Annotated in this window: 218 protein-coding genes, 2 tRNA genes and 1 other RNA gene (1 of these 221 running past the window's edge); 139 read left to right on the forward strand and 82 right to left on the reverse strand. The window is 51.8% G+C overall.

Annotated elements, in window-relative coordinates; genetic code table 11:
- Positions 1–500 precede the first annotated feature (500 nt).
- The 7 genes from rimP (at position 501) to ACT53D_RS11490 (ending at position 9,101) form a co-directional block, all read left to right on the forward strand.
- A complete protein-coding gene (gene rimP / locus ACT53D_RS11460; RefSeq protein WP_379073332.1) occupies positions 501–989 on the forward strand; it encodes a ribosome maturation factor RimP in 489 nt (162 codons plus the stop codon).
- A gap of 39 nt (positions 990–1,028) precedes the next feature.
- Positions 1,029–2,495, forward strand: a complete 1,467-nt coding sequence (nusA, locus tag ACT53D_RS11465; protein WP_194749775.1) for a transcription termination factor NusA — start codon at positions 1,029–1,031, stop codon at positions 2,493–2,495.
- A gap of 84 nt (positions 2,496–2,579) precedes the next feature.
- Positions 2,580–5,288 carry a translation initiation factor IF-2 gene (infB, locus tag ACT53D_RS11470; RefSeq protein WP_379073333.1) on the forward strand — a complete coding sequence of 903 codons (2,709 nt, stop codon included), beginning with the start codon at positions 2,580–2,582 and terminating at the stop codon, positions 5,286–5,288.
- Positions 5,288–5,644 (forward strand): 30S ribosome-binding factor RbfA, encoded by a 357-nt coding sequence (gene rbfA, locus ACT53D_RS11475; protein WP_194749773.1) that lies wholly within the window; start codon positions 5,288–5,290, stop codon positions 5,642–5,644. The genes infB and rbfA overlap by 1 nt, the downstream gene beginning before the upstream one ends.
- A gap of 20 nt (positions 5,645–5,664) precedes the next feature.
- Positions 5,665–6,564, forward strand: coding sequence for a tRNA pseudouridine(55) synthase TruB (truB, locus tag ACT53D_RS11480; protein ID WP_476156294.1), 900 nt, complete (start codon positions 5,665–5,667; stop codon positions 6,562–6,564).
- 97 nt (positions 6,565–6,661) lie between these two features.
- Positions 6,662–6,970: a hypothetical protein gene (locus ACT53D_RS11485; RefSeq protein ID WP_476156296.1), complete on the forward strand. Its 309-nt coding sequence runs from the start codon at positions 6,662–6,664 to the stop codon at positions 6,968–6,970.
- A gap of 100 nt (positions 6,971–7,070) precedes the next feature.
- A complete protein-coding gene (locus ACT53D_RS11490; RefSeq protein ID WP_476156791.1) occupies positions 7,071–9,101 on the forward strand; it encodes a TonB-dependent receptor in 2,031 nt (676 codons plus the stop codon).
- A 93-nt stretch (positions 9,102–9,194) separates the two neighbouring features.
- Here the strand turns inward: ACT53D_RS11490 and ACT53D_RS11495 are convergent, their stop codons facing one another.
- A complete protein-coding gene (locus ACT53D_RS11495; RefSeq protein WP_275356407.1) occupies positions 9,195–9,590 on the reverse strand; it encodes a diacylglycerol kinase in 396 nt (131 codons plus the stop codon).
- Between the two features lie 79 nt (positions 9,591–9,669).
- Here ACT53D_RS11495 and ACT53D_RS11500 point away from each other — a divergent pair, with 79 nt between their 5' ends.
- Positions 9,670–9,942: an oxidative damage protection protein gene (locus ACT53D_RS11500; RefSeq protein WP_194749769.1), complete on the forward strand. Its 273-nt coding sequence runs from the start codon at positions 9,670–9,672 to the stop codon at positions 9,940–9,942.
- Between the two features lie 89 nt (positions 9,943–10,031).
- On the opposite strand, the gene phoU is transcribed toward ACT53D_RS11500, so the two are convergent.
- Entirely contained in the window at positions 10,032–10,736 is a 705-nt protein-coding gene (phoU, locus tag ACT53D_RS11505; protein ID WP_275356408.1) for a phosphate signaling complex protein PhoU, read from the reverse strand.
- 88 nt (positions 10,737–10,824) lie between these two features.
- Entirely contained in the window at positions 10,825–11,487 is a 663-nt protein-coding gene (gene rpiA, locus ACT53D_RS11510) for a ribose-5-phosphate isomerase RpiA (protein ID WP_194749787.1), read from the reverse strand.
- Between the two features lie 95 nt (positions 11,488–11,582).
- Here rpiA and ilvA point away from each other — a divergent pair, with 95 nt between their 5' ends.
- Together ilvA and ACT53D_RS11520 are read left to right on the forward strand one after the other, a co-directional pair.
- Positions 11,583–13,094 (forward strand): threonine ammonia-lyase, biosynthetic, encoded by a 1,512-nt coding sequence (gene ilvA / locus ACT53D_RS11515; RefSeq protein ID WP_476156298.1) that lies wholly within the window; start codon positions 11,583–11,585, stop codon positions 13,092–13,094.
- Positions 13,095–13,245: 151 nt separating this feature from the next.
- Positions 13,246–14,391 carry a YVTN family beta-propeller repeat protein gene (locus ACT53D_RS11520; protein ID WP_379073335.1) on the forward strand — a complete coding sequence of 382 codons (1,146 nt, stop codon included), beginning with the start codon at positions 13,246–13,248 and terminating at the stop codon, positions 14,389–14,391.
- Positions 14,392–14,752: 361 nt separating this feature from the next.
- Here ACT53D_RS11520 and ACT53D_RS11525 read toward each other — a convergent pair whose 3' ends face one another.
- The 3 genes from ACT53D_RS11525 to ACT53D_RS11535 all read right to left on the reverse strand — a co-directional run bounded on the left by ACT53D_RS11525 (position 14,753) and on the right by ACT53D_RS11535 (position 15,443).
- Positions 14,753–14,986, reverse strand: a complete 234-nt coding sequence (locus tag ACT53D_RS11525; RefSeq protein WP_275356411.1) for a sulfurtransferase TusA family protein — start codon at positions 14,984–14,986, stop codon at positions 14,753–14,755.
- 21 nt (positions 14,987–15,007) lie between these two features.
- Positions 15,008–15,325, reverse strand: coding sequence for a rhodanese-like domain-containing protein (locus ACT53D_RS11530; protein ID WP_275356412.1), 318 nt, complete (start codon positions 15,323–15,325; stop codon positions 15,008–15,010).
- 42 nt (positions 15,326–15,367) lie between these two features.
- A tRNA-Phe gene (locus ACT53D_RS11535) sits at positions 15,368–15,443 on the reverse strand.
- Positions 15,444–15,581: 138 nt separating this feature from the next.
- Here ACT53D_RS11535 and chrA point away from each other — a divergent pair.
- The 9 genes from chrA (at position 15,582) to ACT53D_RS11580 (ending at position 27,246) form a co-directional block, all read left to right on the forward strand.
- Complete coding sequence (gene chrA / locus ACT53D_RS11540) at positions 15,582–16,910, forward strand: chromate efflux transporter (protein WP_476156301.1); 1,329 nt, start codon at positions 15,582–15,584, stop codon at positions 16,908–16,910.
- 4 nt (positions 16,911–16,914) lie between these two features.
- A complete protein-coding gene (locus ACT53D_RS11545) occupies positions 16,915–17,808 on the forward strand; it encodes a PfkB family carbohydrate kinase (protein ID WP_476145355.1) in 894 nt (297 codons plus the stop codon).
- A 183-nt stretch (positions 17,809–17,991) separates the two neighbouring features.
- Positions 17,992–18,261: a 30S ribosomal protein S15 gene (rpsO, locus tag ACT53D_RS11550; protein ID WP_194749762.1), complete on the forward strand. Its 270-nt coding sequence runs from the start codon at positions 17,992–17,994 to the stop codon at positions 18,259–18,261.
- Positions 18,262–18,594: 333 nt separating this feature from the next.
- On the forward strand, positions 18,595–20,715 hold the full coding sequence (gene pnp / locus ACT53D_RS11555) for a polyribonucleotide nucleotidyltransferase (RefSeq protein WP_476156303.1): 2,121 nt from the start codon (positions 18,595–18,597) through the stop codon (positions 20,713–20,715).
- 121 nt (positions 20,716–20,836) lie between these two features.
- Positions 20,837–22,897, forward strand: a complete 2,061-nt coding sequence (locus ACT53D_RS11560) for a TonB-dependent receptor (protein WP_476156305.1) — start codon at positions 20,837–20,839, stop codon at positions 22,895–22,897.
- A 15-nt stretch (positions 22,898–22,912) separates the two neighbouring features.
- A complete protein-coding gene (nikR, locus tag ACT53D_RS11565; protein ID WP_476156307.1) occupies positions 22,913–23,317 on the forward strand; it encodes a nickel-responsive transcriptional regulator NikR in 405 nt (134 codons plus the stop codon).
- A 170-nt stretch (positions 23,318–23,487) separates the two neighbouring features.
- Positions 23,488–24,879 (forward strand): toll/interleukin-1 receptor domain-containing protein, encoded by a 1,392-nt coding sequence (locus ACT53D_RS11570; protein WP_476156309.1) that lies wholly within the window; start codon positions 23,488–23,490, stop codon positions 24,877–24,879.
- On the forward strand, positions 24,879–26,429 hold the full coding sequence (locus ACT53D_RS11575) for an argonaute/piwi family protein (protein WP_476156311.1): 1,551 nt from the start codon (positions 24,879–24,881) through the stop codon (positions 26,427–26,429). Before ACT53D_RS11570 ends, ACT53D_RS11575 begins: the two co-directional genes overlap by 1 nt.
- A 1-nt stretch (position 26,430) precedes the next feature.
- Entirely contained in the window at positions 26,431–27,246 is an 816-nt protein-coding gene (locus tag ACT53D_RS11580; protein WP_476156313.1) for a hypothetical protein, read from the forward strand.
- A gap of 108 nt (positions 27,247–27,354) precedes the next feature.
- Here ACT53D_RS11580 and ACT53D_RS11585 read toward each other — a convergent pair whose 3' ends face one another.
- The 9 genes from ACT53D_RS11585 to ACT53D_RS11625 form a co-directional block, all read right to left on the reverse strand.
- The gene (locus ACT53D_RS11585) at positions 27,355–27,519 is read right to left on the reverse strand and encodes a hypothetical protein (RefSeq protein ID WP_476156315.1); all 165 of its coding nucleotides are present in this window, start codon (positions 27,517–27,519) and stop codon (positions 27,355–27,357) included.
- Between the two features lie 113 nt (positions 27,520–27,632).
- Positions 27,633–28,970: a HipA domain-containing protein gene (locus tag ACT53D_RS11590; protein ID WP_476156317.1), complete on the reverse strand. Its 1,338-nt coding sequence runs from the start codon at positions 28,968–28,970 to the stop codon at positions 27,633–27,635.
- Positions 28,967–29,269 carry a helix-turn-helix domain-containing protein gene (locus tag ACT53D_RS11595; protein ID WP_313986161.1) on the reverse strand — a complete coding sequence of 101 codons (303 nt, stop codon included), beginning with the start codon at positions 29,267–29,269 and terminating at the stop codon, positions 28,967–28,969. Before ACT53D_RS11595 ends, ACT53D_RS11590 begins: the two co-directional genes overlap by 4 nt.
- Before the next feature lie 220 nt (positions 29,270–29,489).
- Positions 29,490–30,044: an isochorismatase family protein gene (locus tag ACT53D_RS11600; RefSeq protein ID WP_476145350.1), complete on the reverse strand. Its 555-nt coding sequence runs from the start codon at positions 30,042–30,044 to the stop codon at positions 29,490–29,492.
- 4 nt (positions 30,045–30,048) lie between these two features.
- Positions 30,049–31,395 carry a TolC family outer membrane protein gene (locus ACT53D_RS11605; protein ID WP_476156320.1) on the reverse strand — a complete coding sequence of 449 codons (1,347 nt, stop codon included), beginning with the start codon at positions 31,393–31,395 and terminating at the stop codon, positions 30,049–30,051.
- A gap of 24 nt (positions 31,396–31,419) precedes the next feature.
- Entirely contained in the window at positions 31,420–32,076 is a 657-nt protein-coding gene (locus ACT53D_RS11610; protein WP_194749753.1) for a protein-L-isoaspartate O-methyltransferase family protein, read from the reverse strand.
- Positions 32,077–32,260: 184 nt separating this feature from the next.
- Complete coding sequence (locus ACT53D_RS11615) at positions 32,261–35,461, reverse strand: efflux RND transporter permease subunit (protein WP_476156322.1); 3,201 nt, start codon at positions 35,459–35,461, stop codon at positions 32,261–32,263.
- Positions 35,461–36,546: an efflux RND transporter periplasmic adaptor subunit gene (locus tag ACT53D_RS11620; protein WP_476156324.1), complete on the reverse strand. Its 1,086-nt coding sequence runs from the start codon at positions 36,544–36,546 to the stop codon at positions 35,461–35,463. Before ACT53D_RS11620 ends, ACT53D_RS11615 begins: the two co-directional genes overlap by 1 nt.
- The gene (locus ACT53D_RS11625; protein ID WP_476156326.1) at positions 36,539–37,123 is read right to left on the reverse strand and encodes a TetR/AcrR family transcriptional regulator; all 585 of its coding nucleotides are present in this window, start codon (positions 37,121–37,123) and stop codon (positions 36,539–36,541) included. The genes ACT53D_RS11620 and ACT53D_RS11625 overlap by 8 nt, the downstream gene beginning before the upstream one ends.
- A gap of 282 nt (positions 37,124–37,405) precedes the next feature.
- Here ACT53D_RS11625 and ACT53D_RS11630 point away from each other — a divergent pair, with 282 nt between their 5' ends.
- Positions 37,406–37,810: a DoxX family protein gene (locus tag ACT53D_RS11630; RefSeq protein ID WP_194749749.1), complete on the forward strand. Its 405-nt coding sequence runs from the start codon at positions 37,406–37,408 to the stop codon at positions 37,808–37,810.
- On the opposite strand, the gene ACT53D_RS11635 is transcribed toward ACT53D_RS11630, so the two are convergent.
- Entirely contained in the window at positions 37,794–38,699 is a 906-nt protein-coding gene (locus ACT53D_RS11635; protein ID WP_476156328.1) for a LysR family transcriptional regulator, read from the reverse strand. The genes ACT53D_RS11630 and ACT53D_RS11635 overlap by 17 nt on opposite strands.
- Positions 38,700–38,861: 162 nt before the next feature.
- On the opposite strand from ACT53D_RS11635, the gene ACT53D_RS11640 reads away from it, so the two are divergent.
- Positions 38,862–39,251 (forward strand): DoxX family protein, encoded by a 390-nt coding sequence (locus ACT53D_RS11640; RefSeq protein ID WP_476156330.1) that lies wholly within the window; start codon positions 38,862–38,864, stop codon positions 39,249–39,251.
- Between the two features lie 18 nt (positions 39,252–39,269).
- The gene (locus ACT53D_RS11645; protein ID WP_476156332.1) at positions 39,270–40,070 is read left to right on the forward strand and encodes a dioxygenase family protein; all 801 of its coding nucleotides are present in this window, start codon (positions 39,270–39,272) and stop codon (positions 40,068–40,070) included.
- Between the two features lie 10 nt (positions 40,071–40,080).
- Here the strand turns inward: ACT53D_RS11645 and ACT53D_RS11650 are convergent, their stop codons facing one another.
- Both ACT53D_RS11650 and ACT53D_RS11655 read right to left on the reverse strand, forming a co-directional pair.
- Positions 40,081–41,454: a sigma-54-dependent transcriptional regulator gene (locus ACT53D_RS11650; protein WP_379073350.1), complete on the reverse strand. Its 1,374-nt coding sequence runs from the start codon at positions 41,452–41,454 to the stop codon at positions 40,081–40,083.
- A 2-nt stretch (positions 41,455–41,456) separates the two neighbouring features.
- Entirely contained in the window at positions 41,457–43,139 is a 1,683-nt protein-coding gene (locus ACT53D_RS11655) for a sensor histidine kinase (RefSeq protein ID WP_476156334.1), read from the reverse strand.
- Between the two features lie 38 nt (positions 43,140–43,177).
- Here ACT53D_RS11655 and ACT53D_RS11660 point away from each other — a divergent pair, with 38 nt between their 5' ends.
- Positions 43,178–44,218, forward strand: coding sequence for a hypothetical protein (locus tag ACT53D_RS11660; protein WP_476156336.1), 1,041 nt, complete (start codon positions 43,178–43,180; stop codon positions 44,216–44,218).
- Positions 44,218–44,727, forward strand: coding sequence for a hypothetical protein (locus ACT53D_RS11665; protein ID WP_476156338.1), 510 nt, complete (start codon positions 44,218–44,220; stop codon positions 44,725–44,727). Before ACT53D_RS11660 ends, ACT53D_RS11665 begins: the two co-directional genes overlap by 1 nt.
- Here the strand turns inward: ACT53D_RS11665 and ACT53D_RS11670 are convergent.
- Both ACT53D_RS11670 and ACT53D_RS11675 read right to left on the reverse strand, forming a co-directional pair.
- Positions 44,724–46,415, reverse strand: a complete 1,692-nt coding sequence (locus ACT53D_RS11670) for a phosphoethanolamine transferase (RefSeq protein ID WP_476156340.1) — start codon at positions 46,413–46,415, stop codon at positions 44,724–44,726. The two genes, ACT53D_RS11665 and ACT53D_RS11670, sit on opposite strands and share 4 nt — an antisense overlap.
- Entirely contained in the window at positions 46,412–47,125 is a 714-nt protein-coding gene (locus tag ACT53D_RS11675) for a phosphatase PAP2 family protein (RefSeq protein WP_476156342.1), read from the reverse strand. Before ACT53D_RS11675 ends, ACT53D_RS11670 begins: the two co-directional genes overlap by 4 nt.
- Before the next feature lie 366 nt (positions 47,126–47,491).
- On the opposite strand from ACT53D_RS11675, the gene ACT53D_RS11680 reads away from it, so the two are divergent.
- The 4 genes from ACT53D_RS11680 to ACT53D_RS11695 are packed head-to-tail and all read left to right on the forward strand — an operon-like array spanning position 47,492 to position 51,138.
- Entirely contained in the window at positions 47,492–48,133 is a 642-nt protein-coding gene (locus ACT53D_RS11680) for a thermostable hemolysin (RefSeq protein WP_476156344.1), read from the forward strand.
- Between the two features lie 9 nt (positions 48,134–48,142).
- Positions 48,143–49,639, forward strand: a complete 1,497-nt coding sequence (locus tag ACT53D_RS11685; RefSeq protein WP_476156346.1) for an AMP-binding protein — start codon at positions 48,143–48,145, stop codon at positions 49,637–49,639.
- Complete coding sequence (locus tag ACT53D_RS11690) at positions 49,636–50,334, forward strand: TenA family transcriptional regulator (protein WP_476156348.1); 699 nt, start codon at positions 49,636–49,638, stop codon at positions 50,332–50,334. Before ACT53D_RS11685 ends, ACT53D_RS11690 begins: the two co-directional genes overlap by 4 nt.
- 12 nt (positions 50,335–50,346) lie before the next feature.
- Entirely contained in the window at positions 50,347–51,138 is a 792-nt protein-coding gene (locus ACT53D_RS11695) for an SDR family oxidoreductase (RefSeq protein ID WP_476156350.1), read from the forward strand.
- Between the two features lie 6 nt (positions 51,139–51,144).
- On the opposite strand, the gene ACT53D_RS11700 is transcribed toward ACT53D_RS11695, so the two are convergent.
- A complete protein-coding gene (locus tag ACT53D_RS11700) occupies positions 51,145–52,074 on the reverse strand; it encodes a quinoprotein relay system zinc metallohydrolase 2 (RefSeq protein WP_476156352.1) in 930 nt (309 codons plus the stop codon).
- Positions 52,075–52,177: 103 nt separating this feature from the next.
- On the opposite strand from ACT53D_RS11700, the gene ACT53D_RS11705 reads away from it, so the two are divergent.
- Positions 52,178–52,774, forward strand: a complete 597-nt coding sequence (locus ACT53D_RS11705; RefSeq protein ID WP_194749732.1) for a cytochrome b — start codon at positions 52,178–52,180, stop codon at positions 52,772–52,774.
- 297 nt (positions 52,775–53,071) lie between these two features.
- Positions 53,072–54,682, forward strand: coding sequence for an ArnT family glycosyltransferase (locus tag ACT53D_RS11710; RefSeq protein WP_476156354.1), 1,611 nt, complete (start codon positions 53,072–53,074; stop codon positions 54,680–54,682).
- A 6-nt stretch (positions 54,683–54,688) separates the two neighbouring features.
- On the opposite strand, the gene hemE is transcribed toward ACT53D_RS11710, so the two are convergent.
- The 5 genes from hemE to ACT53D_RS11735 form a co-directional block, all read right to left on the reverse strand.
- A complete protein-coding gene (gene hemE, locus ACT53D_RS11715; protein ID WP_379073361.1) occupies positions 54,689–55,753 on the reverse strand; it encodes a uroporphyrinogen decarboxylase in 1,065 nt (354 codons plus the stop codon).
- Between the two features lie 171 nt (positions 55,754–55,924).
- Positions 55,925–57,352, reverse strand: a complete 1,428-nt coding sequence (locus ACT53D_RS11720; protein WP_476156356.1) for a glutamate synthase subunit beta — start codon at positions 57,350–57,352, stop codon at positions 55,925–55,927.
- Positions 57,353–57,440: 88 nt separating this feature from the next.
- A complete protein-coding gene (locus tag ACT53D_RS11725) occupies positions 57,441–62,090 on the reverse strand; it encodes a glutamate synthase-related protein (protein WP_476156793.1) in 4,650 nt (1,549 codons plus the stop codon).
- A 442-nt stretch (positions 62,091–62,532) separates the two neighbouring features.
- The gene (hemL, locus tag ACT53D_RS11730; RefSeq protein WP_338656179.1) at positions 62,533–63,813 is read right to left on the reverse strand and encodes a glutamate-1-semialdehyde 2,1-aminomutase; all 1,281 of its coding nucleotides are present in this window, start codon (positions 63,811–63,813) and stop codon (positions 62,533–62,535) included.
- Positions 63,814–63,919: 106 nt separating this feature from the next.
- Positions 63,920–64,873: a S1 family peptidase gene (locus ACT53D_RS11735; protein WP_379073362.1), complete on the reverse strand. Its 954-nt coding sequence runs from the start codon at positions 64,871–64,873 to the stop codon at positions 63,920–63,922.
- Between the two features lie 182 nt (positions 64,874–65,055).
- Here ACT53D_RS11735 and ACT53D_RS11740 point away from each other — a divergent pair, with 182 nt between their 5' ends.
- Entirely contained in the window at positions 65,056–65,796 is a 741-nt protein-coding gene (locus tag ACT53D_RS11740) for a dienelactone hydrolase family protein (protein ID WP_194749726.1), read from the forward strand.
- Between the two features lie 167 nt (positions 65,797–65,963).
- Positions 65,964–67,478: an NADP-dependent phosphogluconate dehydrogenase gene (gene gndA / locus ACT53D_RS11745; RefSeq protein ID WP_194749725.1), complete on the forward strand. Its 1,515-nt coding sequence runs from the start codon at positions 65,964–65,966 to the stop codon at positions 67,476–67,478.
- A 288-nt stretch (positions 67,479–67,766) separates the two neighbouring features.
- Here the strand turns inward: gndA and ACT53D_RS11750 are convergent, their stop codons facing one another.
- Positions 67,767–67,946 (reverse strand): hypothetical protein, encoded by a 180-nt coding sequence (locus tag ACT53D_RS11750; protein WP_194749724.1) that lies wholly within the window; start codon positions 67,944–67,946, stop codon positions 67,767–67,769.
- A gap of 336 nt (positions 67,947–68,282) precedes the next feature.
- On the opposite strand from ACT53D_RS11750, the gene thiS reads away from it, so the two are divergent.
- From thiS to ubiA, 6 genes are all read left to right on the forward strand, one after another.
- Positions 68,283–68,486, forward strand: coding sequence for a sulfur carrier protein ThiS (gene thiS, locus ACT53D_RS11755; RefSeq protein WP_194749782.1), 204 nt, complete (start codon positions 68,283–68,285; stop codon positions 68,484–68,486).
- A gap of 51 nt (positions 68,487–68,537) precedes the next feature.
- The gene (locus ACT53D_RS11760) at positions 68,538–69,320 is read left to right on the forward strand and encodes a thiazole synthase (protein ID WP_313986372.1); all 783 of its coding nucleotides are present in this window, start codon (positions 68,538–68,540) and stop codon (positions 69,318–69,320) included.
- A gap of 2 nt (positions 69,321–69,322) precedes the next feature.
- Positions 69,323–69,706, forward strand: coding sequence for a Co2+/Mg2+ efflux protein ApaG (apaG, locus tag ACT53D_RS11765; protein ID WP_275356445.1), 384 nt, complete (start codon positions 69,323–69,325; stop codon positions 69,704–69,706).
- A gap of 173 nt (positions 69,707–69,879) precedes the next feature.
- A complete protein-coding gene (gene mltA, locus ACT53D_RS11770; protein ID WP_379073749.1) occupies positions 69,880–71,031 on the forward strand; it encodes a murein transglycosylase A in 1,152 nt (383 codons plus the stop codon).
- 5 nt (positions 71,032–71,036) lie between these two features.
- Positions 71,037–71,591, forward strand: a complete 555-nt coding sequence (locus tag ACT53D_RS11775; RefSeq protein WP_476156360.1) for a chorismate--pyruvate lyase family protein — start codon at positions 71,037–71,039, stop codon at positions 71,589–71,591.
- Between the two features lie 24 nt (positions 71,592–71,615).
- Positions 71,616–72,479 carry a 4-hydroxybenzoate octaprenyltransferase gene (ubiA, locus tag ACT53D_RS11780; protein ID WP_379073364.1) on the forward strand — a complete coding sequence of 288 codons (864 nt, stop codon included), beginning with the start codon at positions 71,616–71,618 and terminating at the stop codon, positions 72,477–72,479.
- Here ubiA and ACT53D_RS11785 read toward each other — a convergent pair.
- Positions 72,471–74,030, reverse strand: coding sequence for a type IV pilus assembly protein FimV (locus ACT53D_RS11785; RefSeq protein ID WP_476156362.1), 1,560 nt, complete (start codon positions 74,028–74,030; stop codon positions 72,471–72,473). The genes ubiA and ACT53D_RS11785 overlap by 9 nt on opposite strands.
- Before the next feature lie 362 nt (positions 74,031–74,392).
- Here ACT53D_RS11785 and rplM point away from each other — a divergent pair, with 362 nt between their 5' ends.
- The 6 genes from rplM (at position 74,393) to erpA (ending at position 77,658) form a co-directional block, all read left to right on the forward strand.
- Positions 74,393–74,821 (forward strand): 50S ribosomal protein L13, encoded by a 429-nt coding sequence (gene rplM, locus ACT53D_RS11790; protein ID WP_194749720.1) that lies wholly within the window; start codon positions 74,393–74,395, stop codon positions 74,819–74,821.
- Between the two features lie 22 nt (positions 74,822–74,843).
- Entirely contained in the window at positions 74,844–75,236 is a 393-nt protein-coding gene (gene rpsI, locus ACT53D_RS11795; RefSeq protein WP_049639496.1) for a 30S ribosomal protein S9, read from the forward strand.
- A 118-nt stretch (positions 75,237–75,354) separates the two neighbouring features.
- On the forward strand, positions 75,355–76,401 hold the full coding sequence (gene argC / locus ACT53D_RS11800) for an N-acetyl-gamma-glutamyl-phosphate reductase (protein ID WP_476156363.1): 1,047 nt from the start codon (positions 75,355–75,357) through the stop codon (positions 76,399–76,401).
- Complete coding sequence (locus ACT53D_RS11805; RefSeq protein ID WP_194749718.1) at positions 76,401–76,763, forward strand: hypothetical protein; 363 nt, start codon at positions 76,401–76,403, stop codon at positions 76,761–76,763. The genes argC and ACT53D_RS11805 overlap by 1 nt, the downstream gene beginning before the upstream one ends.
- Before the next feature lie 64 nt (positions 76,764–76,827).
- On the forward strand, positions 76,828–77,235 hold the full coding sequence (locus tag ACT53D_RS11810) for a bactofilin family protein (RefSeq protein WP_194749717.1): 408 nt from the start codon (positions 76,828–76,830) through the stop codon (positions 77,233–77,235).
- A gap of 66 nt (positions 77,236–77,301) precedes the next feature.
- Complete coding sequence (gene erpA, locus ACT53D_RS11815) at positions 77,302–77,658, forward strand: iron-sulfur cluster insertion protein ErpA (RefSeq protein WP_194749778.1); 357 nt, start codon at positions 77,302–77,304, stop codon at positions 77,656–77,658.
- A 40-nt stretch (positions 77,659–77,698) separates the two neighbouring features.
- On the opposite strand, the gene ACT53D_RS11820 is transcribed toward erpA, so the two are convergent.
- The 6 genes from ACT53D_RS11820 to ACT53D_RS11845 are packed head-to-tail and all read right to left on the reverse strand — an operon-like array spanning position 77,699 to position 84,213.
- Entirely contained in the window at positions 77,699–79,294 is a 1,596-nt protein-coding gene (locus tag ACT53D_RS11820; protein WP_476156364.1) for an FAD-dependent oxidoreductase, read from the reverse strand.
- Positions 79,295–79,297: 3 nt separating this feature from the next.
- Positions 79,298–80,866 (reverse strand): polyamine aminopropyltransferase, encoded by a 1,569-nt coding sequence (locus tag ACT53D_RS11825; protein ID WP_313986238.1) that lies wholly within the window; start codon positions 80,864–80,866, stop codon positions 79,298–79,300.
- Entirely contained in the window at positions 80,859–81,074 is a 216-nt protein-coding gene (locus tag ACT53D_RS11830) for a DUF350 domain-containing protein (RefSeq protein WP_049639492.1), read from the reverse strand. Before ACT53D_RS11830 ends, ACT53D_RS11825 begins: the two co-directional genes overlap by 8 nt.
- 15 nt (positions 81,075–81,089) lie before the next feature.
- Positions 81,090–81,233: a hypothetical protein gene (locus tag ACT53D_RS11835; protein ID WP_156171694.1), complete on the reverse strand. Its 144-nt coding sequence runs from the start codon at positions 81,231–81,233 to the stop codon at positions 81,090–81,092.
- Positions 81,234–81,246: 13 nt separating this feature from the next.
- Complete coding sequence (locus ACT53D_RS11840) at positions 81,247–83,202, reverse strand: DUF4178 domain-containing protein (protein ID WP_476156367.1); 1,956 nt, start codon at positions 83,200–83,202, stop codon at positions 81,247–81,249.
- Between the two features lie 12 nt (positions 83,203–83,214).
- The gene (locus ACT53D_RS11845) at positions 83,215–84,213 is read right to left on the reverse strand and encodes an SPFH domain-containing protein (protein WP_476156369.1); all 999 of its coding nucleotides are present in this window, start codon (positions 84,211–84,213) and stop codon (positions 83,215–83,217) included.
- 125 nt (positions 84,214–84,338) lie between these two features.
- Here ACT53D_RS11845 and speD point away from each other — a divergent pair, with 125 nt between their 5' ends.
- A complete protein-coding gene (speD, locus tag ACT53D_RS11850) occupies positions 84,339–84,710 on the forward strand; it encodes an adenosylmethionine decarboxylase (RefSeq protein ID WP_476156371.1) in 372 nt (123 codons plus the stop codon).
- A gap of 53 nt (positions 84,711–84,763) precedes the next feature.
- Here the strand turns inward: speD and gltA are convergent, their stop codons facing one another.
- The gene (gene gltA, locus ACT53D_RS11855; RefSeq protein WP_476156373.1) at positions 84,764–86,053 is read right to left on the reverse strand and encodes a citrate synthase; all 1,290 of its coding nucleotides are present in this window, start codon (positions 86,051–86,053) and stop codon (positions 84,764–84,766) included.
- Between the two features lie 183 nt (positions 86,054–86,236).
- Positions 86,237–87,364 carry an anhydro-N-acetylmuramic acid kinase gene (locus tag ACT53D_RS11860; protein ID WP_476156794.1) on the reverse strand — a complete coding sequence of 376 codons (1,128 nt, stop codon included), beginning with the start codon at positions 87,362–87,364 and terminating at the stop codon, positions 86,237–86,239.
- 124 nt (positions 87,365–87,488) lie between these two features.
- Here ACT53D_RS11860 and tyrS point away from each other — a divergent pair, with 124 nt between their 5' ends.
- Entirely contained in the window at positions 87,489–88,727 is a 1,239-nt protein-coding gene (tyrS, locus tag ACT53D_RS11865; RefSeq protein WP_476156374.1) for a tyrosine--tRNA ligase, read from the forward strand.
- 45 nt (positions 88,728–88,772) lie between these two features.
- Here tyrS and ACT53D_RS11870 read toward each other — a convergent pair whose 3' ends face one another.
- The 5 genes from ACT53D_RS11870 to ACT53D_RS11890 are packed head-to-tail and all read right to left on the reverse strand — an operon-like array spanning position 88,773 to position 93,399.
- Positions 88,773–90,317, reverse strand: a complete 1,545-nt coding sequence (locus ACT53D_RS11870; RefSeq protein WP_275356460.1) for an RNA polymerase factor sigma-54 — start codon at positions 90,315–90,317, stop codon at positions 88,773–88,775.
- A 6-nt stretch (positions 90,318–90,323) separates the two neighbouring features.
- Positions 90,324–91,067 (reverse strand): LPS export ABC transporter ATP-binding protein, encoded by a 744-nt coding sequence (gene lptB / locus ACT53D_RS11875; RefSeq protein ID WP_194749713.1) that lies wholly within the window; start codon positions 91,065–91,067, stop codon positions 90,324–90,326.
- 8 nt (positions 91,068–91,075) lie between these two features.
- Positions 91,076–91,690 (reverse strand): lipopolysaccharide transport periplasmic protein LptA, encoded by a 615-nt coding sequence (gene lptA / locus ACT53D_RS11880; protein WP_275356461.1) that lies wholly within the window; start codon positions 91,688–91,690, stop codon positions 91,076–91,078.
- A 58-nt stretch (positions 91,691–91,748) separates the two neighbouring features.
- Positions 91,749–92,372: an LPS export ABC transporter periplasmic protein LptC gene (gene lptC, locus ACT53D_RS11885; protein ID WP_476156375.1), complete on the reverse strand. Its 624-nt coding sequence runs from the start codon at positions 92,370–92,372 to the stop codon at positions 91,749–91,751.
- Positions 92,373–92,397: 25 nt separating this feature from the next.
- Positions 92,398–93,399, reverse strand: coding sequence for a KpsF/GutQ family sugar-phosphate isomerase (locus ACT53D_RS11890; RefSeq protein ID WP_476156795.1), 1,002 nt, complete (start codon positions 93,397–93,399; stop codon positions 92,398–92,400).
- 224 nt (positions 93,400–93,623) lie between these two features.
- Between ACT53D_RS11890 and ACT53D_RS11895 the strand changes: the two genes are divergently transcribed.
- Positions 93,624–95,600 (forward strand): cation:proton antiporter, encoded by a 1,977-nt coding sequence (locus ACT53D_RS11895; RefSeq protein WP_194749709.1) that lies wholly within the window; start codon positions 93,624–93,626, stop codon positions 95,598–95,600.
- 73 nt (positions 95,601–95,673) lie between these two features.
- Positions 95,674–96,684 carry an NAD(P)/FAD-dependent oxidoreductase gene (locus ACT53D_RS11900; protein WP_476156376.1) on the forward strand — a complete coding sequence of 337 codons (1,011 nt, stop codon included), beginning with the start codon at positions 95,674–95,676 and terminating at the stop codon, positions 96,682–96,684.
- 774 nt (positions 96,685–97,458) lie between these two features.
- Here the strand turns inward: ACT53D_RS11900 and moaC are convergent.
- Positions 97,459–97,947 carry a cyclic pyranopterin monophosphate synthase MoaC gene (gene moaC / locus ACT53D_RS11905; RefSeq protein WP_476156378.1) on the reverse strand — a complete coding sequence of 163 codons (489 nt, stop codon included), beginning with the start codon at positions 97,945–97,947 and terminating at the stop codon, positions 97,459–97,461.
- Between the two features lie 127 nt (positions 97,948–98,074).
- Between moaC and ACT53D_RS11910 the strand changes: the two genes are divergently transcribed.
- The 8 genes from ACT53D_RS11910 to cyoD all read left to right on the forward strand — a co-directional run bounded on the left by ACT53D_RS11910 (position 98,075) and on the right by cyoD (position 107,168).
- Positions 98,075–99,634 carry a beta-barrel assembly-enhancing protease gene (locus ACT53D_RS11910; protein WP_476156380.1) on the forward strand — a complete coding sequence of 520 codons (1,560 nt, stop codon included), beginning with the start codon at positions 98,075–98,077 and terminating at the stop codon, positions 99,632–99,634.
- Between the two features lie 9 nt (positions 99,635–99,643).
- Positions 99,644–100,450 (forward strand): thiosulfate oxidation carrier complex protein SoxZ, encoded by an 807-nt coding sequence (gene soxZ / locus ACT53D_RS11915; RefSeq protein ID WP_476156382.1) that lies wholly within the window; start codon positions 99,644–99,646, stop codon positions 100,448–100,450.
- Positions 100,451–100,603: 153 nt separating this feature from the next.
- Positions 100,604–101,167 (forward strand): alkyl hydroperoxide reductase subunit C, encoded by a 564-nt coding sequence (gene ahpC, locus ACT53D_RS11920; protein WP_313986261.1) that lies wholly within the window; start codon positions 100,604–100,606, stop codon positions 101,165–101,167.
- A gap of 189 nt (positions 101,168–101,356) precedes the next feature.
- Complete coding sequence (gene ahpF, locus ACT53D_RS11925; protein ID WP_476156384.1) at positions 101,357–102,922, forward strand: alkyl hydroperoxide reductase subunit F; 1,566 nt, start codon at positions 101,357–101,359, stop codon at positions 102,920–102,922.
- Between the two features lie 257 nt (positions 102,923–103,179).
- On the forward strand, positions 103,180–104,124 hold the full coding sequence (cyoA, locus tag ACT53D_RS11930; RefSeq protein WP_476156386.1) for a ubiquinol oxidase subunit II: 945 nt from the start codon (positions 103,180–103,182) through the stop codon (positions 104,122–104,124).
- Between the two features lie 4 nt (positions 104,125–104,128).
- Positions 104,129–106,165, forward strand: coding sequence for a cytochrome o ubiquinol oxidase subunit I (cyoB, locus tag ACT53D_RS11935; RefSeq protein WP_476156388.1), 2,037 nt, complete (start codon positions 104,129–104,131; stop codon positions 106,163–106,165).
- A complete protein-coding gene (cyoC, locus tag ACT53D_RS11940; RefSeq protein WP_476145314.1) occupies positions 106,162–106,773 on the forward strand; it encodes a cytochrome o ubiquinol oxidase subunit III in 612 nt (203 codons plus the stop codon). The genes cyoB and cyoC overlap by 4 nt, the downstream gene beginning before the upstream one ends.
- Positions 106,773–107,168 carry a cytochrome o ubiquinol oxidase subunit IV gene (gene cyoD, locus ACT53D_RS11945; protein ID WP_476156390.1) on the forward strand — a complete coding sequence of 132 codons (396 nt, stop codon included), beginning with the start codon at positions 106,773–106,775 and terminating at the stop codon, positions 107,166–107,168. The genes cyoC and cyoD overlap by 1 nt, the downstream gene beginning before the upstream one ends.
- Positions 107,169–107,200: 32 nt before the next feature.
- Here cyoD and ACT53D_RS11950 read toward each other — a convergent pair whose 3' ends face one another.
- The gene (locus tag ACT53D_RS11950; RefSeq protein ID WP_476156392.1) at positions 107,201–108,832 is read right to left on the reverse strand and encodes an NAD(P)/FAD-dependent oxidoreductase; all 1,632 of its coding nucleotides are present in this window, start codon (positions 108,830–108,832) and stop codon (positions 107,201–107,203) included.
- Positions 108,833–109,016: 184 nt separating this feature from the next.
- Here ACT53D_RS11950 and ACT53D_RS11955 point away from each other — a divergent pair, with 184 nt between their 5' ends.
- A complete protein-coding gene (locus tag ACT53D_RS11955) occupies positions 109,017–110,111 on the forward strand; it encodes a diguanylate cyclase domain-containing protein (protein WP_476156394.1) in 1,095 nt (364 codons plus the stop codon).
- A 36-nt stretch (positions 110,112–110,147) separates the two neighbouring features.
- Here ACT53D_RS11955 and ACT53D_RS11960 read toward each other — a convergent pair whose 3' ends face one another.
- Both ACT53D_RS11960 and ACT53D_RS11965 read right to left on the reverse strand, forming a co-directional pair.
- On the reverse strand, positions 110,148–110,753 hold the full coding sequence (locus ACT53D_RS11960; protein WP_476145310.1) for an HdaA/DnaA family protein: 606 nt from the start codon (positions 110,751–110,753) through the stop codon (positions 110,148–110,150).
- Positions 110,754–110,773: 20 nt separating this feature from the next.
- A complete protein-coding gene (locus tag ACT53D_RS11965) occupies positions 110,774–111,904 on the reverse strand; it encodes an AI-2E family transporter (protein WP_379073381.1) in 1,131 nt (376 codons plus the stop codon).
- 173 nt (positions 111,905–112,077) lie between these two features.
- On the opposite strand from ACT53D_RS11965, the gene purM reads away from it, so the two are divergent.
- The 7 genes from purM (at position 112,078) to ACT53D_RS12000 (ending at position 119,401) form a co-directional block, all read left to right on the forward strand.
- A complete protein-coding gene (purM, locus tag ACT53D_RS11970; protein ID WP_445241978.1) occupies positions 112,078–113,124 on the forward strand; it encodes a phosphoribosylformylglycinamidine cyclo-ligase in 1,047 nt (348 codons plus the stop codon).
- A complete protein-coding gene (locus ACT53D_RS11975) occupies positions 113,124–113,825 on the forward strand; it encodes a DUF3108 domain-containing protein (RefSeq protein ID WP_476156396.1) in 702 nt (233 codons plus the stop codon). Before purM ends, ACT53D_RS11975 begins: the two co-directional genes overlap by 1 nt.
- 25 nt (positions 113,826–113,850) lie before the next feature.
- The gene (locus ACT53D_RS11980; RefSeq protein WP_476156398.1) at positions 113,851–114,945 is read left to right on the forward strand and encodes a DUF3108 domain-containing protein; all 1,095 of its coding nucleotides are present in this window, start codon (positions 113,851–113,853) and stop codon (positions 114,943–114,945) included.
- Positions 114,946–114,984: 39 nt separating this feature from the next.
- A complete protein-coding gene (locus tag ACT53D_RS11985; RefSeq protein WP_476156400.1) occupies positions 114,985–116,262 on the forward strand; it encodes an RsmB/NOP family class I SAM-dependent RNA methyltransferase in 1,278 nt (425 codons plus the stop codon).
- 178 nt (positions 116,263–116,440) lie between these two features.
- On the forward strand, positions 116,441–117,667 hold the full coding sequence (locus tag ACT53D_RS11990) for a dicarboxylate/amino acid:cation symporter (RefSeq protein ID WP_476156402.1): 1,227 nt from the start codon (positions 116,441–116,443) through the stop codon (positions 117,665–117,667).
- A gap of 4 nt (positions 117,668–117,671) precedes the next feature.
- Positions 117,672–118,208: a GNAT family N-acetyltransferase gene (locus ACT53D_RS11995; RefSeq protein ID WP_476156404.1), complete on the forward strand. Its 537-nt coding sequence runs from the start codon at positions 117,672–117,674 to the stop codon at positions 118,206–118,208.
- A gap of 266 nt (positions 118,209–118,474) precedes the next feature.
- Positions 118,475–119,401 carry a DMT family transporter gene (locus tag ACT53D_RS12000; RefSeq protein ID WP_476156406.1) on the forward strand — a complete coding sequence of 309 codons (927 nt, stop codon included), beginning with the start codon at positions 118,475–118,477 and terminating at the stop codon, positions 119,399–119,401.
- Here the strand turns inward: ACT53D_RS12000 and ampD are convergent.
- Complete coding sequence (gene ampD, locus ACT53D_RS12005; protein ID WP_476156408.1) at positions 119,398–119,955, reverse strand: 1,6-anhydro-N-acetylmuramyl-L-alanine amidase AmpD; 558 nt, start codon at positions 119,953–119,955, stop codon at positions 119,398–119,400. The two genes, ACT53D_RS12000 and ampD, sit on opposite strands and share 4 nt — an antisense overlap.
- 126 nt (positions 119,956–120,081) lie before the next feature.
- Here ampD and ACT53D_RS12010 point away from each other — a divergent pair, with 126 nt between their 5' ends.
- Positions 120,082–121,092: a sodium:calcium antiporter gene (locus tag ACT53D_RS12010; RefSeq protein WP_379073389.1), complete on the forward strand. Its 1,011-nt coding sequence runs from the start codon at positions 120,082–120,084 to the stop codon at positions 121,090–121,092.
- A gap of 45 nt (positions 121,093–121,137) precedes the next feature.
- On the opposite strand, the gene ACT53D_RS12015 is transcribed toward ACT53D_RS12010, so the two are convergent.
- Together ACT53D_RS12015 and ACT53D_RS12020 are read right to left on the reverse strand one after the other, a co-directional pair.
- Entirely contained in the window at positions 121,138–122,628 is a 1,491-nt protein-coding gene (locus tag ACT53D_RS12015; protein WP_476156410.1) for a sigma-54-dependent transcriptional regulator, read from the reverse strand.
- Positions 122,629–124,221, reverse strand: a complete 1,593-nt coding sequence (locus ACT53D_RS12020; RefSeq protein ID WP_476145299.1) for a two-component system sensor histidine kinase NtrB — start codon at positions 124,219–124,221, stop codon at positions 122,629–122,631.
- 318 nt (positions 124,222–124,539) lie between these two features.
- Here ACT53D_RS12020 and ACT53D_RS12025 point away from each other — a divergent pair, with 318 nt between their 5' ends.
- The 3 genes from ACT53D_RS12025 (at position 124,540) to ACT53D_RS12035 (ending at position 126,064) form a co-directional block, all read left to right on the forward strand.
- Positions 124,540–125,115: an RNA polymerase sigma factor gene (locus tag ACT53D_RS12025; RefSeq protein ID WP_476156412.1), complete on the forward strand. Its 576-nt coding sequence runs from the start codon at positions 124,540–124,542 to the stop codon at positions 125,113–125,115.
- Positions 125,116–125,118: 3 nt separating this feature from the next.
- Entirely contained in the window at positions 125,119–125,490 is a 372-nt protein-coding gene (locus tag ACT53D_RS12030) for a DUF3619 family protein (protein ID WP_194749808.1), read from the forward strand.
- A gap of 172 nt (positions 125,491–125,662) precedes the next feature.
- Positions 125,663–126,064 carry a DUF3106 domain-containing protein gene (locus tag ACT53D_RS12035; RefSeq protein WP_379073753.1) on the forward strand — a complete coding sequence of 134 codons (402 nt, stop codon included), beginning with the start codon at positions 125,663–125,665 and terminating at the stop codon, positions 126,062–126,064.
- Between the two features lie 57 nt (positions 126,065–126,121).
- Here the strand turns inward: ACT53D_RS12035 and pbpG are convergent, their stop codons facing one another.
- Entirely contained in the window at positions 126,122–127,204 is a 1,083-nt protein-coding gene (pbpG, locus tag ACT53D_RS12040) for a D-alanyl-D-alanine endopeptidase (protein WP_476156414.1), read from the reverse strand.
- 214 nt (positions 127,205–127,418) lie between these two features.
- Between pbpG and ACT53D_RS12045 the strand changes: the two genes are divergently transcribed.
- On the forward strand, positions 127,419–127,790 hold the full coding sequence (locus ACT53D_RS12045; RefSeq protein WP_275356487.1) for a glycine cleavage system protein H: 372 nt from the start codon (positions 127,419–127,421) through the stop codon (positions 127,788–127,790).
- Positions 127,791–127,816: 26 nt separating this feature from the next.
- Here ACT53D_RS12045 and ACT53D_RS12050 read toward each other — a convergent pair whose 3' ends face one another.
- On the reverse strand, positions 127,817–128,011 hold the full coding sequence (locus ACT53D_RS12050) for a hypothetical protein (RefSeq protein WP_194749812.1): 195 nt from the start codon (positions 128,009–128,011) through the stop codon (positions 127,817–127,819).
- 126 nt (positions 128,012–128,137) lie between these two features.
- Between ACT53D_RS12050 and ACT53D_RS12055 the strand changes: the two genes are divergently transcribed.
- The 8 genes from ACT53D_RS12055 to trhP all read left to right on the forward strand — a co-directional run bounded on the left by ACT53D_RS12055 (position 128,138) and on the right by trhP (position 134,764).
- Positions 128,138–128,404, forward strand: coding sequence for an FmdB family zinc ribbon protein (locus tag ACT53D_RS12055; protein WP_476145297.1), 267 nt, complete (start codon positions 128,138–128,140; stop codon positions 128,402–128,404).
- Positions 128,405–128,414: 10 nt separating this feature from the next.
- Positions 128,415–129,014 carry a DUF502 domain-containing protein gene (locus ACT53D_RS12060; RefSeq protein ID WP_476156416.1) on the forward strand — a complete coding sequence of 200 codons (600 nt, stop codon included), beginning with the start codon at positions 128,415–128,417 and terminating at the stop codon, positions 129,012–129,014.
- 33 nt (positions 129,015–129,047) lie between these two features.
- A complete protein-coding gene (aspS, locus tag ACT53D_RS12065) occupies positions 129,048–130,838 on the forward strand; it encodes an aspartate--tRNA ligase (protein ID WP_194749815.1) in 1,791 nt (596 codons plus the stop codon).
- Positions 130,839–130,929: 91 nt separating this feature from the next.
- On the forward strand, positions 130,930–131,451 hold the full coding sequence (locus tag ACT53D_RS12070; protein ID WP_194749816.1) for an adenine phosphoribosyltransferase: 522 nt from the start codon (positions 130,930–130,932) through the stop codon (positions 131,449–131,451).
- A 61-nt stretch (positions 131,452–131,512) separates the two neighbouring features.
- A complete protein-coding gene (locus tag ACT53D_RS12075) occupies positions 131,513–131,941 on the forward strand; it encodes a VOC family protein (RefSeq protein ID WP_275356493.1) in 429 nt (142 codons plus the stop codon).
- Positions 131,942–132,037: 96 nt separating this feature from the next.
- The gene (locus ACT53D_RS12080) at positions 132,038–132,826 is read left to right on the forward strand and encodes a quinoprotein dehydrogenase-associated SoxYZ-like carrier (RefSeq protein WP_476156418.1); all 789 of its coding nucleotides are present in this window, start codon (positions 132,038–132,040) and stop codon (positions 132,824–132,826) included.
- A 116-nt stretch (positions 132,827–132,942) separates the two neighbouring features.
- A complete protein-coding gene (locus ACT53D_RS12085; protein WP_194749819.1) occupies positions 132,943–133,362 on the forward strand; it encodes a secondary thiamine-phosphate synthase enzyme YjbQ in 420 nt (139 codons plus the stop codon).
- Positions 133,363–133,417: 55 nt separating this feature from the next.
- The gene (gene trhP / locus ACT53D_RS12090) at positions 133,418–134,764 is read left to right on the forward strand and encodes a prephenate-dependent tRNA uridine(34) hydroxylase TrhP (RefSeq protein WP_275356495.1); all 1,347 of its coding nucleotides are present in this window, start codon (positions 133,418–133,420) and stop codon (positions 134,762–134,764) included.
- A 68-nt stretch (positions 134,765–134,832) separates the two neighbouring features.
- Here the strand turns inward: trhP and ACT53D_RS12095 are convergent, their stop codons facing one another.
- Positions 134,833–135,264, reverse strand: a complete 432-nt coding sequence (locus tag ACT53D_RS12095; protein WP_194749821.1) for a CBS domain-containing protein — start codon at positions 135,262–135,264, stop codon at positions 134,833–134,835.
- A gap of 112 nt (positions 135,265–135,376) precedes the next feature.
- Between ACT53D_RS12095 and ACT53D_RS12100 the strand changes: the two genes are divergently transcribed.
- The 22 genes from ACT53D_RS12100 to xerD all read left to right on the forward strand — a co-directional run bounded on the left by ACT53D_RS12100 (position 135,377) and on the right by xerD (position 150,895).
- Positions 135,377–135,886 carry a MarR family winged helix-turn-helix transcriptional regulator gene (locus ACT53D_RS12100; RefSeq protein WP_476156421.1) on the forward strand — a complete coding sequence of 170 codons (510 nt, stop codon included), beginning with the start codon at positions 135,377–135,379 and terminating at the stop codon, positions 135,884–135,886.
- 28 nt (positions 135,887–135,914) lie between these two features.
- Positions 135,915–136,289, forward strand: coding sequence for a YybH family protein (locus ACT53D_RS12105; protein WP_476156423.1), 375 nt, complete (start codon positions 135,915–135,917; stop codon positions 136,287–136,289).
- A 16-nt stretch (positions 136,290–136,305) separates the two neighbouring features.
- On the forward strand, positions 136,306–137,226 hold the full coding sequence (locus tag ACT53D_RS12110; RefSeq protein WP_476156425.1) for a DMT family transporter: 921 nt from the start codon (positions 136,306–136,308) through the stop codon (positions 137,224–137,226).
- Between the two features lie 180 nt (positions 137,227–137,406).
- Positions 137,407–138,135, forward strand: a complete 729-nt coding sequence (locus tag ACT53D_RS12115) for a YebC/PmpR family DNA-binding transcriptional regulator (protein WP_275356499.1) — start codon at positions 137,407–137,409, stop codon at positions 138,133–138,135.
- A 59-nt stretch (positions 138,136–138,194) separates the two neighbouring features.
- Complete coding sequence (ruvC, locus tag ACT53D_RS12120) at positions 138,195–138,755, forward strand: crossover junction endodeoxyribonuclease RuvC (protein WP_194749826.1); 561 nt, start codon at positions 138,195–138,197, stop codon at positions 138,753–138,755.
- On the forward strand, positions 138,752–139,327 hold the full coding sequence (gene ruvA, locus ACT53D_RS12125) for a Holliday junction branch migration protein RuvA (protein WP_194749827.1): 576 nt from the start codon (positions 138,752–138,754) through the stop codon (positions 139,325–139,327). Before ruvC ends, ruvA begins: the two co-directional genes overlap by 4 nt.
- Before the next feature lie 129 nt (positions 139,328–139,456).
- Entirely contained in the window at positions 139,457–140,503 is a 1,047-nt protein-coding gene (ruvB, locus tag ACT53D_RS12130) for a Holliday junction branch migration DNA helicase RuvB (protein ID WP_194749828.1), read from the forward strand.
- A gap of 1 nt (position 140,504) precedes the next feature.
- Entirely contained in the window at positions 140,505–140,900 is a 396-nt protein-coding gene (gene ybgC / locus ACT53D_RS12135; protein WP_476156427.1) for a tol-pal system-associated acyl-CoA thioesterase, read from the forward strand.
- On the forward strand, positions 140,897–141,571 hold the full coding sequence (gene tolQ, locus ACT53D_RS12140) for a protein TolQ (RefSeq protein ID WP_194749830.1): 675 nt from the start codon (positions 140,897–140,899) through the stop codon (positions 141,569–141,571). Before ybgC ends, tolQ begins: the two co-directional genes overlap by 4 nt.
- A gap of 11 nt (positions 141,572–141,582) precedes the next feature.
- A complete protein-coding gene (locus ACT53D_RS12145; protein ID WP_194749831.1) occupies positions 141,583–141,975 on the forward strand; it encodes an ExbD/TolR family protein in 393 nt (130 codons plus the stop codon).
- Positions 141,976–141,996: 21 nt separating this feature from the next.
- Positions 141,997–142,836 carry a cell envelope integrity protein TolA gene (tolA, locus tag ACT53D_RS12150; protein WP_194749832.1) on the forward strand — a complete coding sequence of 280 codons (840 nt, stop codon included), beginning with the start codon at positions 141,997–141,999 and terminating at the stop codon, positions 142,834–142,836.
- A gap of 99 nt (positions 142,837–142,935) precedes the next feature.
- Complete coding sequence (gene tolB, locus ACT53D_RS12155; protein WP_476156797.1) at positions 142,936–144,231, forward strand: Tol-Pal system beta propeller repeat protein TolB; 1,296 nt, start codon at positions 142,936–142,938, stop codon at positions 144,229–144,231.
- Between the two features lie 61 nt (positions 144,232–144,292).
- On the forward strand, positions 144,293–144,844 hold the full coding sequence (pal, locus tag ACT53D_RS12160; RefSeq protein ID WP_194749834.1) for a peptidoglycan-associated lipoprotein Pal: 552 nt from the start codon (positions 144,293–144,295) through the stop codon (positions 144,842–144,844).
- The gene (locus tag ACT53D_RS12165; RefSeq protein ID WP_194749835.1) at positions 144,831–145,694 is read left to right on the forward strand and encodes a YbgF trimerization domain-containing protein; all 864 of its coding nucleotides are present in this window, start codon (positions 144,831–144,833) and stop codon (positions 145,692–145,694) included. Before pal ends, ACT53D_RS12165 begins: the two co-directional genes overlap by 14 nt.
- 84 nt (positions 145,695–145,778) lie before the next feature.
- Positions 145,779–146,420, forward strand: coding sequence for a 7-carboxy-7-deazaguanine synthase QueE (queE, locus tag ACT53D_RS12170; RefSeq protein WP_275356506.1), 642 nt, complete (start codon positions 145,779–145,781; stop codon positions 146,418–146,420).
- 2 nt (positions 146,421–146,422) lie between these two features.
- Entirely contained in the window at positions 146,423–147,121 is a 699-nt protein-coding gene (queC, locus tag ACT53D_RS12175; RefSeq protein ID WP_476156430.1) for a 7-cyano-7-deazaguanine synthase QueC, read from the forward strand.
- A gap of 81 nt (positions 147,122–147,202) precedes the next feature.
- A complete protein-coding gene (rpsP, locus tag ACT53D_RS12180) occupies positions 147,203–147,625 on the forward strand; it encodes a 30S ribosomal protein S16 (RefSeq protein WP_194749838.1) in 423 nt (140 codons plus the stop codon).
- 37 nt (positions 147,626–147,662) lie between these two features.
- Positions 147,663–148,199 carry a ribosome maturation factor RimM gene (rimM, locus tag ACT53D_RS12185; RefSeq protein ID WP_476156431.1) on the forward strand — a complete coding sequence of 179 codons (537 nt, stop codon included), beginning with the start codon at positions 147,663–147,665 and terminating at the stop codon, positions 148,197–148,199.
- An 18-nt stretch (positions 148,200–148,217) separates the two neighbouring features.
- Positions 148,218–148,967: a tRNA (guanosine(37)-N1)-methyltransferase TrmD gene (gene trmD, locus ACT53D_RS12190; RefSeq protein ID WP_275356797.1), complete on the forward strand. Its 750-nt coding sequence runs from the start codon at positions 148,218–148,220 to the stop codon at positions 148,965–148,967.
- Between the two features lie 33 nt (positions 148,968–149,000).
- Complete coding sequence (gene rplS, locus ACT53D_RS12195) at positions 149,001–149,390, forward strand: 50S ribosomal protein L19 (RefSeq protein ID WP_194749841.1); 390 nt, start codon at positions 149,001–149,003, stop codon at positions 149,388–149,390.
- Between the two features lie 104 nt (positions 149,391–149,494).
- The gene (locus tag ACT53D_RS12200) at positions 149,495–149,971 is read left to right on the forward strand and encodes a methylated-DNA--[protein]-cysteine S-methyltransferase (RefSeq protein WP_476156433.1); all 477 of its coding nucleotides are present in this window, start codon (positions 149,495–149,497) and stop codon (positions 149,969–149,971) included.
- Positions 149,972–149,977: 6 nt separating this feature from the next.
- Entirely contained in the window at positions 149,978–150,895 is a 918-nt protein-coding gene (gene xerD, locus ACT53D_RS12205) for a site-specific tyrosine recombinase XerD (RefSeq protein ID WP_476156435.1), read from the forward strand.
- 21 nt (positions 150,896–150,916) lie between these two features.
- On the opposite strand, the gene ACT53D_RS12210 is transcribed toward xerD, so the two are convergent.
- Positions 150,917–152,008, reverse strand: a complete 1,092-nt coding sequence (locus ACT53D_RS12210) for a hypothetical protein (protein ID WP_379073405.1) — start codon at positions 152,006–152,008, stop codon at positions 150,917–150,919.
- A gap of 15 nt (positions 152,009–152,023) precedes the next feature.
- Entirely contained in the window at positions 152,024–152,374 is a 351-nt protein-coding gene (gene folB / locus ACT53D_RS12215; protein WP_476156437.1) for a dihydroneopterin aldolase, read from the reverse strand.
- Between the two features lie 109 nt (positions 152,375–152,483).
- On the opposite strand from folB, the gene plsY reads away from it, so the two are divergent.
- Positions 152,484–153,095, forward strand: coding sequence for a glycerol-3-phosphate 1-O-acyltransferase PlsY (plsY, locus tag ACT53D_RS12220; protein ID WP_476156439.1), 612 nt, complete (start codon positions 152,484–152,486; stop codon positions 153,093–153,095).
- Positions 153,096–153,204: 109 nt separating this feature from the next.
- Here plsY and tsaD read toward each other — a convergent pair whose 3' ends face one another.
- Complete coding sequence (gene tsaD / locus ACT53D_RS12225) at positions 153,205–154,227, reverse strand: tRNA (adenosine(37)-N6)-threonylcarbamoyltransferase complex transferase subunit TsaD (RefSeq protein WP_476156441.1); 1,023 nt, start codon at positions 154,225–154,227, stop codon at positions 153,205–153,207.
- A gap of 139 nt (positions 154,228–154,366) precedes the next feature.
- Here tsaD and rpsU point away from each other — a divergent pair, with 139 nt between their 5' ends.
- The 6 genes from rpsU (at position 154,367) to ACT53D_RS12255 (ending at position 159,826) form a co-directional block, all read left to right on the forward strand.
- Positions 154,367–154,579 (forward strand): 30S ribosomal protein S21, encoded by a 213-nt coding sequence (rpsU, locus tag ACT53D_RS12230; protein WP_018987466.1) that lies wholly within the window; start codon positions 154,367–154,369, stop codon positions 154,577–154,579.
- A gap of 151 nt (positions 154,580–154,730) precedes the next feature.
- On the forward strand, positions 154,731–155,174 hold the full coding sequence (locus tag ACT53D_RS12235) for a GatB/YqeY domain-containing protein (RefSeq protein ID WP_194749142.1): 444 nt from the start codon (positions 154,731–154,733) through the stop codon (positions 155,172–155,174).
- 78 nt (positions 155,175–155,252) lie between these two features.
- Complete coding sequence (gene dnaG, locus ACT53D_RS12240) at positions 155,253–156,992, forward strand: DNA primase (protein WP_313986364.1); 1,740 nt, start codon at positions 155,253–155,255, stop codon at positions 156,990–156,992.
- Positions 156,993–157,142: 150 nt separating this feature from the next.
- Positions 157,143–159,092, forward strand: coding sequence for an RNA polymerase sigma factor RpoD (gene rpoD, locus ACT53D_RS12245; protein ID WP_194749144.1), 1,950 nt, complete (start codon positions 157,143–157,145; stop codon positions 159,090–159,092).
- A gap of 20 nt (positions 159,093–159,112) precedes the next feature.
- Positions 159,113–159,191: transfer RNA gene (locus ACT53D_RS12250), tRNA-Ile, on the forward strand.
- Between the two features lie 299 nt (positions 159,192–159,490).
- Positions 159,491–159,826: a hypothetical protein gene (locus ACT53D_RS12255; RefSeq protein ID WP_476156443.1), complete on the forward strand. Its 336-nt coding sequence runs from the start codon at positions 159,491–159,493 to the stop codon at positions 159,824–159,826.
- A gap of 366 nt (positions 159,827–160,192) precedes the next feature.
- Here ACT53D_RS12255 and ACT53D_RS12260 read toward each other — a convergent pair whose 3' ends face one another.
- Together ACT53D_RS12260 and ACT53D_RS12265 are read right to left on the reverse strand one after the other, a co-directional pair.
- Positions 160,193–161,131, reverse strand: coding sequence for an OmpA family protein (locus ACT53D_RS12260; protein ID WP_379073409.1), 939 nt, complete (start codon positions 161,129–161,131; stop codon positions 160,193–160,195).
- Entirely contained in the window at positions 161,131–161,697 is a 567-nt protein-coding gene (locus ACT53D_RS12265; RefSeq protein ID WP_228518890.1) for a DUF4398 domain-containing protein, read from the reverse strand. The genes ACT53D_RS12260 and ACT53D_RS12265 overlap by 1 nt, the downstream gene beginning before the upstream one ends.
- A gap of 91 nt (positions 161,698–161,788) precedes the next feature.
- Here ACT53D_RS12265 and ACT53D_RS12270 point away from each other — a divergent pair, with 91 nt between their 5' ends.
- The 3 genes from ACT53D_RS12270 (at position 161,789) to ACT53D_RS12280 (ending at position 163,934) form a co-directional block, all read left to right on the forward strand.
- Positions 161,789–162,112 (forward strand): hypothetical protein, encoded by a 324-nt coding sequence (locus tag ACT53D_RS12270; RefSeq protein ID WP_275356520.1) that lies wholly within the window; start codon positions 161,789–161,791, stop codon positions 162,110–162,112.
- A gap of 446 nt (positions 162,113–162,558) precedes the next feature.
- On the forward strand, positions 162,559–162,993 hold the full coding sequence (locus ACT53D_RS12275) for a hypothetical protein (RefSeq protein ID WP_476156446.1): 435 nt from the start codon (positions 162,559–162,561) through the stop codon (positions 162,991–162,993).
- Between the two features lie 206 nt (positions 162,994–163,199).
- Positions 163,200–163,934 carry a hypothetical protein gene (locus tag ACT53D_RS12280; RefSeq protein WP_476156448.1) on the forward strand — a complete coding sequence of 245 codons (735 nt, stop codon included), beginning with the start codon at positions 163,200–163,202 and terminating at the stop codon, positions 163,932–163,934.
- A gap of 25 nt (positions 163,935–163,959) precedes the next feature.
- On the opposite strand, the gene ACT53D_RS12285 is transcribed toward ACT53D_RS12280, so the two are convergent.
- Positions 163,960–166,206, reverse strand: coding sequence for an EAL domain-containing protein (locus tag ACT53D_RS12285; protein ID WP_476156450.1), 2,247 nt, complete (start codon positions 166,204–166,206; stop codon positions 163,960–163,962).
- 300 nt (positions 166,207–166,506) lie between these two features.
- Here ACT53D_RS12285 and ACT53D_RS12290 point away from each other — a divergent pair, with 300 nt between their 5' ends.
- The 3 genes from ACT53D_RS12290 (at position 166,507) to ACT53D_RS12300 (ending at position 170,782) form a co-directional block, all read left to right on the forward strand.
- Positions 166,507–166,962, forward strand: coding sequence for a hypothetical protein (locus tag ACT53D_RS12290; RefSeq protein ID WP_313988511.1), 456 nt, complete (start codon positions 166,507–166,509; stop codon positions 166,960–166,962).
- A 287-nt stretch (positions 166,963–167,249) separates the two neighbouring features.
- A complete protein-coding gene (locus ACT53D_RS12295) occupies positions 167,250–167,909 on the forward strand; it encodes a pyridoxamine 5'-phosphate oxidase family protein (protein WP_476145276.1) in 660 nt (219 codons plus the stop codon).
- A gap of 305 nt (positions 167,910–168,214) precedes the next feature.
- Positions 168,215–170,782: an EAL domain-containing protein gene (locus ACT53D_RS12300; RefSeq protein ID WP_476156452.1), complete on the forward strand. Its 2,568-nt coding sequence runs from the start codon at positions 168,215–168,217 to the stop codon at positions 170,780–170,782.
- 60 nt (positions 170,783–170,842) lie between these two features.
- On the opposite strand, the gene ACT53D_RS12305 is transcribed toward ACT53D_RS12300, so the two are convergent.
- The 7 genes from ACT53D_RS12305 to pip form a co-directional block, all read right to left on the reverse strand.
- Entirely contained in the window at positions 170,843–172,315 is a 1,473-nt protein-coding gene (locus tag ACT53D_RS12305; RefSeq protein WP_379073416.1) for a porin, read from the reverse strand.
- A 173-nt stretch (positions 172,316–172,488) separates the two neighbouring features.
- The gene (locus ACT53D_RS12310; RefSeq protein ID WP_476156454.1) at positions 172,489–173,763 is read right to left on the reverse strand and encodes an OmpP1/FadL family transporter; all 1,275 of its coding nucleotides are present in this window, start codon (positions 173,761–173,763) and stop codon (positions 172,489–172,491) included.
- A 72-nt stretch (positions 173,764–173,835) separates the two neighbouring features.
- Complete coding sequence (locus ACT53D_RS12315) at positions 173,836–175,911, reverse strand: bifunctional diguanylate cyclase/phosphodiesterase (RefSeq protein ID WP_275356528.1); 2,076 nt, start codon at positions 175,909–175,911, stop codon at positions 173,836–173,838.
- Between the two features lie 6 nt (positions 175,912–175,917).
- On the reverse strand, positions 175,918–176,457 hold the full coding sequence (locus ACT53D_RS12320; RefSeq protein WP_313988524.1) for a YfiR family protein: 540 nt from the start codon (positions 176,455–176,457) through the stop codon (positions 175,918–175,920).
- Between the two features lie 224 nt (positions 176,458–176,681).
- The gene (locus tag ACT53D_RS12325) at positions 176,682–178,187 is read right to left on the reverse strand and encodes a tetratricopeptide repeat protein (protein WP_409934500.1); all 1,506 of its coding nucleotides are present in this window, start codon (positions 178,185–178,187) and stop codon (positions 176,682–176,684) included.
- 126 nt (positions 178,188–178,313) lie between these two features.
- Positions 178,314–179,588 carry a YhjD/YihY/BrkB family envelope integrity protein gene (locus ACT53D_RS12330; protein ID WP_476156457.1) on the reverse strand — a complete coding sequence of 425 codons (1,275 nt, stop codon included), beginning with the start codon at positions 179,586–179,588 and terminating at the stop codon, positions 178,314–178,316.
- Positions 179,589–179,603: 15 nt separating this feature from the next.
- A complete protein-coding gene (pip, locus tag ACT53D_RS12335) occupies positions 179,604–180,560 on the reverse strand; it encodes a prolyl aminopeptidase (RefSeq protein WP_476156459.1) in 957 nt (318 codons plus the stop codon).
- 302 nt (positions 180,561–180,862) lie between these two features.
- Between pip and ACT53D_RS12340 the strand changes: the two genes are divergently transcribed.
- The 5 genes from ACT53D_RS12340 (at position 180,863) to ACT53D_RS12360 (ending at position 186,604) form a co-directional block, all read left to right on the forward strand.
- The gene (locus ACT53D_RS12340; RefSeq protein WP_194749158.1) at positions 180,863–182,728 is read left to right on the forward strand and encodes an outer membrane protein assembly factor BamB family protein; all 1,866 of its coding nucleotides are present in this window, start codon (positions 180,863–180,865) and stop codon (positions 182,726–182,728) included.
- A 245-nt stretch (positions 182,729–182,973) separates the two neighbouring features.
- A complete protein-coding gene (locus tag ACT53D_RS12345) occupies positions 182,974–183,849 on the forward strand; it encodes a quinoprotein dehydrogenase-associated putative ABC transporter substrate-binding protein (RefSeq protein WP_194749159.1) in 876 nt (291 codons plus the stop codon).
- 222 nt (positions 183,850–184,071) lie between these two features.
- The gene (locus ACT53D_RS12350; protein WP_194749160.1) at positions 184,072–184,554 is read left to right on the forward strand and encodes a c-type cytochrome; all 483 of its coding nucleotides are present in this window, start codon (positions 184,072–184,074) and stop codon (positions 184,552–184,554) included.
- 140 nt (positions 184,555–184,694) lie between these two features.
- Positions 184,695–185,204, forward strand: coding sequence for a c-type cytochrome (locus ACT53D_RS12355; protein ID WP_228518896.1), 510 nt, complete (start codon positions 184,695–184,697; stop codon positions 185,202–185,204).
- A 74-nt stretch (positions 185,205–185,278) separates the two neighbouring features.
- A complete protein-coding gene (locus ACT53D_RS12360; protein WP_379073418.1) occupies positions 185,279–186,604 on the forward strand; it encodes an NAD(P)/FAD-dependent oxidoreductase in 1,326 nt (441 codons plus the stop codon).
- A gap of 66 nt (positions 186,605–186,670) precedes the next feature.
- Here the strand turns inward: ACT53D_RS12360 and lplT are convergent, their stop codons facing one another.
- The 8 genes from lplT to moaA all read right to left on the reverse strand — a co-directional run bounded on the left by lplT (position 186,671) and on the right by moaA (position 195,050).
- Entirely contained in the window at positions 186,671–187,837 is a 1,167-nt protein-coding gene (lplT, locus tag ACT53D_RS12365) for a lysophospholipid transporter LplT (RefSeq protein WP_194749162.1), read from the reverse strand.
- 21 nt (positions 187,838–187,858) lie between these two features.
- Positions 187,859–189,253: a PhoH family protein gene (locus tag ACT53D_RS12370; RefSeq protein ID WP_194749163.1), complete on the reverse strand. Its 1,395-nt coding sequence runs from the start codon at positions 189,251–189,253 to the stop codon at positions 187,859–187,861.
- Between the two features lie 12 nt (positions 189,254–189,265).
- Positions 189,266–189,727, reverse strand: a complete 462-nt coding sequence (locus tag ACT53D_RS12375; protein WP_194749399.1) for a peroxiredoxin — start codon at positions 189,725–189,727, stop codon at positions 189,266–189,268.
- Positions 189,728–189,836: 109 nt separating this feature from the next.
- Positions 189,837–191,318, reverse strand: coding sequence for a sensor histidine kinase (locus ACT53D_RS12380; RefSeq protein WP_379073419.1), 1,482 nt, complete (start codon positions 191,316–191,318; stop codon positions 189,837–189,839).
- A 6-nt stretch (positions 191,319–191,324) separates the two neighbouring features.
- Positions 191,325–192,107 (reverse strand): TonB family protein, encoded by a 783-nt coding sequence (locus tag ACT53D_RS12385; protein ID WP_313988547.1) that lies wholly within the window; start codon positions 192,105–192,107, stop codon positions 191,325–191,327.
- A gap of 89 nt (positions 192,108–192,196) precedes the next feature.
- Entirely contained in the window at positions 192,197–193,465 is a 1,269-nt protein-coding gene (gene moeA, locus ACT53D_RS12390; RefSeq protein WP_476156463.1) for a molybdopterin molybdotransferase MoeA, read from the reverse strand.
- Positions 193,462–194,040 carry a molybdenum cofactor guanylyltransferase MobA gene (mobA, locus tag ACT53D_RS12395; protein WP_338656344.1) on the reverse strand — a complete coding sequence of 193 codons (579 nt, stop codon included), beginning with the start codon at positions 194,038–194,040 and terminating at the stop codon, positions 193,462–193,464. The genes moeA and mobA overlap by 4 nt, the downstream gene beginning before the upstream one ends.
- The gene (gene moaA, locus ACT53D_RS12400; protein WP_338656345.1) at positions 194,040–195,050 is read right to left on the reverse strand and encodes a GTP 3',8-cyclase MoaA; all 1,011 of its coding nucleotides are present in this window, start codon (positions 195,048–195,050) and stop codon (positions 194,040–194,042) included. Before moaA ends, mobA begins: the two co-directional genes overlap by 1 nt.
- 131 nt (positions 195,051–195,181) lie before the next feature.
- Here moaA and ACT53D_RS12405 point away from each other — a divergent pair, with 131 nt between their 5' ends.
- From ACT53D_RS12405 to ACT53D_RS12425, 5 genes are read left to right on the forward strand one after another with little or no spacing between them, the layout of a single operon-like run.
- Positions 195,182–195,661 (forward strand): formate dehydrogenase subunit gamma, encoded by a 480-nt coding sequence (locus ACT53D_RS12405; protein ID WP_194749169.1) that lies wholly within the window; start codon positions 195,182–195,184, stop codon positions 195,659–195,661.
- Complete coding sequence (locus tag ACT53D_RS12410; protein ID WP_476156466.1) at positions 195,654–197,219, forward strand: formate dehydrogenase beta subunit; 1,566 nt, start codon at positions 195,654–195,656, stop codon at positions 197,217–197,219. Before ACT53D_RS12405 ends, ACT53D_RS12410 begins: the two co-directional genes overlap by 8 nt.
- An 18-nt stretch (positions 197,220–197,237) precedes the next feature.
- Positions 197,238–200,129 (forward strand): formate dehydrogenase subunit alpha, encoded by a 2,892-nt coding sequence (gene fdhF / locus ACT53D_RS12415; RefSeq protein WP_476156468.1) that lies wholly within the window; start codon positions 197,238–197,240, stop codon positions 200,127–200,129.
- The gene (gene fdhD / locus ACT53D_RS12420; protein ID WP_476156470.1) at positions 200,129–201,031 is read left to right on the forward strand and encodes a formate dehydrogenase accessory sulfurtransferase FdhD; all 903 of its coding nucleotides are present in this window, start codon (positions 200,129–200,131) and stop codon (positions 201,029–201,031) included. Before fdhF ends, fdhD begins: the two co-directional genes overlap by 1 nt.
- Positions 201,032–201,086: 55 nt before the next feature.
- On the forward strand, positions 201,087–201,284 hold the full coding sequence (locus ACT53D_RS12425; protein WP_476156472.1) for a formate dehydrogenase subunit delta: 198 nt from the start codon (positions 201,087–201,089) through the stop codon (positions 201,282–201,284).
- A 42-nt stretch (positions 201,285–201,326) separates the two neighbouring features.
- Here ACT53D_RS12425 and ACT53D_RS12430 read toward each other — a convergent pair whose 3' ends face one another.
- The 4 genes from ACT53D_RS12430 to trxA all read right to left on the reverse strand — a co-directional run bounded on the left by ACT53D_RS12430 (position 201,327) and on the right by trxA (position 205,108).
- Entirely contained in the window at positions 201,327–203,012 is a 1,686-nt protein-coding gene (locus ACT53D_RS12430; protein WP_476156474.1) for an ArnT family glycosyltransferase, read from the reverse strand.
- Positions 203,013–203,136: 124 nt separating this feature from the next.
- On the reverse strand, positions 203,137–203,337 hold the full coding sequence (rpmE, locus tag ACT53D_RS12435) for a 50S ribosomal protein L31 (protein WP_018987393.1): 201 nt from the start codon (positions 203,335–203,337) through the stop codon (positions 203,137–203,139).
- 103 nt (positions 203,338–203,440) lie between these two features.
- Positions 203,441–204,700: a transcription termination factor Rho gene (gene rho, locus ACT53D_RS12440; RefSeq protein WP_194749173.1), complete on the reverse strand. Its 1,260-nt coding sequence runs from the start codon at positions 204,698–204,700 to the stop codon at positions 203,441–203,443.
- 81 nt (positions 204,701–204,781) lie between these two features.
- Positions 204,782–205,108 carry a thioredoxin TrxA gene (trxA, locus tag ACT53D_RS12445; protein WP_194749174.1) on the reverse strand — a complete coding sequence of 109 codons (327 nt, stop codon included), beginning with the start codon at positions 205,106–205,108 and terminating at the stop codon, positions 204,782–204,784.
- A 323-nt stretch (positions 205,109–205,431) separates the two neighbouring features.
- On the opposite strand from trxA, the gene ACT53D_RS12450 reads away from it, so the two are divergent.
- The gene (locus ACT53D_RS12450) at positions 205,432–205,878 is read left to right on the forward strand and encodes a TlpA family protein disulfide reductase (protein WP_313988572.1); all 447 of its coding nucleotides are present in this window, start codon (positions 205,432–205,434) and stop codon (positions 205,876–205,878) included.
- Between the two features lies 1 nt (position 205,879).
- Here the strand turns inward: ACT53D_RS12450 and ACT53D_RS12455 are convergent, their stop codons facing one another.
- The 3 genes from ACT53D_RS12455 to ACT53D_RS12465 form a co-directional block, all read right to left on the reverse strand.
- On the reverse strand, positions 205,880–206,167 hold the full coding sequence (locus ACT53D_RS12455; RefSeq protein ID WP_194749175.1) for a DUF3579 domain-containing protein: 288 nt from the start codon (positions 206,165–206,167) through the stop codon (positions 205,880–205,882).
- Positions 206,168–206,292: 125 nt separating this feature from the next.
- Positions 206,293–206,862, reverse strand: coding sequence for a BON domain-containing protein (locus ACT53D_RS12460; protein WP_313988576.1), 570 nt, complete (start codon positions 206,860–206,862; stop codon positions 206,293–206,295).
- Between the two features lie 79 nt (positions 206,863–206,941).
- Positions 206,942–207,298 carry a YraN family protein gene (locus ACT53D_RS12465; protein ID WP_313988580.1) on the reverse strand — a complete coding sequence of 119 codons (357 nt, stop codon included), beginning with the start codon at positions 207,296–207,298 and terminating at the stop codon, positions 206,942–206,944.
- A 92-nt stretch (positions 207,299–207,390) separates the two neighbouring features.
- Between ACT53D_RS12465 and rsmI the strand changes: the two genes are divergently transcribed.
- Together rsmI and pyrC are read left to right on the forward strand one after the other, a co-directional pair.
- On the forward strand, positions 207,391–208,248 hold the full coding sequence (gene rsmI / locus ACT53D_RS12470; protein ID WP_476156477.1) for a 16S rRNA (cytidine(1402)-2'-O)-methyltransferase: 858 nt from the start codon (positions 207,391–207,393) through the stop codon (positions 208,246–208,248).
- A 12-nt stretch (positions 208,249–208,260) separates the two neighbouring features.
- The gene (gene pyrC / locus ACT53D_RS12475; RefSeq protein WP_338656356.1) at positions 208,261–209,295 is read left to right on the forward strand and encodes a dihydroorotase; all 1,035 of its coding nucleotides are present in this window, start codon (positions 208,261–208,263) and stop codon (positions 209,293–209,295) included.
- Here pyrC and ung read toward each other — a convergent pair.
- Positions 209,292–209,987: a uracil-DNA glycosylase gene (gene ung, locus ACT53D_RS12480; protein ID WP_476156479.1), complete on the reverse strand. Its 696-nt coding sequence runs from the start codon at positions 209,985–209,987 to the stop codon at positions 209,292–209,294. The genes pyrC and ung overlap by 4 nt on opposite strands.
- A gap of 61 nt (positions 209,988–210,048) precedes the next feature.
- Here ung and rnpB point away from each other — a divergent pair.
- The 3 genes from rnpB (at position 210,049) to ACT53D_RS12495 (ending at position 213,650) form a co-directional block, all read left to right on the forward strand.
- An RNA gene (gene rnpB, locus ACT53D_RS12485) (RNase P RNA component class A) lies at positions 210,049–210,391 on the forward strand.
- A 412-nt stretch (positions 210,392–210,803) separates the two neighbouring features.
- Positions 210,804–212,378: a sensor domain-containing diguanylate cyclase gene (locus ACT53D_RS12490; protein ID WP_476156481.1), complete on the forward strand. Its 1,575-nt coding sequence runs from the start codon at positions 210,804–210,806 to the stop codon at positions 212,376–212,378.
- Between the two features lie 105 nt (positions 212,379–212,483).
- On the forward strand, positions 212,484–213,650 hold the full coding sequence (locus tag ACT53D_RS12495; RefSeq protein ID WP_476156483.1) for a mechanosensitive ion channel protein MscS: 1,167 nt from the start codon (positions 212,484–212,486) through the stop codon (positions 213,648–213,650).
- Positions 213,651–213,719: 69 nt separating this feature from the next.
- On the opposite strand, the gene ACT53D_RS12500 is transcribed toward ACT53D_RS12495, so the two are convergent.
- Both ACT53D_RS12500 and ACT53D_RS12505 read right to left on the reverse strand, forming a co-directional pair.
- Complete coding sequence (locus tag ACT53D_RS12500) at positions 213,720–214,931, reverse strand: OmpP1/FadL family transporter (protein ID WP_476156485.1); 1,212 nt, start codon at positions 214,929–214,931, stop codon at positions 213,720–213,722.
- A gap of 304 nt (positions 214,932–215,235) precedes the next feature.
- Positions 215,236–215,619, reverse strand: coding sequence for a glutaredoxin family protein (locus tag ACT53D_RS12505; RefSeq protein WP_379073433.1), 384 nt, complete (start codon positions 215,617–215,619; stop codon positions 215,236–215,238).
- A gap of 331 nt (positions 215,620–215,950) precedes the next feature.
- Here ACT53D_RS12505 and mraZ point away from each other — a divergent pair, with 331 nt between their 5' ends.
- The 11 genes in view from mraZ to murC are tightly spaced (at most 36 nt apart) and all read left to right on the forward strand, a layout consistent with a single transcriptional unit that may run on beyond the window.
- Positions 215,951–216,397: a division/cell wall cluster transcriptional repressor MraZ gene (mraZ, locus tag ACT53D_RS12510; protein WP_275356553.1), complete on the forward strand. Its 447-nt coding sequence runs from the start codon at positions 215,951–215,953 to the stop codon at positions 216,395–216,397.
- Entirely contained in the window at positions 216,394–217,383 is a 990-nt protein-coding gene (gene rsmH / locus ACT53D_RS12515; RefSeq protein ID WP_379073434.1) for a 16S rRNA (cytosine(1402)-N(4))-methyltransferase RsmH, read from the forward strand. Before mraZ ends, rsmH begins: the two co-directional genes overlap by 4 nt.
- Positions 217,384–217,419: 36 nt before the next feature.
- The gene (gene ftsL / locus ACT53D_RS12520) at positions 217,420–217,698 is read left to right on the forward strand and encodes a cell division protein FtsL (protein WP_194749185.1); all 279 of its coding nucleotides are present in this window, start codon (positions 217,420–217,422) and stop codon (positions 217,696–217,698) included.
- A gap of 25 nt (positions 217,699–217,723) precedes the next feature.
- Positions 217,724–219,451, forward strand: coding sequence for a peptidoglycan D,D-transpeptidase FtsI family protein (locus tag ACT53D_RS12525; protein WP_476156487.1), 1,728 nt, complete (start codon positions 217,724–217,726; stop codon positions 219,449–219,451).
- Positions 219,448–220,878, forward strand: coding sequence for a UDP-N-acetylmuramoyl-L-alanyl-D-glutamate--2,6-diaminopimelate ligase (locus ACT53D_RS12530; protein ID WP_313988610.1), 1,431 nt, complete (start codon positions 219,448–219,450; stop codon positions 220,876–220,878). The genes ACT53D_RS12525 and ACT53D_RS12530 overlap by 4 nt, the downstream gene beginning before the upstream one ends.
- Positions 220,875–222,239: a UDP-N-acetylmuramoyl-tripeptide--D-alanyl-D-alanine ligase gene (locus ACT53D_RS12535; RefSeq protein ID WP_476156490.1), complete on the forward strand. Its 1,365-nt coding sequence runs from the start codon at positions 220,875–220,877 to the stop codon at positions 222,237–222,239. The genes ACT53D_RS12530 and ACT53D_RS12535 overlap by 4 nt, the downstream gene beginning before the upstream one ends.
- A gap of 7 nt (positions 222,240–222,246) precedes the next feature.
- Complete coding sequence (mraY, locus tag ACT53D_RS12540) at positions 222,247–223,350, forward strand: phospho-N-acetylmuramoyl-pentapeptide-transferase (RefSeq protein WP_194749189.1); 1,104 nt, start codon at positions 222,247–222,249, stop codon at positions 223,348–223,350.
- Positions 223,351–223,378: 28 nt separating this feature from the next.
- On the forward strand, positions 223,379–224,749 hold the full coding sequence (gene murD, locus ACT53D_RS12545) for a UDP-N-acetylmuramoyl-L-alanine--D-glutamate ligase (protein ID WP_476156492.1): 1,371 nt from the start codon (positions 223,379–223,381) through the stop codon (positions 224,747–224,749).
- Positions 224,734–225,900: a putative lipid II flippase FtsW gene (gene ftsW, locus ACT53D_RS12550; protein ID WP_476156494.1), complete on the forward strand. Its 1,167-nt coding sequence runs from the start codon at positions 224,734–224,736 to the stop codon at positions 225,898–225,900. Before murD ends, ftsW begins: the two co-directional genes overlap by 16 nt.
- Positions 225,897–226,991, forward strand: coding sequence for an undecaprenyldiphospho-muramoylpentapeptide beta-N-acetylglucosaminyltransferase (gene murG / locus ACT53D_RS12555; RefSeq protein ID WP_476156496.1), 1,095 nt, complete (start codon positions 225,897–225,899; stop codon positions 226,989–226,991). Before ftsW ends, murG begins: the two co-directional genes overlap by 4 nt.
- Positions 226,988–227,732 carry the 5' portion of a UDP-N-acetylmuramate--L-alanine ligase gene (gene murC, locus ACT53D_RS12560; RefSeq protein WP_476156498.1) on the forward strand. It continues 650 nt past the right edge of the window, so only the first 745 of its 1,395 coding nucleotides appear in the window; the start codon lies at positions 226,988–226,990; its stop codon lies off the right edge, out of view. The genes murG and murC overlap by 4 nt, the downstream gene beginning before the upstream one ends.

Here is a 227,732-nt window from a genome sequence, read left to right on the forward strand (position 1 = left end):
CCGTGAAACGAACTTGCGCCAATGATAGTGTACTCTTCGTATGCGAAAGTAGGTCATCCCCAAGCTCCTATTCTAAAAAGCCCTCGGCAGCAATGTCGGGGGCTTTTTTATTGCCTGTAACCGGTAGGCAGATGAAATTCAGGCAGAAAAAAACCCGGTGCAAGCACCGGGTTGAAGTGTCTATTAAGATCAACTCAAAATAGACTGCCATGAAAACTTAAGCGCTGCACTGCAGCGTAAAATATAATTGACACCGCTCAAGCGGTTGTTGATCTGCTGCTTCTCCCTCTTTTACACACATCTTAAAAAATACACAGGCGTATGTCATTGACCCGTTCGGGCTACTACAGGCTGTAGACGTCAAACAAAACCCGCCCGACCCAGTCATTGCGCCATCTGTTACTTTGAATTTAAAAGGAATTTTGGTATAATCAAAATGATAGATGGGCGTTACGCCCATTTTTTGTTTTTGGACGTAACGTTTTGAATTAAGGGTGCGTATGCAAAATTTGCATTCGGTAGTTGAAAAGACAGTCACGCAGTTAGGATACGAGCTGGTTGATTTTGAGGCAGCCAATCGTGGCAAATTATTGCGCGTGTTCATCGACAAGCTGGCACCCAAAGACAATAAGGACAGCGTTACGATTGATGATTGTGTTCTGGTGAGCAACCAGCTTGGCAACGTGCTGACGGTAGAACTGGATATCGATTATGACCGCCTGGAAGTCTCTTCTGCCGGTCTGGATCGTGTGTTGCGCAAGGAACGTGATTTTATGCGTTTTACTGGTGAGCGTGCACAAATCAAATTGCGAGTGGGTATTCCGGATGATGGCCCTAAAGCAACGCCAACCACATTGCCCAGAAAGACTTTTTTGGGACAGTTGCAAGGCGTTGACGAGGGGAAAGTGTTGATTGAGTGCGATGGCTGGGTTTATAGATTGTCGCTGGATAATATAGATAAGGCTCGATTGAGCCCGGTTTTTGATTAATTTGTTTTAGCTAATCCGTACGGTGAGTTGGAGATTACGATGAGTCGTGAATTATTGTTGTTGGTTGATGCCCTGGCCCATGAAAAAAACGTGGATAAAGAGGTAATCTTTACTGCCCTGGAATTGGCATTGGCTTCGGCGACGAAAAAGAACCATGAAGAAGGCGCAGATATTCGTGTCGAAATTGACCGTGAAACCGGAGATTACAAAACCTTTAGACGCTGGCAATATGTAGAATATGACCTGCTGGAAAGCTCGGCTTACCAGTTTGATGAAGAAGACGAACGTGCTGCTGGCAGACAAATTGGCGACTATTACGAAGAGCCATTAGAGTCGATCTCGTTTGGCCGCATTGGCGCACAGGCAGCAAAACAGGTGATTTTGCAGAAGGTGCGCGAAGCTGAGCGTGAGCAAATGATCCAGGACTTTTTGGCGCGTGGCGAAAGCCTGGTCACTGGCGTGATCAAGCGGATGGAAAAAGGCAATGCGATTATTGAAGTAGGCCGTATTGAGTGCCTGCTGCCACGTGAAGCCATGATTCAAAAAGAAAACCTGCGCGTGGGTGACCGTGTGCGTGCTTATCTGTCACGCGTGGACCGTGGTGGCCGTGGGCCGCAACTGATCCTGTCGCGTGTCGCTCCCGAGTTCCTCAAGCGTTTGTTTGAGCTGGAAGTGCCTGAAATCGAAGAAGGCCTGCTGGAGATTCGTTCTGCGGCGCGTGATCCTGGCTTGCGTTCCAAAATTGCGGTTAAAACCAATGACCAGCGCCTGGATCCTGTGGGGACTTGCGTGGGCATGCGTGGCTCCCGTGTACAAGCGGTGACTTCTGAGCTCGGTGGCGAGCGCGTGGATATCGTATTGTGGAGCATGGATCCGGCACAGTTTGTCATTAATGCCTTGGCGCCAGCTGAAGTGACGTCGATTGTGGTCGATGAAGATGCACACAGCATGGATGTGGTGGTGAACGAAGAGCAATTGGCGGTAGCGATTGGGCGCAACGGTCAAAACGTGCGTCTGGCGTCGGAACTGACTGGCTGGAACCTGAATATCCTGACCGAAGAAGCGGCTGCGCAGAAGAGTCAGGACGAGTATGCCAAAATCAGCCAATTGTTTATCGAGAAGCTGGATGTGGACGAAGAAGTGGCGGATATCCTGGTGCAGGAAGGCTTTAGCACACTGGAAGAGATTGCCTACGTGCCTTTGGCAGAGATGGCTGAAATCGAGGCCTTTGATGAAGACACGATCAATGAGTTACGTTCACGCGCACGTGCTGCCTTGTTAACCGAGGCGATTGCCAAAGAAGAAAAAGTTGAAGAAGACACCAACGACCTGATGACGCTGGATGGTATGGATGCAGACACTGCCCATAAACTGGCAGCCAGCGAGATTCATACCAGCGAAGATCTGGCCGAACTGGCAGTCGATGAGCTGGTTGAGTTGACCGGAATAGATGAAGAGCGTGCGAAGTCATTGATTATGACGGCGCGAGCACCCTGGTTTAAGTAACCAGGCGTTTTAAATAACCTATGCGTTTAAAACATCATGCATACCTCTTAATTAAAAAATAAAGTAATTGAACTGGAGCAGTACATGGCACTTTCAACCGTCGCACAATTTGCCGCCGAGCTGGGTCTTCCAACGACTCTTCTTATCGAGCAACTGAAAAGCGCAGGCGTTCATAAAACGTCTGTGGATGATTTCCTGGAAGAGGGTGACAAGGCTGCCTTGCTGGATTACTTGCGTAAAGAGCATGGGGCAGGTAACGCGCCTAAAAACAAGATCACACTGACCCGTAAGCAGAACACCGAAATCAAAAAGCTGGATAGCTCAGGTAAAGCCCGTACGATTCAGGTGGAAGTGCGTAAAAAACGCGTGCTGGAGCGCCCTGAGCTGGGCTATGAGCCGCCTGTGGATGCCGCTGCTTATGATGAAGCCGAGCCAGTACCAGCAGAAGTTCTGGAGAGCTTGCCCGTAGAGGTTGAGCCGGTCGTGGTGGAAGAACCTGTGATCGAAGAGATCGTTGAGGTCGTGGCTGAACCTGAGCCAGAGCCAGAGCCTGAGCCAGTAGTTGAGGCACCAGCACTTACACCAGTCGTAGAAGCCCCAGCCCCTGTGAAAAAAGGCGTGGTTCTGTCGGCGCAGGAGATTGCCTTACGTGAACAAGAAGCTTCGCGTGCGGCCAAGCTGGCTGCCTTGCAGGCAGAAGATATCAAGCGCAAGCAAGCGTTGACACAACGTCGCGCAGAAGAAGAAGCCAAGCGCCAGGCAGAGGCCGAGGCTGCGAAGAATAAACCCGCAGCCACCAAGTTGTCTGAAGGGACGCTACACAAGCCCGCTGCCAAAGCAACAGACAAGCCAGAAAATAAAGATAAAAAAGCCAAGACCGACAACCGCGACTGGAATGAAAACGAGAACAAAAAACGCGGCATTAAAACACGCGGGGATGCACCTGCTGGCGGCGCTCAAGGCTGGCGCACCCCTAAGGGCAAGCATCACAAATCCAATAAAGATGATCAGCACGCCTTTAATGCACCAACCGAACCTATCATCAAAGAGGTGATGGTGCCGGAGACCATTTCGGTTGCGGATTTGGCGCACAAAATGTCTGTCAAAGCGGCGGAAGTGATCAAGGCCTTAATGAAAATGGGCATGATGGTGACCATCAACCAGGTGCTGGATCAGGACACTGCGATTATTCTGGTCGAAGAAATGGGTCACAAAGCGCAAGCCGCGGCTGCGAATGATCCTGAAAGCTTCCTGGAAGAAACCGAAGGCGTTGAAGCGATTCTGGAATCACGTCCACCGGTGGTCACGGTCATGGGTCACGTTGACCATGGTAAAACCTCCTTGCTGGACTATATCCGCCGCAGTCGCGTGGCGTCAGGTGAAGCTGGTGGCATTACCCAGCATATCGGTGCTTATCACGTGGAAACACCACGTGGCATGGTGACCTTTCTGGATACCCCTGGTCACGAGGCTTTTACCGCTATGCGTGCCCGTGGTGCGAAGGCGACCGATATCGTGATTCTGGTGGTGTCCGCGGATGATGGCGTGATGCCACAAACAATTGAAGCGATTCACCATGCCAAGGCCGGTAACGTGCCTGTCGTGGTAGCGATTAACAAGATTGATAAACCTGAAGCGCAGCCTGAACGCGTGAAAAGCGAGCTGATCTCGCATGAAGTGGTGCCTGAAGAGTACGGTGGCGATACCATGTTCCGTGAAGTGTCTGCCAAAACCGGTAAAGGCATTGATGAGTTGCTGGAAGCAGTGTTGCTGCAAGCGGAAGTGCTTGAGTTGAAAGCCCCGCTCAATACGCCAGCCAAAGGCCTGGTCATTGAAGGTCGCCTGGATAAAGGGCGTGGTCCGGTGTCTACCGTACTGGTGCAGTCCGGTATCTTGCGCCGCGGCGATATGCTGCTGGCAGGTACGGCTTATGGCCGTGTGCGTGCCATGCTTGACGAGAATGGCAACGACATTAAAGAAGCCGGCCCGTCTATTCCGGTAGAAGTTCTGGGCTTGTCTGATGTGCCAAGTGCTGGTGAAGAAACCATCGTCTTGAACGACGAGCGCAAGGCGCGTGAAATTGCCTTGTTCCGTCAGGGCAAGTTCCGCGATGTGAAACTGGCCAAGCAGCAGGCTGCCAAACTTGAAAACATGTTTGAGCAGATGGCTGAAGGCGAAGTACAAACCCTGAACCTGATTATCAAGTCAGATGTACAGGGTTCTTACGAAGCCTTGACCACCAGCCTGCAAAAACTGTCTACCAGCGAAGTACGTGTGAATATTATTCACACCGGCGTGGGTGCCATCAGTGAGTCAGATGTGAACCTGGCTGCCGCTTCAAGTGCGGTGCTGATCGGCTTTAACGTCCGGGCTGATGCCGGGGCACGTAAGCTGGTTGAGAATCTGGATGTCGACCTGCGTTACTACAACATCATTTACGAAGCTGTGGACGAGATCAAAGCGGCGCTGGGTGGCATGCTTGCACCCGAGCAGAAAGAGCAAATGATTGGTACGGTAGAAATCCGCGAGGTATACCGGATCTCCAAAGTGGGTGCAGTGGCCGGTTGTTATGTACAGGATGGCGTGGTTAAACGTAACTCCAAAGTCCGCTTGTTGCGTAACAATGTGATTATTCATACCGGTGAGTTGGACTCCCTGAAACGCTTCAAGGATGACGTTAAAGAAGTTAAAAATAACTTTGAGTGCGGCTTGTCTCTCAAGAACTACAATGAGATTGAAGTCGGCGATATTCTTGAAGTTTATGAAGTCGTTGAAGTGGCCAGAACACTCTAATGGCTAAAGCATTTTCAAGAAATGACCGCATCTCTGAGCAAATGCGCCGTGAACTGGCGGATTTGCTCATGTTTGAGATCAAGGACCCGCGTGTGCAGATGGTCACCTTGACCGGGGTTGAGGTGGCGGGGGATATGGCACATGCCAAGGTCTTTTACACCGCGCAGAAGAATAGCAAAGGCCTGCAAGCCGGCCTGGAAAAAGCCGCCGGCTTTTTGCGTACGCAGCTGGGCAAGCGCATGATGATCCGTACTGTCCCGCAGTTGCATTTTGTCTATGATGAATCCATAGACCGTGGGATGCATATGGACAAGCTGATCAGCGACGCTTTGTCTGATACCCCTCCGCAAGAATAATTTTTACCTCCTTTCGCGCTATGCAAACCAAACGCATTAAACGTGCCGTCAGTGGCGTGTTGTTGCTGGACAAGCCCTATGGCTTTTCATCCAATCAGGCCTTGCAAAAGGTCAAATGGTTATATCAGGCCCAAAAAGCCGGACATACCGGGACCTTGGATCCTCTTGCAACTGGCGTGTTGCCGATCTGCTTGGGCGAAGCTACCAAATTTGCACAACACCTGACGGATGAAAACAAAACTTATATGGCGACCGTCAAGTTTGGTGTGACCACCACCACCGGAGATAAAGAGGGTGACGTCGTCAGTGAGGTGGCTTGCCAGGTGTCGCGTGCAGAGATTGAGCGCGTGTTGCCGCAGTTTATGGGGTCAATTACACAAGTGCCTCCCATGTATTCTGCGCTCAAGGTAAACGGTAAGCCTTTGTATGAATACGCGCGTAATGGTGTCGAGCTAGAACGTGCACCGCGTCAGGTAACCATTCATGCATTGCGTGTCTTGGCCTGTGCTGAGAATAGTGCAGAAATCGAAGTCTGTTGTAGCAAAGGCACTTATATCCGCACCTTAGGCGAGGATATCGGTAAAGCACTCAATGTGGGTGCGCACCTCACAGCTTTACGCCGTACGGCGACCGCCACTTATCAAATCGCCGAGACCGTGACGATAGAAGCTCTGGAGCAGATGTCTATTGAGCAGCGCGATGCGTTGCTGCTGCCTGTCGATAGTGCTATTCAAATCCTGCCTAAAGTCGAGCTGCATCAGGATGCCGCCTATTATTTCAAACAAGGCAATCCAGTCTGGCTGGCTGGCGTTATCCCAGCGGGCGATTTACGTATTTATAGTGCTTCCGGCTTGTTTCTTGGGGTCGGCCAGCAGCAGCGCGATGGCCGTATTGCCCCCAAGCGCGTCGTTAATCTCTAGCTTTTCACTTGCTCATCTCGCTAAAACGCATGGCTTTTGCATAAAAATGCAATAGAGTTGCATTCTGTGGGCAAGAATTTATGTTAGTATATTCAACATGTTAAAGCGCTTTTATGTGTATTTTCTATTGGCAGTGTTGTTTGCGATCACGCAGACAGGCCTTGTCACACATGAAATTACCCATCTCAAAGAGCTGACGCAACACTCGCAATCTGACAAGCATCAAAGCAAAGACCAATGCCGGCTCTGTGTCGCCTACGCGCATCTCGTCGGAGTGATGACGCAGGCCCTGCAATGGAGCTTGCCAGAGCTTAGCTATCTTGCTGTCATCAGCGCCCTTGCGATTGCCATACAGCGCCCAACGCTCGCGGCCTATGCCGCACGCGCCCCTCCTGCCATTGTTTAACCCTTGACGATACATTCTCCAGGTCGCGCTTGCGGCTGGAGTGAGCTATTTATGCAGTGCACACAGCACTGCCTGACCTTGTCTGGAAAAAACAATGAAAATGTTACAAAAGAGGATGTCTGCACGTGGGCAGCAAAAATCATTATGGCTGGCATTGATGGCGGCGTTGAGCTCGCCCATGCTGGTCTCGGCAGAAGACGCGAAAACCCTTGATATTGATAATGTGCCTGTCACGGGCAATCCCCTGGGCGTGGCATCGGATGATATGGTGGTGCCGGTCTCGGTACTGGGCGGACGTGAGCTCAGTTTGCGTCGTCAAGGGACTCTGGGTGAAACCCTGAATGGCATTCCGGGCGTGACGGCCACGCAGTTTGGTCCAAATGCTTCGCGTCCGATTATCCGTGGCCTGGACGGCGAGCGTGTGCGTATCATGCAAAACGGTGTTGGTATTCTGGATGCCTCGTCACTGAGTTTTGACCATGCAGTGGGCGTGGATCCATTGATTATTGAGCAAATTGATGTGGTGCGAGGTCCGGCAGCGTTGCTGTATGGCGGCAGTGCCATGGGCGGTGTCGTCAACGCGATTGACCACCGTATCCCTAAAGAATCCCTTAATGGCTATACCGGCCGCGCTGAAACCAGGTTTGGCGGGCCAGACAATACGCGCAATGGCGCTGCGGTGGTCGATGTGGGCAATGGCCTGTTTGCATTGCATGCCGATATCTACAGCCGTGAAACCAGCAATCTTGAGATTCCTGGCTATGCGCTTTCCAAGCGCAAGAGTTTGGCCGATGGTACTGCGCGCGATAGTCGCGGCAAGGACAAGCTCAATAATAGTTCTGCGCTGGCCAATGGCGGCGCATTGGGTGCTTCCTGGACCTTTGATACAGGCTATCTGGGGATTTCCTATGCGGACTCCAACAACCACTATGGCACCGTGGCGGAAGAGGGGGTCAGAATCAATATGGAAAACAAACGTACGGAATTGGCAGGTGAGGTGAGAGAACTCAAGGGGCCTGTGCAAAAAATCAAGGTGAGAATGGCTTATACCAATTATGAGCATGTAGAAGTGGAGAATGGCGACCCGAGCACCACTTTTAAAAACCGTGGTTTGCAGGGGAGCCTCGAAGCCACCCATGTCCCACTGGCAGGCTTGAATGGGGTGGTCGGCTATCAGTTCCAGAACACGCGTTTTCAGGCCTTAGGCGAAGAGGCATTTGTGCCTAGTGTCACCACCGTGGACCAAGGGGCTTATGTCTACGAAGAGTATGCAATCGATAAACACAAAGTCACCTTTGGCGGGCGGTTTGGCGATACCTCGATAGACTCCCATGTCGATGATAAATTCACCCAGGCGTTTAGCAAACACTTTAACCCCAATAGCTTTGCGCTGGGGGGGCTGTACACCATTGATGAATCCTGGAGTGTGACGACCAACTTGTCGCATAACGAGCGTGCACCTAGCTATTTTGAACTGTATGCGAATGGACCACATATTGCGACTGGGCAGGTGGAGGTCGGTAATACTAACCTCAGCAAAGAGCGCTCCAACGGTATTGATGCGCAGCTGAAATGGAAGTCAGGTGGTCACAGTGTGACGCTAGGCGCGTATGCCACCAAATTTAAAAACTTTATCGGCTTGTTTAATACAGGCATTGAGGTGCCGGTGGATGGCGAGCTGTTGCCTGAAGCACAGTTTAGAGCGGTTCCGGCCTTGTTCAAGGGCTTGGAGTTAGAAGGCAAGTTTGCCTTGAACGACGAGTGGACATTAAAAATGCGCGGTGACTACGTGCATGCCAAAGACACGCGTAATAATCAATACTTGCCTAGAATCTCTCCCTTGAGATTGGGCGGTGGACTGGATTATCGTCTGGGCAACTGGAATGCTCGCGTCGATGTGCTGCATGCCTTTAAGCAGAATAACGTGGCCGAGAACGAACTCAAAACCAATGCTTATACTAATGTCAGCGCATTGGTCGCATACAAGTTGCCGGTGAAATATAACGTGGAGTTGTTTGCCAAGGCCAATAACCTGCTCAATGAAGAGATCCGTGAGCACGCATCTTTTCTGAAGGATATTGCCCCGTCAGGCGCCAGGGCAGTATTGTTGGGCGCCCGCGCTGACTTTTAAGCGGTGGGACTGCGCACCTGCGCGCCTCATTACGCGGCGCACAGGTGCGCGACAGATCAAAGCAACAGGCTGACTTGGTCAGCCTGTTGTCTTTTAATTGAATAAAATCAAGCCCCAGACTACCGTCAAGTTGATCAATGCCAACAACACGGCAGCACTGCCAATATCTTTGGCTCGCTTGGCCAGTGCATGCCGTTCAATCGACACGCGGTCTACCACCGCTTCAACCGCCGAATTCAGCAGCTCCACAATCATGACCAGCAACACACTGCCGACCATCAGGATGCGGTGCAGGGCTTCTGACTCCAAGTAAAACGCTAGTGGAATCAGCACCAGCGAGAGCCAGACCTCCTGACGGAAAGCATCTTCATGCTTATAAGCGGCTTTGAAGCCATCCATGGAGTAGCCAAAGGCATTAATCAAGCGCCGGAGGCCGGTTTTGCCTTTGAATGGACTTTCCTGGTGACCTGAAGGGGTGTTGTTTTGCATGGCTTATCTCTAAAATTGCGAACATCAGATTTTAACATGCGCTATGATAGCGCTTTTAGCAGTGTAGTGAGGATCGAACATGGCAAGATTGGTGCAATGTGTGAAACTGGGCAAAGAGCTCGAAGGCATGGATTTTCCGCCTTATCCGGGAGAACTGGGTAAAAAGATTTATATGCATGTGTCTAAAGAAGCTTGGGCAGGCTGGTTAAAACAGCAGACCATGCTGGTCAATGAAAACCGCTTGAGCCTTGCGGACCCGAGTGCACGTAAATATCTATCCGAGCAAACCGAAAAGTACTTTTTTGGCGAAGGCGCAGATGTTGCCACTGGCTATGTGCCTCCTTCTGCCTAGTGAAAATGGTTAATGCGATGAGGCTTTAACCGTATCCCGGCCAACAAAAATAAAAAGCACTCCTCGGAGTGCTTTTTATTTGCGGTCTATTACGACTGCGTCTCGCGCTGAATATCTTCCAGGCTGGTATGGCGGATATCTTTGCCTTTAACCATATAGACCACGTACTCCGAGATGTTCTTCGCATGGTCGCCAATGCGCTCAATGGCTTTTGCCACAAACAGTACTTCAAGTGACATCGAGATCGTACGTGGATCTTCCAGCATGAATGTGATCAACTGACGCATGGCGGCGCGGAATTGTTCATCCACCTGCTCATCCTGTCTGGCGACTTCCACGGTCTGGCTGACATCCAGGCGTGCAAATGAATCCAGCGATGTACGCAGCATTTCACGCACAATGCCAACCATGGTTTTGATCTCGTTGAACCGTGGTTTGTACATCCGGTCTTGCTCGTAGATACGCTGGGCAGTCCGTGCAATCTTAGTGGCTTCGTCACCAATCCGCTCCAGATCCGTGATGGTTTTTACCATCATCATGATCATGCGCAAATCACGTGCTGCAGGTTGTCTGCGCGCAATAATATGGCTGCAGTCTTCATCCACCTGAACCTCTAAAGCGTTGACACGCGCGTCGCGCTCCATGACGTCTTTGGCTAGATTGACATCCGCGTTGGTCAGCGACTCCAGTGCATTGACGATTTGCTGCTCAACGACCCCGCCCATTTCCAGAACCTTGGCCCGGACGGACTCCAGTTCAACATCATATTGCTTAGAGGTGTGTTCAAATTGCATGACAAATTTTTCCTAATTATTGTGCCGGTGCAGATTACCAGCCCAATATGACAACTGTATGATAATTTTCAGTGTGCAGAAGTTGCAATTACTTGGTCAGAGTTTTAACGCCATTTGGCGTGGCCAGCAGCAACACATTGGCCGGGCGTGCTGCGAACAAGCCGTTAGTCACCACCCCTACGATCTGGTTGATCTTGGCTTCCATTGCAATCGGGTCGGTAATGCTCAAGCCATGCACATCAAGGATCAAGTTGCCGTTGTCAGTTGTGAAGTCGCGCAATTGGGGTTGACCACCCAGTTTTACCAGTTCACGTGCCACATGGCTGCGAGCCATCGGTAATACTTCTACTGGCAGGGGAAACTTGCCCAATACGGGTACAAATTTGCTTTCGTCGCAGATACAGATGAAAGATTTGGCCACAGCTGCCACGATCTTTTCACGGGTCAATGCACCACCGCCGCCTTTGAGCATATGCATGTGCTCGGTGATTTCATCGGCGCCATCTACATAAATATCCATGCTGTCGACGCTGTTCAAGTCAAAGACCTCGATACCGTGGTTACGCAGGCGTTGCGCGGTAGCTTCGGAGCTGGCGACTGCGCCGGTGATTTTATGTTTGACTTTGGCCAGTTCGTCGATAAAAAAGTTGGCGGTTGAGCCGGTGCCCACACCAATAATGCCATCCTTGACATAATTCACTGCTGCTTTTGCCACTTCGAGTTTCAATGCGTCTTGTTGTGCTTTATCCATCGCCATGTGCTTCAATCCTTGATTAATTCTTTATAATACAAACAATTCTCTATCATACACTGCAACCTTGCGGTTTTAAAATCTCCACGCATTTCATGACCATCAATTACCGCGAAAAAATCGAACACTCCCACGTCTATGCCGTTGCCAGACATACGCCGCTCGATGAATTGCCCAACTTGTCCTCGCGACTGAATAACCGGGTGTTGCTCAAGCGCGAAGATATGCAGCCGGTATTTTCATTCAAACTGCGCGGTGCCTATAACAAAATGGCCAACCTCTCGGCTGAGGCTTTGCAGCGTGGCGTGATTTGCGCCAGCGCCGGTAACCATGCGCAAGGCGTGGCCTTGAGTGCGCAGAAAATGGGCTGCCGTGCCGTCATTGTGATGCCGACCACCACGCCAGCGATCAAGGTCAATGCGGTGCGCGCACGCGGTGCCGAAGTAGTGTTGTTTGGCGACAGTTACTCCGATGCCTACTTGCACGCGCTCGATCTCGAGCAACGGGAAGGGTTGACCTTTGTGCATCCTTACGATGATCCGGATGTCATTGCTGGCCAGGGCACGATTGCGCTGGAGTTGGTGCAGGATCATGCGGCGCCGATTGAAGCCGTGTTTTGTTGCGTCGGCGGTGGTGGCCTGCTGGCTGGGATGGCGGCCTATCTGAAAGCGGTCCGCCCCGAAATCAAAGTCATCGGCGTCGAAGCGCAGGATGCCGAAGCCATGACCGAATCGCTGAAGCTCGGCCAACGTGTCATGTTGGAACAAGTGGGCCTGTTTGCAGATGGGGCTGCGGTCAAGCAAGTGGGCGAGCATACCTTTGCGCTCGTGCAGCAATATGTCGATGAAATGATCGTGGTTGATAATGATGCGATTTGTGCCGCCATCAAAGACGTGTTTGAGGATACGCGCAGCATTCTTGAGCCGGCCGGGGCGCTGGCCGTGGCTGGCTTGAAGGCTTACAGTCAACGCGAACAGTGTCAAGGTAAAACCCTGGTCGCAGTTGCTTCAGGTGCCAACATGAACTTTGACCGCTTGCGCTTTATTGCCGAGCGCGCGGAGCTGGGGGAACGCCGGGAGGCGGTCTTTGCCGTCACCATTCCTGAGACCCCCGGCGCGTTTAAGCGTTTTTGCCGCCTGTTAGGGCAGCGCAATATTACCGAATTCAATTACCGTTTTGCTGACACCGAGCAAGCGCATATTTTTGTCGGGTTGGCGGTGCATCACCCGACCGAGGCAGATGCTATCGCGGGCAAATTGGCGGCGGCGGGCTTGCCCACCATTAATTTGAGCGACAACGAAATGGCCAAGTTACATTTGCGCCATCTGGTGGGCGGGCATGCGCCACAAGTCCAAAACGAGGTGGTTTACCGTTTTGAGTTTCCTGAAAAACCCGGCGCCTTAATGAACTTTCTCGAATCCATGGGTCACAACTGGAACATCAGTTTGTTTCACTACCGTAATCATGGGGCAGATTTTGGCCGGGTTTTGGTGGGCATGCAGGTGCCGCCCGAGGATCAGGTCGCCTTTACCCAGTTTTTACAGCAATTGGGTTACCCGTACTGGGATGAGAGCCATAATCCGGCGTATCGTTTATTTTTGGGCTGATAGCAGCCATGATGGTGGTTGTTTGCAGCCAGCGCCGTGGGTGATGTCAGCTGAATACGTGCCACGGCGTTGATTGGATGGCTGAGAACGATTCTTGCAGGGAATGCCTGCACTTTAGAGCGATGAGACTTAAATAATAATCAGGAGATAAATGCAAATGTTGAATTCATCATTGGCGCGTCGTGCGCGCACTAGCGTGTGGTTGCTGGCCTTGCTCGCTGGCGTTACCGCTTGTAACAAGCAAGAAGAGTCCTCACCAACCCCGGAAACGCCAGCGGCCACGAGCGCTGTTAGCGAAAGTTCTTCTGGTAAGACGTTGGCTTATGTGTCCACCCAGGATGCTGGCGTCGATGTGATTGACTTGGCGACCATGCAAGTGACCAGCATGCTGGATGTGAAAGCCAAGGGCCCGCGTGGCCTGGCGCTGACAGACGATGGCAAGCAACTGGTGGTCGCTACGCGTGAAAATGGCAGTGTGTCCGTGATTGATACCGCCACAGGCGAAGTCGTCAAGCAGATCGAAGTCGGCAAAAACCCTGAGTTTGTGCGGGTGAGTGGTAATTATGCCTTTGTTTCGTCCGAGCCTAGCGCCAAAGCCGGTCCGCCCCCCAAGCCGGGCAGCAAGCCAGAAGAAGACGATGACGACGATGAAGAAAAAGTCCCGGCCAAGATTGCGATTGTTGATCTGACCAAAGGTGAAAAAGTCCGCGAAATTACCGGCGGGCCAGAAACCGAAGGCCTGGAGTTTTCGGCCGATGGCAAGCAGCTGGTGATTACGAACGAAGCTGACAATACCGTCACTGTACACAATATCGAAACTGGCGATCTGGTCAAAACCATTTCCACCCATCAATATGGAGATCGTCCGCGCGGCATCAAAGTCTCTCCGGATGGCAATACCTATCTGGCCACGCTGGAGTTTGGTAACAAGTTTATGGTCATGGACAAAGACTTTAATGTGGTACGCACGGTAGACACGGCTGAAACCCCATACGGCATAGCCTACGACAGCAAGGGTGAGCGGATTTTTGTGGCCACCAACAAGGCAAAACTGTTGCAGGTGTTTGATGCCAAGACCTTTGAAAAAATCAAGGAAGTGCCGACCGGTAACCGGTGCTGGCATTTTAGTTTTACCCCGGACAACAAGCAGGTGCTGTTGGCTTGCGGCAAGTCTGATGCGGTATTCGTCATTGATGCAGATAAGCTTGAAGTCACGAACCAGATTGAAGTGAAAAACATGCCATGGGGCGTGGTGACCTTCCCTAAAGCCATGGGTAGTCTGGAAAACGCCAAATAAATTTATTTCCAATCGCGTTTCAATTGATTGAACAAGCCCGCCCTCATCGGCGGGCTTTTTTATTAAATTTTTTTTGAGCGCGCCCTAAAGTTTTGCGCAAAGCTGCCGAAATCATATTTAGATAACAATGATTGCGTCTGGAGTGTGCAGATTGTCGGAAGCCATGCCGGCAAACTGCAAGTCAGGTTGAGTCCCTGAGTCGCCAGTGGGGCAATCGTTGTTTCGGCATGCAGACCACGTTAACCCACGGGTTAACGTCGTTCCTCACAGGGCTTCTTCGGAAGCCCTTTTTTTGCGCTGCAGCGGATGAATGGATGGTGGGTGCGGTTAGTGGCTGAGTGTCAGTCCGCGGGAGAGGGGTTTACTGGCTGCGCTTGCGTAGCCAGAAGGTAAAAACACCTTCTGCCTCTTGCATCTCGATCAGGGTGTGGCCGGTTTGGCGGCAAAAGGCATCAAAATCTTTCTTTGAGCCGGGGTCCGTGGCCGTGATTTTGAGTACCTGGTTTGCTTGCAGCTCGTTCAGGGCCTTTTTGCAACGCAAAATGGGCAGGGGGCAGTTCAGGTGGCGGGCATCTACTTCTTTGTCGTATTGCATAAACAATCCTGAGTCTCTGAATTAAGCGGGCTCGATGGGCAAGCCGTGTTGAGCCCAAGCCAGAATGCCGCCCGCCAAATGCGAGACATCGTGGCAGCCTTGCGCTAAGGCAAACTCACCTGCAGAAATGGAGCGTACACCGCTACGGCAGTAAAACACGATTTTTTTGTCCTGCGGCAGTTGATCAAACATTGTCGCCAGATGTCCTAATGGCAAATGCATGGCGCCAGGCAGGATGCCCGAAACAAGCTCGTGATCATTGCGGATATCAATCAGCAACAATGAGGGATCATTGAGTAATGGCTGTAATTCATCCGGTGTTAAGTGTTTTAATGACATCAACAAACCCAGAAAAAGAAATGTGCCGAAAGGCAGGAGGAGTGGTGGCCAGAGGCAGAATCGAACTGCCGACACGAGGATTTTCAATCCTCTGCTCTACCGACTGAGCTATCTGGCCAACAGCAATTTGGGTGTGTCCCGAATCGCAAGACGCGCATTATAGCAAAGAACGCCAAGAATGCACACAAAAGTTAAAAAAAATCCTGATATGCTTGCGAGGCGGTATTTGAGGCCGCTGTTTTAAAAGGAATGGTTGATGTCTATTGTCGAGACGCCGCCTGAAATGCAGGCGCCTGCGAAGCCATCTGCACAGGCATTTTGGGCCTACTGGCTGCGCCTGGGCTGTATTAGTGTTGGTGGGCCTGCGGCACAAATTGCCTTGATGCATCAGGCGCTGGTGGTAGAAAAGCGCTGGATTTCAGAGGCCAGATTTTTGCATGCTTTGAACTATTGCATGTTATTGCCAGGCCCCGAGGCGCAGCAAATGGCGGTCTATATGGGCTGGCTATTGCATGGTGCCTGGGGTGGCATTGTGGCTGGCAGTTTGTTTGTGTTGCCCGCGTTTGGTTTGCTGGTCTCGCTGGCGTGGGGGTATATGCAGTGGGGCAGTCAGCCCGCCGTCGCGGCTTTGTTGTATGGGGTTAAGCCGCTGGTAGTCGCGCTGGTCTGCTGTGCCGCCTGGCGCCTGGCTAAAAAAGTGCTGATCGCCCGCTGGTTGTGGGGCGTGTTTTTGCTGGCCTTGGTCATGCAAACGTTCCATCTGCCTTTCCCGGTGATTATTCTGCTGGCCGCGGTATTGGGCGTTGCTGTGCAACAATATTGGCCGCAGTGGGTCGAAACGTCAGTTGGCCATGCGGCGGCAAGGGCCATGCAGACGGCGCCAAGTGTGATTGATGACAACACGGCGCTGGCCGGGCTGGCTGATTTGCGTCGGTGGACAGCGACAGTGCTGATCTGGGGCGCGCTATGTGGTTTAGGTGTCGCTGCGGCCTTAGTGCTTTATTATGGGCCGTCACATCTATTTACCCGCCTGGCAGCTTTTTTTAGCCAGGCTGCGTTTCTTACTTTTGGCGGCGCCTATGCCGTTTTGCCCTATGTGTTTGATGCCAGTGTGCAGCATTACCACTGGTTGACGACAGAGCAGATGCTGGATGGCCTGGCCTTGGGCGAAAGTACGCCGGGCCCGCTGATTATGGTGGTCACCTATATTGGCTTTGTTGCGGCCTGGCAGGCCGGGCTGGCCTTGCCTGATTGGCAGGCGGGGTTGATCGGGGCGACGATTGTGACCTGGTTTACGTTTGTGCCCAGTTTTGTCATGGTGTTTTTGGGCGCGCCCTGGATAGAGCGTACCCGCCAGCAATGGCGCTGGACTGCGCCGCTGCATGCCATCAGTGCGGCGGTGATCGCGGGCATGGTGGCGCTGACCCTCACGTTGAGCCGGCACGTGGTCTGGCCCGATGCGCCAGATGTCGCCGCTGCCAGCATGGTGGTGCTGTCGCTGTGGTTGTTGGTCGGCAAGCGGATTTCAATTCTTTGGTTGTTGCCAGCGTGTATGGCAATTGGTTGGTTATTAAAGGCAGGATAAACAGATGTCAGATTCGATCATGATTTTGGGTGAGGTGCTGGGGGATGTGTTTCCCGAGCAAACGGTCATCGGCGGCGCACCTTATAACGTTGCCCGCCACTGTCACGCATTTGGCTTGCCCGTGCACTTTCTCACTGCCATCGGCCAGGATGCCCTGGGTGAACGTATTGTGGCCGAAATGCAAGCGACTGGCCTGCCTACCGAAGGGGTGCAGCACTCTGAGCGTTTGCCGACCGGGCAAGTCAAGGTGCATCTGGGCCCCGATGGTCATCGCTTCGAGATTCTGGATCAGCAGGCCTATGATGACCTGCAATGGCCGCCTGTCGAGGCGCTCACCTTGAAACATCCCCCGAGGCTGGTGTATTTCGGGTCACTGGCTTTGCGCCATGCGCCCATGCAGGCGCTTGCCACGCAGTGGTTGGCGCTGTGCCAGCCCGCCACGGTGCTGTGCGACATCAACCTGCGTGCGCCCTGGTATGACGCGGAGAGCGTACGCATGGCCTTGCAGGCCGCCGATATTCTCAAAATCAATCATGAAGAGTTGCCAGAAGTCTGTAAATTGCTTGGACTGCCGGGTGCGGCAGATGTGAATGAGCTGGCCCGGCGCTTGTTGATGGTGTGTGGCTTGACTGAAATGTTTGTCACCTGTGGTGAAGAGGGCAGTTTCTGGCTGGACCGGTTTGGTCAGGGCTTTCGCGTGCCGCCGGTGCGCTTGAGCACGGCATTTGTCGATAGTGTAGGTGCTGGCGATGCTTATACCTCGGTGGTGATTCGCGGCTTGCTGGCGGGCTGGTCACGCCCCACCATCCTGACCCGCGCGGCCAGTTTCGCCGCCTCCATTTGCGGCATTCGCGGGGCGGTACCAGCGACTGCCGATTTTTATGATGACTTTTTATAGAGCCTTCAAAGAGCTGCGATATTTAAATTAATTCATAAAAACAGAAACTTAATGTGATAAAAACCTATGCAAGGCTGGCGCTTGCCGCTATAATGCGCGTTTCGTGTAAATTGAATGTCGGTGCGGTAGGCAAATGGGTTGTCTGGCTGCGACGATATTGACGCTAACTCAAGGAAAATAAAGATGGCGATTACCGCAGAACAATCCGCAAAAATCATTAAAGATTTTCAACGCAGTGCTAACGATACAGCGAGCCCAGAAGTACAAGTGGCTTTGTTGACATATCGTATCAGCTACCTGACCGAGCACTTTAAATCCAACAAAAAAGACAACCACTCCCGTCGTGGTCTGTTGGCTTTGGTCAGCCAGCGTCGTCGTTTGCTCGACTACCTCAAAGGTAAAGACGTTAGCCGCTATCAAACGCTGATCGAGCGCTTGAACCTGCGTAAATAATTTGGCTAAAAGTGACGTTTAATCCAGTTCACTTTTAACGAAATAAAAGCCGATGGCATGGTGACTGCCTCGGCTTTTTTGCTTTAAAAATCCTGAGATTGCTGATATTCGGGATTTTCATATCACCAACTGGGGTGGCTTCTGTGAGTGCGTTTTGTGCAGGGTTTGTACAAAAAGCGTGCTGATGGAAGTCACCGCAAATCGGGAAACCGGGCGTCAGTTGTCGCGCACAATGCTATGCATATGCGTGGAGTGCCGGCACTGTCAGTCTGGTTTTCATTGTTGAGATTGGCTATTAGGTAGTGAATAGCCATGGTAGATAAAGGAAAAACAATGTTTGAAATTACGAGAAAAAGCCTCCAGCTTGGTGCGCATACCCTGACTATTGAAACCGGGGAAGTCGCACGCCAGGCAGATGGCGCCGTCATGGTGAGCTATGGCGATACAGTAGTCCTGGTGGCTGCAACTGCAAAAACCGAAGTCAAAGAAGGTCAGGATTTCTTTCCATTGACTGTGGATTATCAGGAAAAAACCTATGCGGCTGGCCGCATTCCAGGCGGTTACTTCAAGCGTGAAGGCCGTCCTAGCGAAAAAGAAACCCTGACGGCACGTTTGATCGACCGTCCTATGCGTCCACTGTTCCCGGATGCGTTTTATAACGAAGTGCAGATTGTGGCGACCGTGTTGTCCCTGGATCCGGAAATTGATGCTGATATCCCGGCCATGATCGGTGCGTCTGCTGCGGTTGCGCTGGCAGGTATCCCGTTCTACGGCCCAATGGGTGCGGTCAAAGTGGGTTATATCAACGGCGAATACGTCTTGAACCCAACGGCGACACAACTGAAAGAGTCCGCGCTGGACTTGGTCGTGGCTGCGACTGAAACCGCTGTGATGATGGTGGAATCCGAAGCCAAAGAATTGCCAGAAGACGTGATGCTGGGTGCGGTTGTATTCGGTCACGAGCAAATGCAACCTGTGATCAAAATGATCAACGAACTGGCTGCTGAGGCCGGTAAAGATGCCTGGGACTGGACTCCACCAGAGCCAGACACTGCGCTGATTGCAAAAATTGAAGCGATTGCGGCTGAAGACATCAACGCTGCCTTCAAAATCAAATCCAAAGGCGAGCGCTCTGCCAAGCTGGACGAAATCAAGTCCCGCGTCATGAGCACTTTGATCACTGAAGAAACTTCTACTTTAGAAGCCAACAAGATTAAAGACGAGTTCTTTAAACTCGAAGCGAAAACCGTGCGTAGCCAGATTTTGAATGGTGAACCACGTATTGATGGCCGTGACACACGTACCGTGCGCCCGATCACCATCCGTTCCGGCGTATTGCCACGCACCCACGGTTCTGCGCTGTTTACCCGTGGTGAAACACAGGCTTTGGTCGTGACCACCTTGGGTACAGGCAAAGATGAGCAAATCATTGACGCGCTGGCTGGCGAATACTACGAAAACTTCATGCTGCACTACAACATGCCTCCGTTCGCCACGGGCGAAACGGGCCGTGTCGGTTCACCAAAACGCCGCGAAATCGGCCACGGTAACCTGGCTAAGCGCGCATTGAAAGCCGTATTGCCTAAGAAAGAAGACTTCGACTACACACTGCGTGTGGTGTCCGAGATCACTGAGTCTAACGGTTCCAGCTCCATGGCGTCTGTCTGTGGTGGCTGCCTCTCCATGCTGGACGCCGGCGTGCCATTGACTGCCCACGTGGCTGGTGTGGCCATGGGCCTGATCAAGGAAGGCAACCGCGTTGCGGTGCTGACCGACATTCTGGGTGACGAAGATCACCTGGGTGACATGGACTTTAAAGTGGCCGGTACCGACAAAGGTGTGACCGCCCTGCAAATGGACATCAAGATCACTGGTATTACGGCACAAATCATGCAAGTGGCCCTGGCACAAGCTAAAGAAGGCCGCGCGCACATTCTGGGCCTGATGAAACAAGCCGTGTCTGGCGTAAACACCGAAATGTCACAGTTTGCCCCACGTATCATCACCATGAAGATCAATCCGGACAAAATCCGTGATGTGATCGGTAAAGGTGGCGCTGTGATTCAGGCACTGACCAAAGAAACCAACACCAGCATCGACATCGAAGATGACGGTACCGTGAAGATCGCTTGTACCAATGCGGACGAAGGCGCTGAAGCCCAACGCCGTATCGCGCAGATCACCGCTGAAGTCGAAGTCGGCCAGATCTACGAAGGCCCAGTGGTCAAGATTCTGGACTTCGGTGCAGTGGTGACCTTGATGCCAGGTAAAGATGGTCTGGTACACATTTCACAAATTGCTCACGAGCGCGTGAAAGCGGTCAGCGATTACCTCAAAGAGGGTGACGTTGTGAAAGTGAAAGTGGTTGAGTTGGACGACAAAGGCAAAGTGCGTTTGAGCATGAAAGCCCTGATCGATCCACCAGCAAGAGAAGAAGCGCCAGCAGCTGAATAAGTTGCCCGCTCTGATCTAAAAAAGCCCGCGCCAGCGGGCTTTTTTATTGGCGTCAGCGCACCGCGTCTTGCGTTAATTTACTTATAGGGTGTCACCTTGCTTTCGCGCATAATGCCGCCGTATGAAAAATAACAAAAAGATCATACGGCTAAGTGTCGGCCTGGTTGCGGTACTGTTATCCCGGTTGACTGTCGCCAGTGAGGCGCTCACGCTCGATGACGTGCCCGTGCGTGCGCATTATGACAACGCGGTCGGTTCGTCCGATGCCGCCAGCGAGGGGCGCGTGAATGCCAGCCTGATTCAAAACCGGCCCATTTCACGGGTGGGCGAGCTGCTCGAATTTGTCCCCGGCATGATCGTCACCCAGCATAGCGGCAGTGGCAAGGCCAACCAGTACTTTTTGCGTGGCTTTAACCTCGATCACGGCACCGACTTTGCCACCTATGTGGACGAGATGCCGGTGAATATGCGCACCCATGCACATGGCCAAGGCTACACTGATTTGAATTTCCTGATCCCCGAGCTGGTCAGCCATATCCACTATAAAAAGGGCACTTACTCAGCAGAGGAGGGGGACTTTTCCTCTGCCGGTGCTGCGCATTTGCACCTGGTCAATCGACTGCCGCAAGGCATCGCCAGTCTCACGCTGGGCAGTTACGACTATCAACGTATGCTGGTGGCAGATTCGCAGGCCATGCACAACGGCCAGCTCCTCTATGCGCTAGAACTCAATCGCTATGACGGCCCCTGGCAAGTGGCCGAAGGCGTCAAAAAATACAATGGCGTCCTGCGGTTTAGTACAGGGGATACGCACGACAACATCAGCCTGACCGCCATGGCCTATCACAACCGCTGGAACAGCACCGACCAGATCCCGCTGCGCGCCGTCCACGCCGGGCAGCTCAGCCGTTTTGATGCCATAGACCCGACCGATGGCGGTGATTCATCGCGTTACAGCCTGTCGTTTAGCAAGCAGCACCGTGACGCGCAAGGCGGCTGGCAAATCAATGCCTATGCCGTGCGCTCTGCGCTCGATTTATATAGCAATTTCACCTACTTTCTCAATGATCCGGTCAATGGCGACCAGTTTAACCAAAGTGAAAAACGCACCATGCTGGGGGCTCATCTCAGCAAGACCTGGCTCGGCGAGCTCGCTGGCCTGCCCATCGAAAACAAGCTGGGGCTGCAGACGCGCTACGACAAACTGTCACCGGTCGCGTTATACAACACGGCACAAAAACAGCGCTTGTCGCTGATACGCTCAGACAAAGTAGAAGAAAGCAGCGCGGGCCTCTATGCCGAAAACACGATCTGGTGGCACGACAAACTGCGTACGGTCGCTGGCCTGCGTTATGACCGCTACCAGTTCGACGTGAACAGTTCACTTCAGGGTAATTCAGGCCGTGTCAGCGATGGCATCGTCTCGCCAAAAGTATCTGTGATTTTCGGGCCGTGGGCCCATACCGAGTTTTTCTATAATCTCGGCAAGGGCTTTCACAGTAACGATGCCCGCGGCACCACGCAAACCCGCTTGCCCGATGGCAACCCGGCCTCTCCCGTCACGCCCCTGGTCGGCACCCGTGGCAGTGAGGTTGGTGTGCGCTCAGAATGGATGCCCGGCTTGCAAAGCTCGCTGGCGGTGTGGCAGCTAGATATTGATTCTGAGCTGGTCTTTGTCGGCGACGCTGGTGAAACCGAACCCAGCCTGGCCAGCCGCCGCTATGGCGTGGAGTGGAACAACCATTATGTGGTGAATGACTGGCTACTGCTGGATATGGATATTGCGCTCTCCAAAGCACGCTTTACCCAACAAGACCCTAACGAGCCCGGCCACTTTATTCCCGGATCCATCAATAAAGTGGCCTCGCTAGGCGCCACCGTCACCCAATGGGGTCACTGGTTCGGCGCCATGCAACTCCGCTACTTTGGCCCACGGCCACTAGTGGCAGATAATACGGTCCAGTCAAACGCGACGTTGCTCACCTATGCCCGCGTCGGCTACCGCTTTAACCCGAAAACCACCATGACGTTAGACATATTTAACCTGTTTAACCGCAAAGCCAGTGACATCGACTACTACTACGAATCACAACTCAAAGGCGAAGCGGCTCCGGTCAATGATATTCACTTTCACCCCGTAGAGCCCAGAGCCGCACGGCTCACACTCACCTATCAGTTCTAACGAGGAGCATGACCTATGCGACGCATTACAATTTCGGTGGAAGATGACCTGGCCGATGCTTTTGACCAATTGGTCGCCGTTCGGGCCTACGTAAACCGCTCAGAAGCTTTTCGTGACCTTGTGCGTAAAGCACTCGATGAAGCTGTGATTGCCGATGCGGATCATGCGCAGGCAGAGTGCGTTGCCTCGCTCAGTTACGTCTACGATCATCACGAACGCCAACTCGCCAGCCGTGTGAATCAACTACAACACGACCACCATGACGTGATTATCACTGCCCAGCATGTGCATTTGGATCATGACAACTGCATGGAGACGGTGATTTTGAAAGGGAAGATTGCTGAGGTAGAGGCTTGTGTGAATGCGATCTCGTCACAAACGGGCGTGACGCATGCGAAGGTGCATATTATTCCTAGATGAAGGTCATTTGGGTTATCAAGAAAACTTCTCAAGGACAGAGAGTGTTATTGATGCGTACTACTCTGGGCTTATACGCCATGTAGTTCCAGTTCGTGGGAGGGGGGCAGAAATTAATAAATGAGTTGGTTTAAACTTAAAACGAAATTCACTTATTTAAAGAGGACAAAGCGATGACTCAAGAATCAGGGCCTGTTCAGAGGGATGTTGTATTCATTAGCAAAGCTACTCCTGGTGATGACGAATTCGTTTTATGGTTAGCTCCTCGACTGGAGGCGGTGGGTTATAAAGTCTTTGCCGACATATTAAGTTTAGATGCTGGGGATAGATGGCGAAGAACAGTTACATCAACCCTGCAAAATAACTCCATCAAAATGCTCTTATGTTGTAGTAACAGCACCTTGGATAAGGTAGGTGTACAGGAGGAAATCGGAATTGCTTTGGATTTGACTAAAGAATTAAAAGATCCAAAATTCATAATCCCATTAAAACTTGAAAACTATAAAAAGCTTTTTGGGATTGGCGAGCTTCAAAGGGTTGATTTCAGCAAAGGTTGGGCTGACGGTTTAGATAAGCTCCTAGATCATCTCGATAAGCAAAGTGTTCCCAAGATTTCTCAAAAGGCTCAGATAAATCCTGAATGGGAAAAGTATCGAAAAAAACTAGCGATTGCTGTAGAGCATACTCCAGAGCAGCTTATTAGCAATTGGCTCAGGATAAAGTCTATGCCTGATTTCATTCATTACTATGAGCCATCAGGAGCAATTAATCATGACCTCCTAAAACAGGCTCTTGTACTCAGCAAATATCCGATTGAGCAAAGATTTAGAGGATTCTTCTCCTTTGCCAGCTTAGAAGAGGTTAATACCGAGTTCATCAATGCTGGAAAGTTTGTAGCCAGTAAGTCAATTGCAATCGACATCTTTATGGAAAACGGTTGTGAAGGTCCAGAAATCCACCCTAAGGAAGCTAAGAAATTAATATCTTCACTACTTCGTCAATCTTGGGAGCTGTTTTGTAAAGAAAAAGAATTTGGTTTATATCCCAATGCCAGCATGCCTGCTTTCTTTGCCAATGATAGCCACGTTGCGGTTAGTAAAAAGATAGCTTGGGGAGAAGCGGACAAAAGAAGATATTCCATGCTCAGAAATTCTTCCGGTGGCAGAGTATGGCAGTTTGGGCTCTCTGCGGCGCCGAATCTATGGCCATTTATTCATTTCAAAATGAAATCCAGAGTTATTTTTGCAGAGCTTATTGGTAATAAACAGGCTGGTAAAGTCATTGATGCGGTTTCAGAACAGCATCGGCTACGAAGAAGTGTATGTAGTACATGGAGAAATAAGCAATGGCATGGCAGGTTGATGGCATTTTTACAATTGCTTTCCGAAGGCAGCGAGTTTATTAAGTTCCCATTGTCGCCAAGCGCATCAGTTTGCTTGGAAGCTATCCCAATGATTGTTGAGTCTCCGGTATCGACGGCTTTACCAAATAGCATGGATGAGGATGAGGAAGAGCAAGACTTATCAACACTTGGAAACTTTGAGTTGGAAGAGGAAGAGATCTAATGGATTTTCCTAAACTAGAACCTAAACTCGAATACATCGAAGAGCCACAATTAGAGTTTGGCCACAATCAATTGAATGACAATCCTAAAGATGGATTATTTCTTTATGGACCTTATAACAATACTTCTATCACTGAGATATCAGTTGGCGTAATTGGAAGCAAGGATGGAGTCGGGTATTTCAAGGATTGGGTGGAAACCTTACACTCCTTCATACCACTACCTCCTCCCGGAAAAAGAGATAAGCAGAACAGGCTTCATCTTGCTAGTTTCCCCGGTATTAAAGAGGCCTTTAATATTTCGATTGATCCAAATCGAATTGTTTCAAAACACATCGATGTTAAAGCAATAGAAAGATGTACTGCGACTGAAAATCAGCATGAAGCAGTTAGAAAGGTAGTTGATCTATTCATTAAGGAAATTGAGCATCATCACAATAATGAAGAAAAGAGAATTGATGTATGGGTTTTTGTCATACCAGAAATTATCTTTGAGCGCTGTAAGCCACTTTCAAAAAGATCTGGATTGGAGCTTACCAAAGGTGACTTTTCCAAGAAGCAAAAAATTAAAACGGACCTTCCGCTTTTCCAGGATGTTATTGATCAAACAGATGAAAACATTTTTGATGATGTTCCCGACTTCCATCGTCAGGTAAAAGCACGACTCTTGAAACTGGGATATCCCTCTCAGTTGATCCGGGAAACAACCATCGCTCCGAATCAGTTTTTAAATGCTGCAGGCAAGCCGAAAAGAAGACTACAAGACCCTCCAAGCGTCGCATGGAATTTAGCAACGGGCCTGTATTACAAGACGCAGGCAGAACCGCCGTGGAAGCTTTCAACGGTTCGGCCTGGAGTGTGTTACATCGGTCTTGTTTTTAAATTAATTCCCAATGACAAGCTTCAGCACGCCTGCTGTGCAGCTCAAATGTTCTTAAATGAGGGAGACGCTGTTGTATTTAGGGGTGCGAATGGCCCCTGGAAGACCGGCGATTATGATTACCATTTGAAAGCGCCTGAGGCTAAAGAATTAGTCACAAAGGTACTCAATACTTTCACTGAAAAAAATGGAGTACCGCCAAAAGAGTTTTTTATTCATGGTGGAACATATTTCAATAATGAAGAGTGGAGTGCATTTGCTGAAAGTGCCCCAGAAGGTACTAACATTGTTGGTGTCAGAATTAAAACAACCAATGGCGACTCGAAATTATTCAGAAATGGTGATTATCCGGTACTTAGAGGTACCGCTTTAATAATTGATGAGTCGAACGCATATCTTTGGACTACTGGGTTTGCTCCAAGGATTGATACCTATATTGGCCCCGAAACCCCTAATCCTTTGATGATTACCATATTGAAGCACACTGGTGAAAAACCGGACATTCGAAATGTTCTATCAGATATCCTTGGTTTAACTAAGATTAATTACAATGCTTGTAACTATAATGACGGCCTTCCGGTAACAATTAGGTTTGCTAATAAAGTCGGGGAAGTCCTTGTGATGGGTTCTGCAAGGAATGCTGAAAAACAACCGTTGAAGTTTTATATTTGATATGGCGAAGTATATTGATCGTTACTACACGCAAGTAACTACGATTCTGGTTTTATTATTTGTTGTTTATCTATATAGCATGGTTGCATATCCCTGGTTCCATGGAGGCTGGAGAAACGTGCATGCCGTATGGTACGACTGGCAAGCGCTGAATGTCGGGATACTAGCATTTGCTTCAACAGTGGTTTTGTTCAGTATTACACGCTACAACGACATACAACAAAAGCACCGAGAACTTATTGCTGCTAGAGCATTTATGCCGGAAGCTTTGAGTGGGTTGAGTGATTATTGTAGACGTAGTGCTGAATTCATATTGCATTTACACAAGTGGGTGAGTGAGCGGCGTAATGAGGATAAGACTGTTTTTAATCAGCTAAGTGGCATTCAGCTTTTTGTCCCGGTGCCTCCAACAGATCACAGGGAGGTTTTTAGTAAGTGCATTTCGTTAGCAGATCATAACTTTTCTGAATTCCTTTATTATATTTTAAGTTGCATTCAGATTCAGAATTCAAGACTCTCAGGGCTGCATGAGGTGTTCACTGGTAAAAGCACAACAATCTATGGCCCAGATTTTACACTGGCATGTTTGCTTCGGTTATGCGAACTACATCAGTTGGTTACAAGCTTATATCAATATTCCAGAGGCGAGGAAGAGTTTCTTACGGTCAATACTCTCGATCTCGAAGCTATCAAATCATCAATACTAAGTTTGAATCTCTTACAGGTACAGGAGCCGCTAGAGGCTTTGGCCGAGAAAAGACTCAAAACCAAGCAGGATGCTTGGAGGTTTGGTTGGAGACGAAATTCAGTGTGGTAATAATTGCCCAAGTGCTAAATCATGAAAACCTGTCACCAGGCATTCAGACATCAACGGTCTGATTTTTCTTGGCCGGGAATTAACCACGGCGATCGCCATGTTTATGATCTACGCTGTAATCTGGGCGCTGGATTTTCGCATGCCAATCTCTGGGCCAAAGTCGATTTGCAGTTTGTAGGCTGGCTTGCGCGCTTCTGCAAATACCTCTGCCGAAATCACCCGGCCAACGCGTAACTCAACTTTGGTAAAGTCATTCCATTCGATTTGATTCATATGCCCAGCTTTCTAAAATAACCGGGCATTATCGCAGAAGACTTTAATCAGGAGCGAGCGAAGCAATGCCATCACTGCCTTGGATGGCATATTCTTTCGACGGCATTTTTCGGTTAGTTTCTGCCATCCATCCCGCTGAGTTGTTTCACCATCGGATGCATGATGTATTTTTCCATAATCCCTATCATGCGGCCATCACCCTCTACTTTCCAGCGTGCGTCCTCAGGCAGTTTAGCGTTTTCGATGGTAATTTCACTTTTCAGATGACTGAATGCCAGCGGCACTTTCTTGAGCAGATTATTTAATCTGCGGGTGGCAGTGTCTCCACTTAATCCCAGTTTTTTACCGGTTTCGATAATATCTTCACGTGTAATCTCTGAAAAAAACTTTTGTGTTTGGTCCAGTCTGATGGGGAAATCTGTTTTAGGCCAGCTAGCATGTTCTTTATCTATGGCTTGCGTGTCGTAAGCGGCTGTACTCAAAAGGTCATAACATGGTGAAATTTGAATGCCATCGTGGGAAACCATGAAAGAGATGTTTTTGAGGTGGTTATCTCCGTTACCCATCAGAATGTTAAAGACGATCCAATCGAAAAACCATAGCCTTCCGACAGCCGGGACTGAAAGGCGCTGAGCTAACTTTGCAAGTGATTCAGTACTGGCTGCATCATATTTAAATACACGGTCTATGTTGAGGAGTTGGCATCCATCAATCACATGGAGCCTGTCGACTCTGCCATCTTGATGTATGGCCCTGTCAAAACGCTCAATGAGATACACCGGCTCTGGGCAAAACAGTCGATATACTTTAGGCACATCCAATCCTGCCAGGTTTGCAACGCGCATGGTGAAGTACTCATTGATAACGGTCGACGGGTAGCGGGTTTTTTCTGGATGCTCAGGTTTTAAGATGTGTGTTGAGGCTGCCTGGCCATCTGGCTCATAAATTTCCCCATCTTGATAGATGACTGCTAGCTTATGTTGAGCACCGGCCAGGGACATTTTCTTCGGTGAATCTGCGTTCAAGGGAATTCTGGGCATCGCTTTAATGCGATCAGATAGCTCTTTTAGGGAGAGCTTTCTCTTTCCTCCCTGTTCTGGAAGTACGCCCTCAGGAAGGAGCGTTAACGATCCCGCAGATTCTCGACCATAAGCTTCTAATAATCCAAACGCATCTTCTATGGCTACTTTGGCTTCCTTAGCTAGGATCGTTCGTAACGTTTCCTCAGGAAGCAAATTATCAAAATACCATTGCACAGGTCTTGTCGTGCTACCGTCAATGTGAATGCTGGGTTTGCCTTCAGCATCTACTCTGGGTAGATTTGGAGAAAGATCGTATCCCTTGTTATCCGTGGCCCAGGTATCTGTGTATTCAAACCTCCAGATATTGTCTTCAGCGACCAATGTGCCGACATGGGCATCGTTGATGTAAGCGAGCAATATTCGCTTCATTGAGTACCTTTTTGGGACTTGCGTTGGCTGGGACGTACCAAGCCGTTCTGGTCACGAATCTTGCCCAGATAGGCTTCTGCAGAAGCTGGAACCTCGGCAGACAGTTTTATTCCCAGCTCTCCTAAAAGCCGCATGACTCTGCCGATTTGGGCGGTTTCTTTTCCGTATTCGACATCGCCCACGAAAACATGCCCCACGCCAGCAATACCAGCCAAATCATCCATACGAAGATTATTTGATTTGCGTGTAGCGCGAATGACTTCGCCCAAATCTGCTGGCGAGTTAATCGGAACCTTCATGCGAATTCCCCAAAAATATATGATCGCATATATTCTATTCCAGATCTTTTTCAAAATAAAGGAATATATCGGAACGCATATATTTTATGATTTTAGAGAGGAAGAGATGAAAATATATCTCACCGAATATATTTTCATCTCTGACTAAGCCTGAAAAATGGTAACGAAGTATTTATTTCCCACATCCAAATACGCTAAAGGCGTTGGTGCAGCCAGCTAGCTAGCGAATCAGTGCCGACACGGCCTTGAATTGTGCATGCGTGGCGCCTTGCATGGGCTCAAACAGCATGGATTCTGTATTTGTGATGATACAACCGGCATTACGCATTCTCTCGATGCCATTGTTGCGGTTGGCCTCATTTCGTGAGATGACGGCGTCTTCCACGATAAACACTTGTTTGCCTGCGGCCAGTGCATCTAGGGCGGTTTGTTGCACGCAAATATGGGTCTCCAGGCCGAACAGCACGACTTGCGGGGCGACGCTGACGGAGGATTCCTGAAAGCTGGACTCGTGCCAGGCGGAGAAGGCGAGTTTTGCGGTGCGCGGGGTGTAGTCGGGCAAGAGGGTTTGCAGCGCGGGCAGGGTTGCGCCGAGTTTTTCCGGGTATTGTTCAGTCACCCAGAGCGGGATATTCAGGAGTTGGGCGCCTTGAATCAGGCGCTGGATGTTTTTGATGACGGCGGCCATGGGCTCAGGTTGCATCGCGTCACAGAGCCGGGTTTGTATATCAATCAGCATCCAAACGGCATCTGTGGTGGCAATGGCTGGCTTCATGGGCTTATCTCTTGGCTAGTTGTTGGTCGATATCTTGCAGGTCGGCTTCGGAGACGATGCCGCTGGCGGTTTTGAGGCGAATGATATTCACCAGGTAGTTATAGCGGGCCTGCAATAAGTCACGGTTGGCGCTGTAATATTGCTGCTGGGCGTTGAGTACATCCACGCTGGTGCGTATGCCGACTTCGTAACCGAGCTTGGTGGAGTCGAGCTGGCTTTGGCTGCTCTTGAGCGCTTGCTCAAGCGCTTTTACCTGCGCGATGCTGGTGTTCAGGTTGAGGTAGGCACGTTGGGTTTCCAGAGTGGTCTGGCGCATGACGTTTTGTAAGTCATCGAGAGCTTTTTGCCGATTGTAGGCGGCCTGGCGCACGCGTGAATTCACGGCCCCCCCTTGATAGAGCGGCACAGAGACTTCCACGCCTATGCTGGCACTTTTCAGGTCGGCACCAAACCCGTACTGGCCGCCATTGGCGTAGCTGTCCTGATAGTTGGCGACGGCATCTACGGTGGGGTAATGCCCGGCGCGCGCGATTTCGATATCTTTTTCATTCACCTGTACCGTTTCTTGCTGAATCTGGATATTCAGGTTGCTGGCATGGGCGACCTCTTGCCATTCTTGCATGGGCTTGAGGCTGGGGCTGATCTGGATATCTTCGCGCACACTGGCCAGGCGTTCTGGCAATTTGCCGGTAATCGCCTGCAGGCTGCGTTTGGCAATATCAATGTCATTGAGTGCGGCCAGCTCTTGCGCCACGATCAGGTCATAGCGCGCTTGCGCTTCATTGACGTCGGTAATGGTGGTGGTGCCCACCTCAAAATTGGCCTTGGCTTGTTGCAACTGGCGCTGAATGGCTTCTTTTTGCGCGGTGATCAGCATGTTGCGGTCTTGCGCCAGCAGCACCTCAAAATAGGCCTGCGTGGTGCGTAACATCAGGTTTTGTTGTGCCAGGTGATATTGCTTGTCAGCGATGCTCACCTGCACCTTGCTTTGGTCTATGCGCTCCAGGGCTTCTTTGCGGAAAAGCGGTTGCCTGGCTTGTAGCTGTGCCTGATAAGCTTCGTAGTTGTTGCGCCCGCCGGGGAAGGGCGCCTGGCTACCGACGATTTTTAAATCGGTGCGGTTAGCATTCGCGCCCGCCGTGAAATTCACTGAAGGACGGTAGCCAGCTTTGGCTTGTTCTATGACTTCTTGCGCAGCCTGATTGGCACTGCCCGCCGAGGCCAGCACCGGATCACTGGCGAGGGCTTCCAGATACACGTCTACCAGGCTTTGCGCGGCAGCACTGGCGTGTGCCGACCACCACAGGCTGGCAATCAGCATCGCTACTTTCAAATAGGCAGGGCTAGACATAAGGCATTAAACAGACATGAGGTGTTAAAAAGTAAAGGCCAGGGCCTGGGGTGCGTTTTGCATTTCAGTCAGGCTGGTTTCAAACAGGACGTCTTGTTTGAAGCTGTGCTCGGCCAGACGTTGTACCAGCGTCGCCTGCATGACCGGGGCTTTGCCCAGCACGATGAGCATGCGGCCACCAATGCTCAACTGGTAGCGCACGCCTTCGGGCTCCACCGGGCTGGAGGCGGTAAACACGATGGCGTCATAAGGCGCTTTAGCTTCATAGCCATTGTGACCATCGGCCTCAATCAGCTGTACATTCTGGATGCCTTGTTTGGCCAGATTTTTTGCGGTCAGCGCACACAGCTCGGGGAAGATCTCCAGCGCAGTGACTTGTGCGCAGTGTTGCGCCATCAGTGCGGCCAGATGGCCGCTGCCAGCGCCGACCAGTAGCACTTTGTCTTTGGCTTGCAGTTGCAGCGCTTGCAAAAAACGCCCTTCGATTTTTGGGCTCAGCATGTGCTGACCCATGTCCAGCGGGATTTCAATATCGGCAAACGCCAGGCCACGGTAGGCGTCTGGCACAAATGCTTCACGCGGCGTGTTGCTCAGCGTGGCCAATACTTGCGGGTCCAGCACCTCCCAGGTGCGGATTTGTTGCTCAATCATGTTAAAACGTGCGGTTGCCTGGTCTGTCATTTTTGAATCCCACTATCCGGTTAAAGAGAAAAAACATTATAGGGCACTTCTATTCATTCAACTTTCGTTGCGATACTGCGTTGCGCATAAAAAATTGCGCCTTACCTATTCCATCTATGCGGCGTCGAAATTTTTTAATCGCGCCTTGTCTGGCTGAGCCATTTGCATGCATAGCAGCGCCCTTTTATTGATTGCGCCATGATTGCATGGTTCTGTCGGTCAAACGGGCCCAGAACGCATACAGTGCCGGCACAAACAAAATGGTCAGCAAGGTGGCGGCGGCCAGCCCGCCCATAATCGCGACTGCCATCGGCCCAAAGAACACGCTGCGCGTCAGCGGAATCATGGCCAGAATGGCCGCAGCGGCCGTGAGTACAATCGGCCGGAAGCGGCGCACGGTTGATTGCACCACCGCTTGCTCCAGCGAGGCGCCCTCGGCAATGTCCTGATTGATCTGGTCGACCAGAATGACCGAGTTACGCATGATCATGCCGGAGAGCGCAATGCTGCCCAGCATGGCGACAAAGCCAAACGGCATATTAAAAATCAGCAGGGCAAAGCTAATGCCTATCATGCCCAAGGGCGCGGTCAATACCACCAGAAAGACATTAGCCAAGCTGCGCAGTTGCAGCATCAGCAACGTGAATACAGCGGCTAAAAACAGCGGGACGCCTTTAACCACCGAGCTGGCGCCTTTGGCGGACTCTTCAATCGCGCCACCGGTTTCTACCGTGACACCTGCCGGCAAGTGCTGCAAAATCGGGGCAATGGCTTGTTGCACCTGGCCGGAGACCACCGGTGCCTGCATTTTGCCGCGCAAATGCGCACGCACCGTGAGTGAAGGCACGCGGTTGCGACGCCAGATCACGCCTTCTTCAAAGCCATATTCAATGGTGGCCACTTGCGCCAGCGGCACGCGTTCGCCATTCTGGCTCAATACCGTTAATTGGCCGATTTGCGACAGTTGCGCATGCTCATCGACCGGACTACGCATGACCAGGTCTATGCGCTCATTCGCCTCCCTGAACTCGCTGACCACCTGTTCGTAATACTGCGTGTTGAGCAACTGCGCGATGTCTGGTGTATTGATGCCGAGCAGGCGTGCCTTGTGCTGGTCCACCTCAATGTGGATCACTTTGCTCGGTTCTTCCCAGCCAAGTTGCACATTGATCAGGTGCGGGTTGGCGCGCATCGCGTCTGCAATCTGGTGCGCCACCTCACGGATCGCTTTCAGGTTTTTGCCGTCGACGCGGAACTGCACCGGAAAGCCGACTGGTGGCCCATTTTCCAGCCGCAATACCGAAGCGCGGAGTTGTGGAAAATCGTGTTGAAACAAGTTCAGCAGATCTGTGCGCAAGGCTTCACGCTGTGGCAGGTCTTTAGTCAAAATCACCAGTTGGGCAAAGGCGCGGTGTGGCAATTGCACGTCTAGCGGCAAGTAGTAGCGGGGTGCACCTGAGCCCAGGTAGGACACGACATTCTCCACCTTGCCATGTTTTGCTTGCCAATCGTTGAGCCAGCGCTCGAGTTTGGTCACGGCCGCTTCGGTGGACTGGTCGCTGGCATTCTCGGCCAGACGCAAATCGACCACGATTTCGAGACGGGTCGAGTCGGGGAAAAACTGTTGCTGCACTTTGCCAAAACTCAGCATAGCCACCACAAACAAGGCAATGGTTGCCAGAATCACCAGGCCCTTGTGCTGGACACACCAGCTGACCGTACCTTGCAGGCGCTGGTAAAACGGCGTGGCATACAGTGTCTCTTCGTTGTGAGCGCTCGCTTCTTGATCATCGCTTTTAAAGCCTAATGTTTGCTTGAGCCGGCGCCAGAGTGAAGGTTGGGCATGTGCAGCGGCATCTGGCAGCAAGTGATAGCCTAAAAAGGGCACCACAATCACCGCGGCAATCCAGGACAGACTCAGTGCAATGGCCGAGACCTGGAAGATGGAGCGGGTATATTCGCCGGTTGAGGAGACCGCGGTGGCAATCGGCAGAAAGCCTGCCACTGTAACCAGCGTGCCGGTCAGCATGGGCATGGCGGTGGAGGTGAAGGCAAACGAAGCGGCTTGCATACGCTCCCAGCCTTGTTCCATTTTGGCCGCCATCATTTCGACCGCAATAATCGCATCATCGACCAGCAAGCCTAGCGCTAAAATCAGTGCGCCCAGCGAAATTTTGTGCAGGCCAATCTGAAACCAGTCCATGAGCAGAAATGTCCCGGCCAGCACAATCGGGATGGCGACGGCGACCACAATGCCGGTCCGCCAGCCCAGAGAGAGCAGGCTCACCGCCAGCACAATCAGCAAGGCTTCAATGAGGGAGCGGACAAAATCATGCACCGAGTGTTGCACGATCTCGGGCTGCGAGGTGACCAGATGTAATTGCACCCCGACCGGTAATTGTGTTTGCACGCTGCGTATGGTGCTTTGCATGGCCTTGCCCAAGGCAATGACGTCACCGCCGGCCTGCATGCTGACCCCGATCAGCAAGGTGGGCGTGCCATTGAAGTGAATGCGCTCTGCCGGCGGATTGGCGTAGCCGCGTTTAATGGTGGCAATCTCGCCCAGCCTCAGGTTCTGATTCCCTGCCCGAATCGGAAACTGGCGTAAATTCTCCAGTGTTTGCAAGCGACCACTGACATCCAGGCGGATTCTTTCCGGGCCTGCATCAAAGGTCCCGGCACCAACGACACTGTTTTGCTGTTGCAGGATTTGCACCAGTTGTGCCGGCGTGATGCCCAGTGAAGTGAGTTTTTGATTGGAAATTTCGATGATGATTTTTTGTGGTTGCTCACCAAACAAATCGACTTTTTCCACATCGGGTAGTTTGAGCAGACGCGCTCTTACCCATTCGGCTTGTCTTTTCAGTTGTTGCGGGTTGAGGCCGTCGGCGGTGATGGCATACATGCTGCCATAGACGTCGCTGAACTCATCGTTAAAGGTCAGGCTTTGCAGGTCACGTGGAAAGGTGTGGCGGATGTCGCCAATTTTTTTGCGTACCTGATACCAGAGCTCGGGGATTTTTTCGGAGAAGGTATTATCGCGAATGACAATAAACACCACCGACTCACCCGGGCGCGAATAGCTGCTGGTGTAATCGATGGACGGGATTTCTTGCAGTTTTTCTTCAATTTTATCTGTGATCTGCTGCTCAACCTCTTGCGCAGAGGCGCCCGGCCAGCTGGCGCGCACCAGCATGACTTTAAAGGTAAAGGGCGGGTCTTCTGATTGCCCGAGGTGGGTATAGGCAAAGCTGCCGGCGAGCAAGGTCAGCAAAATGAAATACAGCACCAGGGCCTGGTTTTTGAGGGCCCAGGTCGAGAGGTTGAAGCGCTGCGACAGCGAGGGGCTGGCGGCTGTATGCGCTGGTGTGGTGTGTTCGCTCATTAGCGCAATACCTCCGGGCCAGGAGTGACGGCTTGCACGCGCATGCCCTCTGTCAGGGTATGCACGCCGATGGTGGCAATGGTCTCGTTGGCTTGCAAGCCTGAGGTGATTTCTACGCCCGCTTCAGTGACGTTGCCAGTGGTCACCGCACGTCGATGGGCCTGCTGTTGCGCATCTATCACCCAGACGCTGGGGTGGTCGGCAAATTGGGTGACCGCCGTGCTCGGGACCAAGATAGTTTGCCTGGCTGCACCTGATAAAAAGCGCACGTCTGCGGTCATGCCCAGTTTGATTTTGGCATCGGCATCCAGCAACTGGATGCGCAGATCGAAGGCGTGTGTCTGGCTATTGGCTGCCGGCGCAATTTCGCGAATACGGCCCTGATAGGCGTGGGGCAGGCCTTGCAGCGTTACGCTGGCCTGATCACCGGGGTGCAGGGTATCAATCACGGTTTCGGGAACGGCAATCTGGATTTCCAGCGATTGCAAGTCGTAAATCCGGGCAATGGTTTGTCCGGCGGCCACCACCTGTCCCGGCTCGGCCTGTATCATGCCGATGGCACCGCTACGGTCTGCCAGCAGTTGGGTGTAGCCTGTTTGATGCTGGCTGACTGCGGCTTGCGATTTGGCCTGCTCTAGCCTGGCTGCACTGGTTTTCACTTGTGTCTCGTAGCTGTCCAGGGCCGATTTTGAAATAAATTGCTGGCGGTAAAGTTGCTGGCGTCTGGCCAGCTCAGTTTGCGCCAGCGCCAGGTTGGCCTGTGCGGTTTGCACTTCGGCGCTGGCCGATTGGGCATTCAAACGGGTATCGCTCGGATCCAGTTGCGCAATGAGTTGGCCTTTTTTAACCAGCTCACCGACATTGACGGCACGCGTAATGATTTTGCCGCTAATTCTAAAGCCAATATTCGACTCATAGCGCGACTTCACTTCGCCGGTGTAACGGGTGGTGGTTGCGACTGCGCTGTCTGCGATGGTCATCACCCACACCGGGCGCGGCGCAGCTGGCGCCTCTGTCTCAGGTTGGCAGCCGCTCAATACGGTCATGAGGGCCAGGCTGTATAAATAAAGGCGAGCGTTATTCATGGGTAGGGGCTTTCAAAAAACCATACGTGCACATGTTTACCATGGCCTGCATGCGGGATTCCACCGGCCGCCAGTTGATCCAGGCGTCATCACACATATTGATATGCAAGGCGCAGAGGCCGTGCATGGCGGACCAGACCGTCTGCGCAATCAGTACCGGGTCAGTCAGTGTCGGCCGGAAGATGCCTGCCTGCCAGGCGCTGGTCACCACTTCAATCAGCTGCGCGTAAGCATCCTGCTCCGGGTTGTGACGCTCGATACTGGACAGTTCTGGGGCCAAAGGTGGATGAGGCGTCATGAACATCATACGGTAGTGATTGGGATACTTCAGTGCAAACTCGATGTAGTGTTGGCCAAATTGCAAAAATCGCTGCAAGGGGTCGCGAATTTCAAAGGTGCTTTTGAGCGACTGCGCCAGTTTGAGGACATCGGCATCGACCACCGCCCGGATCAGGGCTTCTTTGTCACTGAAATACAGATAGAGGCTGGTGGCGGTATAGCCTACCCGTTGGGCGACCGCGCGCATGGTGACCGCTTCTATCCCCTTGTGAATAAACAGTTCGCGGGCAGCATCCATGATCTGCATCCTGATCGCTTGCTTCTCGACTTCTGTCTTAACCTTGGGGGGCATGGCTGACCACTGAAATGAAATGTAACAATGTTAAGTTAACACTGTAATTATTTAATGTCAATGGGTGCTGGTAATTCTGTGCTGAATGGTGCAGAGTAACAAATGTGATACACCGGTATTCGGTTTTGAGCTGCGCCGCGGGTTAAGATTGCCGCAATGCACTGGCCGGTGGAGTCATGGGGGCGGGCGACGCTTGCGCAATCCAAATAATGATAAGGAGCGATCAAGATGAATGTACGGCAACGTTGGATCAGTTTGTTGGGGCGTGTGTTGTTATCGTTGGTGTTTATTGTGAGTGGGGTGGGCAAGGTGCTGGATCCTGCGGGCACGCTGGCCTATATCGAAAGTGCGCATTTACCGATGCCGCAGCTGGCTTATGCAGTGGCGCTGGTGGTTGAGCTTGGCTTGGGTCTTGCCTTGCTGCTGGGGTTTCGTGCACAGCTGGCTGCGGCTGGCATTGCGCTGTTTACCTTTGTCACTGCGCTGGTGTTTCACAGCAATATGGCCGACCCGCTGCAAGTCATTATGTTTCTTAAAAACATGACCATCGTCGGTGGTTTGCTGATTGTGATTGCCTTTGGTCCAGGCGGCTACAGTGTGGATGGCGGCAAGCGCATTATGTTACCGCAGTGATCGCTGTCCCCGCAGGCGGTGCTTGCAGCCATTGACGCAAATGCTCAATCAAGGCCAGCGTGTTGGCTGAGACCTGTTTGTGATAAGGGTACATGGCGTAAATACCCCCCTGCGGCCGCCGGTAGTCGGCCAGCACTTCCACCAGGCGGCCTGCTTGCAGGTCGGCTGCCACATAAAACGCCGGCAGCCCGGTGATCCCGAGCCCGGCCAGGGCAGCATCACGCAAGACTTCGCCGTGGTTGGACTTGAGCCTGGGCTGGATGGGGATGCGGTGGATCTGGTCATGCTCGACAAACTGCCACTCGCTGGCGCGATGGGTGAGGCAAATATGCTTGGCCAGCGCCTGCGGGGTCGATGGGATGCCATGCTGTGCAATATACGCCGGGCTGCAGCAATAGCTCATCGCGGCGTCTTCCAGCTTGCGTGCCACCATGCCTTCCTCTGGCTGGTCAGTCACGCGTATCACCATATCATAGCCTTCGCTGACCATATCCACATGCCGGTTATCGGCATCCAGCCAGATTTCCAGTTGCGGGTGTTGTTGCATGAATGCGGTTAAAGCCGGCGCCAGGCGCAAGCTGGCGTAAGACAGGGGCACGGAAATTTTCAGCAGGCCGCGCAGATCGCCTGAGCGGTTACTGACCTCCAGCTCCGCTTCATGCAGTGCTTGCAGGATTGTTTGCGCCCGCTGAAAAAACACTTTGCCGGTTTCGGTGGCAGACAGTTTGCGGGTGGTGCGTTGCAGCAGTCGCATGCCCAATCTCGCTTCCAGCGCAATAATGCGCCGGCTCACCAGCTGTTTGGAAATCCCCAGCGAGTGCGCCGCGGTGGTGAAATTGCCATGCTTCACCACCTCGACAAAGAAATGCAAATCTTCAAAAGAGGTCATTTATTGTCAACTTTAATGAGACAGTTTTACGCATTATAGGGTAATTATCATTTTTATGGCGCGGGCATACAATGCGTTTTGTCAGTGAGCCGGATGAGCCCGACTTTTTTAATCAGATGCGTGCTGGCAGATTCCTCTGCACACGCTTTTAGGAGCCTACCCATGAATGCTTTGCAATCTGCCGCCAGTGTGACCGGCCGTATTTTGTTGTCACATATTTTTATCATCAGTGGCTTGAGCAAAGCTGCTAATCCCGCCGGAACCATCGGCTATATTCAAAGTGTCGGCGCGCCTATGCCTGAGGTGGCTTATGCGATTGCCTTGTTTGTCGAACTGGTACTGGGCATCGCCTTGCTGGTTGGCTATCAAACCCGTCTGGCCGCAGCGGGAATTGCCGTATTTACCGTGGCAACCGCGTTCATGTTTCACAACAATATGGCAGACCAAATCCAGCAGATCATGTTTTTGAAAAACCTGACCATCGTCGGTGGCTTGTTGATGGTTGTTGCGTTCGGGCCTGGGGCGTTGAGCGTTGATCATCGTCGCCGCTAGGGTACAGCCAAAGCTGATATGAGCACTTTGTTTGTTTCGCATGGCGCGCCATCGCTGGCGTTAGCGCCGGGCCTGACCGGGCAAATGCTGGCCGCGCTTGCTGCCAGTTTGCCCCGGCCTGAGGCGATCCTGGTGGTGTCTGCGCATTGGGATACGCGTGTGCCAACGCTGAGCCTAGCTAGCCAGCCAGAGACCATGTATGATTTTGCGGGCTTTCCCCCGGCCATGTATACACAAACCTATCCGGCACCAGGCGCGCCTTGGTTGGCGGAGCAAGTGCTCGCTTTGCTGCAGGCGCATGATTTACCTGTACAAGCGCATCCTGACCGGGGGCTGGATCACGGCGCCTGGGTGCCTTTGATGCTCATGTATCCGCAAGCCGATATTCCGGTGACGCAGCTTTCAATCCAGAGCCGCAGCTCGCCTGCTGCCCAGTTTGCGCTGGGTCAGGCCTTGCAAGCGCTGCATGCGCAAAATATCCTGATCCTCGCCTCAGGCGCCATCACGCATAATTTATCGGATTTTTTTAGCGCAGATCGCAATGCACCGCCGCTGGCTTATGTGCATGCATTTGCCGACTGGATGGCGGCACGCATTGCGCAACAGCAATGGGACTCGCTGTGCAATTACCGCAATGAATGTGTCTGGGCACGGCAAGCGCATGCCACCGAAGATCATTTGATGCCGCTATTCGTCGCCGCAGGCAGTGTGTCGGGCACGGCGCCTGGAACGGTGTGTGGACCTGCGCAACGCTACACGCCCGAAACCACCTATGGCATTCTGGCCATGGATGCCTACTTGTGGACCGCTCAGGGTTGAGGATGGCCGATTAACGCAGGCCGTACTGGTTCAGTTTGTTCCACAGTGAGCGCTCGCTAATCTCTAACTGCTTGGCGGCTTTGGTTTTGTTGCCCTGGCAGGCTTCAAGTGCCTTGAGAATTAAGCGGCGTTCAATGGCTTCCGTGGCACGCGGAATCGAGAGGTCATTTTCTACCGGTGTCGCGGACGTGTCTAGATTGGCGGTGGACGAAGCCGGGCCAAGGCCGGGCGATTGCGCAATGTCCGCCGGTAAGTGCTGGGGCTGGATGGTTTGGCTGCCTGCCAGAATCGCGGCGCGCTCCAGAATATTTTCCAGCTCACGGACATTGCCCGGCCAGCGATATTGATGCAAACACAGGCGTGCGCTTTCGCTGAGCTGGCCGTGGCGTTTAGCCAAAAAATACGCTGCCAGCAAGCCGACATCTTCTCCCCGCTCGCGCAATGGCGGCACTTGCAGTTGAATCACGTTGAGCCGGTAATACAAATCCTCGCGCAGTTTGCCTTCTTTGACGGCTTGCATGGGGTCGCGGTTGGTCGCCGCCACCACGCGCACATCAAGCGCGATTTGGCGGTTGCCACCCAGTTTTTCCACCACATTCTCCTGCAATACGCGCAACAGTTTCGACTGCAGTTGAATCGGCATTTCGGTGATTTCATCCAGAAACAGCGTGCCGCCATTGGCCAGCTCAAACTTGCCAACGCGCTCTTTCACCGCCCCGGTAAATGCGCCTTTTTCATGACCAAATAATTCTGACTCAAGAATGTCTGCCGGGATCGCTGCGCAGTTCACTGCAACAAATAATTCGGTTTTTCTGGGCGAAGCATCATGCAGGGCTTTAGCGACCAGCTCTTTGCCGGTACCGGTTTCACCGACAATAAACACGGTGGCCCTTTCCGGCGCCACTTGCTGGATCATTTGTTTGAGCGACTGCATGGGCGCGCTATCGCCGATGAGGCCGGTGACCGTGGGTTGTCTGCTCTCCTTGAAAAACGAGTTTTCCAGTTGAATCCGGTTGATTGCCAGTGCCTTCTGAATCGCGATTTCCAATGTTTCAAGCTCAAACGGACGCAAAATATAATCACTGGCGCCCAGCTTCATGGCTTCGACGGCGGTTTTGATTTCGCCCTGGGCGGTGACCATGATGAATGGCAGGCGCTCAAATTGCTTGCGCAAGGCCTCAAGTAACTGTAAGCCGCTCATGCCCGGCATATGCAGGTCGCTCACGACCAAGTCAATCTGCTGTTGCTGGACAAGCTCGAGCGCTTCGCGGCCGTTGCCTGCCGAAAGCGCTTTGTAGCCGGCTTGCCGCAAGCTGATTTCGAGCAGCCTGCGCATATGGGGTTCATCGTCAACGGCTAAAATGGTGTGTTGTGGACTGGACATAATCAAGGGTTTGCGAGTGGCAAGGTCAGGTTAAACTGCGCCCCATGCCAGGGGCTGGTTGAGTATTGGATTGTACCACCGTGGGTCTCCATGATTTGTTTGACCACCGCCAGGCCCAGCCCGACGCCGCCCGCGCGTTGCGTAAAAAAGGCTTCAAACAGATGGGCTTGTTGTGCAGGGGGCACCCCTGGCCCATCATCTGCCACCGAAATATGGGCATGTGTCGCATCTGACCACAAGCTGAGGGCGATGTGGCCCCCCTTGGGCAAAATCTGGATGGCGTTCATCAGCAGGTTGAGCAGGACCTGCGTCATCTGGTCCTGGTCCGCCTCCACCACCACGGCCGCTGAGGCAGAGAGCGACAAGGTCAATTGTTTGGATTGTGCCTGCGCCTGCAGCAGGGCGATCACATGCTGCAAATGTGCTTGCAGGTCGAGCGGGATTTTACTGGGCGCACGCGGACGGGCAGAGTCTATCAGCGTGCTGACCAGTTTGTTCAGGCGCTCGGTTTCAGAAATAATGAAGCCCAGCACTTCTCGGCCATCTTCTGAAAGATTCGGTTCGCGTAACAAGACATCTGCGGACGAACGCATGATACCCAAGGGGGTGCGGACTTCATGGCTCATGGCCGCTGCCATTTCACCGACCACCGCCAGCTTGGCCGCGCGTGTCAGTTGCTGCTCCGAGGCGGCGAGCTCTGCCACCATGTCGGTAAACGCCTGGTGCAAGGACTGCACCTCGACCGGCCCGCTGGAGACCGGGGCAATGGCGTCGAGTTGGCGAAAGCGTTGTACATAACGGGTCAAAGCTTCCAGTGGTCGGCTGATGTTTTGCGCGATCGGGCGCACCAGCAGGATGGAGCAGACCAGCGTCACCCCCAGCACCACAATAAAAATCATCCCCAGCCTATGCACAGGCGCGACGGCTTCATCGTGATCTTTATTCAGATGTACCTGCCAGCCCTGTAACGGCAGGCGGCTGATCAGCGGTGCCTGAGCATGCAGGCTATGCTGTTGATCGGACCAGTGGCTGGATTGAGCCAACAGGTTTAATTTTTGATCAAACAAGGCCAGCTCGGTGCTGTGTTGGGCTGCATGGTCGAGCAGATTTTCAATCACGCGCCAGTTAAAGGTGACGACCAGGGTGCCAAGCGGTTGCAGGGTATTCTGCGACAGGATGGGGGCCGAAATCATGAGCTGCTGATGGTCCAGCCGGTAAAGCGTGATTACCTGGTCATCATCCTGGAACCGCATCCATTCAGGCGGAATTGCCAGGGGCTGGCCAATATGTGCGGGCTCACTGGAAGCCGCGACATGCCCTTTGAGGTTAATGACATCCAGGCTGAGGTATTGCTCGGCGTAGCTTTTACGCGTCTCGGCCAAAAACATCGACAAGCGTTTATCAATGTCTTCTATGAGCAAGTCTTGCATGATGCCAAGCTGGCTCCAGCTGCGGACGTTCTGTACACGTTCGTTCAACACCCGGTCGACGTGCTCGGCAACTGCTTTACCGGTGGTTTGCAGGTCGTGCTTGATTTCTACGCGTAGCGCCTGCCTTGCCTGGTAAAAACTGATCAGGCTAACCATGAGTGCCGGCAACAGGCCCGCCAGCAAAAATACAATTAAAAGCATTTTGCGGATGGTGAGTGGCGTTTGCAAGCGCGGCAGATGTGAGAAAATACGCATCAAATGGTTTTAGCCGGGACGATCATCATGGGTCAGATATGTTAAACAGCTTCAGTCGGGTTGTGCTCAGTATTCGAGTCATGCTCAGTGTAATCAGCCTGAGTATGCTATGCAAGCCGGTGGCCGCCGAAGACCTGGATGCATTCTGGAATGCGTTTCATGTGGGGGGCTACACCAGTGCTGACATTCGCGTCCCTCGCACGCAATCCACCCAGTTTACGCTGAATCAAATCAGTATGATCACCACTTGGGACCAAGGGGGCCGCGTCAAGTTTTTTAGCGAGCTGGAGCTGGAAGACCCGCTTTCTTACGACCATCATCAGGGTGTCAATACCAAAAAAAGCTACGTTGACCTCGAGCGTTTTTATTTTGATTACAACCTGAATGACAAAGCCAATGTCAGGCTGGGACGTTTTCTAACCCCTGCCGGACGCTGGAACCAACTGCATGCGCCGCCGCTGGTATGGACCGCCAGCCGGCCCTTGGTCACGCGCCGCATGTTCCCTTATGGCATCAACGGTGCCATGTTGTTTGGCAGTTTGCCGGTCAAGCAAGTAGATCTTGAGTATCAGGTATATGCAGAAGCCCTCAAGGATCAGCATCAGGATGGCGACGAAATCATCTTTCGTGATGTCATGGGAGCCCGCGTCGCCTTCAACAACATTTTAGGCCTGACCGGCGCCAATGCTGGTTTAAATACTTTGGGCCTCAATGTGATGAGCTATCAGAAAAACTATGCGGGCTCACCCACGTATCATGTCTTTGGCCTGGATTTTTTGCTTGAACTCAACCGCTGGGAGTTTAGCGGTGAAGTGTATGAGCGCAGAACCACGGCGGGCGATGACGGTGGCAGCGGCGGCTACGTGCAGAGTGCCTATGCGCTAGGTCAGGAGTGGTTTTGGATCACCCGCCTGGAAACGCTGCATGAAGTGGAAAGCAAAAATGCAGACCGCTGGGTATTAGGCATGACCAAGCGCGTCAAACCCAACCAGTTGCTCAAGTTTGAGTTTATTGGGGGCAGCGGGGAGTACAGCGATGTGCCGCGCGGGTTTGTAACCTCTTTTGCGGTGATGTTTTAATGTTGTTACAGCAAAGACATCATCGCCTGCGTAGACTCGTCAGTCTGCTGAGCATGCTGATGCTCATGGCGGCAAGCGTACAGGCGGCAGACGACAACCGGCCTATTGCCGTGATTGTGCCTGCACAAGCGGGGCTGGCCCCCAGCATCCATGCCGATGAGCTGGGCCTGATTTTCTGGCGCAAGAAACTGTATGCCGAGCATGGGCAGGCGCTGCATCCTGTCAATCTGCACAGTGAGCACCCACTGCGGCTCAAGTTTTCACAATGGATATTGCATAGTACGCCGCGCTCACAAATCAACTATTGGAACGGGCTCTACTTCCACGGAGTGCAGCCGCCATACACGGTGCAATCCGAAGAAGCGATGATCCGTTACGTGGCTGAAACCGATGGCGCCGTCGGCTACATTGATGCCTGCCATGTGGATGAGCGTGTCAAACCCGTGTTGTGGCTGTCCTCCGGCAAAGTGAGCGCGGATGCGCCCACGATCAGGTGTGATACGAATTAGTTTGCCGGGATGGCAGCTTGCCCCGGTTGTGGGATCAGGTGCTTTCTTTGTTCCTCGATCAATTCACGGTTTTGTGCCAACCAGCTAAATTCGGCATGACACACTTCTGATTTCAGCTCGTAGGCGGTGAGCAGTGTGCAGAACAAATCGTCGTGGCTGAGTGGATAGTTTTCATAAGGGGTCACTTGCGACAGCTGATAGTCAAAATGCTGCCCCAGCCACAAAATGGCCGGCACATGTGTTTGCTGCTGCGGCGCAATCATGTAGGGCGCCGCATGCAGGTAAATCCCGTGTTCGCCTAATGACTCACCATGGTCAGAGACATAGAGCATTGCTGTTTCACGCTGGTCGTCATATTTTTTCAGAAACTGAATCACTTCAGATAAGAAATAATCGGTGTATAAAATGGCATTGTCGTAAGAGTTGTCAATTTCTTCTTGTGTACATTCCGACAGGCGACCGGTTTTACACACGGGCGTAAACCGTTTGAATTCATCGGGATAGCGACGGTAATACTCCGGCCCGTGATTACCCATCTGATGCAGCACGATCAGAATATCCTTGTCTTTGTTTTTTGCGACAAATTTGTCCAGGCCGCTCAGCATGCCAATGTCACGGCACTCGTTATCACTGCAGACCGGGTTGTGTATTGGTGATTTGAAATCCTCATACGGTACGCGCAGCGCCACCCCTTTTGAATCCGAGTTATTGTCACGCCAAAGTACGCTTACGCCATGCGCTTGCAGGACGTCCAGTGCATTTTCCATATGCAAGGCTTTCTCCTCGTCATATTGCTTGCGCGTCAGCAAAGAAAACATACACGGTACGGAAACTGCGGTGGACGTCCCGCAAGAGGTCACCTGCTTAAAGCTCAGTACGGTTTCCTTGCTCAGTCTGGGATTGGTCAGCCTATGGTAGCCGTTCAATGAAAAGCGATCGAATCTGGCGGTTTCACCGACCACCATAATAATCAGTTCATGGTGACGCGGCTCCCCTACATTGACCGCATCTACCGCGGTTTTCTGCAAGCCGGTAATACTGCGGGTAAACACTTTTTTCGAGGCCCACTTCACCAGCGAGTAATGAAAGAAGGTGGGGTTGGCATACATGCGTACCAGTTTGTGTTCGCGGATAAAGGTCGCGTAATCTGCACTACAGGGGATCACTACCAGGACCATGCCCAACATCAACAGGCCGATCTGTTTGAGGCGAATGCTAAGCGCATCCCGCACAAAAAAACGGGCAGGCACGGCTTTGATCAATACCAGTGCCGGTATCACACCCAGCAACAGCATTTTGATGAAAAAGCCCCACGATAACAGTCCCATGACTTCACGTGCATCTGTTTTGACGGCGTTGTCCAGCATGACATGGTCAATAATCACGCCGAATTCATCCATATAAAACGCGGCCCAGGCGGCAGACAACACAATCACCGCCAACACCCAGCGAGCAGATTTGCCATGGCTCAACAGCATGAGCCACCAGGTAATGCTAAACGTGAAAAACAGGCTCAAGCTGATAATAAAGCCTGCATTTTCTGCGTTCCAGGGGTAGAGATTCAGGATATGGCTAAACAGCGCATGGTTGCTGGTCAGCATCAACCACAGGCTGACGGCCCAAATCAGGCAGATTTGGGGGGTAAACAGTACGTACAAAGCACGCTTGAGGTTTGCAAATAGTTTCATTCAATACGACTCTTGGTATAAGTAAGGACCAGCAATAGCCAACTGCACATCAGCCAAAGCGATGTCAGGGTATGCGATAAAAAGTGGGCGCCTCTGACTTGTTGCGCCCAACCCAGCATTAAGCCGACGGCCAGGCCAGATAGCGCCACCAGCAGAGCTTTACGCGGGGCGTGCGGCAGCCACAACAAACAGAGCGCCGACAGCCAGACGCCACTGGTGGTATGTCCGGCTGGAAAGCAGTGTCCCTCTTCAATCCCGGCATGGCTGCTGAATGTAGGCGCCCACTGTAGCTCGCCGCCATAACGCACGACATCCCAGGGGCAAGCATGCGGCATTTGATTTTTGAGGCCAGAGACCAGCAGCGCATTGAGCAAGGCCAAAAAAAGAATCCAGCGTAATTTATAGCGCATGGAGGCAGTCAGCCGCTTGCCGACCCAGCGTTCCGGCACACTGCTGATCAACAACAGGGTGAGCCAGAGCAAGGTCAGCAGATGCTTGGCATATTCATGCATGATGGTTTCGTAAAAAAAAGCATGCTTTTGGCTAAAGGCCTGTTGAGCAAAGTCAAAGTGCTGGTCGGCCAGATAGAGATCTATGCTTGTGCCATTGGCCAGCCAGACAATCACCATGGCGGAGAGCAGCCACGCTTTCCACAGCATGGCCAAGGTCGGTTCAGGTAACCAGGGTTGCGTTATTGTTTGAGTATTCATCGCTTAGTGTGTATGCCTGTTTTTATCCATCTTCGCACGATGGGCTGGACGTGCGTCTCTTGTTTTCAAAAACGTGGACATGAAATGCAAACCGTGTGCCACATTCCCGTACACGTCGTTAATACTAAGATAAACGACTGATTTGCATTGGGAAAACACTGTATCCTTGACAGGGCTGCGCCAGCTCATAGACGATCAGCCTGTGCAAAATGTGCAGAAGCTGAATACACAGCCTTTAATAGTCTGCAAAATATGCAGGGGTTCGCGGGGTGGCTTTTGATTAAGATGATGATTTATAAGTATAAATTGATCTGGCATAAGGATTGCAAATGAAAGCCCAAGAGCATTCTTTGCGAGACGGTTGACATGTTACATTCAGAACCAAACACAGCATTTTATCACGCGGCCTCTGCCTATGAGCTGAGAGACTTTGCCCAGGCCAAGCGTTATCAGGTCAATGAAATTACCGGACACCTGGTCGAGCAGGGGGCCCCATGCCGTCAGGAGGTGGAGGCCTTTATTGCTGCGGTGTTTAAACAGATTTATGGTGCAGAAGTCAGCCAGTTTATGCCGCAACTGGTGGCCTTGCGGGATGCCAGTGGTGTGCTGATGGCCGCCTTTGGTTTGCATCATGCCGCCTATGGCCGTCTGTTTCTCGAGCAGTATATTGATGAGCCGATTGAGCAGTTGATGTCGCGCCAGCTTGGCCGCGACATTGCACGTGAGGAAATCACCTATTTTGGTAACCTGGCGGTGGCCAATCCGCGTAATGCCGGCGTGCTGATTGCGCATGTGATTCAACATAGCCTGAGTATGAATTTACCTTGGGGCGTTGCGACCGCACATCACAGTTTGCAAAATGGCCTGATCAAGGGCGGGCGAGACTTATATCCATTAGCGGCGGCGAATCCTGATCGTCTGGACGCGCAAGAACGTGCAAAATGGGGCAGCTACTACAAACATATCCCGCAAATTGTGGCGATTCGTGGTGTGGCTGATCCTTTATAAGCCCCGATCATGATATTGAACGAAATTCAAGCGCAGGCGGCTCAAGTTCCCGAGCAGATTGCCTTACAGGGCGCACAGACGCAACTGAGCTATGCTGCCCTTGCCAAAGAAATCACGCGCGTGTCTTCGGCGTTGATGACGTTGACACCGCAAGCCAGTGTCGCCTTGGCGCTTGATAATAGCCCGGCCTGGATCGTGCTGGATCTGGCGATACTGGCGGCGGGCTGGACCCATGTACCGGTGCCCGCCTTTTTCTCTGCGACGCAAAAGCAGCATGCCATTCTGGATGCAGGCGTCAGCCTGGTGTTGACCGATGCGCCCGCAGTCTGGCTAGGCCTGTTCCCCGAGGCTACGCTAGTTGCTGAATGGCAGGTGGCCGACAAAATGGTCACGGTGCTTCGCGTGCAGGCGCATGACAGGGCGGCGCCTGTGGCCAAAATTACTTATACCTCTGGCACGACCGGCGCGCCCAAAGGTGTTTGCCTGAGCGAAGACCACATGTGGCAAGTTGCCAGTTCGATTCGGGCACTGGTCAAACCGGGCCACGATGACTGCCATTTTTGTGTGTTGCCACTGGCGACCTTGTTGGAAAATGTCGCCGGCGTTTATGCCAGCCTGATCTCTGGCACCACCGTCGTGGTCTACAGCTGCGAGGCCGTTGGCTTTAGCGGTAGCCAGTTTGATATCTTCAAGCTCTACCATGGCCTGCAAGCCAGCCAGGCCACCACGGCCATTTTGATTCCAGAGTTGTTGCGTGCGCTGGTGGCTTGCCTGCAAGCCGGTCAGTCGGCCCTGGCTCAGTTGCGCTTTGTCGCAGTGGGGGGCGCCAAGGTGGCGCCAGCGCTGCTGTTACAGGCACATGCACTGGGGTTGCCGGTATACGAAGGCTATGGCTTGTCCGAATGTGCCTCGGTGGTCACACTGAATACCCCACTGGGCAATCAGCCCGGCAGTATTGGTCAGCCCTTGCCGCACGTGCAATTGCGCGTGGATAGCCATGGCGAGTTGTGGGTCAAAGGAGCCATTTACGCTGGGTATATGGCGGCAGATGGGACGATCACTGAACCAGCGCTTGATGTGGACGGTTACTTGCCGACCGGCGATTTGGCCTACCAGGATGCCGAAGGTCACTGGATCCTGTCTGGCCGCAAAAAAAATCTGTTTATTACTTCATTCGGGCGCAACGTGTCGCCAGAGTGGGTCGAAACGACATTGATTCAGCAGGCCGGATTGTTACAGGCTTGTGTGTTTGGAGAAGCGAGGCCGTATAACGTGGCGGTGGTGGTGCTTGCACCACAGGCAAGTCAGGCGCAAGTGGCGCAAGGCATTGCACGGGCGAATCAGGGCTTGCCTGATTATGCGCAAGTGGGCGATGTGATATATGCCAAGCAGCCCTTTACCCCACAAAACGGACAACTGACGGCCAATGGCCGTTTAAAACGCGATGTGATTTCTGCCGCGTATGCCGCAGAAATCAACGCCCTTTATGAAGGAATTTCCGCATGAGTTTTTATCAGCAATTATTGAGCGCCACTGAGCCGGAGCGCAACACCTTAATGACTTTGCCCTTGATCCAACAAGGCGCACAGGGCAACATCACCCTGGAAACCTATCGTGCTTTCCTGACGCAAGCCTATCATCACGTCAAACACACCACGCCGTTACTGATGGCCTGCGGCGGCCGGTTGAGCGGTGAGTATGAATGGTTGCGGACCGCGATTGGTGAATATATCGAAGAAGAAATGGGGCATCAGGAATGGGTGCTGAATGATATTGAAGCCTGCGGTGGTGACAAGGAGTCTGTGCGTCACAGTGCAACCGAGCAAGATGCCGCTTGCCATGCAACCGAGGTGATGGTGGCTTATGCCTACGACATGATACACCGCGTGAATCCACTGGGCTTTTTTGGCATGGTGTTAGTGCTTGAAGGCACCAGCACAGCGGTGGCCACCCAGGCCGGCGAAAAAATCATGCAGGCCCTGCAGTTGCCCAAAAAAGCCTTTAGCTACCTGTTTTCGCATGGGTCGCTGGATATTAGCCATGTCACTTTCTACGAAAGTCTCATGAATCAAGTGACCAACGTAGAAGACCAGCAAGCGATCATTCATGCGGCCAAACGGTTTTACCGCTTGTATGGTGAGATCTTTAAACATGTCGCGGCACAAGCGGCGATTATTCACACGCTGCACCAGGCAGCTTAGGAGCCATCAGTCATGGAGTTGCGTAATTTACATGTGGTATTGACCGGTGCAACCGGCGGCCTCGGTTCGGTGCTTGCGCTTGCGTTGAGTGCAAGAGGGGCCGTCGTCGGACTCGTTGGCCGAGATCCGGTCAAGCTGCATGTCTTGCAAAAAAGAATTACCAGTCAGGGTGGCAAGGCGCACATTATGGTTGCCGATCTGGCGCAGCCGAATATGGCCAGTCAAGTGCTCACGCAGTCTTTGCGCGAGATGGGGCATGTCGATTTGCTGATTAATAATGCTGGCATCATTGAGTTCACCGAGTTTGCCAAGCAGGCCGAAGTGAACATTGACAACATGATTCATACCAATGTCACGGCGACCTTGGTATTAAGCCGTGAATTTGTCACCTATTTTAGCCAGCGCGGCCGCGGGCATCTGGCATTTGTCGGCTCTATTTTTGGTTCGCTGGGGTTCCCGCATTTTGCCACCTACTGCGCCAGCAAGTTTGCCATTCATGGCTTTAGCCAGGCCTTGCGACGCGAGCTCATCGATAGCAACATCGGGGTCACCTATATCGCGCCACGCGCTATTGCCACCCCCATGAATGACGACCGCACCAATGCCATGTGGCAAGCGTCCGGCCAAGCCATTGATGAGCCGCCATTTGTTGCGGATAAAATCATCCAGGCGCTGCTCAAAGACCAGCAAGAATTATTTATCGGGCAACCGCAAAGCTTCTTCGCCTGGCTCAATGGCGTGGTGCCCAGGCTGGTGAACCTGGGTTTGAAGCAACAAGCTCGGCTGGCAAAGCGGTTTTTGTAGCCTGACTTATTCCCATTCAAGTTGCGGGTAAACCACATTGACATTGCGCCGGTTGGCGATGTCGAACAATACCCAGTTGTCATGCTCAGAGGCGGCTGCAGTGTCCATGGTTTGTTCCATGCTGATGCCTTTTTTGATGCTGTTTCTGATATCACTTAATAACAGGTTGAGGTAGCGCAACGCATTTCCAATGATGGTTTTCTGGTCGCTGCTCTCTAGCCCATGGCCGGGGACGATGAGCGAGTATGGTTGCTGGTTGATTTGCTCCAGCACGGCGATCAAGCCTTTGAGGTCGCCTTCTACCACTGGCGTCCGTTGCGCAAACAGCAAGTCGCCCGCAAACAGGGTATTGGTTTGCGTGTCTAGAATAGTGAGGTCAGTATGGGTGTGGGCCACCTTGCGCGCTTGTAGTTGCAGGATGCGGTGCCCCAGGTCCAGCGTCTGCTCAGCATGCACAAGGGTATCCGGGGGGATGGTCGGGCTTGCCGCACCGTCAGCCCCCAGTAGGCGCGCATTCAGTTTTTCATATTGCTCCTTGCGCAGCAGCATGTTGGTGGCCAGCTTTTCGTGACCGACAAAGTGGGTAGTGCCATTTTGAAAAGCGGCGTTGCCATAGGTGTGGTCTGGATGGACATGGGTATTGATGACATATCGGATAGGCAAGGGGCTGATGCGGCGAATGGCGGCGAGTAATTGGTCACCGGTATGTTTGCTGCCGCCACTGTCAATCACGGCAATGGCCTCTTGGCCAATAATGACGCCCAGATTGCAGATGTCGCCCTGATAGCCATCATCAATATCCAGATGCTTGCCATGGTGCACATAGATGCCGTCCGCCACCTGTTTAAATTCAAAGTCGTCGGCCCAGGCCTGGCTACACAGCGTTACAAATACGTATACAAGACGCACACCAAAGCGGTTGATTTTTGATAACATGACGGCTTACCCATGAATGATTCATGCATCATAAACAATTCATGCATGCAGTCATAGTGACCACTGTCACAGGCTGGTCACATCCATCAACAAAGGAGATTCAATGAGTTCAACCCAGCGTTATACCAAGGTGGCGATTATTCTGCACTGGCTCATCGCACTGGTCATTATTGGCATGTTTGCCCTGGGCTGGTACATGGGCGAGTTGCCAAAAGACGGGCCAAAACAAACGGCCTTTGATCTGTTCGATCTGGGGATCGTCACCTGGCAGATGGATGAGCCGGCCACAGCCCGGACCCTGTATTTTAATCTGCACAAGTCCATCGGCTTTACCTTGCTCTGGCTGGTGATTTTCCGCGTCTACTGGCGTGTGACACATACCCCGCCTGCCATGCTGGCCAGCTATTCAGCGCTGGAGCGTAAGTTGGCGACAGCCGTGCATCACATGCTGTATTTGCTGATGGTCTTGATCCCATTGAGCGGCGTACTCATGACGCTTTACAGCAAGTTCGGCTTGAAGTGGTTTGGGTTGGAGGTGTTCGGCGGGCTGGATAATGCCGATTTGCGCGATGTGTTTAAAGAGTCTCACGAGTTATTTGCCAACCTGATGCTGGCTGCATTTATCGTGCATGTGCTTGGGGCACTCAAACATCAATGGAAAGATAAAGACGAGACCATGTCGCGCATGTCTCTGAAGTAGAAAGAGGATTGCCTGAAAAAAGCCTGCGATTGCAGGCTTTTTTATTTTCCTTTTTCGGCTGATGGTGCCCAAGCGCACTGCAAAAAGTGCACCCAGCTGATTAAACGCATTTATAGCCCTGCAAAAAATGCACAGAGTAAATTGGTTTTGATTATAGGTGGTTGATTGTAAATGTGATTTTATTTGGCATATGCCTTGCTGGTGAGTGCTGGATGTCGGGAATCAACATGGCGCCTATCAGCGTGTGATGAATCCTGACTCGCCATTCAGTCGTTCATCAATCACAAGCGGATAGGCATGTCGCCAGTACAAATAAAACAAAACAGTCATTTGAGTCACTTTCTGTGGTTAGCGGTCACCCTGCTTTGGTTGGGCATAGCCGCCGTTTGTCGGCCACTTACTCTGCCGGATGAAGGCCGCTATGTCGGCATTGCCTGGGAGATGTTGACCTCTGGAAACTGGGCGATTCCTCATTTGGATGGCTTGCCATATTTTCATAAACCGCCTTTGTTTTACTGGATCACGGCGGCCAGTTTCAAGCTGTTTGGCCCTTCGCTGCTTGCTAGCAGGCTGGCCTCCTTGCTGGCTGCCTTATTGATGGCGATCGCGCTGTATTGGTTTACAGCCAGGCATCTGGACAAAAAAACTGCGGTACTGGCTTTTGTCGCGCTCGTGACGCAGCCATTCTTTTTTGCCAGTGCCCAGTTTGCCAATCTGGATATGTTGGTTGCCAGCATGATTGCCATGACGATCATACTGGCGGCAGAATTTACCTGGAGTATTGAACAAGGCCAGCCGGAGCGGAAATATCTGTATATAGCGATGGTGTTTGCTGCTGGAGGCGTTCTGGCCAAGGGCCTGATTGGCATGGTCTTGCCAGTGCTGGTCGTTGGTGGCTGGCTGCTGGTGAGTCGCCGTCTTGCGTCTCTCAAGTATTTCTTATGGTGGCCAGCGCTGGTATTGTTTTTTCTGATGGCCAGTCCCTGGTTTTTATGCATGGAATCGCAGTTTAAGGGCTTTCTGGAGTACTTTTTTATTCATCACCATGTGCAGCGCTTTACCGGCACGCACTTTAACAATCAGCAGCCGTTCTGGTTTTATCTGCCCGTGCTATTGGCGCTGACCTTGCCCGCTTCTCTGTGGTTGACCCGCTTGCGCAAGCACGAAGTCCAGCGCTGGAGTTCACGGCAGCAGGATGTGGCCTGGCTGATGGTAGGTTGGCTGGCATTGATCCTACTATTTTTTTCGATCCCGGTTTCCAAACCACTGGGCTACATCATGCCAGTTTTGCCGGCGATAGCGGTCTTGACAGCCATGGGTATGCGGCAAGCCTGGCAGCACCGCTTCCCCAAGCGTTTGTGGGTCACATTTTTGGCGGCGGCCGTGACCTGTGTGATAGCCATGGGTATGGTGATTCAGCACGCGCAAAAAACAGCTTCTTTCCTGCTGGCAACCAAGGTCCAGCCCTTGGTTAGCAAACAGGATCAATTGATTCTGCTCAATAAATACCAGTTTGACTTGATGTTTTATCTGCGGTTATCGCATCCCGCCTGGATGGTGGCTGACTGGCGCACTGCTGAGTATGAGGTGTTGGACGACAGTTGGGAAAAAGAGCTGATAGAGGCCAAGCATTTTGACCCGCAAACAGCGGTAAACCAGTTGTTAACCGAAAGTGTGTTGACACAACACGTTTGCCAGCTAGGGCCGCGGCAGGCCGTTTGGGTGGCGGGCGACCCTGGTAACGCCAGCCATTTGCCTATGCTGGCCGGTATCGCGCCGATCGCCACTGTGCGAGATCACTATTTGTGGCGATTCAGTCCCGCGCAAGTCTCACGTTTTTGCCTCGCCCAAACAAGGCCTCGTGAGCTCATCACAGCACAGTCTGGCCGCAATAAGCTCGTGCGGTGACGGCCTTTACACGTGATACTGTGGACTGAGCTTGCGTAGGGTTTCCAGCATGCAGGCCGCATGCTCCGGGGGGGTCCATTGCGTGATGCCATGGCCCAGGTTAAAGACATGGCCGTGACCATGACCGTAGCTGGCCAGAATCTGTGCGACTTCTTTTTCGATGGCGGCAGGAGAGCTCAACAGGATCGCCGGGTCCATATTGCCTTGCAAGGCAACCTTGTTACCCACGCGTGCCCGTGCCTGGCCGAGATCCACGCTCCAGTCTAATCCTAGGGCATCGGCACCAATAGCCGCCTGTGACTCCAGCCACAACCCGCCGCCTTTGGTAAACACGATGCTGGGCACTGGTTTGCCTTCTGCGGTTTTAGTGAGGCCAGCGACAATTTTCTGCATGTATTGCAGTGAAAATTCCTGATAGCCTTGATGCGATAAGGCCCCCCCCCAAGAGTCAAAAATCATCACCGCCTGTGCACCGGCTGCAATCTGTGCATTGAGGTATTGCGTCACCGTTTGCGCCGTAATCTCCAGAATGCGGTGCAGTAATTCGGGTCTGGCATAGCCCATTTTTTTGGTATTCAAAAAGTCGGTGCCGCCTTTGCCTTCCACCATGTAGGTGGCCAGTGTCCATGGACTGCCTGAAAAACCGATCAAAGGGACGCGGCCATTCAGGGCTTGACGGATACTGCTGACAGCATCAAACACATATTGCAGTTTGGCCATGTCAGGCACTTCTAGTTTGAGGATGTCTGCCTCTTCTTGTAAAGTCCGCTCAAACTTGGGGCCTTCCCCTTCTTCAAAATACAAGCCCAGTCCCATGGCGTCAGGGACGGTCAATATGTCGCTGAACAGAATGGCCGCATCCAGTTGGGGATAGCGGTCCAGTGGTTGCAGGGTCACTTCGGTGGCAAAGGCCGGGCTCTGGCACAGTTGCATAAAGCTGCCCGCGGTTTTGCGGCTTTCGCGGTATTCAGGCAGGTAGCGGCCTGCCTGGCGCATCATCCACACCGGGGTATATTCAGTAGGCTGGCGCAACAGGGCGCGCAGAAAGGTGTCATTTTGAAGAGTGGTCATTTGCTCTGGTTTCGGTTGCCTGTGCTGCTGTGGTTGTATGCACATCAGCTGAAAGCATGATTATAAAGGCCAAGCCGTTGTTTCACCTGAAAGAATGCGGTTTTTTTGCGATATGACAAATAAAAACGCCGATGAAAACCATCGGCGTTTTGCGTCTCACGGCAACCTTGACTAGCGTGGCAGAGTAGAGCTGCCCATCAGGAACGCATCGACTTCGCGTGCGCACTGACGGCCTTCACGAATCGCCCAGACCACCAGGGACTGGCCGCGACGGATGTCACCGGCAGCAAAGACTTTGGCCTTGCTGGTTTTGTAACAGCCTTCGCCATCGGTCGTGGCTTTGGCATTGCCGCGGTTGTCTTTTTCCACGCCAAATGCATCCAGCACTTTTTGTACCGGTGAGACAAAGCCCATGGCCAAAAATACCAGATCGGCTGGAATGGTGAACTCTGAACCTGGAATTTCAGACATTTTGCCGTCTTTCCATTCAACACGTGCACCTTTTAGCGCTTTCACTTTGCCGTTCTCGCCGATCAGCTCTTTGGTTGTGATCGACCAGTCACGATTCGCGCCTTCTTCATGCGAGCTTGAAGTACGCATTTTGAGTGGCCAGTTTGGCCACACCATAAATTTGTCTTCTTTTTCAGGCGGTTGAGGCATCAACTCGAACTGGGTGATGCTGGCTGCCCCATGGCGGTTGGAGGTGCCGACACAGTCAGAACCGGTATCGCCACCGCCGATGACCACCACATGTTTGCCGGTGGCTTTAATCTGGTTAGGGACGTTGTCGCCGGCCACCATTTTGTTGTTAGGGGTCAGGAAGTCCATGGCGAAATGAACACCATCGAGTTCACGACCTGTCACGGGCAGGTCGCGTGGCTGTTCTGCGCCACCTGCCAGGATGACGGCATCAAAGTCACGCTCCAGATCGGCCGCGCTGACATTTTCACCGACATGCTGATTCACCTTGAAGGTCACGCCTTCGGCTTCCATCTGCGCCATCCGGCGGTCAATGTTTGCTTTATCCAGTTTGAAGTCAGGAATGCCATAGCGCAGCAAGCCGCCGATACGGTCATTTTTTTCAAACACGGTCACGGCATGGCCCGCGCGAGCAAGTTGTTGTGCTGCGGCGAGGCCTGCGGGGCCAGACCCCACAATCGCCACTGTTTTGCCAGTTTTGTTCGGGTTGATTTGTGGTGTGACCCAACCGTTTTCCCAAGCTTTGTCGATGATGGCGTGCTCGATGGACTTAATCCCGACGGCGTCGTTATTAATGTTCAAGGTGCAGGCTGCCTCGCAAGGGGCGGGGCAGATACGGCCAGTAAAGTCCGGGAAGTTGTTGGTGGAATGCAACACATCAATCGCGCTGCGCCAGTCCTGATGATAGACCAGGTCATTCCAGTCAGGAATGATGTTATTGATTGGACAGCCGGTGGTGCAAAATGGAATGCCGCAATCCATGCAGCGTGCCCCTTGCTGTTTGGCCTGGTCGTCTGTCAAATGCAGGACGAACTCTTTGTAGTTCTTGACGCGATCCTGAACGGGCAGATTTTCTTCTGCCAGTCGGTCAAATTCCATAAAACCTGTGACTTTACCCATGTGAAATCATCTCTTCCCAGTTGCTCGTGACAGACACAACTTTAAACAGCCCCGCCAATCACGCGGGGCATTCAATTAACAAAAACGATTATGCGGCTTGCTTGGCGGAGGCTGCAGCCATTTCGGTCAGTGCGCGTTTGTATTCGTTCGGGAATACTTTAACAAATTTTGCACGCGCGGCTGACCAGTCGGCCAACAGTTCTTTTGCTCGAGGGCTGCCTGTCAACGCCAGGTGCTGCTCGATCAAGCCTTTAAGAATCACTTCGTCTGGCTGGCCTAGGTGTTGTACTTTGCCAACATCTGCTTCCGCCGCTTCGACTTTTTCCAGTGACACCATGCTCATATTGCAGCGTTTGGCAAACTGGCCGTCAATGTCGTAGACATAGGCAATGCCGCCACTCATCCCGGCTGCAAAGTTCTGGCCGGTCTGACCCAGTACCACCACGGTCCCGCCAGTCATGTATTCGCAACCATGGTTGCCTACGCCTTCAACCACGGCAGTTGCGCCTGAGTTACGTACGCAGAAGCGCTCACCCGCCACACCGCTCAAGAAGCTGCTGCCTGTGGTCGCACCGTACATCACGGTGTTACCAACGATGATGTTTTCATAGGACAAGCCACGGAATGTTGCGGGTGGTTTGATAATGATTTGACCACCACACAGGCCTTTACCCACGTAGTCGTTGCCTTCACCTGTCAGCTCAAAGGTAATGCCCTTGGCCAGGAATGCCGCAAAACTCTGACCGGAGGTGCCAGTGAATTTGACGTGGATGGTACCGTCAGGCAGTCCGGCGTTGCCATAACGGCTCGCCACTTCGTGTGACAGCATGGTACCTGCTGTACGGTTAGTGTTCACAATTGGCAACTCAAGCGTGACTTTTTCGCCTTTTTCCAACGCCGGTTTAGCCAATGCGATCAATTGGTTATCCAATGCTTTGGCGATGCCGTGATCTTGCACGTCATTGTTTTTGCGTGCCACACTGGCTGGCATGTCTGGCAAGTGGAACACTTTGCTGAAGTCCAGGCCATTGATCTTCCAGTGCTCGATGCCGGCTTTCATGTCCAGCAAATCGGCACGGCCAATCAAGTCATCAAACTTGGCAATGCCCATGCTGGCCATCAGTTCACGCACTTCTTCAGCGACAAAGAAGAAGTAATTTACGACATGCTCAGGCTGGCCAGTAAACTTCTTACGCAGTTCTGGATCTTGGGTGGCAACACCGACCGGGCAAGTGTTCAAGTGGCACTTACGCATCATGATACAGCCTTCAACCACCAGCGGTGCGGTGGCAAAGCCAAATTCGTCCGCACCCAGCAGGGCACCGATCAGCACGTCACGGCCGGTTTTCATCTGGCCATCGACTTGCAGCACCACGCGACCACGTAACTGGTTGAGTACCAGCGTCTGCTGGGTTTCAGCCAGGCCAAGCTCCCATGGCGTGCCTGCGTGTTTGATCGAAGAAATTGGTGAGGCACCTGTCCCGCCGTCATGACCAGCGACCACGATGTGATCAGACTTGGCCTTGGCCACACCCGCTGCCACGGTACCGATGCCGGTTTCTGACACCAGTTTGACCGAAATCGAGGCTTTTGGATTGGCGTTTTTCAGGTCATGAATCAGCTGCGCCAAATCTTCAATCGAGTAAATGTCGTGATGTGGTGGTGGAGAGATCAAGCCGACGCCAGGCACCGAGAAACGCAGTTTCGCAATGTAGGGGGACACTTTATGGCCAGGCAACTGACCGCCTTCCCCAGGCTTGGCACCTTGTGCCATTTTGATCTGGATCTGGTCAGCGCTGCTCAGGTATTCGGCGGTCACGCCAAAGCGGCCAGAGGCTACCTGCTTGATGCGTGAGCGCAAAGAGTCACCCGCTTGCATTGGCACATCTGCTTCAATCAAATCACTGCCCAATACGGTGGCCAGGCTGGATTCTGTTTGGACCGGAATAAAGCGTTTGACGTCTTCACCGCCTTCGCCAGTATTGGACTTGCCGCCAATCCGGTTCATGGCAATCGCCAAGGTGGCGTGCGCTTCGGTTGAAATGGAGCCCAAAGACATGGCGCCAGTGGCAAAGCGTTTAACAATCTCTTTGGCCGATTCCACCTGATCCAATGGGATCGCTTTACCCGCAGGTTTGATTTCAAACAGTCCGCGCAAGGTCATGTGGCGACGTGTCTGATCGTTGATCAGTGCGGCGTACTCTTTGTAAGTTTCGTATTTGCCAGTCCGGGTCGCGTTCTGCAATTTGCTGATCGACATCGGCGTCCACAAGTGCTCTTCACCGCGTACACGGAAGGCGTACTCACCGCCCGCTTCCAGCGCATTGGAGAGCACGGGGTCATTCCCAAATGCTTGCATGTGCATGCGTACAGTTTCTTCGGCAACTTGCTCCAGACCGATGCCTTCAATCTGGCTGACCGTGCCAGTGAAATAGTCATTCACAAACTGGCTATTGAGGCCGATCGCTTCAAAAATCTGTGCGCCGCAGTAAGACTGGTAGGTCGAGATGCCCATTTTGGACATGACTTTGTACAAGCCTTTGCCGATCGCCTTGACGAAGTTTTTGCCGGCTTTTTCAACATCGCCGGTCATGGTCTTGATGGTTTCGTACACCAGCCATGGGCAAACAGCTTCCGCACCATAGCCTGCCAGCAGGGCAAAATGGTGTACTTCACGGGCTGAGCCTGTATCAATTACCAGGCCGGTGCTGGTACGCAAGCCGGCTTTGACCAGAAACTCATGCGTGGCCGAGCAGGCCAGCAGGGCTGGAATGGCAATGCGGTTCGTTGAGACGGCACGGTCCGAGAGGATCAGTACGTTATAGCCGTCATGCACGGCTTTTTCGGCTTGGTCGTGCAAGACGTCCAGGGCCTGTTTCATGCCGGTTTTACCTAAGGCGGCATCATAAGTCAGGTCAAGGACGATGGACTTGAACTGGCCTTTGGTCAAAGACTCAATCTGTTTGAGTTTTTCCAGGCCTTCCAGGCTCAACACTGGCTGGCCGCTTTCCAAACGCAATGGCGGGTTGGTCTCATCAATCGCCAACAGGTTGGGTTTAGGGCCGATAAATGTCACCAGTGACATCACCAGCTCTTCACGGATCGGGTCAATCGGCGGGTTGGTCACTTGTGCAAACAACTGTTTAAAGTAGTTGTACAGCGTCTTGGCTTTGTTGGACAGCACGGGCAAGGCCGCGTCGTTCCCCATGGAGCCTGAGCCCTCTTCGCCGTTGTCTATCATGGGTTGCAAGACAAACTTCAAGTCTTCCTGAGAGTAACCAAAGGCTTGTTGGGTATCCAGCAAATCCGCTTTCAGGCTGACTTCGCCATTGCCTACGCCAGGCAAGTCGGTCAAATGGAAGCGGGTCTGTTCAATCCACTGGCGATAAGGTTTGGCTTGTGCCAGTTCAGTTTTGACTTCTTCGTCGTCGATAATGCGGCCTTGCTCCATGTCGATCAGCAACATTTTGCCTGGCTGCAAACGCCATTTTTTAACGATTTTTTCTTGTGGGAAAGTGATCACGCCCATTTCAGACGCCATCATGACGATGTCGTCTTCGGTCACCAGGTAGCGGGCTGGACGCAAGCCATTACGGTCAAGCGTGGCACCAATCATTTTGCCATCGGTAAACGCGACTGCAGCCGGGCCGTCCCATGGCTCCATCAGTGCCGCGTGGTATTCATAGAACGCACGGCGGTCTTCGTCCATTAATGGGTTGCCTGCCCAGGCTTCCGGGATCAGCATCATCATGGCGTGTGGCAGGCTATAGCCACCAGCCACCAGCAGCTCAAGACAGTTATCAAAGCAGGCGGAGTCGGACTGGCCTTCTGCAATCAGTGGCCACAGTTTTTCCAAGTCTTCACCCAGCACCGCAGATTTCATGGTCTCATGACGGGCGGCCATCCAGTTCACGTTGCCTTGAACGGTATTGATTTCACCGTTGTGTGCAATCATGCGGAAGGGGTGGGCCAGATCCCAGGCTGGGAAGGTGTTGGTAGAGAAACGCTGGTGTACCAGTGCAAGCGCTGAAATCACGCGCTCATCTCTCAAATCTTTGTAGTACACGCCCACTTCATTAGCCAGCAGCATGCCTTTGTAGACGATGGTGCGCGAAGAGAAGGACGGCATGTAAAACTGTGCCTTGTCTTGTAGGTTTAGTGCGCGAATCGCGTGTTCAATGCGTTTGCGGATCACAAAGCATTTGCGTTCAAAGGTGTTGCTGTCGGTCACGGTGCTGGCAATAAACACCTGGCGCATCACAGGCTCAACCGCGCGGGCGGCGTCGGCAATATTGCTGTTGTCGACCGGCACATCACGCCAGCCCAGCAGGGTTTGATTTTCTTCTGCAATGATTTTGGCAAAGATGGCTTCGCATTTCGCGCGGTTGTCTGCGTTTTGTGGCAGAAATGCCTGACCGACGGCGTATTGTCCGGCTGCTGGCAAGGTCATGCCCAGCTTGGCAGCCTCTTCGCGCATAAAGGTATCTGGCATCTGCATCAGCAAGCCCGCGCCGTCACCCAGTTTAGGGTCGTAACCGGTCGCGCCGCGATGGGTCAGGTTGTCCAGCAGTTGCAGGCCTTTAGCGACAATGTCGTGGCTTTTCTGGCCTTTAATATGGGCGACAAAGCCCACGCCACAGCTATCTTTCTCGTGGCGTCTGTCATATAAACCCTGGGATTGCGGAGCTAAACCGAATTGGTCGTCCCGGGCGGTTGCGGTATCTTGAGAAGCACTCATCAGGTTGTTGTCAGACTGCATGTCCATTGCCAGATTCTTCACTTACAAAACATTTGGAGGAACCTTCAATGATACCGTTAAAGTTTAGCAATTTCAATTGTTTAGCCTGCGTTAAATAACGGATAAAGGCATTTTATTTTTTAGTTGAGAATGGTTTTTATTTACCAATTAATTGCGCTTTAATTTACACAAATACCAGAGAGCTAGCAGGGTTTTAAAATGGTGGGCTCAGTTGAATCTGTCACGCTTGTGAGGCCGTTTATCCCTGAATAGAGCACTCCTGGCGAGTCCGTGGATCAGAGATTGCGATTGGATTGTCTTTATATAGATGGCCTGCCAGAAGGTGTCAGGCCGCTCAGGGGGCGTCATCCGGGATGGTCGGTGATGTGGGGATTTGTTTGCGTGGCGAGCCTGAGAGGTAATCGCCACGCAACCGCTTGGCTTACAGGCTGGCAAAGGCTTGTTCGGCCGCCTGTACGGTTTGGGCGATATCGGCATCGGTATGTGCCGCCGAGACAAAGCCCGCCTCAAATGCAGATGGCCCCAGATAAATGCCGCTGTTCAGCATGCTGTGGAAGAAGTGATTAAAGGCATTTTTATCTGCCTGCATCATGTCGGCGTAGCTGGTGGGGTTGCTGGCGCTAAAATAGAGGCCAAACATGCCGCCTACGCTTTGTGCGCTAAAGGTGACGCCCGCTTTGCGTGCTGCCTGCTTCATGCCGTCCATTAACTGCGCTGTTTTTGCCGTCAGTGCCTCATAAAAGCCGGGTGCCTGGATCAGTTTGAGGGTGGTCAGCCCGGCGGTCACTGCCACGGGATTGCCTGATAGGGTGCCGGCCTGGTAAACCGGCCCTAGTGGTGCCAGTACGCTCATGATGTCTTTGCGGCCACCAAAGGCGCCTACGGGCAGGCCGCCTCCAATGACTTTGCCCAGGGTCGTCATGTCCGGTCTAATGCCATATAGTGCCTGTGCACCGCCCAGTGCCACGCGGAAGCCGGTCATGACTTCATCAAAAATCAGCACCGTGCCATGCTGAGTGCACAGTTCACGCAAAGTGGTTAAGAACTCGCGGTGAGGCACAATCAGGTTCATATTGCCGACTACCGGCTCCAGAATCACGCAGGCAATCTCGTCCCCCATGCTGGCAAAGGTGTCTTTGAGCATTTGCGAGTTGTTGTAATCGAGCGTCAGGGTGTGCGCAGCGACTTCTGGCGGGACACCGGCGGAGCTGGGTTCGCCAAAGGTGAGCAAGCCGGAGCCAGCCTTCACGAGCAAGGCATCGGCATGGCCGTGGTAACAGCCTTCAAATTTGATGATTTTATTGCGCTTGGTAAAGCCACGGGCCACGCGAATGGCGCTCATGGTCGCTTCGGTCCCGCTGCTGACCAGGCGTACTTGTTCCATACTGGGCACAAGTTGATTAATTAATTCAGCCATTTCGAGCTCGAGGCCGGTTGGCGCGCCGAAACTCAGGCTGTTGGCGGCCGCTTGCTGCACGGCTGCAACAACTTCCGGGTGGGCATGTCCCAAAATCATGGGGCCCCAGGAGTTGATGTAGTCAATGTATTCCTTGCCATCCGCATCCCAGAGCTTGGAGCCGAGGCCCTTTTTGAAAAAGATGGGCGTGCCACCGACACTGCGAAACGCACGTACCGGCGAGTTGACGCCGCCTGGAATCAGTTGCTGGGATTTTTCAAACAGTTGCTGGTTGCGAGAGGTCATGACGGAGCAATCGGATAAACATTAAAAACGCTATTCTAGCAGAGCCTCTGGGGTTGATCATGCTTGCGCTTGGCCGGATGGCTTTTGGTCAGCGAGTGTGCCCAAGCTATTGAGTTTGGCTGGCGAGCTGTTGAAGGTGGCGCTCAGCCTCTGCCTGCAAGCTTGGCTGCGCGGATTGTTGAGCGAGCAAGGCCAGTCCTGACCAAGCCTCCAGATAGTTCGGCTCCAGCGTGGTGGCCTGTAAATAGGCTTGTTGGGCTGCGGCGAGGTGCCCTTGCCCATGTAGCGCACTGGCTAAATAAAAGTGTGCTTCTGCAGCCTCTGCTTGCTGGCTTAACCAAGTGCGCGCGATCTGCTCTACGGCCGGCCAGTCGCTGTTTTGGTAAGGAATCACCACTTGCATCCAGAATGGGCGCTCATTCAGCGGTAAGTCCCAAAAGGGAGTGGCGTCGGCCTGAATGCTGTTGCTGGCTTGTTTGCCAAGCAGCGTTTGTATCCACTCGACCGGCACACTATAAAAGTAGGCCTGTTTGCCGGGACTTTTAAACGTGCTTAAAGCAACCAGTTCGCCTGTCTGGTTAAAGGTCGGGCTGCCACTGGCGCCCATGATAAACGCGGCATCGGTGCGCACAATCAGGCTGTCATCATAGGGGTACAAGGCTTTCACATGGCCTGCGATGGTTTGTGGCTTGGGCGGTCCACCTGGAAAGCCGATGGAAAAGACGGCATCACCATAATGTAAGGCGGCGGTTGTGCCCAGCTTGACTGGCGGCAGTTCCAGATATTGAAATTTCAACAGGCAGATATCGTGTTTCCAGTCCGCGACCATGCCAACCGGGCTGACGCTATCACCGAATTTGGAAACGCTAACGCCGCTGCTGTTCGCCAGCACATGGCAATTGGTAGCCACTGTATCTGGCGCCACAACCACGCCGCTGCCGACGCCGTGACCGCCCGTTTGCGTCATGCTGTGCACTTTTACCACCGAGGCTTTCAGTCGGTAAACCAGCTCATGGTCGAGCTCGGCATGGGCCACCAAAGCGCTCGTGCTGAAGAGCATGAAGCAAACAAGATTGAATGAGGGGCGCATACAAACTCCCATGGTTGGTGATGAAGGCAAGCTACCTCGACTTTGTCAGCCGGAATTGCAAAAAATTCTGCTTGCCCTGGCACAATATCTGTGAAAAGCCATGCAAACAGCGCTAGAATAGCCGGTATTTTTTGATTGTTTAAGGATTTATCATGCTGATTACGAGCGAAATCGTTGATTTGGACACCCCGACCGGGGTGATGCGTACTTATGTTCATCGTCCAAAACACGATGGCAAAGTGCCTGCGGTTTTGTTTTACTCTGAAATTTTTCAGCAGACCGGTCCGATTGAGCGCGCAGCGCGCTTTTTAGCAGGGCATGGTTATGCCGTGCTGGTGCCTGAAGTGTTCCATGAGTTGAATCCGATTGGCACGGTATTGGGCTATGACGATGCTGGCCGTGACAAAGGCAATGCGGACAAAATGGCCAAAGATGTGCAGGCCTACGACACGGATAACCGCGCCATGATTGACTATCTGAACAAGCAAGCCTGGTATGACGGCAATTTGGGTGCGGCCGGTTTTTGTATCGGTGGTCACCTGGCTTTCCGTGCAGCTTTGCAGCCAGAAGTGAAAGCGACGGCCTGTTTCTATGCCACCGATTTGCACACCAACATTATCCCGAACCAGCCTGGTCAGCACAGCATGGACCGTGTCGGCGAAATCAAGGGCGAGTTGCTTATGATCTGGGGCAAGCAAGACCCTCATATCCCGGGAGATAAGCGTGCAGAGCTGTATAACCGCTTTGCCGCGGTGCCCGGACTGCATTACACCTGGCATGAATTTAATGGACAACATGCCTTCATGCGCGATGAAGGGGAACGTTACGATGCGCAGCTGGTCAACATTGGATATCAATTGACCTTGCAGATGTTCGGTAACGTACTCAAGTAACCGACTGGAACACTTGAGCGAAAGAAAACTAAGGTGCTGAAAATGTTATGCCAGTTGCGATTCTCAAAACAACTTGCATGGGATATTCAATACATACCCTAGTCCAAGCACAGGCCAAAAGCCTGTGCTTTTTTTTCAACTAAATTAACCATTGTTTAGAGAGAACTATGACTATAAAAAATGCGGATATTGGATTGGTAGGATTGGCAGTGATGGGCCAAAACCTGGCGCTTAACATTGCTGATCACGGCTATACCATTGCGGTCTATAACCGTGACCCGAAAAAAATGCTGAACTTCATCGAGGAGTGTAAAAAGAATGAGCCCTCACACGAACGTGTGGTGGGGCATGCTGATTTGGCCTCTTTTGTACTGAGCATCAAGCGTCCACGCAAAATTGTGTTGCTGGTGAAAGCCGGGAGCGCGACCGATGTGACCATTAACGCCCTGTTGCCTTTCCTGGAGCAAGGGGACATTATTATTGATGGCGGCAATGCGCTGTGGACGGACACCATCCGTCGCGAAAAAGAGCTTGCTGCCAAAGGCATTGAGTTCATTGGTTCCGGCGTGTCTGGTGGTGAAACCGGTGCCCGTTTTGGTCCATCGCTGATGCCTTCAGGTACACGCAAGGCCTGGGCTAGTCTGGAGCCCATCTGGCGCGATATTGCAGCCAAAGTGGATCCTGTGACCGGTGCCCCGTTAGAAGGTGGCGCACCTGGCAAACCAGTTCAGGGTGGGTTCTCTTGCGCGGAATATATCGGCCCGGACGGTGCAGGTCACTATGTAAAAATGGTGCACAACGGTATCGAGTACATCGATATGCAGTTGATTTGCGAAGCCTACTGGCTGATGAAAAATCTGCTGGGCATGCCGGCCGATGAAATCGGCAAGGTGTTTGCCGAGTGGAACAAAGGTGAGCTGTCCAGCTTCCTGATTGAAATTACGGCCGATATCCTGCAGCAAAAAGATCCGGCTGGCAAAGGCTTCCTGGTTGACCAGATTCTCGATACGGCAGGCCAAAAAGGCACCGGCCAGTGGACGGCGGCCAATGCGCTCGAGTTGGGGGCGCCCGCCAATGCGATTGCAGCTGCCGTCTATGCGCGTGCATTATCCAGCCTGAAAGAGGAGCGTGTTGAAGCCAGCAAGATCCTCAAAGGTCCAGTGATTGTGCAAGAGAAAGACAAAGTTGCAACCATTGAGGCGATCAAAAATGCCTTGTATTGCTCCAAAATCTGCGCCTACGCACAAGGCTTCCAGCTGATTGATAAGGCGCAAGTGGCTTACAACTGGAAACTCAACTTCGGTGAAATTGCCCAGATCTGGCGTGGCGGTTGTATCATCCGTGCGCGCTTCCTGCAAAAAATCACCGATGCTTATGCATTGAACTCACGCCTGAAAAACCTGATGCTGGATCCATACTTCACCAATGCGATGAACGAAGGTCAGGCAGGCTGGCGTAAAGTGATTGCGTTGGCCGTGACCAATGGCATTCCGGCACAAGGCTTCGCGGCGGCATTGGCTTACTATGATGGCTACAGAAGTGCTGACTTGCCAGCCAACCTGTTGCAAGGTCAGCGTGACTATTTTGGCGCACATACCTATGAGCGCAAAGATCAGCCACGTGGTCAGTTCTTCCACTTAGATTGGCCAGAAGCTGGTCGTCCACAGCTATCTGTTGAATAGTCTGCAGTTTCTTACGATAGCAGTGACCGCTCTTACAGGTAGTTGCTGCTTTTGAATCAACCGCTGAAAATAAAAAAAGATGGCGATAAAAGCCATCTTTTTTTATTTGTCTCATCTTTACTTGTACTTTAACGCAGGGACTTCTATATCGCAGTCGTTGCGCAATTTTTGGGTAAAGGGCGCCCGAAGTGAATTTTCACATATTTCCGGCTAACCCAAGATTGGATTCAAGCATCCAACCTGAAAATCAGTGACCCGTTGCGGGGTCGGTTTGAAACGCCCTGCGTATTAAACGCAGTCGCAACTCGATTCCAAAAAGCGATGAAGCTCGTTGATGGCTTTCAAGTGTTGCTGTTCTTCGGCAAACGCTTTAGCGTTGGGAGCAGCATTGTTGAGGCTGGGGGCGTAAATTTCATCAATCAAAAAATGTTGTGATGAAACGGCTTGGTAGGATTCTACGATTTGCATTTTTACTCTTCCTTTTGGGATTCTCAATATTCATTACACAAAACAACGAATTGTGTTCGCCGTGCTTGTGGCGCCAAAATTAACAAAAAGTTCATTCTGCAGCAATGCGGAATTTGCCGTAGTGACCAAACTTGTCAAATTCTTCAGGCATATTTGTATCGCTACAACATTAAAGCAAACATGGTGCCATGTTCACGCTTAAAATAACGCATACTCCTCCAAGTTGGATGACACGTGTTGAAGATGGCTTGAAAGCATGTGACGTAAAAACTGAAAGCCAAATCCGCTGATTTTTCGTAGAATATCGGCTTGTTTAATAAAACCTTTAAAAGCAGCATGCAAATTTTCGTCAATGGTAAAGCCATGCAACTTGCCGCAGAGGCCATGAGTGTGCAAGCGTTGGTCGAGCAGATGCAACTGACAGGCAAGCGCATTGCGATTGAGCGTAATGGCGATATTGTGCCACGTAGTCAGTTTGCCCACGTGCAGTTACACGCGGATGACAAGCTGGAAATCGTCGGTGCGGTCGGTGGCGGTTAAGCGCGATCTCATCAGCGTTATGCAGCTAAGAATGGAATAGAAAGTTTAATGATGAATGATGCTTTAGTGATTGCCGGTCAATCTTATCAATCCAGACTGTTGGTTGGCACCGGCAAATACCAGGACTTTACGCAGACACGCGCTGCGATAGACGCCAGTGGCGCTGAAATTATTACCGTGGCCATCCGCCGGACCAATATCGGTCAACATGCAAGCGAACCTTCTCTGCTGGAGTATTTGCCGCCGAACGAATTTACTTATCTGCCGAATACCGCGGGTTGTTACAGTGCTGAAGAAGCCGTGCGCACCTTGCGTCTGGCGCGTGAGTTGCTGGATGATCACCGCCTGGTCAAGCTGGAGGTATTGGGTGATCCGAATACCTTGTATCCGAATGTGACCGAAACCATTGCTGCGGCCAAAACGCTGGTCAAAGAAGGCTTTGAGGTCATGGTATATACCTCGGATGACCCGATCATCGCCAAGCAGCTGGAGGACATTGGCTGTGTGGCAGTGATGCCCTTGGCCTCGCTGATTGGTTCCGGCATGGGGATTTTAAATCCATGGAATCTGCAAATTATCATCGAAAATGCCAAGATCCCGGTCTTGGTGGATGCTGGCGTAGGCTGTGCGTCTGATGCGGCGATTGCGATGGAGTTAGGCTGTGCCGGCGTGTTGATGAATACTGCTATTGCGGCTGCGCGTGACCCGGTATTGATGGCAGGCGCCATGAAAAAAGCCATTGAGGCTGGCCGTGAGTCCTTTTTAGCCGGACGTATGGCGAAAAAGCTGTATTCTGCCAGCCCTAGTTCACCAACCACTGGCATGATAGGATAAATGTGACCGAACGCGCCCTCTATGCCTGTCAGGTATCTGTCGAGACAGAGTACTTGCCTGATCAGTCTTCGCCGGAAACGGGGCAGTACATCTATGCCTATACGATTACGATCCGCAATACCGGGCAAACGCCTGCGCAACTGATCAGTCGACACTGGGTGATTACCGATGCTATGCAACAGGTGCGGGAAGTCAAAGGGCTGGGGGTGGTCGGCGAGCAGCCCTTGCTGGCGCCCGATGCAGAATACCGCTATACCAGTAGCGTCATGTTCAGTACACCCAGTGGGGAAATGTATGGCACTTATCAGATGGTGGCCGTCGATGGGCACTGGTTTGAAGTCGATATCCCGACGTTCTGGTTGCATCAGGCAGCCGGGCTGCATTAAACCGCACGCGCAAACATTTGCCTCGTCTGCTGTCTGCTGCATGAGGCCGCAGACCCATCAATGGTCTTTAAATTGAAGTTACAAACGTGTTAACCATCAAAAACAGTTCTGTCATCCGTCTATGTCTTGTCCTCTCCAGTCTGCTGTGGCTGGCAGGATGTCAAACGGTGCCAATGCCGGACACCTCGGGCAGAACATCGCCAGCTCCGAGCAAGCCTGCGGTTGAACAGCCCGGTACGAGTGGCAGTGTCCCGCCTGTTACGCCATCACAAGCCTTTGCCTTGCTCCAGCCCGCGCAGTGGGCAGACCTGCCAGGTTTGGAAAAAGAAGACTGGGTCGCCAGCTGGAAGGCATGGCTACAAGGGTGTCAGGGGCTCAAAAACAAAGCGGACTGGAAAGCGGTTTGTGCTGCCGCGCTCTTGGTGCAGGCTGAGGATGTGTCTGCCATTCAGGCCTACTGGCAGCAATATTTTAATGTGTATGCGACGCGGCAGGCAGATGGCACCTCGCAGGGCTTGATCACCGGCTATTATCAGCCTGTGTTGCAAGGGGCTAGGCAAGCAAGTCCGCGTTACCGCGTCCCGCTTTATCAAGTGCCATCGGATTTGATTACCGTGAATTTGTCGGCATTGTTTCCCGAGCTCAAGTATAAACGCGTGCGTGGTCGCTTGCAGGGCCAAACGCTGATTCCCTATTACACACGGGCAGAAATTGAGCAGCCGCAATCGCCGTTGAATGGCAGTGAGTTAATCTGGGTCAGCGATCCGGTAGAAGCATTTTTTCTGCAGGTACAGGGGTCGGGCATCATTGCGCTTGAAAACGGCGAGCGTGTTCCCGTAGGTTACGCCGACCAGAATGGGCATCCTTATCAGTCTATTGGCAAGATCCTGGTGGGGCGCGGAGAAATGACCGCCAGCGAGGCTTCCATGCAGGGAATCAAGGCTTGGGCACAGCAGCATCCCGAGCAGTTACGCGGTTTGCTGGATGCGAATCCCAGCTATGTGTTTTTCAAGTTGCTGCCACCGGGGTTGTCCGGCCCATTAGGCGCATTAGGGGTGCCGCTCACAGCTGAACGTAGTGTTGCGGTCGATCCGTTTTACATTCCCCTGGGCGCCCCGGTCTATCTGGCGACCACTTACCCCAATGATGTGGCACCTTTGCAGCAATTGATGCACGCTCAGGATACGGGGGGGGCGATCAAGGGCGGCGTGCGTGCCGATGTGTACTGGGGAGAAGGCGATGCTGCGGGCAAGCTGGCGGGGGCCATGCGCCAACAAGGGAAATTATGGGTGTGGTTGCCCAAAACGTTCCCGTTGCCACATTGACCGAGATGCGGCAACTGAAGCAATCTTCTGGGCGGGCCTGGCAACGCGCGGTTGTTGGTCAAACCCCCTTCAGGTCCTGGTTGCAGGAAAGGGGTTCATTAACTGCCCGCCTGAAAAAACACTATCCGGCGTTTTCGGTTGAGCTGTTGGCGCAAGCCTGGCGCAAGCCGCATGTTGACGAACAGGCCATGTTGCGCCTGCATGCGATGTCCCGTGCATGGGTGCGAGAAGTCATGTTGCGCGGAAACGGCCAGCCGCGCGTGTTTGCGCATAGTGTCATCGCGCGTCAGGATTTGCGCGGACCATGGTGCCGCTTGCGTGCAATCGGGCGGGTGCCGCTCGGGGCAGCGCTGTTTGCCAATCCTAAAGTCACACGTGGGCCGTTGCAGTTCCGCAAATTGTACGCACAGCATCCCTTGCATCAGGCGGTATGCCGCTATCATCCGCAGTTGCAGCAACATCCCCTTTGGGCAAGACGCTCCTTGTTCCGTCTGCATCATCACCTTTTGCTGGTGACAGAAGTGTTTTTGCCTGCTTGTGTGGATCATCCCCATGATTAATTTTTTAATCGGAAAGCTTTTGTAATGCAGTCAACCATCAACTGGCATGCGTATTATCGCTTAACCCGTCTGGATAAGCCGGTCGGGATTTGGTTGCTACTCTGGCCCACATTGTGGGGGCTGTTGATTGCAGGCGCAGGGCACCCTGATCTATTGGTGGCAACCGTGTTTGTGTTGGGTACGATACTGATGCGCTCAGCCGGCTGCGCATTGAATGACATTGCCGACCGGCACTGGGATGGCGCGGTGGCGCGCACCCAACGTCGGCCGTTGGCGACCGGGGAGATTTCTGTCAAAGAGGCTTATGCCGTGGCAGTAGCGCTATCTTTGATAGCGTTTGTGCTGGTGTGTACGCTGGGCATGCAAGTGGTGCTGTGGTCCGTCCCAGCTTTGTTTCTGGCGGTTAGCTACCCGTACACCAAACGTTTTTTTGCCATTCCACAGGCCTATTTGGGCATTGCGTTCGGCTTTGGTATCCCGATGGCATTTGTTGCCTTACAGGGGGCTGTGCCGGCAACTGCCTGGTGGTTGTTGCTGGCGAATGTCTCCTGGTCAGTGGCCTATGATACGGCTTATGCCATGGTGGACCGTGAGGATGACCTTAAGATCGGCATCCGTTCATCCGCGATTACCTTTGGTCACCGTGAGGTATTCGCGATTATGCTGTGCCTGATTGCCACGCTGGCCATGATGGCCTGGGTCGCCATTCAGCTCAGGCTGGGCTGGCCATTCTGGCTGGGTTGGATGGCCGCTGCCTTGCAGTTATTCAGGCAATATGGGCTGATCCGGACGCGTCAGCGTGCGCAGTGTTTCAAGGCATTTTTGGAGAATATCTGGATAGGTGCGGCATTAACCGCAGGCATCGCGGGTGCCTATTGGTTAGGCTGATTTGCGTGCACCAGCGGGCTCACCCAGCTCAAAGGTGAAATCGGTCCAGTACTGGAAGGGCGCTTGTTCTGCAGGAGCGAGGATATAGATGTCTTCAGAGAGTTGCTGCAACTCGCGCAAGTTACCATTGATGGAGGTCTCTTCGTCCGGGGCTTTGGGCGCAGGGGGCATTGCAGGCAGGTTTTGTGTCTGGCAGGCAATTTCTTTCAATAGCATGAGGTCTTCAAAGACGCTACGCTCAAAACCCATACGCGGCACAAGACGGGTGTTGTAAACCAGATCGTCAATCAGCGCAATCACCTGCGGCGTGCCCCAGGCCTGCTGCAAGGCTTTCATCACGCGCGGGAAAGATTCGATGCCTTGTTGTTTGAGGTCTGGCGCGTGCTCTACATTCAAGTTGAAGTGCTTGCGGCACTCGCTGGCCATCATGTCAAACTCCTGGTGCTTGCCTTCTTTGGATAATAAATCCAGTAAATACAGCCACATCCAGGGGGAGCATTTCGGGTGTTTGGCCAGGTGTTGTTGCAAGTGCTCAATGGCCTGATTCACTCGACCATGTGTGAAGAGTCTGGAAGCATCTTGCATCACGGACTGCGTGCTTTTTTGTGAGCTGAGTTTTTGTGGAACCGCTTCGAGCCCGAGCACATCATCATTGGCGTGGATAGGAACCGACTTCAAGCGACTTCCGGTTCGTTGGGTATAGGGCGGTTGCGTTGCACCAGAGACTGGATGTGCAGGATTTGGTGAGCTGGTGAGTGGCGGCAAAGTGGTTGCGAATCGCTGGCTGGTTTGCGGCTGGGTCGCCGGACCGGTGGATTCTTCCGTGGCTGAGGCTGGTTGACGGCCTTTGGCGCGCTTGGGTACTGCCGCATGCCGCCTGAGCCAGTCGGCAAAGAAAAAGCCGCTGGCGATCAAGGCCAGGCCTAGCGTCATCACCAGTGTGCGTAGCAGGTGGTTTTCATTCTGCACATGGACCAATTGCGATTTCAGAGAGGCGAGTAAATTCGTTTGCGCCAGTGAACTGGCATAAAGGGCATCGGATTTGCTTTGCAAGGTGTTAAATGCCTGCTGCAATTCATTGATTTGTCCCTGTAACTTGTCGTAGGCCTCCAGCGGGATGCCCTCCTGTATCGGTTGAGAGGGTGCCTGTGGGGTCGAGGTGGGCGCCTCTGCAGTAATTGGCTGGGTCGCTGTTTGCTGAGGCGCCTCTACTTCAAACGACACTTTCATGTCCGGGTGCAGGGTAAAGGTCTGCGCGGTGCGTTGGCATGTATCTGTTAGGGTGACTTTTACCGGGCTGCTCATTGCGCGGTCGGACCATAGCATGAGCATGCCTTGATCCGCGCTCAGTGTGGTGTATTCCAGATGCACAAAATCAGCCACAGATTGCTGCAGTTGAAAACAGCTGATGTCCGTACTGGATGTGGCATGCGTGATCGGCACTTGTGCCAGCAGGGGTTGGCCAGTTTCAGACTCAAAGCGGAATGCGGATAAATCCGCGGCCTGCACGAGTGAGGTTGGCGCTAACAAAAGCAACAATGGCAACGCCATGCAGCGCAATGCTGTTGTGATCGTGGACCTTCGCGTCTGTGAATGGCCTGAGCGCATGAAAATATTATTTTTTAATCTCTGCGGTTGAAATGATTCAGTGCATCAAGTCGAAACTTGAGCTAATATAGCATCTGTTTGCAATTATTCCTGATAAAACAAAGATCTTTTGCTTAAAAAGCATACTTTACTTCAACTTATTTGCAAAATTGATGGTAAACAGCCCCAAATCTGCAGCCTGATAAAATCATCAAGGCTCGCGGCATTGGTCAGGGATTATTTTAGAATAATCCGTTGACAAGCTTTCTCAAGCTAGCATATAATCCGCCCTCTTAATTTATACGCTATAACTCGGTAGTTATAAAATGAAAACTTTTTCAGCAAAATCGCATGAAGTACAACGTGACTGGTTCGTGATTGACGCCACTGACTTGGTATTGGGTCGTCTGGCCAGCGCAATCGCTCATCGTCTGCGTGGTAAGCATAAAGCTATTTACACACCGCACGTGGATACAGGCGACTACATCATCGTAGTCAATGCGGACAAAATTAAAGTAACCGGTAACAAGGCTGGTGACAAGCTGTACCACCGTCACTCTGGTTATCCAGGCGGTATTACAACCACTTCATTCTCCAAAATGCAAGACCGTTTCCCAGGCCGTGCATTGGAAAAAGCAGTGAAAGGCATGTTGCCAAAAGGTCCTTTGGGCTATGCCATGATCAAAAAAATGAAAGTGTATGCGGGTGACAAGCACGAGCATACTGCGCAACAACCGCAACCATTAACCATCTAATTCAAGACGATTAGGATAAAACATGATCGGTAAATACAACTACGGCACAGGCCGCCGCAAAAGTTCAGTGGCACGTGTGTTCATCAAGTCCGGTAGCGGCAATATCGTTGTAAACGACAAGCCAGCTGACGTGTACTTCTCACGCGAGACTTCTCGCATGATTTTGCGTCAACCTCTGGAATTGACCAACAACACTGCGAGCTTTGACATTCTGGTCAATGTGCATGGTGGTGGTGAATCCGGTCAAGCTGGTGCAGTTCGTCACGGCATTACCCGTGCATTGATTGACTACGATGCTGCGCTGAAGAGCGCATTGTCCCACGCTGGTTTCGTAACACGTGATGCACGTGAAGTTGAACGTAAGAAAGTCGGTCTGCGTAAAGCACGTCGTCGGAAACAGTTCTCCAAACGTTAATTTTTCAACGTTTGTTACAAACCTGTTGTGCAAAAAGGTCGCATTGGCGGCCTTTTTCATTTATATTAATTAACTTTTTACGCAGTGTGCGTTTTAACTCCTCAACTGGGTAAGGCAGATGGAAAAGATTAAGGTAGGCATCGTTGGCGGCACAGGGTATACCGGTGTAGAGTTATTGCGCTTGCTGGCGCGTCATCCCAATGTGCAATTGCAGGTCATTACTTCACGGGGTGAAGCGGGCCTGCCTGTGGCAGAGATGTTTCCCAGTTTGCGTGGTGTCGTTGAACTTGCCTTTAGTGACCCAGCGACCGTTGATCTGACCCAATGTGATGTGGTGTTCTTCGCCACGCCCCATGGTGTGGCCATGGCGCAAGCGCCTGCGCTGGTAGCTGCTGGCGTGAAGGTGATTGATCTGGCAGCAGATTTCCGGTTGCAGGATGCCGCTGTCTTTGAAAAATGGTACAAACTCCCCCATAGCTGTACCGACATTTTGCAAGGTGCCGTCTACGGCTTGCCAGAGCTATATGGCGAAGAGGTGCAGCAGGCGCAAGTGATTGGTAATCCAGGGTGTTACCCCACCACCGTGTTGCTGGGGTTGGCTCCCTTACTTGAGCAAGGCTGGATTGATTTCTCTGTGCCGATTATCGCGGATGCGAAGTCGGGTGTCTCCGGCGCCGGCAGAAAAGCCGAAGTGTCTACGCTGTTCTCTGAAGCGAGTGATAACCTCAGAGCCTATGGTGTGGCCGGGCACAGGCATCATCCCGAGATTCTGGCACAACTCAAAAAACTGTCTGGCAATGAAGCTGTCCAGCTTATCTTTGTGCCGCATTTGATCCCGATGATACGCGGCATGCTCAGTACGCTCCATGTCAAACTCAATAGGCAAGCGCCGCGGGCATCCATCCAGCAGGTGTATGAGCAACGCTACCAGGGGTCGACTTTTGTCGATGTGATGCCGGCCGGTGCGCTTCCCGAGACACGCTCGGTCCGTGGATCGAATGTTTTAAGGATGGCGGTATACCCACAGGCAGATGATTATGTCACAATCATTGTCGTGCAGGACAACCTGGTTAAAGGCGCCTCTGGTCAAGCGGTGCAGAACATGAATCTGATGTTCAATCTGGCCCCTGAGACTGGTTTGCAAGTGTTGCCATTGTTGCCATAATGATCAGGCCTATCCGCAGAAGACTCAGGAATCACTTTGGCCTGACTGCCAAACAGGTGGCCGTGCGCTCACACCGTCCCTGGTACTTTCAGGGGATATTGGCGGTTTCCTATGTGGTGATTGGGTTTGCATTGGCCTACTGGGTGTTGCATGATGATGATAGTGAAAATATTCGGCATCGCCTGCGCCAGGTCACGACGGAAAATATAGAGTTGCAGAAGAAACTGATCGCTTCCCAGCGTGAGTTACAGGTGGAATTGGCAACGAGCAACAACCTGGCCAAAACACTGACTGCGCAGCAGGACGAAAATATCAAGCTCAAAGAGGAGCTGGTTTTTTACAAGAACATGACCAAGCATTGAGTCTATGCCATCAGCGCTGACGCAATCAGGATTGCCATTTAAGTATATCGGAACAGGAAGTCGCATGTTTTTCAAGAAAAGTGTTCAAATTGACAGTCACATTGATACCCTGATCGGGCATGAAACGCAGTTAAATGGCAATATGCAGTTTGCAGGTGGCTTAAGAGTAGATGGCTTGATTGTTGGTAATGTCATTGAAAAGCAAACCCATCCCAGTACACTGATTATCAGTGAAAACGGAGCCGTGACTGGCAGTGTCGAGGCCTCCAAAATTGTACTGAACGGCATGATACGCGGGCCGGTGCGGTCTTCCGTCTTTATCGAGTTGCAAAGCAAGGCGCGTATTATCGGCGACCTGTATTACAAATCGCTCGAAATGCACACCGGTGCCGTGATTGAAGGAAAACTGATTTATCTGGGTGAGCAGGCCGAAGCGAGCCCAACAGAAACATCAACGACAGAAGACAGTTAAACGCAGCCACTTGAAATCCGGCGGATTACCGCCATATACTGAATACGAATTTTACAGGAGTCTATGATGACCACAGAAGCCACCCTTGAAATGCCTAGTCCTTTGGTATTTACCGATAATGCTGCCAAAAAGGTCAAAGAGCTAATTGATGAAGAAGGTACGCCAGAGCTGAAATTGCGTGTGTTTGTGAGCGGTGGTGGTTGTTCCGGCTTTCAGTATGGCTTCACCTTTGAAGAAGAAGTGAACGACGACGATACCCAGGTGGACAAGGACGGCGTGACCTTGTTGATTGACCCGATGAGCCTGCAGTATCTCATGGGCGCAGAAATCGACTATACCGATAGCCTGCAAGGCTCGCAATTTGTCATTCGTAATCCGAATGCGACCACCACTTGTGGATGCGGTAGCTCGTTCTCGGTTTAACTCACTGCTGCGCCTAAAAGCCGGGTTAACCCCGGCTTTTTCATTTTGCACGACGATGTAAACAATGGCTTGCTGCACGTACACCTTGTGCAAAGGCCTCTTCAAAAATTGAAATGCCAGCTGCATCGGTGTGTGCAATATGCAATCTATCGTGCTGTTGGTTTAGCCGCAGGCGATGATGATCTGTTAAAAAACCAGGTTTGGGGAATGTCATCGCATGGCCCCACCGCCAGATGTCCATGCGTGTGATGGCCTCTTCAAGCATGGGATGGGCCGTGTGTAGCTCTTGCATAATGCTTTGCTGCAGACTTTGCCAGGATTTCGAGTACAGTTCTCTGCGTGCACGGACTGAATCAGCCTGAGCCAGTGCGTGGTAGTAGGTAATCACTGATTCGCTGGGTTGTTGTAGCGTTTGGTGGTTGGCAACCACATAACCCAATCCGGGGCGGTCATAAATGACATTATCCCAGGCGACGGGGAGATTACCCTGCAGGGTAGACGCATGAGAAAGGCTAATATTGGCGACCAACCACGGAGCATGCGAAATATTACGTGCGGATTGTGTCAGATCAGTGTGTTGGCGTAACACAAAAGGCAGAACATGGGCGGGTGAGGCATAAATGACATGGTCGGCTTGCCAGCGGGTAGTCTGTCGGCTGTTTAGATCTAGAGCGTCCACTGTGATGCCGTGTTTTTCTTGACTGATGGCATGTACCAGTTGCCGTGATTGGATTTGGGTCAAAGATTTGCTTGCCAGTTGCTCAGCCAACCAAGCGTTGCCTTGTGGCCAGGTCAGTACTTGATCCAATTCAGCGTTTGCGGCTTCGCCGCGGCGTGCAGCAAAATAATGGATACCGGCCCAAGCCGAAATCTGGCTGGCCGGCATGCCGTAATCATCTCTACAAGCGTAATTGACGTACCAGTGAAGCGCTTGCCCTTGCCAGCCTTGCTGGTAGAGGTAATCTGTCATGCTTAACCGGTCCAGCGCCAACCATTGCGGATCCTGTGATGATTCTATCAGAGGAATGCTGAAAGCCGGTTTGCCATCCTTTCCCCGTGCCAGACGAAATGTGTGCATCTGTTGTTCAAACGCTTCTATTTCGGCCAGTTCGTTTTTGCTCAAGCCATGGTGTGGACGCAGACCCTCTTGCCATTGGCCATGGATAAACAGCCGCTCTTGCGGTGCAAAACACAAATAACGCTCGTGATAAATCGGTTTTTGTGTGTGATGCCCGCTGACAATTGCCCCTGTTTCAGCCAAGAACTGCTTGAGCATATGGTTTTCATGGTTGGGGATGGGCAAATAGTGCGCTCCCCAGGGGTAGGCGCTGATGCGGTTATGCCCACTACGCGCATTGCCACCTGTATTCTCCTCCAGTTCTAGCAAGACAAAATCGTGCATGCCCTGACTCTGCAGGTACCAAGCGGCGCTCAACCCGCTGATCCCGCCACCAACGATGACTACCCGGTTACGACGTGTCTGGGAGTAGGGTGGAAACTCGCCTTTGGTCAGTGCATGTCCGGCCACATGGTCTGGGCCTAATAGCTGCCCGCCAAACGCTTGATTTTTCCTTGACTGGCATTGCATGAGCAATGGGCTGGCAGCCAGGCTGAGCAAAAATGTCCGTCTATCCATGGCTTAGGGGCCCTGATGATTCCATTCGCGCTCGTAGTAATGCACGAGGTGCTGGTTGTTCAAGCGGTTGATCTCGGCAGGAACGACTTGCATATCAGGTGGAAAGTAAAATAAGCTGGGCAGCGTCTGGGCTTGAATAAACTTCAAGCCACTGATTTCAATCCGGGCGGGTGGCTGATAGGACTGGTGACTAGCAATCACATAACCCCACTCGCCAAATGACGGGACTAGCGTGTGGTAAGGCGTGGTATGCAATCCGGCACTCGCAATGGTGTTAACGATGCACCAGAACGACTGTCTGGCATAGAGGGGTGAGGTCGATTGAATCACTGCCAGCCCGTGTTGCGAAAGATGGGCGGCAATCAGCTGGTAAAAGCTGGTCGTGTAGAGTTTGCCCAGCGCAAAATTGGTCGGGTCAGGAAAGTCGACGACGATGAAATCATAAAAACCGGATTGCTGGTCCAACCAGACAAATGCATCTGCCGTAATGACCTTAACCTTGGGTGAGTCAAAAGCATGCGCGTTGAGTTGGCTTAATCGCAGGTTATGTTTAAAGGTGTCTGTCATTTCCCGGTCAAGATCGACCAGCGTCACCTGCTCGATGGAGGGGTATTTCAAAATCTCGCGCAAGGCGAGCCCATCTCCACCACCTAGTACCAGCACGTTGCGAGGATGCAAGACGGCACTTAAAGCCGGGTGTATGAGCGCTTCATGGTAACGGTATTCATCCCGGGAGGAAAATTGTAAATTACCGTTTAAAAACAACCGTGTGTCATCACGCCATTGCGTCAGCACCATGCGCTGATAGCGTGTCGATTTTGAAAATACAATGCGGTCTTCAAACAGCATTTCTTCGCTGTAGCGGGTCAGGTGCTCAGCAAAGATCAGGCCAGCGACCAGTGCTGTGCTGGACAGGGCTGCAACGATCAACAATTGACGACGTTGTCGCAATTGCACGCCAAATAACTGGATGGCCCAGACCGCAACGGCAACATTGAGGAGTCCGAACACCAGGCTTGTACGCATTAATCCCAGATGGGGAACCAGAAACAATGGAAAAGCCAGTGAGACTGCCAATGCCCCCAGATAATCGAATGTCAGTACTCTGGAAACCAGTTCTTTCAGGGTCAGTGACGCTTCCAGAATGCGCATGACCAGCGGGATCTCCAACCCTACCAGCAGGCCAATCACAAATACCAGTATGTATAAAATAGCATGAAAGGCGAGGCCACCGTTGTAGCCAATCTGGGCAAAGGCTAGAAACAAAATGACTGCGGAAAACCCACCTGTCAGTCCGACCAGCAACTCCAGCTCTATAAATCGTTTGACCAGATGTTGATGAATATATTTGGACGCCCATGAACCTGCGCCCATCGCAAAGAGATAGACGCCGATGACCGTGGAAAACTGCGTGACCGAGTCGCCAAGCAGATAACTGGAAACGGTGCCAGCGACTAATTCATATACCAGTCCGCATGACGCGATAATAAACACAGATGCAAACAGCGCTTGCCGTAGCACCTTGTCATGCACGCTCAGTTGATTGGTTGTTGAAGTGCCCGTATCAGCCATGAATGGCGGCGGCAATAATCATGGCGATGCCTATACACATGGCCGCTACAATGATTGCCAGTGCCAGATTATTTTTTTCTACCACTTCCCGCCACAGTTGGTAAGGCGTGATTTTGTCGATGATGACAAAACACAGCCAGAAAATCACTACACCTAGTAATGAAAAAATGACCGAATTTTGCAGATTAGTCAGTAACAGTGTATCCATAATGCTTCCTTTTGTTTACTTATGGTTGGCTTCATGCGAACCGCCGCGGGTGACATGCATGGCATCATCTCTTTGCCAAAAAGGTTCACCGTCATATTGCAGTTTGCAAAAGTAGGCGATTGCCATCATCGCCGTCAATTGATAAATTCTGAGCCACATGGGATGTATCCTGTCAGGTATTATTCATGGGGTGATCGCTTTCAGCCCAGCGTTGCTGCTCAAAATGGTGCCTGAAATGGTAAAAGAGCGCTGGGCCAATGAGCAAGAAAATCAGCACAAACCAGAAATTCTGCCAGAGCGGGACATTGGCAATCACACGCAGGTATTGGGTTTTTCTGGCATTGACGCTGCCATAGCTACGCTCACTTTCTGCTTCAACCTGTAATTGGTAACGTCCTGGTGGAACCGCGCTAAAAACCACGTCTGTATGGCTATCGTTCTCGCGCCAGTATTCGCCCCCATCGTAGCCAGAATAATCGCTGATTTCGCGACTACTGCTGTAAGTCAGCCCGTTTTGCAGATTGACCAGGCTGATACTGGAGAACAACCAGCTATTGTCCAGATTGCCATCAATATCAATCACCACATTGCCATGGTTTGAATGGATCTCAAATGGCTCACTTTCCAGGTTTGCGCTCTCTGGATTAAGCGTACGATAGTTTGACCAGTCGCTGCTGTCTACAGCGCTGACTTCCATGACCTTGCTAAATACGACTTCCTGACGGGATTCAAATACAAACCAGCATTGCAGTACGATGACTAGGACAACAAAGAGTAGCGTGTTTTTTAACCAGGCATCGACCGATGGTTCATACGGACAAGGTTGATTGGCAAACACGCCCTTTGGCGGCGTAAGCAGCAGTTTGCCCTCAAAGGCGTCATTGACTTGTTCTGGCTGCAGGTATTCCCCTTGGCTCCAGTTGATTTCTTTACCTTGCAACTCTTTACTGAGTAAATAAGGTGGCGCAATGTAATCTTCCAGAGAGGCGCTGTCTTCTACCTTTATCCGCCAGTAAAACTCACCCGCCACCCGGTCAATTTTTGCCTTGTAGTTGGCAAAGTGGCGGTAAGTCTTGCCTTCCAGCATGGCGATGGTGTCCCCTGTGTAGCCTTTACTGATAGACGGGGCCTTGAGGATGGGTTTAAGCAGGTTCCAATGGCCTTGACTACAGACCAGCCAGCGAAAACCATAGCCGGGATGGTGGAGTAGATACTCTTCCCAGTAGTGTAACAAGCCTGAGGCTCTGGTAGAGCGGCGCAGGTAGCCTATCACTGTAAACGTTGCGCGTTCAAAGCGGCCAATGCTCCCAAGTGGAATCGGTAATCGGTTTAATTGTTGCAGCTTGTTGGATTGTTTGAGCAGGATTGCCAGTTTGTCATTGCGGGAATCCAGGACCGTGGCGCAATGGGGGCAGGTGATGGTCAGTGCTTGTTGTAGCCGGAAGTTCAGGTTTCCGCCGCAGGCCGGGCATTGCAGCTGACGGCTGGAAATCTGAATCGCGCTTTGTTCAAGGTCCCGCAGGTTTTGCAGGTGAAGCGCGGTTAACTCAACTGCCTGTCCCAAATAAAGCGTGGGCTTCGCACCATCAAACTCAAGAGAGGCATAGGTTTGTGCAACAGCCAGTTCGACAAAGTGCAAGGTATGGCCTACTGGTACTGCAGCTGATAGCTCGCCCTGTCCGGCAATACATTTGGCAGTTTCAACACGAATGACGGACATGCGCTGGCCGTTGACCGGTACGCTTAAATCCGGAACGAAGCGCTCAAGGGGAAGATCAGGAAGTCCCTCATTGACCTGAAAACTCAGGGAGTAATTGCCTGAAGCCTCAGAGAGCCAGCCGGTCTTGCCATGATCAAATAGCAAATGCCAGCTGTTCCAAAGGCCACTTTCATGTTGAAACTGCAGGCGGCCAATCACGGTAAAGCCATCGCCCAGATAGATACCACTACTGCCAATTTGTAACAAGCTGCGATCTGGCAGCAGTTCGGCCATTTTGCCCAGATTTTCAAGATTAATATCGTTGCGTAGCAACGTGCTCTGGCAATACTCACAGACCATCAACAGCGTCGTGCTGGCACGAAAGTGGACTTTGGCGCCGCAAGCCGGGCACTGACTATACCGTATCACAGCAACAACGCTTTATTTAATTTGACCCAGCAGCTCAGCCTTTTTGGCGTCAAACTCAGCTTGAGTCAACACCCCCTTGCTGACCAAGGTATGCAGCTTCTCTAGTGTGGTAATAATCTCGTCCTGTGTGGCGGTTGGCGTGGCCGCGTTAGCCGGTTGTGCCATCGCCTGGGCCATATTTTGTGCCATCACCAGCCCTGCGCCCATGCCCGCGCCTACCCCTGCCATGCCACCTTCATTTTGCGCGGCTAACGGAATCGCATCAGCGACTTGGTATTGGGTATACCGATTCAAATCGCCCACCATATTCATACTGATACGTTTATCCAGCACAGCCTGAAGCTCTTCCGGAAGCGAGATGTTTTCCACTGCAAGATTGTCCAGAGTCAGACCGTAACGCGCAAATACAGGCGTCATTTGGGCATGCAAGGCTTGCGCCAGCTGGCCCTGGTTGGCGGCCATATCAATAAAAGGGACTTTACTACTGGCAAACAGTTGTGTGAGTTCAGCGATCATCACATTACGTAGTTGACCATCCAGCTCTTCGACGGTGTAGACCCCTTGCGTGCCACACACCTCTTTATAAAACAAAGCTGTATCGCTCAGGCGGTAGCTGTAGATGCCAAAAGCCCGCAATCTGACCATGCCAAACTCTGGATCACGCAGGGTAATCGGATTGGGGGTGCCCCATTTGCGGTCAAGTTGCAAACGATGGCTAAAGAAAATCACATCTGACTTGAATGGGGACTCGAATAGCTTGTCCCAATGCTGCAAATTGGTCAGTAGCGGCAAGTTTTTGGTGTTGAGGGTATGCAAACCAGGACCAAAGCTGTCGGCAATTTGACCTTCGTTCACAAACAATACGCTTTGCGAGTCCCTTACGGTTAACTGGGCGCCGTACTGAATCTCCATATCCATCATGGGGTAACGATAAGCGAGTACACCATGACCCTCTTCCGTCCACTGGATGACATCAACAAATTGTTTTTTTACAAAGTCAAAAATACCCACTCTGGCTCCCTGTTTGTTTTTATTTGACTGGACATGGTTAACGCAAAATTACTATACAATGCGAATCGACCAATTATTGTAAATATACTTCAAAATAGTGATCGTTGTATTGCTTCAGTTCGTTTATGAAAAGATTCGCGCATAGTGGATTACACTTGATGGCCAATTTACATGAGGTGGATCCAGGGTTGACCTTGATGACCCGTGTAGACGACTGTCAGCACTTTTGCCGAAAAGTGGTCAGTGATGCAGGATTGACTATTGTAGGCGAGAGCTTCTATGGCTTTGGTCAGGGGCAGGGTGTGACTGGTGCGCTGGTCCTTGCGGAGTCCCACTTGACGATACACACGTGGCCGGAGTCGCGTTATGTGACTTTGGATGTGTTTGTCTGCAACTATCAAGAGGACAATTCAGACAAGGCGAGCCGCGTGTTTGAGGCAGTGATCGCTGCATTCTCTCCGGGGCATGTAGATCGGTTCGAGCTGCAACGAGCATAATCCTAAAATAAAAACGCCGGAGAAATCCGGCATTTTTATTGTGTGTTGCTATGTTAACGCTTATGCAAAGGAACGAATTCCCGACGTTCAGACCCCACATACAACTGGCGAGGGCGGCCAATTTTCTGTTCGGGGTCGGCGTTCATTTCACACCATTGTGAAATCCAGCCTGCAGTGCGGGCCAGGGCAAAAATCGCCGTAAACATCGAATTGGGGATGCCCATGGCGCGCATGACGATGCCGCTGTAGAAGTCCACGTTTGGATAGAGTTTGCGGGAAACGAAGTATTCGTCCTCAAGCGCAATTTTTTCCAGTTCCATCGCCAGTTTGAACATCGGGTCATCGTGCAGGCCCAGTTCGTTGAGCACTTCATGGCAGGTTTTGCGCATGATAGAAGCGCGGGGGTCCATGTTGCGGTAAACGCGGTGGCCAAAGCCCATCAGGCGGAAGCTGTCGGTTTTGTCTTTGGCGCGTTTGATAAATTCGCCGATGCGGCTGACGTCGCCGATTTCTTCCAGCATGTTAAGTGTGGCTTCGTTGGCGCCACCGTGTGAGGGGCCCCATAGCGAGGCGATGCCGGCTGCGATGCAGGCAAACGGGTTGGCGCCGCTGGAGCCGACCAGACGCACGGTAGAGGTAGAAGCATTTTGCTCGTGATCTGCGTGCAGAATCAGAATCCGCTCAAACGCACGGGCCAGAATCGGGTTGGGCACATAGTCTTCACAGGGCGTGGCGAACATCATGTGCATAAAGTTTTCGGCGTAGCCCAATTTGTTTTTGGGATACATGAATGGCTGGCCAATGTTGTACTTGTAGCTCCAGGCGGCAATGGTGGGGACTTTGGCCAGCAGGCGCATGGCAGCCACTTTACGTGATTCCGGGTCGGACACATTGTTGTTGTCTGGATAGAAAGCCGCCATGGCGCCTACGACCGCGATCATGACCGCCATCGGGTGCGCATCGCGGCGGAACCCACGAAATACATTGCTCATCTGGTCGTGCAACATGGTGTGTTCGCTGATAGTGCTCACGAATTCTTCACGTTGATTGTGATCCGGCAGTTCGCCGTGCAGCAACAGGTGCGAGACCTCAAGGAAGTCACAGTTCTCGGCCAGTTGCTCAATCGGATAGCCACGGTAGTAAAGCAGTCCTTTTTCACCATCAATAAAGGTAATGCCAGACGTACACGATGCAGTAGACATAAAGCCAGGATCAAACGTGAAATAACCATGTTTACCCAGGCTGCGGATATCAATCACATCCGTGCCCAGTGAGCCTTTTAGTACCGGTAGCTCAATTGCGCTACTATCGTTGTCAAATGTAATGGTCGCCTTGGTAGCCATAACGTACTCAGTCTTTAATCAAGTTGGTTAAATTATACGCAATCGTTTTGTTTTATCACCGCTTGTGCGGTGACTGTCGCGGAAAAGTTAAAAAAACAATCAAAAGCCTGCACCAGATGTAATCAAGTCACTGGTGCGTTTGCACTGCTTTTGGGAATCATTGCTACGCGTCGTTGCCGGTGCTTAGTTGGGGTAAACGGCACCCAGAATGCGTGGCCCCGCCGCGCCGGTGACCGCGGCCAAATTGCCTGGCAAATGATCTACACAGCGTTGCGCCAGCCAGGCAAAGGCGACCGCTTCCACCCAGTCCACGCCAACGCCCAATTGATCCGTCAGCTGTATGGACTGGCCAGACAGTGCCTGCAGTCTATTCAGCAAGGCCAGATTATGTGCACCACCCCCACAGACGTAGACTTCCTGAGCCCCTGGGCAGAATCGCGTCAGCGCATCGGTGATGCTCACTGCTGTTAACTCAAGCAAAGTACGCGCCACATTTTGTGCACTGTCAGGGTACTGATGCAGCAGTTGCATTAACCAGGTGTCGTTAAACAGGTCGCGTCCCGTACTTTTAGGTGCGGCCAGTGCAAAATAAGGATCGGCCAACATGGCATTGAGCAAGTCTGGATTAATTTTCCCGCCAGCTGCCCAGTGCCCGCCCGCATCATAGGGTTGGCCTGTGTGTTGCTGGGTCCAGGCATCCATGAGCAGGTTGCCGGGTCCCGAGTCAAAGCCTGTGACTTGTCCGTGTGCTGGCAGATCACTCAAGTTGGCAATGCCGCCGATATTAATGATGACGCGATGCCTGTCTGCACTCGTAAACACCGCCTGGTGAAAGGCCGGCACTAACGGTGCACCTTGGCCGCCAGCGGCAATATCGCGACTTCTGAAGTCGCCAATGACCGTGATCCCTGTTAATTCTGCCAAGCGGGCATGGTTGCCCAATTGTATGGTGTATGCCATGCCCTCTGCCAGTGTCGGACAGTGCCGGATGGTCTGGCCATGGCAACCGATGGCTGTCACGGCCTCGGCACGGATGTCGGCGAGCTTAAGCAGTTGCTTGACGGCTTGCGCGTAGAGTTCTGCGAGCTGGTTAGCAACCACTGCGGCCTCGTGTAACTCGTTATTGGCGGGCGTGTGCAAGGCCAGTAGACGCTGTTTAAGCGCGTCAGGGTAGGGCAGAAAATAGGTGGCCGTTTGTGTCAGTTGCTCGCCCCGTTGCGAGGTGAGCACGGCATCCACCCCGTCCAGGCTGGTACCGGACATCAGTCCAATAAACAAACGTGGCTGGGAGCGATCGGCAGAAACTTGCATGGGTGCCATTTTAACACTGCTCCAGCCGCGCTTACAGAAATGCATGGGATTACGTTAAAATAGCTGTTTTACTTATTTGAGACGGTGCCATCAGTGCGCATCGTTGTATTTGACGGATACCCGCATGACCGATACCAAACAACCCTCATCTGAAGTGCCAGCATTGAGCCCAGAAATTGCCAAGGCGTTGGCCATTATCAAGCGTGGCGCAGATGAGTTACTGATCGAGCAGGAGCTGGTCGAGAAACTGAAAACAGGCAAGCCGTTACGTGTGAAAGCAGGCTTTGACCCTACCGCGCCCGACTTGCACCTGGGTCATACCGTCCTCATTAATAAATTGCGCCAGTTGCAGGATCTGGGCCATCAGATTTTATTCCTGATCGGTGACTTTACCGGCATGATTGGTGACCCAACGGGCAAAAGCGCCACCCGTCCACCCTTAACCGTGGAGCAGGTCAAGGCCAACGCCGATACCTATGCCGCACAAGTCTTCAAAATACTGGATCCCACCAAAACCGAGATTGTTTTTAACTCCAACTGGTTAAGTGAACTCGGTGCGGCGGGGATGATCAAGCTGGCTGCCAGCCATACCGTGGCCCGCATGCTGGAGCGGGATGACTTCTCCAAACGCTTCAAGGGTAATCAACCGATTGCGATTCACGAGTTTCTGTACCCGTTACTGCAAGGATATGATTCGGTGGCCCTGCAAGCGGATCTTGAGCTCGGTGGTACCGACCAGAAGTTTAACCTGCTCATGGGGCGTGAGTTGCAAAAGCAGGCCGGCCAGTCGCAGCAATGTGTGCTGATGATGCCGTTGCTGGAAGGGTTGGATGGCGTCAATAAAATGTCTAAATCACTCGGGAACTACATTGGCATTAGCGAGGCGCCAGAGACTATTTTTGCCAAGATCATGTCGATTTCAGATGAACTGATGTGGCGCTATATTGATTTGCTGTCTTTTGCGACGCTGGAAAACATTGCCGAATGGAAGGCGCAAGTCGCCAGTGGCGCAAACCCCCGCAATATCAAGGTCGGCTTCGCGCAGGAAATTGTGGCGCGTTTCCATGGTCAAGCCGCGGCTGAAAAAGCCTTGCAGGACTTCCAGACCCGTGCCAAAGGCGGCATCCCGGATGACGTGCCCGAAGTTGAAGTGACCATTGAAGGCGAGAGCATCGGCATTAGCCAATTGTTAAAACAGGCGGGCCTGGTTGAAAGCACCAGTGAAGCCATGCGCGCAGTGCAGCAAGGCGGCGTCAAGCTCGACAGCGTCAAGGTGGATGATAAGAATCTGCCTTTGACAAAAGGCGTGACAGTGATCGCACAGGTGGGCAAACGTAAATTTGCCAAGATCACAATCAGGTGATTTGAGCTGAGAAACAAAAAAGGCCGCATCTGCGGCCTTTTTTGTTTAGAGCGTTTTGCGCAAGTTCGCGGGAGGAATATTCAGGGACTCGCGATATTTGGCTATGGTACGGCGGGCAACGACGATGCCTTGTTGTGCCAGTGTGTCGGTGATCTGGTTGTCCGACAAAGGCTTTTTCGGGTTTTCTTCGGCCACCATTTGCTTGATCAAGGCGCGGATGGCGGTGGCAGAGCAGGAGCCGCCTGCATCTGTGGCCACTGAGCTGCCAAAGAAGTATTTGAGTTCATAGACGCCACGCGGTGTGAGCATATACTTATGCGTGGTGACGCGGGAAACTGTGCTTTCATGCAAGTCGAGTTCTTCGGCGATTTCACGCAGTACCAGTGGCCGCATGGCAATTTCACCATGTTCAAAGAAGTTGCGCTGGCGATCTACAATGGCTTGTGACACGCGCAAAATGGTCGAGAAGCGCTGCTGGATATTTTTAATCATCCACTTGGCTTCCTGCATCTGGCTTTGCAGGTATTGGCCTGAACTCTCGCGGTTGCGCTTGAGGATGTCCGCATACATCTGGTTGATGCGCAGTTTGGGGATCACGCCATCATTTAAGGAGGCGACCCAAATACCCTTGATCTTTTTAACCACCACATCGTGCTGGATAAAGTGATCGTGACTAAAGCTGGAAAACTCGCTGCCGGGTCTGGGGTTTTGCTGGCGGATCAGGTGCTGCGCCGCCTTGAGTACCGCTTCATCGCAACCAAGCACCTTGCGCAGTTTGACAAAGTCTTTGTTGGCCAGCAGCGCCAGGTGGTCTTTGGCAATGGCAATGGCGGTTTGCAAGTGTGGCGTTTCTTGCGGCAAACGCGTCAGTTGCAAGAGCAGGCACTCGCGTAAATCGCGCGCACCAACGCCTACAGGGTCCAGGTTCTGGATCAGTTTGAGTGCGGTTTCCAGTTCCAGCAGCTCGACCTCAAGTTCGAGTGGCAAGTGCTCCACAATCTCCTGCAGATCTTGCTCCAGATAGCCATCATCAGTGATGCTATCCAGTAGCAGTTTGACCAGGCTCATGTCACGTTGCGATAAATGTGCCAGTTGTATCTGATCAATCAGATGCTCGCGCAAACTGATGCTGGTGGTTTCCTGTCTGGAAAAGTCACTGTCTTCGTCTTCCTGATGATTGCGTCCGGCTTCGTCCCAGTTGCTGGTGCTGCCAAACTCTTCATAATCATCTTCAAACTCTGGCGGCGTGAATTCCTCGTTTAAATTGGGCAGGTCGCTCTCGCTCCCGCCCAGCTCATCGTGCAAGTCTTCACGCAGACTTTCTGCCGGTGCGGTGATCTCTTGCTGCGTTGCCATGTCAAACGAGCTGGCATCTGTCGGCTCAGCTTCTACAGTGGGGGGAGGCGGTGTGTTATCTTCAAACTCGCCTTCTTCACCGTCTGACATTTCCAGTAACGGGTTTTCCTGCAGGATGGTTTCCAGTTCCTGGTTCAGTTCCAGCGTGGAAAGTTGCAGCAAACGGATCGATTGCTGCAGCTGCGGCGTCAGCGCCAGATTTTGCGAAATACGTAATTGCAGGTTCTGTTTCATGACGGATTACAGCCTAAAATTCTTGCCCAGATACACTTCACGCACACCTTCGTTCTGAATGATTTCATCGGGCGTGCCTGCTGCAAACACAGCGCCTTCATTGACAATATAAGCGCGGTCACAGATGTCCAGCGTTTCGCGCACATTGTGGTCGGTGATTAAAATACCAATATTCTGACTGCTCAGGTAGCGGATGATTTTCTGGATTTCGATCACCGCAATCGGATCAATCCCGGCGAACGGTTCATCCAGCAAAATAAATTTAGGGTCTGTGGCCAGGCAGCGCGCAATTTCAACGCGTCGACGTTCGCCGCCAGACAAGCTGACGGCCTGACTGTTGCGGATGTGCTGGATATGCAATTGATCCAGCAAGGACTCAAGCCTCGCCTCACGCTGCTCTTCCGTATAGGGACGGGTTTCAAGAATGGCGAGGATGTTGTCGGTTACGCTGAGCTTGCGGAAAATGGATGCTTCTTGGGGCAGATAAGCCAGGCCCATGCGCGCGCGCTCATGCATGGGCGCGCGGCTCACGTCGGCGCCATTCAGCGTAATGTTGCCTTCATCCAGTGCAACCAACCCGACAATCATGTAAAAGCTGGTGGTTTTGCCTGCCCCGTTGGGACCCAGCAAGCCGATCACTTCGCCACTGCGTAACTCAAGCGTCGTGTTTTTGACCACGGTACGGCCCTGATAGGTTTTTTTCAGGCGGTTAACCTGCAAATGGTTCTGATCTGCTGCCATGGTTTCCATCTTTATGCTTACTCTTTGCCTTGCTCACCAGTGTTTTCGGCAGGGGCAGGTTCGACCTTGAGTTGCAAGGAGCGATTCATCCGTAACCCCTGTTGAGAGGTTGGCTTGTTGTCAATGACAGGTGGTGTGGTTTTATTTTTAGGCTGTATGGTGGCCTTGACGCGGCTGCCAGCCGTCCCGTTCGGGTTGGCTTTGGTGCCGCCAATCACCTCGGCATACTCGGCGTTGGCGTCGTAGCTGATGTAGTCCCCGGTCACGATGTCTTCACCACGTTTAACCCAGGCATTGGTATACAGTTGCACTTTATCCATGCGGGCGTTGTATTCGATACGTTGACCACTGCCTTGCATCCACTCGTCTTTACCGGTACGTTTTTGCTTGAATGTGGTGGGGTTGCCGGTACAGGTGCTATGTTGAAAGCCGTCCTGATCCTCGCGTACGATCATTTTGTCCGCCTTGATTTGCAAAGTGCCCTGATTAAGAATCACGTTGCCCGTGTAGATACTGATTTTTTTAGCATCGTTCACGGTCACGGTATCCGCTTCAAGCTCTATCGGTTGATCTCGGTCAGATTCTTCGGCCAGCACACTCAGCGGCATGGACAATAGCGCCCATACGCTCATGCAGATCGCTAAAAATAAGGGCTTGTGCGTGTTCAACTCATTTCTCCATAATCAACGGTCATTGGCGTTCTGTGTTTGACGCCTGGGCCGGGCTTGCCAAATTGCTGGCGACGGGTGGACGCTCATAATGCACATGCACCCGGTTAAACAATTGCATGGTATCAGCCCGGTTATCAAAACGCATGCCCGTGCCTGTAATCACTGTCGCCGGTTTTTGGCGGATGATCACCGACTGGTCTGTGTGTGCCACCTCGGTATCCGGCTCCAGCCAAAGCCGCTCGGTTTGCATTTGTGTTTCTGGCTTGGTGGCAGAGGCTTGGCGGATCACCTTGACCTGATTGCTAAACTCCACCAGTTTACCATTGGCAGAAACACGTCCATGCTGACCATAAATTTGCGTGTAAGGCTTGTTCAGGCCAAACTGGGTAAAGCGTGGCCGCTGCAATTCTGTATAGTCATTGGCAGGAAAGTGGCGCATTTTTGCGGCCGCCAGCACATATTTGGTATTGCCGGACGCATCCGTGCGGGTACTCACAAAGTTGTACAACATGTAGTCCGGCGCTTGGCGATTAAGTATGTTCATTTTGAGTGCTTGCTCTTGTACATTCTGGTTAATCCAGAAGGTCAGCAGCGCCAGCAACAGCATTAACGCAATCGGCAACAAAATGGGGTGTTTAAGCATGCCTGAATTCTAATGCCTGTTTAAGCTAAACGACTTTGGCTTTCAATAAGTCATGCATATTGAATGCCCCTACCAACTGCCCTTGGGCATCTACTGCCAAAAAGCCATTTATTTTGTGCTGCTCCATCATGTTAACTGCTTCAACCGCCATCTGATTCGTCTCCAGCAAATACGGCTGTTTGTTCATCACGGTATCAATGGATGCCTGTGGATTGTTCTTGCCCTGCATAAACAAGCGGCGCAAATCGCCATCGGTAAAAATGCCTATTGGGCGTTGCGCGTGGTCCACAATAGCCGTGAAGCCCATGCCCTTAAGTGAAATTTGCGTGATGGCTTCCTGAATGGAGGCGTGTTGATCAATTTGGGGCACGGCCGCGCCGGTACGCATGACATCCCTGATGCGCACCAGTAGCCGTCTGCCCAAGCTGCCACCGGGATGCGAACGGGCGAAGTCTTCGGCAGTGAACTCACGCAAATCGAGCACGCAGAGTGCTAAAGCATCGCCAAGGGCCAAGGCCGCTGTCGTGCTGGCTGTGGGAGCCAAGCCGAGTGGGCAAGCCTCATGGCTCACGGCAGCACTCAAATGCACTTCCGACTCACGTGACAAGGTGGAGTCTTCGCTGCCCGTGATGCTCAACACCCGAGCACCGATGCGGCGGATCGCCGGCAAAATATTAATAATTTCATCACTCTCGCCAGAGTTGGACAGCGCGATCACCACATCTTCTGCCGTAATCATGCCCAAGTCGCCGTGGCTGGCCTCGGCCGGGTGCATGAAAAACGCCGGTGTGCCGGTACTGGCCAAGGTGGCCGCAATTTTGCCGCCGATATGGCCGGATTTGCCCATGCCCGTGACCACCACCCGGCCCTTGCAGGCCAGAATCATATGGACGGCGGCCTCAAAAGCCGAGCCAATGCGGTCTGCCAGATGCCTGATCTCATCGGCTTCGTGCAACAACACCCCTCGTGCGCGCGACACGATATCGGGTGTTTTAACAAGATGGATGCCGGAATTTGCTGTCATCATGGCGGGTAAGTATAACAAGCGAGTTGCCTGACAATAAAGTAAAACACCCTTTTTTTACGGTTTTTTTATTCTCAGGCACATTTTTTGCATAAAACAAAGTTTTGTGGCACGATGCATCATCCTGAAACAATTGCGTTTCATAATAGACCTTGACCCTTCAGCGCTGGCTGATGGCGATCAAACCCCTGTTTGACCGGCTTGGTATAAATGCGTTAGAGCTTTGCATGTTTGATTCCCTGATACATCTTTTATTACTGCTGACCAGCTCGGTCTTCGCCGTGGGCTTGTTCCGCATCCTCGGCTTGCCTGCCATGCTGGCCTATTTTGTCATCGGCATCGTGCTGGGCCCGCACGCCCTGGGCTTGCTGGAGGACGAAGAGTCCGGTCGCCAGGTGGCCGAGTTTGGTATCGTGTTTTTGATGTTTAGCATCGGTCTCGAGTTTAGTCTGCCTAAGCTGTATGCCATGCGAAAAACGCTGTTCGGGCTAGGGGGCGGACAGGTCGTGCTGACCTTGCTGGCCAGTCTGGTGCTGGGCAAAGTGGCCGGGCTCAGCCTGACTTCTGCTTTTATCATTGGTGCGGCCATCACCATGTCCTCGACCGCGATTGTGTCCAAAATTCTGATGGAGCGTGTAGACCTGAACTCCAGACATGGTCGTCTCAGTATCGGCGTGCTGCTATTCCAGGATCTGGCCGTGATTCCGATTCTGGTATTGATCCAGACGCTAGGCTCGCACAGCGACAATTGGCTGGATGTGCTGGGGCTGACGCTGTTCAAGTCGTCTGTGCTGCTGTTTTTACTGTTCAAGTTCGGGAAAAACATCCTTAACTTCTGGTTTGAGCTGGTGGCCAAACAGCGCTCACGCGAGTTGTTTGTGCTCAATGTGCTGATGGTGACCCTGCTGATGGCGGCAGCCACCAACTATGTCGGCTTGTCCTTTGCGCTGGGGGCCTTTGTCGCCGGGATGCTGATTTCCGAGACCAAATACCGATATCAGGTTGAATCAGATATTGCGCCTTTCCGCGATATCTTGCTGGGTCTGTTTTTTATCAGCGTCGGCATGCTGCTCGACGTTTCCGTATTGATCAATCATATTGTATTGATTGTTTTCCTGTTAGCCCTGTTCCTGGTGTTCAAGATTGGCCTGATTGCCTTTTTAACCAAGTTGTATGGCTTTGAGATGGGCGTGGGTGTCCGTACCGGCATTATTCTTGGCCAGGCGGGGGAGTTCAGTTTTGTGGTGCTGGCCCTGGGCTTGCAAACGCATTTGATTGACGGGGAGTCCCTACAGCTGGTGCTGTCCGTGGCAGTTCTTTCTATGCTAGTGGCGCCGTTCATTATTCAATATAACGGCAGGATTGCGCGCAAACTGGTCAAGAGTTATACGCGTAATAGCTACAAGGTGGTGGAGACTATTCAGGAGCACAGCCTCGATTTGCGCGATCATGTCATCATCTGCGGCTATGGTCGCAGTGGCCAGTATCTGGGCCGCTTTTTGCGCGAAGAAAATATCCCCTATGTGGCACTGGATATGGATGCCAGCCGCGTTCAGGAAGCCGCCGCCGCCGGTGAAAATGTGATTTACGGCGATGCAGGCCGCCGCTCTGTGCTTGAGGCGGCCGGGCTGGCCAGGGCCAAAGCGGTGATTGTCAGCTATGCCGAAACGCGTGGCACCATGAAGGTGCTGCATGTAATCCAGGAAAAATATCCAACCTTGCCCGTGATTGTGCGCACCCATGATGACAGTGAAATGGATTTGCTGCGAGATGCCGGGGCGGCAGAAGTGGTGCCGGAAATTCTGGAGGGTAGCCTCATGCTGGCCTCGCATGCACTGGTCACGCTGGGGATTCCGCTTAACCGCGTGGTCAAACGTATCCGTCTGTTCCGCGAAGAGCGGTACAAAATGTTCAAAGGTTACTTCCGTGGCGTGAGCGATGCGGATACGACCACCGCCGCCCTGCCACAACTGCATTCGGTCGAGATGTATAAAAACTTTTATGCGCATGGTTTGCGCTTGGACCATATCCCGTTTGAGGATTTTGCGGTCGAGGTCAAACAGCTCCGGCGCACCAATATGCCAGAACCGATTGCACCCAGACCGGATATTATTCTCAACGAAGGCGATATTCTGGTCCTGCTCGGCAGCAATGCCGCCCTCATCGCGATGGAAGTCTATTTGATTTCTGGCCGTAAACCGTAAGACAATAGAGGCCTGAGGCCCTGACTGTTGCAGCTCGGGGCCTCAGGCTTTTTCATTTTAAATACCGGGTCTTATGGCAAACACTTCAGTGGTCGTGGTCGGCGGTGGCATCGTAGGCTGCCTCACTGCCATGCAGTTAAAGAAACAAGGGCACACCGTCACGCTGGTTGAGCGCAATATCGTCGCTGCACAAACGTCAGGGGAGTCTTCGTGGGCTGGGGCGGGCATCGCTTTTCCGCTGTTGCCCTGGTTTTATCAGGAAATTGTCAACGAGCTGGCGCTGGCTGGTGCGCGCGCCTATCCAGCCGTCAGTGCAGAGCTCTTTGCCGAAACCGGTATAGACCCCGAATGCACGCGTAGCGGCATGCTGATCCAGCCCCCGTTTGACGAGCAGGCAGCCCTGGACTGGTGCCAGCGCTATGGACTACAAGCAGAGTTGCAAGGAGATAACCTGCTGATTCCAGAAGTGGTGCAAATCCGTAACCCGCGCCTGCTACAATCGCTCAAAGCCTGGTTGATCAAGCATGGCGTCACTCTGCGCGAACAAACACAACTCATGCCTTTGCAAGAAGGTGCTTCCAGCATCCACACCTGGCAAACCACAACGGGTGACACCTTGTCGGCCGACCATTTTGTCGTCACCTCCGGCGCCTGGAGTTTTGAGCTACTCAAACAAACCGCGCTGAGTCTGGAGATCAAACCCATGCGCGGGCAAATGCTGTTGTATCAGATGTCCCCTGGCCTGCTACCGCATATTCTTTACCGTGAAGGTTTTTACATGCTGCAACGCCGCGATGGGCACTTGCTAGCCGGCAGTAGTCTGGAAGATGTCGGTTTTGATACCGGGGTGACTGAAAGCATGCGTCAGGAAATGCTGCAAAAAGCCGAGGCGATTCTGCCAGCCCTGCGAGGGCAATCAGTGATCAAACACTGGAGTGGCTTGCGCCCCGGCACGCCGCACAATATCCCGACCATAGGCCGTCATCCAAATATTGAAAATCTGTATTTGAATACCGGTCATTTTCGCTATGGTGTCACCATGGCGCCAGAATGCGCGCGGCGGATTGCGGCATTGTTGGCTTAAGTAAAGAAGGTAATTCTTTAACTTTTTGGTAACAGTGGGTCTGCTTCGGCATACTAAGCAACTTTCCTTTTCGCCTTTAGGCGAGTTACTTTTCTTTGCTTGCACAAAGATAAAGTAACCAAAAGAAAGTGCACCCTAGCTTCCGCTTATTCCCTGCGTTGCTCATCAAAATAAGCGCTCGCGGAACTCATCCTGGCGGCCTGCACAAACCGCAGGCCACCGCGGGATTCGGACAGTCGCTCGCTTGATCTTATTTTGCCTGAGCTACTCGGCGCGGCAGATAGGGGCCCGAAAAACCAATGAACGCCACCTTTTGCGAATTGAAGAAAAGAATAGTGTTTTTCAACGGTCCAACTTCAGGAGTGTGAGTTTGGCGAGATAAATCCCATCGCGCTGAGTAGCGGAAACAACGTAAGGAGGAAGGGAGCGACTGTCTTAGCTCCGCGGCAGCTTGCGGGGTGTGCAAGATGCTATGGCGAGATTCGTGACCGCTTACTTGTTGATCACTAAGACTGCAAAGCAGTCTGTTACGGTGTAGGCTAACTCGCGTAGCGATGTTAAGCATAGCAACCGTAGCCAACAACGCACGTTAGCCGAAGGCCGTAATGGCTGGGTGCCCTCTTCTTTGGCTTCGGCCGCCACTGCGTGGCTTAACCTAAAGGTTAGCCTTCGCCGCAACACTGCGTTAGTTGTGGTGACTTTCTGTGGGGAAAGCAACAGAAAGTAACTTGACGAGAGGCGAAAGGAAATGTCTAGTGTGGTAACTTGTGTTGCTTAGTCCGCCAGCCAATCCCCACTTTTCCCACCATGCTTCTCGAGCACGCGAACACCTTGTATTGTCATACCTCTATCAATCGCCTTACACATGTCGTAAATCGTCAGCAGGCCAACCTGCACCGCGGTCAACGCTTCCATTTCGACGCCAGTTTGCCCGGTAGTTTCACATTGCACTCGGCAAGTAATACTGTGTTGCGTTTCATTCGCCATAAAACTGACATCTACGCGGCTTAGGCTAAGCGGGTGGCAGAGGGGGATCAGGTCGCTAGTTTTTTTGCTGGCCTGGATGGCGGCAATCCGGGCGATGCCAAGCACGTCTCCTTTTTTGGCGGTGCCTTGCAGGATGGTTTGCAACGTGGCTGCCTGCATTTGAATCTGGCCTTCAGCGATGGCGATGCGTTTGGTGTGTGCTTTGTCACCGATATCGACCATATGGGCATGGCCTTGGGCGTTAAAGTGGGTGAGTCCGTTGTTGGCAGTTGACATAAGTGGTCTTGAGCTCAGTTTGAGTGAAATCAGTGCGAGTGAAAAAGGATGAACTCGGGCAGTGAAGTCGTTATCATAACAAGTTTGGGTCTTTAGCACAGGGCACATGCGTTTTAAACCACTCCACATGGTATTTCAATCTGGCAATCTGCGTATACATTGTGCGCGGCTGTTGCGCGGGTTGTGTTTGTGCGCACTGTTCATCGTGCCAGAGGCGTCCTTGTTGGCGAATAACGCGACTGGTATTTTTTCTGGCAAGCCTTATGAGCCCGGCGATCTGGATGTCACCCTGCCTGCCGATTCATCTAACCAGCTGCCTGAGTTGGGTGACGCTTCGCAAACCGTATTGTCATTACGCGATGAAGAAAAAATTGCGCACCAGATTTTAAAGCAAGTCGCTACCGATGAAGATGTGTTCGATGATGCCGAGGTGACTGATTACCTGCAGGCACTGGGCACGCGGCTGGGGGCAAGTAGCCCGGACCGCGCTCAAAAGTTTTATTTTTTTGTGGTACAGGACAAGTCGATTAACGCTTTTGCCATGCCGGGCGGGGTCATTGGCGTCCATACCGGTTTATTCATTGCGGCCAACAGTGAGTCTGAGTTGGCCAGTGTGCTGGGGCACGAAATCGGCCATGTCACGCAGCATCACCTGGCGCGTATGCTTGCCTCTCAAAAGTACGATATGTTCAAAAATATCGCTGCGACGGCCCTGGCCTTGCTGGTGGCACGCTCTAACCCGCAAGTGGGCATGGGCGCGATGACTGCGGCCTCTGCTGCCGGGATACAAAAGCAGCTGGATTACACGCGTGAGCACGAGCGCGAAGCAGATCGGGTCGGCTTGACCATTTTGCAAGATGCAGGCTTTGATGTGCGCGCCATGCCGGCCTTTTTTACCACCATGCAGCGGGCGACGCGCTTTTCGGATGGCAATATGCCCAGCTATTTGCGTACCCACCCGCTGACCAGCGAGCGGATTGCCGATATAGGCAACCGTGTACAAAACTTGCCTTATAAGCAGGTGAATGAAAGTCTGCCCTTTTTTATGATGCGGGCAAAAATCCGGGCCTTTCAAGGCGCGCCCCAGCAAATGGTAGAAGAGTTTCAGAACAATATTAACGAGGGCCGCTATCAGAATGAGCTGGCTGAACACTATGGCCTGGCTTACGCCTGGCTGCGTGTCAATCAGCCGCAAAAAGCATTGACCGAGGTCGACTGGCTGGTTAAGCATGGGCTTTCCAGCCCTTATCTGGTGACCCTGCAAGGCTTGACCCTGGCCAAGTCGGGGCAGGTGGCACAGGCGCAAAACCGTTTTGTTCAGGGCTTGCAACAATATCCGCAACATCGTGCGCTGGCGCAAGGCGAGGCTGAGTTATTGATCCGCAGCAATCAGTGGGCGCCGGCAGTCAGTTTTATCCAGAAACAGCTTGAGGCCTTCCCTGAGGACCCAAAACTGTATGACTGGCTGGCTGCCGCATATCAGGGCCAGGACAAACAGATGTTGCGGCATCAGGCGCTAGGGGAGTCTTATGTGCGCAAGTATGATTTGCCGCGGGCGATTGAGCAGTTTGAAATTGCCAGCAAGGCCAAGGATGGCGATTTTTACCTGCAATCCAAAGTCGAGGCCAGATTGAAAGCGCTCAGGGTGCAGCTCAAGCTGGAACAAGGGGATGACAAAAATGGATAGGAGGGCAGGATGGACAGACGTCGCTGGTTAAAAAACAGTGTGCTGCTGGCAGCGCTACCATTGTGGATCATCGCCCGCAAAGTGCAAGCGGCCACCTGGTTTGCTTCTGCCTTTGAGGCTAAGCAAACAGCACAAGTGTTGGCTGCGCTCAAAGCCACCGCGGTGCCTGTCGCCAGTGATCTCAGTATTGACGCACCGCAAAAAGCTGAAAACGGCGCCGTGGTGCAAATTGAGCTGAGCAGCACGCAGGCGGCGGGCAAACTGCGTAGTTTGCGCTTGCTGGCAGATGCCAATCCCACTCCCTTGATTGCGAGTTTTGAGTTAGGCAAGCAGGTATTGCCGAGGCTGGTGACACGCGTCAAGCTCGCGCAATCGGGGGAGGTGATCGCGTTGGCAGAACAGGGGAATGGCCAGTTTACGCAGCAGCGGCGTCAGGTCATCGTGCTCGAAGATGGTTGCGCCAGCAGCGAACGTGAAGAGCCGTTTGCCAGCAGCATGAAAATGCGTGCGCGCATGCTGGAGAGCAGCCCGCTGGGGAACCATGTCACTGAACTTAAAATCATTATTGTGCATCCCATGCGTACGGGTCGTAGCAAAAATGAAGATGGCCAGTTAATGCCCGCGCACTTTATGCAACTGATGCAAGTGGTGATGAATGGGCAGGTGATTGTAGATGCCCAGACGGGCACCGCGATTGCACGCAATCCCTATTTCACCTTTTATATACAGGATGCCAAGGTCGGCGATGTGATTACGGTAAACTGGCAGGATAACCGTGGCCTTGAAGGGCATGGACAAGTCACGGTGGCTGTATAGTTTGATAAAAATAATTTATTGATAAAATTAAAATAATCAATTTTACATATTGAATGTGTGTGTCTACAATGCACTCATTCGCTGTTGAAATGCAGCAATATTTAATGAAGTCTGTTTAATTAACCCACGTTCTAAATCATAAAGGAGAACTACATGTCATTGATTAACACACAAGTACAACCATTCAAGGCGCAAGCTTTTCACAACGGTAAATTTATCGAAGTGACTGAAGAGTCTTTGAAAGGCAAATGGTCTGTGTTGATTTTCATGCCAGCAGCGTTCACTTTCAACTGCCCAACTGAAGTTGAAGATGCGGCTGACAATTATGCGGAATTCCAGAAGGCTGGTGCTGAAGTGTACATCGTGACCACCGATACCCACTTCTCCCACAAGGTTTGGCACGAGACTTCACCTGCAGTAGGCAAGGCAAAATTCCCACTGGTTGGTGACCCAACGCACCAATTGACACGTGCTTTTGACGTGCATATTGATGAAGAAGGTTTGGCTCTGCGCGGTACCTTCGTGATCAACCCAGACGGCGTGATCAAGACTGTTGAAGTACACAGCAACGAAATTGCCCGTGATGTAAAAGAAACCTTGCGCAAATTGAAGGCTGCGCAATACACCGCTGCTAACCCAGGCCAGGTGTGCCCAGCCAAGTGGAACGAAGGTGCAAAAACCTTGACGCCATCTTTGGACTTGGTAGGCAAGATCTAATCTCGTTGAGATTGGTATGAGCAACGCCCTGCGCCAGCAGGGCGCTCAGGAAAAGTCACTGAGTGGATGTGTTGTCACTGTGGTTTTTCCTGAGCGAGTTTCCCCCAACCATTTTTGATTGCCATGCGTGATGGCCACGGCGTGTTGTTGCCTGAAGAAATGCACCAGCCGTGATTTTGGAGAATGAATATGTTAGATGAAACCTTAAAAACCCAACTGCAGACTTACCTTGGCATGTTGCGACAACCTATCCGTTTGATTGCTTCGCTGGATGCGAGTGAGCGTGCCGCAGAAATGCGTGAACTGTTGCAAGAAATTGCTGCTTTGTCTGACAAGGTCAGCCTTGACGAGACTGGCGATGATGCACGCAAACCGTCATTCGTGATTGCCAAAGAAGGCGAAACCCATGGTGTGCGCTTTGCGGCGATTCCGCTGGGGCATGAGTTCACTTCACTGGTGCTGGCATTGTTATGGACCGGCGGCCATCCACCAAAAGTGGAGCAGGATGTGCTAGACCAGATTAAGGCGCTGGATAGCGATTTGAATTTTGAAGTCTATATGAGCTTGTCTTGCCATAACTGCCCGGATGTCGTGCAGGCGACCACACTGATGACTGTGTTCAACCCAAGCATCAAGACCACCGTGATTGACGGCGCGCTGTTTCAGGACGAAGTCAACGAGCGCAACATCATGGCGGTACCCGCCACTTTCCTCAATGGCGAGATGTTTGCCTCAGGCCGTATGCTGGTCGAAGAAATTCTGGCCAAGGTGGATACGGGCGTTGTTGCCAGAGAGGCCGAAAAGCTCAACGCTAAAGAAGCGTTTGATGTGCTGGTGGTTGGCGGTGGCCCGGCGGGTGCTTCAGCAGCAATTTATGCAGCCCGTAAAGGCATACGCACGGGCATCGTCGCTGAGCGCTTTGGTGGCCAGGTTAACGACACCCTGGCGATTGAAAACTTTATTTCAGTCAAAGAGACCGAAGGCCCTAAACTGGTCGCGGCGCTTGAAGAGCACGTGAAAACCTACGACGTGGATATCATGCCATTGCAACGTGCCGTTGGATTGGCCGAGCCTAGCAAAACCGACAGCAAACATGCTGGCTTGATTGAAGTGAAGCTCGAAAGCGGGGCGATTTTGCGCAGCAAGTCTGTGATTCTGGCCACCGGTGCACGCTGGAGAAATCTGAATGTGCCTGGCGAAGAGGCCTATAAAAATAAAGGCGTGGCCTACTGCCCACACTGCGATGGGCCCTTGTTCAAGGGCAAGCATGTCGCGGTGATTGGCGGCGGTAACTCCGGCGTTGAGGCTGCGATTGACCTGGCGGGCGTCGTGGGGCATGTCACCTTGCTGCAGTTTGATACTGAACTGAAAGCCGATGCCGTGCTGCAACGCAAACTGCGCTCACTTGAAAACGTGACGATTTTAACCAGTGCGCAGACCACCGAAATCACGGGGGATGGGGCACGCGTCAATGGCTTGACCTACACGGATCGCGTCTCTGGCGAGAGCAAACATATCGCACTGGAAGGCGTGTTTATCCAGATCGGCCTGGTCCCCAACAGTGACTGGCTGAAAGGCACCCTGGACCTGAGCAAATATGGTGAAATTGAAATTAACCACCACAATGCCACTTCGTTGCCAGGCGTGTTTGCGGCCGGGGATGTCACAACGATTCCCTACAAGCAGATCATCATTGCCATGGGGGAAGGCTCGAATGCGGCACTGGGGGCATTTGATTACCTGATTCGTCAATAATGAATCATTAACCTTAAAGTATTACTGTTGCATCGCCCTCTACTTTGGATCAATCTCCAAAGTAGAGGGCGTAATTTTTTGTCGAAAAGAGGTTAATCGTTAAGCCTGCAAGGTCAATGTAAGACAATTTATTTAGCATACTTGCCAGAACTCAAAAGGTTCATGAGGAAATGGGCGGTTACATTCATGACGGCCAAGGTCATTTCTCGCCCAGTCACAGGTTTGATGTGGCGCAAGTTAGTTAAGGAAGTTGCTATATGCAGGAAATCCCGTTGAGTGAAATTCTTCCCCAACATGCTGTAGAGTGTCTGACCAATTGTTCATCATGGGTGCTACTCGATCCCGCAGGGCCCGTGGCCGCAGATGAAAAAAGACTAATTATTATTGCGTTTGCGCTGATGTTAACGGTGGTCATTCCGGTCATCGTGATGGCGATCATGTTTGCCTGGAAGTACCGTGCCTCCAAACAATCAGCAGACTTTGCCCCGAAATGGGCACACTCCTTCAAGATTGAGGTCGTGGTTTGGCTGGTGCCAGCCGTGATCGTAACAATATTGAGTGTGCTGGTGTGGGACTATTCACATCGGCTTGATCCTTACCAGCCACTGGCGTCAACAGTAAAACCCATTCAGGTGGAAGCTGTTTCCATGGACTGGAAATGGCTGTTTATTTATCCTGAGTTAGGTATCGCGTCTGTTAATCAGCTTGTGGTGCCTGCCAATGTCCCGGTCAGCTTCCGCATTACGTCTGATTCGGTCATGACTTCTTTCTTTATTCCGCAGCTGGGTAGCCAAATTTACGCCATGGCGGGGATGGAAACCAAATTACATTTGCAGGCCAACCGTATCGGGGTGTTTCAAGGCTTGAATTCACAGTTTAGTGGCGATGGTTTTTCGGGCATGCATTTTCATACGATTGCCACAGATGAGAAGGGCTTTAACACTTGGTTGAGTAAAGTGCGTCAGTCCAAGATTCCATTGGATCAAGCGCATTTTAAAAGCTTAGAGATCCCTAGCCATCATACGCCGGTGCAATATTTTACGCAGGTAAAATCAGGCCTCTTTGACGATGTCCTGATGAAGTATATGCCGGACATGACCTCCCAACAGCAAACTGCTGACTTATGCCGACAGCCTGCTGGTCATCAGCAATTTGCTTCTGCGGCTTCGCAGCCGACAACAATTTTGCATTCTCGGGAGTAGTACCTTGGAAACAGAGCTGTTTGGAAAGCTGACGCTTTCTGCAATTCCCTATGATAATCCTATCGTTATGGGGGCGGTGGGTGTCTCCGCATTGATCGGTCTGCTTATTCTGGCTTGGATCACCGTCCAGGGTAAGTGGGCTTATTTGTGGCATGAGTGGTTCACCAGTGTCGATCACAAACGTATCGGTATCATGTACATTGTGCTCGCAGGGGTCATGTTGCTGCGAGGTTTTGCCGACGCCATCATGATGCGCATACAGCAAGCCATGGCCGTCGGATCCTCCTACGGATATTTGCCGCCCGAGCATTATGATCAGATTTTCAGTGCGCACGGCACCATCATGATTATTTTTGTCGCAATGCCATTTTTTATTGGCTTGATGAATGTGGTTGTGCCACAACAGATTGGTGCACGGGATGTCGCGTTTCCTTTCCTTAACTCGGTGAGTTTCTGGTTGACCGCAGTCAGCGCCATGCTGATCATGCTGTCTTTGGCGGTTGGTGAGTTTTCCAAGGCGGGTTGGACCGGATATCCGCCATTGTCCGAGATGGACTACAGCCCGGGTGTTGGGGTGGATTACTGGATTTGGAGTATTCAGATCGGTGGTATTGGCACCATGGTCACAGGGATTAATTTCTTTGTCACGATCATGAAAATGCGTGCGCCAGGCATGACGCTCATGCGGATGCCAGTATTTAGCTGGACGATATTGGTGACTAATGTGCTGATTATGTTATCTTTTCCAGTACTGACTGTCACTTTGGCACTGTTGAGCCTGGATCGCTATCTGGATATGCATTTTTTTACCAACAGTTTGGGCGGCAATATGATGATGTACCCGAATCTGTTCTGGATATGGGGCCATCCTGAGGTCTATATTGTGATCTTGCCGGCATTTGGCATGTTCTCTGAAGTGGTCTCTGCCTACTCGCAAAAGCGCCTGTTCGGATATAAATCCATGGTCTACGCGACCGCGGCGATTGGCGTCCTGTCATTCTCTGTATGGTTGCACCATTTCTTTACCATGGGTGAGGGCGGTGATGTCAACGCAGTATTTGGGATTGCCACCATGATTATTGCGGTCCCCACAGGTGTGAAGATTTTTAATTGGCTGTTCACCATGTACCGCGGGCGCGTGCAAATCACCTCCCCCATGTTGTGGGCGTTGGCGTTTATTGTTTATTTCAGTATTGGTGGCATGACGGGCGTGCTGCTCGCCGTGCCTCCAGCCGACTTCGTTTTGCATAATAGCCTGTTCCTGGTGGCGCATTTCCATAACATGCTGATTCCTGGCGCTTTATTTGGCTATTTCGCTGGCTTTACTTATTGGTTTCCAAAAATGTTTGGTTACAAGCTGGATGAAGTCTGGGGTAAGCGGGCTTTCTGGGCCTGGGTACTCGGTTTCGGTTTGGCCTTTATGCCATTGTATGCTCTGGGCTTAATGGGGATGCCGCGCCGGCTGGAGCACTACATTAATCCTGAGTGGCATCCATTGCTGATGGTCGCCCTTGTCGGTACGGTGTTTGTGTTTGCGGGCATCGTTATGCAAGTCATCCAGTTGGTGGTCAGCTATAAAAATCGTGCTGAGTTGCGTGATGCCAGTGGCGACCCATGGAACGGACACACCTTGGAGTGGGCCATGTCATCGCCACCGCCTTTTTATAATTTTGCTGTGGTTCCAGTGGTAGAGGATCTGGATGCGTGGACTGACATGAAAGAAAAAGGCGTCGCATATGATCGTCCACAACAGTATGAAGATATTCATATGCCAAAAAATACAGCTCTGGGCTTTGTTATGGGGATATTGGCATTTATTTTCGGCTTTGCCATGATCTGGCAGATTTGGTGGCTGGCATTGCTCGGTGCCATTGGTTTAGTGGTGAGTGTTATTGTGCGCGCTTCAGATACCGACGTAGATTACTATGTCCCGGCAGCAGAAGTGCAGCGGATTGAAGATGCGCGTTATCTTCAGCTCGCCGGGTTAAGCAGCAAGTCTTCCGATATTTCTCAAGCATTTGATGATCAGGTGAAACCATGAGCGTACAACATTCTACTCAAGTGATGCATACGCACGGTCATGCCGGGCATGACCCTGTCGGTAATACTATTTTCGGCTTCTGGCTGTATATCATGACCGATTGTGTATTGTTCGCTGCCCTGTTCGCGACTTTTGCCGTACAAAGTCAGAGTTTTGCTGGCGGTCCGAGTGGCAAGACCTTGTTTGAACTGCCTTATGTGTTTGCTGAAACCATGTTGTTGTTGGTCAGTAGCGTGACTTATGGTCTAGCAATGCTTAACATGCAAAAGAACCAAGCGCAGAAAGTGATGCTTTGGTTGGGGATGACATTTTTGCTGGGCCTGGGATTTATCGGGATGGAAATCAATGAGTTTCACCATCTGGTCATGGCTGGTCACGGGCCTTCTCGGAGTGGTTTTCTATCAGCATTTTTTACGCTGGTAGGGACCCATGGGGCACACGTCAGTTTCGGGTTGATATGGATTGTTGTGATGATGGCGCAAGTCTCTGCACGTGGGCTGAATACTCCGGTGCGATCAAGACTGGTGCGCTTAAGCTTGTTTTGGCATTTTCTGGATATCGTCTGGATTGGTGTCTTTAGCATTGTTTACCTGATGGGAGTGATTTGATGCAGACAGAAACACAGCACCATAACGGGCCGACTGAGGTGCCATACCACGGCACTTTACAGGGATATGTGACGGGTTTTGTATTAGCACTTGTGCTGACTGCCGTGCCGTTTGCGCTTGTGATGAATGGATTTTTACCACAATCAGGGTTGCTGGTGGGGGTATTGCTGGCAGCGATTGTGCAGATGGTCGTACATTTGCACTTCTTTTTGCATCTAGACCGATCTGCTAATGAGCGCTGGAACGTCATGTCACTCTTGTTCACCGTATTGATTATGGTGATTTTTGTGGCGGGTTCAGTCTGGATTATGTACAGCTTGCACCTACGGATGCACGCCCCTGTCTCGGTTCATCACGCGCATGTGCACCGCTCCATGGAGATGCCGGAAAAATGAGACCAGCACACGTGCCAAACATGTGCTGATCTTTAAGACAAGATAGATATTGAAACTGCTTCAGCTACTTTAATCCCATCTACGGCAGCTGACAGAATGCCACCTGCATAGCCTGCGCCTTCACCACAGGGAAACAAGCCTTTGGTGTTGATGCTTTGCAAGGTATCGTCATCGCGTTTGATGCGAATCGGGCTGGATGTGCGGGTTTCAACACCAGTAAGGACGCCATCCGCCAGGTCAAATCCGGTAACTTGTTTGGCAAAAGCCGGTATCGCTTCACGCATGGCGGTAATCGCGAATTCAGGCAATGCCGTATCCAGATTGGTCAAGTGTACGCCGGGTGCGTAAGACGGCGTCACTTCACCAAATTGGGTCGAGGGGCGGTTAGCTAAAAAGTCGCCTATCAGTTGGCCGGGGGCTGAGTAATTACTGCCGCCGAGCACGTAGGCCTGGCTTTCCAGTTGGCGCTGGAATTCGACTCCGGCCAGCGGATGGCCGGGATAATCCACTTCCGGCGTGATGCCAACCACAATGCCAGCATTGGCGTTACGCTCGTTGCGGCTATATTGGCTCATGCCATTGGTCACCACGCGGTTGGGTTCTGAGGTAGCGGCAACCACCGTGCCGCCCGGGCACATGCAAAAGCTATACACGCTACGGCCATTTTGCGCGTGATGCACCAGCCGGTAATCAGCTGCGCCCAGTTTTTTAAGGATATCGTCGCTATAGCTTTTGCCATAGCGTGCGCGGTCTATCAGGCTTTGTGGATGTTCAATGCGGAAGCCAATCGAGAACGGCTTGGCTTCAACATAAATGCCTCTCTCATAGACCATCTCAAACGTGTCCCGTGCGCTGTGACCGACGGCGAGCACCAGATGATTGGTCGGGATAAACTCACCGCTATGCAGAGTGACGCCCTGTACCTGCTCGTTCTCAATGGCAATATCGGTTACCCGGCTTTCAAAGCGGATCTCGCCGCCCAGGCTGATAATGGTGTTGCGCATTTCTTCAACCATGCCGACCAGACGGAACGTTCCGATGTGCGGATGGCTGACGTAAAGAATTTCTTCTGGCGCCCCGGCCTTGACGAATTCCTGCAAGACCTTGCGGCCGTAATGTTTGGGATCCTTGATCTGGCTGTAGAGCTTGCCATCTGAAAAGGTGCCGGCTCCGCCTTCACCAAACTGTACGTTGGATTCAGGGTTTAATGTGCGTTTGCGCCAGAGTCCCCAGGTGTCTTGGGTCCGTTTGCGCACTTCTTTGCCGCGTTCGAGCACAATCGGATTGAAGCCGGCTTGCGCGAGAATCAGCGCGGCAAAAATCCCGGCTGGGCCAAACCCCACCACAACAGGCCGGTGTGTCTTGGTCTGATTGGATTGTGCGACAAAGTGGTAGCTGGTATCCGGTGCCGGTTTGATGTGCGGGTCTTTTTTAAACCGTGCCAGTATTTTGGCTTCGTTTTTGACTTCGACATCCAGATTGTACACATACAATATGGCATGTGACTTGCGCGCATCCACGCCGCGCTTAAAGATCTCAAAGCGGAGCAGTTCGCTTTCGGGGATTTCAAGGCGTCTGAGCAGCGCGGCCTTGATTTGGTCATCCTGGTGTTTGAGCGTATCTGCAAGCTCAATCGGTAGTTTGATTTCTGTGATTCTGAGCATAATGGGATAGTGGTTATCTATCAAAAGGCTATTTTATTATACTTGACAAGGCTTTATCATGATTTAGTTGGAAATTTTCCCTAAAAAACATGTGAGATTGTGACGATATAAAGTTTGTATGTTTAACTACAAGCGACGAATACTTATCCCACTAATCATTGCGGCTGCATTATTATGCATCTCAATGGCGGGGTTGTTTGTTGCCATGTATCAGCTCGTTGATTACTCAGAGCAAAAAGACCTGGTAGACAGGCAGCGCTACCAGGTGGTGACCTTGGGTAAGGCGATCACCAATGCCGAAAGTGGGCAGCGTGGTTATTTGCTCACCGGCCATACCCTGTTTCTGGATGCCTTGGAGCAGGGCCAAGCAGAAGCCATGAAAGCCATCTCGCTACTGGAGCATGACCTGGATACGTCTTCGGCTGCACGCCCCTTGCTGGCTAACATCAAACAGCTGGTGCAACAAAAATTTAATGCCATGGATAAAAGTGTGCAGGTGCAGATGCATGCGGGTGAGTACGCGCCTCATCTTTCATTAAGCCGAGATCGCGGACGCGAGTTGATGAAACTTATTGATGGGCAACTGGCGCAGATTGATGAGCAGTTGCTGATCAAACGTCAGTGGTTTGAGCAAGCGATCCGCAATCGCATTCTGGCTTCAGTGACGGTAGCGATTCTATTGAGTATTGTCATTATCAGCGTCTTGGTCTTTTCTTACCGCAGTACCACCCTTTTGCTGGAACAGGTCATGGAAAATCAGGCCGTAGCTAAGCAGCTTAGCCATCAGGCGGATCACGATTTGCTCACCAGCCTGCCAAACCGCCGCAGTGTGAATGTCTATCTGGAAAGCACTTACGAAATGGCCAGGATAGGCTCCAAGCAGTTTGCTGTCTTTTTTATGGATCTGGATGGGTTCAAACGGGTGAACGATGCCTATGGACATGATGTGGGCGATGCCTTGCTAATTGAAGTGGCAAATATGTTTAAGAAAGTGCTGAGACAGTCTGACTTTCTGGCCCGTCAGGGCGGAGACGAGTTTGTATTGGTGGTGAGCAACTACTTACATCGGCTGGAATTGACGCAGCTCGCGCAGCGCTTGATCCACTTGTTTGCGCAACCCGTGGTTGTGCGCGGGATTCAATTGGAAATCGGGGTGAGTATCGGCATTGCCGAATACCCGCATCATGGCAAAAACGTGAAACAGTTGTTGCATGTGGCAGATAAAGCCATGTACGACTCCAAGAAAAATGGCAAGAATCGTTTCAGCTTTGGCGAGTAGGTCGATAGCTGAGTGTGGTGCCCGTCTTGTGTTTGATTACCGCGTTGTCTGCAACTGACGCATTTTTTTGAGCATGGCGACGGTGACGGGCTTTTTGGTGGTCAACGACCATTTATCCAGCGCGTCCAGCACGGCCATCAGTGTTGGCAAGTCCCGGCGCAAATAGCGCAAGCAGTAAGCAATCACCTCTTCGGGTAATTTCATGCCACGCTCATGCGCATGTGCACGCAAGGCCTCCGCTTTTTCACTGTCACTCAGCGGATGTAGTTGATAAACCAAGCCCCAGGCCAGCCTGGTCGCGAGGTCATCACGCAAGCCCATCTGGGTGGGCGCATGGCTGCCAGCGGTCACCAGCATGCCGCCTTCCGCCTTGATCTGGTTAAAAGTATCAAACAAAATGATTTGTGACTCTTCATCCAGCAGATGCACATCATCGGCAATATGCGCTCCCAGGGCTTGTGCGGCCAGCAATAAATGGCTTTTACCACTGCCAGATTCGCCCCAGAGGTAAAGAAATCGGGTGGGGGCTTGTGCGGCCAGCACGGCATGTAAGCTGGCCAGCGCCTCTTGGTTTTGGCCCACAATAAAGTTGTCAAAACCGGGCGCGGCCGGCGGCTGAATATTCAGTAGCAGTTGTTTCACGGCAGTCTTATCGCGAGGGATCACTCATCCAGGGTTTGGATCAGATTCGGCTCGCTATTCAAATAGGTTTCGCTACGCAAATAACTTTGTTTGGTATGGCGCAAGCCTACGGCAATTGCGGCACTCACCGGCAACGCCAGCAATACGCCGGCAAACCCAAATAATTGCCCGCCCGCCATTAATGCGAGAATCACGATGACCGGGTGCAATCCAATGCGGTCGCCCACCAAAATAGGCGTAAGCAGAAAGCTTTCTACAAACTGGCCGACGCCAAATACCAGCAGGACCGGGACAACTTCTGTTAGTGAGGCAAACTGTAACAATGCGAGCAAGACTGCCATCACAAAGGCCAAGGCAAAACCCAGGTAGGGGACAAAGCTTAACAAGCCTGCAATCATGCCGATGGAGAGCGCCATATCCAGCCCCACCAGCCACAGGCCGACGCTGTAAAACACGCATAGCGACAGCATGACGGAAAGCTGGCCACGCAAGAACTCTGCGACCACGCTGTCTACGTCTTTACAGATATGCTTTACCCGCGCGATCCAGTTGCGCGGGATCAGGTTGCCGGTTTCAGCCACCATATGATCCCAGTCGCGCAGAAAATAAAACAACACCACGGGCAACAGGCAAATATTGGCAAACATGCCAATCAGGTTAAGGCCTTTTTGCCCGGCGCTGAGCAAAAAACTCCCCAGCATGCTGCCTGCGGTTTGCCAGTGCTCGCTGATCAGTTTTTGGACAACGTTGCTGTCAATATCAAGGTGGATGCCGAATTTGTCGCGTAACCAGGGCTCTACCTGCTGATGGAAGTGATCGACCACGACCGGTAAGCGTTGCGCGATTAACTGCGACTGCTGTTGCAAGAGCGGAATCAAGATCAGCAACAGACCAATCAACGCCAAAATGACGCCAGTCATCACCAGCAAGGTGGCGACGGTACGGCCAAACTGCCAGCGGCCCAGGCCGGCTTCGCTCAGTTTGTCCACCATGGGGTCCAGCATATAGGCAATCACGGCAGCGGCCAGAAAAGGCGTGAGGATGGGCTCGAGCAGGTAAAACAGGTAAATGAAAATGCCGATCACAATCCACCAGCGATGATCACTGACAAACTGGGTAGCAATGGACTTGTGATGGTCTTGGTCTGACATGGGTAGGGCGCATGCGCGAATCCGGCATAGGTCGAACTGGCAAGATGCGTTAAAATAATGATTATTTTAAAATTATACTGAATTTCGACGCGGTCTTACGCTTTGTTGCAAACATCTGCACATTGCCGGTAGTGCGTCACACAATTAATCGCATTGAAAGAAACGAGAGTATCTTGACGACTTCTTCTGATAAAACTTCCATTACCTACCGCGATGCCGGTGTAGACATTGAGGCGGGCGATGCCCTGGTCGAACAAATCAAGCCCTTTGCCAAGCGCACGCTGCGTCCTGAAGTCATGGGCGGGATAGGTGGGTTTGGGTCATTGTTTGCCATGCCAAAAAAATTCAAGGAGCCTGTGCTGGTTTCGGGCACTGACGGCGTGGGGACCAAGCTTAAATTGGCATTTCAGTTGAACAAGCATGACACTGTGGGTATAGACCTGGTGGCCATGAGTGTGAACGATATTCTGGTGCAAGGCGCCGAGCCGCTATTTTTCCTCGATTATTTTGCCTGTGGCAAACTCGAAGTCGGCACCGCTGCAGCCGTGATCAAAGGCATTGCGCAAGGGTGTGAAGAGTCTGGTTGTGCGCTGGTGGGCGGTGAAACCGCGGAAATGCCTGGCATGTATCCTGCTGGTGAATATGATTTGGCTGGCTTTGCTGTTGGCTGTGTCGATAAAGCCAATATTATTGACGGTTCTACCATTCGTGCCGGTGATGTGGTGCTGGGCCTGGCTTCCAGTGGCGCGCACTCCAATGGCTACTCCTTGATCCGCAAACTGATCGAAACATCCGGGATTGATATGGAGTCAGATTTCCATGGCCGCAAATTCAAAGATGTGGTGATGGCACCGACCAAGCTGTATGTGAAGTCTATTCTCAAATTGCTGGAAACTTTGCCAGTCAAAGGCATGGCGCATATTACGGGTGGCGGTATCACCGAAAATATCCCGCGCGTGTTGCCTGAAGGCCTGACTGCAGAAATCCAGAAAGCCAGCTGGACGTTGCCGCCCTTGTTCCAATGGTTGCAGGCACAAGGCAATATCGAACCGATTGAAATGTACCGCACGTTTAACTGCGGTATTGGCATGGCCGTGATTGTGGCGGCAGAGCACGCAGACCAGGCGCAAGCCGTGCTGGCATCAGCAGGGGAGACGGTTTACCGGATTGGTCAGATTCGCGCACAGCAAGCGGGCGAAGCCCCAACCGTGGTGGTGTAATGGCTGGCATGCAGCGTTTTTGCCGCCATCTAGCGTTCTGTCTGGCGATTGCAGGCTTGTTGGCCGCACCGTGCTTGTCTGCTGCGCCCAAGCAACTGACCGTCACCTATGATTTGTTGCAGCAAGGCGTCAGTATTGGCACCATCAAAGATCAGCTCAATGTCTCCGCAGGGCGTTACGAGATCAACTCCCTGGCGGAAGGTAAAGGCATTTACAAGCTGATGGGTGAGCGCACACTCTCCAGTCAAGGCCAGGTTATCTCAAATACTTTGCGTCCGGCACATTTTGAGTCACGCCAATCCAAACATCCGAATAAAGCCTTGATCAGTGAGTTTGACTGGGCGAAAAAAATCCTCAATATGCAAATCAAAGACGAGCAGGAAACCGTGCCGTTGACCAAAAACGTACAGGATTTGCTAAGTGTGATGTATTGCTGGATGTGGCAGCCCCCTAAAGGTAAACAAATCAGCCTGGACGTGGCAAATGGTAAAAAACTCTCGCCCCACGCCTTTGTGATCACCGAAGAAAAAACACCGCTTGTCACCGAGGCAGGGACGTTTAATGTGATCAAACTGGCGGATACCGAGGGTGAGAAAACGTTATACCTGGCCAAAGAAAAAGGCTATCTGCCAGTCAAGCTGATTGTGCAAGATGATGGCAAACAGATGGAGCAGGTGATCACCAGCATCACCGGCCAGTGATGCCGTCAATGCTGGGAACTTAAACATGCCAGCGTCAGGGTTACGAGAAAAGATCACGCAGCATTTTTCGTGGCCGTTGTTACTCGCTTTCTGTGTTTCTTTGTTGTTGCATGTGCTGGTGTTGAGTGAGGTCAATTGGCGGAGCTGGTTACCGGCAGAAGCGGAACAGCCAGCGCGATTGCAAGCACGTCTTGTGTTGCCAACCAAGTCCGCGCCAGTCGCTTCCAAGGTTGAGGCGCCAGCCTCTCGCTCTGCGCCTGCGGCGAAAAAGCGTTCTTCCGCGCAGCCACTTTCAGAACCGGCGACTGATCAGGTTGATCGTGTCGCGCCGGATGCTTCAAGCGGGTCATCCTCAGCAGATGTGAGTCAGCCAGCTCAGGATGCGCCTGCTGTGCCTGAGGCTGAGGCGGTGGCAGAACAAATTGCCGAGTGGCATGCCAGTGATCATCCAGAGGCAACGGACGATGAGCGGCCTGCCCCGCCATATCGCCATGTGCTGACCGAGTATGCGGTGTATGTGAATGACGAGTCGCGCCCGGCCGGCAGTGCCAGCATTGAATATGTGCGCGAGACTGCAGAAAGTTATTCCTTACGCTGGCTGGTTGAGGGCAAGGGGCTGCTAAAATTGTTGTACCCCTCGCTTGAACAGCAAAGTCGCGGTGAAGTGGGGCCCGCTGGGCTCAGGCCTAGCTATTACCGTTATGCGTTTGGTAGCCGTGAAAGCAAAACCTATGAGGCGACCTTTAACTGGGCGATCGGTGAATTGACCCTCAAAACCAGCAAGGGTGAGCAAAAGCGCGAGTTGCCCGCCAATACGCAAGACATCCTGAGTTTTATGTATCAGTTTATGTTTGTACCGCCGCTGCAAGAAATGCGCGTGACATTAACCAATGGCCGTCGGCTGGGCGAATATGAGTATGTGTTTGAAGGCGAGGAGACGTTAGAGATTGCCGAGCAGTCTGTGTCTACCCTGCATATTGCGCACACCCGTGGAGACACAGATGAAAAAGTGGAATTATGGCTGGCCAGCGGCTATCGCTATGTGCCGGTTAAAATCAAAAAGCTCGAGAAAAACGGCATGGTGATTGAGCAAGTGGCCACGCGCTTGATTGCCGAATAACGCAACTATTGCAACTATCGTAAGTATTGAAAGAACCTGATGAACCAATCCCTGATGCGCCAGACGGCGATGCTGTTAAACGACCTGCTGAAATTTGAAAGTCCGGCCGATGCCAAGCTCGGCGAATTTTTCCGTCAGCATCGCGAGCTGGGCACCAAAGATCGCGCTTGGGTGGCTGAAACCGCCTACGGCGTCTTGCGCCGCTATCGTTATTTGCGTGAAGTGAGTGTCGGCGAGCCAGATGAACAAGAAGACACACGCAAGCTCATTATCGCCCTGCTGCTTAAAATAGAGGGCAAAAGCATCCGTGACTTGGATGAGATGCTCGACGAGCGTCAAAAAGAATGGGCCGTCACCATCAAAGCCAAAAACAGTGAAGGCTTTGCGCCAGCAGTGCTGGCCGATGTGCGCGACTGGTTCTGGCAAAAGCTGGTTGAACAATATGGCGAGACAGAAGCCATGACCATCTGCCGCAGCATGTTTGAGCAAGCCAGTCTGGATTTGCGTGTCAACACCATCAAGGCCAGCCGCGAAGAAGTGCTGGCCCGTATGTTGGCGGAAAACACGGTTAAAGATAATGTGATCACGCCTACGCCATACTCCCCCGTCGGCATCCGCATGGGTTCGCGCCTCAATATCGGCAAACACATCCTGTTTACCGAAGGCAAAATCGAGGTGCAAGATGAAGGTAGCCAGTTGCTGAGCTATCTGGTTGCCCCCAAACGCGGCCAGATGGTGGCAGATTTATGCGCAGGGGCAGGCGGAAAAACCCTGGCTCTTGGCGCACTCATGAAAAACACCGGTCGCCTCTATGCCTTTGATGTCTCGGAAAAACGCTTGAATAATCTCGGCCAGCGCCTCAAACGCAGCGGCTTATCCAACCTGCAAGCACAACTGATTAACAACGAAAACGACCTCAAACTCAAACGCCTCAACGGCAAGTTTGACCGCGTGCTGGTTGATGCGCCTTGTAGCGGTCTAGGCACCTTGCGCCGCAACCCGGATTTAAAATGGCGGCAGGCTGAAGAAGATGTGGCTGAGCTCAATGTGAAGCAAACCAATATCCTCGCCCGCGCCGCCAAGCTATGCAAAGCCGGTGGCCGCGTTGTGTATGCGACCTGTAGCTTGTTACGTGAAGAAAATGAGGCCATCGCCGAAGCCTTTCTTGCTGCACACCCTGACTTCAAACTCATCCCTGCCAATGAAGTTTTAGCCCAGCAAAATATTGCGATGGATACAGGTGACTATCTGAAATTATTGCCTCATCTGCATGGCACGGATGGGTTTTTTGCGGCGGTGTTTGAAAAGTCTGCTTAATTGGCTAAGGCGTACCTACTGGCGGTACGCCAAGTGGTCTGCTAAGTTTAGGCCTTGCAATAAGGCTGTCTTAAGAGCTGGTTATGCATTAAGCCTATTCCCCTTTCAATGCTGTGATTACTCACCCGAGTTGCAGTATGATGTTTCCAAGCCATTGTTCCCTTAAAATGCCAAAAAAATGAAATTCCCCAGCCTCAACGTTCAAATATTCATTGCTGCCATTGGGGGTGTCTTTTTTGGCTGGTTGGCGCATACCGGTGAACATGGGGTGGCGCTTTATGCGGCGAACTTAGTGGGCACTTTGTTCATTGATTTGTTGAAAATGGTGATGATCCCATTGGTGTTTTGCGCGATTGTGACTGGCATCGCTAATCTGCGCCAGCATCGCCAGATCGATGTGGTGTGGAAAACGACCTTGCTGTTTTTTGCTACCACGACCATCATCGCGGTGGTGATTGGGTTGACTGCGAGTCATCTTTTTAAACCGGGGGCAGGGCTGCATCTTGAAATGTTTTCGCATGCCATGCAGCAGTTTGAATCCAGGCAGATGAGCCTGCCCGAGTTTTTCACACAGTTTTTGCACGGCATATTCATGAATCCCTTCAAGGCGCTGGCCGAGGGTAATATTCTGGCGATTGTTGCTTATGCCATGTGTTTGGGCATTGCGCTGGTGATGGCGTCCGAGCGCTATCCGCAATGGCTGGCGTTGTTTGAAGAGGGCATGGGTCTAAGCATGCAGATGATTGGTTGGATCATGCGGCTGGCACCATGGGGGATTGCTGCACTGTTATTCAAGCTGGTCGCAACGCAGGATATGAGCCTGTTTACCTCTTTGACCAAGTTTATGCTGGTGGTGACCGGGACGACCTTGTTTCATGGCGTGATTATTTTACCGGTCTTGTTGTTTCTGTTTACAGGCAAACATCCCGTGTGGTTTTTGCGGCAAGCCAGGGAGGCATTGGTGACGGCATTTGCCACCAGTTCTAGCAATGCGACCATGCCGGTGACGATGCGGTGTGCGACGCAAAACATGCATGTGAAGCCTGAGATTGCCGGGTTTGTGGTGCCGCTAGGGGCAACCATGAATATGGACGGCACAGCCCTGTATGAGGCGGCGGCGGCCTTGTTTGTGGCACAACTGGCCGGGATTGATTTGTCGCTGGGGCAGCAGTTGGTGGTGTGTTTAACCACCATGATCGCGGCCATGGGGGCCCCCGGGATTCCCAGTGCGGGCATGGTGACCATGGTGATGGTGTTGCAAAGTGTAGGATTGCCGGCTGAAGCCATTGCCATTTTGTTGCCTATAGACCGCTTGCTCGATACCGTCCGTACTGCCGTGAATGTCGAGGGCGATATGATAGGCAGTTTGGTGGTACAACATCGCATTGAAAAATTAGCACAATAAGGTCATGACTGAGTTAGTGATTAGACCTGCGCAAGCGCAGGAGGCCGACAGCATCGCGGCACTGGTGAATCGTGCATATCGCGGCGAGAGCAGCCGGGCGGGGTGGACCACGGAGGCTGATCTTCTCGATGGCAAGCGTACCACGTCAGCGGAAGTGCTGAGTTTGCTCGCACGGGATGATATTCAGATACTCACAGGCTGGCTGGCATCACAATTGACGGTGACGCTGTGTGCCGAATGGCATGCTGTACAGCAGACCGTGCATCTGGGCATGATTGCCGTAGAGCCGACTGCGCAGAACCGCGGGTATGGCAAAACAGTGATTCTGGCGGCTGAGCAATGGGCGGTGGAGCATTGGCAGGTGCGTGCCAGCCAAATGGCGGTTGTCAGTCTGCGGCAGGCGTTAATCGCGTTTTATCAGCGGCTGGGTTATCAGCCGACCGGGGAGGTCCGGCCGTTTCCTTACCAGCCAGAGATGTGGCAGGCCAAGGTCGACAACATGCAGCTGATCACTTTGCAAAAGTCGCTTGCCTTGAGTTGAAGCTATCGTGCCAATCACCCAATATCAGGCAATGATCGTCGGTGTATCGCAAGACGCTTGACCATTTTTGCCAATCCACGTAAATTGCCCAACCTTATGAACAAGCAATTTTTCTCAACTATTGTGTTGGCAATGCACCGAAAGGCATTGTGGCTGGTCGCCACAGCGTGCCGCGGTTGCTGCTTGTCGTAAATCTCATGCAACCGCGGGCTCTCCGCGGTTGATCTGTTGTTCCTCCCTCCCGGCGAGCCCTTTTTAGGGCACATATGAAAGACGCGACACACCCCTATTACGGTGCCATATTGGTACTGTTATCCTCCGTGGCCTTTTCGTCAAAAGCGATTATGGTCAAGCTGGCCTATGCCTATCATGTAGATGCAGCGACCTTGATCTCCTTGCGGATGGCGTTTGCTATTCCTTTCTTCGCTGCACTTGGCTGGTGGGCTATGCGCCAAGGCACGCCTGTGCGTATGGCGCGCCATGACTGGTGGAAGCTGGCATTGTTAGCGATGGCTGGTGGGTATGGGTCGATGTGGCTTAATTTTGAAGGCTTGCGTTATGTCTCTGCAGGGCTGGAACGAGTCATTTTATTCCTATACCCAACCTTGGTCGTTGTGATGAGTGCGATTTTTCTTAAACACCAGATTACCCGGCGTGAGTGGTTTGCCATGGTGACCAGCTATGCAGGTGTCGTGCTGGTGGTCTGGCATGATGTGGCGCTGGCGGGATTCGATTCTGCAGACACCTTGTATGGCGTTGGGCTGGTGTTACTTAGTGCGATTGTCTATGCCGGTTATTTACTGGTGAGCGGGCAACTGATTCCCAAGTTGGGGGCCAGCCGCTTTACTGCGTTGACCATGGGTCTGGCCGCGCTCGCTAGCGCTACACATTTTGCCTGCAATGGTTCATACGAAAAGGTGGTCTCATTCCCGCAGGCCGTTTACTGGTTGGCTTTGTTGATGGCGCTGGTGGCGACTGTTCTACCTTCGATGTTGATGAATCTCGGCATCCAGCAATTGGGGAGCCGCAAAGTCTCGCTGATCAGTGCGATAGGCCCGGTTTCGACCATTATGCTTGCCTACCTGTTTCTGGGCGAGCATCTCTCCTGGATACAGGGGCTGGGCACCCTGCTGGTGCTGGCAGGGGTGATGGCGGTCAGTCTGGATAGGTCCGGTGAGAAACCCGTCCGCTAGCCAGTCGTGGACAGACGTTGCCAGTCAAAAAAAGGGCCGGGGTCGGATTTACGCCCCGGTGCGATATCAGCGTGGCCGACAATATGCTGGATGGGATAGCGTTGCTGTAGCGCCTTGACCAGGGCTTGCAAGGTGACATATTGCGCATCTTCAAACGCCTCAATATCACAGCCTTCCAGTTCAATACCAACTGAAAAGTCGTTGCATCGTTCGCGGCCTTGCCATTGTGAAACGCCAGCATGCCATGCCCGCTGCGCGCAACTCACATACTGTAATAGCTCACCGGTACGGCGGATCAGAAAATGTGAAGACACTCTGAGCTGCGCAATTTCTGCGTAGTAAGGGTGTTCGTCCGCATTCAGCCGATTGGTGAATAACTGTGTAATGCCCTCGCCGCCATATTGTTGCGGTGGCAGGCTGATGTTGTGAATCACGATCATGTCGATGGCTGCATGCTCAGGCCTGTCGTCCTGATTGGGCGAGGTGATGATGCGCGCATGACTGGCAAAGCCAGCATGATCAATTTCTATCATGGGTGACAAGTAGCGTGACATATAAACATTGTAGGTGAATTTGACCGAATTGCGTTATGATTTCGCCCGCGTGCACACCTTTGGCATGCACATGCGGATCGGGCGGTGGACGCATGCAGGATTCATGACCGCCAGACAGGGACAGGTATGGTTTTTTTACAATTATTGCTGATGCTGGTGTTGATTTTAGTGGCAGCAGAGGTGTTTACCAACGCGCTGGAACATTTGGGGGAGCGCCTGGGGATTTCTGAAGGCGTGACAGGCTCAATTTTTGCGGCGGTGGGGACTGCGTTGCCAGAGACGCTGGTGCCATTGCTGGCGATTTTTTCGTATACGTCCTCCACGGGCGATAGCCATGCCGGCAATGACATCGGGGTGGGTGCCATTTTGGGCGCGCCCTTGATGCTGGCAACCTTATCTATCAGTTTGATGGCTTTTTCAGTCTTAAAGCGTCGTGGCGCACACGGTCATATCCGTCCCGAGCGTACCGGCCTGATCCGTGATCTGAATTTCTTTATTCTGGCATTTGTCTTTGCCACAGTAGCCATGTTTATTCCGCACACCGTCCCCATGGTGCGCTACGCGATCAGTATCCTCATGATTTTGATCTACTTTGTGTATGTGCTAATGACCATCAAGGCGTCTAAAGGCCTGGTGGAGGAGGGGCACGCGACGGAGGCCGAGGATGTCATGATGTTATCCCGGTTGGGCTTGCCCACCAACATGGTCACCATTCTGCTGCAATTGTTGCTTGGCTTGGGCTTGCTTATCGTCGGTGCCAAAGGCTTTATCAACGAGGTGGAAACTGCGGCCGCCATTTTGGGCGTGTCAGCCTTGTTGCTGTCTTTGCTGATTATCCCGATTGCTACTGAATTGCCCGAAAAGGTGAACAGCATTTTGTGGATACGCAAAGGCAAAGACACGCTGGCGTTTGGCAATATTACGGGTGCCATGGTGTTTCAAGGCACTTTGTTGCCGGCAATCGGCATTATGTTGACTGACTGGTCTCCGCGACAAGAGGTCGCGCTCGGCATCCTGATCACCTTGCTGGCGGCCATCTGGGTGCGGTACCGCATTGCCAAAGGTGGTTTGCTGGTATGGCACCTGCTTGTCAACGGCCTGTTCTACCTGGCCTATCTGGCGATTGTATTAAGCTAACCCTGACTGGATGAAAAAAGGCGACCTTCTGGTCGTCTTTTTGTTTTACTCTTCGTCGCCGTCTGCGTCGTCCAGGTCCGCGTCTTGCTCTTTCGATAATCCTAGCTTGGATAAACGGTAGCGCAAAGTGCGGAAACTGATGCCCAGTAACTTGGCCGCCGCAGTTTTATTATTGTTAGTTTTCTCCAGGGCTTGCAGAATCGTGCGCTTTTCAATGTCTTCCAGATAATCAGACAAGCTCACATCCATCGGCAACATGGTTCCAGGGGCCGTCGCGGGTGCGGTGCTGGCTGGCGGGACCACGTCAGCCGCTTTCGCCACGGGTTCGTTGGCACGCTCCAATACAGGGGCCTTCCAGGGCAACACCGGGCGATCACTCAGTTGCGCCGGCATGTCCTCCAGCGACAAGTCCTCTACCGTAATGGTCTGGCCATCGCATAGCGCCAGTGCGCGTTCCAGCATGTTTTCGAGTTCACGGACATTGCCATGAAAGGGCAGTTGCTGAATAAATACTTTGGCATCATCGGCAATCACCGGGATGTCTATGCCTTGTGTCTGGCACAACTTGGTCAGCAAACGTTCTGTCAGCTCCGGAATGTCTTCGGGGCGTTCACGCAAGGCCGGCATTTTGAGCTGAATCACATTGAGCCGGTAATACAAATCCTGCCGGAATTCGCCTTTTTCCATCATGGCATTGAGGTTTTTGTGCGTGGCAGAAATGATGCGTACATCCACCGCTTCTTCAATGGTGCTCCCCACCACGCGGACTTTTTTCTCCTGAATCGCGCGCAGCAGTTTCACCTGCATGGCCAGCGGTAGGTCGGCTACTTCATCCAGAAACAATGTGCCCCCACTGGCGGCCTGAAACAGGCCTTGCGTATCCTGAACGGCGCCGGTAAAAGCCCCTTTTTTATAGCCAAAGAATTCGCTTTCCATCAGGTTCTCGGGGATGGCGCCACAGTTAACTGCTACAAAAGACTGGTCCTTGCGGGCGCTGTTCTGGTGGATCAGGCGTGCGGCCAGCTCCTTACCACTGCCTGATTCCCCGCTGATGTAAACAGGGGCCTGGCTGCGTGCCAGCTTGGCAATCATGGTCCTGACATAGCCCATGGCCGGAGACGCCCCAATCAAATCGACGGTGTTGGCTCCTTGAGATTCTTTTTGCGAGGAAAGCTTGAGCGCAGACTCGACCAATGGCCGCAACTGTTTGAGTGAAATCGGTTTGGTGATGTAGTCGTAGGCCCCGGCCTTGAGCGCAGAAACCGCATTTTCTGCACTGCCATAAGCCGTAATTACCGCGACGGGCAGCCCCGGAAATTGTGCATTGATGTGCTGTACCAGTTCCAGGCCCAAGCCATCCGGCAGGCGCATATCGGTTAGGCACAAGTCATAGCTGAAAGACTGCAGCATATGTTTTGCATCGGTGACGGTACTGGCGCTCTCGGCCTGTATGCCCATACGTTCCAGTGTCAGGACGACCAGTTCGCGAATATCGGTTTCGTCATCAACTACCAGACAACGATAAGTGTTTGCCATTTAAACAATTGCCTTTTTAACTGTCAGTGAAAATTGGGTGCCACCGGCCCCCGTGGTATAACTTAATTTTGCGCCATTGGCCTCAGCCAGCTCTCTTGCGATAAACAAGCCCAGCCCTGTCCCGGTTTTCTCCGTGGTCATGAACGGTTCGAACAAGTGGGGTTGAATTTTCGGGTCCACGCCTTGGCCATCGTCTTTGACCAGCAGATGAATAAACTGTCCGCTTTTATCGCTCAAGACGCTCAGTTGCAGGCTTTGTGCCTGTTGCTGACTGTGCCGCCATCCATTTTTACACAGATTCCATAAAATCTGGTTGATGTGTCGACGATCAAAAATAATGCCGGTCTCTGCTGCAGGCAAACTGAGTGTGAAATCACTCAGGGCAATCTTTTCTACCGCACAAAACTGTTGATAAAACTCCAGCACAAAGCTGTTGATATTTAATTTTTCCTGATTGGTGCGGTCGCGCCGGTTCAACTCCAGCACATCCTTGATAATCTGGTCCAGCCGCTGCACGTTGTCAGAAATAATTTGCAGCATGCGCTGCGTGCCAGGCTGCTGCGAGTCTTCTTGCATGAGTTGCGTCGCATGGCTAATCGCACTGAGCGGATTGCGGATTTCGTGCGCGATATTCGCTGTCAGCCTGCCCAGTGCTGCCAGTTTTACCTGGTGGGCCTGGGTTTGTATTTGTGACCAGTCCTCAATAAAAATCACCACACCATTGTCTGCATTTTCTGAGATGGCGTGAAAGCGGATACCGAGGTCGCGATTGTTGATACTGAGTTTGGTGGCATCTGGCGAGGCCAGTTTGGCCGAGGACGTCGTACGCAATAATTGCATGATTGCCGGAATCAGTTGCTCCACCGGGGTGGAGAGTTCCAGCGCTGCCAGCATTTGTGATTCTTCCAACCCCAGCAGCTTGCAGGCTTGCAGGTTGTAGTGTTTGAGCTGCTGGTGCTGGTCTATCACCAGCACCCCGTTAGGCATTTCTTGCGTGATCAGGGCGTTAGTTTTGGCTAAATGTTCAATATCGCGCCCACGCTGGCTGGCCAGCTTTTCACTGCTTTGCATGCGTGCAGTCAGCGTTTGTGCCAGCCAGGCCGTGGCAAAGCAACTCAATGACAACAGCACTGCATTGCTGTAATCGTTCATGGGCACGTTGCGGTTTAACAGCTGAAAAGTGTTCTCGAGCAGAATGCCTATGGTGGCAATGGCCGCATAAAACATGGCAAAGCGGCCATCGCTGATCAGCCCGGCAAAGATGATATTGATGATGAGCAGCAACCCAATCGCACTCTGGTTGCCAGGTAAAAAATGCAGCATGAGCACGATAAAAACAATGTCGAGGCTGGTCTGGATCTTGACGGCTAGCCCTTGCTTGCATTGCAGGGACTCAAAGCTGACACTGACGGCAATCGCGTACAAAAAGAATAACAGCAATGCCCAAAAGGTGAGCGAGGGTTCTGCCGGGGCATTGCGAAAAAATGGCCATAGCTGGCTACCAAACAGCATGCCCGAGGCCCCCAGCCTGAAGAGCGTATACAGGCGCAAGTGCTGGATATCAGGAGTTCTTTCAATCGTGCTGATCATCATAAGGCGCACGCAGAAAAAACGGAGGTTTGCCGAGCGGCGGCTTGCACTACTTGGCAATTTACTGGACAAGGCATAAACATTATTTTTTAATTGTGAGCATAAATAGTGTGCTTTTGCTATTGAGCTTGTGGCCGTTATCACGTGGCAATTCGCAGGCTTATTCTAACAGTAATTAAATTTAAAACTGATATACTCCCTGTCAGAGGGAGATAAAACCGTGGATATTTGTTTTAGACGGATAAACACTCACAACAATGTCGCAAAAATGGCACCTTTGTCAGCATGAGAAACTGACGATCGCGGGAATGGGAATTTGTAGTGGCGAGTGCGCAAGAACTATCGGATTTTTTACGCCAGGTTGAAAAACGGGCCTTCAGGCAAACGGCGTATGCGGTGCGTGACGATCATGCCGCACTGGATATCGTGCAGGATGCCATGATGAAGCTGGCTGAAAAATATGCCAGCAAGCCGATTGAAGAGTATCCCTTGTTGTTTCAGCGCATTTTGCAAAATACCATGCGCGACTACTGGCGGCGGCAGAAAGTGCGTAACTTATGGACCAGCCTGTTTTCGTCACTCGGCTCGCAAGAGGATGAAGACTATGACCCACTTGAAACGATAGAGGTGGAAACCCAGGAAGGGGATCCTGCCGAGCAACTCGAGCGGTCACAAGTGATTCGCCTGATTGAAAAAGCCCTGGCAAAATTACCGGCACGTCAACGGGAAGCCTTCGTCCTGCGTTATTGGGAGGAATTAGACGTTGCTGAAACAGCGTCGGTGATGGGATGTTCAGAAGGAAGTGTTAAAACGCACTGCTCCAGAGCAGTCAGTGCGTTATCAACGTTAATGGAGCAGGCCGGCATTGGTCGCCGGAAACTGCCAAACAAGGAGTAAGGCATGAGGATACAACGTCACGTGGATGATGACTTGCCCACCCCTCTGCGCGAAGGGGTGCAGGCACTCAAGCAGGATGATCGGCCGCTGTCTGCCGCAGTGCAAGACCGATTGGCGAAGGCCCGTCAGGCTGCTTTGGCGCAACATGCAGCTGCGCATCAGGCCCGTTCCGGTTGGTCGGATGTGTTGTCATGGGCTTCATGGGGGCATCCCCGTGTCGCCGGGATGGCCGCGTTCTCTATCTTTTTTGCGGTGGGCTTGATGTTTATCTCTAACAGCCAGAATGATGATGCGCTGTTGCTCAGCGATGATATGCCTGTCGAGGCATTTGTCGATAACGGGTTTGCTGCCTGGCAGTATTCAGAAGATATTTGATGGCGCTTTGGGTAGGGTTGTGCGCCGGGCGATACAAAATGCTTTCATGGAATAATGAGAAATGATACGAAATCATTCTTTGTGGATAGGGTGGATATTCTGTTTCGGCACTTCGTTGCCGAGTTTTGTGGCTGCAGAAGCGTTCCCGGGCGAGGCCGCTGCCTCGAGCGTGATGGCGATGGCCGATATCGGGGCGATCAAGAATGACCTGGCCCCGGCCGATCCTGCGGCCAATGTGACTTGGGCACAGTTGACGGAACAGCAGAAAACCGTGTTGGCACCGTTGGCCAGTGAGTGGGATAGTTTGCGCCCCTGGCAGCGTGAAAAAATGCTCGATATTGCCAAGGAGTATCCAAAAATGGATGCGCAGAAGCAGCAGCGCATCCAGCATCAACTGGTGAAATGGAGCCGCATGACGCCCTACGAGCGCGAGAATGCGCGCAAACGTTACCAGCAGTTTCAAAGCTTGAGTCCCGAGAAAAAAGAAGCTTTGCGCAAACAGTGGCAACAGCACAAGCAAAAATCGGCGATCAGTGAAGGTTATGATCCTGAGTTTGATGGAGCAGAACATTAATTTGTCCATCATAAAAAAGGCCCGCAACATGCGGGCCTTTTTTATGATGATTCAGAATTAGTTGGCGTCTTCATTCAGAGACTTGCTCATCGACAGGCCGGTCAGCACAATGCCGGAGCCCGCGCTCTGGGAGGTCAGGGTGCTGTAGTTGTGTTCCATCCATTTTTTGATGCGTTTGGCATCGCCTATCCGGGTCAATTTGCCAACGGAGTCCAGCAACACCATGATGAGTGGTTCACCCGCAATGGTTGCCTGCATCACCAAGCAGCGGCCTGCTTCACTGATGTACCCTGTTTTGGAGAGGCCAATTTCCCAGCTGCTGTTGGAGCTGTCACGCACCAAGGCATTGGTATTGTGAAAGTGTATCGGCTGGCGTCTGCTATTCACGTATAAGTCGTAATCAGATGTGGTCGTAATCTGGCGTATTAATGGGTACTGATACGCGGCGTGAACCATTTTGGCCAAGTCCATGGCGGTTGAGACATTGTTGCTGGTCAGACCAGTGGAGTCTTCAAAATGCGTATTCATCATGCCCAGGCTGGCTGCTTTGGCGTTCATTTCCTGGATAAAACGGGCCTTACCACCTGGATAGTGCGTTGCCAGCGCAGAAGCTGCACGGTTTTCGGAGGCAATCAACGCCAGGTTCAACAGGTCGGCACGTGTCATGGTGGTGCCGACTGGCAGGCGTGAAGAAGTGCCTTTCAGGTAGTCAACGTCCATTTCAGTAATGGACACTTCTTCATTCAGGTTAAGTTTTGCGTCCAGCACGACCATGGCAGTCATGAGTTTGGTGACGGAGGCAATCGGTGTCGGCGTATCGAGGTTTTTGGAGTAAATGATCTCGTGCGTGTTTTGGTTCATGACCAGCGCCTTGGTGGAGGCGATGGACAAATTGCCATTGTTGAGCGATTTGCCTTGGAACGAATCAAACATCTCTGCATCGACCGTCGGTCGCGCCGCTTTTCTGGCATGCGAGTGTAATTTCACCGGGCGCATCCCTTTGGTTTTTTCAGGGTTAACGCGGTACTGCGAAGAAACGCGCGCGCTGTATTTTTTACTTTTGCTCGCAGAAACGGTTTGTTTCTTGGAGGATGATTTGGCAATGGCTTGACCCGCAGGTGCAAAAGCAATTGAACACATTAGTAAAACTTTAAAACAGTGCTTGTAAAAACTCATAATCAACCTTCCTGAAACCCGCCTCATTATTGCCCAGTAATTATTCAGCGTCAATCACTTATCGCAATTTTTTCGTGTGAAAAGTTAAGCAATTTGCTTGCCTGTCTGAATAAGTTTTGGCGCGTTGTGCAGACTATGGCACAATAATTATCTACTAAACTTTTGATTTTTAAATTCTATGTCAGCAGGCTTGAAATACTTCTTTTCCAAAGACCACACCTGGGCAGCGCAAGGCGAAGATGGATTATGGCTGGTTGGGATTACTGACTACGCCCAAAATATGCTGGGGGATGTGGTGTTTGTCGACCCGCCCAAAGTGGGGCAGTCTGTTGAACAAGGGACGGTGTGCGGCCTGATTGAGTCAGTCAAGACCGGTTCTGACCTCTATGCGCCTTTGACCGGGGTCGTGGACGCCGTCAATGAACAGGCATTGTCTTCACCTGAGCGCATTAATGATCATCCTTATGACACCTGGTTGTTCAAGCTGGCAGCGACTGCCAGTGGCGCAGAAGGGCTGCTTGACCAATCAGCTTATGAATCACAGCTTTAGTGGCTGATGGTTTAGCTGGGGGTTGCTTAGTCCGCCTGTTTGATCCTGAGCGGGCGCTTGGTGGCTGCCAATTCGGCTGGCGTGAGGGCTGCCACTTTCACTGTGTCGGCTTTTTGATCTAGCGATAACATGGTGTGATGGATGTTCAAATCGCGGCTGGCTAAGCTCAGAAAAAATAGTGCGATCAGGCTAAGGGGTATTTTAAGTGACAGTGATTGCATGGCGGGTTCCTTAAAGTCTTTTTAATTCAAATACATCGCGCTGCTTTTTATGATTTGTAACGCGAATCGGGTATAATTTGTCTTTGTTCAGTTTTTAAGCAAGTTATCTTTCGGTTGACGTTCAAAATGCCTATCTACGATTTTCAATGTACCGCCTGTGGTTACCAGCAAGAGTTGATGCGTAAGGTCTCTGCGCCTGCAGTGGAGGCTTGTCCGCAATGCCAGCAGCAAACCTTTAGCAAGCAAGTGTCGGCGCCCAATTTTCAGCTGACCGGCAGTGGCTGGTATGCCACCGATTTCAAAAATAACCAGTCAGCCAAGAGCAGTTCTACGTCTGAATCTGCCAGTGCCGGAGACACTGCCAAGTGCTCACCGGGTTGCGCCTGCCACTAAAAAGACAAGCATGAAAAAATACTTTATTACAGGGTTGTTGGTACTGGTTCCATTGTTCATTACGGTGTGGGTGCTAAAAACTTTAGTGCAAACGCTGGACCAGAGTCTGCTGCTGTTGCCCGCCGCCTGGCGGCCAGAAGCTTGGCTGGGTGTGGATATTCCAGGCTTTGGCGTGATTCTGACCGTGGGCATTATTTTGGCGACCGGTCTGGTAGCGACCAACATTTTTGGCCAGCAACTGATTGTGTTATGGGAAGGCTTGCTGGTCCGCGTGCCTGTGGTCAAGTCTATTTATTCCAGCGTCAAGCAAGTATCAGACACTTTGTTTTCTGACTCCGGTAACGCATTCCGCCAAGCATTGTTGATTCAGTACCCACGGCAGGGCGTCTGGACCATCGCTTTTTTAACCGGCACGCCGGGTGGCGATGTGAGCAAGCACTTGCAGGGGGAGTATGTCAGTGTGTATGTGCCGACCACGCCTAATCCGACCTCAGGATTCTTTTTGATGCTGCCCAAGGCGGATGTGATTGAGCTGGATATGAGCGTAGATCAGGCCTTGAAATACATCATCAGCATGGGTACAGTGACGCCCTTGCCTAAACAACATTAACCGCAACACCACTTTAAACTTTATAAAATTATTATGATGCGTACACATTACTGCGGTCACTTGAACCGCGAACATATTGGACAAACCGTGACCCTGTGTGGCTGGGCTCACCGTCGTCGCGACCACGGGGGGGTGATTTTTATTGATTTGCGGGACCGCGAAGGTCTGGCGCAAATCGTGATTGACCCGGATACCAAAGACGCATTTGCCATCGCAGAAACCGTACGTAATGAATTTGTGTTGCGTGTGGTCTGTAAAGTGCGTGCCCGTCCTGAAGGCACCGTGAATCCCAATCTGCCAACGGGTGAAGTGGAGATGCTGGCGACAGAGATCGAAGTGCTGAATGCTTCATTGACACCGCCGTTCATGCTGGATGACGACAATCTGACCGAGACCGTTCGTCTGGAGCATCGCTATATCGATCTGCGCCGCCCGGCCATGCAGAAAAACCTCATGTTGCGTTACAAAGTGGCGAAAAACCTGCGTGACTACCTCGATGAAAATGGCTTTATCGAAGTAGAAACGCCAATGCTGACCCGTTCGACGCCAGAAGGCGCACGTGATTACCTGGTGCCTTCACGCGTACACCACGGCATGTTTTTTGCACTGCCACAGTCACCACAATTGTTCAAACAATTGCTGATGGTGTCCGGTTTTGACCGTTACTTCCAGATCACCAAATGTTTCCGTGACGAAGACCTGCGCGCAGACCGTCAGCCAGAATTTACCCAGGTGGATATTGAAACTTCTTTCCTGGAAGAAAACGACATCATGGACATCGTCGAAGAGATGATTCGTCGCATGATGAAAAAGGTGCAGGATATCGACCTGCCCGCCAAATTCCCGCGCATGCCCTTCTCTGAGGCGATGAACAAATACGGTTCTGACAAGCCTGATATGCGCGTGACACTGGAAATCACTGAGCTCACCGATGTGATGAAGGATGTGGATTTTAAAGTGTTTGCCGGTGCTGCCAATATGGCCGGTGGCCGCGTGGCTGCGATTCGCGTGCCTAACGGTGCGGCCATCAGCCGCTCTGAGATTGATGCCTATACCGAATTCGTCAAAATTTATGGCGCAAAAGGTCTGGCTTATATCAAGATCAACGACATCACCAAACTGAACGAAGAAGGTCTGCAAAGCCCGATTGTGAAGAACATTCACGTCAATGCCTTGCAAGCCGTGCTTGAGCGCACGGGTGCGCAAAACGGGGACATCGTATTCTTTGGCGCCGATAAAGCCAAGATCGTCAATGAAGCCCTGGGCGCGCTACGCACCAAGGTTGGCCATGAAAAAGGCCATGTCGATGGTCGTCAGTGGGCGCCATTGTGGGTGGTAGATTTCCCGATGTTTGAGCACGACGAAGATGCAGACCGTTGGGTCGCCTTGCATCACCCGTTTACTGCACCGAAAGATGGTCATGAAGACCTGTTGGTCAGCAATCCAGGCGCTTGCTTGTCTAAAGCGTATGACATGGTGCTCAACGGTTGGGAAGTGGGTGGTGGTTCCGTGCGTATCCACAAGCAAGAGGTGCAGTCCAAGGTGTTTGATGCATTGAAGATCAGCAAGGAAGAAGCGCAAGAGAAATTTGGCTTCTTGCTGGATGCACTGCAATACGGTGCGCCACCGCATGGCGGCTTGGCATTTGGTCTGGATCGTTTGGTTACCCTGATGGCTGGCGCCGAATCAATCCGTGATGTGATTGCCTTCCCGAAAACCCAGCGCGCACAATGTCTGATGACCAATGCGCCTAACGAGGTGGACGAGAAGCAATTGCGTGAATTGCATATTCGCGTACGTCAGCAAAACGCTGCTGGCAGCTAACATGCGGGCGACTTGCCACGAGATTGTTGCAGGTCTCTGTTTTGTGATCAACGCGCCCAGACGGGCGCGTTTTTTATTGGATGTTTAGAGTATGTTGTCACTGATACGCACGATTCCCGATTACCCAAAACCCGGCATTCAGTTTCGGGATATCACGCCTTTGTTGCAGGATAAGCAGGGGTTTGCAGCGGTGCTGGATGCGCTGGCAGCACATTGTTCCCAGATGCCGGTAGATAAGGTGGTCGCCGTGGAGGCGCGGGGCTTTATTATTGGCGCAGCATTGGCTGCACGCCTGGGAGCAGGCTTTGTGCCTGTGCGCAAACCGGGCAAATTGCCAGCGCAGACCATCAAGCAGTCTTACAGTCTCGAATATGGCACCGATACACTGGAGCTTCATGCCGATGCGATTCAGGCAAATGAGCGCATTTTGCTGGTGGATGATCTGATCGCTACCGGTGGCACCGCACTGGCCGCGGTCGCGTTGATTCGGCAGCTGGGCGGGCTGGTAACGCAGGCTGCTTTTATCATTGATCTGCCCGATTTGGGCGGGATGCAACATTTAGCCAATGCTGGCGTCCAAGGCTTTGCCTTGTATCAATTTGAGGGCGATTAAGTTTTGTACTATAGTGGCCGACTTGCATGCCACTTAACACACGGGACCTCACAGGATTACTATGCCACTGACCGAAATCAATCATGTCAATTTTCGCTCTGACCGCGAAACCATGCACAAACTGCGCGATTTTTATTGCGAGGTGCTTGGGCTGACGGTGGGCAAGCGGGTGGCGAGTACCACCTATGGCTATTGGCTGTATATCGGTGATAACGATGTGATTCATCTGGCCGAGTACAAAACGGCAGAAGCGCCGCAGTTGCATGTGCATGGCACCTATGACCATGTTTCATTCACCTGCACAGACATGCCTGCCATGGAGGCGCACTTGCAGGCGCACGGCATCACTTACACCACGCGCATCTTGGCCAATGGGGTTCGCCAGATCAACTTGCGGGATCCGGCCGGTAATGGCGTGGAGCTGAATTTTGAAGAGTACCGTGACCCGGCGTATGTGATGCGGCCATCTGGCGACCCGAGCAAAATGTGAGGGTCAATGTGATGCGTATCACATATTGTATTTGTCAAAGCATAAGAAAATCCTTTTCATGCAATCTAAGATAAAAAATGGAAGATGGGGAATCGTATGAAAAAAACATGGATGATGATCCTAGGGGTGTTGGCTTTCTGTGCGGCAAGTGTGGTGCATGCAGAGGCGGATCCCAAGTTATGGTCAGTAGTGAAAGAGGCTTTTTTCCCCAAGCGGGAGATTCAGGAAGTTGACTTCCTGAAAGTGGAGGGGCCACGCCGCGCCGAGAGCGGCGCACAGGTGCCCGTCACTTTCATTTACGATAAGGCGGCGGCCAACGGCATCCAGTTAAAGAAACTGTATGTGATCGTCGATGCCAACCCGATACAATTGGCGTCAACTTATCATTTAACCGACAGCTTGAACGGCTTTCAGATGGCGACCCGTATTCGTCAGGAAACCGATTCTTATGTGCGCCTGATTGGTGAAACTGCAGATGGCAAGCTGTATATGGGTAAGCGCGAGATTCGTGCGGCGGGCGGCTGTGGCGGTACCGTCGATAATAATGAATCCGAAGTGCGGGCGGCGGCGGGCAAGATCAAAATGAGTGTGGATGCGCCAAAATTTGGCGAGCCCGCCACGGCCACGTTCAACATTAAACATGTGATGCGGACCGGCTTGCAGCGCGACCTGGTTTCACAAGGCTATGTGCCTGCATTTTATATCAACAAAACCACCTTTACCTACAACGGCAAGGAGTTGATGACAGTCGATGTCGGTGTGGGCACCAGTGAAGATCCTTACATGAAATTTAGTTTTATCCCCGATGCACCGGGCAAGCTCGAAGTGGTCGCCACGGATAATGAAGGCAAGACGTTTAGCCAGAGCCTGGATGTCCATAGTTAATCGTGATGCATGCATAAAAAGGTCTCTCAGGAGGCCTTTTTTATTTGCGCTGCGTGGGCGCGTTTGGCCTGCTCACCGTCAATGTTAAAATAACATTATTTGGGGAAAGGGAAAGCATGAAAAGTTTTCGTAAAGAGCTGTGGTTTAACATTCCGGCACGCATGGATTTCAAGAATATCACCAGTGACGTGGTTGCGTGTGTGCGTGAAAGTGGCGTGCAAGAAGGCCTGGTGCTGATTAACGCCATGCATATTTCTGCCAGCGTGTTTATCAACGACGATGAGCGCGGCCTGCACCATGATTACAAAATATGGCTGGAAAAGTTGGCGCCGCACGAGCCGGTGAGTGGCTACCGCCATAACGATACTGGTGAGGATAATGCAGATGCGCATATCAAGCGCCAGATCATGGGCCGCGAAGTGGTGGTGGCGATTACTGAAGGCAAGCTGGATTTCGGCCCATGGGAACAGATTTTTTACGGTGAGTTTGATGGCCGCCGTAACAAGCGTGTACTGGTGAAAATTATCGGCGAATAAATGGCATTCGCTGCAAGTGATTGAGCTATAAGCTTTTTTAATGGACTAAATTGAAATGAAATCCCCTGAATTGTTAGCGCCCGCCGGTGATCTTGATCGCATGCGTACGGCGTTTGATTACGGCGCAGACGCGGTCTACGCCGGACAGCCGCGCTACAGCTTGCGCGTGCGTGAAAATGATTTTTCAATGCAAAACTTGGCAATTGGCATTCAGGAGGCGCATGCACGCGGCAAAAAGTTTTTTGTCGCCAGCAATATTTCACCGCATAACGCCAAAGTGAAAACCTATATGCGCGATATGGCGCCGGTGATTGAAATGCAGCCCGACGCGTTGATTATGGCCGACCCTGGCCTGATCATGATGGTACGCGAGCAATGGCCGGACATGCCTGTCCATCTGTCGGTGCAGGCCAATGCGGTCAATTACGCTTCGGTTAAGTTCTGGCAGCGCATGGGCCTGACACGGGTGATTTTGTCACGTGAGTTATCGCTGGACGAGATTGCCGAAATCCGCCAGGAGTGTCCGGATATGGAGCTTGAGGTGTTTATTCACGGTGCCTTGTGTATCGCTTATTCCGGCCGTTGCCTGCTGTCAGGCTATTTCAATTCGCGCGATCCTAATCAGGGGACCTGTACTAACAGTTGCCGCTGGGATTACAAGGTGCATGATGCCCAGCCCGATGCCGCAGGCGTGATCCGTTTAAAAGAGTTTGATTTTCAGGCCGAGCTGGAACAATCCAATCTGTCTTCCTGTGGCTCATTACCGCGCCATCCGGCGGCAGACCAGGTTTACCTGATCGAGGAAAAAGGCCGTCCTGGCGAGCTTTTGCCTATCATGGAAGACGAACACGGCACCTATATCATGAATAGCAAGGACTTGCGGGCGATTGAGCACGTGGAGAAGCTAATTGCCATTGGCGTCGATTCGCTCAAGATTGAAGGACGTACCAAGTCGCGCTACTACGTGGCGCGTACCAGCCAGAATTACCGCCAGGCGATTGATGATGCCGTAGCCGGGCGTCCGTTTGACTGGCGTTTGCTGGGCGAGTTGGAGAACCTGGCCAACCGGGGCTACACCGATGGTTTTTACCAGCGTCACCATACCGCCGAGCACCAAAATTACGTCCAGGGGCACTCGAGTGCCAATCGCAGCCAGTATGTCGGCGATGTGGTGGCCTATGATGCAGAGCAGGGGCTGGCTTCCATTCAGGCGCGTAACAAATTTGCTGTAGGTGACAAATTGCAACTGATACACCCCAGTGGTAACCGCGACATTGTGGTGGAGCAGCTTTTTGATAAGCGGGGCGAAGCCGTGCAGCAGGCCGCTGGCAGCGGGCATTTTGTCAAACTGCCGATTGCCGCATCTGCCCTGGATAATGCCATGGTTGCCAAATATCTGTAAGTGCGAATCAATCTGGGCAATCAAAAAAGGGGAGTGAGCTCCCCTTTTTTGTTGTCTGCTGAAATGCATCAGCTATGAATATAGCTTTCCAGTTGCTTGATCAGTGATTGCTGGTAGTCGATCGTCTCTTTGAGAATATCCCCGATCGAAAGCATGCCTAGCAGTTTGCCATGATCGACCACGGGCAAGTGGCGGATACGCTTTTCCAGCATGGTGTTCATAGCCGACTCGACCAAATCGCCCGGTTTGCCTGTGATGACTTTTTCGGTCATCACTTCACTGACTTGCGTGGTTTTGGATGAGCGGCCTTTCAGAATAATCTCGCGTGCATAATCGCGTTCCGAGAAGATTCCCACCAGTTCGCCGTCTTTGATCACAGCCAGTGCACCAATCTGGTATTCCGCCAGAATCACCAGTGCGTCAAACACCGGTCGGTTGGGCGCAATACTAATGATGCCTTGATGTGTTTTATGAGTGAGTACTTGCTGAAGCGTCTTCATGACTTCCTCCTTTCATAGGGCACGAGCGTCTAAATATACACCGATGTGTCGTGGAGTAAAACCTCAGATTGTTATTGACATAATTAGTCAGCTAATTATAATGTGGCTAATTATGTTACAGCTTAGAGATCTTCCTACCCCAGAAGTCCTGCAACGGTTTGCCCAGCGCTATCCGGAAGCCGATGTCACGGCCATTGCCAGCTTCTTGATGTTGCTGCGCGTGGCCACCGATTTGTCAGTGGCGCTGGATGCCTGCCTGAGTAAACACGATTTGTTACAGGGGCGCTGGTGGGTGTTGATTTTGTTGATGCGCGAAGTTGACCTGACGTCTACGCCCTCGGTGTTGGCAGAAAAGCTGGGGGTGACGCGCGCCACCATGACTGGGTTGTTGGATGGCCTGGAGCAAGGTGGCCTGGTCCAGCGTATCTTGGTGCCAGAAGACAGACGCAGTGTCAAAGTGTGTCTGACTGAAGCTGGGCAAGCCAGGCTGGATGCCGTAATGCCGGACTATTACACGCGGCTACGGCAGTGCATGCAAGGATTAAGCGAGCCGCAGCGCCAGGATTTGCAAGCGCTGTTAGGGGTGATAGACCAGGGCATCTCAGCCTGGGATTTTAAATAGTAATGTGTCTTTAATTCAGGAGTTTTGTATGACTAATGTTGATCACTTCATTGCGTTAAACCAGCAGTTTGATGCCGCCTTTAACAGCAAAAATCCACAGGCGATTGCGGCCTTGTATGCAGAGCAGGCGATCGTGATGCCTGCGCCTGCTGGCCAGGTCGTGAAGGGTCGTCAGGCGGTTGCGGATTTTTTTGCTGGCCTGATTCAGGCTGGGGTCATTGAACATGCGCTGACGATGAACGAGGTGGTGGTCAGCGAGACATTGGTCACTCAAACCGGACATTGGGCGGCAGCCATGATGGCTGAAGATGGCGTCAAGCAGCAGTTTGGCGGCAATGTGCAAGTGGTGTTTCAAAAGCAACCCGATGGGCAGTGGCTGGCTGTGACCCATATCTGGAACTAAATCAGCGGATAACGTCATGGATCAATTGGTTAAACAGCGTTCACAGGCACTGACAGCACTGCTGGTGCTGACGCTGATCTGGGGCTATAACTGGGTGGTGATGAAAAGCGCGTTGCAATATGCGGGGCCGTTCCAGTTTGCCGCCATGCGTACCTTTTTTGGCGCGCTGGTGTTGTTTTTGGTGCTGTATGTGACGCGGCGGCCAATGGGCTTGACCGAGTTTCCAACCATGCTGCTGCTCGGCATTTTGCAGAATGTGGGGTTTACCGGCGTGCTCATGTGGGCGCTGGTGCAAGGCGGCGCGGGCAAGACGGCGGTGCTGACTTATACCATGCCTTTCTGGACCTTGCTGTTTGCCTGGCCCATGCTCGGTGAGCGTATCCACGGCTGGCAATGGCTGGCGGTGATTTCGGCTGTGTTGGGCATGCTGTTTATTTTTGATCCTTTGCATTTGCGTGCAGACAGCTTCAGCATGCTGTTGGCTGTGTTGTCCGGCGTGTCGTGGGCGGTGTCTGCGATTATGACCAAGCAATTGCATAGACGTCATCCAACGCTAGACCTGATCAATCTGACTGCCTGGCCAATGTTGCTGGGTTCGCTGCCCATGGTGCTGATTGCCTTTCTGGTCCCTGCGCCGACTATGCAATGGTCGGGTTATCTGATCGGCGCGGTATTGTTTAATGTGGTGTTATGTGGCGCGTTGGCCTGGTTGCTCTGGCTGTTTGCCTTGCAGCGGTTGCCCGCCGGGGTGGCCAGTATGGCCTCCATGCTGGCACCCGTGATTGGGGTGATTGCGGCCTGGATACAGTTGCATGAAGTGCCGGATGGCATGGAGATGATCGGCATGGCACTGATTTTGTTTTCCCTCAGCCTGATTTCCATTCTGATGATGCGGCCTGCCTATCACGGTATCCCGCCGGCGAGTGCCAACGTTTAGCGCCATTTTTCGCTGTTCTCCCGGTTTTTTCATTGCGCAGGGCTTGCGTCAATCAGGCCCTGTTCTTATTTGTCTTGCCTATCTGCCTTCAATCAAGCCGCCGCCAAGCCTGCTTGCGCCTGTGGTAAAATCCGCCAGTTAAAACATTCATCCCGTTGTTAAAAAATACAAGGAAGTCATATGGCTGGACATAGTAAATGGGCCAATATCCAACATCGTAAAGGTCGCCAGGATGCCAAGCGCGGCAAAATCTTCACCAAGCTGATTAAAGAGATCACGGTCTCTGCGCGCATGGGTGGCGGTGATACAGCCATGAACCCGCGTCTGCGTGCGGCCGTGGCAGCGGCCAAAGAAGAGAATATGCCTTCAGACAATATCACGCGTGCCATCAAAAAAGGCACGGGTGAGCTCGAGGGTGTTAACTACGAAGAAATTCGTTATGAAGGCTATGGCATCAATGGTGCGGCCATCATTATTGATTGTCTGACCGATAACCGTCAGCGTGCGGTGATGGACGTGCGCCATGCCCTAACCAAGCATGGTGGCAACCTCGGCACTGATGGTAGCGTGGCTTTTATGTTCAAGCACTGTGGTCAGCTGGTGTTTGAGCCTGGTGTGTCAGAAGATGCCGTCATGGAAGCGGCACTGGAAGCCGGTGCGGAAGATGTGATTGCCGATGAGGATGGCAGCATAGAAGTGATCACGGCCCCTAGCGATTTTGTCACGGTGAAAGAAGCGCTTGAGGCTGCGGGCCTGAAGGCGGTGATGGCGCAAGTGACCATGAAGCCGCTGAATGAAGTGGTGTTCACTGGCGAGGATGCGGTCAAAATGCAAAAAATTCTCGACATGCTCGAAGACCTCGATGACGTGCAAGAGGTCTACACTTCTGCCGTGATTGAAGAAGATTAAATGGCGCGATTGGCGGTGCACGCCTTTCTTGCCAACCGACTTGAACTGGGTGTCTTGACGTGAGTAGTCAGCGTATTTTGGGCATAGACCCCGGCCTGAGAATTACGGGTTTCGGTGTGATAGAAGCCGTGGATGGCAAATTGTCCTACGTGACCAGTGGCGTGATTAAAACCGCATCAGCCAAAAAAACCGCAGAGGGCGAGTCAGAAAAAGAGGCCTTGCCCGAGCGCCTGAAGGTCATTCTGGATGGCTTGTTTGAGGTGATTTCAACCTACCAGCCCACGCAAGTGGCGATTGAAAAAGTGTTTGTTAATGTCAACCCCCAGTCCACGCTATTATTGGGTCAGGCGCGCGGTGCCGCCATTTCTGCGGCGGTGATCCGTCAACTGCCGGTGGCCGAATATACGGCGCTGCAAGTGAAACAATCGGTCGTGGGTAATGGCCATGCGCAAAAAGAACAGGTGCAAGAGATGGTCAAGCGCCTGCTTAAATTACCGGCTACACCTAGCCCGGACTCTGCCGACGCCTTGGCTTGCGCGATTTGTCATGCACATGGCGGTCAGGGGCTGGGGGCTTTGGCCACCACCGGCTTCAGAGTTAGAAATGGAAGATTGATATGATCGCACGCCTGAATGGCCGCTTGCTGGAAAAGTCCCCACCCTTGATTGTGGTGGATTGCAATGGCGTGGGCTATGAAGTAGAGGTGCCGATGAGCACTTTTTATAATTTGCCCGATCTGGGGCAACCTGTGCAGATTTTGACGCATATGGTGGTGCGCGAGGATGCGCAGCTGCTGTATGGCTTTGGCAGTGAGCAAGAGAAAAACACCTTCAAGCAATTGTTGAAGGTGAATGGCATTGGTGCCAAGTCTGCGCTGGCGATTTTGAGTGGTGTCAGCGTGAATGATTTGATGCTGGCTGTCAGCCAGCAAGAAGTCGGCTTGCTGACGCGTATTCCCGGCATCGGCAAAAAAACGGCCGAGCGTTTGTTACTCGAACTCAAAGACAAATTTGTGGTGACGGGGTCCACCTCGGCGCAACCGGCCGTCAAAGCGGCGACAGATGATATCCTCAATGCACTGGTGGCGCTTGGTTACCATGAGCGTGAGGCGGCTGCGACCCTGAAGTTGCTGGAACCTGGCATTAGTGTGAGCGATGGTATCCGGCAGGCGCTCAAGTATCTGGCCAAGTAGTCCGGCCAGGCCGAGCGCGAGTCTGTAATAGTCATACGCTGCATGGTATGATGACAAAAATAACTGATTCAATCGCGGCATGAGGCCTTCATTGTTGAGTATTGCATTGCACTTCATCGCCCATCACCCATGATAGAAACCGATAGACTCGTCGCTCCCGCTACTGCCAGCACTCAAGAAGAGGCGCTTGAGCGCGCCTTGCGTCCCAAGCATCTGGATGAGTATGTGGGGCAGGAGAAGGCGCGCGGTCAACTCGAAATCTTTATTAATGCGGCCCGTGGCCGGCAAGAGGCGCTTGATCACGTGCTGCTGTTCGGCCCGCCTGGTCTGGGTAAAACCACGCTTGCTCACATTGTGGCTAAAGAGATGGGCGTCAATCTGCGCATGACCTCGGGCCCGGTGCTGGAGCGGGCCGGCGATCTGGCTGCATTGCTGACCAATCTTGAACCCAACGACGTCTTGTTTATTGACGAGATTCATCGCCTGAGCCCGGTGGTTGAGGAGATATTGTATCCGGCCATGGAAGATTACCGACTCGATATCATGATCGGTGAAGGACCTGCAGCACGCAGTGTGCGACTGGATTTGCCGCCTTTTACGCTGGTGGGGGCGACCACGCGCGCAGGCATGTTGACCAACCCCTTGCGTGACCGGTTTGGCATTGTGGCGCGGCTGGAGTTTTACAGTCACGCCGAGCTCTCCAAGATTGTCATGCGGTCCGCCAACTTGCTCGAGGTTGAAATGCAAGCGGCTGGGGCGCTGGAGATTGCCAGACGTTCACGCGGCACACCGCGGATTGCCAACCGCCTGCTACGCCGGGTCAGGGATTATGCGCAAGTCAAATCGGATGGCATTGTGACCGATACGATTGCCGATGCCGCCTTGAAAATGCTGGATGTCGATCAGCAAGGGCTGGATGTGATGGATCGCAAGTTATTGCAGGCGGTGGTTGAAAAGTTTGGTGGCGGGCCAGTGGGACTGGATAATCTTGCCGCTGCCATTGGTGAGGAGCGTGACACCATAGAAGATGTGCTGGAGCCCTATCTGATTCAGCAAGGCTATCTGATGCGCACGCCGCGCGGACGCGTGGCCACGCAGTTGACTTACCAGCATTTTGGCTTGAAAGCGCCTGTCAGCATGGTGTCAGCCGATTTATGGCAAGATGCCGGGCAATAACATGGTTGAGTTTCCTGTACGTGTGTATTACGAGGATACCGATGCCGGTGGTGTGGTCTATCACAGCCGCTACCTGAATTTTATGGAGCGTGCGCGCACCGAGTGGTTGCGGACTGCGGGCTTTGACCAAAGCGCGCTCAAGCAGCAAGAACACGTGTTGTTTGTCGTCCACAGCATGCAGCTACAATTTAAAAAACCGGCCCGGCTGGATGACCAGTTGCGGGTGGTTTCGCAGTTGCTGCAGATGGGGCGTGGCAGTTTTAGCTGCCAGCAGCAGGTCATGCGTGATGAAACGATTTTAATTGAGGCACTGGTGAAAGTCGCCTGTGTCGATGCGGATTCATTTAAACCCACGGGTATTCCGGCCCGTATCAAAATTGCACTGGAGTCTTCATGAATGTAGCGAACGATATGTCGATTTTTACCCTGGTGAGCGGGGCTAGTTTGCCAGTTCAGCTGGTGATGCTGATTCTGCTGCTGACCTCACTCGCCTCCTGGTGGTATATCTTCATTAAGGTTTTTTCACTTAAGGCTGCCAACGAAAATGTGGATCAGTTTGAAGCGCAATTCTGGTCCGGCGGTGATTTGAACGAGCTGTACGAGCGCATCACGACTGGTCGCAAAACCCCTCAAGGTATGGCCAGCATTTTTCAGGCCGGGTTAAAAGAATTTATCCGCTACAAGCAGCAAAAAGATACCGAAGTCAGTGATGTGATGGAGGCGACGCGTCGTGCCATGCGTGCAGCATATAACCGCGAACTGGATTATCTGGATGCGCACCTGCCATTCTTGGCTTCCGTAGGTTCAGTCAGTCCTTACATCGGCCTGTTCGGCACCGTATGGGGCATCATGAACGCCTTCCGTGGCTTGTCTAACGTTGCGCAGGCGACATTGAGCCAGGTTGCCCCTGGCATTGCCGAGGCGCTGGTGGCGACTGCGATCGGGTTGTTTGCCGCGATCCCAGCCGTGATCGCCTATAACCGCTTTGCCGCGGGCGTAGACCGCCTCTCTGTCCGTTACGAGAGCTTTATCGAAGAATTTACCAACATTTTGCAACGTAGAGCCTGATAGGAGCCGCGATGAGCAGAACGCGTAAACGTCGCATGATGAACCAGATTAACGTCGTCCCCTATATCGACGTCACGCTGGTGTTGCTGGTGATTTTTATGGTGACCGCGCCCATGACCAATCCCGGTATGGTGGAGTTGCCCAAAGTCGGGCAGGCGCTCAAGCAGAGTGGTGACCCGATTGTGATCACCGTGCAAAAAGAAGGCACTGTGATGATGGAAGGCAAAGAAATGCAGCGTGACGATATGCTGGCTTTGATTCGTCAGCGCCTGTCTGAGACACAAAAGCCGGTGGTGGTGTCTGCAGATAAAAACACGCCTTATGGTGAAGTGGTGTCCGTCATGGATTTGCTCAAACAGGCGCAGGTGAATCAAGTTGGTTTGCTGTTTCAGAATGAGAAATAACGGGCAGGTTGCTTAAAACGCATGAAAGTCACTTACTCCCCACAAGATCAGGCGATACGCAAACGGGCGGCGATCTTATCCGTGCTCATGCACGTGTTACTGTGCTTGGGCATGATCTTTATGGTTGACTGGAAAGCGGTCCACGTGACCCCCAGTGTGATGGAGGCGACCTTGTGGGATAGCTTGCCTAGTAAACAGCCTGCCAAGCCAGTGGAAAAGCCGGTAGAACCGACGCCACCACCGCCTGAACCCAAACCAGAACCGACACCGCCGCCCAAGCCGCCTGAGCCAGAACCTAAACCGCAACCCAAGCCTGAGCCTGCGCCTCAAGTCAAGCAAGCGGAACAAGAGGCGGAAATTGCACTCAAAAAGCAGGAGGAAGAGAAGAAGCGCCTGCTAGACGAAGAGAAAAAGAAGGAACTTGAGCAGAAAAAGCAGGAAGAAAAACTGAAAAAAATTCAGGAAGCCTTGCGTAAACAAGAGGAAGAGGAAAAGCTGAAAAAAATCCAGGATGCGATGCGTCAGCAAGAACTGGACGCACAGCAGTCGGCGGCGGCTGCAGCGGTTGATCCTTCTGTGCTCAGTTATTACATGGGCTTGATGAGCCGCAAAATCCGTAGCAATGTGAACCCGGGCTTGTGCCCCGTCTCTAACCCCGAGTTGCTGGTGGATATCCAGATGATGAATTCGGGAGATATTTCCGGCATGCCCAAGCTGGTGAGAGGGTCGGGCGATGCGATTTGTGATGATGCAGTGATCCGTGCCATTTTGGCGGCCAAGCCCTTCGATTTGCCGGATGATCCTGCGGCACGTAGAAAAATGGTAGATCAGATTCGCTTGAAGTTGAAGCCACGTGGCTAGGCAAGCAATGACGATGAGGCGGCTTTTCGTTATAATTCAGATATATAAGCAAACCAGATGAATAATATTGTCACCATGAAAACACACACACGAGGTTTGATGCACGCATTTGCCACGGCGATTTTTGCCGGATTCGTTGCGCTGCTGTCGGTTATCCCTGCCCATGCGGCACTAGAGCTTGAGATCAGTGGCGGTAGTGCCATTCAGATTCCAGTCGCGATTCTACCGATGGCCGAGACAGACAATCCGCAAGCACAAAGCCGTTTGCATGAGATCATCAGTAACGACCTGCGTAGCAGTGGCATGTTCCGTATTATCAATACCAGTGGTATGCCAGCGTTGCCGACCAATGCTTCTCAGATCAAATATACCGACTGGACTGCGCTCAAGGCGCAAGGCTTGAGCCTGGGTGAAGTGCAGTCAACAGGCAACGGCAATCTCAAGATATCGGTGCAGGTGATGGATGTATTGCGGCAAACGGCGTTGCTGCAACTGACGTATACCGTCTCTGCTAGTCAATACCGCCATGTCGCGCACATGATTGCCGACCAGATTTATGAAAAGTTTACCGGTCAGCCTGGCGCCTTTGCCACGCGCATTGCTTACGTTACCAAAACAGGTAAGCGCTTTACGCTGCAAATTGCGGATTACGATGGCTACAATGCACAAACGCTGGTGTCTTCGAATGAGCCGATTATTTCACCGGCCTGGTCGCCAGATGGCACCAAAATGGCTTACGTCTCTTTTGAGAAGAAGAAACCAATTGTCTTTGTGCAGTCCTTGTATACGGGTGAGCGCAAGGTGGTGGCTAACTTCAAAGGGAATAACAGTGCCCCGGCCTGGTCGCCAGATGGTAGCAAATTGGCGGTGGTGTTGACCTATGGCGCCAACTCACAGATTTATACTATTGCTGCGGATGGTTCCAACTTGCAGCAAATCACCAAAAGCAGTGCGATTGATACCGAGCCAGCGTTCTCGCCTGATGGCCAGTTTATTTACTTCAGCTCAGACCGTGGCGGACGCCCTCAGATTTACAAGGTGCCTGCTTCTGGTGGCTCCCCTTCGCGCGTGACTTTTGAGGGTGGCTATAACGTGAGCCCGCGCTTTTCCCCCGATGGCAAGTATTTAACCTACATTCGCAATGACGGCGGTTCTTTTAAAGTAGCCGTTCAGGAGTTGGCGTCTGGCAATGTCAAACTGCTGAGCAATGGTTCGCAAGATGAGTCGCCGAGCTTTGCCCCGAACGCACGTACCATCATGTATGCCACCCGGGTGGGCGGCAAAGGTACCTTGGCGACAGTGACCGTGGATGGCCTGGTCAGGCAGCGTCTGTCTGAGGCCGGCGGTGATATTCGTGAGCCCGCCTGGGGTCCTGCACAAGCTTCAGCCAAGTAGTCGTAACAATTATCGTCTTTTTGGTTAATTTTATTCAGTCAATCATTTTTAAGGAGAAAGTATGAACAAGAGTATTTGGACAATTGCAGCACTGGCATTAGTGCTAACCGCTTGTAAAAGCACCCCGATGAACCCAGCCAAGGTTGAAGATTCCAGCGTGACTCGCCCAATGGCAAAACAAAACGGCAATGGTAATGATGGCTCTGCAAACACAGACAAAATCAATATCAAAACCGTTGATGTGGATACCAGCAAAGACGAGTTGAGTGCCGCTGAATTGGCCAAGCGTCAGGTATTCTTTGACTACGACAGCGACGCGATTCGTGAAGAGTACAAGAGCCTGATCGCTAACCACGCCAAATACCTGATCGCCCACCCACAAACTAAAGTGGTACTGCAGGGTAACACCGACGAGCGTGGCACACACGAGTACAACCTGGCATTGGGTCAGCGTCGTTCCGTGGCTGTGAAAAATGCGCTGAACGTATTGGGCGTGAGCGATAGCCAGATCGAAACTGTGAGCTACGGTGAAGAGCGTGCGAAACAAAACTGCGCGGATGACGGTTGCTTCCAGCAAGACCGCCGCGTAGACATCGTTTATGCAGGTCAGTAATTTGCGATACGCTGCGGTATTGATGGCCCTTGGCTTGACGGTGTCTACCGTCAGCCAGGCGGCTTTATTCGATGATACTGAAGCCAGAAAGCGTATTCTTGAGCTCGAAACCAAGCAGGGTGCAGATTATGATGCACAGCAAAAAGCCATCACAGACCTGACGCGCACCCAGCAATCGCTGGACAGACGCGTGCAAAGTCTGGAAATGCTGATCAACGGCAAGGGTTTGCTGGACATGCAGAATCAGCTGGAGCAGCTCCGTCAGGATGTGGCGCAACTGAAGGGTGATCTTGAAGTGGTGACACATCAGCTTGAGGATATGCGTACCAAGCAGAATGCGTCTTACACCGATCTGGATACGCGTGTGCGCAAGCTGGAAACTTTGGCACAATCAGTGACAAATGGTCAAGGCTTACCTGTCGCAGGCGCGAGTGGCACGACTGGCGATGTAAAAGCTGATGTTTCCCAGCAGGAAACCAGCGCGTTTGCCGAGGCAGAGTCGCTCAACCAGGCAGGCAAGTACAAAGAGGCCTTTAATGCCTATGATGCGTTCCTGAAGACTTACTCTAATAGCAAGCTGGTGCCAGATGCCATGTACGGCATGGGATATACCCAGTTTGCACTGAAGAGCTACAAATCTTCTGCTGCCACACAGCAGAAGTTTCTGGAGAGTTATGCGACGCATCCTTTGGCACCGAATGCCATGTTGAATCTGGCGAATAGTCAGATTCAGTTGGGGCAGATTCCGGCCGCCAAAAAGACCTTGAAGGATCTCATTGCGGCCTATCCATCGGCTGAAGTGACACCTAGCGCGCAAAAACGCTTGAAAGTGCTCGAAACGATCAAATAGCAGATTTTCGTTATTGAAATGACCTTATTTCAGCGATAATAGCGGGCAGATAGCAATATCTGCCCGTTTACTTTTAGTTTCCCCATGACCACACTCAAAATTTTCGAGATTTTTTACTCCCTGCAGGGCGAGAGCTCACGTGTCGGGCTGCCTACGATTTTTATCCGCTTGACCGGCTGCCCATTGCGTTGTGGTTATTGTGATACGGAGTATGCGTTTAAAGGCGGCAGCAATATGACGCTGGATGACATCATGCAGCAGATTGCAGCCTACGATACCCGTTACGTCTGCGTGACCGGCGGCGAGCCGCTGGCGCAAAAGGGCTGTATCGAATTGCTGACCAGGCTGGGCGATGCTGGCTATCAGGTGTCTTTGGAGACGAGTGGTGCCATGGATATCGCCGAGGTCGATTCACGCGTGAAAGTCATTATGGACATCAAAACGCCTGGGTCGGGTGAAGTAGAAAAAAACCGCTGGGAAAACTTGCCTTTGCTGAAAGCCGGTGATGAAGTGAAATGGGTGATTTGCAGCCGGGAAGATTATGACTGGGCCAAATTGATGTTGCAGACCCGGGCATTCCCGGTCGATTGCGATCAGTTATTTTCGCCCAGCTTTCATGAGGTCAGTGGCGAAACTTTGGCCAGCTGGATTTTGCAAGATCACCTCAAGGTGCGTATGCAGCTTCAATTACATAAAATTCTCTGGGGCGAGAAACAAGGAGTATAAGCGTGACAGCAGCAAACCCTAAGGCGGTGATTTTATTATCGGGCGGCCTGGACTCAAGTACGGTATTGGCAATTGCCAAATCGCAAGGCTACGACTGTTATTGCCTGAGTCTGGATTATCATCAGCGCCATAATGTTGAGCTGCAGGCCGCCCAACGCGTTGCGGCAGCCTTAGGGGCAGCCGAGCATAAAACCGTACAGCTGGATTTGTCCTTGTTTGGTGGTTCGGCACTGACTGACAATGCAATCGCCGTCCCTGAGCAAGAGACGCAGGGCATTCCTGTCACTTACGTGCCGGCACGCAATACGATTATGCTATCCTTGTCCCTGGCCTGGGCCGAGGTGTTACAGGCGCGGGATATTTTTATCGGCGTCAATGCGCTGGATTATTCCGGCTACCCTGATTGCCGTGGTGAATATGTCAAAGCCTTCCAGCAAATGGCCAATCTGGCCACTAAAGCTGCGGTGGAGGGACAAACCATTACCGTGCATGCACCGTTGATCGATATGACCAAGGCTGACATCATCCGCACCGGCCATGCGCTGGACGTGGATTATGGCTTAACTGTTTCTTGTTATCAGGCCGATGGTCAAGGCGCCGCGTGTGGTGTGTGTGACTCCTGCCGCTTCCGCAAAGCAGGATTTATACAAGCAGGCGTGGCTGATCCGACGCTGTACAGGAATGCATCGTCAGGTGAGTGAAAAAGACTTGCCACTGTTTTAAAAAATCAAGTATAATCCGCGCCTTTCTGCAAAGAAATTCATTTTTAAGAGAACAAGATTATGGTCGTTATTCGTTTATCACGTGGTGGCTCCAAAAAGAACCCGTTTTACAGCGTTGTTGTGGCAGATTCCCGCAACCGTCGTGACGGTCGTTTTATCGAGCGCGTTGGTTTCTACAATCCATCTGCACGCGCTGGCGCTGAAGGCCTGCGTATCGATGAAGCACGTACACAATACTGGGTTGAGAACGGTGCACAACTGTCCGACACCGTAGCACGTCTGGTTAAATTCCACGCTAAAGGCGTTGAAGGCATGGCTGCTGCGAAAGCGAAAGAAGTTGCTAAAGCTGAAGCTGCCAAAGAGAAAGCCATTGCTGCTGCCGCTGCAGAAGCCGCTGCCAAGGCTAAAGCAGAAGCCGACGCTGCTGCTGCAGAAGCTGCCGCCGCACAAGCAGCTGCCGCTGAAGCGCCAGCTGCTGAGTAATTGTTTCAACGCCTGAATACAGATGGCGTTTGAGAACATGGTTGTGATGGGGCGCATTGTCGCCCCATATGGCGTTTATGGCTGGGTAAAAGTCGTGCCTGATACTGAGTATCTGGATGGCCTGCTGGACTACGAAGCCTGGTGGATCGGTAAAGCGCCGAATTGGCGTGAAACCACGGTAGAGCAAGCCAAAATCCATAACGATGTGTTGCTGATCAAGTTGTCAGGGGTGGGCGATAGAGATGCCGCCTTTGCGCTCAAAGGTCAGCAAATTGCTGTACCGCGTGAGGCCTTGCCCGAGACAGAAGAGGGCGAGTATTACTGGTCTGATCTGATCGGTTTGCAAGTCAGCAATACTGAAGGCATGGATTTCGGCAAGATTACGCAAGTGCTGGAAACCGGCGCGAACGATGTCCTGGTTGTGCGTGAAAACCAGCCGACACAGGTCAAAGGCAAGGATGGCAAACTGCGCGAAGAGTATCGCGAGCGTTTGATCCCGTTTACCAGTGACGCTGTGCCAGAGGTGGATATCCAGGCGGGTACCGTGCTTGTGGAGTGGGATGCCGATTTTTAAAAGAAAGCGCAGCTCATGATGCAGATTGAAGTGATCAGTTTGTTTCCTGAGATGTTTGCAGCACTGACGGAATACGGGATTACTAGTCGTGCCAGACAGCGTGGCTTGTATCAGTTAACCCTGACCAATCCGCGCCAATATACGCAGGATGTGCATCACACCGTTGATGACCGGCCATATGGTGGTGGACCAGGCATGGTGATGCTGGCGGAGCCGTTGGCGCATGCCATAGGCGAAGCCAAAGCACGCTTAAGTGCGAAAGAAATAACGCCCAGGGTGATCCACTTATCGCCACGGGGCAAACCGCTGACACACGAAAAAGTGATGCAGCTCAAAGCATTACCGGGGCTGGTGCTGTTAGCCAGCCGCTATGAAGGCGTAGACCAGCGCGTGCTGGATACCTTGGTGGATGAAGAACTCTCCATCGGCGATTATGTGTTAAGTGGCGGTGAGTTGCCTGCCATGGTGTTGCTGGATGCCATCATCCGCCAATTGCCTGGGGCACTTGGCGATGCTGATTCGGCTCAGGAAGATTCATTTGTGAATGGCCTGCTCGATTATCCGCACTACACGCGCCCGGAAGAATTTGCAGGATTAAAGGTGCCCGACGTATTGTTGTCCGGGCACCATGAAAAGATTAGACAATGGCGATTACAACAATCGCTGCTGCTAACAAGGGCTAAACGCCCGGATTTATTGGCTGAAAGGCCGTTGACGAAAGAAGAGGCTAGGCTACTTAAAGACGTTGCATCAAAAGGCGTCGAGTAGGAACGAGTCACTTTACAATTAAAAGGAACTGACATGGCAGACATTATCAAAATGTTAGAGCAAGAAGAAATTGCTCGTTTAAACAAGGCTATCCCTGACTTCGCGCCAGGTGACACCGTAGTTGTAGGTGTAAACGTGGTTGAAGGTAACCGTAAACGGGTGCAGGCTTACGAAGGCGTTGTAATCGCCAAGCGTAACAGAGGTCTGAACTCCTCTTTCATCGTGCGTAAAATCTCTTCAGGTGAAGGCGTTGAGCGTACATTCCAGACTTACTCCCCACTGATCGCTTCTATCGAAGTGAAACGCCGTGGTGACGTGCGTCGCGCTAAACTGTACTACTTGCGTGAGCGTTCAGGTAAATCTGCACGTATTAAAGAGAAGCTGGTTGCGCGCGAAAAAGACATCGCAGCAGACAACTCTTAATTCAAGCGTTGCAGCAAAAAGCCCTTCAGTTGAAGGGCTTTTTTATTGCCATATTCTAATGATAGTTGGTTGCACCCGGGCCAAGATTACAGTTAAATAGGCGCATGAACCGTCTTGATGATGAACTCGATGCATTGGTGCCTGCGCCCTTTGGCTTTGTTGGTGTGCGTAGCGATGAGGCCGGTGAGCGGCTGCAGTTCTTGCTACATGCATTGCCCGTCAAAGCCAGCCCCAATCCGCGTGCGCAAGCCGTGGCCGATCAAGTCGCCACTTATCTTGAAAATCCGCATATGGTCTGGCAACCCATTCAATCCACTATTGGTACGGCTTTTCAGCAACGCGTCTGGCAGGCCATGCGTGCGATCCCTGTCGGTGAAACCTGGACTTATAGCCAGTTGGCGGCAGCGGTTGACTCTGGGCCACGTGCCGTGGCTAATGCCTGCGGTGCCAATCCCTTGCCCTTGTTTAATCCCTGTCACCGGGTGGTTGCCAGCCATGGGCTGGGCGGATTTATGCAAGGCATAGACGGTGGTTTGGAGATTAAACGCTGGCTGCTCGCCCATGAGCAAGGCCACAAATAAACGCCGATGCAGCAAAAAGCGCATTCTTCGACCGAGGCGGCAGCATTTCCTGAAATCGATACCTTTATCGACCAGCTCTGGCTGGAAGATGGCTTGTCGCCGAATACCTTATCCAGCTACCGCAATGATTTAAAAGGTTTTGCCGAGTGGTGCAAGCAGCACACCCATACTTTGTGGGAGGTGCAGTCGCATGATGTGCAGGCATATCTTGCCCATCGTTTCCCGCAAGTGAAGGTGCGGAGTATCAACCGTCTGATAGCCACCTTGCGCCGTTTTTACCGGTACGCGCTGGCCGCCAATCTGATTCATCAAGACCCCACCTTGCATATCGAAGCGCCCAAAATGCCTAGGTCACTACCAAAAACGCTGAGTGAGTCGCAGGTGGATGATTTGCTCAATGCCCCGGATGTGAATGTGCCGCTTGGTATGCGAGACCGTGCCATGCTTGAGCTGCTCTATGCCAGCGGATTGCGTGTCTCAGAGCTGGTAAATATCAAAATCAGCGAAGTGAGTACGCAAGATGGCGTGGTGCGCGTCACCGGTAAAGGCAGCAAAACGCGCCTGGTGCCCATGGGCCAGGAAGCGGCCGAGTGGATAGACCGTTACTTGGCAGGCGCCCGCGCGGAGATTTTAAAAGGCAGTCTGAGTGACGCGGTATTTGTCACCACACGTGGCGATGCCATGACGCGGCATGCCTTTTGGCACATTATCCAGCGGTATGCCTTGCAGGCGGGGATTGCACAGCATATCAGCCCGCATGTGTTACGGCATGCGTTTGCCACGCATTTGCTCAATCATGGCGCGGATTTACGCGTAGTGCAGATGCTGTTGGGGCATGCGGATATTTCGACGACGCAGATTTATACGCATGTGGCGAGGGAGCGTTTGCAGCAGTTGCATAGGGTGCATCACCCGAGGGGGTAGTGTTCAAGAGTCGATCTAGAGCTAATGATTCGTAGTTTTGAATGACTGTAAAACCTTACTAATTTGCTCTATACCGTCAAAAGTTGATGGTAAATTTTCTTCGTTGGTAATTAAGCCGCTAAAAATGAGACTTTCGAATTTTTCTAAAGAAACAGAATCATTTGACTTCATGTTTTTCGCGAAATCAGAATAATTTTGAATAAATTGGCATAAGGTCTTTCGGAGTTCTATTTGAAGTAGCTGAGCTTTTATTGACTTGAAATTAAATAAAGAAACTCTAAAAAAATATATCAATATCAATTGCAAAGTTAAAGTGGGAAAAATAGCGTATAAAAGTAGTTCTTTGTATTCAAAGAGCTCCTTACTTCTAAACATAAGGAGAAATATCTCAATTAGAACGGGCATTATTGAGGCTGCTCCAAGTGTTGCTAGAATCCAGCGTGCCCAACTAAGCTCTTTACTCTTAGATAAATAGAGATTTTCAAAGCCCTGATATAAACCAACAAAGTTAAAAGCGGTTTTGTAATGATCAAGAGATTGCTTTAGGTTATCAACTTCTTGTTTTTTCTGAGATATTTCATTGTCCCAATTAGTCTTTAGCTGAGTAATCTCTCGAATCTTTTTGTTGAAGTCTTTAACTTCAATTAGATTTTCATGATGTAGTAAATCACTCAAGATGGCGGCAGGCATCATTGTTCGTGCATATATAATTTGACTTCTTAATTGCATGCTAAATAACTCAATGTGGTCATCAATATTTGTAATCAAGTTATTTACATTAATGGCTATTTGCGCATTACTTGTTTTTTTGAAGTTTGCCTCACAGAGAAATCTATAAAACATTACATAAATACTCTGAATATTCAATTCAATTTCTTTTTGTTGATCTTGATGAAAGAGATTATCAATCTGACTCATAAGTTGAGAGCCAATGTGAGTTATATTGAATTCACAGATATCGTCCCAAAACACATCATGGTTTTTAATCAATTCAAGTATATACAGAAGATCATCTCTTAAATATTCCTTGCCATCTAAGTCATAGTTGGCTAGTTTTTTTCTTAAGTTGTTGAATATTATTTTGTGAGAATCGTTAGAGAAAAAAGTTGACATATATGCCTTTAGATATTATTGCTGACGCGATAATTGGATGCCTAGTGCCTTCAATCCCGGCAATATCCCTGGTTTGCTCACTTTCAATTTCACACTCTGCGCCTTAAATTCCTGCAAAATCAGCTGGCAGACATGTTCACCCAAGGCCTCAACCAGTTTGAAACTGTGCTCGGCTAATGTTTCGCGAATGCGGGCGACTATCTGACCATAATCAATCGTGTCTTCAATCGCGTCACTCAGGCAGGCTTTACTAAAGTCGTAGCCGATTTCAATATCCAGAATCACAGTTTGCGGCACGGTACGCTCCCATTCTGGCACGCCCAGTTTGGTTTGCACTTTGACTTGTTCGAGAAAAATTGTGTCCATGAATCTGTGTCCTTTTATTTCCGCGCAGGCTGGAATCCAGTATGATTCGGCATCATACAACATCGTGCAGTGGCTGGCTAAGCGGCTGCATTTCAGTGGAATTAAGCGCATGAACGAAATTGGTTTTGATATTGAAGCATTGGTGTGGATCGCTGCGGCTTACCTGATAGGCTCGATTGCTTTTGGCATCATCATCAGCAAATTGTACCGCTTGCCTGATCCACGCACGGTGGGCAGTGGCAATATCGGCGCGACCAATGTGGCGCGTAGCGGTAAAAAATCCGCTGCGATTTTGACCTTGCTGGGCGATGCCTTTAAAGGCTGGTTGCCCACTTGGTTGGCGCTGCAGGCTGGTATGTTGATGGATGTGGTGGCACTGGTGGGGTTGGCCGTGTTTATTGGCCACTTGTACCCGATTTATCATAAATTCAAGGGTGGTAAAGGCGTGGCGACGGCATTGGGCGTGATGATTGCCTTTTCTGGCTGGCTGGCGTTAAGTGTGGTGGCTGTCTGGCTGACGGTGTTTTTAATTAGCCGCATTTCTTCGTTATCTGCGCTTGTCGCTGCCGTATTGGCACCGTTGATTGCCTGGCAGTTCCTGTCACCTTACCCGGTGTATGTGGCGGTGGTCGTGGTGATGTCCGCGTTTTTGATTATTCGCCATCAATCGAATATTGAAAAACTGTTGGCTGGGACTGAAAGCCGTTTTGGAAAGAAATAGCTAACTGCCGATAAACCCAGATATAAAAACTGGGTAGATCGTTTTGAGAATCTTTTTTAGATTTTATCGGCGGTAGAAATACAGCCCAGCAACGCCCTTTAGCAGGCAATCACTGAGGGGCTTTGAGCTCAGCCAAATCCCAGCGCGGCCGGATGCTAAAGCTGTAATCCTGCTTGCCTGGCTGCATGGCGTGCAGGCGCATCGCACCGGCAAAGGCAATCATGGCGCCGTTATCGGTGCAGAACTCAAGGCGTGGATAATTGACGCTGATACCACGTTTGGCGGCGGCTTCATTGAGCCGGGTACGCAGGCGTTTGTTGGCGCCTACGCCGCCAGATACTACCAGTCGTTTGAGTTTGGTCTGTTTGAGTGCCTTCAGGCATTTGTGCACCAGAATCTCGGTGACGGATTCTTGAAATTCCCAGGCAATATCTTTAATTGTTTCTTCATTCAATTCGGGCTGGTTGTTCACCAGCGTCAACACGGCCGTTTTCAGGCCGCTAAAGCTGAAGTTTAAATCCGGGCTGTTGAGCATGGGGCGCGGCAGTTGAAACTGTGGCTTGCCCTGATCGGCCAGTTTAGACACCGCTGGGCCGCCAGGATAGCCCAGGCCCAATAGTTTCGCCGTTTTATCAAAGGCTTCGCCAGCCGCATCGTCCAGCGTGTCGCCTAATAGTTCATATTGGCCAATGCCATCCACGCGCATGAGTTGGCTATGTCCGCCCGAGACCAGCAAGGCGACAAACGGGAAGGCGGGTGGGTTTTCTTCGAGCATGGGTGCCAGTAAATGGCCTTCCAGGTGATGCACTCCCACAGACGGGACATTGAGGGCCATGGCCAGCGATTGCGCAATGCTGGTGCCCACCAGCAAGGCACCCGCCAGGCCGGGGCCTTGCGTGTAAGCGATGCCTTCGAGGTCTTGCAGGGTTTTATCGGCTTGCGCCAGAACTTGCTGCGTGAGTGGGAGTGCGCGGCGGATATGGTCACGGGAGGCCAGTTCCGGCACGACGCCGCCATAGGCTGCATGCATGTCGATTTGCGAGTGCAAGGCGTGCACCAGCAACCCACGGCGCGTGTCATATAATGCCACTCCGGTTTCGTCACAAGAAGACTCGATACCCAATACCAACATCTAAGATAAGTCTCGCATACGTTTTTTTGCAGAAAGGATTGATAAATCCAAATAAGCGCGATAGAATACGCGGTTTTCAGTGCTGCATCAATCCGCAAGCACCATTGTCTAACCAAATATTTGAAGGATAGGGAATTACATGACCGCTATTCGTGTGAAAGAGAACGAACCGTTTGACGTTGCAATGCGCCGTTTCAAGCGTTTGATTGAGAAAACCGGTTTGTTGAACGACTTGCGTGCTCGCGAGTTCTACGAGAAGCCAACTTGGGAGCGTAAGCGTAAAGCAGCTGCCGCGGTGAAGCGTCAGTACCGTCGTCTGCGCAACCAGCAGTTGCCTACCAAACTCTACTAATTTTTTAAGTAGATGTGCAGATCGGGTAAGCTATCACTTGGCTACCCGGTTTGAAAAAACAAATATGCGAAGGTTGTGGATTTCCGCAACCTTTAGCTGTTTTTAAAGCATACGCTTTAACGTCCTTCTTTAATTGAGAATAATCCCCGCTATGAGCCTGAAAGCACAAATCTCTGAAGACATGAAAACCGCGATGCGGGCGAAAGACATGCCCAAGCTGGGCGTGATTCGTTTGTTGCAAGCCGCCATCAAGCAGCGCGAGGTGGATGAGCGTATTGAGTTGGACGATGATGCCGTGATTGCCGCCATTGAGAAAATGCTCAAGCAGCGTCGTGATTCGATTGCTGCATTTGAAGGCGCTAACCGCATGGATTTGGCTGATCAGGAAAAATTTGAAGTCACCGTGTTGCAGGCTTATTTGCCTGCCCAGTTGAGCGAAGAAGAAATCAATGCGGTGATCGCCAAAGTGATTGCTGAAACGGGTGCAGCGGGTGCCAAGGATATGGGTAAAGTGGTGGGTGCAGTGAAACCATTGGTCGCCGGTAAGGCAGATATGGCGAAAGTGTCTGGCTTGATCAAGGTGGCCTTGGGGTAGTGTGTTTTTGCAGGCATTGAGTCAGGGGCGCATTTGCGCCCTTTGTTTTTTTGACCCGCATCAGCGATACTTGCATTTATGATCCCGGAAAGTTTTATTCAAGAACTGCTTAATCGCGTAGATATTGTCGATGTCATCGACAAGTCTGTTCCGCTGAAAAAAGCCGGGGCCAATTATTCAGCCTGTTGCCCGTTTCATAACGAAAAATCCCCCAGTTTTACCGTGAGTCCGACCAAGCAGTTTTACCATTGCTTTGGCTGTGGCGCGCATGGTTCGGCCTTGAGTTTTTTGATGGAATATAACGGCTTGAGCTTTGTCGAGGCCGTGCATGATCTCGCCAAGCAAGTTGGCATGATCGTGCCGCAGGAGCAGCGTGATCCCAACCAGCCTGCACCAACATCTAAAGCCGTGCTACTCAGTTTGCAAGAGACCTTGCAGCAGGCCGCCAATTATTACAAAGCCGAGTTAAAAAAATCACCGCGGGCGATTGATTATCTGAAAGCACGCGGCTTAAGCGGGCAGGTCGCGGCAAAATTCCAGATTGGCTATGCGCCAGCCGGGTGGCAAAATTTGCAAACCGTTTTTCCGCAATATGATGCCGAGCCGCTGGAAACTGCCGGGCTGGTGGTGCAAAACGAGCAGGGTCGTCGCTACGATCGTTTCCGTGACCGCATCATGTTCCCTATCCATAACCAAAAAGGGGAAGTCATCGGCTTTGGGGGGCGTGTAATTAACCCTGAAGACAGTCCCAAATATTACAACTCGCCGGAAACGCCCGTGTTTCAAAAAGGGCACGAGTTGTATGGCTTGTTTATGGCGCGCCGCGCCATCCGCGATGCGGGGCGGGTGTTGGTGGTAGAAGGATATATGGATGTGGTGGCGCTGGCGCAGTATGGCATTGAATATGCCGTCGCGGCGTTGGGCACGGCAACTACGCCTTTTCATATTGCCAAGCTGATGCGGCAAACCGATGAAATCGTTTTCAGTTTTGATGGCGATAAAGCCGGGCGGACTGCGGCCTGGCGCGCGGTGATGAATGCCTTGCCTGCCATCAAAGATGGCCTCAAGTTGCGGTTTTTATTCTTGCCTGCCGAGCATGACCCCGACAGCTTTGTGCGCGAGTTTGGCAAAGAAGCCTTTGAGGCCGAGATGAATCAGGCCATGCCCTTGTCGCAATATATCATTCAGCATTTAAGTGAGCATAACCCGCTGGCCTCGCAAGAGGATAAAGTGCAATTCTTGAATGATGCCGAGCCCATCCTCAAGCAAATTCAGGCGCCGCGTTATGCCATGCTGTTGCGTAAAAAAGTCGCCGAGATGACCGGCCTGGCGCAAGGCGAAATGCAGCGCATGCTGAAATTGCCGAATACCGCCAAAGCCAAGGAAAAAGCCGTGCGTCAACGCTCGCGTACGCCGTTATCTTTGCATCTGCGTTTGGCGTTGATGTTGCTCATGCGGCCACAATGGGCGCAGGCCGCGCTACTCGAGCAGGTGGCGGGTGAGAGTGATGAGGCGCAGATGTTGCGCGTGGTGTTGAAGGCCGCGATTGCCAAGCCTGAGTCTCGTCCTGTGGTGCTGTTGCAGATGATTGCGCCCTATATTTCTGAGTCGCTACGACACCAATTGCAGCGCGAGTTGTCTTTGTTGGATGAAAGCCTGGACTTTACGCTTGAATTTGAGGGGGCATGTACCCAATTATCAGACATGGCGGTCACTGCACGTGAAAATTCCCTGTTGGGGCAGTTAACTGAAAAGCCATTTTCAATGTTGTCTGAAGCAGAGCGTGAAGCCTTGCGGCAATTAACCAGCAAGCGCTAGTCGGTAATTCCCTAAAAACCGTGAGGGCATGCTTAAAAAAACGTGCAAAAATCTGGTAAAATAGAGGGTTTCCCGTAATGTTAAATCGAGTGATGTGCCTGCAGCGTTTGCCAGCACTCGGCATCAATCATTTTAGAGGTGGAATCGGCCATGGCCAGACCCAAAGCAGATAAAAGTTTAGACAAAGAACTCGGAATCAACGAAGTCGAAACACACAAAGACCCCGCCACCCAGGCAATGGATGCCGAGGCACGTCGTACACGCCTCAAAACCCTGATTGTATTAGGTAAAGAGCGCGGTTACCTGACTTACGCCGAAATTAATGACCACCTGCCGGATGATGTACAAGACTCCGAGCAGATCGAGAGCATTATCGGCATGATCAACGACATGGGCATCCAGGTGTATGAAGAAGCGCCGGATGCCGAAGTGTTGCTGATGTCTGATGCACCTCCTGCCGTGACAGATGAAGATGCCGCTGAAGAAGCAGAGCAGGCATTGGCTACGGTCGATTCAGAGTTTGGACGTACAACTGACCCCGTGCGTATGTATATGCGCGAAATGGGTACCGTTGACCTGTTGACCCGCGAAGGCGAGATTGAGATCGCCAAGCGTATTGAGGACGGCCTCAAGCATATGGTGCAGGCGATTGCCGCCTGTCCAACCACCATCGCCCAATTGCTGGAGATGGTGGACAAAGTCGAAAAAGACGAAATGAGCGTGGATGAGCTGGTCGATGGTTTGATCGACAGCGATCTCGGTCTGGATGACGCTTTGGCCGTGGCGGATGCTGAAGAAGAGGAAGCCGCCGACGAGGAAGACGAAGACGAGGACGAAGACAGCGATGCCAAAGCATCTGCGCTTTCGGCCGAGGCCTTGGCAAAACTCAAAGAAGAGGTCCTGTCACGCTTTGCCGTGATTCGTGCCGCCAATACCAAAATGAACAATATCCGCGAGGCTAAAGGTACCAACGATGCCGAGTACAAGACTTTGCATCAGCAAGTGCTCGACGAGCTGACCGCTTTCCGCTTCTCTGCCAAACAGGTTGAAGCTCTGTGCGACCAAGTGCGTAACATGGTCGAAGAAGTGCGTACGCACGAACGAAAAATCATGGATTTCTGCGTAGAAAAAGCCAATATGCCACGCCAGCAATTCATCAAGAGCTTTGTTGGCAACGAAATCAACCTTAACTGGTTGGATGACGAGCTGGCAGGTAAGCCTGCCTACGGTGAGCGTTTAGAGCGTTTTAGACACTCTATTCTGGACCAGCAAGAGCGGTTGCAAAACCTGCAAATCCGCGTCGGCTTGCCAATTAAAGAGTTGCGTGAAATCAACAAGCAAATGACCACCGGCGAAGCACGTGCCCGTCGCGCCAAACGCGAAATGATCGAGGCCAACCTGCGTCTGGTGATTTCTATTGCTAAAAAGTACACCAACCGTGGCCTGCAATTCCTCGATCTGATCCAGGAAGGTAACATCGGCCTGATGAAAGCCGTGGACAAGTTTGAATACCGCCGTGGTTACAAATTCTCTACCTATGCAACATGGTGGATTCGCCAGGCGATTACCCGTTCTATCGCTGACCAGGCACGTACCATCCGTATCCCGGTACACATGATCGAAACCATTAACAAGATGAACCGTATCAGCCGCCAGATCCTGCAAGAAACTGGTCTTGAGCCTGATCCTGCCACCTTGGCTGAAAAAATGGATATGCCGGAAGAAAAAATCCGCAAAATCCTCAAAATCAGCAAAGAGCCGATCTCCATGGAAACGCCAATTGGTGACGACGAAGACAGCCACTTGGGCGACTTTATTGAAGACAACACCACACTGGCCCCAATGGACGCAGCGGTGTACGCCAGCCTGCGTGATGCCACCAGTGAAGTGCTGGAATCACTGACCCCACGTGAAGCCAAAGTGCTACGCATGCGCTTTGGTATTGAAATGAACACCGACCACACGCTGGAAGAAGTCGGCAAACAGTTTGATGTCACCCGCGAACGTATCCGCCAGATTGAAGCTAAGGCCCTGCGTAAATTACGTCACCCGACACGTTCGGAACGCCTGCGCAGCTTCTTAGAAAACGGTCAGGATTAGTTTATAATCCCACGCTTTCCGGCCCCTTAGCTCATGCTTGGTTAGAGCAGCGGACTCATAATCCGTTGGTGCTGTGTTCGACTCACAGAGGGGCCACCAAAAATCTCTTTAAATCAAAGGGTTACGTTAATTCGTAGCCCTTTGTTTTTTTGTCATCTCGCAAAAAGTTCAACCGAGAAATAATTTCGCTCATGCATTAAGCATAAAAGTCTCTTGTAAATGTACTGGGAAATGATGCGCATAACGCATTATCATGGTGAAAATCGTATTCACATGAGATGGTTTACCAAATGGAGATTTTCCGTATTAAGATTAACCTTATGAGCGGGTCGTGCTAAAACAAGCCCCTTACTTCAAACGTTATGCCTTATAGAACAATTAGGATTTGACCTGTTAGCATGAAAAAACATAAAAATGAAGTGTATTGGGTATTGCGAGGTGAGTCTGTTTCCGGCATCGCTTTCTCTTTTATATTCATGGCTTCTGTAGCATGTCTTTTTTATTTTTCCCCTGAGCTTTATTTCAAATTTTATGGCGTTCATACGAGCATATCTGGTAGATATCATTTTTTTGGTATGTTGATATTTGTTGTTGGATGCTGGATTTTGTATTTGGATGTTTCAATTTACATCATTAAGAAGAATAAACAGAAGAATGAGAAACAAAGGCTGCACATCGCAAATGTTTATATGGAAAATGAAATTGAAGAGCGACTGGAAAATCAAAACAATTAATCAATCGACACCTACTAATGCGATTAAAAACTAAACCATGCCTAACCCATCATTCAAGTGGGATAGCTAACGGCACCCCTAATCTCAAATATTACGAGGGTTGATATCAGACTTTACAGAGGTACAACAAAAGTTCAACACTATAGTTAGGTGACGCATCTATTTAGTTGCATAACGTAATTTAAGTATATGTATTGTTGCGTAATGATAGGCATAGTGCTACAACAATGTGGACTCATAATCCGTTGGTGCTCTGTTCGACTCATAGAGGGGCCATCAATAGAATCAAGGGCTTAGGTTGAATCCTAAGCCCTTTTCTTATTGTGCTATGCGTAGAGGATGCGCATTCGGTACAGCTGAGAGTCATTATGTTTTTTCATCTACATTAGCACCTGTATTTTCAATGATGACTTCAACACGACGGTTTAACTGGCGCCCAGATGCACTATCATTGCCCGAGACTGGTGAGGTTTCACCCTTGCCAGCAGTCACGAGGCGATCTGAATGGATGCCCTGTTTCATTAGCCAGCCCTTAACCGAGTCTGCGCGACGCTGTGACAATGCTTGATTGTAGTCAGCATTGCCGACATTGTCTGTGTGGCCTTCGATCATCACAGAACGATTTTGATGCTGATTGAGGAAGGTCGCAAGTTTGGCTAAATTTGTCGTCGCACCACTTTTTAGTTCAGCCTTGCCGGTGTCAAACAACACGTCGCCTAGCGTTACAACGAGGCCACGTTCGGTTGGCTTGGCGTTGAGTTCTGCAATCTGGCGTTGCAAATCAGCGGCTTTCTGTTGCGCATTCGCTGACTCTTGTTGTGCAGCCAATGTTTTTAGCCGTGAGGATTCTGCATTGCTGCGCGCGTTTTCAACTTCCTTTTGCGCCGCTAATGTTTCTATCCGCGCGGAATCAGCGTTGCTGCGTGCAATATCAACTTCTTTTGTCCGGGAGTCGAGGCGTGCAGTTTCCCGTTGCTGGCTCAAGGCCGTGCGTTGCTCAACGAGCAGGCGACTTTCGGCCAGTGCTTGTGCGGTATCGACCTTGCGTTCTGCGATGTACATCAGGTGCGCAACTTGTTCTTTGTCGCCTTGAGATACCTCGGCAGCACGGACTGCCACTTCGGCCTCCTTGATCGCGACGGGGGCCTGGCTTGCCAGAGGCTGATTAGATTGCAACATGGTCAATTTACTGCGGGCATTGTTGACCGCTTCTGGTTGTATTTGTCTGGCTGTACATGCCACCAACAAGATGGATGCCACAGCGGTGGATATGAGTGTTCTAGCGTTAAAAATTTGTGGTTTCATTATTGATCTCCTGTCTTGCGCTTCATTTCCATTTTTAATGTGTCAGTCCCTTTTTGCATCTGCTCGTTAACCACACGGGCTTTTGCCACTTCGGCTAGGGCGGAGGCCAACTCAGCGTCAGCGCGTGCCTGTTGGGCAAGGCGTTGTGCCAGAATCATTTTTTGTTCTTGTACTGCGCTGTGCGCTGCAGAGAGTTTGTCGCGTGCTGTACTCAGTTCGACTGCAGCATAATCCGCAACACTTGCTCTTTCTGCACTCGCGATTGCTTGCTCCGCGGCTTGCAAAGCAGAAGTTGGCGGTTTGGGTGTTGAGGCGCAACCACTGAGCAGCAACAATGCTGTAAATGCGGAGGCCAAGCCCCAGGACAACAGGCGATGACTCTTTGCCTGTGGTAAATGTAATGTGTGTGCCATGTGTTTCTCCTTGTATGAATCGAGGCACTTAGTACCTGGTGCATACAAGTATTCCAGACGACAGTTGAATGCTCCGTGCACTGGCGTACATAAGCCATCGGGCTTGTTTGCTTTACTTGCATCGATCGGATAATCCTCTAACTGAATCGTCATTACCGCTGCAAACACGGATTAATCCATGAAGTATTTGATTAAAAATCACGCGCTTACTAGAATGAAAGTCCGATTTTTTGAAAGGTAAACGATGGGTAATCCTAAACAAGTCATTGCGGCTTTAGTGCTGGGTTTTTTCTATTTGACAGCTACAACGAATGTGATTGCTGCGGATAAATGGAGCGATGGGCACGTGGACGAGCATGAGCACCACCATGGTAAAGACGGACACGCGGATGAGCATGAGCATCACCACGGTAAGGACGGCCATGCGGATGAGCACGAGCATCACCATGGCAAAGATGGTCATGCGGATGAACATGAGCACCATCATGGGAGTGACGGCCATGCAAATGAACATGAGCATCATCACGAAGACGGTAGCAAAGAAAACAAGCATGAGCATCATCACTAACTGGCGCTGCCTGGCAACGAAAGATGCTAGCGGTATGGTTTTAGCCATCACCAAATAGGGAGGGTTGGTTGTTAATGAATCAATTCGGGAAAAACTCCTATAGGCAACTTGGTGCTATCCCGGCATGATGCGACTGAGGGCTTGATTTACCACTAGGACCACTGAACGTAACCTCGGTTATGTGCAGCGGGGTAAACCAAACCCTGCATTCGATTAAACGCATATTGATCTCAATGCAAAAAAAGCATCTCTTCGGAGGTGCTTTTTTACTTTGTATGGCTGAAATCTTCTCATTTTAAATCAAGGTCACCACTGATCCTGGTTTTGTCCTGTCTTGTACGAAAATTCCTACAAGAGGTTCAGCCTGATGTGTATTCGTTCAGGTGGTTGATTATTGGATCATAGAGGCTGTGTGAAAACAGTCATCAGTGATTGGGGAGGTTAATATGCCAAAAACAACATCACCGCGTACATTTACAAGTGCACTCTCTCTACTTGCCATTACAATGGGCGCAGTTTCTGCGGCCTTAATTGTGATGTGCATAGGAATGTACTTCACGATTCTGTCGGTAGATGATTCAACGTCAGTCAAAGTGCATGCAAAGGCGGTGGAAGCGACAGTGATCGTGCCTGCTGATACTCAAGTACTCGTTGGATTCAATGGCAAGTTGACTTACACGAATGCGCCCATGATCAATGAGGCTGGTGCGGATACGCATTTGAGAGATGCCTTGTTCCGTGAGGAAGCCGAGGAAGAGATGGCGTCGTCTGCAGAGCCGCGCTTGCAGCAAGAGGTACCCCTTGCCCGCACTTATCTTGCAACGGCTCATTTGCCTGTGCAGCCGGTTCATTTTCGTGCAGTCAAACGTGTGATGGCTTAAATGCGCTGCCTTGATTGGCTACGCATTAGTGAGAATGTATGAAAAAGGGTGTAAACATAATGGCAATGATTGAAATTTATTTCTTTTTAAGGCATTGTTAGAGATTGCATATCCTATTGGCGTAAAACTATACCTGACCGAATTTGTGGAAATATGCATTGTCTTCAACATCAAACACAACCCTTGGGGATAAGGGTTTGCCTACCATGATCTACTGCTCATATCATTTTGCGCCTACTCAGCGTGGCGAAATCCAGATTGGTAAAATCAATGTGCTATTGATAGGTGTGCTGATCGTCATCTTGCTCGGCCTGATTATCAAGGGGGAGGAGCGCGAAGAGGGCAGCGCAGCAACCCTGCGTATTCAAAATCAGGTCTCTGCCGTGGCTGCCCCCGAGGTGAGCGCACAAGTAACCAGCGAGCTGACACAGGCTGTGTCTGAGACGACGCCAGCCCCTGAATCAGAGGAGATGCCGGTGAAAAAATCGGGCAAAAAAACGGATACCATTGCTCACAAAAAAAATGCATCGCCTGAGCCAGCCACCGAGCAGCCAGCCTCAACGACAGTTGTAGCACCCCATGCACATGTGGCAGCGAATCCGGTGCCTGCAGCAACAAGTGAAGAGAATTTACAAAAAGACAGCTCCAAAAAAATGATTGTTTTTAATATCTGGAGTGTATCCGAACTCAGGCTCAGAAGTGCCTATGCGGCCTATATGAACGATAGCGCGGTGCCAGCCGTTCAGCTTGAGGGCAGAAAAAAAGAGTATTTGAGTTTTGCCAGCCACCGTACAAAAAAATGTGGCGAACTGGATGGCAAGTTTGCCAGCAATATCAATACGGTAGAGAAGCTGACGCTGGTGAAGGGCGATGCTGAAGTGTTGCAATGTCATACCATAGAAAACAACCTCGAGATTGATCGGCTCAGTGCCATTCAGTAAGGGTGGTCTAACGATCTGATGCGATTCAATCTTGCTGAATGAGCGATTCTTTTACAGCAATCAGTGGATGCGGTTTTGCTCTTAAGTAACCTTGTGAGTAGTGACAGCCCATCTGCTTGAGCAGGGTTTCTTGATCCTGTGTTTCTACGCCCTCGGCAATCAGTTTGATATTGAGCTGATTGCCCATATAAATCATCGTTTTGCATAAGGCCTGATTTTTTTCATTTTCTGTCAGGCTGCTGATGAAGGATTTGTCGATTTTGACATAATCAATCATGAATTTATGCAGATAGGCGAGCGAGGAATAGCCCGTCCCAAAGTCGTCAATCGCCAGTTTAATCCCTGCATGATGCAGATTGCTGAGCATCGCCATTGTATTGACTGAGGAGTCCAGCAATAGCCGTTCGGTGATTTCAAAACAGAACTGTTCTCCGGGAATATGTTGTGCTTTGAGGGTGACGAGAAATTGCTCCAGGCTGGCAGGGTGTGCAAATTGCAGGGACGAAATATTAATGCAGATTTCTACCTTGCCAAACTGTTGCTGGATCTGTTGCAGGTCTTGAATGATTTGTGCAAACACCCATTCGCCAAGCGCAATAATAAAATTATGTTCTTCTGCAATGGGGATAAACACGTCTGGCGGGATCATGCCAAGTTGCGGATGTTGCCATCGTAACAAGGCCTCCAGTTTTTCACACTGCAGATTACTCAAGCGAAAGATGGGCTGATAATGCAGTGACAGTTGCTGTTGGGGAATGGCCTCTTTAAGCGCCTCGATCAGTTGCATTTTGCGTGCAAACTCTTCATAAATGGCCTGATTGAACAGCACACATTGATGTTTTCCTGACTTCTTGGCCTGATACAGCGCCTGGTCGGCAAACATAATCAGCTCGTCGGCATCTTGACCATGGTCGGGAAAAAGCGCCGCCCCTATACTCATAGACACGCTTACTGTTTTGGATTGAACCTCGAAGAGTGGCGACATTACTTGCAATAGTTGTTCACACAGAGCCTGTAGACCTGCTTGATCAATGCCTGGCAGCATCATCAAAAACTCATCTCCGCCAAAGCGGGCGGTGAGGCTGGGCGGTTGTATCATGCATTGTATGCGTGCGGCGACCTTGATCAGCACTTCGTCGCCAAAAGCATGCCCAGCCGTATCGTTAATCTGCTTAAAGTTATCGAGATCAATAATGATGACCCCTAGGGACTGCTTGGATTCGCGGGCCTGTTGCATGGCCTGGTCAATTTCATTTTTTAACTGAAAGCGGTTAGGGAGCTTGGTGAGAAAGTCGTGATTAGCCTGGAACCAAATCTCCTGCTGTGCGGCCACAGCCTGTTTTTTGCTGCTGCGGTAGACTTTTAGCAGTTGCAGAAACAAAAGCAAGGCAAGCACTCCCGGGACCGCAATCAGGTATTGTGTCCGCTCTGGCGCAGGCGAGGCTTTCCAGGTATTCATAATCTCGGGCGGATTGGTGCCAATCTGTTGTGTCGCTTTATTGAGTATGCTGACCAATGTTGGCAGATTTGCGTCTACCCCCATCCAGACGTCACTGGTGATAGCGGTGATGCCTACTTTCTTGATGTTCTGGATTTTATGCAAGTCGATGTGATAGTCCAGGACCAGCTCATTGCCAACGTAGGCATCGACATAGCCCGACTGCAAATCATCAAACGCCTCATCCGCGATATCAATCAGTTTGATTTTGATCGTGGGGACTTCATTTTTAAGTTTTTGTGCGACGGGGCCGCCCTTGAATACGGCAACCGTTTTGTCTGTGAGATCACGCAGGCTGATTTCATGATGTGCCAGAGGGTGATTAGCGGCCATATAAATGGCATTGACTGTGACCAGATAGGGTTGTTTGAGCAATTGAAAGCCGGCTGGCGGATTTTGACCACGTATCCCTGTCATGAGCGGCGCGTCAGCCGGGGTGAGGTTGTCATGATCGTTGACAATAACAAATGTTAAACCGGTGAGCTGGCTGATCTGCTCCAGATACTGGATGGAGACACCGGCATGGTTGTGATTTTCCAGCTGAAACTCTACGGGCATCCAGCCACTTTTCACTGCGACCTTGAGGCGTGGGTGCTGCTGCAGCCAATCACGCTCTTGTGTGGTGAGTGCCAATGCATTTGATGGTGGGAACTCGCCTGGCAAAATTTCTTCTGCCTGTAGCATTGCTCCGCTAAAACCTATGCCTAGCATCAGACACAGGCGACCAAGAATATGGACGACCGAACATAGCCCTTTCACTCTGCGGCAAGCCATGATTCAACCCCCAATGGTTTTTGGATAATTTATCTGTAAATTGTATGTGACTATAACGGCGTGAAATGCAAAATATAAAGGCTTTTATACAGTTTTTTATATAACACTGTGAGTATGCGTTAAGTTAGACTATGATGGATAATGCGTGTTCGCGGAGGCGTCAAACTTCTGCCTACAATGGAAAGCACCTGTCATCAAAAATAAGTGAAGGACTGTTAGACTAACTATGACGGTGTTAACCGGTAAGGCTGCGCATGAGGGTGTGCATTGAATAAATAACTGGCTAAGGGAGTCCGGTGAATGAAAAAAATGGGTGTATTGCTGGCAGCGATATTGCTGTTGGCGGGCTGTTCTGTGAACATGGTAAAGCTGGGCGTCTATAAAAATAAAGCGCAATTGATCGGTACGGATGGGGCGGTCTATACGGGAAGTATCATGATTAATGATATTAGTAACGATGGCGATATCGACTTCGACGAGTCACCTTATGGCAAGCTTGCTGGCAAGTGGACCGCCACCAGTACGGTGGCCCCGGTGATCCGTACGGTGGATGCACAAAGTGCCTCTGATGCGGTGGTTCGTCGTGCCTATTCAGGCAAAAGCTTTTTAATTGCTAACCAAAAAGCCGTGCTTAATTGTGACTTTAAAATCAATATTGAGGGCGATGGCTTGCTCGGTAGCGTCTACGTGATTGGTGATGGAATTTGTGTGGATGATCAGAAGCGCAGTTTTCCTATCCAGTTTTTCAAGTCCTAACATCATTAAAAACGCATCAAAAAGCCCCTCATTCACTGGGGCTTTTTGATGTTTGTGGCTCTGCTGTGAAACAGCATTCGGCATCACCGGCTTGAGCGCGCCTGTCTTTTCCCATCTGCGATGCTTGCCGGTTTGGTGCCTGTAGACATCGTTCCCCTTTCGTTGAAACCACTGTTCAGACCATACATAGTGCCGTTTAAATCAAGTATGATGCGCCAAACAAGCTAAGATAGCTGCAGTCAATGGATTGATTGCAGCAAACCTACGTTTAACCAATTGGGGGAGTTATGAGTCGCTTATTCGGAGAGATACATCGTCAGGTGCAAGATGCGCAGGGCACCAGAAAACTGGCTGACCGTATTGAGGAAATTGCCTGTAAAACGGAAATTGATGAAGATGCCAAGGGCTTTATTGAGTCGCTGGATATGTTTTTCCTGTCTACGGTGGACCACAATGGCAGACCTACGGTGTCTTACAAAGGTGGTTTTCCTGGATTTGTCCGCGTGCTGGACAGCCAGACGCTGATGTTCCCGATCTACAATGGCAATGGTATGCAGCTGTCGGTAGGCAATATGGTGGGTAATGGTGAGGTAGGGCTGCTGTTTATTTCATTTGAGCGCCCGCATCGTATCCGCTTGCAGGGCGTCAGTGAGGTCTCAACCGATCCGGCTTTGTTGGCGCATTACAAAGAGGCTGAGTTTGTTGTCAAGGTAACTTTGTCTGAGCTCTGGCAAAACTGTCCACGCTATATTCACCGCTATCAGCGGGAGAGTGCCTCGCGCTACGTCCCTTCTGCACAATGCGAAACCCCGTTGGCTGAATGGAAGCGGTTGGAGTTTGTGCAAGACGTGATCTCTGAAGCCGATGCACAAAAAGCACAACAAGCAGGCTTCATTCAGGTGGAAGACTGGATCGCCAAGATCAAGGCTGGCGCACCAGATGCTTAGTTCACACCAGATCTCATAAGGCGCTCATAGACTCTGCAAAAGCAGTATTCACTGGCCTCTCTCAGCAGAACGCAAATAGATTTGCGTTTTCTGATAGAGGCCTTTGCTATTTTCATGTATCTTTTCGGTGTACGATATGCATCATATTTCTCAAGATAAATAATTGTTCGACATAGAATTGTTATCAATCTATAAGGTGACCATCTCTATGGTGCCGCGGGGGTGGCGTCAACGTGATTCATCAGGGTGCAAAGAGATCTCTACGGTATTTCGCCATGCGAAAGGTGTCGATACTTGCTGGTTGCATGCTGTGCTTGATGGGCTTGATGCAGCCTGGTATCGGATGTGCAGAACAGACCATTACTGTTACCAGTGATGATAATTACCCGCCCTATTTGTTTAAGGACGCAAATGGCAATACGGTGGGCATTGTGGTGGATACCTGGAAGTTGTGGGAGCAAAAAACCGGGGTGAAGGTGACCTTGCTTGCCATGGTCTGGGAGCAGGCGCTACAGCAATTGTTGAGCGGGCATGCTGATGTGATCGAGATGATTTATCAGGATCCCGAACGTGAACAGCGCTTCAGTTTCAGTACCCCTTATGCCACGCTCCCGGTGGGCATTTATGCGCATAAAAGCATAGGTGGCCTGGCATCCTCCAGCCATCTGAGTGGCTTTACCGTCGGTGTGCAAAAAGGCGATGGCTGTATTTTTCACCTGAAGCAAGCCGGGGTTCAATCGTTTCGGCTATATAACAATTATGAAGAGATGATCACCGCCACGCTCAAGGGCGAAATCAAGATCCTGTGTATGGATGATTATCCGGCTAGCTATTATCTGTATCGCGCAAAGGCGGATCAAAAAGTACTGCGTGCTTTTACCCTTTATCACGGCGAGTTTCACCGGGCGGTAAAAAAGGGCAATGAGCCCATTCTGGCCTTGATTGAAAAAGGCATGGCGGCCATCACCCCGGCTGAAATGGCTGCGATTGAGGCACGATGGAAGGGCCGTCCCTTGCAGCAAGACCTCTATGAAGGGCAAGCGTTATGGATGTTGGCTGTGGCATTCATCGTTGCCGTGAGTTTGGTATTGCTGGTGTTTATGCTAAGACTCGCGGTGAAAAGAAAGACCGCTGAAATTGAAAGCAAGCGTGCCGAGCTGGAACTGGAGCGATTGCGTCTGACTGAAATCATTGATGCGACGCGTGCGGGCACCTGGGAGTGGAATGTACAAACCGGAGCGTGCCAGTTTAATCATCGCTGGGCAGAAATTCTGGGATATCAACTCGAAGATATCCAGCCTTTAGGCGTAGAGGCGCCAAAACGTCTGACGCATCCGGATGACTGGAAAATGGCCATGGCCTTGGTTGAACAGCACCTCAAAGGCGAGATTGCCTTTTATGAGTGCGATATCCGCATGCAACATAAAGACGGGCGCTGGTTGTGGATCGCGGATCGGGGGCGGCTGATTTCGCGTACAGCCGACGGGCAGCCGTGGATGATGCGCGGTACGCATATTGATATCACGGATAAGAAGCAGGCCGATGCTGCGATTTGGCAACAGGCCAATTATGATAGCCTGACCCAATTACCTAACCGCCATTATTTCAATCGCCACCTAAAAGAGGCGATTGCCGAGGCGGCAACCCAACAGCAAAAACTCAGCCTGTTGTTGCTCGACTTAGACCGCTTTAAAGAGGTCAATGATACGCTCGGTCACCGGCATGGGGATGAGTTGTTGATTGAGATCGGCCAACGGATACGCCAATGCTTGTATGATCATATGGAGGTGGCCAGGCTGGGCGGGGATGAGTTTGCCATTATTGCACCAGAGTCTGCCTGTGCCGATTTGCAAGCATTCGGCCAGCAGTTGATGCAGGAGATCTCTAAAGCCACCATTCTTGGCGGGGAGCGCGTCTATGTCACGGTCAGTATCGGCATCAGCCAGTATCCCGAGGATGCCATCAATGCTGAAGAAATGATACAGCATGCGGATCAGGCCATGTATGAGGCAAAAAGTCGGGGCCGTAATAACCTGCGTTTTTTCTCGCTAGCGATTAAAGAGGCCATGTCGCAACGCGTGATGTTGGCACGGGACCTGAAGGCGGCCCTTGAAAAGAATGAGTTGCGCGATTACTACCAGCCGATTGTGAGTTTGAACACGGGCAAGATCGTCAAAGCCGAAGCGCTGATGCGCTGGCAGCATCCTGAACGCGGACTGATCAGTCCGGCGCTCTTTATTCCCGTGGCCGAAGAAACGGGGGACATTGTTGCGATGGGTAATTGGATTTTTTCTCGGGCGGTCGCGCATGCGTCCAAATGGCAGCCGCTGGTGGGGGAGGCATTTGCCATTAGCGTCAACAAGTCTCCGGTGCAATTCGTTGACCCGCAACGCTTTCATCATGACTGGGGAAAAATCTTGCAGGATAACGCGCTGGCAGGCAAGCATCTGGTGGTTGAAATTACCGAAGGCTTGTTACTGAATCCCGACCCGGTCGTCGAGCAGCGCTTATTGTACTATCGCGACTTGGGGATTCAAGTTGCGATCGATGATTTTGGAACTGGCTATTCTTCGCTTTCTTACCTCAGTAAATTTGATATTGATTATTTGAAAATTGACCAGTCCTTTACCCGTAACCTGAATGCCGGCAATGAAAGTTATGTCTTGTGTGAGGCCATCATTGTCATGGCGCATAAGCTAGGCCTGAAAGTGATCGCTGAAGGGGTGGAGACCGCACTGCAGCGTGATTTGCTGATGGATATCCATTGTGATTTTGCCCAGGGATTTTTCTATTCCCCGCCTGTGCCTGCTGAGGCCTTTGAGCAAATGTTGGTGCAACAATCGCGGCAAGAAGCTGCGCTGCTGCAGGGTTAGTTTGCGCATATGAAAAAAGCCCAAGCTTTGCTTGGGCCTTTTTATGAACAAGCCGCGAACTTAGAACCGGAAACGTACACCGGCACCTACCGCCTTCACGTCCTGATACCAGGTCGAACGCGGAAACTTGTCCCCTGAAAAGTGGTTATTGGTGTAAGCAACATAGGTATCAAAACGCTTGTTGATCTTATAGTCAATCACTGAAGTCCAGGTGTCAATTTTACCTTGTGAGTTGGTAGAGACTGTTGGGCCGTCAATTGCATCAAACCGGGTTGCATAGTAACCCACAGAAGCTGTCAGACCTGCCAGCGCTGGGATGCGCTGCGAAAAGTCGTAGCTGGCACCAATGTAGTAGACATTGTTATCTTGTTTGTAACCTGGTTGTAATGCAGAGGTGGCGACGCCGCCAAATACGGTCTGGTCAAACAGTTTGCTGTATTTGATGGTCCGGTCTGATGAAGGCTTCAAGCGGTACCATTCCCAGCCGCCTGTGAATTTTATTTCCTTGTTCGGTGTCCATTTCAACGCGATCAAAGTGGCTTCCGTGTTATACAGGGACGCAGTAATGGTATCGTTGGCGGCTGGATTGCCAGCGGCGGCAGAGCCTGCCTTGACGGCATTGTTAAAGCCGTTAAAGGCAAACTGAACGCCAAATACGCTATTTTCAAAGCCCAGTTGACCGGTGTAGCCATAACCCTCGGAAGTGCCTGCGGTATTGCCAAACTGATACATGCCGGCGTAGTTGACCTTACCTAACCCTTCAACATCGTAAGTATTGCCATATTTCACCGTGTTTTTCATGCGGGAGTTTTCGGAGATGCCGCCACCGCCGCCAATCGTGCCGCTCTCACCCAAGGGCGAGAAGGTATCTGCCTTGCTATTCGGGTCATAAGGGTTGGTGATTTCAAAAAATGGGTTGTACTGGGTACCGTATGACACACGCCCCAGCTTGCCGCCATCAATCCCTACCCAGGCCTGACGCGCAAATAACTCACCGTTCATGGAGGAGTCCGCGCTGACGCTAGAGTTGGCATTGGTCCCGGAGTTGTCTGCCAGCGTCTGTGCCGCATCATGCAACTTCATATCAAGCGGGTTGAAGCCAGCTTCAAACTGGTACATGAATTTAAAGTCACGATCCCACATTTGTAGTTTGCCGACTTCGCCCTTGATGCCCAGACGGGAGGCTTGCAAACCACCATTGACCCACTCGGTTCTTGAGGTGGTTCTCGGTGTGATTTTTGCACCATTGTAAGGATAGAAGTTGTTAGGTAATTCGTAGTTCTCAGGCAACGAGTGGTTAACACTGGTGCGCGCAATATCGATGATGCCATACACTTGTACGTTCGATGGATGGTCTCCGACGTTGAAGTCCAGACGCAACGGGTTGTCATCATTCATGAAACGTGTCATGAACGAGCTTGGTGCCTGATCGTTTTGGTTGGCGGACGTTGTAGGCGTTTCTGCCTGGGCGGTCAGGGCCTGACCGATTGCGACTGGAAGTAATGCCAGTTTAAAAAAATGTCTGATGGTCATCTTAATCTCAATGTTTTATGCGATATTGCGGGTTGTCACAAGACAACGCATTCTCGTGCTGGCAAATGACGATTAGATGACATGCGGCTTACATGAAGCTTACGCCCGTCATAATTGACTTGTCACAAATGTGGGAGCTTGGTTGAGCGCTGCGTGCGCAGCACCCTTAAGCCTTAGAATTGGTGGTTAAACTGCAGGCTGAGAATATCAGCACTGCCATTGTATTGACCGGCCACCAGCCCCCTGCTTGGAGTAAGCGCCCGCTGGTCGTCATAGATACTGGCTTCTTGGATAAACAAATGTGCATAGCCAACATCCAGTTTTGTTTCATGGCTATATTGCCAGCTCGCGCCCAAAGACAGCCAGATACGGTCATTGCCAGGAATGCGGGGGGTTCTATGTTGCTTGTCTATGGCTTCTTGATCGTAAGCAATGCCGGTTTTGAGTTTGAGTGTGTCTGAGTAATGATAATTGAGCCCGACCGAATAACGTAAGGTATTATTCCAGTGTTCCTGCGTGGTCCCAATGGCAGTATTTGAGCCATTATCGCGCATGATGCTCAAGGCTTTGAACCGGCTCCAGCGTGTCCAGGTGATGTCTGTCAGTAGCTCCCATCGGTCGTCCAGTCGGCTGAAACTACTGAGCGAAAGCGTCTCAGGCAAGGATAAATCTGCTGTAATGTCGGCATTCAATGTGCTCGATGGACTCGCATTGGCCAACGTGAAAGGGGAGCGCGCTTCTCCCTTCAAGTGCTGGTCGACTTTTGAACGGAAAGCCAAGCCTAGCCGGGTATCGGGCGTGACTTGGTAAATGGCGCCCAGATTGTAGCCAAATCCCCAGTCGTCCCCCTTGGTTTTAATCGATGATTCTGCGGCCCCTAAATTCACTGCACTGGTCAGCTCTGCCTGTGCCCACATGGCAGACACGCCAAATCCCAATGACCACTGGTCATTAAGTTTCCAGGCCAGTGATGGGTTGATGTTGACGGTTTTAAGCTCGGATTTAATGGCTTGAAAGCGGCCAATCCAGTTGTTGTCGTATTCGGTTTTGAGCCCAAATGGGCTGCCAATACCGAGGCCGATTTTGAGTTGATCGTTAATGTCCTGCTTGTAATAAAGATTGGGAATCGCCGCAAAACTGCCCAAATTACCGCCTTCTCCATTTAGAGATGGATTTCTGGCTGCTTGACTACCTTGATTATCAAAATTTCCCCTGACATTAATCAGGTTAACTGCACCCACGATCTGACGCCCCTCCAGGTAAGTCATCCCAGCCGGGTTGAAGAAAATCGTACTGGCATCCTCTGCCACGGCAGCCGCTCCGGCAAAGGCATTCCCAAGCCCGCTGCCACTTTGTTCGGATAAGGCAAAGCCTGCTGCCTCAGTGACTTGATGGGTGCTGACCAAGGCCAGCCCCAGCCAGAGACTGGTAGATTTCAAACGTAACATGGATCCCCCTAAAACGACTTTTTTGATTTTTTTAAGCTTGATCACTACACTCATGCGGCGTGATCAACGGCATTAATTTTCTGCACTCGCAATTTTTCTGAACACTGCCGGAATGCTTTCCGGGAAGTCTGCCATAAACGTGGTGGTTTGGCTCGCAGATAAGGCCGCACTGAACAAGTAACCTTGCACATGATGGCAGAGTTTGTATTGCAGGTATTCAAACTGGATTGCACTTTCCACGCCCTCTGCCACCACTTTTAAATTGAGGCTGACTGCTAATGCAACCAACGCGTCGACAATCGCGATATCGACTTTGTCATGCGGAATGCCCGCCGTAAATTGCTTGTCAATTTTTAAAATGTCTACCGGCAATTGTTTCAGGTAGTTCATTGACGAGTGGCCAATGCCAAAATCATCAATCGCAATGCCTATGCCTAACTGCTTCAGTGAGTAAAGGATTTGTTTGGCAGAATCAATATTACGCATGACCATGGATTCGGTAATTTCCAGGTTCAGGGTACGTGGCGAAATGTGGTAAAAATCCAGCGCATGGCGGATAGTGTCTGACAGGCTATCGTCATCAATCTGGCGCGAAGAAATATTCACATTCATGAACAGATCCTGGTCAAACATCTCTTGCCACATGGCCAGTTGCTTGAGTGACTGGTGAATCACCCAGGCACCGATGCTGATAATCAGGCCCGAGCCTTCCGCCAGATGGATAAACTGGTCAGGGCTAAGTAAACCTCTGGTTGGATGACGCCATCTGAGCAAGGCCTCAAAGCCGATGGTTTTCAACAGCTGTGTATGGATGATGGGCTGATAATAGAGCTCCAGCTCCTGATTTTGCAGCGCGAAGTGCAACGCCTCACGCAGGTTACGTAGCTCGGAGGTATTGGCTTCATCCATTTCACTGTAAAAGCGATAGGTGTTGCGACCCGCGTCCTTGGCTTGATACAGCGCCACATCCGCGTTTTTCATCACTTCGGTTTTAGAGTCAAATCCGGCTCTCAATTGCGCAATGCCGATGCTGACCCCAATATTAATTTCATGGTCATCGACGATAAATTGGGCAGAAATCGTCTGGATAATCCGTTTGCAGACTTGCTCGATTGTTTGCCGGCCTGCGGCATCCAGCAGAATGGCAAACTCATCGCCACCCAGGCGGAAAATCGCATCCTTTTGTGCCAGGTTGCCGCGCAGGCGGTGCGCCACTTGCAGCAACAACTTGTCCCCGGTGTTATGGCCAAACGAATCATTGACGATTTTAAAGCGGTCCAAGTCTAGCAACAGCAGATATACATTGGCTGGGCCATTGGACGAAGCGGTGATTCTACGCGTAATCGCTTCTTCAAACGCGTGACGGTTCAGTAATTGGGTATTTTTGTCGTAGTGCGCCAGGAACTGCAATTTTTCTTCAATGACTTTGCGATGTTCCAGTTCGGTTTGTAGCTGTGCGTCACGCTGCCGGATGCTTTCCAGCATATTGTTGATGTCATGGCCTAGCATGCCGATTTCATCCTGACTGCGGATGCTGATGCGTTGGTCATAGTGATGATTGCGAGTGATATTGCTGACAAAGCTTTGTAAGGCGTGAATCGGGTTAACGATATTGCGGTTAAGTCGCCAGATAATCAGACAGCCGACCAGCGCGGCTGCCAGGACCGCAATGGCGTTAGACCAGGCAAATCCAATCAGCACATCGACAATTTGCGCCTGCTTGATGGTTGCTTGCAAGGTGCCCACCGTTTTTTCATTCACCACGATAGGCGTCTCAACTTCCAGATCCTTGAAAAAAGGGTAGAGCCATTGCCAGACGGCAGTGGATTGTGGATGTTGCGGATAAAGTTGCTGGATCGCTTGTTGTTGCTGGTTAAAAATCGTGATGCTGCGGATATTCTGATTATCCGTCAGCGGTTCCAGTGTTTTGGTCAGTGAGTTGACCTCCCCAAACATGACCGCGGGTCCAATCGAGGTGGCCACGACCTGGGTTTGCACCAGAATGTCACGGATCATGTGGGTGCGCAGATTGTGATAATGGCTGCCAAATGCAAACACGATAAACACCAGAAACATACTCAGTGTCATCACCAGTTCGGTGAGCAGCAGTTTATGGGCAATCTTGAGGTGAGGCAGCAGTTTTAACATACAAAATCACTGAATAAGGTTAGTCGCCAGTTTCATCAAGCGGGAGTCGAACACGATGCCGGCCTGTTTGGCCGCGCCCAAACGCAGCATGAACTGATAGCGTTTGTCTAGCTCGCTGATTTCTACATGGCCAAACTCGGCAAACTTGTTGCCCTGATGGACAACCGTGAGCACGGACTCTTTTTGAATAATCTGCTGCAATTCTAACGGCTTTTGTGAGACGACATCCTGAATATATAGCAAATTACAGCGTTTCACATCGGCTTGTGTTTTCAGCGTCACTAAAAAAATCGGAGATTGTTGTAATTTTTGCGATTCCAGCGAGGTGGCCTTGAGATGACCAATGTCTTCCTCAAACGCACATACCGTGTAAATCTCCTGGCGTGGGCGATAAGGCGTCTGACTCAACAGGGCCAGATTGTAGAGTAACTCACTTTTTGAGGTGCGTGCCTCGTCCACGCTGGCATGTGCTTGCTGGATGAAGTAGGGGTAAAGCAGGAGAAGCAGCAAGCGTGGGAAAAAACAAGACTGGCGCGCTGAAATCATCTTGATCTGACTCCAAAAGGGTGAGGGATCTGATCGAACGGTTTAGATTACAATGGGTTGCGGGCCAGTTTTAAGGCATTGCCACGGCCAGCTTACCGTCTGATGCAATGCCTATCATACCTTGCGGCCACCTATCTATAATCAGCAAAATTGATAAATTCTGTATCGGTTTGATAAATTCATCAAACTAAAGGATTTTTTCTGGCTTGTGAACCTGTAGGAGATTAATAGTCACTACGTGTGAAGCCGGTTGGCGTCGCGGGTTTTAAATCAAAGGCAATGCAAATGCGCTCTGCGTCTGCCTGAAACGGGATCGTTCTATGAAAGAGCGAAGAGGGAAACAGCACAATATCTCCAATCGCCGGCTTGATATAACGTGTCGGAAACCGGTCATGCAATTGCGGGTATTGGTCGCCATGCGTGCCATATTCAAAGGCGCCTTCCTTTTCATCCTCAGTCTCCGGCATAGCCAGGTAAACCGCGCCGCTGATCCAGCCGATTTCATGAATATGCGCATCCAGATGCCCGCCTGTTTGCATCTTGACATACCATGAGCTGGTGAACTCCAGTGCTGAGGGAAAATGCGTAATTAAGGCACAGTCCGCATGTTTATAGTGTTCGTGGTATAAGCGAAACTCTCGCTTGACGATTTCGCCCAGTGCCCTGAACGAAGCTTCCGCACGTTTGAATAAGTTGCCAGCAGACTGTTTGCCGTGAGTGAGCCGCGCTTGTTTGCGTTCAGCAATATCTGCTTGCGCGATATCGTTCAATAACTGTGTGAGCAAGGGGCTGCCAGGGGCCAGCTCAGGCAGGCTGCGGTGATAGACAAACGAAAAGCCATCCGGGCAAAACTGGTAAGGGTCGGGCTCGCCATGATTGATGCTGTAGTGCGTAGAGAGGGTGGCGATAAACGGTGCCGTGTGCGGGCCTTGCGCAAGCATTGCATCGCGACGTTGTTTAAAAACCTCAAATTGTTCGGCGCGATATAAACAATACAAGACTCTGGCTTGCCAGTCTTCCAGTTGCGATGTCTCAAAGTAAGGGATCGCTTCTTCGAAGCGCTTGGCCAAATATAGAAACTCGCCCATGTTGTAATTGGCTGCAGCATGTTGGGGATTGCGCTGCAAGGCTTGCTGATAGCAGTTGACCGCCCGTGTCATATCGCCCTGATCGCGCCAGGTTTCCCCTAGATTGTTATAGGCATCGGTGTAATTTGGGAACAAATCGATGGCACGCTCATAGCTTTGTACGGCGGCTTGCAAGTCGCCTTGATCGCGTAGCACGGTGCCCAGATTAAAATGACCGCGTGCATCTTGCGGCTGGATGCGCAAGCCGCGCTGATAACTGGCGACCGCTTCGTCCAGCCGGCCTTGCTTTTGCAATATCGTGCCCAGATTGCCGTGGGCTTCAAAAAATTGCGGATTCAAGGCAATGGCTTGGGCATAAGCTTGCTCCGCGGCAACCAGGTCATTCAGATATGTTTTAACAATCGCATAGTTGAACCAAAGCTCAGGGACTTGCGGGTTTAGGTTTAAAGCATGTTGGTAAGCCTCAGCCGCTTGCGGGTAGGCTTGCTGTTGATCGAAGGCTAGCGCCAGCAAATGATGCAAGATAAATTCGCGAGGATGTTGCGCCACTAAAGGGCGAGCACGTTGAATCACTGCCTCGAATTGGCCGCGATTCAGTTGCTGTATTAATGCATTGATCTCTTGTGAGAGTGGAATAGCCATCATGAAAAATTCCCAATATAGTTACAATTCTGTAACAGATATTACAATTCCGCAATGATTGCGTGTGTTGATCTCCCGCAAATGGTGATCGGCTAAAAGGGGATTGGGTGCCAAAAAGCAGGTGGGTTAGTGGGGGCGGGGATGGTCTGAGCGCTGTTTGAGCAGTCTAACGGCAATTTCAGGGGCTTGTTCCAGCAAGCTGTGCATGTAGTCGCTTTCTATGCGGATGACGGATGCGCTCTCGGAGACTACCACCACACTGGCGGTTGCCGCTTGTTGAGAAAACAAGGCCAGGTCACCAAAGAAATCGCCAGACTGCAAAATGCGCACGGTGCTTTCCTGCCCATTAGCGTGCTGTGTCATATGCAAAGTGCCCTCGACCACCATGTAATAGTAGGTACTCAATGCGCCTTGCCGGATGATGTGGTCGCCTTTGCTATAGGACTGTCCAAAGATCTGTGTCAGCGCTTGCAGGTAATGCTGCTGATTGGGCACATCATCAAACAGACCTTTCAGTAGCAATACTTCTTTTTGTTTCAGCGTGACCATCAATTCTATGCCCGCCAAAAAGACGGCAAAGTTGAGATATAACCAGCTGATCGAGACAAACATGGCTTTCATGCTGCCAAACACGGCGCCAAAATTTTTATTCACCGTTAAAAATAACCCGAAGGCAGGGCGCATCAGCATCCACACCGTCGCCGTCAGCAAGGCTGAGATGAGCAAATGACGCCACTGGATGGGGAGAGGGCAAAAGCTATGATAAAAGCCGGCGATCAGCAAGGTGGTCAACAAGAGTGAAGCCAGCCAGCCGACTACGCTGATCATCGCTGTTGGCAGGTGCTGCGCCAAAAAGACAATCACTGATTCCAGCACAAAGCCCGCTGCGGTAAACAGGAAGAACACCAGCAACACGCCCAGCACTGCCATGATGTCCCGCAGCTTCTTATGCCAGAAGGAGGGGACATCCTGGCGGCTTGCAATCAGGTAAAAGCTGGAGCGCATATGCGCAGCCAGAGGGGTGATGGTCCATAACAGAATAAAGAAGCCTACGGCACCCCAGGCGGCTTCGGTTTGAGTGTTGTGATACACCTCTACCATGATGCGCTGGCTAAATTCCGGGAGCAGATTGCTGGTCAGGATGGCCAGCTTCACGATCGCATAATCCGATGAGTACACCAAGTGGCTGAGTAAAAAGAAAATCAGCACAATCAGCGGGATCAGCGCAAACAGGGCATAAAACGACAACGCTGCCGCCAGCGCCATCAGGCGGTGGCGAATCACACCATGCCTGGTGGTCTGCACCACAAATAGTGGCGTGCAATAGGTATAAGCCGAGAGCTGCTGTTTCAAGCCTTGCCATTGCTGCTGCAAGGTTGACCATAATACGGATGGCATCATATTGCGTTTAGTGGCTCAGTCTGCGTCTGATAAATGCTTATATTGTTCTGTGGCGTTCAGCAGGGCAAGGCAGGTACCTGCCTCCATCGCGGAGTGACCAGCATCCGGCACCATCACAAACTTGGCGTGAGGCAGAACTTGGTTCAGTGCCCAAGCCGTTTGCGGTGGGCACACCATGTCATAACGGCCCTGAACAATTGTCGTTGGAATGTGTGTCAGTTGTTTGCCCGCATCGGAGAGCATCTGCTCACCGTCCACAAAGCAGAGATGCCGGATGTAATGAATTTGTACCCGTGCGCGGGCGAGCTCCACCTGGCCATCCGGGGCGCTGCTGTCAGCCTTGGGCAGCAGGCTCATGATGCTGGATTCAAATGCATTCCAATGAATTGCCGCCGGAATACTGACGATAGGGTCAGGATCGAACACCTGGGTTGCATAGTACTCCAGTACCTGGCTGCGCTGCGCTTCTGGGACTGGGGCTAGTAATGCCTGCCATGCTTCAGGAAAAAACAATGCAACCTGTCCCAGAAACCAGTTAATTTCATGTGGCCTGCTTAGAAAGATGCCACGCAAGGTCAGGCTGATCACCTGATTCGGATGTTGATTGGCATAAGCCAGCGCCAGGGTGCTGCCCCATGATCCGCCGAAGACATGCCAGCGTGAAATATTTAGCCTGGTCCTAATCTGTTCAATATCGGCAACCAGATGTTGGGTTGTGTTGTCTTGAATTTCTCCCGCCGGCATGCTGCGGCCGCAGCCGCGCTGATCAAACAGAATGATGTGGTAATGCGCAGGATCAAAAAAGCGCCGTTGCGCAGGATTGCAGCCGCTGCCCGGGCCACCGTGCAAAAAAATCACGGGAACCCCTTCTGGATTCCCGCACTGCTCAACATAGATAGAATGTAACGAAGTGGCAGCAAGATGCCACTGTTTGAATGGTTGGCATTCGGGAAAGAGGGCGAGGTTCTTCATAGAGGGTTTTCTTTAACTATTTGATTTTATTTGTAAAAATTTATTTCCAATGAGACGGTGGAAAAATTCAAAAAATAATTTGAAAAAATTGTAACCAATTTGTAACCAAAGTGTTGCAATTGAAAACAAATTGTTCTATATTGCAATCCTCACATGTGGCAAGTGACAATTTCCAAGTTAGTTCAGGATAATTTCCCTTGTCTCTGGTGTGTAAAGTGTGTGCCTTTTATGCTCATTCCTAGTGTCAGCAAATCAGGTGCACACCTAATATTAAACCCTTAGTACTAACTTTGGAGATCAATATGCAAGTTAACAAAATCAAACTGGCCCTGGGTCTGGTAGCTGCTTTGCCAATGGTTGCATTCGCTGCTGCTGACCAAGAAGCTGCGATGAAAGATGCCAACAACTGGGCACACCCACGCGCTAACCATTTCAACCAAGGCTACAGCAACCTGGCTCAAATCAACAAAGGTAACGTTAAAAACCTGAAAGCAGCCTGGACATTCGCAACCGGTGTAAACCGTGGTCACGAAGGTTCTCCAGTGGTTGTGGGTAACATGATGTATGTACATACAGCATTCCCAAACAACGTATACGCTCTGGATTTGAACGACAACCAAAAAATCGTTTGGTCCTATTTCCCAAAACAAGACCCAAGCGTACAAGCAGTTCTGTGCTGTGACAACGTTTCTCGTGGTCTGGGCTACGGCGACGGCAAAATCTTCTTGCAACAAAACGACGGCATGCTGGTTGCTTTGGATGCAAAAACTGGTGCTAAAGTTTGGGACGTTAAAAACACTGATCCAAAAGTCGGTGCAACTAACACCAACGCACCACACGTGATCAAAGACAAAGTACTGACTGGTTGCTCAGGTGCTGAGTTCGGCGTACGTTGCTTTATTGTTGCTTATAACATTAAAGATGGTTCTCTGGCATGGAAAGCCTACTCTACAGGCCCAGATAGCGAAACATTGCACGACGCTAACACTAACAAAGAAAACCCACAGTACAACGCGCTGTCTGTTTATGAAGACGTGAACGGTGGTAACAAACAAGGCGGTTCTTTCAAAAAGATCCCTAACGACCAACTGAAAATCGGCGAAAAAGAACTGGGTACACGTACTTGGTTGAAACCACAAGCTGTGAAAGACGGCTGGCAACATGGTGGTGGTTCCGTATGGGGCTGGTGGCCATATGATGCCAAGACAAACTTGGTATACTACGGTTCAGGTAACCCATCCGTTTGGAACCCAGACGTACGTCCAGGTGACAACAAATGGTCCATGACAATCACTGCACGTGATCTGGACACTGGTGTTGCTAAATGGGCAATGCAAATGACACCACACGATGAGTGGGACTACGACGGTATTAACGAAGTGATCCTGTTCGACAAAGGTGGCAAAACATACGCATGGCACCATGACCGTAACGGCTTTATCTACACATGGCAAGCTAACAACGGTACATTGGTTGCTGCTGAAAAAGTGCACCCATTTGTTAACTGGGCTAACAGCGTTGACCTGAAAACAGGTGTACCAGACAAACTGGCATCTGCTTCTACACACCAAGACTACAACGCTAAAGGTGTATGTCCAGCGGCTCTGGGTACTAAAGACCAACAGCCAGCGGCTTACTCACCAAAAACTGGTTTGATGTACACACCATTGAACCACGTATGTATGACATACGAGCCAGTTGAGTCCAAATACGTTGCTGGTCAACCATGGGTTGGTGCGACACTGACCATGTTTGCTGGTCCAGACGGCGTGATGGGTGGTTTCGGTGCTTACGACCCAATGACCAACAAAAAAGTTTGGTACAACAAAGAGAAGTTCTCTGCTTGGGGTGGTGCTCTGACTACAGCTTCTAACATTGTGTTCTACGGTACATTGGATCGTTGGTTCAAGGCTGTTGATGCACAAAACGGTAAAGAACTGTGGAAATTCCAAGTGGGTTCCGGTGTGATTGGTAACGCATTCACCTACGGCCATGCTGGTAAACAATACGTTGGTGTATTGTCTGGTATCGGTGGTTGGGCTGGTGTTGCGATGAACTTGGGTATGACTAACGACACAGACGCACTGGGTGCTGCTGGTGGTTACAAAGAGTTGACCAAGTACAACGCTGCTCCTGGCGGCGGTGCATTGAACGTATTCTCACTGTAATTTGAGCTTGTCTTAAATTATCTAATAGAAGTACGTTGACTCCTTAACACCCTGCTTAGGCAGGGTGTTTTTTTTCATGAATTTCATGATTAAAAACCATGAACAGGAATTTAAGTAGGGCTTCCCTACAAATCAATACGTATTCGCGATAAGATGATTGAGTTTGTCGTGAATTCATCGAACTTTTGCATATGATTAAGTTCAAAAAACGACAGGAAACAATCACAAAAAGGAACGAAATCAAAATGAAAATATGGAATATGCTGGGTGCGGTGGGATTGGTGTTGGCAACGCAATCATGGGTGTCTGCTGAGGAGATCGAAATCCCTTCAATCAACCCGGATGAAGGCCGGATCGGTGAAGTACGTCGTGTGGCTGATGAATCAGAGTTCAAGGTTTGTTCTGATCCCGATAATATGCCTTACTCTAACTTGAAGCTGGAAGGATTTGAAGACAAGATTGCAAAAGTACTGGCCGATGACCTGGGCAAGAAGCTGAGCTTCCAATATGCTTATAACCGTCAAGGGTTTCTACGTAATACCATCAATGCGATGCGATGTGATGTGATCATCGGTATGACCTCAGACTTCGATGGGTTGAGAACGTCCAAACCCTACTATCGTTCAGGACATGTATTTGTCTGGCGCAAAGACAGCAATTACGACATTACCAACTGGGATTCGCCAGATTTGAAAAAAGGCATTATCGGGATTGTTGACAAGAGCCCAGCGACTATCCCGCTCAATGATTACAACTTGATGACTAATGCGCGTCCTTACCGTTTGCAGCGCGATCTGAATTTGCCAACCAGCTTCATTATTGATGATTTGGTCAAAGGCGATATTGATGTCGCTGTGATGTGGGGTCCTATCGCTGGTTACTACGTTAAAAATTCCAAAGTCCCGCTGGAAATGCGCTTGATTCCTGAGTACAACAAAGTCAACCTCAAAGGTAAGGAGTATTGGAATATTTCAGTAGCTGTCCGTATGAAGGACAAAGACCGCATCAAAATGATTAATGAAGCTTTAGAGCGCAACAAAGACAAGATTGATGCGATTCTTAAGGATTATGGTATCCCCACCGTGCCAGTTGTTGAAGGCGACAGTGTGTATAAAAAATAACAGTACTGTTGAAAAAGTTTTATAAACAGACAGTTGCTAATGACAAGGAAAAAAAAACACAGTAAAATCGTTGGCTTGTTTTGAGATGGCTGTGTGATAAATTCTGTCATTATTAATGAATTATTCGTCAACCGTTTCTGGAACGATTCGTTAAATGAGCATGCGGTAATTGTTTGGTTTACCACTTGTCGCCGCTCATTTTGTTTAGGATTAGGAGAAAACATGTTAGGCAACACACTTAAATCAGCATTGTTGATTTCCTTGATGGCATTTGCCACAGGCGCAATGGCTGATATCACTTTTTCAGCAACTCAAGACGGTTCCACCTTGAACATTGACAAAGCTTTGTTCGATACAGATGCTGCCAAAGAATTTTTGGCTACTGGTAAAAACCCATACATCGGTAACGAAGACGCTATCAAAAAAGGTAAAAAGATTTTCAACATGTACTCATGTGTTGCCTGTCACGGTGGTAAAGGTGAGGGCGCTGTGGGTCCAGGCTTGATCGGTGCTAACTTCCGTTACGCTAAAAACGCAACGAACAAAGGCATGTTCGAAACCATCTGGCACGGTACCAACGGTGGTATGGGTGCTAAAGGTTTTGGCCTGATGGCGCCAGATGATGGTTTGAAACCAGATGAAGTATTGAAAGTGATTGCCTTTGTGCGTAGTAATAGCAACGTAGGCATGACAGGTAACGAATAACTCGTTACGAATAAAAACGGTCACTTAGGTGACCGTTTTTTGTTTTTATGGCACAATTAAAGCGTGCTGTGTGAAGCTAAAATAATAATAGACATGGCAGGATTTTAAGGAATAACACTATATAAAACCTGGGGGTAACGATGAGAAGTTTATTATTGACGACATTGCTGGCAGCAATGTTGGCGGCATGTAACAACGGTGGGCAATCTGCTGGCGCTTCAGCAGAAGGTGGCGATATCAAGGCGATACAATTTGTCACCACCCAAGATGGTCAACCTATGGAAATTGACCATAAAATGTTTGATACACCTGCTGCGAAAGAATTTTTGGCGACGGGTAAAAACCCTTATATTGGTAACGAAGAGGCGATTAAAGAAGGCAAGAAAAAGTTTAACCTGTTCTCTTGCGTTGCTTGTCATGGTGGTCATGGTGAAGGCGCTGTCGGGCCTGGTTTGATTGGCGAGAATTTCCGTTATGCGAAGAATGCAACCAATAAAGGCATGTTTGAAACGATCTGGCATGGCACCAATGGTGGCATGGGTGCAAAAGGTTTTGGCTTGATGGCGCCAGATGATGGTTTGAAGCCTGACGATGTATTGAAAATCATCGCTTTTATTCGTAGTCATGCCAAAATTACTGGTAACGAATAGTCGTGTTATTTGAGGTGTTGTGCGCGCTTGGCAGTACGGCAGGCGCGCTTTTTTATTGAAGGATTAATGTGAGCGTGACTGACGAAAATGATTTACACCATGTCATTATTGTAGGTGGTGGTGCAGGTGGCCTTGAATTGGCGACCAAGTTGGGTGACTCCTTGGGCAAAAAGAAAAAAGCAAGGATCACGTTGATTGATGCAACGCGAACCCATGTCTGGAAGCCGCTGTTGCACGAAATTGCAGCGGGTAGTATGGATCCGGATCGCCATGAGCTGGAGTATCTGGCACAGGCACATTGGCATCACTTCAAGTTCAGGCTGGGCCGGATGGATGGGCTGAATCGTGCAACACGTGAAGTGTTTTTGTCGCCGGTACATGACGAAGATGGGAATGAAATTATTGCGCGCCGTTCATTCAAATACGATACCCTGATTATCGCGGTGGGTAGTACAACCAATGATTTTGGCATTAAAGGGGCACGTGAGTATTCGCTTGCCTTGGATACCCAGGCGCAGGCGCAAAAATTCCATCGCTATCTGCACAACGCATTATTGCGTGCACAAACACAGCCTGAACCATTAAAACCCGGTCAGCTTGAAGTGGCGATTGTGGGCGCTGGGGCGACGGGTGTCGAGTTGGCGGCTGAACTGCACAATACTACGCGTGAGCTCGCCGCCTATGGTCTGGATAAAATTGATGCAGATCGTGACGTCAAGATTTCTCTGATTGAAGCAAGTGACCGTATTTTGCCAGCATTACCACCCAAGCTTTCTTATGCGGTCGATGTTGAATTGCGTAAACTGCGGGTGAATGTGTTTACTGGCGAGCGTGTGACTGAGGTGTCTCCCAAAGGCATCACGACGCACAGCGGCCGTACGATTCCTGCGGAGTTGGTAGTGTGGGCGGCTGGCATCAAAGCACCGGATTTCCTCAAGGATATCGATGGGCTGGAAACCAACCGCATTAACCAGCTGGTGGTGAATCAGCATTTGCAGACCACTCGTGATACGAATATTTTTGCGTTTGGTGATTGTGCAGCCTGTCCATGGCTGGGGCATGACGCGACGGTACCTCCACGTGCGCAAGCGGCACACCAGCAGGCTTCGCTGCTGCTCAAGACGGTAAAGGCGCGTGTGGCTGGTAAAGAATCGCTGCCAGAGTTCCACTATACCGATTACGGCTCACTGGTCAATTTGGGCAAATACTCTACCGTGGGCAGCTTGATGGGTGCCGTGGCGGGGGGCAGCATGTACATTCAGGGCTTGTTCGCACGCGTGATGTACCGTTCCTTGTACAAGATGCACTTGATGGCATTGCACGGTGTGCTGGCGGTGATTGTTCATACCATCGGTCGTATTATCTCAAGACGTACCGAGCCACATGTCAAATTGCATTGATCGCTAGAGAGCAAAAAGGGCGCTCAGGCGCCCTTTTTTGTTGATTGTATCAAAGCTGCGTTGCGCTTATCGCCGGATATGTTTGCGATAAACCAGTGTGATCAATGACATGCTGAAAATAATAAATACCCCGAAGATGGCCACAATGGTATTAATGTCTAGCTTGGCGCCTACCATCCAGGTGTAAGCGCCCAACAGCAGCAAGATGCCTATATTCTCGTTAAAATTTTGTACGGCAATCGAGTGCCCGGCGCCGAGTAAATGATGGCCCCTGTGTTGTAATAAGGAGTTGAGCGGCACCAGAAAATAGCCTGAAAGCACACCAATCACAAATAGCAGGATCCCTGCCAGAATGGGGCTGTGGATCACCATCATGCTCATCACCAGAATCCCCATGTAAATGCCTGCCGGTAACACTTTCACGGCATTCTCCAGCTCGACATACTTGGAAGCGATGATTGAGCCGATGGCGATGCCAACGGCAAGGATGGCGATCAAATAAGTCGCTTGTTGCTGAGAGAAGCCCAATCTGACATCTGCCCACTGTAATACCACGAATTGCAAGGTGGCCCCGGCGCCCCAGAACAAAGTGGTGACGGCCAGCGAGACCTGGCCTTGCGGATCTTTCCACAGCGTCATAAAGGCATGCCAAAAATCTTTGAGTAAAAACCAGAGCGTTTTTTGCGCTACTTTGTGGTCAATCGGTACTTTGGGAATGTAGTAGTTGAACGCTGCGGCCAGCAAATATAGGCACATGATGCAGGCTATGCCCATGTATGGATTGTTGGCAGATAACGTAGAACCCAAGACCGGCCCCAGAATAATGGCGGTGACTGTGGTGCCTTCCATCCATGCGTTGGCCTTGATTAACAAATGCGATGGCAGCATTTCCGTCAAAATGCCATATTTCGCTGGCGAATAAGCGGCAGCACCTATCCCCACCACAGCGTACGCATACAGGGGCGGCACGCCCGCCAGTGCCATCAGGCAACCGATAAACTTCAACCCATTGCTTAAAAACATGACCCGGCCTTTGGGCAGCGCATCGGCAAAGGGGCCGACAAAAGGCGCGAGCACGATATAGGAAATCACGAAAAATTCGCGTAGAAGTGGTTCGTGCCAGCTGGGTGCGTTAAGCTTTGCCAGCAGGGCAATCGCAGCAAACAGCAGAGCATTATCTGCGATTGCCGACAAAAACTGGGCAATCAGTAAGGTATAGAAGCCTTTGACCATAAGAAGCGAGCAGACGACTGTCTACAAGACCTCTGCCGCAAAGTCTGCCAGACGTGAGCGCTCACCACGTACCAGGGTAATATGCCCGTTATGCGCCCAGTTCTTGAAGCGGTCAACCACATAGGTCAATCCCGAGCTGCCCTCCGTCAGGTAGGGGGTATCAATCTGGGCAATATTGCCCAGACAGACCACTTTGGTGCCCGGTCCGGCCCGCGTAATCAGCGTTTTCATTTGTTTGGGGGTGAGGTTTTGTGCTTCGTCTATGATCAGAAATTTGTTGAGAAAGGTACGCCCACGCATGAAGTTCAGCGATTTGATTTTAATCCGGGTACGAATCAGGTCTTGGGTGGCTGCACGGCCCCACTCACCCACATCTTCATCGGTTTTGTTGAGCACATCGAGGTTGTCCTCAAGGGCACCCATCCATGGCGCCATTTTTTCCTCTTCCGTGCCAGGTAAAAAGCCAATATCTTCGCCGACCGGTACCGTCACACGGGTCATGATAATTTCAGAATAACGTTTTTTATCCAGGGTTTGCGTCAGGGCGGCGGCGAGGGTGAGCAAGGTTTTACCCGTCCCGGCCTGCCCCAGCAGCGTAACAAAATCAATGTTGGGATCCATCAGCAGGTTGAGCGCAAAGTTCTGCTCACGATTGCGCGCAGTGATGCCCCACACATTGTGTTTGGGGTTCATGTGGTCCTGCACCACTTCAAGAATGGCGGTATTGTCTTCAATCTTGCGCACAATGGCGTGAAACGGTTTGTTGAACTCATAAAACACGAATTCATTTACTAGCAGTGACTTGACGATAGGCCCGCTGACTTTGTAATACATGCGGCCAGATTCTTGCCATGAATGCATGTCCTTGCTGTGCAAGTCCCAAAAGTTTTCAGGCAGTTCGCGCAGGCCGGTATACAGCATGTCGCTGTCTTCCAGTACCTTGTCATTAAAGTAATCTTCTGCCGCCACGCCCATGGCACGGGCTTTGATGCGGATGTTGATATCCTTGCTGACCAGGATGACATTGCGTTTGGTGTGTTGTTTTTTGAGTGCCAGCACCACGCTGATGATCTGATTGTCTGCCTTGCTGCCAGCGAGGCCTGGTAAATCCGTCGGCACATGTTCGGTTTGGAAAAACAGCTTGCCCGTTAAATGACGGTTGCCTTGAATGGCAAGCGGACAGCCTTCCTCAAGATTGCTTGTTTCATTGCCCCCCATGATTTCTTCAAGAAAACGGCTGGCCTGGCGCGCGTTACGTGCAACTTCGGTCAAGCCTTTTTTATTGTTGTCCAGCTCTTCCAGGGTGACCATGGGAAGGTAGACGTCGTGCTCTTCAAACCTGAATAGCGACGAAGGGTCGTGCATCAAAACGTTGGTATCGAGGACAAAAAGCTTGGTTTGTGGAGCACGGGCCATAGAAAATCACTTTTATGAGTGGGAAGACTGTATGCTGGCTAATACCTCAGCGGCATGACCATCGACTTTGACACCGCGCCATTCGCGCACAATGATGCCTTGTGGGTTGATCAGAAACGTACTGCGCTCAATGCCGCGAACCTGTTTGCCATACATGTTTTTCATTTTGATCACATTAAACGCCTGGCAAGCGATTTCATCGCTGTCCGAGATCAATTCAAAGGGAAAGCTGTATTTGGCCTTGAAGTTTTCGTGCGATTTGAGCGTATCACGCGAAATGCCGAAAATGATGGCATTGGCTTCGAGAAATGCGGCATGCATGTCACGGAACTGCATCCCTTGCGTGGTACAGCCTGGGGTGGAATCCTTGGGGTAGAAATACAGGACGAGGAACTTGCCCAAATAGTCTTTGCTATTGAATTGCAGGCTGGAGGTCGCTGGTAAGCTGAGTTCTGGAACAGGTGAATTTAACATAGTTGACATCGCTATCACTTAATCACATTGTTGATAAAAATACAAAATTAAGCAAGCACAAATCGCATATTCACCGCCTGCGATCAAGCATCTCACGAGAGGTGGATGATTATTGCGGTAATAAGATGGTAATGCGGGTACCTGTGCTTGCGCCACTTTCAAAAGACATGCTCCCGCCGAGCTCTTCGCAAACTTTAAATGCAAAAGGAATGCCGAGACCCGTGCCGAACCGTTTGGTGGTGGGGCCCGGTGTCAGTGCATGCGGATCAGGCTTGAACGGCATGCCTGGCCCCTGGTCGATAATCACCAGGGTTAGCAGGTGATCATGTAGCGCACATTGCAGCTGAATCTCGGCGCCTTTGGGAGAAGCCTCTGTCGCGTTTAGAAGCAGGTTGTATAGCATTTGTTCCAATAAATGCTCGTCGGTCAAAATCAATTGTTGCACCGTGTCACTGTTTTCTTGCAGCCTGATCTGCTTTTCATTCAGTTTGGGATGCAAGGTAGTGACCGCACCTTGAACGATATTGGATAGCCGCAGCTGATTAAGCATAGGCTTGATCGGATGCAGATAAGACAGCAGGCTGCCGGTCCAGCGCTCAAGCCGGTCTACGGTATGGATAATGCCTTGAATCGATTCCATGGTGTCCTTGTCCAGCTGCGGGTCATCGATGACCTGCGCAGTAGCGCGGATACTCGCCAGGGGATTGCGGATGTTATGCGCCAGCATAGGCACCAACAGGCCAAGTGCCGCCTGTTTCTCGCTCTTGACCAGGGCATCGCGGCTGGCGGCCAGGTCTTCGGCCATTTTATTGATTTCGCGTGACAGCATCGCCAGCTCCTCGGCGCCAGCTTCTGGCACCTGATGGGTGAGGCTGCCGCCACTGATGGCATTGGTGGCTTGCATAATGTCATTTATCGGGCGCACGATAGACTCTTTGAGGATGCGTCTGGAATAGACAATCAGTACGCAAGCCAGTAACAGCGGCAAAGACAAAACGGCAATGGAGTTACTCCTGGCTTCATCCAGCCTGTGCTTGATTTCACCTTGCTTGATCATGAGCAGGCGTTCTGCCCGCTTGGACACCTCTTCATAATGCTTGAAGATGCCGGTTTCAATATCCTGATAAATCGACTTCTGGGCATTACGGTCGGGATTGTTCTGGTAACGATAGAACAGCGCAGGTGCTTCATTCACCAGGTTGCGGTATTTGTGCTCAATCTCCATCAAGGCATCACGTTCTTCCTGGTCCAGCGCGATCGACTGCAGGCGCTCCATATGGATCAGAATCGACGTGGTGTATTGGTTGTATTCATTGAGCGCATTCGTCTCTTGCAAAAAAAATGCATCAAACAACTCTTTCATTTGCCGGTAAAGGTCGCCACGTACCAGGTAGATTTCCTGGATCACGACATTGATGCGCTGGGATTGTTTGGAGGCTTTGTCCCACAAATAGATGCCATAAGCGCCACTGGCGACGGCGAGGACGATCAGTGCAATAAAATAGATGTCATGAAAAAGCAATAATAAGCGCAGCGGCTTGTCGTGTTGCCAATGGGGAGAGGAGCTTGTCTGCTTGCGCTTGAACAGCATGTGCACCTAACTGGACAGTTTGAAGCTGACCGTGACAATAATGTTATTGATTCTGCCACGTAGTATTTCATGAAAATGCGGTTTCAGCTGCGATTTTTGCGCTGCCGCCAAGGCTGCGTCATCAATGGCTTTGTTGCCGCTGGACTCGACGACTTCAATATTGGTGATATTGCCATGATCGTCAATGCTGATGCTTAATTTGACATCGCCCTCTATGCCTCTGTCTTGCGCAATCCGCGGGTAGCGCTGGTTTTTCTTCAGCTCCCTATGCGCCGCACTTCTAAACGCATTACGCGCGGCGTCAATATCCCCTTCGCTGGGCCCAGAGGCTTTGACTGGTTCTGGTGGCACAGGGGGCGCGGGGGGCGGTACCACGACTTCAGACTTGGTTTCACTGACGCTGGGCTTGGCGGCAATCACGGCCGGGGCTGGTGATTCCACTACGGGGCGGGGTGTTTCTACCGCTTGCTCTGGCATAGGCGACGGTTTTTGCGGCGTCACAGGTTTTTGCTCTACGGGCTTGGGTTCTAGCTTTGGAGGCTGTGGCTGCGGTTTGGGAGGGGTGGGTTTGACCACTTCAGGTTCTGCTGGTGCAGGTGGCGCGGGCGTGACAGCGGGTGGTTCTGGTTTGACCAGCTCAATCCGTATTTCTTGCTTGTTTGGGGGCGGCAGGTCGTAATCAGGTTTGGGTAGGGTAAACATGATCAAGGCATGTATCAGGAGTGAGGCAATCAGGCACCACTCTAATAAATGACTGAATTGTTTTGTTTCTTTTAAAACGGCTTGCACGCCAATATCCCTTTTGATGACCCCCAACGCAAGCCGACACTATAAGCTATTTTTGAATCTTCTTGCCAGCTTGCAGATACAAGGATGCCTTAGAAAATGCCGGTGAAAGGTTGTACTTCAACCCAACTGCCTGCGGGTAGCGGCCCTGAGGCTTCATCGAGCAAGATAAAGCAATTGGCCTGACTCATGCTGCTTAAAATACCGGAGCCCTGCTCGCCTGTGGTTTTTACCTTCCAGTCTGTACCGTCCTTAAACAGGATACCGCGCTGAAATTCGGTGCGGCCTGCGGCCTTTTTAATCGGGCTCACGCACGCGACCTTGAAGGAAGGTTGTACGCGCTCATGGCTTCCCATCAAGGTTTTTAACGCCGTTTGCACAAACTGGTAAAACGTTACCATCGTGGCGACCGGATTGCCGGGCAAGCCAAAATAATGCGCTTGTCCCAGCTTGCCATAAGCCAGCGGTCGCCCTGGCTTCATGTTGATTTTCCAGAACAGCACCTGACCATGGGTGGCGAGCAGTTGTTTCATGAAGTCCGCTTCCCCCACGGACACACCGCCACTGGTGATAACCACATCAAAGCGGGCGGCGGCTTGCAATAGAGTGTGCTCCAAGGCTTGGGGATTGTCGGCAATATTGCCCAGGTCCTCCACCTCTGTGCCCAGGGCTTGCAACATGCCCCACAGGCTATAGCGGTTACTGTCGTAAATCTGTCCGGCTTGTAAGGGCTGGCCGACGCTCACCAGTTCATCGCCCGTGGTAAAAAAGGCCACTTTAAGACGCCGGTAAACCTCAATCTCTGCGACACCCAGCGAGGCGAGCAAGCCCATATCTGCCGGTTGCAACGTGTGGCCAGTAGCAAGGACGGTTTGTCCGATAGCGATGTCTTCACCCATTAGACGAATATTGGCGCCTTTGCCAGGCAGTTTTTGGATGCTGACATGCTCGCCGGTCACTGTTGCATGCTCTTGCATCACGACGGTGTCAGCGTCTGCCGGAATCACTGCCCCGGTCATGATTTTGATACAGCCGCCCGCAGGAATCTTGCCGTTAAAAGGCTTGCCGGCAAACGCCGTGCCGACGATACGCAATGGCTGCGAGGCTTCAGCGAGCCTGAAAGCAAAGCCATCCATGGCTGAATTGTTGTGACCTGGCACATTGAGTGTAGAGGCAATAGGGCTGGCGAGCACCCGTCCCAAGGCTTGTTTAATCGAAAGGCGTTCGGTCTGTTGCACAGGCGTCAGGAATTGTTGAATGTATTGTCGCGCTTGCGATACCGACATGGCATTGGGGTCATAATCCTCTGCGCCCGCCGGGTCGTAGGCCAATTGACGTAATAAATCTGGTGTCTGGTTCATAGCGATGATGATGGCCGTTCATTAATGTTAGTAAACGCTTGCTCATCTTCAAAGCTCACGAATACATGTGGATGTTGCGCTTGCCATGCGCTCACTTTGCGCTGGCCTTGCTCGAGAAAATGATCCAAATGCTCGCGCAGGGCGCGTGGCATCAGGCAGAAAACGGGGTGTGTTCCACTCTGGCTGCGTGCAATGGCCAGCCCATTGGCTTGCTTGTGCAGGTGTTGTGTTTGTTCCAGGGCAGTCTTGAGGCGGCTGACCAGATCCAGCGGCAGCAGCGGCGAATCGCAGGGGACACTCACAATCCACTCGGTGCTGGCATGATGCATCCCTGCTTGCATGCCTGCCAAAGGCCCGTCAAATTGGTCATTGGCATCGGCGACCACAGGGATGCCAAAACGCTGGTACTCGTCCAGATGGCGGTTGGCATTGATGATGACATGATTCACTTGCGGCTGGATGCGCTCCAGCACATGTGCGACCAGTGGTTTGCCCTGGTAATCCACCAGACCTTTGTCCACGCCCCCCATGCGCAAGCCACGCCCCCCGGCAAGAATCACTGCGGTAATCTGCATTAACCACCTGTGTGCGACATAAAACGGATCACAGCGGGTCCTGCACGCTGTAAATCAAAGTCATGGCCTTTGGGTTTGATGTGCATGCCGTGCAAAATCGCTTCTATTAGTGGCTGGTCATCGTCGGGATGCGCACGCAACAGCGGCAATAAATTCACCTGATGGTCCTGGCCCAGGCATAAAAATAATTCTCCCTGGCAGGTAATGCGTACCCGGTTGCAATTTTCACAAAAATTGTGGCTATGCGGTGAAATAAAGCCGATTCTGGTCGCTTGGCCATTGACCTGCCAGTAGCGCGCGGGGCCACCTGTTTGATGGGTGCTCGGCGTCAGTGAGAACTTACTTTTAAGCAGTGCCAGGGTGTCTTTATTGCTGACGCAGCTCTGTTCACGGTCATGCGCCACTTCGCCCAAGGGCATCTCTTCAATAAAGCTGATATCTATGCGTTTTTGAATGGCGAAGTTCACCAGGGCTTCGGCTTCATCATCATTGATGCCGCGCATCAATACCGAATTGAGCTTTATGTTTTCAAAACCGGCGGCGATGGCCGCTTCAAGACCGCCCAGCACTTTGGATAACTCACCTACCCGGGTGATCGCCTTGAAGCGGTCAGCCTGCAAGCTGTCGATGGAAATATTGATGCGTTTGACGCCTGCCGCCTTCAATGCCTGCGCGTATTTATCCAGTTGGCTGCCATTGGTGGTAATGACGCACTCCTCCAGACCGGGCAAATGTCCAATTTCCTCAAACAGCCACAGTGCATTTTTGCGCACCAGCGGTTCGCCGCCGGTGATGCGAACTTTACGCACGCCCATACGGACAAACAATTTAACCAAGCGTGCACACTCTTCCAGTGACATGACCTCGTGACGGGGTAAAAACGTCATGTCCTCTGCCATGCAGTATTGGCAGCGGAAATCGCAGCGGTCAGTAATCGACAGGCGTATGTAGTCCACCTGTCGGCCAAACTGGTCGATCAATTGGGTGGGCAGAGTGGCTGGCGTATGCATTGCAATCATTAAAATTTAAAGTAATCAGCATTTTATGCCCTTTTTTTGCTTTAACAAGGCATAAATAGAGGATATGATGCCAGGGTGATAGAATGTAACTGAATTGTAACTCGTTAAGATGTGAGGTCGGTTTGGATAACACATTAAGCCATGAACAGCATGCGCAAATTCAAGCGCATATTCAAGCACACCAGCATGTACCGGGCGGCTTAATGCCTCTGCTACATGCGATTCAGGAGGATATTGGCTATGTGCCGGAAACCGTCTATCCTGACATTGCCAAAGCCCTGGCGCTCTCGGTGGCCGAGGTGCACGGCGTGGTGAGTTTCTATCATCATTTCCGTACGCATCCGGTCGGCAAGCATGTGTTGCAAGTCTGCCGCGCGGAATCCTGCCAGGCCATGGGTTCAGAGAGGCTTGAAGCCGAATTAAAAGCAAGGCTAGGCGTGGACTATCATCAAACCACCGCTGACGGCACACTGACCTTGCTCCCGGTCTATTGTCTGGGTAATTGCGGCTGTTCCCCGGCCGTTATGCTCGATGAAGAGGTCTATGGCCGCATGAATACGCAAAAAGTGACTGAACTGATTGCCGAGGTATGTCATGGTTAAGATCTATGTCCCAATCGACTCGACAGCACTGTCTTTGGGTGCTGAGCGTACCGCGAAAAAAATCATCCAGGAAGCCCACGCGCGAGGCCTCGAGATTACGCTGGTGCGTAATGGCTCTCGTGGCCTGTTCTGGCTGGAACCTCTGGTAGAAGTAGAGAGTGCGCAAGGGCGCGTCGCGTTTGGCCCGGTGTCGCCCGCAGACGTCGCAGGCTTGTTTGATGCCGGGTTTACTCAGCCCTTGGCAGACCAGGCGAAAGCTCATCCCTTATATCTCGGCTTGACTGAAGAGCTGGCCTGGCTCAAAAAACAGCAACGACTGACCTTTGCCCGCGTGGGGATGACTGATCCATTGTCTCTTGAGGACTACCTCGCGCATGATGGCTATCAAGGACTCAAAAATGCGCTGACCATGTCCGGCGCTGACATAGTCAAAGCGGTGACTGACTCAGGCTTGCGTGGCCGGGGTGGTGCCGCTTTTCCGACCGGCATCAAGTGGAACACCGTGCTCAATGCGCCCGCTGAACAAAAATACGTCGTCTGTAATGCGGATGAGGGCGATTCTGGCACCTATTCTGACCGCATGATCATGGAAGACGATCCGTTTGTGCTGATTGAAGGCATGACCATCGCCGGCATTGCGGTCGGCGCAACGCAGGGCTATATCTACTTGCGCAGTGAATATCCACATGCCTTGAAAACACTGAATGAGGCGATCCGCAAGGCCAATCTTGCCGGGTATCTGGGCGAGAATATTCAGGGCTCAGGCCGTACGTTTCACCTGGAGGTCCGCCGTGCGGCAGGCGCTTATGTGTGTGGCGAAGAGACTTCTTTGCTGGAAAGCCTGGAAGGCAAGCGAGGGCTGGTGCGCTTCAAGCCGCCATTGCCCGCCATTGAAGGCTTGTTTGGCAAGCCGACCATTGTCAATAACGTGATCTCGCTGGCTACCGTACCGATTATTCTGGATAAGGGTGCGCAATACTATGCGGATTACGGCATGGGGCGTTCACGTGGCACCTTGCCTATCCAGCTGGCGGGCAATTTAAAACACACCGGCCTGGTCGAGCTGGCATTTGGTGCGACCTTGCGCGAATTGCTCTACGACTATGGTGGTGGTTCAGCGACTGGGCGGCCGATTCGCGCCGTGCAAGTCGGCGGCCCGCTAGGGGCCTATTTACCAGAGAGTCAGTTTGATACGCCACTGGATTATGAAGAGTTTGGCAAAATCTGGGCGGTACTCGGTCACGGCGGCATCGTTGCTTTTGATGACAGTGTCGATATGGCGAAAATGGCACGCTACGCCTTTGAGTTTTGCGCCGAGGAAAGCTGCGGCAAATGTACGCCATGCCGGATCGGCTCTACCCGTGGCGTAGAGGTGATGGACAAGATTATGCTGGGCAACAATCGCGCCAAGCAAGTGCATTTGTTGCGTGATTTGTCTGACACCATGCTTAACGGTTCTCTGTGCGCCTTGGGTGGGATGACGCCTTACCCGGTCTTGAGCGCATTGAACCATTTCCCTGAAGACTTTGGATTAAGTGGTAAAGAGGCTGCAGCCTAGGCAGCAAAGGACATTATTATGGACGATATCAAGTATTCCTCTTCGCAGCCGCAATCCCTCAAGTATGACCCAGACAAGGATTACGGTACGCCAAAATCAGACAGCGCAGTGATGGTGACCCTCAATATCGATGGGGTGGATGTTACTGTGCCCGAGGGCAGTTCTATCATGCATGCGGCGCAGTTGGGCGGCGTCACCGTGCCCAAGCTCTGTGCTACCGATTCCCTGGAGCCGTTTGGTTCCTGCCGGCTGTGTCTGGTCGAGATCGAAGGCCGTCGCGGCTATCCGGCCTCTTGCACGACGCCAGTCGCCCCCGGGCTTAAGGTGAAGACGCAAACTCCTAAATTGGCGGATGTGCGCCGGGGCGTCATGGAATTATATATTTCTGACCATCCGCTGGATTGTCTGACCTGTGGCGCCAATGGGGATTGCGAGTTGCAGGACATGGCAGGTGCGGTTGGTTTGCGTGAAGTCCGCTATGGCTACGAAGGCGAAAATCATCTGGGCCAGGCCAAAGATGAGTCCAATCCCTACTTCACATTTGATCCTTCCAAATGTATTGTCTGTTCACGGTGCGTGCGGGCCTGTGAAGAAACGCAGGGCACCTTTGCCTTGACCATTCAAGGTCGCGGCTTTGACAGCAAGGTCTCTGCAGGCAACAAAGACTTTCTGGAGTCAGAATGTGTCTCCTGTGGTGCGTGTGTGCAAGCCTGTCCGACCGCCACATTAATGGAAAAAACCGTGATTGAGGCAGGCACGCCTGAGCACAAAGTGACAACGACTTGTGCCTATTGCGGCGTTGGTTGCAGTTTTGATGCAGAAATGAAAGGTGAGCAGGTTGTCCGCATGACGCCGAGCAAAGCAGGCGGGGCCAACCATGGTCACAGCTGCGTCAAAGGCCGCTTTGCCTGGGGCTATGCGACGCATGCGGATCGCATTACTACGCCCATGATACGCAAGAGTATTCATGATCCCTGGCAAAAAGTGAGCTGGGATGAGGCAATTAATTATGCCGCCAGTGAAATTCAGCGTATCCAGCAAGCCTATGGCAAAGAGGCCGTGGGCGGAATTACTTCCAGTCGTTGCACCAATGAAGAAGTCTATGTCACACAAAAACTGATCCGTGCCGTGTTCGGTGTGAATAACGTCGATACCTGTGCCCGTGTGTGCCACAGCCCGACTGGCTATGGCCTCAAGCAAACCCTGGGGGAGTCCGCAGGTACACAGACCTTCGATTCCGTGATGAAATCAGATGTGATTTTCGTCATGGGGGCCAACCCTACCGATGGTCACCCGGTGTTTGGCTCACTGATGAAACGCCGTCTGCGTGAAGGGGCCAAGTTGATTATCGTCGATCCACGTGAAATCGACCTGGTTGCTAATTCTCCCCATATTCGTGCCGACTACCATCTCAAGCTGCGGCCTGGGACCAATGTGGCCATGATTTCAGCCATTTCACATGTGATTGTGACTGAAGGATTGGTGCAAGAGGACTTTGTTAAAGCGCGCTGCGAATGGGATTCTTATGTGGCCTGGCGTGATTTTGCTGCCAAGCCTGAAAACTCTCCAGAAGCATTGGAAAAAGAATTGGGCGTGCCTGCCAACGAGGTGAGAGAAGCTGCACGCTTGTATGCCACCGGCGGCAATGCGGCAATTTACTACGGGTTAGGGGTCACCGAGCACAGTCAAGGTTCGACCGCGGTGATGGGCATAGCCAACCTGGCGATGGCAACCGGCAATGTCGGGCGTGAAGGCGTGGGTGTGAATCCCTTGCGTGGTCAAAACAATGTACAAGGCTCTTGTGACATGGGCTCCATGCCGCATGAGTTTCCTGGCTACCGTCATGTGTCTGATGATGAAACTCGGGCGCAGTTCGAGCAGGCATGGGGCGTTAAACTGAGCGCTGACCCCGGGCTGCGTATTCCCAATATGCTGGACTTGGCCGCTGAAGGCAGTTTTAAGGCGGTGTATTGCGTGGGTGAGGATATTGCCCAGTCAGACCCTGACACCCAGCACGTGACCCATGCACTGGAGAATATGGAATGTGTGATTGTGCAGGACTTGTTCCTGAACGAAACTGCCAAATTCGCGCATGTATTCTTCCCGGGCGCGTCCTTCCTTGAGAAAAACGGGACCTTTACCAATGCCGAACGCCGCATTTCCCCAGTGCGTAAAGTCATGACCCCCAAGAATGGGATGGAAGATTGGGAGATTACTGCCAGATTCTCGACCGCCTTGGGTTACCCCATGCATTACGCCCATGCCAGCGAGATCATGGATGAAATCGCTGCCTTGACCCCTACATTTGCTGGGGTCAGCTTCAAGAAACTGGACGAGTTGGGCAGTATCCAGTGGCCCTGCAATGACGAGGCGCCAGAGGGGACGCCGACCATGCATGTGGATGCGTTTGTGCGCGGCAAGGGCAAGTTCTTTGTTACTCAATATGTGCCTACCACCGAGCGCGTCAACCAGAAATACCCATTGATCCTGACCACCGGCCGTATCCTGTCGCAATATAATGTGGGTGCACAAACTCGACGCACACAAAACGTGGTTTGGCATCATGAGGATGTGATTGAGATTCATCCGCACGATGCTGAGGATCGCGGGATTGTTGAAGGCGATTGGGTGGGAATTACCAGCCGCGCCGGGCAGACCGTGCTGCGCGCCAAGATTACCGAGCGGGTACAACCTGGCGTGGTCTATACCACCTTCCACCATCCTGAGTCCGGTGCCAATGTCATTACCACCGACAACTCGGATTGGGCGACCAATTGCCCAGAGTACAAAGTCACGGCAGTACAGGTGTCCAAGGTGAGCCAGTTGTCTGATTGGCAGAAACAGTATCGTTCATTCAGCGATACCCAAATTGAGTTGTCCGGCATGGATCCGCAGACGGTTGTTTCCTGATGAGCGAGGTCATTAAGGAGGCTGAGGCGCAATGTCGCCTGTCAGCCTATCAGGAAATGCCGGTGCAGCCTGCTGAGCAGGCAGTCACGACGCTGGCGGTGACGCGCTGGCGTCAGGGCGAAGTGACTGTGGTCGCCGACGCCTTGGCGCAAGAAGTCCCGATTGCGTTTGTGTACAACGGGATATCGCATGTGGTTATGATGGCCACGCCGGCAGACCTCGAAGATTTTGCCTATGGCTTTTCGTTTACCGAAGGCATTATTACTGCGCGCAAGCAGATTTATGGTGTAGAGGCGAAAGCGATTGAGGATGACGATGGTCAATTACAAGGCATTGAGCTGCACATAGAATTAGCCACAGAACAATTTGTTTTGCTTAAGGCGCAGCGCCGTAATCTGACTGGCCGCACGGGTTGTGGCTTATGCGGTGCAGAAAGTTTGCAACAAGTATTCAAGCAGCCTGGCATGACGGCATCAGCGCCCACCAGACTGGATGCGGCCGTGATAGCCACCGCGCTGGCTGGCTTGCAATCACAGCAGCCACTGCAACAGATGACAGGCGCAACGCATGCCACAGCACTTGCCGACAAACAGGGCAACATTGTGTGCGTGCGGGAAGATGTCGGCAGGCATAATGCGCTGGATAAACTGATCGGTTGCTTGTTGCGCCAGCAAGTCGACTGGTCTGCATGCTGGCTGGATCATTGGGTGCTGACGACCAGTCGCGCCAGTTATGAAATGGTACAGAAAGTGGCGATGGCCGGTGGTCAGGTGTTGGTGGCCATGTCTGCGCCCACCGCCCTCGCCGTCAACCTGGCCAAGGAATATGGTTTTTTACTGGTTGGCTTTGCCAGAGCAGGCCAATGTGTTGTGTATAGTGGTGAGCTTGGCCAAACAAGCTAAGCTTGATAGTCACTGGAAAGCGTGTAGAGAGATGGATGTCGAAAAGTTAATTAAAATGGCTAATCAGATTGGCGATTTTTTTGAGGCAAATCCTGATGGCGAGGAAGCCAAACGTGAAATTGCCAGCCACCTGAAAAAATTCTGGAATTCGGTCATGATCAACAGCCTGGTCAGCCATGTGCAGCAACATCAGGGGCAAGGCTTGCATCCGCAAGTGATTGCGGCCGTGCAGCAATATGTAAAATTGTCTTGAAGTGAACAGGGTGACCTGAAGTTCTGGTCGCCGTTTTCTGTATTACTTGTGGTGTCGCTGTAATAATCTGAAAGACTCGCGATTCTGGCGGGTCTGTTCCCCCTCCCAAATGACGCGCCATTCATCCCCGGGCAACACGTGGCGTTTTCCAGGCTGGTCTTCAATCAGGTACAAATCACAGTCTGCCGGTTTTGCAGTCGCCTGGGTTTGCAGGCGTATCTTGGCATGATAGTGCAATAACTCCTCTTGCGAGCTGCCTATATTTTGCGCATAAATACATTGGTAATGCGCGGGCAAATGCTTGCGCAAGTCTTCAAACAGGGGCTGATAGGTTCGCGCCGCTTCAATCATCGGGAGCCAGAGACTCATGAATACGGTCCAGGCACAGGTCATGCCGATGGCCCAGTTCGTGGCGCTGGATCGGTTGGAGTGTTTGGAACGCAAGACAATGGACAACCAGATCAGGGTCACGGCTACCGCAATCGCACCGTAGAGCAGGCTGAATGGAATCATTTGCAGGCCGGACAGGTAGCTCAGACGCTGAAACAGTTTGACGGGGGTGCCATTGAGCATGGCCCACCAACCCAGCCAGGCAATGGCAATCAACAGGCCAAACAAGATCAATCCAAACCAGTTTAAGGCACCTGCTGCGCCACGTTTGAGCGTTTCTATGCTGCCAGCTGCCAGCACGGTCAGCGGGACCAGCAAGGGCAAGGCATTCACTTCACTGCGGTCGCTATAAAAGCCGATCAGTACAAAGGCTACGGTAAAAAAGATCAGTCCCAATTGAAAGCGGTAGGTGCTCAGCACGCTCTGGCGAAAGCGCCAAACGCCCCACATGGCAAAAGGGAGTGCTGGCCAGGCATACCAGGCCAAGGTGCGGACAAAATAAGCATGCTTTGTCGGGAGTTGCACTTGCCATTGCGATTGCCACCAGGTCTGCCAAAGTTCGGGGGCCCATTGCTGGCATAGCGAGCACCACAGCCAGATGCCAGGTACTGCAAGCAGCACGCCTGCCAGTAAGGCCTGGGATTGTGCGCGATGTTGACGAATGGCAGGTAATAGCAGCAGGCAAGCCGTCGTCCCGATAATGGTGAGTGCAGGCAATACGCCACCCGCCAGAAATGAGATCAGCAAGCCTGCTCCTAGCAAACCTGCAGCACGTAATGGCTTGCGGATGACGAGTGCCAGGGCGTAAAACGCCATGGTGATGCCACTCAAAGCCGCCACGGCCGGCATCATGGTGTGTGCGCTCACCACCAACCCCAGGCAACCTATGAAAATGAAATTGGTTTGTCTGCCAACACCAAAGTTCCACAGCTCCCGCCCACTCAAGCCCATCATGATCAGTGTCAGCAACATCCAGACACCAACACTCAGTCGGGCTGCATCATGTATAGGTAAAAATGGGGAGAGCAGATGCGCAAAACCAGTTGCGACCCAGTAAAACAAGGGCGGGGTTTCCAGGGCAGGGTGGCCTGCCGATACTGGCGCAATCCAGTAGCCTTCGGTCCAGCTTTGCATGGACAGGAACGGATGTTCAAACAGGCTTTGGACGATACTGGCCGTCTGCGACTCGAACGGCTTCCAGGGTGAATGCCCTATCAGGCCCACGCACAACCAGATGGCACAGAGCAGGATCAGCAAATGTGTTTTTGCCCGCTCACCGACCTTGGCGCGCGGGGTAGCCATGTTTTCTTGCCAGTCGTGGTCAATGTAAAACTGCATGGTGGAATACAGATCGCGAAGTAAACGCCCTTAACAAGAACAGATTATTCAGCTCAAGCTTAATGCCTATAGATTAAAACAAAAAAGGCAGCCATGCTGCCTTTCTGGACGATCTTCGCCGAAATTACATGCCGTACTTTTGGCGGAATTTCTCAACGCGACCAGCGGTGTCCACGATCTTTTGTTTGCCAGTGTAGAACGGGTGGCACTGTGAACAGACTTCAATGTTCAAGTCTTTACCGTTAGTAGAACGGGTTTTAAATTTGTTGCCACAGCTACATGTGACGTTGATTTCCGGGTAATTTGGGTGAATATCAGCTTTCATGCTTTCTCTCTAATCTTAAGCAGTTGCAGTAAACGCGCGATTATCTATGAATTCGTCTGCTTTATCAAGCACAATCTCAAAAATATTTGTATCGTTGGCAGCATTAGCCGCGACGCATACTGTCAAAAAAGTCGTTGTTGCTCTTGGTGGCCTTGATTTTATCAAGCAAGAACTCCATCGCCTCGAGGTCGTCCATGGGGTAGAGCAATTTGCGCAATACCCAGATTTTCTGCAATACATCTTTATCCAGCAACAGCTCTTCGCGGCGGGTGCCGGACTTGTTGACGTTGATCGCCGGATAAGTACGTTTCTCGGCCATGCGTCTATCCAGATGGATTTCCATGTTGCCGGTGCCTTTGAATTCTTCGTAGATCACATCGTCCATGCGTGAGCCGGTATCAACCAGCGCCGTGGCAATGATGGTCAGTGAGCCGCCTTCTTCGACGTTACGTGCCGCACCAAAGAAGCGTTTGGGTTTTTGCAGGGCATTGGCGTCCACACCACCAGTCAAGACCTTGCCGGAAGACGGGATCACCGTATTGTACGCACGCGCCAAACGCGTGATGGAGTCGAGCAGGATGACGACATCTTTTTTGTGCTCAACCAGGCGTTTGGCTTTTTCCAGCACCATTTCAGCCACTTGTACATGGCGGGTGGCCGGTTCGTCAAAGGTTGAAGCCACTACTTCGCCACGCACTGAGCGGGTCATCTCTGTCACTTCTTCCGGGCGCTCGTCGATCAGCAATACAATCAGAATACAGTCAGGATGGTTAGCCGTAATCGCGTGTGCAATATTTTGCAGCATGACCGTTTTACCGCTTTTCGGACTGGCGACCAGCAAGGCGCGCTGACCTTTACCAATAGGTGCAATCATGTCGATCACACGGCTGGTGATGTTCTCTTCACCGCGGATATCGCGTTCCAGCGTCAGTGGGATGGTCGGGAATAGCGGGGTCAGGTTCTCAAACAGAATCTTGTGTTTGGTATTCTCGGGTGCCTCGGCATTGACGCTGTCTACCTTGACCAGTGCAAAGTAACGTTCGCCTTCTTTAGGCGTGCGGATTTCACCTTGAATGCTATCACCGGTGTGCAGGTTGAAGCGGCGAATCTGTGAAGGGGAGACGTAAATGTCGTCCGGACCTGCCAGGTAGGAGGTATCGGGTGAGCGCAAAAAGCCAAATCCGTCAGGCAACACTTCCAGCGTGCCATCACCAAAAATGCTGTCGCCCTTTTTTGCCTTGTTTTTAAGGATGGCAAAAATGAGATCCTGCTTGCGCATACGGCTCGCATTTTCAATGTCGTTGGCGATCGCCATTTCGACCAGTTCGGTCACAGGAAGGTGTTTAAGGTCGGATAGGTGCATGAATAACTCGCAAGATTGAAAAACATCTGAGAGATTGAAAAGGAAACCCGGTTTCGCAGACGTTGAAACCGGGTAAAGAAGTTAGATGTTGCTGTCGATGAACGCGCTGAGCTGAGATTTGGACAAGGCGCCCACTTTGGTGGCTTCAACATTGCCGTTTTTGAATAACATCAGTGTGGGAATGCCACGGATACCATATTTAGGCGGTGTGTTCTGGTTGTCATCAATGTTGAGCTTGGCAACTTTCAGGCGACCCGCATACTCTTTGCTGATCTCATCCAAAATCGGCGCAATCATCTTGCAAGGTCCGCACCATTCTGCCCAGTAATCAACCAGTACCGGAATCGTGGATTGCAATACTTCTTGTTCAAAGCTGGCGTCGCTTAAATGGGTAATGTTGTCGCTCATTATTGCCTCTTAAGATTGGTGAAGGATGTAAGTCAATAGTAGACAGGGTATCAACAGAAAAATTCTGAATGTGTTTGACTAAATATTGTTTAGGCTAAACGTTATTTGAATCAGTTGAATCAATTATTTTTGAATGAGTAATTTGCTGAAAACTGAAATTACTAAAAAGATTACAGCTAGTATAGCAACAGTTTTCAAGCATAATCAAGTTTTTCCCTGCATTATTGTTTGTAAATGCGGCGTATCTTCATTAAAAACAAGAGGGCTTGATGTTATTTAACATGTTGCGCATCGGATGGCTGAGTCTATGGCTATTATCAAGCATGAGCGAGACCCAGGCGCAGGAGGCGACCAAGGACTGGGTGATGCAGGATATGGCTGGTCATAAACATCAGCTTTCCCAATACAAAGGGCGTTGGCTGGTGGTGAATTACTGGGCCCCCTGGTGTCCGCCCTGTCTTGAAGAAATGCCTGAACTGGTGACGTTTTATGATGCCCATGTTAATCAAAACGTGATGGTGCTCGGGGTGGCGGTCCAGTATGAGTCTGTGGCCTCAGTCAAGAAGTATGCCGATGATATGCTGATTTCTTATCCGGTGGTGCTCGGTGAGGCGCAAAAGCCGACGGCTCACAAGCCTGAAGTTTTGCCCACTACCTATATTTATGCGCCAGATGGCCGCTTGTATCAAGTTAAACGCGGCGCGTTGAGTCGCGCCTGGTTAGAGCAGTTACTCAAGGAATCCGCGTTTAATGTCCCCGTAAAGCCCTAGTCTAAATGTTGACTGCTTCGCCGGCTGGGTTGATTACGCTCAACTGGTTCTCTTTGGCAAACTGCATCAGCTGCTCAAAGCCAGCCGGATTCACATCTTTAAGCTTCATGTCCACAGACAGGCTGCGTACATTGTTGACCAGTTTTGGTTTCAAATAGGGCGAGTAGCGCAGCTTCTTGTCAACGCCAAAGCTGGCATAGGTGCTGCACATACGGTCTACCCAGTCGCTCGGGCGGAAAGGTTTGCCCGCCAGTGTGATGCCTTGAATAATAATTTCCTGAGTTTCCATGCGGATTCCTTAAAAAAAACAAATTAATAGTCAGGGGTAAGCGTTATCAGTACGAGCACTGGGATGCATAAAAACCTCACAGAAGGACTGCAATGTTTGCGCATCGCGACTGATGCCGCCTATCCTTAGTTGGTATATTCGAAAACCTTGACCACCTTGCTCACGCCTTCGGTACTTCTGGCGATTTCAACGGCATCATTGGCCTCTTTTTCAGAAACGATGCCCATCAGGTAAACCACACCGGCTTCGGTCACGACTTTAACGACATTGGCCGGAAACAGGTTTTCGCTGACAAAACGGGCTTTGACCTTGGTGGTGATGTAAGCATCATTGGTGCGGTCACTGATAGAAGAGGCAAAGCCTATGGTTAAGGCATTGTGTATGCTGCGTACGTTTGAGATTTCGCGGGTCAGCGTTTCAGCCTGGGCTTGTTGTCCGGCGTTAGGCACTTCGCCAGTCAGCAACACGATGCGGTTATAGCTGGTCACATTGATATGTGAGGCTTTGTCCATATATTGCGACATGCGCTTCATCGTTTTGAGTTCAATATTCTCGTCTTCAACATAAATGCCTGAGGTGCGACGGTCTGCCGCCATTGATCCACCGACTGCGGCACCGCCAACGACAGCCGGGAAGCAGCCTGTCAATTGCACGGTCAATAATACCAATGCGATCAGTGAGAGTTTTTTGGTCATGAGAATTCCTTGTGATGACTAGATGAAACAAACGGATGAGCTAATGTGACAGGCATTCAAGCATAAAATTCTACGCTTTTTATGTGTCGATTGCATTACGAATCCATTCTGGCGATTGGTAGCGGCTGTTGTCAAACAGAATGGCATCAAACCGGCATGGCGGCTGGCGGTCCAGGCTTTGCAGGTAATACTGCGCGGCGCGCAGCAGTTTTTGCTGCTTGTGGTAGTGAATACTGTCGGCCGCACTGGTGAATGCCCGGTTGCTGCGCAAGCGCACTTCTACAAACACCAGCGTGTTCTTTTCGTGCATGATGAGGTCAATTTCGCCATAGCGGCAGCTGTAATTTTGTGTCACCAGGGTAAGGCCCTGCTGTTGCAGAAAGCGCACTGCGGCTTGTTCCGCAGCCAATCCCTGATTGTTTTGATTCAGCTTCATAGAGTTCTCACCAGAATAATGCCTGCATTTGGGTTGTTGAATACGCAATGAAACAACTTAGCGAAATGCCTGCGATGGCATAAAATAGCGCGATGACAGAGTCAGGCACATTATATGTAGTTGCGACGCCTATCGGCAATCTGGGCGATATCACGCAGCGCGCAATCAGCACATTGCAGCTGGTGGATGCGATTGCCGCAGAAGATACCCGGCATACGGTGGGGTTGTTAAGGCATTTGGGCATCAGCAAGCCTTTACTGGCGGTGCATGAACACAACGAGCAGCAATCGGCACAAGGCTTGATCAAGCGTCTGCAGGCTGGGGAGTCGATTGCTCTGGTGACCGATGCCGGTACACCTGCTGTCAGTGATCCTGGTGCGCTGGTAGTACACGCGGTGAGGCAGGCAGGATTGGCGGTGGTGCCGATTCCAGGCGTGAGCGCCGTGATTACGGCATTGTCGGCCGCAGGCATCACCCAGTCCGGTTTTTACTTTGAGGGTTTTTTGCCCGCCAGTGGCTCGCAGCGGCGCAAGCGGTTAGAGATATTGAAAACGCTGCCAACCACGCTGGTTTTTTATGAGGCACCGCACCGTATTGTGGAGTGTGTCACTGACCTGGCCGCTGTGCTGGGTGGTCACCGTCAGCTGACGCTGGCGCGCGAGCTGACCAAGACCTTCGAGACCATACACACCTGTGGCTTGGCCGAAGCGGTCGCCTGGTTGCAGGCAGACCCCAACCAGCAACGTGGCGAGTTTGTCTTGCTGCTACATGCTGATGTGCAGGAAAAAGCCGAAGGCCTGGATGAGGAAACATTAAGGATACTGCAGCGCCTGTTACAGGAGTTGCCCCTCAAGCAGGCGGTGGCACTGGCAACTGATATCACTGGCCAGAAAAAAAATGAACTCTATGAAGCGGCGCTGGCGTTTAAGGCCGCCAATACTCATGAATAAAGGTATGAATGCATGACAACCAAAATTACCCTCACCCGTCCCGATGACTGGCATTTGCATCTTAGAGATGGCGAAGGCTTGAAAGCAGTTTTGCCGGATACGGCTAAACAGTTTGCACGCGCCATCGTGATGCCTAACTTGCGGCCACCTGTGACCACCGCCGAGGCCGCGCTGGCTTACTATCAGCGCATTAAACAAGCCTTGCCAGCGGGCATGGTGTTCGAGCCCCTGATGACGCTTTACCTCACAGATAATACGCCTGCCAGTGAAATCGCTGCGGCACGTCAATCTGGGGTGGTGCATGCGGTCAAACTGTATCCGGCGGGCGCGACGACCAACAGTGACTCAGGCGTGACCAGCCTGCAAAAATGTGCAGCCGCATTGGCCGAGATGGAAAAGCAGGGCATGCCCTTGCTGATACACGGTGAAGTCACCGATGGCGATGTCGATGTGTTTGACCGTGAAAAAGTATTTATCGAGCGCCATTTGCAACCGCTGCTCAAGGATTTTCCTGGCCTTAAAGTGGTGTTTGAGCATATCACCACGCAAGACGCCGCCGAGTTTGTGGCGGCCGGGCCAGCCAATCTGGCCGCCACCATCACCGCCCATCATTTGCTGATGAACCGCAACGCCATGTTTACTGGTGGTATCCGTCCGCATCATTACTGCCTGCCGGTGCTCAAGCGCGAAACGCATCGCGCCGCACTGGTCAAAGCCGCGACCTCCGGTTCGCCCAAATTCTTTTTGGGGACAGACAGCGCACCACATCCAAAATCTGCCAAAGAAGCTAGCTGTGGCTGCGCAGGCATGTATACCGCGCATGCGGCGATTGAGCTATACGCCGAAGCCTTTGAAGAGGCGGGCGCGCTGGATAAGCTCGAAGGTTTTGCCAGCTTTTATGGCCCGGATTTTTACCATCTGCCACGCAATACCACCCAGGTGACCTTGCACAAACAAAGCTGGCTGGTGCCTGAGAGTATTCCTTTTGCGGATGATGCGCTGGTGCCCTTGCGCGCCGGGCAGACTGTGGCGTGGAAGCTGGTTTAAAGTTGCCAGTTGATCGGCGCTTGGCCCTGTGCAGCCAGATAGGCATTGATTTTGGAAAACTGGTGATTGCCAAAAAAACCACGGTGCGCCGAGAGTGGTGAAGGGTGCACCGATTTTAAAACCAGATGTTTATTGGGGTGGTCTATCATGGCCCCTTTCTTTTGTGCGTAGCTGCCCCACAGCACAAACACCAGGCCTGTCCGCTGTGCATTCAATGCAGCAATCGCCGCATCAGTAAACTGCTCCCAGCCACGGTTCTGGTGCGAACCGGCATTGGCCATTTGCACCGTCAGGGTGGCATTCAGTAACAGCACCCCTTGATCGGCCCAAGGTGTCAGGTCGCCACTCCCACTCATGCGCACCCCAAGATCGGCTTCAATCTCTTTAAAAATATTCATGAGTGAAGGTGGGGGTGCCACGCCTGCAGGCACGGAGAAGCTTAGGCCATGGGCTTGCCCCGGCCCATGGTATGGGTCCTGGCCGATAATCACCACGCGTACTTTATCGAAGGGCGTGTGATTAAAGGCATTAAAAATCAGGGGGCCTGGCGGGAAAATGGTTTTACCGGCCGCTTTTTCCTGTTGCAAAAAAGCCTTGAGCGAGTGCATATAAGGCTGTTCGAATTCTGCGCCAAGCACGGCTTGCCAGGTCGGGTCTAGTTGGCCGGGTTTTTCTGTTGAGGTCATGAGCATTCAAGTCCAGGATAATTCCGCACATTATAGGGTGTTCGTTCAGGCATGGTAAAATAGCACTGAAGCCAACCAGACAGTCGCCGCCTGTGCAAGCAGGGGGAGGAAAGTCCGGGCTGCACAGAGCGGGATGACGGCTAACGGCCGTACGCTGAAAGCTGGCAACAGTATAAGGCGAGGAATAGGGCCACAGAGACGAGTAAGCCTCTTTAGTGAGGTGGATGTGAAACGCGGTAACCTCCATCTGCAGCAATATCAAATAGGCTGGCATTTTACGCAAGTAATAAGGCGTGGCTCGCGCTGCCAGCGGGTAGATAGCTTGAGCGTGTGAGTAATTGCACGCCTAGAGGAATGACTGTCAGCTACGCAAGTAGTTACAGAACCCGGCTTACCGGTTGGCTTTACTTTTTATTTCGCGATCACTTTCCAAGTGGTTGCTTCCTTGGCCGTAGATCAGGCCGCCTCACCCATCTATCCCTCAATGAGTCATGTGCTGTGGGCTGTTAAAGCATGCTGGGCCTCGACGGGGCTCTTCCTGACGCAGATGAAGACGCTTCAATCAACAATATAGTAGAGTCTCTACAACGGCTTGATATTCCTTTTAGTTCTACGGGAAGGTATTCGCGGGCTGTCACAGTTGCGGTGATTGATTTTCGATCAGTCTGGCGTTTTGCAAAGACGTGTTAAGGGTAGTCTGGCAGGTAGCCTTTGAAGCTGTGCGTTCGCGAGACTTTCTTGTATAGTTTGCGTATTAATCAATAAAAACGGTGATGGATGATGGGGATGTTGAGTAGCTTGGGCAGGGGGATCATAGCGATCATGATCGCTGTGCTGTCCATTGGCTTGGTGCAGGCCTCTCCTCAATCGATAGAGGGTGTCTGGTCGCTAGTCCATGCCTATAAAGGCGGGCAAAGTCCCCAGCAGTTTCTCTCTGACCCACTGCGTCAAAAGTACGCGCCTGTTGCGACGGTGAGTCCGAGAGGCGGGCATTATCTTTATATTGCTTCGTTTGAAATCAAGACAAACAACGCGTATGTGGTTGATTTCAAAAATACCAGTACCATAGAGTATTTCCAGCATCAGGTGTATGACGAGCAAGGGCATGAGGTGGCGAAGCTGGAAGGGGGGATTGGCCGTCGAATTGAGAATCCCTTTTTCTTGAGGCATGGCCGCAGTGTCAATCTGGCACCAGGCAAATATGTCTTGGCCACGCAACTGATCTCTACCAATTATTTGGCGATTCCCGAGCCCTATTTAGATGATGAGGCTAGCTACATGCATGCCATCAAGCGTGGAAATGCGCTGACGCTGTTTGGTTTGGGGGTCTTTTGGGGGTTGGGCATCTACTATACGGTACTGGCGACCAGCCGTAATCGTAAAGTGGAAGCCATGTATGCCATTTTTATTGCGGGTAATTTTCTTTTTAACAGTGCCGCCCTGCTTGTCCTTTCCGACCTGTTTAATCTTCACTCCATCTATTGGGCTTCGATGCCTATCCTGTTTTCCAGTATTGCGTACATCCTGTTTGTGATGCATTTGCTGGAAATCAACCCGTATCAACACAAGCGACTCTATGCGGCGGGGCGGGTGATTTTGGTGGTGATGGTCTTGTTTTTGTTGTTGGCCATTGCTTTCCCCAATTGGGCATTGGAGTTTTGCCGCTATGAAGTTGGGCTGTTTTTATGTTATGGACTGGCTACGGCCATCAGGCAAAGCCAGCGTAAAAATGCCACTGCCAAACGCTATTTAATCGCGATTAGCCTGTTTTTTGTGTCGGGCATTATTACGATCAGCCTCAGCAAAATGCATCAACAGTTTGATTTGTATATCGAACATCTGGGCTTGGTGAGTGTGGCCATTGAGGTGGTATTGCTGGCGTTGGTGCTTTCTTTTCAATTTGCCCAATTGCATAAAGAAAAAGAAGAGGCATTAGAGGCGCTGGGCATGACTGAGAAAGTAGCCAATTCGGATGCTTTAACTAGCCTGCCTAATCGCTATGCGTTTGTAAAAGCGCTGGATCGGCTACCCATGCAGAGTAGCCTGACCTTTATTGATCTGGATGGGTTGAAGTTCTATAACGATCATTATGGACATGCCCGAGGTGACGAACTGCTTATCTGCTTTGCAAAAAAATACCAGCATTATTTAGGCAGTACGCTCATCTTATATCGACTGGGTGGGGATGAGTTTGCCGTATTAAGTCACAAAGGTGAGGTGGTCGTTGTAGAGCAGGCGCTGCAAGAGGCGGTTGAAAATATGCGCCGTGAGGGGTTTGAGTTTTCCGGGGCCAGCGCAGGGTCCGCCTATTATTATGAGGTTGATAATATCTCTGAGTTTATGCGTTTGGCGGATATGCGCATGTACGAAAATAAGCGCGTGCGCAAAATACAATAACAAAACAAGAGCCGTAACACGGCAAGATCAGTTGCGCTAAGGATGCCATGTTCATCAGTGCGCAGCATTGGGGCAACACATTGTTAGTCAATCAAGGGGGAATTTATGTTTGCAGCTGCAACAACACGTTCTGCGCTGGTGATGACCATTTTGGCGATGATACTCATCCCATTGATCTCATCCTGGTTTGCTTATCCATCTACGCATCTTCCGCCTGGCTTCGGTATTTTTCCGCCGCAGTTTGTTGAAGACCCGCCTGGCTTTAATTTGATCGTGTTTGTTGTCATTGCTCTGCTCGAAGCCGCGGTCGCGATTTTTTTAATCTTCCCGCAATGGTTTGGCTTTAAGCTTGTCGCACCTTCTCCGCAGCCTGTCCCGCGCGCCCTGCCTTGGTGGTTTTGGGCCGGGATGGTGGTCACGCTGTTTTTCTGGTGGTTGATGTGGGCGCGTACGACCCCGTTTGGTGATCTGGTGTATTACGCGTTCACCCCCATGTGGTGGGGATTTATCTTTGTGCTCGATGGCCTGACATTCCGCTATGCGGGCGGCTACTCGCTGTTTGCCAGCCGCCCCAAGACATTTCTGATCAGTGCGGCTGTCTCGCTAGGCGGCTGGTATTTCTTTGAGTATTTTGATTATTTTGCTTTAGGTAACTGGTATTACCCCAATACGGATGATATCCCTGCATTAAGCCATGCCAAGATCGTATGGATTTTTCTGTTTGCGTATACCACGGTGTGGCCGGCGATTTTTGAGTGGTATACCTTGCTTAATGCGTTTCCAAAATTTGTCGAACGCTATGCACAAGGTCCAGCGCTCTCACTGCCGGCCAAGCCGATGTTATACCTGAGCTTTGTCTTGTTGGCTGCCGTGCCGTTCTGGCCATATCCATTATTTTGGGCCATGTGGATTGCGCCTTTAATCGGCATTAGCGCCATATTGATAATGCGTGGCATCTGGACGCCATTTACCGATGTCGCAAAAGGCAATTGGAGTCCAGTGCTATTAATGGCGCTGAGTGCCATCATTAACGGCTTGTTCTGGGAGGTGTGGAACTATGGTAGCGCGCATCCCGTATTGCCGGTCACCAACCCTAATTATTGGGTATACGACATCCCTTACGTGAATGTGATACATATTTATGTCGAAATGCCGCTGCTGGGCTTTGCCGGGTATTTGCCGTTTGGGGTGCTCGCCTGGGTCATATTTCTCTGGGCGGGCAAGGTATTTGGATTTAATACTGACATTCTCAAGAGCGGTCAGGGACATTAAGGGCTTGCGCCATTGTCCAGTGAAAGTCATCTGGCAGGTTAAGCTGAACTCAGCTTAACCTGTGTCTGTTTACCACTGTTTGCTCAGCATCATGTGCAGGAAAAAACCGCCGTTATTCGCTTCGGTATTTTGTCCGAACACATTGCTATTGTAAGTCACGTCTTTGGGCAGCAGCCATTCGATACCACTGGTGATTTTCCAGTTGGCATCAAGCTTGCGAGCCATGCCCAGCGTGATGTGTTGTTCTAGGGTCGCCGCCAGCAGCGCGCTGGAATTTTGCCTGGGGACCGGATTCTTACCATAGTTGTAACCTGCATATAGCGTCGTTTTGTCGTCGTAGCGATAGGCCGCGCCCAGGGCATAGACCAGTTGATCATGCCAGTTCTGCGGGTTGACCGTTCTCAGTTGACTCGCTGCTGATGAGTTGTCAGGATCTTGCCAGGTGGTGGTGACATCCTTAATGGCATCGCTCCATTGTATCCAGTTGATTTTGGCGGAGAGCAGCCAACGGTCATCCGGTTTGAATGCAGCACCAATTGCTACCTCGCGCGGCAGAGCAAAGCCCTTAATGCTCAAGTCACGATAACGGACCACCCCAGATGCGCCATTATTCACCAATGATGTCCCGCCAGTCAGTGGCAATTCTGTTTTTTCGGTGTAGCTAAAGCCCAGTGTCCATTGCTCATCCAGTCGATATTGCACGCCTACCTTAAACCCTGGGCGTATCGTATCTGCACCTTTGTTTTTAAACCCTGAAAATACGTTCGGGACAGAGGTGTTGTAAAAAAAACCTTGCTTGATGCTGGCGTAATTGATGCTCAGTACGGCGCCGACGGATAAACGGTCATTCACCTGGCAAGCCATGCCCGGCGTGATTTTGGCGATACCAAACAAAGAGTACATTTCGTCATTGGTGCCAAACGGCGTGTTGATATGCTTAAACACCGCCCCGGCCCCGCCTTGGGTAAAAAAGCCGATGCCCGCAGTACAGGGTAGATCCTCCAGTGCTTGTGCATATCCGCCACCAGCTAATAAGGTGTAACGATTATCTGCGTGTTGGTCGTTGCGCCCGTCAACCTGTTCGAGATGGGTGGTGCGCAGCACTGAGCCGTAAGCATCGAACTGCTTGCTTTTGATTTGCACCAGCCCGGCCGGGTTGGTATTCAGTGCGCTGGTATCCCGTGCCACAGCGGTATCCGCTCCGCCCATGAGGGTGGATTCAGCGCCGTAACCAATGAGCAGAATGCCATTGGTTGCCCGCACTGGCAGGCTCAGTGCCATTAAAAGAAGTGGGAGTAAACGGATTGTGCGGAATATCATCGGTGGCATGACTGGGGTCTAATTTTGGCTAGGGTCTAATTGATAAGTTAACTTTTTAACTATGTATTCGGACCCGCCAGTTATACCGCTTTTACAGCCTATTTGATTGGGCGATTAAACAGGGATGCATGGGCCAATTTTGCAAAAGCATATCTTTTTTAAGGAAGTTTTCCTATATGTTTATAGCGTTATCATTGCTGAGTGGTCTGTTTGAGAGGGCCTTAGGCTAAATAAGCGCATGTCAGGCATTGTTAATGGTTTAGCGTCAGTCGTATTCTTTGGTTAGAGCCGCTGGTTTGTGTTCCCGTTGCCAGGCATCCAATAGGGCTTCCATTCTCTGCTGGTGGTAGCCACGCACCACCTCTCCTGCCACTAATAAGACGGGGACGCCGTTTGCCGCCAGCCGCTGGTATTGGCTGCGCGCTTCTTCTGAGGTTTCGATATTCATTTCCTTATAGTGAATGCCTTTCGTTGCCAGCAGTGCGCGCGTTTTTTCGCAATAGGGGCACCAGTCGGTGGCGTAGAGCACCACTTGCCCATGGCTAAAATCTGGTGGCGGGTTCAGGTAAAACCACCAGGTATGCCATTGCATGGCCAGCAAAATCGCTGTCCCTAAAATCAGGAAGTTTAAGCGTGGGGAAAGTTTCATCAAAAGAGTGTATGTGGGATGGCGGACATGCTTGCCTAGACCTATTTTTTGCCTAAAAAATCGCCAGAAAATACTGTTTTTTAATTATTCAATAATTTCAATGGGATAGCTATCCTTATTAAACAACTTTATGTATTAATTGCGCCAATGCGTTGATTTGAATTGCTTTGTTAAAATGCTCTAAGTCATTGTCTTTAAAAGAGATTTTTTCACCCAAAGTGCTTGCCAAGCACTTTTTTTTTATCTATAGTGTGCAAAAGGGTGATTTTGTGTTGAATTGTGGGAAATTATTCCTTTTTTCAACAAGAAATAGGGTTAAGGATCAAAATTGATGTTTCGCGGGGCGGTACAGTTGAGTTTGGATGCGAAGGGGCGGCTAAGTGTGCCGGCCAAGCATCGTGACGCCCTGACGGCCGGTGGGCAGGGGGAGGTTGTGCTGACTGCGCATCCTCACCGTTGCCTGATTTTGTATCCCAAAGCAGCTTGGGAGCCGATTGAGACCAAGCTGACCAGTTTGTCCAGTTTTAATCCTCAAACCAGTGGTATTCAGCGCATGATCGTCGGTCAGGCAGATGTGATGCATCTGGATTCTGCGGGCCGCTTGCTGGTGAATGCTGTACTGCGCAAATTTGCCAAGCTCGACAAGGAAGTGATGATGGTCGGGCAGGGTAGTCATTTTGAATTGTGGGATCTGGCCGCATGGGATCAGCAGCTGGAAAGCCTGATGGCGGCGGATCAATTACAGATTCCACAAGAACTCGAAGGATTCTCGCTATGACGCGGGGCGCGAAGTCAGCGCCCGCGTCCTTGACGGAAACGTCAGTGTCACCAGCCGCCGCCAGTCATATCACCGTGTTGTTGCATGAGGCGGTGGACGCCTTGAATGTGCGGGCGGATGGCGTGTATGTGGACGGGACGTTTGGCCGTGGCGGACATAGTCGCCGCATTCTTTCCCAGCTGGGTAGTGAAGGCCGTTTGATCGCGCTGGACCGTGATCTGGCGGCTGTTGCGCATGGGCAGGCGATTGCCGATGCGCGTTTTAGCATGGTGCATGCGCATTTTTCCTCCATGGCGGAGGTGCTTGAGTCGTTGGGTGTGCAGGCGGTGGATGGCATTTTGCTCGATCTGGGGATTTCGTCGCCACAGATTGATGAGGGTGAGCGTGGTTTCAGTTTCCGTTTTGACGGGCCGCTGGATATGCGTATGGATCAAAGCCGCGGCAAGACTGCGGCGCAGTGGCTGGCTGAAATGCCAGAAAAACAATTGGTGGAGGTGATTAAAGATTATGGTGAAGAACGGTTTGCTAAGCAGGTTGCAAGGGCGCTTGTTAAAGAGCGCGAAGATGGGCATGCCATCACCACTACAGGACAACTTGCCAAGATCGTGGCAGGCGCCATCCCCAAGAATGAGCCGGGCCAGAACCCTGCAACGCGCACATTTCAGGCTTTACGGATTTTCGTCAATCAAGAGCTTGAGGAACTCTCGCTAGTGTTGCCGGATTGCTTACGTTTGTTGCGCCCGCAAGGCCGTCTGGCGGTGATCAGCTTCCATTCGCTGGAAGATCGCATCGTCAAACGCTTTATTCAGTCGGAAGCCGATCGCGACAACCTGCCCGCAGGCTTGCCTGTACGCGCCAAAGACTTGCCACAGCCGCGCATGATGCCCGTGGGCAAGGCGATCAAGCCAAGCAAGGCTGAAGTGGCAGCAAATGTACGTTCACGCAGCGCGGTTTTGCGCGTGGCTGAACGCACCACGGTGCAGTAGTTAAATGATGCCATCGTTTGAACAAGGCTTAGACCAGTGATCCGGCTCAATTTGATTTTGTTTGCATTGACGATTGCGATGGCGCTGGGTGTGGTCACGGCCCAATACAAGGCGCGCAAACTGTATTTTGAGCTGGACCGGCAAGAAATGCTGACCAAGCAGTACATGACCGAGTATGACCAGTTGCAAATTGAGCAGAGCACCTGGGCCATGCATTCGCGCCTGGAAGAGTTTGCGACCACCCGTTTGCATATGCACAGCCCGAGCATGCAGCAAACGCAGGTCATTCTGCTGGATGCGCCAGCGGCGCCCTGAGCAGGCGTGACGAGGATCAACAGTCATGTTGCTTAAGGAAAGCCAACACAAGCTGGTCAAGCTGCCGGCCTGGCGCAGAAGAACGCTGCTGGTCTTGCTGCTATTGAGTTTTGTCCTGTTGCTGGGGCGCGGGTTTTACCTGCAAACCTTGCATAAGGATTACCTGATTAAAAAGGGTGAGGCGTTTTCGCGGCGCAAAGTGGTGTTGATGCCACATCGCGGCAAGATTTATGACCGTAACTTCAAGCCATTGGCGATCAGCTTGCCAGTGGAGTCGGTATGGGCTAACCCGACCGACGTACAGTTTACGGCGGCACAGCTCAAGCAAATGGCGAAATTGCTCGAGATGCCGCCCAAAGAGCTGCAACAGAAGTTGCAGAAAAAGAAAAAAGAATTTGTGTATATCAAACGGAGAGTGGCGCCCGATGTGGCAAAACAGGTGATGGCGATGAAAGTGCCCGGCGTATTCAGTCAAAAAGAATACAAACGCTTCTACCCAGCGGCAGAAGTGGCGGCGCATATCGTCGGTTTCACGGGCGTGGATGACACCGGCGTAGAGGGCATGGAGCTCTATCGCAACAATGTTCTGTCTGGCACGCCGGGCAAGCGTGACTTTGTGCGTGACCGCAAGGGGCATGTTGTCGAGGATCTGGTCGCGGTCAAACTGCCGCATGATGGTCAGGATCTGGTACTCAGCATAGACCGCACCGTGCAATATGTGGTGCACCGCGAGTTGTCGCGTGCGGTTGAAAAACACAAAGCCAAAGCGGCCGCAGCGGTGGTGCTGGATGCTAAAACCGGCGAGGTGCTGGCCTTGGTGAATATCCCGACCTATAACCCGAACAATCCGGTCAATGTCGCCAGCAAGCTGCGCAACTCGGCCATCGTCAATATTTTTGAACCGGGCTCGACCATGAAGCCGGTCACTGCGGCGGCAGCCATGGAGTTTGGCCCTTACCAGCCCGATACCAAAATCCAGACTGCCCCCGGCTTTTTGCGTATTGGGACCGCCACCATTCACGATGCACACCCGAATCAGGTATTGACGGTGTCACAGGTGATCCAGAAGTCCTCCAACGTTGGTTCGGCCAAAATGGCGCTCGATTTAAACCGCGAGCAATTGTGGAACACCTATGTGCAACTCGGCTTTGGCTCTCCGACCAAAATCGGGTTCCCGGGCGAGGCCTCTGGCAAGGTGCGTGATTACAAGACCTGGCGGCCGATTGAGCAGGCCACCATGTCTTACGGGCACGGTATCAGCGTGACCTTGTTGCAGTTGGCGCGGGCTTATACCGTGTTTGCCAACGAGGGCGAATTGCTGCCGGTGACTCTGAATAAACTCTCCGAGCCACCTGTCGGGCGTCAGGTGTTTTCAGCCAAAGTGGCCAATTCGGTCAAGGAGATGCTGGAGCTGGTTGTGCAGCCTGGCGGCACCGCGATCAAAGCGCAAGTCACTGGTTACCGCGTGGCGGGTAAAACCGGCACGGCGCACAAACTCGGTGACCATGGCTATGAGCACGACAAATATGTGGGTTCGTTTGTTGGCATGGTGCCAGCCTCTAATCCGCGCCTGATTATGGCGGTGATGATAGACGAACCGAGCAATGGCGAATACTACGGAGGTAGTGTGGCGGCGCCGGTGTTTAGCGCGGTGATGAATGATGTGTTGCGTATGCTGGTGATCCCGCAAGACGGCAATGCGCTGCCTGTGACGCCGCCTGCGGATGCGGCTGAAGTCAAGGAGGCGATGTGAGTAAATACATTATTCCCGCACCCGTCCATGGCATCACGGCAGATAGCCGCAAGGTGGAAAAGCATGGCTTGTTCCTCGCTTATCCTGGTCAGCACAGCGATGGCCGCGATTACATCGCCGATGCCATTGCCAAAGGTGTGAATACTGTGATCTGGGATAGTGAGGGCTTTGACTGGAACCCTGACTGGCAAGTCCACAATATTGCCATTCCCGAGCTGAAATATCAGGTGGGCCATATCGCCAGCCAGTTTTACAAAAATCCATCCGAGCAATTGTGGTGTGTGGGTGTTACCGGTACTAACGGCAAAACCACGGTCACGCATTGGCTGGCGCAGGCTTACCGCTTTTTGCAGCGGCAGTCTGCTGTGATTGGCACACTGGGCAATGGCGTACTCGAAGACTTGCAGCCCACGCAAAACACTACCCCGGGCCCGGTAGAGTTGCAAAACATGCTGGCCAACTTTGTGTTGGACCAAGTGCAGATGGTGGCGATGGAAGTATCTTCGCATGGCCTGGATCAGGGGCGTGTGAATGGGGTGGCCTTTGATGTGGCTGTATTCACCAACCTGACGCGTGATCATCTGGATTACCACCTGACCATGGAGGCTTATCAGGCTGCAAAACGCAAATTGTTTGACTGGCAGACCCTGTCAGCTGCGGTCATCAATCTGGATGATGCCTTTGGTGCCAGCTTGATTGCCGAACTGCGCAAGCAGGGCAAAACCGTGATCAGTTATGGTTTGCAACCAGAGGCAGATATTTGTGCCACGGCCGTGACCATGCATGCCACCGGTTTTGAAATCAAGGTGCGTACACCGCATGGCATTGGCGAAGTGCAATTGCACGCGCTGGGCCAATTCAACGTGTATAACGCATTGGCGGTACTGGGCAGCCTGCTGGCCAACCAGGTAGCCTTGCCTGCCGCCTTGCAGGCGGTCTCGGGGCTGGTGCCGGTGGCTGGTCGCATGCAGATGTTTGGTGGTGGCGACCTGCCGCTGGTGGTGGTGGATTATGCCCATACGCCAGACGCGCTGGAGAAAGCCCTGCATACCTTGCGCATGCAAACCCGCGGCAAGCTGACTTGTGTATTTGGCTGTGGCGGTGACCGTGACAGTGGTAAGCGCAGTGAAATGGGGCGCATTGCTGATGAATTGGCCGATCTGGTGTTGATGACCAATGACAATCCGCGCAGTGAGAATCCCTACGCCATTATTGCGGCGATTGCCGAGGGTATGCGCCGTGAAGCCGCGGTCGAGACTGACCGTGCCAAGGCGATTGCATTGGCGGTTAGCCAGGCGGGCAAAGGCGACGTGGTGTTGGTGGCTGGCAAGGGGCATGAAGACTATCAGGAAATCCAGGGCATCCGCTATCCGTTCAGTGATGCGGAGTGGGTACAAAGCGCATTGAAGAAAAAGGTGAACGCATGATTGCGCTGAAAACCATCGCCGGCGTATTGCAAGGCACTTTGCTGGGCAACGACGTCACAGTGACTTCGGTAGATACCGACAGTCGCCGCGTACTGCCCGGGCAATTGTTTGTGGCCTTGCCGGGTGAGAAATTTGACGGCCATGACTTTTTGCCGCAAGTGGCTGCGCAAGGCGCGGTGGCAGCGCTGATCAGCAAGCCCGTAGAGACCGATTTGCCTGCCGTGCTGGTGAAAGACACCCGCCTGGCGTTAGGCCAGCTGGCCAGCTGGTGGCGCCAGCAATTGGCATTGCCACTGATTGCGGTCACTGGCAGTAACGGCAAAACCACCACCAAAGAAATGATTGCCGCGATTATGCAAGTGCATGTCGGCGGCACCGATCTGGTGTTGGCCACCGCCGGTAACTTTAATAACGATATCGGCATGCCGCTGACCCTGTTGCGTTTGCGCGCAACGCACCGGTGCGCCGTGATCGAGATGGGCATGAATCATCTCGGTGAGATTGATTACCTGACGCGTCTGGCGCGGCCAAATGTGGCGGTCATCAATAATGCGGGCACTGCGCACATTGGTGAACTGGGGTCGCGGGAAAACATTGCCAAGGCCAAGGGCGAAATTTTTGCCGGATTGGCTGCGGACGCGGTCGCCGTGATCAATGCCGATAGCGACTTTGCCGATTACTGGCGCGGCTTGAATCCTGCGCGCCGGGTGTTGAGCTTTGGCATGCAGCAGGCCGCCGATGTGCACGGTGAAATGCTGGATGGTGACAGTCAGTTCAAGCTTAGCTTTCAAGATGAGTCTGTCGAGGTCACGCTGGCCGTGCCAGGTGCTCACAACGTGATGAACGCACTTGCCGCTGCTGCGAGCTGTCTGGCCGCGGGTGTCAGTCTGACCGAAGTGGCGCAAGGCTTGGCCCGGTTTGCAGGCGTCAAGGGCCGTTTGCAACAAAAAACCGCGGCCTGTGGTGCGCGCCTGATTGATGACACTTATAACGCGAATCCGGATTCGATGAAGGCGGCGCTCGATGTGCTCAGCAGCCTGGGCGCGAATACCGTGTTTGTGATGGGCGACATGGGCGAACTCGGCGCGGATGCTGAGGCCATGCACGCACAGATTGGCCGCTATGCCAAAGACCGGGGCATACGTCAGTTTTATGCACTGGGCACCCTGACTAAAGCCGCTGCGCAGGCGTTTGGGTCGCAGGCACAACATTTTGAGTCATTGCACAGCCTGGTCGAGGCCTTAAATCAGGCGGTGACTGCGCAAGATATCGTATTGGTCAAAGGGTCACGCTTCATGCAAATGGAGCGCGTGGTACAGGCGTTGGTTGAGGCGCAAGCCACTGAACAGGTGGGGAAATAGGAAGAGTATGTTACTAGAACTAACAAAATGGCTGGCTTCGGATGTGCATGGGTTTCATGTATTCAACTACATCACCTTCAGGGCCGTGCTGGCGACACTGACGGCCTTGGCCATTTCATTTCTGGTCGGGCCAGCCATGATCCGCAAGCTGACCGAATACAAAGTCGGTCAGGCCGTGCGTGATGACGGCCCGCAAACCCATCTGGTCAAAGCCGGTACGCCGACCATGGGCGGCGCATTGATTCTGGTCGCCATCGCCGTGTCTACCTTGCTCTGGGGCAATTTGCATAACCGCTTTATCTGGGTGGTGTTGATCACTACCTTGGGTTTTGGTGCGGTTGGCTGGGTCGATGACTACCGTAAAGTGGTCTTTAAAAATCCCAAGGGCCTGTCTGCCAAAGAAAAATATTTCTGGCAAAGCCTGATCGGTTTTGGCGTGGCAGGCTTTCTGTACGCGACCTCCAGCACCCCTGTAGAAACCACACTGATTGTGCCTTTCTTCAAGCACCTGGTGTTTCCGCTGAGTGCCACCGGTTTTATTGTGCTGACCTACCTGGTGATTGTCGGTAGCAGCAATGCCGTCAACCTGACCGACGGTCTCGATGGTCTGGCGACCTTGCCTACCGTGATGGTGGGTAGTGCGCTGGCGATTTTCTCGTATGTCGCCGGGCATGCCGTGTTTTCAAAATACCTGGGGATTCCCTATGTGGCTGGCGCCAGCGAGTTGATGGTGTTCTGCGCGGCAATGGCTGGTGCGGGCTTGGGCTTTTTGTGGTTTAACGCTTATCCGGCTGAAGTGTTCATGGGCGATGTCGGCGCATTGGCGCTGGGCGCGGCCCTGGGCGTGGTCGCCGTGATTGTGCGTCAGGAAATCGTGCTGTTCATCATGGGCGGCGTGTTCGTGATTGAGACCTTCTCGGTGGCCGCGCAAGTGCTTTATTTCAAATACACCAAAAAAATGACTGGGACCGGCAAACGCATCTTTTTGATGGCGCCTTTGCATCACCACTACGAACAAAAGGGCTGGAAAGAGACACAGGTCGTTGTGCGTTTCTGGATCATTACCATGATGCTGGTGCTGGTGGGATTATCCACTCTGAAATTGAGATAAGACGAAAACGTCATTGTCAGGCAAACACATGAAAAAACACTTCGAACACCAACGCATTGCTGTCCTGGGACTGGGTGATACCGGCTTCTCGGCGTTGCGCTGGCTGCGTGGTATGGGCGCAGAAGTGGTGATGTTTGACTCACGCCCGCATCCGTCAGGCCTGGATCGCCTGCAAGAGGAATTTCCCGAGGTGGAATACCATCTTGGACCTTTTAATAGCAGCTTGCTGGCGGCGATGGATTTGATTGTGGCCAGCCCGGGTGTGGCACTGAAAGAGCCTGTATTGGCCGATCTGATGGCACAAGGCAAAGCCGTGGTCGGTGATGTCGAGCTGTTTGCGCGCTTCCGTGCCCCTTATGCCAAGGTGATTGCCATCACCGGCTCCAACGGAAAAACCACCGTGACCTCGCTGGTGGGCGAAATCTGCAAACAGGCCGGTCTCAATACCATTGTGGCTGGCAATATCGGTTTGCCCGTGCTGGATACGCTGCACATGCCCGCGCCAGACGTTTATGTGCTGGAACTGTCCAGTTTTCAGCTGGAAACCACGCACAGCCTGGAGGTTGATGTTGCCACGGTGCTCAATCTGTCCGAGGACCATATGGATAGATACGACAGCATGACCGATTATGCGCAGGCCAAGGCCCGTATCTACCAGCATGCCCGCATTGCCGTGGTAAATCGTGATGATCCTGCCAGCATGGCCTTGGCTGGTGCCATACCGCAGATTTCATTCGGCGTTAACCCGGCCCCTAGCATCAATGATTACGGCCTCAATGACGCAGGCTGGCTGTGCGCGGGTAATCGCCACTATATTGAAGCCGATACCCTGCAGATCCGCGGCAAACACAATATTGCCAATGCCCTGGCTGCCATTGCGCTGGCGCAGGCCATCGGCATAGACAAAGTTTCCATCCTGCATACCGTGCAGTCGTTTGCCGGCTTGCCACACCGCGTGGAGTGGGTGGCAAACATTGAGGATGTCGACTTTTACGATGACTCCAAAGGCACCAATGTTGGCGCGACCTGCGCTGCCATCAGCGGCATGCTCAAACAGGGAAAACCACAAAAAGTGGTGCTGATTGCGGGCGGCGACGGCAAGGGCCAGGACTTTAATCCCTTGCGTGATGCCGTGTTGCACCATGCACGCGCTGTGGTGTTGATCGGCCGTGATGGTCCCAAAATTCAACAGGTCTTGCAGCACTTGCAATTGCCTGTGGTCGATGCCGTTGATCTAACTGCGGCAGTGCATATTGCCAAAACACTGGCTGAGGCGGGCGATGCGGTCTTGCTGTCCCCTGCCTGCGCCAGTTTTGATATGTTCCGCAACTACGAACACCGCGCACAGGTATTTGTCGAGGCTGTGAAAGCGATGGAGGCCGCATGCTTGGGCCGTTGATGATGTCGCGTGAGCGCTATAACTCGCCCAGCTATGATCAGTCGCTGGTGTGGGTGGTGTTGTCACTGCTGGCGTTTGGCATGGTCATGGTGTATTCGGCCTCCATCGCCTACGCAGACTCAAGCAAGATGTTTGGCCATAACAGCACCTACTTCCTGGTGCGTCAGGCTTTGTATATTTCTGTCGGCTTGGGGGCGGCCATCGTGGTGTTTCAAGTGCCCATGGCCTGGTGGCAAAAGATGTCGCCCTACCTGTTTATTGCCGGCATTGTGCTGCTAATTCTGGTATTGATCCCCGGCATCGGCAAAGTGGTCAATGGCAGTCGCCGCTGGATTTCCCTGTTGATCATGAATCTGCAGCCTTCAGAACTCATGAAGCTGTTTATTGCCATGTATGCCTCCGACTATGCCGTGCGCAAGGCCAGCAGCATGCACAGCTTTAAAAAGGGCTTTTTACCCATGCTGGGTGTGATGGTGTTTGTCGGCGTGCTGCTGTTGAAAGAGCCCGATTTTGGCGCGTTTGCTGTCACGGCCTCGATTGCGTTTTCCATCATGTGGCTGGGGGGCGTCAATCTCAAGGTGTTTCTGGCCATGCTGGGCGCCTTGCCATTGGCAGTGATTGGTCTGGTGGTGATGGAACCCTATCGTCTGGAGCGCATGAAAGGCTTTTTGAATCCGTTTGATGATCCATTTGATACCGGCTATCAGTTATCGCATGCCCTGATCGCGTTTGGTCGCGGTGAGTTTTGGGGCGTGGGTCTGGGCGGCAGTGTGGAAAAACTGCTCTACCTGCCAGAGGCACATACTGACTTTTTACTGGCCGTGGTGGCGGAAGAGCTGGGCTATGTGGGTGTGCTGGTCGTGGTCTGGTTGTTTGCCTGGCTGGTGATCCGCGCCTTTAGCATTGCCAAAGAAGCCGTTGCCAATGAGCGTTATTACTCGGCCTTGCTGGCACAAGGCATCGGCGTCTGGATGGGCGTGCAGGGTTTTATCAATATGGGCGTGAACATGGGCCTGTTGCCAACCAAAGGCCTGACTTTGCCACTGTTGTCTTACGGTGGTAGCGGCATTTTGGCCAATTGCATCGCTTTGTCGGTGTTGCTGCGCATTGACTTCGAGAACAGACGTCTGCAGAAAGGCTTGCAGTCATGACCCGTGCATACACATTACTGGTGATGGCGGGCGGCACTGGCGGCCATGTGTATCCTGCGATGGCCGTGGCCGATGCCTTGCATGCACAAGGTTGGCAAATTGTCTGGCTGGCCACCGAGGGGGGCATGGAAAACCGCCTGATTGCAGACAAACCCTATGAAAAAGCCATGATGACCATGCAAGGCGTGCGCGGTAAAGGCCTCATGGGCTGGGTGACATTGCCAGTCAAACTGGCGCGTGCATTTTCACAGGCACGGGCGGCGATCAAGCAGTATCAACCACATGTGGTCCTGGGCATGGGCGGCTTTGCCGCTTTTCCAGGCGGCGTCATGGCCAAGCTGGCTGGCGTGCCGCTGGTGATTCATGAGCAAAACTCGGTGGCTGGCTTGACCAATAAAGTGCTGGCCAAGCTGGCAAATCGGGTATTGACCGGCTTCCCCAATGCGTTGGGGGCCAAAGGGGAAATGGTCGGTAATCCAGTACGTGAAGGCATTACCACCTTGCCCACGCCAGAACAGCGCTTTGCCGAGCATCACGGCGTGTTGCGGGTCCTGGTGGTTGGCGGCAGTTTGGGCGCGGTGGCATTGAACACCTTGTTGCCACAGGCTTTTGCGCAGTTGCCGACCAATGCGCGGCCACAGATCATTCATCAGTCTGGTGAAAAACAGATTGAGGCTTTGAAAAAAGCCTATGCCGAGGCAGGTGTGGCGGCTGATTGCCGCGCCTTTATTCATGACATGGCAGAAGTGTATGCCTGGGCAGATCTGGTGATTTGCCGGGCTGGAGCCCTGACCGTGGCGGAGTTGGCCAATGTGGGCGCTGCCAGCATTCTGGTGCCCTTCCCGTTTGCGGTGGATGATCACCAGACCACCAATGCCGCGTATTTGGCACAAGCAGGCGCGGCGCAGCTGATTCAACAGCGTGACCTGGACATTGGGTCATTGGCCGCCTTGTTGCAAACACTGGATAGAGCCACTTGCCTGGCGATGGCGCAAAAAGCGCGCGCATTGGCCAGGCCACAGGCCACGCGCCAGGTGGCAGCGATTTGCCAGCAACTGGCCGAGAACAACGGAAAACTTAAAGCACTATGAAACATAAAGTCAAAAAAATTCATTTTATCGGCATCGGCGGCTCGGGCATGAGCGGCATTGCCGAAGTGCTGCTGAACCTGGGCTTTGAAGTCAGCGGGTCAGACCTGGCCAGCAATGCCACCACCAGACGCTTGCAAGGGTTTGGCGCCACCGTGTTTCAGGGCCATGCCACCGAGCATCTTGGCAATGCAGATGTGGTGGTGGTATCCAGTGCGATCAATGAAGAAAACCCGGAAATCATCGCCGCGCGTGCGCGCAAAGTGCCCGTGATTCCGCGTGCGGTCATGCTGGCCGAACTCATGCGCTTCAAGCAAGGCATCGCCGTGGCAGGCACGCATGGCAAAACCACCACTACCAGCCTGATTGCCAGCATTCTGGCAGAGGCCGACATGGACCCGACCTTTGTCATTGGCGGCAAGCTTGAAGCGGCCAGCGCCAATGCGCGCTTGGGTACCGGTGAATTGATCGTGGTAGAGGCCGATGAGTCTGATGCGTCGTTCTTACACCTGACGCCGATCATGGCGGTGGTGACCAATATCGACCAGGACCACATGGACACTTACGAGCACAGTTTTGACAAACTCAAAACCGCGTTTGTCGAGTTCTTGCAGCAGATTCCTTTCTGGGGCATGGCTGTGTTGTGCATCGATGACGCCAATGTGCGTGAAATCCTGCCGCGCGTCACCCGGCCAGTGACCACCTATGGCACGCACGAAGAAGCTGCGATTCGCGCGGAAAACA

The sequence above is a fragment of the Methylophilus sp. DMC16 genome (assembly GCF_056314045.1).

What these genes read in the sequence shown, in the direction of transcription:
- rimP (WP_379073332.1), top strand. Translation starts at nt 501, where the DNA reads ATGCAAAATTTGCATTCGGTAGTTGAAAAGACAGTCACGCAGTTAGGA.
- nusA (WP_194749775.1), top strand. Translation starts at nt 1,029, where the DNA reads ATGAGTCGTGAATTATTGTTGTTGGTTGATGCCCTGGCCCATGAAAAA.
- infB (WP_379073333.1), top strand. Translation starts at nt 2,580, where the DNA reads ATGGCACTTTCAACCGTCGCACAATTTGCCGCCGAGCTGGGTCTTCCA.
- rbfA (WP_194749773.1), top strand. Translation starts at nt 5,288, where the DNA reads ATGGCTAAAGCATTTTCAAGAAATGACCGCATCTCTGAGCAAATGCGC.
- truB (WP_476156294.1), top strand. Translation starts at nt 5,665, where the DNA reads ATGCAAACCAAACGCATTAAACGTGCCGTCAGTGGCGTGTTGTTGCTG.
- ACT53D_RS11485 (WP_476156296.1), top strand. Translation starts at nt 6,662, where the DNA reads ATGTTAAAGCGCTTTTATGTGTATTTTCTATTGGCAGTGTTGTTTGCG.
- ACT53D_RS11490 (WP_476156791.1), top strand. Translation starts at nt 7,071, where the DNA reads ATGTTACAAAAGAGGATGTCTGCACGTGGGCAGCAAAAATCATTATGG.
- ACT53D_RS11495 (WP_275356407.1), bottom strand. Translation starts at nt 9,590, where the DNA reads ATGCAAAACAACACCCCTTCAGGTCACCAGGAAAGTCCATTCAAAGGC.
- ACT53D_RS11500 (WP_194749769.1), top strand. Translation starts at nt 9,670, where the DNA reads ATGGCAAGATTGGTGCAATGTGTGAAACTGGGCAAAGAGCTCGAAGGC.
- phoU (WP_275356408.1), bottom strand. Translation starts at nt 10,736, where the DNA reads ATGCAATTTGAACACACCTCTAAGCAATATGATGTTGAACTGGAGTCC.
- rpiA (WP_194749787.1), bottom strand. Translation starts at nt 11,487, where the DNA reads ATGGATAAAGCACAACAAGACGCATTGAAACTCGAAGTGGCAAAAGCA.
- ilvA (WP_476156298.1), top strand. Translation starts at nt 11,583, where the DNA reads ATGACCATCAATTACCGCGAAAAAATCGAACACTCCCACGTCTATGCC.
- ACT53D_RS11520 (WP_379073335.1), top strand. Translation starts at nt 13,246, where the DNA reads ATGCAAATGTTGAATTCATCATTGGCGCGTCGTGCGCGCACTAGCGTG.
- ACT53D_RS11525 (WP_275356411.1), bottom strand. Translation starts at nt 14,986, where the DNA reads ATGCAATACGACAAAGAAGTAGATGCCCGCCACCTGAACTGCCCCCTG.
- ACT53D_RS11530 (WP_275356412.1), bottom strand. Translation starts at nt 15,325, where the DNA reads ATGTCATTAAAACACTTAACACCGGATGAATTACAGCCATTACTCAAT.
- chrA (WP_476156301.1), top strand. Translation starts at nt 15,582, where the DNA reads ATGTCTATTGTCGAGACGCCGCCTGAAATGCAGGCGCCTGCGAAGCCA.
- ACT53D_RS11545 (WP_476145355.1), top strand. Translation starts at nt 16,915, where the DNA reads ATGTCAGATTCGATCATGATTTTGGGTGAGGTGCTGGGGGATGTGTTT.
- rpsO (WP_194749762.1), top strand. Translation starts at nt 17,992, where the DNA reads ATGGCGATTACCGCAGAACAATCCGCAAAAATCATTAAAGATTTTCAA.
- pnp (WP_476156303.1), top strand. Translation starts at nt 18,595, where the DNA reads ATGTTTGAAATTACGAGAAAAAGCCTCCAGCTTGGTGCGCATACCCTG.
- ACT53D_RS11560 (WP_476156305.1), top strand. Translation starts at nt 20,837, where the DNA reads ATGAAAAATAACAAAAAGATCATACGGCTAAGTGTCGGCCTGGTTGCG.
- nikR (WP_476156307.1), top strand. Translation starts at nt 22,913, where the DNA reads ATGCGACGCATTACAATTTCGGTGGAAGATGACCTGGCCGATGCTTTT.
- ACT53D_RS11570 (WP_476156309.1), top strand. Translation starts at nt 23,488, where the DNA reads ATGACTCAAGAATCAGGGCCTGTTCAGAGGGATGTTGTATTCATTAGC.
- ACT53D_RS11575 (WP_476156311.1), top strand. Translation starts at nt 24,879, where the DNA reads ATGGATTTTCCTAAACTAGAACCTAAACTCGAATACATCGAAGAGCCA.
- ACT53D_RS11580 (WP_476156313.1), top strand. Translation starts at nt 26,431, where the DNA reads ATGGCGAAGTATATTGATCGTTACTACACGCAAGTAACTACGATTCTG.
- ACT53D_RS11585 (WP_476156315.1), bottom strand. Translation starts at nt 27,519, where the DNA reads ATGAATCAAATCGAATGGAATGACTTTACCAAAGTTGAGTTACGCGTT.
- ACT53D_RS11590 (WP_476156317.1), bottom strand. Translation starts at nt 28,970, where the DNA reads ATGAAGCGAATATTGCTCGCTTACATCAACGATGCCCATGTCGGCACA.
- ACT53D_RS11595 (WP_313986161.1), bottom strand. Translation starts at nt 29,269, where the DNA reads ATGAAGGTTCCGATTAACTCGCCAGCAGATTTGGGCGAAGTCATTCGC.
- ACT53D_RS11600 (WP_476145350.1), bottom strand. Translation starts at nt 30,044, where the DNA reads ATGAAGCCAGCCATTGCCACCACAGATGCCGTTTGGATGCTGATTGAT.
- ACT53D_RS11605 (WP_476156320.1), bottom strand. Translation starts at nt 31,395, where the DNA reads ATGTCTAGCCCTGCCTATTTGAAAGTAGCGATGCTGATTGCCAGCCTG.
- ACT53D_RS11610 (WP_194749753.1), bottom strand. Translation starts at nt 32,076, where the DNA reads ATGACAGACCAGGCAACCGCACGTTTTAACATGATTGAGCAACAAATC.
- ACT53D_RS11615 (WP_476156322.1), bottom strand. Translation starts at nt 35,461, where the DNA reads ATGAGCGAACACACCACACCAGCGCATACAGCCGCCAGCCCCTCGCTG.
- ACT53D_RS11620 (WP_476156324.1), bottom strand. Translation starts at nt 36,546, where the DNA reads ATGAATAACGCTCGCCTTTATTTATACAGCCTGGCCCTCATGACCGTA.
- ACT53D_RS11625 (WP_476156326.1), bottom strand. Translation starts at nt 37,123, where the DNA reads ATGGATGCTGCCCGCGAACTGTTTATTCACAAGGGGATAGAAGCGGTC.
- ACT53D_RS11630 (WP_194749749.1), top strand. Translation starts at nt 37,406, where the DNA reads ATGAATGTACGGCAACGTTGGATCAGTTTGTTGGGGCGTGTGTTGTTA.
- ACT53D_RS11635 (WP_476156328.1), bottom strand. Translation starts at nt 38,699, where the DNA reads ATGACCTCTTTTGAAGATTTGCATTTCTTTGTCGAGGTGGTGAAGCAT.
- ACT53D_RS11640 (WP_476156330.1), top strand. Translation starts at nt 38,862, where the DNA reads ATGAATGCTTTGCAATCTGCCGCCAGTGTGACCGGCCGTATTTTGTTG.
- ACT53D_RS11645 (WP_476156332.1), top strand. Translation starts at nt 39,270, where the DNA reads ATGAGCACTTTGTTTGTTTCGCATGGCGCGCCATCGCTGGCGTTAGCG.
- ACT53D_RS11650 (WP_379073350.1), bottom strand. Translation starts at nt 41,454, where the DNA reads ATGTCCAGTCCACAACACACCATTTTAGCCGTTGACGATGAACCCCAT.
- ACT53D_RS11655 (WP_476156334.1), bottom strand. Translation starts at nt 43,139, where the DNA reads ATGCGTATTTTCTCACATCTGCCGCGCTTGCAAACGCCACTCACCATC.
- ACT53D_RS11660 (WP_476156336.1), top strand. Translation starts at nt 43,178, where the DNA reads ATGTTAAACAGCTTCAGTCGGGTTGTGCTCAGTATTCGAGTCATGCTC.
- ACT53D_RS11665 (WP_476156338.1), top strand. Translation starts at nt 44,218, where the DNA reads ATGTTGTTACAGCAAAGACATCATCGCCTGCGTAGACTCGTCAGTCTG.
- ACT53D_RS11670 (WP_476156340.1), bottom strand. Translation starts at nt 46,415, where the DNA reads ATGAAACTATTTGCAAACCTCAAGCGTGCTTTGTACGTACTGTTTACC.
- ACT53D_RS11675 (WP_476156342.1), bottom strand. Translation starts at nt 47,125, where the DNA reads ATGAATACTCAAACAATAACGCAACCCTGGTTACCTGAACCGACCTTG.
- ACT53D_RS11680 (WP_476156344.1), top strand. Translation starts at nt 47,492, where the DNA reads ATGTTACATTCAGAACCAAACACAGCATTTTATCACGCGGCCTCTGCC.
- ACT53D_RS11685 (WP_476156346.1), top strand. Translation starts at nt 48,143, where the DNA reads ATGATATTGAACGAAATTCAAGCGCAGGCGGCTCAAGTTCCCGAGCAG.
- ACT53D_RS11690 (WP_476156348.1), top strand. Translation starts at nt 49,636, where the DNA reads ATGAGTTTTTATCAGCAATTATTGAGCGCCACTGAGCCGGAGCGCAAC.
- ACT53D_RS11695 (WP_476156350.1), top strand. Translation starts at nt 50,347, where the DNA reads ATGGAGTTGCGTAATTTACATGTGGTATTGACCGGTGCAACCGGCGGC.
- ACT53D_RS11700 (WP_476156352.1), bottom strand. Translation starts at nt 52,074, where the DNA reads ATGTTATCAAAAATCAACCGCTTTGGTGTGCGTCTTGTATACGTATTT.
- ACT53D_RS11705 (WP_194749732.1), top strand. Translation starts at nt 52,178, where the DNA reads ATGAGTTCAACCCAGCGTTATACCAAGGTGGCGATTATTCTGCACTGG.
- ACT53D_RS11710 (WP_476156354.1), top strand. Translation starts at nt 53,072, where the DNA reads ATGTCGCCAGTACAAATAAAACAAAACAGTCATTTGAGTCACTTTCTG.
- hemE (WP_379073361.1), bottom strand. Translation starts at nt 55,753, where the DNA reads ATGACCACTCTTCAAAATGACACCTTTCTGCGCGCCCTGTTGCGCCAG.
- ACT53D_RS11720 (WP_476156356.1), bottom strand. Translation starts at nt 57,352, where the DNA reads ATGGGTAAAGTCACAGGTTTTATGGAATTTGACCGACTGGCAGAAGAA.
- ACT53D_RS11725 (WP_476156793.1), bottom strand. Translation starts at nt 62,090, where the DNA reads ATGAGTGCTTCTCAAGATACCGCAACCGCCCGGGACGACCAATTCGGT.
- hemL (WP_338656179.1), bottom strand. Translation starts at nt 63,813, where the DNA reads ATGACCTCTCGCAACCAGCAACTGTTTGAAAAATCCCAGCAACTGATT.
- ACT53D_RS11735 (WP_379073362.1), bottom strand. Translation starts at nt 64,873, where the DNA reads ATGCTCTTCAGCACGAGCGCTTTGGTGGCCCATGCCGAGCTCGACCAT.
- ACT53D_RS11740 (WP_194749726.1), top strand. Translation starts at nt 65,056, where the DNA reads ATGCTGATTACGAGCGAAATCGTTGATTTGGACACCCCGACCGGGGTG.
- gndA (WP_194749725.1), top strand. Translation starts at nt 65,964, where the DNA reads ATGACTATAAAAAATGCGGATATTGGATTGGTAGGATTGGCAGTGATG.
- ACT53D_RS11750 (WP_194749724.1), bottom strand. Translation starts at nt 67,946, where the DNA reads ATGCAAATCGTAGAATCCTACCAAGCCGTTTCATCACAACATTTTTTG.
- thiS (WP_194749782.1), top strand. Translation starts at nt 68,283, where the DNA reads ATGCAAATTTTCGTCAATGGTAAAGCCATGCAACTTGCCGCAGAGGCC.
- ACT53D_RS11760 (WP_313986372.1), top strand. Translation starts at nt 68,538, where the DNA reads ATGAATGATGCTTTAGTGATTGCCGGTCAATCTTATCAATCCAGACTG.
- mltA (WP_379073749.1), top strand. Translation starts at nt 69,880, where the DNA reads ATGCCGGACACCTCGGGCAGAACATCGCCAGCTCCGAGCAAGCCTGCG.
- ACT53D_RS11775 (WP_476156360.1), top strand. Translation starts at nt 71,037, where the DNA reads ATGCGGCAACTGAAGCAATCTTCTGGGCGGGCCTGGCAACGCGCGGTT.
- ubiA (WP_379073364.1), top strand. Translation starts at nt 71,616, where the DNA reads ATGCAGTCAACCATCAACTGGCATGCGTATTATCGCTTAACCCGTCTG.
- ACT53D_RS11785 (WP_476156362.1), bottom strand. Translation starts at nt 74,030, where the DNA reads ATGGCGTTGCCATTGTTGCTTTTGTTAGCGCCAACCTCACTCGTGCAG.
- rplM (WP_194749720.1), top strand. Translation starts at nt 74,393, where the DNA reads ATGAAAACTTTTTCAGCAAAATCGCATGAAGTACAACGTGACTGGTTC.
- rpsI (WP_049639496.1), top strand. Translation starts at nt 74,844, where the DNA reads ATGATCGGTAAATACAACTACGGCACAGGCCGCCGCAAAAGTTCAGTG.
- argC (WP_476156363.1), top strand. Translation starts at nt 75,355, where the DNA reads ATGGAAAAGATTAAGGTAGGCATCGTTGGCGGCACAGGGTATACCGGT.
- ACT53D_RS11805 (WP_194749718.1), top strand. Translation starts at nt 76,401, where the DNA reads ATGATCAGGCCTATCCGCAGAAGACTCAGGAATCACTTTGGCCTGACT.
- ACT53D_RS11810 (WP_194749717.1), top strand. Translation starts at nt 76,828, where the DNA reads ATGTTTTTCAAGAAAAGTGTTCAAATTGACAGTCACATTGATACCCTG.
- erpA (WP_194749778.1), top strand. Translation starts at nt 77,302, where the DNA reads ATGACCACAGAAGCCACCCTTGAAATGCCTAGTCCTTTGGTATTTACC.
- ACT53D_RS11820 (WP_476156364.1), bottom strand. Translation starts at nt 79,294, where the DNA reads ATGGATAGACGGACATTTTTGCTCAGCCTGGCTGCCAGCCCATTGCTC.
- ACT53D_RS11825 (WP_313986238.1), bottom strand. Translation starts at nt 80,866, where the DNA reads ATGGCTGATACGGGCACTTCAACAACCAATCAACTGAGCGTGCATGAC.
- ACT53D_RS11830 (WP_049639492.1), bottom strand. Translation starts at nt 81,074, where the DNA reads ATGGATACACTGTTACTGACTAATCTGCAAAATTCGGTCATTTTTTCA.
- ACT53D_RS11835 (WP_156171694.1), bottom strand. Translation starts at nt 81,233, where the DNA reads ATGTGGCTCAGAATTTATCAATTGACGGCGATGATGGCAATCGCCTAC.
- speD (WP_476156371.1), top strand. Translation starts at nt 84,339, where the DNA reads ATGAAAAGATTCGCGCATAGTGGATTACACTTGATGGCCAATTTACAT.
- gltA (WP_476156373.1), bottom strand. Translation starts at nt 86,053, where the DNA reads ATGGCTACCAAGGCGACCATTACATTTGACAACGATAGTAGCGCAATT.
- ACT53D_RS11860 (WP_476156794.1), bottom strand. Translation starts at nt 87,364, where the DNA reads ATGCAAGTTTCTGCCGATCGCTCCCAGCCACGTTTGTTTATTGGACTG.
- tyrS (WP_476156374.1), top strand. Translation starts at nt 87,489, where the DNA reads ATGACCGATACCAAACAACCCTCATCTGAAGTGCCAGCATTGAGCCCA.
- ACT53D_RS11870 (WP_275356460.1), bottom strand. Translation starts at nt 90,317, where the DNA reads ATGAAACAGAACCTGCAATTACGTATTTCGCAAAATCTGGCGCTGACG.
- lptB (WP_194749713.1), bottom strand. Translation starts at nt 91,067, where the DNA reads ATGGAAACCATGGCAGCAGATCAGAACCATTTGCAGGTTAACCGCCTG.
- lptA (WP_275356461.1), bottom strand. Translation starts at nt 91,690, where the DNA reads ATGAGCGTATGGGCGCTATTGTCCATGCCGCTGAGTGTGCTGGCCGAA.
- lptC (WP_476156375.1), bottom strand. Translation starts at nt 92,372, where the DNA reads ATGCTTAAACACCCCATTTTGTTGCCGATTGCGTTAATGCTGTTGCTG.
- ACT53D_RS11890 (WP_476156795.1), bottom strand. Translation starts at nt 93,399, where the DNA reads ATGATGACAGCAAATTCCGGCATCCATCTTGTTAAAACACCCGATATC.
- ACT53D_RS11895 (WP_194749709.1), top strand. Translation starts at nt 93,624, where the DNA reads ATGTTTGATTCCCTGATACATCTTTTATTACTGCTGACCAGCTCGGTC.
- ACT53D_RS11900 (WP_476156376.1), top strand. Translation starts at nt 95,674, where the DNA reads ATGGCAAACACTTCAGTGGTCGTGGTCGGCGGTGGCATCGTAGGCTGC.
- moaC (WP_476156378.1), bottom strand. Translation starts at nt 97,947, where the DNA reads ATGTCAACTGCCAACAACGGACTCACCCACTTTAACGCCCAAGGCCAT.
- ACT53D_RS11910 (WP_476156380.1), top strand. Translation starts at nt 98,075, where the DNA reads ATGGTATTTCAATCTGGCAATCTGCGTATACATTGTGCGCGGCTGTTG.
- soxZ (WP_476156382.1), top strand. Translation starts at nt 99,644, where the DNA reads ATGGACAGACGTCGCTGGTTAAAAAACAGTGTGCTGCTGGCAGCGCTA.
- ahpC (WP_313986261.1), top strand. Translation starts at nt 100,604, where the DNA reads ATGTCATTGATTAACACACAAGTACAACCATTCAAGGCGCAAGCTTTT.
- ahpF (WP_476156384.1), top strand. Translation starts at nt 101,357, where the DNA reads ATGTTAGATGAAACCTTAAAAACCCAACTGCAGACTTACCTTGGCATG.
- cyoA (WP_476156386.1), top strand. Translation starts at nt 103,180, where the DNA reads ATGCAGGAAATCCCGTTGAGTGAAATTCTTCCCCAACATGCTGTAGAG.
- cyoC (WP_476145314.1), top strand. Translation starts at nt 106,162, where the DNA reads ATGAGCGTACAACATTCTACTCAAGTGATGCATACGCACGGTCATGCC.
- cyoD (WP_476156390.1), top strand. Translation starts at nt 106,773, where the DNA reads ATGCAGACAGAAACACAGCACCATAACGGGCCGACTGAGGTGCCATAC.
- ACT53D_RS11950 (WP_476156392.1), bottom strand. Translation starts at nt 108,832, where the DNA reads ATGCTCAGAATCACAGAAATCAAACTACCGATTGAGCTTGCAGATACG.
- ACT53D_RS11955 (WP_476156394.1), top strand. Translation starts at nt 109,017, where the DNA reads ATGGCGGGGTTGTTTGTTGCCATGTATCAGCTCGTTGATTACTCAGAG.
- ACT53D_RS11965 (WP_379073381.1), bottom strand. Translation starts at nt 111,904, where the DNA reads ATGTCAGACCAAGACCATCACAAGTCCATTGCTACCCAGTTTGTCAGT.
- ACT53D_RS11975 (WP_476156396.1), top strand. Translation starts at nt 113,124, where the DNA reads ATGGCTGGCATGCAGCGTTTTTGCCGCCATCTAGCGTTCTGTCTGGCG.
- ACT53D_RS11980 (WP_476156398.1), top strand. Translation starts at nt 113,851, where the DNA reads ATGCCAGCGTCAGGGTTACGAGAAAAGATCACGCAGCATTTTTCGTGG.
- ACT53D_RS11985 (WP_476156400.1), top strand. Translation starts at nt 114,985, where the DNA reads ATGAACCAATCCCTGATGCGCCAGACGGCGATGCTGTTAAACGACCTG.
- ACT53D_RS11990 (WP_476156402.1), top strand. Translation starts at nt 116,441, where the DNA reads ATGAAATTCCCCAGCCTCAACGTTCAAATATTCATTGCTGCCATTGGG.
- ACT53D_RS11995 (WP_476156404.1), top strand. Translation starts at nt 117,672, where the DNA reads ATGACTGAGTTAGTGATTAGACCTGCGCAAGCGCAGGAGGCCGACAGC.
- ACT53D_RS12000 (WP_476156406.1), top strand. Translation starts at nt 118,475, where the DNA reads ATGAAAGACGCGACACACCCCTATTACGGTGCCATATTGGTACTGTTA.
- ampD (WP_476156408.1), bottom strand. Translation starts at nt 119,955, where the DNA reads ATGTCACGCTACTTGTCACCCATGATAGAAATTGATCATGCTGGCTTT.
- ACT53D_RS12010 (WP_379073389.1), top strand. Translation starts at nt 120,082, where the DNA reads ATGGTTTTTTTACAATTATTGCTGATGCTGGTGTTGATTTTAGTGGCA.
- ACT53D_RS12015 (WP_476156410.1), bottom strand. Translation starts at nt 122,628, where the DNA reads ATGGCAAACACTTATCGTTGTCTGGTAGTTGATGACGAAACCGATATT.
- ACT53D_RS12020 (WP_476145299.1), bottom strand. Translation starts at nt 124,221, where the DNA reads ATGATGATCAGCACGATTGAAAGAACTCCTGATATCCAGCACTTGCGC.
- ACT53D_RS12030 (WP_194749808.1), top strand. Translation starts at nt 125,119, where the DNA reads ATGAGGATACAACGTCACGTGGATGATGACTTGCCCACCCCTCTGCGC.
- ACT53D_RS12035 (WP_379073753.1), top strand. Translation starts at nt 125,663, where the DNA reads ATGGCGATGGCCGATATCGGGGCGATCAAGAATGACCTGGCCCCGGCC.
- pbpG (WP_476156414.1), bottom strand. Translation starts at nt 127,204, where the DNA reads ATGTGTTCAATTGCTTTTGCACCTGCGGGTCAAGCCATTGCCAAATCA.
- ACT53D_RS12045 (WP_275356487.1), top strand. Translation starts at nt 127,419, where the DNA reads ATGTCAGCAGGCTTGAAATACTTCTTTTCCAAAGACCACACCTGGGCA.
- ACT53D_RS12050 (WP_194749812.1), bottom strand. Translation starts at nt 128,011, where the DNA reads ATGCAATCACTGTCACTTAAAATACCCCTTAGCCTGATCGCACTATTT.
- ACT53D_RS12055 (WP_476145297.1), top strand. Translation starts at nt 128,138, where the DNA reads ATGCCTATCTACGATTTTCAATGTACCGCCTGTGGTTACCAGCAAGAG.
- ACT53D_RS12060 (WP_476156416.1), top strand. Translation starts at nt 128,415, where the DNA reads ATGAAAAAATACTTTATTACAGGGTTGTTGGTACTGGTTCCATTGTTC.
- aspS (WP_194749815.1), top strand. Translation starts at nt 129,048, where the DNA reads ATGATGCGTACACATTACTGCGGTCACTTGAACCGCGAACATATTGGA.
- ACT53D_RS12070 (WP_194749816.1), top strand. Translation starts at nt 130,930, where the DNA reads ATGTTGTCACTGATACGCACGATTCCCGATTACCCAAAACCCGGCATT.
- ACT53D_RS12075 (WP_275356493.1), top strand. Translation starts at nt 131,513, where the DNA reads ATGCCACTGACCGAAATCAATCATGTCAATTTTCGCTCTGACCGCGAA.
- ACT53D_RS12080 (WP_476156418.1), top strand. Translation starts at nt 132,038, where the DNA reads ATGAAAAAAACATGGATGATGATCCTAGGGGTGTTGGCTTTCTGTGCG.
- ACT53D_RS12085 (WP_194749819.1), top strand. Translation starts at nt 132,943, where the DNA reads ATGAAAAGTTTTCGTAAAGAGCTGTGGTTTAACATTCCGGCACGCATG.
- trhP (WP_275356495.1), top strand. Translation starts at nt 133,418, where the DNA reads ATGAAATCCCCTGAATTGTTAGCGCCCGCCGGTGATCTTGATCGCATG.
- ACT53D_RS12095 (WP_194749821.1), bottom strand. Translation starts at nt 135,264, where the DNA reads ATGAAGACGCTTCAGCAAGTACTCACTCATAAAACACATCAAGGCATC.
- ACT53D_RS12100 (WP_476156421.1), top strand. Translation starts at nt 135,377, where the DNA reads ATGTTACAGCTTAGAGATCTTCCTACCCCAGAAGTCCTGCAACGGTTT.
- ACT53D_RS12105 (WP_476156423.1), top strand. Translation starts at nt 135,915, where the DNA reads ATGACTAATGTTGATCACTTCATTGCGTTAAACCAGCAGTTTGATGCC.
- ACT53D_RS12110 (WP_476156425.1), top strand. Translation starts at nt 136,306, where the DNA reads ATGGATCAATTGGTTAAACAGCGTTCACAGGCACTGACAGCACTGCTG.
- ACT53D_RS12115 (WP_275356499.1), top strand. Translation starts at nt 137,407, where the DNA reads ATGGCTGGACATAGTAAATGGGCCAATATCCAACATCGTAAAGGTCGC.
- ruvA (WP_194749827.1), top strand. Translation starts at nt 138,752, where the DNA reads ATGATCGCACGCCTGAATGGCCGCTTGCTGGAAAAGTCCCCACCCTTG.
- ruvB (WP_194749828.1), top strand. Translation starts at nt 139,457, where the DNA reads ATGATAGAAACCGATAGACTCGTCGCTCCCGCTACTGCCAGCACTCAA.
- ybgC (WP_476156427.1), top strand. Translation starts at nt 140,505, where the DNA reads ATGGTTGAGTTTCCTGTACGTGTGTATTACGAGGATACCGATGCCGGT.
- tolQ (WP_194749830.1), top strand. Translation starts at nt 140,897, where the DNA reads ATGAATGTAGCGAACGATATGTCGATTTTTACCCTGGTGAGCGGGGCT.
- ACT53D_RS12145 (WP_194749831.1), top strand. Translation starts at nt 141,583, where the DNA reads ATGAGCAGAACGCGTAAACGTCGCATGATGAACCAGATTAACGTCGTC.
- tolA (WP_194749832.1), top strand. Translation starts at nt 141,997, where the DNA reads ATGAAAGTCACTTACTCCCCACAAGATCAGGCGATACGCAAACGGGCG.
- tolB (WP_476156797.1), top strand. Translation starts at nt 142,936, where the DNA reads ATGCACGCATTTGCCACGGCGATTTTTGCCGGATTCGTTGCGCTGCTG.
- pal (WP_194749834.1), top strand. Translation starts at nt 144,293, where the DNA reads ATGAACAAGAGTATTTGGACAATTGCAGCACTGGCATTAGTGCTAACC.
- ACT53D_RS12165 (WP_194749835.1), top strand. Translation starts at nt 144,831, where the DNA reads ATGCAGGTCAGTAATTTGCGATACGCTGCGGTATTGATGGCCCTTGGC.
- queE (WP_275356506.1), top strand. Translation starts at nt 145,779, where the DNA reads ATGACCACACTCAAAATTTTCGAGATTTTTTACTCCCTGCAGGGCGAG.
- rpsP (WP_194749838.1), top strand. Translation starts at nt 147,203, where the DNA reads ATGGTCGTTATTCGTTTATCACGTGGTGGCTCCAAAAAGAACCCGTTT.
- rimM (WP_476156431.1), top strand. Translation starts at nt 147,663, where the DNA reads ATGGTTGTGATGGGGCGCATTGTCGCCCCATATGGCGTTTATGGCTGG.
- trmD (WP_275356797.1), top strand. Translation starts at nt 148,218, where the DNA reads ATGCAGATTGAAGTGATCAGTTTGTTTCCTGAGATGTTTGCAGCACTG.
- rplS (WP_194749841.1), top strand. Translation starts at nt 149,001, where the DNA reads ATGGCAGACATTATCAAAATGTTAGAGCAAGAAGAAATTGCTCGTTTA.
- ACT53D_RS12200 (WP_476156433.1), top strand. Translation starts at nt 149,495, where the DNA reads ATGAACCGTCTTGATGATGAACTCGATGCATTGGTGCCTGCGCCCTTT.
- xerD (WP_476156435.1), top strand. Translation starts at nt 149,978, where the DNA reads ATGCAGCAAAAAGCGCATTCTTCGACCGAGGCGGCAGCATTTCCTGAA.
- ACT53D_RS12210 (WP_379073405.1), bottom strand. Translation starts at nt 152,008, where the DNA reads ATGTCAACTTTTTTCTCTAACGATTCTCACAAAATAATATTCAACAAC.
- folB (WP_476156437.1), bottom strand. Translation starts at nt 152,374, where the DNA reads ATGGACACAATTTTTCTCGAACAAGTCAAAGTGCAAACCAAACTGGGC.
- plsY (WP_476156439.1), top strand. Translation starts at nt 152,484, where the DNA reads ATGAACGAAATTGGTTTTGATATTGAAGCATTGGTGTGGATCGCTGCG.
- tsaD (WP_476156441.1), bottom strand. Translation starts at nt 154,227, where the DNA reads ATGTTGGTATTGGGTATCGAGTCTTCTTGTGACGAAACCGGAGTGGCA.
- rpsU (WP_018987466.1), top strand. Translation starts at nt 154,367, where the DNA reads ATGACCGCTATTCGTGTGAAAGAGAACGAACCGTTTGACGTTGCAATG.
- ACT53D_RS12235 (WP_194749142.1), top strand. Translation starts at nt 154,731, where the DNA reads ATGAGCCTGAAAGCACAAATCTCTGAAGACATGAAAACCGCGATGCGG.
- dnaG (WP_313986364.1), top strand. Translation starts at nt 155,253, where the DNA reads ATGATCCCGGAAAGTTTTATTCAAGAACTGCTTAATCGCGTAGATATT.
- rpoD (WP_194749144.1), top strand. Translation starts at nt 157,143, where the DNA reads ATGGCCAGACCCAAAGCAGATAAAAGTTTAGACAAAGAACTCGGAATC.
- ACT53D_RS12255 (WP_476156443.1), top strand. Translation starts at nt 159,491, where the DNA reads ATGAAAAAACATAAAAATGAAGTGTATTGGGTATTGCGAGGTGAGTCT.
- ACT53D_RS12260 (WP_379073409.1), bottom strand. Translation starts at nt 161,131, where the DNA reads ATGAAACCACAAATTTTTAACGCTAGAACACTCATATCCACCGCTGTG.
- ACT53D_RS12265 (WP_228518890.1), bottom strand. Translation starts at nt 161,697, where the DNA reads ATGACGATTCAGTTAGAGGATTATCCGATCGATGCAAGTAAAGCAAAC.
- ACT53D_RS12270 (WP_275356520.1), top strand. Translation starts at nt 161,789, where the DNA reads ATGGGTAATCCTAAACAAGTCATTGCGGCTTTAGTGCTGGGTTTTTTC.
- ACT53D_RS12275 (WP_476156446.1), top strand. Translation starts at nt 162,559, where the DNA reads ATGCCAAAAACAACATCACCGCGTACATTTACAAGTGCACTCTCTCTA.
- ACT53D_RS12280 (WP_476156448.1), top strand. Translation starts at nt 163,200, where the DNA reads ATGATCTACTGCTCATATCATTTTGCGCCTACTCAGCGTGGCGAAATC.
- ACT53D_RS12285 (WP_476156450.1), bottom strand. Translation starts at nt 166,206, where the DNA reads ATGGCTTGCCGCAGAGTGAAAGGGCTATGTTCGGTCGTCCATATTCTT.
- ACT53D_RS12290 (WP_313988511.1), top strand. Translation starts at nt 166,507, where the DNA reads ATGAAAAAAATGGGTGTATTGCTGGCAGCGATATTGCTGTTGGCGGGC.
- ACT53D_RS12295 (WP_476145276.1), top strand. Translation starts at nt 167,250, where the DNA reads ATGAGTCGCTTATTCGGAGAGATACATCGTCAGGTGCAAGATGCGCAG.
- ACT53D_RS12300 (WP_476156452.1), top strand. Translation starts at nt 168,215, where the DNA reads ATGCTGTGCTTGATGGGCTTGATGCAGCCTGGTATCGGATGTGCAGAA.
- ACT53D_RS12305 (WP_379073416.1), bottom strand. Translation starts at nt 172,315, where the DNA reads ATGACCATCAGACATTTTTTTAAACTGGCATTACTTCCAGTCGCAATC.
- ACT53D_RS12310 (WP_476156454.1), bottom strand. Translation starts at nt 173,763, where the DNA reads ATGTTACGTTTGAAATCTACCAGTCTCTGGCTGGGGCTGGCCTTGGTC.
- ACT53D_RS12315 (WP_275356528.1), bottom strand. Translation starts at nt 175,911, where the DNA reads ATGTTAAAACTGCTGCCTCACCTCAAGATTGCCCATAAACTGCTGCTC.
- ACT53D_RS12320 (WP_313988524.1), bottom strand. Translation starts at nt 176,457, where the DNA reads ATGATTTCAGCGCGCCAGTCTTGTTTTTTCCCACGCTTGCTGCTTCTC.
- ACT53D_RS12325 (WP_409934500.1), bottom strand. Translation starts at nt 178,187, where the DNA reads ATGGCTATTCCACTCTCACAAGAGATCAATGCATTAATACAGCAACTG.
- ACT53D_RS12330 (WP_476156457.1), bottom strand. Translation starts at nt 179,588, where the DNA reads ATGATGCCATCCGTATTATGGTCAACCTTGCAGCAGCAATGGCAAGGC.
- pip (WP_476156459.1), bottom strand. Translation starts at nt 180,560, where the DNA reads ATGAAGAACCTCGCCCTCTTTCCCGAATGCCAACCATTCAAACAGTGG.
- ACT53D_RS12340 (WP_194749158.1), top strand. Translation starts at nt 180,863, where the DNA reads ATGCAAGTTAACAAAATCAAACTGGCCCTGGGTCTGGTAGCTGCTTTG.
- ACT53D_RS12345 (WP_194749159.1), top strand. Translation starts at nt 182,974, where the DNA reads ATGAAAATATGGAATATGCTGGGTGCGGTGGGATTGGTGTTGGCAACG.
- ACT53D_RS12350 (WP_194749160.1), top strand. Translation starts at nt 184,072, where the DNA reads ATGTTAGGCAACACACTTAAATCAGCATTGTTGATTTCCTTGATGGCA.
- ACT53D_RS12355 (WP_228518896.1), top strand. Translation starts at nt 184,695, where the DNA reads ATGAGAAGTTTATTATTGACGACATTGCTGGCAGCAATGTTGGCGGCA.
- lplT (WP_194749162.1), bottom strand. Translation starts at nt 187,837, where the DNA reads ATGGTCAAAGGCTTCTATACCTTACTGATTGCCCAGTTTTTGTCGGCA.
- ACT53D_RS12370 (WP_194749163.1), bottom strand. Translation starts at nt 189,253, where the DNA reads ATGGCCCGTGCTCCACAAACCAAGCTTTTTGTCCTCGATACCAACGTT.
- ACT53D_RS12375 (WP_194749399.1), bottom strand. Translation starts at nt 189,727, where the DNA reads ATGTTAAATTCACCTGTTCCAGAACTCAGCTTACCAGCGACCTCCAGC.
- ACT53D_RS12380 (WP_379073419.1), bottom strand. Translation starts at nt 191,318, where the DNA reads ATGCTGTTCAAGCGCAAGCAGACAAGCTCCTCTCCCCATTGGCAACAC.
- moeA (WP_476156463.1), bottom strand. Translation starts at nt 193,465, where the DNA reads ATGAACCAGACACCAGATTTATTACGTCAATTGGCCTACGACCCGGCG.
- mobA (WP_338656344.1), bottom strand. Translation starts at nt 194,040, where the DNA reads ATGCAGATTACCGCAGTGATTCTTGCCGGGGGGCGTGGCTTGCGCATG.
- moaA (WP_338656345.1), bottom strand. Translation starts at nt 195,050, where the DNA reads ATGCATACGCCAGCCACTCTGCCCACCCAATTGATCGACCAGTTTGGC.
- ACT53D_RS12410 (WP_476156466.1), top strand. Translation starts at nt 195,654, where the DNA reads ATGGTTAAGATCTATGTCCCAATCGACTCGACAGCACTGTCTTTGGGT.
- fdhF (WP_476156468.1), top strand. Translation starts at nt 197,238, where the DNA reads ATGGACGATATCAAGTATTCCTCTTCGCAGCCGCAATCCCTCAAGTAT.
- fdhD (WP_476156470.1), top strand. Translation starts at nt 200,129, where the DNA reads ATGAGCGAGGTCATTAAGGAGGCTGAGGCGCAATGTCGCCTGTCAGCC.
- ACT53D_RS12425 (WP_476156472.1), top strand. Translation starts at nt 201,087, where the DNA reads ATGGCTAATCAGATTGGCGATTTTTTTGAGGCAAATCCTGATGGCGAG.
- ACT53D_RS12430 (WP_476156474.1), bottom strand. Translation starts at nt 203,012, where the DNA reads ATGCAGTTTTACATTGACCACGACTGGCAAGAAAACATGGCTACCCCG.
- rpmE (WP_018987393.1), bottom strand. Translation starts at nt 203,337, where the DNA reads ATGAAAGCTGATATTCACCCAAATTACCCGGAAATCAACGTCACATGT.
- rho (WP_194749173.1), bottom strand. Translation starts at nt 204,700, where the DNA reads ATGCACCTATCCGACCTTAAACACCTTCCTGTGACCGAACTGGTCGAA.
- trxA (WP_194749174.1), bottom strand. Translation starts at nt 205,108, where the DNA reads ATGAGCGACAACATTACCCATTTAAGCGACGCCAGCTTTGAACAAGAA.
- ACT53D_RS12450 (WP_313988572.1), top strand. Translation starts at nt 205,432, where the DNA reads ATGAGCGAGACCCAGGCGCAGGAGGCGACCAAGGACTGGGTGATGCAG.
- ACT53D_RS12455 (WP_194749175.1), bottom strand. Translation starts at nt 206,167, where the DNA reads ATGGAAACTCAGGAAATTATTATTCAAGGCATCACACTGGCGGGCAAA.
- ACT53D_RS12460 (WP_313988576.1), bottom strand. Translation starts at nt 206,862, where the DNA reads ATGACCAAAAAACTCTCACTGATCGCATTGGTATTATTGACCGTGCAA.
- ACT53D_RS12465 (WP_313988580.1), bottom strand. Translation starts at nt 207,298, where the DNA reads ATGAAGCTGAATCAAAACAATCAGGGATTGGCTGCGGAACAAGCCGCA.
- rsmI (WP_476156477.1), top strand. Translation starts at nt 207,391, where the DNA reads ATGACAGAGTCAGGCACATTATATGTAGTTGCGACGCCTATCGGCAAT.
- pyrC (WP_338656356.1), top strand. Translation starts at nt 208,261, where the DNA reads ATGACAACCAAAATTACCCTCACCCGTCCCGATGACTGGCATTTGCAT.
- ung (WP_476156479.1), bottom strand. Translation starts at nt 209,987, where the DNA reads ATGCTCATGACCTCAACAGAAAAACCCGGCCAACTAGACCCGACCTGG.
- ACT53D_RS12490 (WP_476156481.1), top strand. Translation starts at nt 210,804, where the DNA reads ATGATCGCTGTGCTGTCCATTGGCTTGGTGCAGGCCTCTCCTCAATCG.
- ACT53D_RS12495 (WP_476156483.1), top strand. Translation starts at nt 212,484, where the DNA reads ATGTTTGCAGCTGCAACAACACGTTCTGCGCTGGTGATGACCATTTTG.
- ACT53D_RS12500 (WP_476156485.1), bottom strand. Translation starts at nt 214,931, where the DNA reads ATGGCACTGAGCCTGCCAGTGCGGGCAACCAATGGCATTCTGCTCATT.
- ACT53D_RS12505 (WP_379073433.1), bottom strand. Translation starts at nt 215,619, where the DNA reads ATGAAACTTTCCCCACGCTTAAACTTCCTGATTTTAGGGACAGCGATT.
- mraZ (WP_275356553.1), top strand. Translation starts at nt 215,951, where the DNA reads ATGTTTCGCGGGGCGGTACAGTTGAGTTTGGATGCGAAGGGGCGGCTA.
- rsmH (WP_379073434.1), top strand. Translation starts at nt 216,394, where the DNA reads ATGACGCGGGGCGCGAAGTCAGCGCCCGCGTCCTTGACGGAAACGTCA.
- ACT53D_RS12525 (WP_476156487.1), top strand. Translation starts at nt 217,724, where the DNA reads ATGTTGCTTAAGGAAAGCCAACACAAGCTGGTCAAGCTGCCGGCCTGG.
- ACT53D_RS12535 (WP_476156490.1), top strand. Translation starts at nt 220,875, where the DNA reads ATGATTGCGCTGAAAACCATCGCCGGCGTATTGCAAGGCACTTTGCTG.
- mraY (WP_194749189.1), top strand. Translation starts at nt 222,247, where the DNA reads ATGTTACTAGAACTAACAAAATGGCTGGCTTCGGATGTGCATGGGTTT.
- murD (WP_476156492.1), top strand. Translation starts at nt 223,379, where the DNA reads ATGAAAAAACACTTCGAACACCAACGCATTGCTGTCCTGGGACTGGGT.
- ftsW (WP_476156494.1), top strand. Translation starts at nt 224,734, where the DNA reads ATGCTTGGGCCGTTGATGATGTCGCGTGAGCGCTATAACTCGCCCAGC.
- murG (WP_476156496.1), top strand. Translation starts at nt 225,897, where the DNA reads ATGACCCGTGCATACACATTACTGGTGATGGCGGGCGGCACTGGCGGC.